The organism is Acidianus infernus, assembly GCF_009729545.1.
Lineage (GTDB): Archaea > Thermoproteota > Thermoprotei_A > Sulfolobales > Sulfolobaceae > Acidianus > Acidianus infernus.
In genome coordinates this window covers 216746-447431 of record NZ_WFIY01000004.1, presented here as the reverse complement: position 1 = coordinate 447431, position 230686 = coordinate 216746, and the positions used below count along the sequence as shown (strand labels likewise).

The window sequence follows — 230686 nt, the reverse complement described above, 5'->3', positions numbered from 1 at the left end:
TGCTCTAGTATGTCTATTGAAATGAACTCTCCGTTTACTACGCTAGCAGCCTTTAATGCAGTCTCTCTTAATTTCTCATCAATTATTATTGGCGAAGGAGTGCCTCCCAGAGCTACATTAGCTCTCCATTCATTTGGAGGGATATTTCTAGCGTAACAACCTAACAATTCCTTACCTATAACTATACATCTTATATCCCTATTTTTCTCTTTGATGTATTCTTGAACTATATGAACTTTTAGTGCAGAATTTCCTAGCATTTCCCTGTGCTCTATAATTGTTTTTCCCTCAAATATATCCCTTATTAAAGATACCATTCTACCCCAGCTTCCTATTGGTGGTTTATCTATCAATGGAAATCCTATTTGTTCATATGCCTTTAATGTAGCATCTGGAGACATTGCTATTACTGAATCTGGTATAGGAACTCCAGCCTTGAAAAGCTTAGAATACGTTAGTATTTTATCTCCTGCCACAGTAATTACTTCGGAAGAATTTATCGTATGAACTCCTACGCTTTCAAATACTGCAGCAGAGTAAAGAGATCTATACATACTAATAGCCCTAATTAGTGCCACGTCATATCTATCTAAAGCTCTATTGAATGGCAGAGGCTCTTGTGCTACATTTATTACGTCATATTGAATTCCTTTATCGTTTAAACTTTTTACTATCATTTTTTCCTCTTGCCTTATTATATCTACTACTAAAGCTACCCTCATATTCCACCACCGTAATCCCTCATTTCATAATACGTTAACCTTGAATTGAGAAAACCTTGAGTAAGTTCCTTACCAAGCCTTCCGTTAAGTACTAATGGTACATTATAATCCACTGCCTCCCTTCTAACGTAGTAATCTATATTCTTTAAGTAACCGTTAGTAATTATAATGCCTATTTTAGAGGTAGTAATTAAATCTACGGCAGTCCTCGAATCTACCTCTTCCTCATCCTTTAATGGCACTTCCTTTAAGGTTATAACTTCCATACCGTATTTCCTTAAATTATTTGCAGCCTCCTTTAGGTACTCTTCGTTTCCTATCCCATAAACTAAGGCATATTTTCCTTTTTCTGGTAATTTATTAGGAGTGACTGATAGCCAACTCTTAACTAACGCATCGTAAAAATCAATTCCGAAAGCTGCTGCTTCACCAGTACTTCTCATCTCTGGCCCTAACATTGGATATCCTCCCCTTATTTGCGTCCAAGAGAACTGAGGAGATTTAACTGCCCAAGCCTTTGACGGTGGTTCATAAAACTCGTCAAGGTTTAAGCCATTTATTATTGCATCTAGTGCCTTCTCTATTATATTAACTCCTTTAGCCTTACTGCTGAATGGCATAGATCTACTAGCCCTTAAGTTCAGCTCTATAATATAAGGAGTATTATCTTTTACCACAAATTGTAAATTGAAAGGTCCCTTAATTTCAATTTCTCTAGCTATTTGTAACGCATATTCCTTCATTTGCTTAACTACTCCTTCTTCTAATTTTCTAGTTGGTATACTCATAGTAGCATCTCCGCTATGAACGCCTGCTTCTTCAACATGTTCAATGACTACTCCTATTACTCCTCTTCCGTCACTTGCGGCATCTATTTCTGCTTCTATTGCATTATCCAAATACTTTGATATAACAATTGGATATTTAGTTGAGATTTTCAAGTTATTGATGAAATTAAATAATTCTTGCTCGTTATAAACTATTCTCATGGAAGATCCGCTTAGTACGTAACTTGGCCTAATTAATAATGGGAATCCAACTTCTCCAACGAATTTCTTAACTTCTTCTATAGATGATGCAGAAATCCACGGCGGTTGTTTTATGCCTAATTTATCAAGAAGCTTAGAGAACTTTTCCCTATCTTCTGCTATGTCTACACTATGCCCTGCTGTACCTAATAATCTAATTCCAGAATCTTCTAACAGTTTAGCTAAATCGTTTCCTATTTGCCCTCCAGTAAAGGTTGCTACATACCTAAAGTTCTCTTTGTTCACAATGTCGAGTATTCTTTCTAACGTTAATTCATCAAAGTATAATTTCTTTGCAACGTCCCAGTCAGTTGACACTGTCTCCGGGTTATAATTAAGTATTGCTACTTCATCAAAGTATTTTGATGCAGCATCGAGTAAACTTACTACGCTCCAATCAAATTCTACAGAAACTCCTATCCTAAATCCTCCTGCTCCAAGGATTAGTAACTTGTTTGCGTTAGTTGAAAATTCTATGTCATCTTCGCTGCCATTATATGTTAAATAAAGGTAATTAGTTACCGCAGGCCATTCTCCAGCTAAAGTGTCTATTTGCTTAACTACTGGTTTTATTCCTTCTATCTCCCTTATTTTCCTAATCTCTTCTACACTCTTATTCACTTTCTTAGCAATTTGCTCGTCACTAAATCCTAGCTTTTTAGCTTCAATTAATGTATCTTTGCTCACTTCTTTTAAATTCTCGTAAAATTCAACTAATTTCTTTATTTTATTAAGGAAGAACTTATCTATACCCGTTGCCTCATATACTTCGTCTATTGTAGCTCCTTCTTTAAAGGCCTTAGCAGCATACAAGAACCAGTATGGATACCTTTCTTTCAAGTATTTTAGAAGTTCATTCTTAGTTAGAAGTGAATTATATACCTTTCCTCCAACAACTCCCGGCTCTCCAATGTCTAACATCCTTACAGCCTTTTGTAACGCCTCTTCAAACGATCTTCCTATGCTCATGACTTCTCCTATACTTTTCATTTCTGTTCCTAGCGACATCTCCGCGTTTTCAAACTTCTGTAAGTCCCATCTTGGTATTTTAATTACTATATAATCTAAACTTGGCTCGAAGCACGCGCACGTTGAACCAGAAACCTTGTTCAAAACTTCATATAAAGAATATCCTAAAGCTAACTTTGCGGAAACATATGCCAAAGGATATCCTGTAGCTTTACTGGCTAAGGCACTACTCCTAGACATCCTTGGATTCGTCTCAATAATATAATGAGTATAACTATTAGGATCGAGAGCAAACTGTACATTACATTCTCCTACTAAATCAATGGATTTTGCTACGAGTTCGGCCTTAGTCCTCATGTCTTGGTATTCTTGATTATCCAAAGTTTGGCACGGCGCAACTACTGTAGATTCTCCAGTATGCACTCCCATAGGATCTAAATTCTCTATACAAGCTATTACAGCAGAATTTCCTTTACTGTCTCTCATTACTTCATATTCAATTTCCTTCCAATGGTACAAGTATTTCTCTATTAATACTTCATGAGTGTAACTCTGAGAAAATGCTCTTCCTATGTCCCTTCTAAGCATTTCCTCGTCCCAAGCTACTGTAGATCCCCTACCTCCTAAGTTAAAACTTACTCTAACCATTACTGGGTATCCTATTTCCCTAGCCTTCTGTATAGCCTCTTCCTCAGTTTTAGCAGATAAACTTGGAGGTACTGGTAAATTAACATTAATCATCGTTTCCCTGAATTTTTCCCTACTTAATGCCTTTTCTATTCCTTCGATCGGAGTCCCTAATACCTTTACTCCGTACTTTTGTAGGATACCTCTTTTATATAAATCCACACCTACGTTTAACGCGGTCTGTCCTCCAAAGCCTATCATTATGCCGTCAGGTCTCTCTTGCTCAATGACCTTCTCTATTGCCCACCATGTGACTGGTAACATGTATATCTTATCTGCCATTTTATAACTAGTTTGAACTGTTGCCACGTTAGAGTTTACTAATATTGTCTGTATTCCCTCTTCCTTAAGCGCTTTTAATGCTTGACTACCACTATAATCAAATTCTGCAGCTTCTGCCACTTTTATTGGTCCTGAACCTACAACTAATACCTTTTTAAGGTCTACCACTTTCAATCACCTTTTTAAATTTATCAAATACCCAAGTTACATCCCAAGGGCCAGGTCTAGCCTCTGGGTGAAATTGAGTAGTAATTATAGGTAGTTTATTATGTATCATTCCTTCAACTACTCCATCATCTGGATTATAGAACCAGACTTTCATATCCTTTGGAACATCTTCCTTGAACACTCCATAGCCGTGATTATGCGTTGTAATATAACATTTATTATCAGTGACATCTATGATGGGCTTATTTATCGCTCTATGGCCATACTTCATTTTCCTTACATTTCCTCCCAAAGCTAGGGAAGTAATCTGGTGGCCTAAACAAATTCCCATTATAGGAATTTTATATTCTACAATGTCCTTGTAAGTTTTTATCAGTCCTTGGAGTAATTTTGGATTTCCCGGACCATTACCAAATACCACGCCTTGAGGAGAATAATCCATGATTTGGTTTGCAGTAAAATTGCATGGTACTCTTACTACAGTATATCCCCTAGAGTTTAGCTGATAAAGTATGCCGTGTTTTATTCCGCAATCTACAACTACTATTATTCCTTTTCCACTACCTTGATGAATTATAGGTGATTTGGGCGAAGTAAATTGAGTAAAGTCTATTTCATCGTATTTCTTTTCCAAATATTTCTTAGGCTCATCTAATTCTATTCCAGAGGATATTACACCCATCATTACTCCCTTATTCCTGACCTTCTTTACTAGCATTCTTGTATCAACGTCTGAAACTCCAGGAACTCCTTCAGATTTTAACCAATCGTGAAGGGACATTTGCGAATTCCACTTATATGGATCTGTCTCCTCTGCAACTACTAAACCTTCAACTTGTATTCTTTCAGACTCAAAATTCCTTAAAATTCCGTTTTCTACTATGGGTTTAGGAATTCCGTAATTACCTACTAGCGGATGTGTAATTATTAGTATTTGCCCTCTGTAAGATGGATCTGTTAAACTCTCTGGGTAACCGTTCATTGAAGTAGTAAAAACTACTTCACCTGCTCTTATTCCCTTAGCTCCAAAACCACAACCTTCAATTAGTGTTCCGTCTTCAAGATATATATAGCCTTTATAGCCCCTCTTGCAAATCATTTTCAATCGCCTTTAATTGGGATATTTTATTTGAAATTTTTGTCTTGAATTCATTTAGTCTCATTTTATTTTCCTCAATTCTATCTTTTGCCTTCTTAATATCATTTTTAAGTATTTCAGGATTTGGAGATCCTTCAGTTTTCTTTAAATTTATAGATTCTTTGAAATTTATTGAAGGAGTAAAGATGCCCTTCATAACTTTAGAAGAGACTTCAAAATAAGCTTTTCTATAAGGAATACCCTGCAAAGAAATGCTCTCAGCTTCGTCAGTAGCTAACATTGAATTATCAAGAGTAGCAGGTAAAATCTCAATGTTCTCAAATAAAGATTTCATGACAGAGAGAGAACTCTTTACATAATTGAAGGAATACCAATAGTACTTGTTCATTTCCTGCATATCTAAATCATAGCCTGAGGGCAATCCCTTATATATTGACGATAAAGATGTGAAGAAGCCTATTAATTCTCCCGCCTTAGCTCTCATTATTTCCATAGTTACCGGGTTCCTTTTCTGTGGCATTAAACTACTAGTACTTACTTGATTGTCTGGAAGTTTAACTAATTTCATTGAGGAGAATATTATCATATCTTCTGCAATCCTGCTTAGTATTAAACTTAGGATTACCATGCCACTTACAGATGAAATTAAGTCTATTCTTGAAGACGATGCCGAAATAGTGTTAGTTATTATATCGTCAAAGCCTAACATTTCTGCCTCCCTTTCTCTATTTATATTCACAGTGCTTCCAACTATTGCTCCACTGCCTAATGGAGACCTATTTACTAGCTTTAAGTTTGAAAATATTATTTCCCAAGCTGAGTAAAGCTCTTCCTCTATATAGCTCAAATAATGCCCAAAAGTTGTAGGTTGTGCAGGTTGCAAGTGGGTGAAAGCTGGAAATATAACATTAAGAAATTGCTCAGCCTTATTTAATAGAACTTCCCTTAATTTTATTATTTCATCTAATATTGAAAGCAATTCTTCTCTGGCTTTCAACCTCAATGCAGTTGCTACGTGGTCGTTCCTACTTCTACCTAATCCTATCCATCCCCCTTCTTCTCCGACTTTCTTTATTATATAATCCTCTAATGCCTCGTGGACGTCTTCATAACCACTTGGAATTTCCTTAAAATCGTTTATAGCAGAGAGTATTTTTCCAGCTATTTCTTTACTTATTATCTTGTTCAAATAAAGTTCTATTACATGAGCTTTCATAGTTAACTTAACTTCCTCTATTATCTCTTTATCAGAATCTATAGATGAAGTAAATAAAACAACCTCATCTTCTGAAGAGCCCCATTTCCTATAAAGCATTAAGAACTCCTCACCTTCCTAGCTAATAGTGAGTGCATTCCCCAAATTTCTATGAATCCCTTAGCCATCTCTTCTGTAGGATACCACCCCTTATTATATGATGCTATCTTATCGGAGTAAGGAGAGTAAGGAGAATTCCTGCCCAGTATTCTTAAACCGTTTTCTCCAATCTCCACTTCTACTTCTCCAGTAACCCAATTATTCATATCAACTCCAACTTTTTGTAAAGTTTCCCTCAAAGGTTCGTACCATAAACCTTGATAAACTAAGTCACTCCATTGAGAATCTATGCTTTTCTTAAACCTAAGCTCTAATGGAGTGTAAACAGTTTTTTCCAAATCCTTATGAGCATAAATTAGACAAAGAGCCGCTGGTGCTTCGTAAACTTCCCTGGATTTAAATCCTACAACCCTATTTTCTAAGTGATCCACCCTTCCAAAGCCTAAGCTTCCAGCTATCTTATTTAGGTTATCTATTAAATTTAATAAAGGCATTTTTTCTCCATTTAACGCAACTGGTACTCCTTTCTCAAAAGTTATGATGATTTTCTCTTTACTTTTTGTCGATGTTTTTCTTGTCAATTCAAATGCGTCTTCTGGGACTTCCTTTGAAGGGTCTTCAATTATGTCGCCTTCAATACTTCTGCCCCATAGATTCTCATCTATGCTATATTTATTACTCTCTTCTTTTATTGGAATTCCGCGTTCTTTAGCATATTTGATTTCTGTTTCCCTGGTCATATTCCAACTTCTTGCAGGCGTTATTATTTTCGCGTCTGGCATGTGCGCCTTAATTGCTAAATCAAACCTTACTTGATCGTTACCTTTAGACGTTGAGCCGTGAGCTATGTATTCTGTTCCTTCTTTTTTAGCTATTTCTACAACTTTTTCTGCTATTAAAGGCCTTGCTAAAGCTGTTGATAATGGGTAAACATCTTCATAAAGACCATTCATTATGATATCATATTTCACGAATTTTTCTACAAATTCTTCTTTAGCATCTATTGTATAATGCTTAGACGAACCAGCTATGTAAGCTCTTTCTTCTAATTTTTTAAAATCCTCTTTCTGTCCTACATCAACGCTTACAGTTATCACATCAGCTTGATATTTTTCCTTAAGCCATCTTATAGATACTGTAGTATCTAACCCTCCCGAGTAAGCTAAAACTATTTTCATTTCAAGAAAACGGGTTACATTAGAGTTAAAAGCTATGAAGATAATGAAAATAACGTATTTCTCTATAGAGGTAATGTTGAAGGATTGCCTTAAAAATCTCTATATATAGATCTAACTAAACTTTTATGAAATTTTACCAAGCTTCTTAGTTAAATAGAATTTTAGTGCTTCTTTTATGAACTCCGTTCTATTATCGAAGCCTAATTCTTTATATTTTCTGTCAACTTCTCTTACCAGCTCTTCTTTTAATCTTACACTAATTACTTTCCTCATAATAATCATTTTATCAAGAATGTTAAGGTAATAAAAAAGGATTTAGGTTTGATGAAAGATGGATCAAAATAAATAGATCTTAAATAAAATTTGCTTCAGTTTAACTTGCTGATGTAAGTATTACGGCTTTGGCTTTCTTAGCTCTTATCTCGTCTAATTTCTCCATCATACTCTTAATTGCAAGAGTGAGTTGGTCTTTATGATACTTTCTTACGTGCTCTTCCGCATCTTCTCTAGCAACTATTGTATTGCATATTGTGCATGTATAAACTCCATTTTCATCTCTAGTAATAATAGGTTTAACGTCAACTGAAATTTGCTTAAGTATCGGAATAATTTTCTTTGCTCTACACTCGCTACCGCTCTTTTCAATAATCCTTTGAGCATAGCCTCTAAGTTGATGCTTTGATATATTATATCTATGTGCGACTATTGCCGGGCCTTCGCCATTAACTAAGTATTCCTCTAGAGCATTTAATAGATAGTCGCTTCCTCCTAATATTTTTAAAGCTACATAATTTATTAAAGATTTCATATCTATTGGTTTCATATGTATAGTCACCAGACAGAACATTATGATTTAGAGTTTAAAAGGTATTCATTAAATTCTATAAATAGAGAACAGCGTTCTTATATGTAAAGATTGTTATACCACTACCTTCTGAAACTTTTCCAATTTCATAAACTTCGACGAATTTCTGAATATTTTTCATTACATCGTCCTTATACTCTGGAGAGGTGAAAACAACCATACCAATGCCCATGTTGAAAACTTTATACATTTCCTCGTGAGAGACTCCGGCTTTCTCAATTTCTTTGAATATATCCTGTGGTTCTGGCATTTTAAGTTCTATATGATAATTCGTTATCCTCCTAAGCTTAGAAAATGAACCACCAGTTATATGAGCGGCGGCCTTTATCATTGGTAAAACTGAAAGTATAGGTTTAACGTATATTTTAGTAGGCTTCATAATCTCTTCTTTCCAATCCTCAAACGAAATCTTTCCATCGTCTATTAATTTTCTAACTAAAGAATATCCGTTTGAATGAATACCATTACTTCTTAAACCAAGTATTACATCCCCGGGCTTAACATCATGTCCATCTTTTATCTCATCTACAACTCCTAATGCAGTACACGATAAATCGAAACCGTTTATTACATCTTTCATTATAGCAGTTTCACCTCCAACTATTTCTGCTTCAGACTCAATAGCACCTTTAACTAAGCCTTTCATTACTCCCTTTACTACGTCGTCCATTGGTTTTTCCATTGCAAGATAATCAACTAACGCTAATGGCCTTGCTCCTATAGAAACTAAATCGTTAACGTTCATGGCAACGCAATCAATACCTACTGGTTCAAATATCCCTGATTTAAGCGCTAAAAGAGTCTTAGTTCCAACGCCGTCAGTGTGTAAAGCTAATTTTATTCCATTATAATTTATTACTCCAGAATAGTGCCCTGCCCCCAACAAAACATTCCTATACGTTGACGAAATCTCCTTAGCAATATATTCATGAATTTCTTTAATTTTATTTAAATCTACTCCAGCTTTTTTGTATTCACTCACCATAAACCACCATTGGGAGACCAGTCAGCAGAAACCCCTAAAATTCCGTTCTTTTCTCTATTCTTATAGGCATATCTAACTATTTCTGCCTTCTCTATCATTTCGTTTATACTTCTGCCTATATCAGTTCTGTAAATCATTTTCCTATCACTCGAAATATACGCCATGCACTCGTCTAGCTTTTTGCTCGCCTCATTAAAATCTCCAAAGGCTACTAGTTCTAAGGCTCTAGAACCTTGAGCTATTAATTCGTTTCCTTCGAGAGCAATAGAGCCAAAGTATAATATACATCCTTTTTCCTTTATTTTTTGTAAATCCACATAGAATTTTTGGCCTTTAGCTAAAGATTTATTTAGAGGATATCCATAAGGTGCAATAGCTCTAACTACACTGGGTTCTTCAATGAGGTCAATTTTTGCCTTAGATAATTTACCTTCAGCCATCAGTTCTAAAATTTCACCGAAATTCTTTATCCTAGGAATTATTGCTGAAGCCTCTGGATCCCCTAATCTAGAATAATACTCAATAATTGTAGGACCCCACAAATCTGTCAGCATCATTTGTCCAGATAAGAATCCCTTATATTTCTCCCCAGTTTCTTTTTCTATTGCTTCTGCAGTCATCTTGACAATGTTGAAACTTCTCTCGTACTCTTCTTCATTTATAAATGGAAGTAAATTCTTAGGACCTGATATTGAGCCCATTCCTCCAGTTTCTGGACCTATTCCATCTTGATAGGCGTGTTTATAATCTTGAGCTAAAGGTAAGGGCAAATAAGAAGTGCCGTCAGTTAAAACATGGAGAGTGTATTCGGGACCGTCTACTCTTTCTTCAATTATGATTTTAACTTCGTCGTCAACTACGTATTTACCAATTTCATCAACACTCTTGCTTAATGCCTGCCTTTTCTCGTTAGATAAGTAAGCTTGAATATCTGCTACTACCTTCACTCCCTTTCCTCCTACTTGCTCTGAAGGCTTTATTGCTACAGAACCGCCATAATCTAGAATAAATTTTGCTGCTTCGGCTAGATTTGAAAAAGATTTGAACCTTAACCTGCCAGGAATTTTATATTTCCACATTAACTGCCTCATCCAAACCTTAGATTTTTCAATCATAGCATCTTTATCAATTGGACCTACAACTGGAATTCCTTCTTCATAAAACGCATTAGAGACCCCATGAAATAACGGATCTTCTGGTCCTATTACGCCAAAGTCTGGGTTAACTTGCTTTATTATCTCTTTTACAAAGTCCTTAGAATTAATATTTCCTACGAAGTACTTTCCTCCCGTCCTTTCAACTACATTTTTTATTCCAGGATTTATGAAAGTTGAAATTGCAAATACCTTGTTATTTGATAAGGCTTCTGCTAAGGCGTTCTCTCTAGCGCCATCACCTATTAGAAGTACTTTCTTCTTATTCATTTAAATCACCTTAGGATAGGAATTTAACATACAACCTAAGCATAGTTGTTTGCTTCCTATGACTTTGTAAAGTCCATCTATACTTAACCAATAAATTGAATCAGCCCCTAAAACTTTAGCTATCTCTTCTTCACTTAGATTTGCAGCTATTAATTCTGAAGATTGAGGAACTTCTACTCCATATGGACAGTAAGAAATCAATTTAGGGCTTCCTATAAGTACGTGAACTTCTTTAGCACCCATCTTTCTTAGGCTAAATATGGTGTTCTTTAGAGTTGTTCCCGTAACCATAGAATCGTCGATTAATATTACTCTTTTACCAAATACAGCTGATTTTATGACATTAAGCTTTAACTGTACTCCTACTATTTTCATAAAATCGTTAGAGGCTAACATTGTCCTTATAGGGCTTCCAGTTCTTGTGAATCCTAAGTCTAACGGTATTCCAGTAACTCTAGAGTAACCTATAGCAAAAGGAATTGCAGTGTCTGGAACTCCTATTACTGTGTCAGCATCTATTGGTCTCTCCCTCGCAAGTTCTTCGCCAATTCTTATTCTTAATTCATAGATGGATTTCTCATTTACGAAACTGTCAATTCTAGCCTGATAAATATATTCAATTGAGCAGTAGCTTTTTCTAGGTTCTTTCAATTTTTTACTTTCTATATTGTATTTATCAAGAATTATCATTTCGCCAGGATTTATTTCTCTCCTAAATTCCCCACCTATAACGCTCATTGCAGTCATTTCAGACGCTATAATTGCCATATCAAAACCAAAACCACCTATTGCTAAAGGCTTAAGTCCACTTTCATCGCGATATGCAATTATCTTACCTTCTGAAGTAAGAGCTATTAAAGAGAACGCCCCTCTTACGTCTTTTAAACCCTCGGGACTTGATAATATCTTATCTGCAACTAGTTTAGGATCTTCTTTTATTACTCCATCTATGACCAAAGCAACGTCATCGAAAACCATTGGATATTCTCCTTTACTCCCAGTATAACCTATTCCTGCCCAACCGTGTTCGTTAATTTCTATATCTTCTGGAGGAGAAGAGAAATGACCAGATGATATTTTGTCGTTAAGTATAGCGTATCCAGAGCTAGAATAACCCCTATGCTGTAACCCCATCAATGAGTATTTCATAAACTTCGAGATATTCCAAATTTTATCAAATGCCAAAATTCCTACTATTCCTGCCATTTTTATCACCTATTAAATACGCTTTCCATAACCTGTAAGGGATAGTTTCTCTTAAGAGGATATATACCAGTAAAGCAAGCAGTGCATAAACTATCTCTACCTATTGCCTTTTTCATTTCGTCTACGGTTAAATATTCTATGCTATCCGCCCCTAGAATTTTGGCAATTTCATCCTCATTTTTATTTGAGGCTATCAACTCACTCCTACTTGGGAAATCGATTCCCATGTAGCAAGGATATTTTATCATAGGAGAACCAACTCTCACGTGAATCTCTTCTGCACCAGAATTTCTTAATAACGTGATTATTCTCTTCATAGTATTACCCCTAACTATTGAATCGTCTATAAGAACAATTCTCTTACCTTTAACTACATCTTCAACAATCCCAAACTTTTCCTCAAGCACGGATTTCCTCTTATCATTAGTAGGCATTATAAATGACCTTTTAGACACTATAGTCCTTATTAGGGCTTCTTCTAGCGGAATTTTGCTCTCCTTTGAATAGCCAATCGCAATAGGCCTAGATGACTCAGGGACTGGAACTACAATATCAGCTTTAGCAGGATGGTTTTTAGCTAGAATCTCCCCAAGCCTTATTCTCGACATATAAACTGAAACTCCGTCAATTTTACTATCAGCCCTTGAGAAGTAAATGTACTCAAATGCACAAGTATGGAAACTTGTAGATGGAACTTTATCACTTAGAATTTTACCGTCAGGATTAACCAGAATTATTTCTCCAGGCAAGACGTCCCTGATCACATTTCCTCCTAGTTGTTTTATTGCCGAATCTTCTGAAGAGAAAACTATATTTTCTCCAATTTTACCCATTACTAATGGTCTGAAGCCTTTAGGATCTCTAACTGCTAAAATTCTATTTTTATCATCTAAAATAACCATTGAGTATGCACCATCTGCTACATCCATAAAATGCTTTATAGCATATACAATATCTTTACCCTCCTTAACGTCCTTAGATAGGAAATCTAGAATGAATTCAGTGTCAGTAGAATAATTTCCAAACTCAAAATAATTTGCAATAGTTCCATTAAATGCTATCGAAAGTTTCTCATTGTTTAAAGGCTGTGCTTCCTGCAAAGTAGTTTTTCCAGTGGTAGAATATCTTACATGTCCTATGCTAAATTTTGATTTAATCTGTAAAACTTCCCTCTCATTTAAGGCTTCCTCTACAAGGCCTAAGCCTTTTATAGTCTTAATTCCATCCTCTACGTAAGATATTCCTGCAGATTCTTGGCCTCTATGTTGTAACAATTTAAGTCCCTCATATGTATATTTTACAGAATTCTCTCCTATGGTGGCAAATATTCCGCAGTTCTCCTTAATTTTCATAATCTCGCCTCCAAATAATTGTTATAAATATCTATTTCCTTGGATAAATCATAATAATCTGAATCAATATAAATTCCAGATCCTTTAGTAACTTTACCAATTACTCTAGCAATAGTTCCTTTCTTTTCTGCGAGTCTCGTAAAGAATTGTGAATCATTAGTTAATACTATAAACCTTCCTCCATTCTCTGAAAATAGCTTTGAGTAAATGTCTTCAGCAGTAATAATAGCATCTGTTGAGATAGAAACTGAGTATCCCTTAGTTATTATACTCCATAAAGCTCCTATTAATCCTCCCTTAGAAATGTCTTTTGCATAAGTGATCTTTCCTTCATGTATTCCTTGTATAACAATTTCACTCGAAATTAAATCTTCAGAAAGTCTAGCTTTAGGCAATTTGCCATATTGTCCAAAGATTTTAGTAAATAGTGAAGCTCTCATTTCGTCTCTCGTAATCCCTATAAGAACTATATCCAGACCCTCCTCTATTGAAGGCCTAAAAGGTTTATCTGAAAGGCCTGCCATGACTATCAGTGGCGTTGGCTTTATCGGTTCGCCTTTACTATTCTCGTTATAAAATGATACCTTACCACCTACTATTGGAATATTAAAGAATCTAGCAGCCTCTGAAATTCCTCTAATTGCTTCAACAAATTTTGCATACACCTTTGGTTTTTTAGGATCTCCAAATTGCAAATGATCTACGGCCGCTATTCCTCTAGCTCCAACAGTAGCTAGATTCCTATAAGCTTCCGCAAATATAGCTTTACCGCATTCGTAAGAATCCTCAACGCATAAGTCAGGATTTGCATCACCTTTTATTGCAAGGAATTTACCGTTAGGAAGGAGTAATAATGCAGAATCTGCCTCTCCAGGTTTTATAACAGTAGAAGTACCAACTTCGTAATCGAATTGAGAATAAGCCCATTCTTTATTTACTAAATCTTCAGAAGTAACTATATTCCTTATGGCGTCCTCTATTCTTACGTTAGGTTTTTCATTGATTTTCTGTTCTCCATCTTCTTTTATACCCCATACATAAATTGGTGGAGAGAGTAATAATGATGAAGGGAGCGAAACGACCTCTTTCCCTTCATAAAGGAATTTTATCTTAGGCTCTTCGATAATTTCACCAATAACGGCGCATGGATATTCATAGTATTCAAAGGCCTTACACACTTCTTTTACGTTTTCATCTTTTACAGCATAAAGCATTCTTTCTTGAGTTTCGGATATTATAATATCTTCAGGTTTCATTCCTTTTACCCTAAGAGGCACTTTATCTAAGTTTACTATTGCCCCTAACCCGTTAGCCATCTCAGTGACTGCCACTGCTAATCCTCCACCTCCGAGGTCCTTTATTGCCTCAACCTTGTCAGCTATTTCAAGAGTCACGTCTAGGATTATCTTTCCTGCAAAAGGATCAGCTATTTGAACAGCACCTATTTCGTCCTCTCCGCTTAACTTTCTAGAAGCAAAGGAAGCTCCACCTAAGCCGTCTATTCCAGTCAAACCTGCTAAAACTAACTTTAAGCCAGGTTTTTTAACAACGCTAGGTATAATTTTATCCTTTCTTACTATTCCGACGCAGGCAACATCAACTAGTGGATTATCAGTATAAGAATCGTCGAAGGAAAGCTCTCCTCCAACTACTGGTACTCCTATGCTATTTCCGTAAAATCCTATACCGCTTATTATGCCTTTTAATAACCATCTATTTCTTTCATGCCTTAAACTTCCTACTCTTATCATATCTAACAACGCTATAGGTCTTGCTCCCTTGCTTATTATGTCCCTGATTATTCCTCCTACTCCTGTAGCTGCACCATTAAATGGGTCAATTGCCGAAGGATGATTATGACTTTCAACCTTCATTACAATTGCATAGCCATCTCCAATATCTACCGCACCTGCATCTTGCCAATCTTCTATTCCCATAACGACATTTGGACCTTCGCTTGGCAAGCTTCTTAGGAACACCTTAGACGATTTATAAGAACAATGCTCAGACCATAGCGCATCAATTACTTTTAATTCTTCTTCCTTTGGTTCCCTTTTTAATTCCTTTTTAATTAATTCTAGTTCATAAGATGAAAGGGATATGGTCATTTTCTCAACCCTCTAAGAAGTAATAAACCATCTGTTTGTGAATCTGGGCTAGTTAACTTGAACGAAGCTCTCTCTGGATGTGGCATTAAGCCTATAACGTTGCCCTCTTCATTTGCTATACCAGCAATGTTCAAAATTGAACCATTAGGATTTACTTCTTCTTTTACATTCCCTTTCTCGTCTGAGTACTTAAACACCGCAAGTTTTTCAGCCTCTTCCAGATTATCTAGGTAATATCTTCCTTCAGCGTGAGCTATTGGCATTCTTAATACTTTCTTTTCTAGTCCTTTAGTGATTGCAGTATCAAACCTTACAACCTTAACGTAAACCCATTTACTTATGAATCTCATTTTTAGGTTAGGGAGTAATGCGCCTCTTAGTAATCCACTTTCAACCAATATTTGGAATCCATTGCATATTCCAAGTACTATTTTTCCCTCATTAGCCATTTCCTTAATTTTCTTCATTGTTTCAGTATTTGCAGCAATACTTCCAGCTCTAAGATAATCTCCAAAACTAAAACCACCTGGAATAACAACTGCATTAAACTTATCCGGATCAAAATCCTTGTAACCTACTATGTTGGATTCCACTCCAGCTTCTTTTAAAGCCTTTAAGACGTCAATTTCACAAGTAGTTCCAGGGAATTTAATTACTGCCGTTTTCAATTTTCTCTGCCCTAACAATAATTCTATGAACTATAGGATTGTATAACCTATCTTCATATGCTATTTTCTTCACTAATTCAATTGCCTCTGACTCTTCTTTTACATCAACGCTAAAGCTTAGATATTTTCCAGCCTTGACTTCTTTAACCTTATCAGTTACTTTATTTATTATATAGTTCTTTATTGCCTCTCCTTCTGGATCTCTTATTCCTTCCTTATTAATTATAATTAATTCTACCTTAAACGTTCAAACCACCTTTTCCAGCTTTGAAAGGAATTCTTCATAAGCTTCTTTAACTGTCTTCAAATCGTATCCCTTTCTGTATAAATCCTTATCAAGAATTCTTCCAGTCTTTGGATCTCTTACCCTCATTGAGTCTAAAGTTATTTCATCTCCAATAATCAGCTCATTCCCTAATCTTCCGAATTCCAGTTTAAAATCATAAAGCTCAAATCCCATTTTCCTGATAACATCACGTAAAACTTCATTAACTCTCATCATTACACTTTCAACAACTTCTGCTTCTTTTCTGTTCATTAATTTGAAATATTCTAAGTGATAGTAATTAAGCATTGGATCGTGCATAGAGTCGTCCTTTAGGAAGTATTCTATTATTGGTGGATCAAATATCTCTCCTTCTTTTATTGGAAGCCTTTTTACTATACTTCCAGTTGCTATATTCCTTAGAACTACTTCAACAGGAATCATTTTCAGCTTCTTAGCTATCATAGTCCTTTCATCGTACATGCCAACATAGTGAGTTCTTATTCCGTTCCTTTCAAGAAGCCTAAAAATTAAAGCAGAAGTCTGAGCGTTTATTACACCTTTATTTTCCATGATATCGACTTTTGCTCCGTCGCCCGCGGTTATAGTATCCTTAAATCTAAGGAGAACGTGATCGGAATCGTAAGAAAAAACCTGTTTAGTCTTACCTTCTCCTATGAGCGTCTCCATACAGCTAATTTACACAACCGGTATAAAAACTCTTCTCTAATTACCCTTTATTATTTACTTGTTCAAGTAAATGAAATAGAAGAATAAAGTTAAAAGTCGCGTGGAACAGTTGAACCCATGGAAATTTCAATTGACGATTTTTCAAAAGTAGAATTGAAAGTAGGAGTAATTAAATCTGCAGAAAGGATTGAAGGAACTAGATTACTTAAGTTAATTGTTGACCTTGGTAGCGAAGAAAGGCAAATAATTTCTGGAATAGCTGAGTATTACAGTCCAGAACAATTAATAGGTAAAAAAGTCATAGTTGTAGCAAACTTAAAACCAAAGATGATAAGAGGATTTGAAAGCCAAGGAATGATACTCGCTGCAGGTTGTAAAGAAGATGAAGATAAAGGAATTAAGCCTACATTATTAACAGTAGATGGAGACGTGCCTCCAGGAACAAGAGTATGTTAAATCCTTTTGAAAAATTAAATTGTCCTCCAAAAGTTGAGGATTTGATAAAAATAGTTTTAGGAAGATTACCTAAAATTTCAGGAAATAGCATTAAAGATAGAGAAATTAGAAGACTCATATACTACGACGAACAAGTTAAGAGATATTTAAATTTTGTAAATAGCTTTCCTAGAATAGACAACCTTCATCCCTTCTATAAGGAGGCATTAGAAATAACAGCGGGAAAAAGCGTCGATAATATCAAAATTTGCTTATCTATAATTAATAAAACTTCTCTAACTGCTTCCTCAATTTTAAAACGATACATTAGTGAAATAAGAAAATCTGATGAAACTCTTGCTAATAAATTAATGAGGCAAGCCTTCGGTAGAGTATCTTCTTTACTCAGAAGAAGAAAAGATTGTATAGACTGGATCATTGACGTGACTAAGAGTATGAAGAAAATTAAAAGTATAGACCCAGAAATGCCTACAGTAATAATTGCTGGATCTCCAAACGTTGGTAAATCCACATTAGTCAGTAAGATTTCTTCCGCAAAGCCCGAAATAGCTAATTACCCGTTTACTACAAAAGAAATTCATGTAGGACATTTTGATATTAACGGGGTCAAAGTTCAAGTTATTGACACTCCCGGAATATTAGATAGACCTATGAAGGAAAGAAATCAGATAGAGAGAAAGGCTATTAACGCGATAAAGAATTTGAACGGAATTATTGTTTTCCTATTTGATATTTCTCAACAATCCTTATATTCTCCAAAGGAGCAATTTGATCTTCTTAGAGAAATTCTAGAATTTAACAAGAACGTGATCATTGCTTTAAATAAGATTGATTCTAAGGATGAAAAACTATACGACGAAGTAAGTAAAATGTTAAGGGAAAACTCCCTTAACTTCATGGAAATTAGTGCGGAAAATAACATTGGAATAGATGAGCTTAAGGAAGAAATTAAGAAGAGAGTCCTTGAAATGATCAAGCAGTAACTTTGGCCTTTAAGGATTCTTCAACTAATTTTTGTAACTCCCATAGTTTATCTTTTCCTTTCTTTAGTACTTCGTTGGAAATTTTAACTAAGGTTTTAATTTGATCTTCACTTACTTGTTGTTCTGAATTTTCTCTAAGTAATTGAACAAGTTTTATTCCAGTTTTTAATTCAACTAAAATTCCCTTATTGTTCACGGTTAATACTCCAGAATGCTTAAACCCGGCATTCCTAGCTATTTTTATTATATCCCAAGCTTCTTCCCAATCTTTAGTATAAACGTGAAGAATAGGGCCTTGGGATACAAGCCAAAGTCTGTAAACTTGTGGTTTTTCTAGAATGTCCTTTACGTCGTCTTCTGTTATTCCAAGGTGGTTCTTAAATATTATTGTGGAATTCTTTCTAATCCAAGGTAAATATGAATCAATAATAGTTATTCTCCCGCTACAGCTACTGTATGTAAAACTTTTCTCCCTCTTGAAAAATGTTACAAGCACATCATAAATATCTGGATCCAAATATCCTATCTCTTTATCTCTAATCATTCTTTCATATGCTTTCTTCTTCCATAGTTCCCAGTCATCCATTCCAGATTTTATATATCTTATTAGCTTATAAAGCATTGTGAAGCTTTCTGAAATAGTAACTAAGTTTAAATTAAGTGAAGAAAGCGAAATTGAAGTAAAAGATAATATAGAATTTGAAGAGGTAGACGTTGATATAGGTACTAGAGTCCTTTTGACAAACGGGAAAAGGAGAAGAATTGTGGATCTTGGAATACTTTCAATAATATATAAAAATTGCAGTAAAGAGTTTGTAAAAGACTACTTAGACTTATCTCATTCGTTAGAGTACATTCATGACAAATATGGAGTTTACACGGAATTAGAATACTTAGCAATTAACTGCGAAAGCTTTGTAAAAGATAAAGATGTTTTAGCAACAATTAAAGAACTCAAAGCCTATATACTTTCTAGAGAAAATAGACAGCATGGATTTTGATGTAATTGTAGTAGGCGGAGGAGTAGGAGGGTATTCAGCATCTTTAAGAGCGGCAGAACTAGGTAAAAAAGTTGCTATAATAGAAAAGGATGAAATAGGTGGAGAGTGTATAAACAGAGCATGCATACCTTCTAAGACTTTAATAGATGCAGTAAAAATTCTTAATAAAATAAAGAAGGCAACTTGGATCAAGGCCTCAGCCACTTTAGACTATGAGGAGCTTTCCAGGTTTAAAGATAAGATAATAGAAACCGTAAAAGAAAAAATGATTAAAAACTTAGAAAATAGATCCGTAACAATAATAAAAGGAAAAGGAGAAATAAAGAGAGAAGGAGAAATCGATGTTAACGGAAAAACATATACTGCAGATAAGATAGTAATAGCTACTGGCTCTTCTCCAATCTCTTTACCTGCATTTCCACTCAATGGAAAAAACGTTCTAGATCCTTGGACAGCAATGAACTTACCATCTCTACCACAAAAGATAGTAATAGTAGGCGGAGGAGTAGCGGGCGTTGAGCTAGCTACATTATTTAAGGCTATGGGCAAAGACGTTACTATTTTGGAGTTAATGCCTCAACTCTTGCCAGGATTTGATAAGGACATTGCTAACGAAACTAAGAAAAGACTTGAAGAAAGAGGAGTAAAAATTTACTTGCAAGCTAATTCTAAAATCATAGAAAGTGGGGATAAGGTGGTCTTCGACGTTACTTTACCTTCATCAAATGAGAAAGTCTCTGGAGATTTAGCGGTAATTACTATAGGGAGGAAGCCTAACACTGAAGGCCTTGACTTAAATGCTGTTCACGTAAATGTTGATAAGAGAGGTTACATAATAGTTAACGATAGAGCAGAAACTTCTAATCCTAGGTATTATGCCGTAGGAGATGTTGCAGGTATGCCTTTATCTGCTACTAAAGCATGGAAGCAAGGTATAGTAGCAGGAGACAACATAGGAGGAATTTCGTCTACGATGCCTAAATATTCTCCAATTTCTATATTCGCAGATTTAGAAATAGGTAGTGTAGGAAAAACTTTAGATGACTTAAAGAAAGATAATATTGAAGGAAAAGAAATTACGGTAAAAATGGAAGATATCCCAAGAGCATGGACTTTAAACGAAACAGAAGGCTTTCTGAAAATTGTGGTATCCGAAAATAAAATTGTTGGGGCTCATATGGTAGGTGAGGGAGCTACTGAAGTAATAAATACTCTGTCCCTAGCGCTTGAGGCAGGACTTACTGTAGATGACCTTTATAAAGTATTGTTCTCCCATCCCACCGTTACAGAGATAATCTCAGAAGCAATGCAAAGACTAAAATATGGAGAAGTATATTAACGTTCTCTAGATGAGTGAAAGAGAAAGAAAGGAAGTAAAGAAGCTTTTTAAATTTCTATTTTTTACGTCAAGAGGTGGTCTTACTAGGTTAAGGATTATTCGACTTTTGGAGGATTCTTCTCTTAACGCGAATCAAATTTCTACTCTTTTAAGAATGGATTATAAAACAATTATGCATCATCTAGAAGTATTGACTCAAAACGGAATAATTATAAAGGATGGAGAAAAATACGGAGCTGTGTATCGTTTAACTTCATTTTATTATAGATTTAAGGATGTACTTGAAGAGTTAGAAAAAGAGGGCTAAACTCTCTTAAATCTTTCTCCTTAATATGCCAGTTATGAAAAAGAAGAGAGACATTGCTGATGTTCTTACTGATATTAGAATCGCTAGGAGCAGGCTTAGAATTATGAAAACAAAAATTGAAGGAAGGCTTACTCAACAGGCAAGTTTATCTCACTCCACTATTCTAACTAAAGAATACATTAAAGAAGCAGAGCAACTTAAAAAGATTTCAGAATTTCTTGACACTTTAGATATTATACTTGAACTCATAGAGATAAAAGTTGAAACCATAATCTATATAGGCTATATAGTTAATGACGCGCCAGCAGTACTTGAGGCTTTAAGAGAACTAAAGAAAAATGGAGAGTTCTTAAGCCCAGAACTTTCGGCGTTAGTTGATGATATATATAATGGTTTTTATAGTGCTATAAATGTTCCTAGCGAGATAAAAGTAAGTGCTTCTAAAGAGGCAAAAAAAGTTTTAGATGAGGCGAAGACTATAGCGAAATATAGAGAGAATGGGAAAAATATAGATATAAATACTTGAGCTATATACTTATCATATGCCAAGTAGTATAACTAGGAAGATCCAGCTTACTGGTGGATCTACGTATATAATTTCTTTGCCAAAAAGTTGGGTTAAGCAACTCTCATTGAATCCTGGAGACGAAATTGAGATTTTCCAAGATAATAACTTAAGGCTAATTTTATCCCCTAAGGCTAGAGAAGGAGAGAATAGAGTAACTAAGGCAATAATAAACTGTGAAAATGCTACTCCATCATTTGCTGTAAGGGAGTTTATAGCATATTATATGGCAGGATATGATACCGTGTCCTTCGTCTGCAGTAGGCTTAAGGCAGAAGATAGGACAATAATAAAGGACATGATCAGAAAAAGGCTTCTAGGCTCTGAAGTTATAGAAGAAGACTCTAACGCGATCACGGTACAATTCTTAGTTAATGAGAAAGATTTACCAATATCAAAAGCAATTACTAGAGCAGCGTCAATTGCACAGAATATGGTCAAAGATTCTATAGAAGCACTAAAGAGCAAGGACGAAGATATAGCTAAAGAAATCCTTGAAAGAGACGATGAGGTAGATAGGTTCTATTTTTACGTTTCTAGACAACTCACACTAAGTGTTTCATCATTTGAAATTTTAGAAAATGAAGGATATAATATTACGCAACTAGTTGATATTCATTCTGCAATAAAGTCAATAGAAAGAATAGCTGATCATGCTAGTAGAATAGCCAGCCTAATACCTGAAGTTAAAGACACTGATACATCAAAGCCAGTAGAACTAGGGGAAAGAGCGTTAGAGCTTTTTAAAGATGCTTTTGAATCATTTATAAATGAAAGAAGAGATATAGCAAATAAGATAATAGAAAGGGATGTTGAGCTCGCTAACTTACATAAGCAAATCTCCTCTGAAATACTTAATAGTGATATAAAGCATAAATCGGCTCTTCTCTTAGTATCAGACTCATTTAGAAGAATAAGTAGGTATTCTATAGATTTGGCTGAAACTACCATTAACATTATAGCTAAGAAAACAACGGGGTTCTAAATATCACATTCTCAGAATTAAAGGAAGTGTATCCTTCTTTCAGTTCGTCAAAAGTTTTTGCCTTCTTAACTTTCTTTTGAAGTTTTCTTAATTCTTGTTGATCTTCAGGAGTGTAAGGACCTTTCCTTAAAAAGTAAGAGATGCACTCATTGTTCATTACTGCTATGACTACGTAACCCTTTACAAATAAAGAATCTGCAGTTTCTATATCTGGTGCAGAAAATATACAAATACCAGGGTGTGTATGAACCGATGCAATACCACTTGGCATAGGCATTGTTACTTTATCTATATCTCCTTCGAATATGACGTATTCGCCGGATTTTAAAACAAAATTTATATATTCTATTTGTGTCCTCATTGTTTCATCAGCATAATTAGCCATAACTTTAACCAGAAATTCCATGTATAATTCCTTAATCTTCTCATATAGTTGCCTATACTCATAAGGAGCATTTCCTTCTTTAATTAGGTCATATTCGCTCAGTTCTTCCGTCTTTTTCTTAACATAAATGAAATTAAAATCAGTAGTTGGAGGATAGCCAAGTATCTCATGCGCGTCTTCAGCAATTGTTAGTAATTCATAAAGTTTTGACATTTTTAGCGAAATTTCGTTTTTACTAAGTACTTGTCTTTTTGCACTCATTAATTTTCTCCTCTTGAATCTTAATTATCTCTTTTACTTTATTCTCGGGATCAGAGGAAGTATATATTGTTCTTCCAATTATTTCATAATCTGCGCCATTACATAAAGCGTCTCCTATCTTACCGCCTTGGGCACCGACTCCAGGAGAAATGATAATTTTATCTGGGAAATCATCTCTTACAATTCTAATTACATTGGGTTTTGTAGCTGGAGCTACAATGCCATAAGGGTTTAAGCTCTTTATTACTGTCTTTATATAAGGGTAAAAGTCGTCGTTCCAACCTTTATGGCTCATTGATGCTAACAAATACAGTTTCTTTCCATTATTATCTAGAAAATTCTTAAGTTCTCCCAATGCGCCATCTATTCCTATAAAGGAATGTGCTATAAAGGAATTTGCAAAATCTAACTGTTTTACTATATTTATCATTGTATTATCTATATCCGCCAATTTTAAATCCATAATTATTTCGTTAATCTCTAGCTTTCTTAATATTTCTTTAACTCCATCTATACCTTTCCTTAATAATAAAGGGTAGCCAATTTTTATTCCGTGAAAATAGCCGCTTATTTTTAATAAAACATGTTGAGGTATTTCCTCATCCATTGAAAAAATTATTCTACCTTTCAACATTCTTCACCAAGTATTCCTCGATCATTCTCCTCTCATTATCGTTAAGCTTAGGCAATATGGATTTCAATATATCATGAATAGAATATAAATAATGAAGAGTAATACCCATTTTTTCTAACCTCTCTTTTGCACCTTCCTTTCTATCGACTATAACAAGTGCATGAGATACTTTACCGCCATTTCTAATTATTTCCTCAGCAGATCTCTCTATAGAGCCTCCAGTAGTAGCCACATCGTCAACTATAACTATCTCCTTATCTTTAACATCAGCTTCAAGTAATTTATCTGTTCCATAGCCTTTCTTTTCAAGCCTTACGTAACCCATAGGTTTACCTAATTTACAAGCAACAAACGACGCTAAAGGAATACCGCCTGTTGCAATACCGATTATCATGTCAAATTTTATATTCCTTAATTCGTCAATCGCCTTATCGACTACTGTAAAAAATTCTGGATAATTAGGTAACCTCCTTAAATCTAAATAATAGGGACTAGTTTTACCAGAAGTTAAGATAAAATTTCCTATTAATAACAATTTTCTCTGTAGCAAACTTTCCGCGAAATCCATCCTAGGTATAATGGGAAAAGAGTTTAAATACAATTTTCGCATATGAAGATTAAGGGCATTATTTGAGGGATATAATTTCATCCTTGGATTTTTCTAAAGAAGATTTTCTTACAATATTCTCACTTGCAGATGAAGTTGAAAAAGGTAAAAAGTTAAAATTACAAGAAGAGAAAGTAGTTGCAACAGCTTTTTTCGAGCCAAGCACTAGAACACACTTAAGCTTTACTACTGCTGCACTAAAGCTAGGAGCAAAAACTATAGGCTTTTCATCAACAGAAGGCATTTCAGAAGCTAAAGGAGAAAACTTTGCAGATACCATTAGAATGCTCGAAAATTACTCTGATTGTATAATAATAAGACATAAATTTGACGGAGCGGCAAAGTTTGCTTCAGAAATAAGTAATAAGCCAATAATAAATGCTGGAGACGGTAAGCATGAACATCCGACTCAAACGCTTATAGATATTTATACAGTGTATAAATCGTTTGGCAGTCCAGATAATTTGACTTATGGAATTTTAGGTGATTTAAAATATGCTAGAACTGTTAACAGCTTACTCAGAGGTCTAACAAGATTTAAGCCGAGATTCGTTTACTTAATTTCGCCAGAACCTTTAAAAGCTAGAAAAGAAATTCTTTCAGAACTTAATTACCCTTATAAAGAAATAGACTCACCTTCTGAGGTAATCTCAGAAATTGATGTACTTTACGTAACAAGAATACAGAAAGAAAGATTTCCTGACGAAATGGAATACGAGAAAGTTAAAGAAAGCTACACTGTTGACGAAAATTTAGTAAACCAAATGAAAAAAGACTCAATAATTCTTCATCCATTGCCTAGAGTAAATGAGATTGATAGAAGAATTGATAGTAAACCTCAAGCTAAGTATTTTTACCAAGCCTCCTTAGGGGTTCCAATAAGGATGTCATTACTCTATAAAATTTTGAGTGGTGAGTGGTAATGAAAAATGGATTAATAGTAAGTAAAATAAAAAATGGTACAGTAATAGATCATATTCCCGCAGGGAGAGCTCTAGCTGTCCTCAATATCTTGGGAATAAAAGGCAATGAAGGAAATAGAGTTGCACTAGTAATGAACGTTGAAAGTAGTAAAATAGGCAAAAAAGATATTGTAAAGATAGAAGAAAGGGAATTAAATCAAAGAGAGGTGGAGTTAATTGCATTAATAGCTCCATCCGCTACTATTAATATTATAAGAAATTATGAAGTGGTAGAAAAGAGAAAATTGAATTTGCCAGAAAAAATCGAAGGAATATTAAAATGCCCTAATCCTGCTTGTATTACTAATAATGACGTGGAGGCAAGGTCGAGGTTTATCGTAATTAGCAAGTCACCCTTAGTTTTAAAATGTGACTATTGTGAAACGACATTAACTGAAGACGAAGTATTGAGGCAAATCTTACTATGATTTACGGAAAAATTTTACAAATAAAGGAAAAAAAGACGATTTTTGAAGTTTCTATGGAAGTGCATTTTAATCCTTTACCAGGGCAATATGTTTCTCTTGTATTACCATCAGAAAATGAGATACCTTTAGGTATAGGAGATTATTACGAAGACGTGCTTACACTTTTTATTGAATCTGAAAAAATTGTGAACAAAATTCGTAATAAAAAATTCGTTATATTAAAAGGGCCTTTAGGGAAAAGAATAGATCTGGGAAGAAGAATCTTGGGCATAGCTGAAGGTAATTTATATTACGATTTGCTCTTCCCTTTAAGACAAGCAAAAAGACAAGGGAAAGAAGTAAAGGTTCTTTGCAAGGATTGCGAAAGTGAGTTTGAAGAGCCATCAAGGGATGAGGATTTTGATACAATTTTAGCGGCAATAGATTATAAGGAAATAAAATACTTACCTCGAGAAGCTTACGTTTATGTTAGATGGGTAAAAATGAATTGTAATATGGGAGTATGCGGAGTTTGTAATATTAACGGACATTTACCATGCATTGAAGGACCATTTATGAAGGTGAAAGACCTTGTGGATTAGGGGCAAAATTTTCTTTAATAATGAAGTAATTGATGGATGTGTAAACTTTGATAGAAAAATTAAGGAAATTAGAAAGGATTGCAAACCGGATATTGACGTTCCACAGGGAAAAATAATCTTTCCAGGATCGATAGACATGCACGTTCATGTTAGAGGAATGAATTTATCATATAAGGAAAATGTAAGGACTGCTACCTCGGAAGCTGCCTACGGTGGTGTAACTGTTATAGTAGATATGCCAAATACCGTGCCCTACATAAATACCGCTGAAAGAGTACAAGAAAGACTTAGAGAATTTGCCAATTTTTCCAGGACGGATTATGGGATTTATTCTGGAGTAACATCTGACGAACGAGTTGATAAACTGCCTATTGCTGGCTATAAGGTCTTTCCAGAAGATCTAGAAAAACCAGAATTACAGTTCGTTTTATCCTCTAAAAAGTTAAAGATATTGCATCCAGAATTGCCATTATCTATCAAACAATTTAGAGACTTAAGAGAAATGTGGCAAGAAATAGCGTCACTTAATTTAATCTATGGAAGATTCCATATAACGCATATAACAAATTATGAGACCTTGATAAAGGCTAAAGAGTTAGGCTTTACAACAGATTTCACTCCTCATCACTTACTTCTTGATGAAATAAGGGGAAATTGCCTCACCAAAGTTAATCCGCCAATAAGAGATCTTACAGAACGTAGAAAATTGATCAAAGCATTATTTGAGGCAGACGCAGTAGCCAGTGATCACGCTCCTCATACGTTACAAGAGAAAATGCAACCTTATGAATTATGTCCCCCTGGAATCGCCGCAGTTTCTTTTACTACGCCTTTTATTTATTCCCTAGTAAAGAAGGGAATATTATCTCTTACTAGAGCTGTAGATTTAGTATCGAGAAATCCAGCAAAAATACTTGGAATTAACGCTGGAGAAATAAAAGAAGGTAACGTAGCAGACTTTACAGTAATAGATTTTGATAAGGATTGGAGGTATCACACTCAATATTCAAAAGTTGTGGAAACACCATTTGATGAGTATTCCCTAGATGTATCAATTTACATGACCATAATTGAAGGAAAAGTAGCTTATGACGGTTACGAGGTTTACCCAATAAGGGGGATGAACTTATTTGAGAATAGCTAACCTTGATTTTAAAGACCCACTAATTATAGCTTCTGGTATAATTCCGGATGTTCCAGAAGTAATGATGAGAATATGCGAAAATTATAAACCGACTGCAATAACTACAAAGACTTTAACCTTAACCCCTTTAGAGCCTCATAAACCTCCTACTGTAATAAAATTTCATGATGGTTGCTATATGAATGCTATAGGTTTAGGAAATCCTGGAATAGGTATAGTGGAAAAAATTAATCTCAAGAAATGCAGGCTATTCGTAAGTATAGGAGGAAATGACGTGGAGCAAATAATATATTCTGCAGAAATTGCGGAGAATAAGGCAGATATCATCGAGATTAACGTAAGCAGCCCAAACAGAAAAGGATATGGTGAGTCAATTTCTTCAATAGTTCATGAAATTGTAAAGGAAGTAAAGTCTCACGTTAAAAAACCGGTTTTCGTCAAGATTGGGCCATGGGATAATGCCTTGGAAATTGCAGGAAAAGCTTTAGAGGCAGGCGCAGATGGAATAACTGCAATAAATACACTAAAAGGGTTAATGATTGATACAGAGGAATTTAAGCCAGTTTTATCTTACGGCACTGGAGGGATTTCTGGTAAATGCATTTATCCTCTTGCCTTAAGGATAATCAGAGATTTATATAGAGAATACGAACCTGACATCATAGGGGTGGGAGGGGTATTTACGTTTAGGGAAGTTTTAGGCATGTTAAGTGTAGGAGCTAAACTTGTTGGTTTGGGTAGTGTAATATTAGATAAGGGCTTTGATGTAATAGGAGAAATTAGAAAGGACTTAATGAGCTATCTAGATGAAAAGGGATTAAAGCTTGAAGATATATTTGCTATTGCAGTGAAAAAATGAGAGCTGTAATGAAAGGTAGAGATTTAGAAGGTTTAGCGTTTTTAGGCAAGGTTGAGTCAGTAAACGTGGAATTTTGTGATGATAAAAAAACTCTAGCTAAGGTTGTAGTAAAAACTACTGATGGAGATGAAGTTGAATCAGAATGCATACCAGTAAGAGCGGCAGGTAAAATATCTATTGTAATAAAGCATTATTTAAGAATGGGGATAGGTAAATATATTATAACTAATGAAAAGACTGTAGGAAATGTAGATACGGAGGGAGAAGATGAAACTGAGGATAGACAAACTTCCTAAAACTGATGAAGATTTAGAGGAAATTCAACAAGAAATAGAGTCAGAGCATCACCATCATCATGAAGAAGAAGGCCAGAGTATTGAAGAAGTGCTAGGAGAGCTTTACATTAGATTGCAAAGCCTAGAAAGTAAATCAAAAGAGTTAGAAGATTCTTCAGAGACATGCAAGGAAGAAATTTCGAGGATTTATAAAATTTTAGGAAAAATGTTAATAGCATTGACCACTAAAGATGAAAATGAAAAGATTAAAAATCTCAAAGATATTTTAAGCACACTTGAATAATTATGGAACTATATCAAACAGTAATAATTGCAATAAAACTTTTTGCAATAATGGATCCTTTTTCAATTATTCCATATCTTTTAGCAATATTTGAAGAGTATTCACAGAGCTCCGATACAAAGGTTAGCTGGAATTACTTAATAAATAAAGTAGAGCTGGCCGTTATCATACTTCTAGTATTTTTTTCACTAATAGGAAAAGCTTTTTTAGATTTCTTAGGTTTAACTCCAGCTTCTCTAGAAATAGGTGGCGGAATAATTTTAGTTTACTTAGGTATCGATACTATGGGTGGCTTTCAGCAATTAAAATTCTTAGGCAGAAGTATAGTAGAAGCTGCAGTAACTCCAATTGCTACACCATTAATAGTAGGACCAGGAACAATGGCAGCACTCGTTACCCTATCAGTTTCTTTTCCAGTATATTACCTCTTAATAGGAAGTTTAATAGCATCAGGTATAACTTACTTAGTATTAAGACTTGGCCCTTTACTCGTAAAGATTCTTGGAAGAACCGGTACAGTAGCTGCAGGAAGATTTACCGCAATTATTATTGCAGCCTTTGGAGTTCAGCTAATTTTACAAGGCATATCTCAGATTAACTTGGTGTGAAGATTCCTATTCAAAATGAAAATTTTTTAATCCGAGTTACGATTGCTTTATGAAGTGTATGTCTGATAGTGTAAAAAAGAAAGTGGATATGGATACAATTGATAGAAGGTTATTAATAGAGTTATTAAGAGATGCAAGAAGTAGCTTGAGAAGACTTTCAGAAGAGATGAACGTATCGCCTGCAACTTTGCATAATAGATTAACCAGATTAGTACAAGAAGGTATAATAAAAGGTTTCACTGCACTCATTGATTATTCAAAACTAGGCTACACACTATCTGCAGTAATCATGGCAAAAGTTGACGGAAAACACCTTGTTGAATTTGAGAGAGAAGTAGCAAATGCAGATAACGTAGTGGCAGTTTATGATGTTGTAGGAGAATATGACGTAGTATTAATAGCTAAATTTAGGAGTGTAGAAGACCTTGATGCGTTTTTAAAACAGTTACTCAAAAATCCTAAAGTGGAAAGAACTTATACAAGTATAGTTTTGAATGTTGTTAAAGAAGATCCTAGAGTAAAAATTTAGACTTTTTCATGTGCAAAAGCCTTATATACTATATGACGTCCTCATATATCTATATGGTGTCTTAAATATGCAGTTCTGTCCTAAATGTGGAGGAGTAATGGTACCCGTAAAGAAGGACGGCAAAGAAGTGCTAAAGTGCAAAAAGTGTGGCTACGAAAAAGAAATGAGTACAAAGGATAAAAAAGCTTACGAAATTAAAGAGACCGCAAAGAATAACAAAGTACTTACTACATCAATAGTTAGCGAAAAAGAAGGCAGGAAGAGAGACGAAGAAGAATGGGAACAAGAAAGGGAAGAGTATTACAAAGAAATAGGATTAGAACTATTGAGGGATGAATTTGAGGGCTCTGAAGAAAACGATGAGGACTAACTGAATTAATTTCATATTTATTTTTGGTATTTCATTAGTAACATCTTTAACACCGTAAACATTTTAATTAAATCCCCTACATTTTATAAAGTATGAAAATCTCTGAAGTTCCTAACCTATATCTCCTTGATTTAAAAAATATGCAAATTATTATAGAAGAACTAAAAACTGAAAAAGGAGAAAAAATTTATTCCATTTATCAAAATAGAAAATATAGTATAAATGAAGAAAAAGAATGGACTCCCGACGTAGATAAGGCTAAAAAAATAAAAGAAGAAGAACTTCCAGTAGAAGTAGCGAAATATTTAAATAAATTAGGCATCTATGTAAAAGTTCCTAAAGTAGTTGAAAAGAAAGAGCAGCAAAAAGTAGAAACTAAAGAAGAGAAAAAACAAGAAGGAGAAGCTAAAAAGAAGGAAGAACAACAACAGCAATAGGTGACTAAATGCCTAATTACGATTTCATAATTACCACAGACCGTTGCTTAATGACTAACCATCATCATAAGGAATTCCTAGGCTTCTTAGGTACTGGGCCTGCGATAGGAATTCCAGAAAAAGTCTGGAAATGGTTGGCCTGCCCAAAGGTTAAAGTTGATGAATATGGAAGGCCTATAGAAGCACCTTACGGAATGAGGAAAATTGAGGCTAAGTTAATAGATGAAGGTTTTAATGCAGCAATTATAGACCCAGATTACATTGGAAAATACACGCCAACAGCAAAGGCTTTACTCTTCTCTCACCACGATTATTTTGCGTTTGGACCTCCATCTTCAACTTGGTGGGGAATAACTAAAAAGGAGCCAGTAAATTACAAAAGCTTTCAAGAACTGATTAACAGACCAGAAATTGCTGAAGGAAAAAAACATGGAATGAAAATACTTGTAGGCGGTCCTTCTACTTGGCAGTGGTTATGGAGAGAAGATATGATAGAAAAGCTTGGAGTTGACACTTTAGTTGATGGAGAAGGAGAGAAAGTCATTGTAAAATTGGCCCAAATGATACTTGATGGAGAAGAACTACCAAAGTACGTATATGTTAGCGGAGATGATGTTCCATCCATTGAAGATATTCCAGATATCAAAGGTGGAAGCGTCAACGGATTAATAGAAATAATGAGAGGATGCGCAAGATCTTGTAGGTTCTGTTCTGTAACATTAAGGCCAACTCGTTACTATCCTTTAGATAAAATAGAAAGGGAATTGCAAGTTAACGTTAAAGCTGGAATAAAACACGGCGTAATCCACAGTGATGATGTACTATTTTACGGAGCAGTAGGAATATTACCAAAACCAGAACCACTAATAAAATTACATCAGCTAGTTAAAAAGTACTATAAAACTATTGCTTGGAGCCATGCCAGTCTTGCAGCAATTAGATATTCTGAAGAAAAATACGGCCTTGTTTCAAAGTTAATGGAAATAGTTTACCAAGATGGGAATCAGAATTATTTAGGCGTAGAAGTAGGAATTGAAACTGGATCAGTTAGATTAGCAAAAGAGATAATGCCTGCAAAATCCGCACCGTATAAGCCAGAAAGCTACCCAGAAACCGTTGAGGAAGCGTTCAAAATAATGCATGAAAATCATATAATACCCGCAGGTACAATGATTGTAGGCTTACCAGAAGAGACCGAAGATGATGTATATAGAACAATAGAGCTTGTGGATAATCTAAGATCTTATAGAAGCATATTAGTCCCAATGTTCTTTGTACCAATGGGATATTTTAAGAATAAAGATTGGTTCACGAGAGTAAAACTAAACGATGCACACATAGAACTTTATAAGAAAGTGTTCTGGCACGATGTATACTGGGCTGAGGATATAATAAACAAGTTCTACATGAAAGGACCTTTATACTATCCTGTAAAACTCACATTAAAGTTGTTCTTAGCAATAGCTAAGAGAAAGATGAAACAAGTAGAATCAATGCTAGAGTCTAAATTGAGGAAATGAAAAGAACTTTCACTTTTTCTTCCTTGGATAAATGTAATCCTTTGGTGCTGCCTTAAAAGGTTCCAGATATTTTCTTAGCACTTTAGGTATTTCTACAGTTCCATCTTCGTTCTGGAAATTCTCAAGAATTGCTGTAATTGTCCTAGTACTTGCCACTGCGGTACTATTGAGAGTGTGAACGTATCCTTTCTTATTATTCTTCCTATCGACATATCTGATTTTCATCCTAAAGGCCTGCCAATCGGTACAATTGCTACAACTTACCATTTCCCTAAATTTTGCTTGAGCAGGCATCCAGGCTTCTAAGTCGTATTTCTTTGCTGCACAAGCACCTAAATCTCCCGAAGCTATGTTAACGATTCTATAAGGAATACCTAATCCTTGAAATATTTCTTCTGCATTGCTTAATAGTTCTTGATGGTATTTCCAACTGTCTTCCGGTAAAGAGAAAATGAACTGCTCGACTTTATGGAATTGATGAACCCTAAATATACCTTTAAGATCTTTATTAGCCGCACCTGCCTCTCTCCTGAAAGCTGGACTTATTCCAACAAGTTTTATTGGCAATTCTTCCTTCTCAATGTCTTCCTTATAATATAATGCGGCTAACGGATGCTCTGCGGTAGCTATTAAGTACAAGTCGTCGTTCTCTATTTTATATATTGCATCTTTAAATGTATCCAAATCAATTACTGCATGAATTACTTCTCCTCTAAGCATATAAGGTGGTAAAACTAGCCTATAGCCTTTAGATGTCATTGTATCTATTGCGTAAAGTAAAAGTGCAAAATCTAACCAAACTAAATCGTCAAATAAATAATAAAATCTGGAGCCCGCTACTTGAGATGCTTTCTCAGTATTGCCTAACTTTAATACGTTCTCTAACATATCTGCATGTCCTACAGGCTTCCAATTTATAATCTCATATTCCACTTGAGCACCATTGAGTTGCTTCTTAAACTCCTCTAAATCCTTCTCATAAACTTTGAATTTACCCCAGAACTTTATAGGAACATTATAAGTATCGTCTGGACCTACTGGAACATCTGGACTTATTATATTAGGCAAAGATCTTAAAATCTCATCCCTTTGCTCCTCAATTTCTTTTAGCTCTTTTTCCTTAGCCTCAAGTACTTGTAAAAGTTTTTTTGCCTCTTCTATTTTAGCCTTCCTTTCTTCCGGCTTTAACTTAGGTATCTGAGAATTAATCTCATTATGCTGATGCCTAAGTTTCTCGACTTCTTGTAAAATGCTCCTCCATTTTTTATCCAATTCTACAGCTTTTAACGCTAAAGAAGCGTCCATGTTCCTTTTCTTTAGAGAATCTATTAGCTCATCTGGATTATTTCTAATGAGCTCAAGTAAACTCCAAGACATAATAGAAAACAAAATTTGGAGATTTTATGACTTCTGTTCTTGAGTCGGCAAGCCGTACGTTTGTACCCACATTTCCACTATATCATAACCATATAATTTCTTGAATTTTTCTCTACCTTCAGGCGTCATTCTTAATGGACTCCACGGAGTCTCTAAGTCTATGTCAACGTCAACTTTCTTAGCTGGAACAGTCTCCTTTATTACTTGTTCTACAGTATATACTAGATCATCAACAACTGGACAACCCGGAGCGGTTAAGCCTAACTTTATGTAAACATCTCCTTCATCAGAAATTTGCAAATCGTATATCAAGCCTAAGTTTACTATATCTACTGGAATTTCCGGATCAAAAACTTGCGTTAAAGCTTCCATAATTTTTTGCTTCCATTCTTCCTTGTTAATTTGTGACATTTTTACCAGATATACCTTAGTAGACAGAGAATTTAATACTTAGCTATAAAACTTCTATAATTTCTATAAAAACACGTATAATTTCCAGTATGGCAAGTTGGACCTAATGGATTTACAAGAAATACTATTGCGTCCTCGTCACAATCAACGTAAAAATCTTCGATTAATTGAAAGTGCTTGCTGGTTTCTCCTTTTAACCAAAGTCTTTTCCTGCTTAAAGACCAAAAGTGTGCCATTCCTGTTGTTAAAGTTTTAAAAACTGCTTCTTTATTCATATTACCTACCATAAGGACGTCTTTAGTCTTATAATGTTGAAGAATTGCAATTATTGTATCATATTCATGTCTAAAATTAAGTTTCTCAATTATCTTTTTAGCCTCATCTTCTGAAAGTTTTAGCGTGACATCCACCTCTTTAAGTTCTCAAAAAATACTCTCCCAGTTTCACTGCTCTTTTCTGGATGAAACTGTGTACCTACAACATTTTCCTTACAAACCATTGCAGGATACTCTATTCCGTAGCTGGACTTCATTACCACATGATCATTAGTATAAGCAACATAACTATGAACGTAATATGCATATTTTCCGTCAAGTCCTTCAGTTAGCTCACAATCCCCAGATACGTAAATTTTATCCCAGCCTATATGCGGAAGTTTTACATTAGCATGAATCTTATCTACAGTGCCTCTAAACCATCCTAAACCTTTACTTTTACCACCTTCAGTTCCTTTTTCAAACATTATTTGAAGACCTAAGCAAACTCCAAGAAAATGAACTCCAGATTTCCTAAGATCATTTATTTTATCCAAGTTAATCTGAATGAACTTTGATACTGCAGAAAATGCCCCAACTCCAGGAAATACTATTAGATCTGCATCCTTAATTTCCTTACTTATTTCAACTTCGAATCCAGCTCTCTCTAATCCTGAAGAGATACTAAATAGATTACCTACCCCATAATTAACAACTAGAGCCTTCATTTCATCCTCCTCCTTAATTCAGAATATAATTCTTCTGGTTTAACTCCTTCAACAGCCATAAGAACCCAGAGATGATACATTAAATCCGCTGCTTCAGAGATGAACCTATCTCTTCCCTCATATAGTGAAGCAACAATTGTTTCTACCGCCTCTTCTCCAACCTTTCTTGCTATATATCCTTTTCCTTTTTTAGCAAGTTCAGCAGTATAACTATTTTCCGGCATTTTCTCTAACCTCTGAAGTATTATTTCATATAATTTATCTAAAACTTCAGACATATCTCTCACCTATACTTTTAGAGTGAATTTCGAATCCTTCATACCTTGCTAAAGTAATTGCCGCATTGATTAACTCTCTATCTGGATTATTAGCTTGAGCAAAAGAGATAGGCTTAAGGAAATCGTATACTGTTAGCCCTCCTTTGAATTTAGCCCAACTATTAGTCGGTAAAATATGATCTGGTCCAGCACTATAGTCGATAATTGCAGGAGGAGTTCTACCCAAAGTCACTGCACCTGCATTTCTAACCATTTTTAGGGCTTCTCGTGGAGAAGAAACTTGCAAAGAAAGGTGTTCTGGAGCTATAGAGTTTGCATAAGTTATTGCTTCTTCAAGATCTCTTGCTTTAACTAAATAAAAAGTTAGGTCAGAACTAGAAACTTTTTCCTCTACTTCTCTCAATACTCTATCAGAAGTAGAAATTAGGACTAACAATGTGGAATTTCCATGCTCTCCTTGAGCAAGTAAATCAAGGTAAATTTGCTCAGAATCAGCTGAATCATCAGCAACAATAACTAACTCTGTAGGACCTTCTATTCCATCTATTCCTACATCCTTGCTTACAATGTATTTTGCTGCTTGAACATAAACGTTTCCAGGTCCGACTATCTTATCTACTTTCTTAACGCTTTCCGTTCCGTAAGCCAATGCAGCAATAGCTTGTGCTCCACCAATTTTGTATATTTCCTTTACATTAAGTTTTTCTGCAATATATGCAATTGCAGGATCAATTTTACCTTTAGTAGGTGTTGCAACATAAAGTTCTTCAACTCCAGCAACTATTGCAGGTATTCCTGCCATTAGTAGCGTTGATGGATAAAGCTTTTTCCCGCCCGGCACATAAATTCCTACCCTTTCTAACGGAGTCCAAATTATCCCAAAGTCAACTCCACTTTTTCCACCGCCTATTTGAGGAGGCTTTATTGAAGTGTGAAATTCCTTTATTTGTTCTGAGACTACATCTATTGCTTTCTTAATGTCTTCAGAGAGTAACGAAGCCGAGGCGTGAATCTCTTCCCTTGTAACTTTTATATTATCAAGCTTTACTCCGTCGAATTTTTCAGTAAATTCAATCAAGGCTTTGTCTCCTTCTTTTTTTACTTTCTCTACAATCTCGCTTACCTTGTCCAGAACTTGATCAAAACTTATAGGCCTACTTTTAGGAAGACCTTTTATTATCATATCCTCACATCAACTCCCTTGGTTTTTAAATAATACTTTAAATCCTTGATTCTAATAATTCCGTCATGAAAAACACCTGCTGCTAAAGCAGCATCCGCTTTTCCTTCTGTTAAAACTTCAAAAAAATGCTCTGGTTTGCCTGCTCCACCGCTAGCTATTACTGGAATATTCACTGCTTCTGCTATAGCTCTAGTTAATTTAATATCATATCCTGACCTTGTACCATCTTTATCAATGCTGGTCAAGAGTATTTCTCCTGCACCTAAACTTTCTACTTCTTTAGCCCAATTAACTGCTTCTAACCCCGTCCTGAAAGTTCCAGATTTTGTGTAAACAATCCAAGAATTTCCTTCAATTTTAGCATCAATTGCTACAACTACTGCTTGTGCACCAAATTCTTCAGAGGCTTGAGTAATTATTTGCTTATTTTCTACAGCGGCTGTATTTATACTAACCTTGTCTGCACCAGAAGACAGTATTCTTGAAACGTCTTCTAAGCTTCTTATTCCTCCTCCTACTGTTAAAGGTATTGACAAAACGCTAGCAGTATTTCTTACCACATCAAGTAAAGTTCTCCTTCCTTCAATTGTTGCAGAAATGTCTAAGAAAACTATTTCATCTGCACCTTCTTCCTCATATTTAGCTGCTAATTCTACCGGATCTCCCTTGTCCTTAAGATTAAGGAAATTAACTCCTTTTACTACTCTTCCGTTTTTTACATCTAAGCATGCAATAATTCTCTTTGTAGTCATAATAATCCCTTAGTCGTAGGTAATCTATTATTAACTATTCTAGAAGCTTCATACAACGAAATTCCTAAACCTTTAAATGCAGCCTCTACTATATGATGTTCGTTCTCCCCACTAAATTTCCTTATATGTAGCGTTATTCCTGCATTATATGCAAATGTCCTAAAAAAGTGAGGTACGTTCTCCATAGATAAGCCACCTATTTCTTCTCTCTTAAGGTCTAGATCTATTATTCCCATACCCCTGCCAGAAATATCTACTGCTACCAAAACTAGAGCTTCATCCATCGGAGTAAATATGCTAAAGAACCTCCTTATGCCTCTCTTATCACCTAAAGCTTCCTTAAATGCTTCCCCTAAAACTATTGCAGTATCCTCAACTATGTGATGGTCATCGTAATTTTGTTTATCTTTAGCAAAAATCTTCGCTGAAGAATTCATGTGAAATAGCATTGAATTTAACATATGATTAAAGAAAGGTATGGGAGTAGAAACTTCTACGTTCCCTGGAGTATCAATATCTAGGTAAACTTCTATTTCTGTCTCTTTAGTATCCCTCTTTACTGTGGCATATCTAGACATACTTCACACCCTTTAAATTTCCTGAGTAAAAAGACATTCCTACTATTGTAAAATCAATCTTACTCTCCTTTAGCTTGAGAAGATCATTAATGTTATTTACACCCCCCGCATATCCCTTAAGTTTATTCACTCTACTAGAGTATATTGAAATATTCTCGTCAATTCCTTTCTTCGTTCCTTCATTGCATACATAAGTAAAAATTACTCCTTTAATATCATAATTTTTCAGTAAAGAAATTGTTTCGTCTACGCTTTTTGCCTCTTCTCTCCATCCTTTAATTAGGGTTTTTCCTCCGCAATAGTCTATTGAGAAAAATAGTCTATCTCCTAGTAATTCACTCATTTTATCAAATTCTTCCTTATTCGTGAAAAGTATTGATGAAACAACAATTTCAGTAATGCCTAGTGATAATATTCTGTTTGCCTTTTCAATACTTCTTATACCTCCACCTACTTCAATTCTTTTAAAACCTATTCTTGCAATACTAGCTATTTTATCCTCGTTGTTCCCTGAGTTTTCTGCGGCGTCAAGATCAACAATATGGACTGCATCATAACCTAAAGAGTAAATTTCCTCAGCAACTTTTATTGGGTCTCCTATTATGATTCCGGTTCCTTTAACTCCTCTTACTCTTTTTACAGCTTTTCCTTGACTTATATCTATGCTGGGTATTACATACATTACTTAACAACCTTCTCTATATTTACAACTACAATATCCCTAGCCCCTGCAGCCTTAGCTTTAGCTATAACTTCTGGTAATTGACTCTCCTCTGCAACTGTTATTACTTCCCAAGCATTAGTTTTGCTTAGCCTAGATATAGCAGGCGATAGCATTGCAGGTAAAGACGAAATAACATCTTCTAATTTACTGTCGTCTACGTTCATGAATATCATCTTTCTACCTCTAGCTGAAATTACACCTTTCATCATAGTTAATACTAGATTTACTCTCTCTGCTTCCTCCGATTTCATCCAATATCTATTACCAATAACTACAGCGTAAGTTTGGAGAATCTCATCGATAGGCTTTAACCCATGTAATTTTAACGTAGTCCCAGTGCTAACTACATCAATTATTGCGTCTGCCGCACCCAATGAAGGCATAACTTCAGCTGCACCACTTATTTTTACTATTTTTGCATCTATGTCGACTTTATTTAGATATTCTTTAGCTATATTATAGTATTTGGTAGCAATTCTTATGCCATTTCTTTTTCTCCTTAAATCCTCAACATTCTCAACGTCCCAGCTTTGAGGAACGGCTAAAACTATCTTAGCTTTTCCAAAGTCTAACTTTATCAATTCCTCTACGTCAGCTTTAGATTCAGTAACGTAATCGTGACCAGTTATTCCTATTTCTGCAGCTCCTGCTTCGACTAAATTAGGTATATCCTCTGTTCTCATCATAACTAATTGAACACCATCCCAACTCGTAGGTATCATTAATGCCCTTTCGTCACTAGCTAACGGCTTAATTCCTACTTGAGATAAAAATTGTAAAGTAGGTTGTTGAAGCCTACCTTTGTTTGGAATCGCCACTTTCAAGAATCTCACCCAGAGCTTTAACTAAAATTTCACATTGTTCTCTAGTTCCCACAGTTATTCTATAAAATCCATCAATTGGTTTCCTAATAGCTATTTTTCTTTCCATTAAGGGATTTAATAAATCTCTATTATCCTTAACAAAGAGGAAATTTGTAACAGACTTGTATACCTTTAAACCTAATTTTTTAAGAGATGAATATAGATATTCTCTGTTCTCAGTAATCTCGTTTACTATTTTTCTCGCATAAGATGGATTTTCTAAGGCAGTTATTCCAGCTATTAATGAAGGTAAAGCAACGTCAAAAGGTGTAGAAGTTTTTGTCAAAGCATCTACTACTTCTTTATTTGCGATAAGATAGCCAACTCTATAAGAAGCTAAAGAGAACGCTTTACTTAAAGTTCTCACTATCATAACGTTTGGATATTCATTTACTAACGAAGCTGCAGTATAACCTGAGAACTCATAATACGCTTCGTCTAAAACTAGGAACCCATTTATGCTCTCAGCGAGTATGGATATCAAATCTTTATTAGCCTTTAACATAGGCGAACCAGTAGGGTTATTTGGATCGTCTATTACTACTAATTTTGACTTTTTAGCAAAATCTAGAAGTTTATCTATATCTTCCTTCCACCAATCTCCGTCTTCTACTAGGTTTATTTTATTTACCTTTAGTCCACGAACTGCAGAGTAAACTGAATACATACTATATGATGGGAAATTGTAAGTTACAGTATCTCCAGGATTTAGGAAATTATAGAAAATAGCCCTTAAAGCTCCGTCTCCTCCAGGTGTAGGGAAAATATTAGATGGTTCTACCTTATTATATTCTGCAGCTAATTCCTTAAACCTAGAAGTTAAATCTGGGTGTTGATATCTATTACCTTGAGATAGGTACTTTTCCACTTCTTGAATTATAAAATTGGGTGGAGAATATGGAGATTCATTTAAATGAAGTCTTATTCCTTCTTTTATATCACTATAATCGTATTCTTTAGCTTCCTTTAGCCATTTAGGTATTTCGGTTGGTGCAATACGAAACCCTTGGTAAAAAGGTGGAAATAAATTTAAAAATTTTTTGTACAAATTATTACGTGTTTTTAGAAAGATTACTAGACAAGAAAAGCTTAGTAATCTCCTATTATTACTCAGTAAATTTAACATTATTAATGAATTTTGCATCACTTTATTATAGAAAAACTGGGAAGAACATTTGCATTGGAAACTTCGGTAAAATAAAGTGGGAATTTTATCCTAAAGACGTAGATTTCCCAGTAAAATGCGACGAAAATTCTGCTTTCTTAGTTTTTGAAGCAGAGAATGAGAGCGAACTGCCGGAAAAGTTCATTTTTGCAACTTCTTATAAGAATCTAAAGGTTAACGCAATAAAGGTTAGAGTAGAAAAATTTGAGTTCAACGTATATAAGGCAATAATCGAAGACGAAATAATTCCATTTAAGATTGTAAAGGGCGAAATAAATGAAGTAAAATTAACAAACGACTACACTGAATTGCTTAATATTATAAAAGAGCTGGGTGGAGAATGCGAAATGAGAGATTTAGTAAATATTGCTTCAAAGAGGTTGAATATCCCTAGAGATGAAGTAAAGGAAAAAATATTATTTCTGAAAGAAATTGATAAAATAGACATAGAAGGAAAGAAAATAAAACTCATTCTATAATGATTGCAGGCCTTAAAGGTAGTGCGTCCTTGTTATATTTTTTCTTTATTTCATCTGTAAATCTTTCAGCCTTGACTTCTAATCCTAACTTATACTTAATATAGCTTATGCCTTCTTTAACTAGCTCTTCTTCATCGAAACCATAAGATGCTATCTTCTTCATTTCGTCTCCCAAACCTTGGGCATATTGGAATATTTTTTGCAATTCTTTTGCTTCCTCACTATTCTTAGGCTTATGAGAAGTCATAAAAGTCTTCATATTTCCTCCGGAACTGATAACATTTAATGCATCAATTAATAGCTGCATTTTAGACCTATCTGCAACGTATATTTTAACTAACTTTGGAGTACCTTTATAAACGTTTAATATAGCCTTAACGTCATCTATTATTAGCTTATGATATTCGTGAGCAACTTCCGTTTTGATATCAACCTTGCTTTCATCAAATTTAGGCCATTCTTCTAATGATACGAAAGTGTTGTGACCTAATGAATTCCAAACTTCTTCTGCTATATGGGGTGCAAATGGAGATATTAATTTACTCCAAGTTTCTAGAACTTCTTTTAACACTTCAGCGTTAGGATTTCTCCCTTCAGCTTTAGCCATCTCCACGTAATCATTAATATCGGATGATAAACCAAATAAGATCTCATTCAAGGCTTCCCTGAACCTCATTTCATCCATCATTGGCGTAACTTCTTTTATAGTAGAATATAACCTTGATAACATCCATTTTTCTGGAATACCAAACTCTTTACTCTCAAGCCCTTTAATTGTAGTTAACATGTCATAAAACTTCTTCAAATTATCAATTACAGACTTAGCTACAGTCTCCGTAAAGTTAGTTTCAGATCCCATATCTGCTGTTGCAGCTAATGTTATTCTAATAACGTCTGGGCTATAAATTCTAATTGCTTTTCTCAGAGGAATTATATTCCTCAAGGACTTGCTCATCTTCTTTCCTTCGTAAAGTACTAGACCATTAACTGCTATACCTTTAGGCCATAAGTTCTCTGGGAAGATTGCTGCATGATTAAATATAAAGAATGATAAGTGATTAGGTATTAAATCAGAACCGCTATGTCTCATATCTAATGGATACCAGTAAGTAAATTCATTTCTTAAATCTTGCAAAACTTCAACTGGAATATTAGTTACCTTAGACACTTCCTCGACATTACCTTTACCCAGCATTACGTAGTCCCAAAATTCGAACGTTAACTGAGAAGCGTGTAAGTTATATTTCCTTATTTTGTGAGCTATCGTATAATAAGCCATATAAATTGTAGAATCTGATAAACTTTCAATTATCCATTTCTTATCCCAAGGTAGAGGAGTGCCTAATCCTCTAGTTCTAGCACAAGCCCTCTTTTGCAGCCAGTCTAATGCGTATTCAAAATCTTTTCTGGCTTCTTCTGGTACTATTCTCATCATTGATAACAATTTCTTTGCTTTGGCTTTCCACTCTGGATTGCCGTAATCCAAGAACCATTGATCTTTTAGTATCTTAACAACTACTTCGTTTCCGCATCTGCAATAAACTGGCCTGTTCATTATTTCCAAGATTTTCCTACCTAGACCGTGATTAATTATAAAATTCGTAATTATTTTCCTTGCCTCTGGTACTGATAAGCCTACAATATCTTTTAACTCTCCCCTATATTCCGGTTTAGCTCTTAATAACACGTCGTCCCTCATTTTTCCTTTGTTGTATTCAGCTCTATATACTAACTCAGTTAATTTCTTAAGATCGGCGTCATTCTTAGGCTTTTCTTTTTCAACAACTTCCGCAGCAGGAGACTCACCGTAACCTTCAACCTTTATTACTGGAATTATTTGGGTGTTTGGACTAACTTTCTTTAAATAATAATAATCAAAAGGCGCATGAGCCGGAACGCTCATTACTACTCCCGTTGCCATATCTGGGTCAACGAATTCGCCCGGCAATACTGGAACGCTCTGACCAGTTATTGGATTAATCGCAGTTAATTTAATTAAATCTGATCCAGAAATCTTATCTAAAACCTTAACATTATCGATCTGGAAACTTAACTTAAAAGCTGCCCTTTCTGTAACTATCATTCTTTTTCCATCTATTTCAGTTATTGCATAAGTTACTTTGGGGTTTACCCATACTGCAACTACTCCAAAGATAGTCTCCGGCCTTAAAGTTGCAACGGGTAAGATACCCTTCTCTGATTCAAAGTAAATTAGCACGTATTCTCCTATATCTGGCTCTACATCGCCTTTAGTGTCGTGCATCCCAACCGGTAAATGATGAACAGGGCACCAGCCTACTGGATGAGTGTCCTTCACTATATAGCCTTGTTGCTGTAATTTATTAAATTGCCAAACAATAAATGAAGAAAATTCTGGGTCTATTGTTGTAAATTCTCTCCTCCAGTCTATGCTTAACCCTAGTTCTTTCATAGCTTTCTTTATATCCTCCTTAAAGTAGTTAGCCATGAACAGCGGATCTGATAATTTCGGAATATCGTCTGGAGGTATCTCATAAATATTTTTGAAAATGTCTATAACTTCCTTTTCTCCTTTAGCTACGTCATCTGCCATAGTTATTATCGGCGTTCCTGTATAATGAAATCCCATTGGGAATAGTACATTATAGCCTTTCATTCTCATATATCTGGCATAGATATCTGCAGTGGTATACGTTCTTCCGTGACCTAAGTGGAAAGGACTATTTGGATAAGGAAAAGCTACTGTAGTAAAGAACTTCTTTCTACTATCTGGATTACTTTCAAATATTTTGCTCTCTTCCCATTTCTTTTGCCATTTTTGGGATATATTGACCAGAAACGCACTGAAAGTCTGAGAAATTCAGCCCACCAAAACCTATATTACTGAGATATTTTTTAAGCTTATTAAATGTTCACAAGAACTGGAGACGACGGAAATACAAATGTAATAAATAAGAGAGTAGGTAAAGATTCCCCTTTAGTAAATATGTTAGGCGACTTAGATGAAGTAAATTCTTTCTTGGGCTTAGCCTTAGCTAAATTACCTTGGGACGATATGAAGAAAGACATTGAAAAAATTCAATATGAATTATTCGCAATAGGAGAAGAATTAAGTACTGGAAATATTAAAATAACTCAAGAGAACGTGAAATGGCTAGAAGAAAGGACAATAGCTTATAGAAAAGAGAGCGGACCAGTAAAGCTTTTTGTAATCCCTGGAGGCTCAGAAGAAGCTTCTTACCTTCATGTAGCCAGAAGCATAGTAAGAAGAGTAGAAAGGAACGCAGTTAAATATTCTAAAGAGATTGAATTTGACAAATGGATAATAGTTTATCTAAATAGACTATCTTCGCTCTTATTTTCCATGGCAATTGTAGCAAATAAGAGAAAAGGAATTGAAGAAAGAATTTACGATATACGCAAATACTTCTGAGGTAAAAGCCCAGATTGTATCATTAATTCACAATTTTTACATATTTCTCTTCCATAACTTGTAGGTTCTCCACAAATCTTACAAGTAGGTAATTCTTCTTTTGGAGAATGTTGCCTTACTAGCTCTGATATTTTATCAAACTCTTCAACAATCCTAAGTAGACTACCGGGTTTTTGCTGTTCAATTAAATAAAGTAACTCCCTAACCTTAGCTCTCAATGTAGGTCTGGCTGAAATGTAAGGACATTCGACTTCCTGAAATTCAAATCCTTTTAGAAAAGCATACATTGTGGTTTCCCACTCATAAATCTTCCTTAGAGGTTTGACTCTTAAAACAAACTTATCGCTTAACTTTAGAGGTACATCCCCTAATCTTACTAATCTCTTAACGTCACCTCTAAGTATATTTACTATAACAGTTTGTGCCTCGTCATCTAAATTATGTCCAGTAGCCACCAGATCCGCTTTAACTTGTCTTCCTGCATCGTTAATTAATTTTCTTCTAAATCCTCCACAAAAAGTGCAAGCTGATATATTTAGCCCTTTAGCTCTAGCCGAGGATACCATCTCATCTAATGTGTAACCCACAGAATCCTTAAATGAGGTTGATATTAATTCTATACCAAGATCGTCAAGGTATTTTCTTAATTTCTCTGCCTGTTCCTTCCTATTATATCCAGAAATACCTTCCACAATGTTAAATGCCACTAACCTCTTAGGATCAATGAAACTAGCCAATGTGTCTGCTAAAGTCAGACTATCTTTTCCACCAGAAACCGCTAAAAGAATCTTGCTAGCCTTTAGAAGGCCTTGTTTCTCAGCTTCTTTCTTAACTCTCTGTCTTATATCCTCTATGAAACATTCTTTACATAATCTTCTCCCAGTATGGGGCTGATAAACTACAGCCTCCCTAGATTTACAAACGTCACAAATCATTTTCCTTTCCTTCCTTCTACTAATCTATTTCCTGCTGCAACTTCATCTATACTATGTATTGCACAACCGTCCTCTTCTAAGACCTTTTTTACTTCTTCAAAATTTATATTAGATCCTTCTATAACTACCATTAAACCCATAGTTTCTACGTCCATGTCTGTTACGCTAATATTAACTCCATCTATTCCTTCTAGTTCAGTTAGTTTACCGGCTAAATCTATTATTGTTGTACCTTTAATTGGTTTTAAAACGTCAAGAACAATCCTTCTTATACTCACTCTTCATCAATGTGTTAAATAAGGACTTTAGCGTTAAAAATCTAATTTTTATCTTGAATATATATCAATTATCTGGGATTTTAAGTATTAAAAATATTAAAGACGCCTATACTTTAAGTCTTAAAGACCTTGTAACATGTTTAGGTTAATTTTAAATAAATAGGGTTCGGGGGTATATAAAGGGGGGTTTAAAAATGATGGGGATAAACCAAGAAGTACCAAAAGTTATAGGAAAACAAGTTTATGGGAGCTTATACGATTGTGATGAGGAAGTTTTAAAAGATGTAGAAAAACTGAAGAATATTGTAATAAATGCTGCTAAAATAGGTAACATGACCCTCCTTGACGTTAAGGCATGGAAAATCGGTGAAGGAGCTAGCGTTGTAGCTATAGTATTAGAAAGTCATATAACAATTCACACATGGCCTGAGTACAAATTTGCCACAGTTGACGTTTATTCCTGTGGCGCAAAGAGTGACCCCAAGAAAGCCTTTGCTTACATAGTAAAGGAACTTGGAGCAAAAAGGTATAGTATGAATGAGGCTGATAGATCATCGGACTTTTAATAGTGGGTGGAGGATTAGCAGGACTTTTATTTGGGTATAAAAATAAGGATAAGGAAGAAAAAATTCTTATTTTTGATAGAAAAAGATTTCCTGGTAAAAAATGTACTGGAATAATAAGCTACTCTACTTTTCAAAAACTAGAAATACCAAGAGAGTTCGTAGATAGAGATTTTAAAGAAATAGAGATAGTTATAAATAATAAATATTCAATTTTTATTAAAACCCACGTATTAAGGCTAAATAGGGAAAAATTAGAAAAATGGCTAGACCAAGAGTTAAAAGTTATTAGGCCAGTTAATGCGGAAATTAGGAACGAGAAGGAAGTAGTAGTAAATAGCAATGTATATCATGGGAAAGTAATCGATTGCTCCGGCTGGAAAGGAAAGGCTAAATGGATCAAAGCAATAGAGGAAGTAAGAGAGCCTTTGCCAGAAATGGATAAGATTAGAGTTTTTATTGATTCAAAAAATCCTGGAGGATTTTCGTGGATAGTACCTTTACCTGATAAAACTTTGGTAGGATCTTTATCTTACTCTAATCCTAAGCTGTTCTTACCAGCTGTGGATAAAAGATTAATTGAGATACACGGTGGTTCAATACCTAGAGTAAAGCCAATTAAACCTCAAAGTAGCATTATAGCCTTTGGAGATAGAACAGGATTAATAAAAACATTTACCGGCGGTGGAATATTTGGAATAGCTGAATTAATTTCCTCAAATAATTATGCTAAGACTTTTTCAGAATTATCCAAAGAAATAAGAAAACAGTACTATTTAACTACATTAGTGGAGAAAAGTTGGAGAATTTGGTTATCTTTAGCAAGAATTTACAAGGATAAAACAATAAGGGCAGAAAAGGAATTCGATTTTCATTCAATGCTTCTTTTCTCTCACTAAATTGAAACATCCCTCGCCCTTTTCTATAATTCCCTTGTTCATTAATTCAACTATAACTTTTTCTGGATCTTTAACTCCTAGTGCTTTTAAATCCCTGACAGCAATAATTTCTCCAACAGAAATATATTTTCTAAAATATTTCTCAGCAATTTCTATGTCCTTTTCCATACTCTAATTTTATTTTCTTACAATCATTTAACGCTATCGTGAATCCTTATCTAAAACTTGTAAGGATACATAACGTTATAGGCGCTGCAATAGGAGATTTTACAGGCTACGTTGTTTCCTCTGCTTGGAATTTTAATCTAGAGAAGCTAATAATCTCACTGATTGTAGTGTCTTTAGTCGCAGCAGGCGGTTACGCTATAAATGACGTATACGACATTGAAATAGATAAGATAAATAAACCAGATAGACCGCTACCATCTGGACGAATAAGCATAAAGAACGCAGTTACTTTATCTTACTCAACAATGATAATAGGCAGTGGATTAGCTTTTATCCTTGGAATTTTACAAGGATTATTGGCAATAATGACTTCAATAGCTTTAATTTACTACGCTAAAACGCTTAAAAGGCAGGGCTTGGCTGGTAACATAATCGTAGCAACTACTACTGCTTTATCAATATTCTATGGTGGTATAGCATATTTTGAAGGAAATTGGTTTGAGAGAGTAATAATACCAACAGCGTACTCTTTTCTTCTCACATTAGGAAGAGAGTTGGTTAAAGGAATAGAAGACTATGAAGGAGACAAGAAATATGGTGTGAGAACATTAGCAACTACCAAGGGAATTAGATTCACTTGGAATATTGCAAGGGTAATATTACTTTTAATGTTAGCAATCTCTCCGTTGCCAATTCTACTTGGATTTAACATTATTTATGGAATACTTTTAATTCCATTTACTTTCTTCACTTTAAAAGCAGTATTTGCAGAAACTTCGCCTAGAGGAGGAGGAGAAGCTAGAGGTTTATTAAAGGGTTCAGCTTTCATAGGTATGATAGCTTTTATTCTAGGCAGTCTCCCATTCAAGATCTTTATCTAAAATTTTCCTAAAACCAGATTTTACGCCTACAATTCTTAGATGCACGTTACCCTTTTTTGGTACAAAGAACTCATAATTAATCTTTTGCCCTATTTTTATATTATCAAAAGATTTAAAGTGTATAGTAACTCCGTTCAGCATTGCATTAAGCAAAACCTTATCTAAGTCTACTTCACCGTCGTTGTAAAGAGTTATAACGGCTTTATTATCCCTCCCTATTTTACCACTCACATTTATCGAAATATTTGGAGTTATTGAATTTTCTGAATAATGTAAAAATAGAAAAGCGGGACTCCTTTGCGACGATTCATGGATTATGCTTAAGTGACCTTTTACCTCAATTTCATCACTATCTAAACTCCCGCCAATTGTTGTAACAGTCCCTGTACTATTGACAACCTTTAATATTGACTTATTAGGATTCCTGATTACAATGTAGTTTTTACCTTCTCCATCTAACTCTATTTCTTCTGAAGGCTGTATTAAATATATTCCTGCTCTAAGTTTATAATTCGTTTTAAACTCTGGAACTTCATAAAATAGAACTGAATTTATAATATGAACCCAAATCCCTTCAATTGAAGAATGAGAAACAACGAACTCGTTTTTGCCTTCTCGCGCTAAATGAGTAACGTCATAAATATTTAGATTATAATAAGATCCGCCAACTTTCACGGTATCTATAGGCTTAAATTCCTTGGTTAACGAAAAATTGTTTAACCAAAGTCTCCACTTAGTTGTTAAATCTCTTGTCTCCGTTATTATAACAATGTATGCCTTTATGGGCTTTTTTTCAGCATAAAATGTATAAAGTAGTTCCCTATTTTCAGAGCTAACTTTTGTGGATTTTAGCAAAGTTGAATATTCAATACTGCCGTTTATGCTTCCTTCGTCAAATGTTGCAATCTTACCAATTGGCATGAATATATAATGAGGAAAAAAGAAAATAAAATGAATGCTAGGAGATGTGCTAAAGGTTATAAAGAAATCAGATGCTGTACTAGAGATAGTTGACTCTAGGGAACCAGACCTTACTAGATCTAAAAAGATAGAAAGTATAGTAAAGAAGGAAGGTAAAGGAATTTTAATAGTTATTAACAAAGGAGACCTAGTGCCAAGGGAAGTCCTTGAAAAATGGAAGAGATATATAGAGAAGGAAGATGGAATAAAAACTGTTTACATTTCCGCAACTTCGCACTTAGGAACTAAAATTTTACGTAATGCAATAAAGGAAGTATTAAAAGGAAACGAAGGAACGATTTGCTTAGTAGGCTATCCAAAGACTGGGAAATCCTCTATAATAAATGCCTTAAAAGGAAGGCATTCCGCTTCTACGTCTGCCCACCCAATGGCTTATGGCTATACAAAAACTATACAAAAATTCAAGGTAGATTCAAAAATTTACGCTTGGGATACGCCCGGAATCATTCCTCCAGACGGAAGCCCACTAGAAAAAGCTATAAGGGGACAAGCTGTTGAGAAAATAGAAGATCCAGTAAAGGTAGCATTATTACTTATAGATAGAATTGAAAAGTTTGATAAAAATGCGTTGAAGTCTGCTTATAAACTTGATTATTCCGATGGATTGGATTTGCTTCAGAAGATTGCAATTAAGAGAGGCTGGTTTTATAAAAAAGATAAAGAGCCTCTTATTGAAGAAGCAGCAAGGCAATTAATTAGAGACTACCACGAAGGAAAGATAATTTATTTTACCCTCCCACCATCAGAGTCTAATGATGAAAATAAAAGTAGTAATATTTGATGCAGACAAAACTCTTTGGGATCACTATAATATTTCAGAATTTGAGGATCCAATAAAAATTATTAATAAAAATGAAATTGAAGACGCTAAAGGCAGAAAGCTAAAAGTTTTTCCAGATGTTAGAGAAACTTTAGAAGAACTGAAGAAGAAAGGAATAATACTGGGTTTAGCAACCTGGAATTACCCAGATAAAACACAAAAAATTTTACAAATTCTAGATTTATATAAATATTTTGATGTTATTGTGTCCAGAGACTTTCCTTACAAGTTTATCATGATAAATGAGATTCTTAGTGAACTGAGAAATAAGGGGATTAAAATAAAACCAGAGGAGACAATGTTTATTGACGATAGAAGATCTCACTTTGGAAATGTATGGTTATATTTAGGAAATATTAAATGTGTTGAAATGTGGAAAGATATAAAATGCCATAGTGAAATTCTTCACATGTTAGATTAAACTATTTTTAAACCTATGGATACATAACTTTTTAAAAAGTTAAAAAATTATCATAAGAGTTTTTAAAGAGAAAAGATAAAGCTTAAAAATTTAACGGTATATTTGCTAAGCCGTGGAAAAGATGATAGGTGATCATACCCTCCAAATCCAATAAGTTCTCTAAAATATTTTCAAGTCAACCAATTGCTTCTTCTAAAAATAGTAACAGAGGTGAAGAACGTTGCCTAGTGGCGCCAGAATTCTAGTAGATGCGCTAAAGAGAGAAGGAGTGAAAGTAATCTTCGGCATACCAGGATTATATAATATGCCGTTTTATGACGAACTATTTTATGAAATACAAAACCAGGAAATAAGACACGTATTAATGAGACACGAACAGGGAGCAACTCACGCCGCAGACGGATTTGCAAGAGTTTCTGGCTTTCCTGGTGTGGTTACTGCTACATCCGGCCCTGGAGCAACTAACCTAGTAACTGGAATGATAACTGCATATTGGGATAGCTCACCAGTAATAGCGATAACGGGACAAGTAAATAGATCTTCAATAGGAAAAATGGCTTTTCAGGAATCCGACCAACCAGGAATATTTAAAGATATAACAAAGTATGTAGTACAATTAAAAACTGTAAGTGAAATTCCAATATGGATAAAGAACGCATTTTACATTGCCACTACGGGAAGACCTGGCCCAGTACTTGTAGATATTCCGAGAGACGTCCAATTAGAAAAAATTGATGAAGTAGAATGGCCAGAAAAACCAATGGTAAGAGGATATAAGCCGTTCAGAACTGTTATAGAACCAGAAAAACTGAAGAAGGCAGCAGAAATACTAGTTAATGCAGAAAAACCAATAATTCTAGTTGGTACTGGAGTAACTTGGTCCAATGCAACTACTGAAGTATTAAACTTGGCAGAAACTCTAATTTGTCCAATAATTTCAACCTTACCAGGAAAATCAGCGATTCCACACGATCATCCATTATATGTTGGACCCATGGGATACTATGGAAGAGCGGAAGCCTCACTTGCTGCGTTAGAATCCGACGTAATGCTAATAATAGGGGCTAGATTAAGTGATAGAACATTTACTTCTTACGATGAGATGATAGAGACTAAAAAGAAGTTCATCATGATAAACTTAGACCCGACCGATGCAGAGAGAGCGTTCAAAGTAGATGTAGCTATGTATGGCGATGCAAAAATTCTAACTAGGGAATTATTAAACGCAGTAATTAAAGTCGGAATGAAAAAAGATAGATCCGCATGGATGAAAAGAGTTAAGGAATTGAAAGAGTATTATGCACAATTTTACTATCAAGACGAACCGGGTAAAATAAAACCGTGGAAAGCGTTGAAGACAATAAGAAATGCGATTCCTAGGGATGCAATAGTAACAACTGGAGTGGGACAACATCAAATGTGGGCAGAAGTATTTTGGGAAGTTCTTGAACCTAGGACTTTCTTATCTTCAACAGGTATGGGTACAATGGGTTTTGGATTACCTGCAGCCATGGGTGCAAAGCTTGCTAGACCAGATAAAGTAGTAGTAGATTTAGATGGCGATGGATCCTTTATGATGACTGGAAATAATTTAGCTACAGCCGTTGATGAGCATATTCCAGTGATTTCAGTTATATTCGATAATAGATCTCTAGGTTTAGTAAGACAAGTACAAGACTTATTCCAGAATAAAAGGATAGTAGGAGTAGATTATGGACCATCGCCGGATTTCGTTAAATATGCTGAGGCATTTGGTGCTTTAGGTTTTAATGCAGATAGTTATGAGGAACTAGAAAAAGCAATAAAAACCGCAATAAGGGAAGATTTGCCAACTGTAATTAGATTACCAATAGATAAAAACGAATTAGCTTTACCCACTTTACCCCCTGGAGGAAAATTAAAGCAGGTGATAGTAAGTGACCCAAGGAAGAATAGTTAAAGTAACTGGTTATTATAGAGACCCAGGCTTCCTAGAGAGAGTAATTAGTACATTTAGAAAACTATGGGTAGACATAGATTGGGTCACAGCAAGGAGAATAAGCGATGACGGCTTATACGAGGTTTATCTCCTAGTTAGAGAAACTAAGAATACCCACTTGGCAATACTCAACTTAAGTAAAACTGTAGACGTAGAAAAAGTTGAGGTTCTAGAAGACGGTAAATTAGTTCCTTGCCAAAGCAATTCGTTTTTTATCCCGTCATATACAAAAGTAACAACCTATAGTTGGGGTGAAAAAGTTGGCTAAAATATATACAGACCAAGATGCAAGTTTAGATCCTATAAAAGATAAAAAAATTGCAGTATTAGGTTACGGCAACCAAGGAAGGGCATGGGCATTAAACTTAAGGGATTCGGGACTAAACGTTATAGTAGGCTTAGAAAGAGAAGGTAATTCGTGGAAACAAGCAGTCCAAGACGGTTTTCAGCCAGTACATACAGAAGATGCGGTAAAGCAGGCTGATATTATAATATTTCTAATTCCTGATATGGTTCAGAGGTACGTATATAGAGAAAAAGTACAACCAAATATGAAGGAAGGAGCAGATTTAGTGTTTGCCCACGGTTTTAATATACATTATAAGCTAATTGATCCTCCTAGTACCAGCGACGTTTATATGGTAGCGCCTAAAGGGCCAGGAGCAACAGTAAGAGACTTTTACACTAAAGGAGGAGGAGTTCCAGCATTAGTGGCAGTTCAGCAAAATCCGTCTGGAAAGGCAATGGAAAAGGCTTTAGCAATTGCAAAAGGTATAGGCGCTACAAGAGCTGGAGTAATAGAGACCACATTTAAGGAAGAAACTGAAACTGATTTATTCGGAGAACAAACTACACTAGTAGGCGGAGTAATGGAATTAATGAGGTCAGCTTTCAGAACGTTAGTCGAATTAGGTTATCAACCAGAAGTAGCTTACTTTGAGACAATCAATGAAATGAAGATGATAGTAGACATAATTTATGAGAAAGGCTTCACAGGAATGCTTAAGGCAGTTTCTGATACAGCAAAATACGGAGGATTAACCGTCGGCAAGTTTGTAATAAATGATGAAGTCAGAAAAAGAATGCTAGAAGCTGCAGAAAAGATAAGGTCTGGTAAATTTGCTGAGGAATGGATAGAGGAATATAACAGAGGAAGTCCTACAATAAAGGAAGGCTTGGAAGAAATAGAGAATAGTTTAGAAGAGCAAACTAGAAGAAGATTAAAGGAAATTATTGAGAGAGGAAAGCCTAAATCTTAGATTTTTTAATTATTCTTGTGAACGAAAGGAAAAGGAAAGGAACTAGTGTAGAACATTATATACTCTCTTCTCTTAGAGATAAAGGATTTGCAGTAGTTAGAGCACCGGCAAGTGGAAGTAAAAGAAAAGATCCAATACCGGATATTATAGCAATGAAGAATGGCGTAATTCTATTAATTGAAGTTAAGAGTAGAAAAGAAAAGAATAAGGTTTACGTTCCGAGAAGCCAAGCAGAAGGAATAATTAATTTTGCAAAAAAGAGTGGAGGAGAACTTTTCCTAGCAGTAAAGTTTCCCAAATTCCTCAAATTTATACCATTTAGTAAACTTAGAATAACAGAAAGCGGAAATTATGTAGCTGATGAAGAAGTGATTGAAGAAGGGCTTAATCTTGAAGATTTAGTAAGAGCAGTTGAGGCTAAGTTTAGTAAAACTTTAGACTTCTTCATCTGAGTCTCCTAATCTTATCCTTATCCTTACTCCATGTTTCTTTTCCAATTTCCTTAGCTTAGAGTTAAGCCTTCTATTAAATTTGCCAATTTCTGTTTTAGGAATTGTTATCACATATTCCCCATTTTCGTACTTTACCTCAGCTCCAGGTATACTGTCCATTACGGTCTTAGCAATCTTATTTTCAACACTATTACCTCCCTTAGTCTTTGAGACAGGGACAATCATTGTTTGCTCTCCAAATACGTAAATTTCATACTCTACTTGATCTGTTAAGAAGTCCTTAATTTCAACTACCGGCCTTGCTAAATCTGCCTCTCTCAATCCTAGTGGAACTTTAACTGTCATGTCTAAACTATAAACTTTCTTTACTGTTCCTTCACTTATGAAAATTACAGTATCTAAAATTCCTGGAATAGTTCCCAAGTCAACTCTATTAAGAAACCTATGTATAGCGTCTATAGGAGTAGTAGCGTGAACCACACCTATCATTCCTATTCCTGCTAATCTTAAATCAATGTAAAGTCTAAAATCATCGTCATTCCTCATTTCATCGTAAACTGTATAATCTGGTCTGCTTAATAATAGAATATCGTGAAGTTCTCCTATTTCCGCATAGTTCTTTGAGTACTGTGTTATATCTGGAGGTAAATGCATATCCCTTGGTGACTCTATAGTTTTAACTACTTTACCTAGTTTCATGTAATATTCCGCAAGCGCTTGTGCAAAAGTTGTTTTACCCATGCCTGGAGAACCTGCTATAAGGATTCCTTCTGCTCTCTCCTTTAATCTTTCAATTAGCTTTTCTGGTAAATTGTAGTCTTCAAGGCTCTTTTTAGTAACTGGTCTAGTAATAGTAACTTCCCAACCATCACTTAACGGAGGTCTAGTAATTACTATCCTATAATTGCCGAGCTGAACAATGGTTGAACCTTTTCTTTCTATTTCTATAAAAGAGTTTTTAACATACTTTATTTCATTAATAAGCTCACCAACTAAACTTTTAATTTCGTCTGCAGACATAGGCGTATTAGATAAGTTTACAAATTGCCAATTTCCTGGCTTTCCTTTTTTAGCCTTAGGTATAGTATCTTCTTTCAAGTGTACGCTCATAGTATTCTCATCGAAAAATTTTTCTATGCTTAAAGATCCTTCAAAAGGTTGTAGATAAACTACTTTAATGCCTAAATATGAGCATATTTGCTTTTGAATTTCATCAGCAGTAACTATGCTACAATCTCTTTGTGAACAGTATTCTCTTAGCGCATTATCTACATTTGAGCTTGGCTCTCCAACTATTTCTACCGAGAAGAGGTATCTCTCTGATAATTTTCTAATTTTTTCTATTTCATCTAATGCTATTTCCCCAGAAATTAACCCATCTCTAGTCTCTTTTTCTAACTCAGATAATAATGCTCTATGAATAAGGATATTACCATTAATTAGGCCCTTCTCAATATATTTAGAAAGTCCCAACAATAAGGCAGACTTGTCGACTAATAATTCACTCAATACTATGTTCCCCACTACGTAAAATAGTTTCAAATGTAAAATAAAAAACTATTTCTTAATCATTGAAATGAAGTATTCATGGACAATCGTAGTTCCTGATAGCTCAGGGTGGAAGGTAGTTGCTAATAAGTTGTTTTCCTGCACCATAACATGAACATCCTTAAACTGGGATAAAGATTTAGCATTACCAAAAACCTTAACTATTGCTGGAGCTCTTATGAATACTACTTTCTCTATTCCTCCTCCAATACTCCTTAAATCTACATTAGCCTCAAAACTCTCCCTTTGCCTACCATAATAATTTCTTATCACAGAGATGTCCATTACGCCAATTAATGGCTGAGATTTTTTACCAACCTTGGCATCACTAACATCTTTGGCTAACATTATTGCACCAGCACATGTGCCTAAAACAGGTAATCCTTCCATAATTTTTTCCTTTAATGGCTCTAAAAGTCCCATCCTTTGGGCTACAATACCTATAGTAGTACTTTCTCCTCCAGGAATAATAACTCCATCAACATCAAGATCGTTAACTCGCTTAACTGCAATAACTTCACCATCTATTTTTAACTTGTCCAATGCCCGCTTAGTTTGGAGTGCATGCTCCTCGAAACTACCTTGGTATGCTAAAACTCCTATTTTCATTGTCCCCTCACCTGAAGTAATTCCTCGGGTTTTAACGATTTTATATCAATTCCCATCATCGATTTCTGTTCACTTATCATCTTTTGCGCTTCAAGGACTACTTCGGGATATTCCCAACCAGCTACTGCCAATACTATAGCTCTTGCTCTCTCTGCTGGATCTTGACTCTTAAATATTCCCGATCCTACAAATACTCCATCACCACCTAACCACATCATTAATGCTGCATCGGCTGGAGTTGCAATACCTCCTGCAGCAAAATTAACTACTGGAAGTCTCTTTATTTTTGCGGTTAGTTCCACTAACTGGTAAGGAACTTGATATTCCCTAGCTTTCTTAACTCTATCTTCCTCACTCATTCCAACTAACGCACCAATTTCCGCATTAATTATTTTCATGTGCTTTACAGCTTCACTAACATTTCCTGTTCCTGCTTCACCTTTAGTTCTTATCATTGAAGCTCCTTCGCTTATCCTCCTTAACGCCTCGCCTAAATTCCTAGCACCGTTTACAAATGGAACCTTAAATTCCCATTTATTAATATGATGTTCCTCGTCAGCTGGTGTTAATACTTCACTTTCATCTATTGTATCGACGCCTAAAGCCTCAAGAAGTTTAGCTTCATAATAATGGCCTATTCTAACTTTAGCCATTACTGGAATTGTTATAGAATTCATTACTTCCTCTATAATTTTTGGATCTGCCATTCTAGCTACTCCACCAGATTTTCTGACGTCATAAGGCAATTTGTCTAAAACCATGACAGAAGTAGCACCTGCATCTTCCGCAATTCCTGCTTGTTCAACGTTAGTAACATCCATTATTACTCCACCTTTTTGAAATATTGGGAAAGCATGCTTTACTCTAGCAGTACCAGTAGCAATTTCTGGCAATTCCTTCTCAGGTAAAAATGACATTAATCCTGAATCTTTTATTATATCTCTTACTTCAGCCAGCTTATAGAAGAATTCCTCAATCTCATTAAACGAAAGTTCGTAGAGTCTCATAAAAAAGAGGATAGTGAATATAGTTAAAAACTTTTATTTAGAAGTAAGTAGTAGGCTTTGTTTTCCTTTCTTCCTCTGCCCTTATCTTAACTATTCCAAAGTGTATTGCACAGTTAATACAGTAGCATTTCCTTACTGGATATTTTGGAATTATAGCACCTTTTTTCTCCAGTTCGCTAGCTAATGCAGCATCAACTGGGCTATACATTCTAGTAACACATATAGCCTTATCCTCTGGTACTCTCGCTCCACAGTTATCACATGTTACGTAGCCAACGTGGCCTTTATCGCCTTTTCTTCTACCTCTATTCTCTCTCTTCTTTGGCAAATTAGCACCCAATTAAAATGGCTATCTAATATCTAATAAGTTTTTGCTACTCTTAAAACATTAGTTGAAGGTTTTTTGCATATAATACAAGGATCACTAGTCTTTTTAGCATCTATAGGATATCCTAACACTCTAGCATTAAGCTCTTCTTCTATCTTTAACCCGCACGAATTATCGCCGCACCATGGAACTTCTATTATCCCTCCTCTGTTTTCAAGTATTTTTTTAGCCTCGTTGACATCATTAGTATAGAAAATTCTGGAATTAAAGAAATCCCAAGCTTTCTTTTTCAGATCTTCTGAGAGAGAAGAAAGAAGCTCGTTAACAGTTTTTATTAACTCATCCTTCTTTATAATTTTAGCCTCTAAAGTATCTCTCCTCTTTATGGTAACAGTCTCATTATTTACTTCTCTTAATCCAATCTCTATCCTTAAAGGAACGCCTTTCATTTCCCAGTAGTAGAACTTTTCTCCAGGTGTCTTCTCTTTATCTGAATCAATAACGGTAGAAATTCCTGCTAAAGATAGTTTTTCTTGAATTTCCTTACAATAATTCTCTACTTTTTTATTATCTTCATCTGTCTTTGCAGGTATTGGAATTATAACAACTTTAATTGGGGCTATTATTGGATTAAGTACTGGTCCATGATCATCACCGTTTACTGCTATAGATACTGCTATTACTCTATCTGAAATTCCATAACTTGTCTGGTAAGGATAATCTAGAGAGCCGTCAGCTTTTTGTATTTTATAATCTAAAGCTTTAGTAAAATGTTGTCCTAAATGATGAACAGTACCTATTTGTAATGCTCTACCATCTGGCATTAACGTATCAAAAGCGTAAGTGTGTTCTGCTCCAGCAAATCTATCCCACTCTGGTCTTTCTGAAAGAATATAAGGTATTCCAAGCGTATCGAATATTTTCTTATAAATTTCTATTGCCTCTTTAACTTGTCTTTCTGCATCTTCATAGCTAACATGTAGCGTATGGGCTTCTTTAAAAGTCGTAACTTCCCTTAGCCTTATCATTGGCCTCGTAGCCTTAGTTTCGTATCTAAAAATGCTTACTATCTGATAATATTTCTTTGGTAATTCTTTATAGCTCTTTATCCACAATGATTCCATATAAGTTATTGCAACCTCTGAAGTTGGTCTCAAAGCTAGTCTAATATCCAAATCTTCTTCTCCGCCTTTAGTAACCCAGTAAACTTCACCTTCAAAACCTTTAATATGCTCACTTTCTTTTCTGAGTAAATATTCTGGAATTAACAATGGGAATAGGACTTCCTCATGTCCGGTCTCATCCAAAAACTTCCTTATAATATTAATAACATTCTGTCTTATCTTAAAGCCATAAGGCATCCATACGCCCATTCCTTTTATTGGGTACCTTCCATAATCATATATTTCTGCTTGAAAAATTACATTATCAAACCATTCACTGAAATTATTCTTCCATTTTTCTTTAGGAATTTGCATTGAGAAAAGAAAATAGAATGACCTAAAAAATTTATATGGTTTTTACACGTGTGCGAACAACATTAATACTGCAAACACTAATCCATATACTACTATTCCTTCACCGATTGCAACGAATATTAGTACAGTACCGAACATATCTCTTCTTTCTGTTAGAACACCTATACCTGCAGCTGCTGCCATACCTACTGCAACACCTGCACCAATTGCTGCTAAGCCTATAGCTAATCCAGCTCCAATGTTTACTCCTTCAAATCCTTGAGGACTACTATAACCTACTTGTGCACCTACTGGGATTGCAGTTATCATTCCTAAAAATAGAGAAAGTAATAGAATTACAGACTTCATTCTCTTCATAATTTATCACCACTAATTACTTTGATACTTCCTTTAAAGCCTTTCTCTTGACTTCCTCTAGCTGTTTTTCCTTATTTTGTATTAACTCGTCAAATTTCTTTTGCAGTTGAAGATAGCTTTCTTTCTTCTTTTGATCTAAAACTGATTTTATGTTATTCAAATATTTTTCAACTTCACTCTCCACTTTGTCTCCTCCTCTCAAGTATTCTCCTAGTAATTTTAAGCCTTACGAATTCCTCTCTAGCTTTATCATCTAAAACTGATTTTATGTACTTAACTGAACCTCTATAAAAGGGAAGTATAGAAGTATCTATCGCATTTATTAACCTTTGAGTTTTTCTTAATTCAGCAGCTAGAGATCTAATAGTTGATTCTAATTCAACTAATTGAACAACCTTAACTAATGCCTCTCTCATTTCATCATAGGCCTCAGAAAGGTAAGGGGAAGTCTCGATTTCACTAAATGGCTTTTCTGGAATAGAACTTTCATTAAGTTGAATGACTGGAATTTTCACTCCAAAGATTACCTTTAATGAACTAGATACGCTTAAGGAATGAGATTGAGAATCGGCAATTTTCTCAATAGTAGTTATGCCTTCATCTACAACAGCCTGCATGTAACTATTATAGGTTTTCTTTAAAGCCTCGTTAACCTCGCTATATAATTTCTCGTACTCTGCAGCGTAAGTCCTTAAATAAATAAGTAAAACTTCCCTTTTGCTTTCTAACAGCCTTTTTATAGTAGATACAAGCTTTAACTCATTTTTAAACCTAATAAGATTTAATTTAGTGGGCAAAACTTTATTTGAACTCATTTCTTACCACGATATGCCGGATGATATTTCTTGATGTAAGCCTCTTTTATGTTAGTTAATTCTCTCTCTGGTAATATGGATAGAATTTCCCAACCTATATCAAGAGTAGTCTCTATATCCCTATTCTCGTTAACTCCTTGATTAACAAATTTCCTTTCAAACGCATCTCCAAATAATAAGTACTTTCTATCAGTCTCAGACAAGCTATCTTCCCCAATTATTGCTGCAAGACCTCTTGTATCAACAGCCTTTGCGTAAGCTGCAAACAATTGATTAGCAAGGTCTTTATGATCTTCTCTTGTTTTTCCTTCTCCTATTCCATCTTTCATTAATCTAGATAAGCTCATTAACACGTTAATTGGCGGATATATTCCCTTATTATACAGTGATCTATCCAATACTATTTGTCCTTCAGTTATATAACCAGTTAAATCTGGAATAGGGTGAGTCATATCGTCATTTGGCATTGTTAATATTGGCATTTGGGTAATGGAACCTTTCTTCCCTTTCACTTTTCCTGCCCTTTCATATATAGTTGCTAAATCAGTATACATATAGCCTGGGTATCCTCCTCTACCTGGCACTTCTTCCTTAGCTGCACTTATTTCTCTCAATGATTCACAATAATTAGTCATGTCTATTAATATTGCAAGAACGTGCATGTCCTTTTCAAAGGCTAAATACTCTGCTAGAGTTAATGCAGTCCTTGGAGTTAATATCTTAACTACTGGAGGCTCATTAGCTAAAGTCATGAACATTGCTACCCTATTTATTGCACCAGTTTCCTCGAAGAATTTCCTAAAGAATAACGCGTCATCATACCTTATTCCTATCGCTGCAAAAACTACTGCAAAATTACTTTCTTCCCCTCTTACTGTTGCCTGCTTAGCTATTTGAGCCGCTAATATATTCGCAGGTAATCCGCTTCCACTAAAGATTGGTAATTTTTGACCTCTTAATAGAGAATTTAATCCATCAATAGCCGATATTCCTGTTTGAATAAATTCCTCAGGATAATCCCTAACTGCTGGATTTATTGCAGAACCGTTAATATCTCTTTTTTCACCAGATATTACTGGAGGTCCATTATCTAAAGGTTCGCCTAATGGGTTGAACACCCTACCAAGCATTTCGTCAGAAATCTTAACCTCTAAACCTCTACCTAAGAACTTAACGTTAGTACCAGTAGGAGATATTCCAGTGGTTCCTTCAAACACTTGCACAACTGCCATACCTAATTGGCTATCTACTACTATACCTCTCCTTTTTTCTCCATTTTCCATTTCAATCTCTACTAGCTCATTATATCCCGCATCTGTAACTCCCTTAACAACCATTAGTGGGCCTTTAATCATTGATATATTCGAAAATTCTCTTACGTTTAGGGTAGTTTCCATTAACTGCTCACCTCCTTTGATAACTGTTCAAATTGTGCCCTTAATGTTTTTTCTAACTCGTCATACTTTTCAAGGGCGTTATTTGGAATTGTGGCTTTAGATCTAATTATGTCGGACACAACTTTTATGCTATCTATTATCTTCTTTACTGGAACTCCCTTTTCAACTAATGGAGATGCTAGACTATTATACAAATAGATTAACTTCATTATCCTAACCTGCTTTTGTGGAGAAGAGAATGCATCGATATCGTCAAATGCATTCTGTTTTAAGAATGCTTCCTTTATTAATCTAGCTACCTCTAGAACCAATTTATCTTTCTCAGCAAGAGATTCTGGCCCAACTAATTTAACTATCTGTTGTAACTCATTTTCTCTTATCAAGGTTTTTACCATGAATTCTCTCATTTCTTTCCATTGTGGATCAACATTTGTATTCCACCACTTTCCTACTAAGTCAACATACGCTGAAAATCCTTGTAACCAGTTAATTGCAGGGAAATGTCTTGCATGAGCTAAAGATACGTCCAACGGCCAGAATACTCTAACGAATCTTAAAGTATTGCTAGTTACTGGTTCAGTGAAGTCTCCTCCTGGTGGAGAAACTGCTGAAGCTAACGTGACTGAACCAACTCTTTCTGGATTACCTAAAGTTATAACTCTTCCTGCCCTTTCGTAATATTCTGCTAATCTTGAAGGCAAATAGCTTGGGAATCCTTCTTCTGCAGGCATTTCTTCCATTCTACCTCCTAGGTCTCTTAATGCCTCTGCCCATCTAGTAGTAGAGTCCGCTACAACTAACGTATCGTATCCTTGATCTCTAAAATATTCTCCAAGTGTTACGCCTAGGTAAATACTAGTTTCCCTTGCTGCTACTGGCATGTTACTTGTATTTGCTACTAATATAGTCCTTTCAAGTAACGGCTTGCCAGTCCAAGGATCTTTTAACGTTGGGAAAGATCTTAGTTCGTCAGTTAACTCATTTCCTCTTTCGCCGCAACCTACATATATTACTATCTTTGCTGAACTCCATTTTGCTAAGCTTTGTAAAGTCACTGTCTTTCCAGAACCGAAAGGCCCCGGAATTGCAGCTGTTCCTCCTTTAGCTAAAGGAAATATTGTATCAAGTACTCTTACTCCAGTTAACAATGGTTCTGAAGGTTCTAATTTTTCTTTATATGGTCTAGGAATTCTTACTGGCCATTTATGCATCATTTTTAGTGAAACTTGATCACCGTTCATATCGACTGTAGCTATTGTATCTTCAACAGTGTAATCTCCTTCTGGAACTATTTCCTTTATTTCGCCGTGACGATCTGGAGGAACCAAAATTTTGTGCTCAATCAACGAAGTTTCTTGTACAATACCCAATACATCTCCAGGAGAAACCTTATCACCTTTCTTAACTTTAGGGACAAAATGCCATTTCTTTTGCCTATCTAAAGGAGGTATTTTCACACCTCTATTGACAAAAACTGAGCCAGTAACCTCGGCAATAGTACTTAGCGGCCTTTCTAATCCGTCAAATATCTTTCCCAGTAAACCTGGACCTAGTTCTGCTGATAAAGGACCACCAGTATTATAGACTGGTTCGCCAGGCTTAAGCCCACTAGTATCTTCGTAAACTTGAATGTATGCTCTGTCTCCTTCTATCCTTGTTATTTCACCTACAAGTCTTAATTCTCCTACTTCAACTACTTCATACATTTGAGAATTTCTCATATTATCTGCAACTACTAGTGGACCGTTTACTCTAACTATCTTACCTACCATTTTCACCACCAAATAATATTTCTGCAACTTTAGGTTTAACTGATTCAAAAACTTGACTTAAAATAAGATTTAACGAATAATCCTTCACAAGTCCTACGTCAGGGTAATAAATCTTTATTCCTCCTAACAGATTGTCATCTTCCTCTACATCAGCACTTAACTTATTATCCTTAAGGATTTTCTTAACTACTTCCACGTCGTTCTTATTACATATTATCTTAGCTTTAGTTATAGATGATGAGATCTCCTTCTTTATTATTGACTGTAAACCTTCTGCGTATTCTTTAGAAGAAGTAACTACATTAATATTCTTAACCACCTCATCATAAACCTTTTGTAGCCAATAATTCTCTTCATTTAATATCGCTCTTTTATTCTCCACATCGAGTTTAGCTTTTTCACCTTCTATTTGCTCCTTTCTCTTTGAAATTAGGTCTCTTATTTTCTTATCATAATCTGAAAGTATATCATTATATTTATTTTCAATTATCTTATTAGCCTCAGCTAATGCTTGCTCTAAATTTTCTCTTATCTCTTCCATTACTTTTTTAGTTGCGTAATCGAGCAAATCATTCAATTCCATTATTTCTCACCCAAAACCTAATGCCCTTAAAATCAACTTTCTCACATCCATAGGTTCAGCTTCACTATAAGGAGAAGGAATTACTGTAATTAAAGGTTTTGTTTGAGAAGATATAACACTTTCAAGCCTTTCTCTTACCGGATCGTATAAATCTTTTGTAATTAAAACAAGATCAACGTCCTCCATTTTCCTTACATTTTTTATCTCATCTTCCAATGCATAGGGGTCTTCAACAACTTTCCCTTCAGCCCCCATCATCCTAAATAAAGATACCGTATATCTATCTCCAAGAAGCAAAATTTTTCCCATGCTCTCAAATCTGTAATGTAGATTAAATATTTTAATCATTACTCATACTCTATATCGAGCTATAGTGATCCTTCCCGAGAGAATGAGTAGGGTACAGATTATAGCAAATAAAGAACTTTTAGATGACATAGTCACAAAAATTTTAAAATTCCAAAATTTTGAGCCTGAAGAACCGGAAGAGCCAATATCCAATGAAAGGTTTGAGGATGCTAGAAGAAAGCTTGGAATAATCCAAGAACATTTAAATAAATTCCAAATAATAATGGATCTAGCAGGAGTTACAATAGAACCAAAAGGAAAAATGAAGACAGGAAACTGGAATAAAATAGCTGACGAGGTAGATAATGAAGCAACACAAGAAGAGGAAAAATACAAGGAGTTACTAGAGGAAATTGGCAAGATAAAGAGCGAATTAGATTTATACAAGGCGCAGTTAAATGAAGTATTACCATTCAAGGATATAACAGTTAATTTAAGCAAATTATATAGCTTAAAGCTATTTGATGTATATTTACTCACTATTTTACCGAATCAACTAGATAAAGTGAAATTCGATAATGCACTAGTTCTTACTAAGAGAATAAATGAGAAAACTTACGCTGTAATTATCATAGCTCCCAAAGGAGTATTACAAAAAGACAAACTAGAAAAAGAAATAGGCGCAAAAGTTTTTGAGACTCCTGAAGGAAAAGCCCCTTATGACGTTTACAATGAACTCCAGAATAAGATTAATGAGTTAACTAGAATCTTAGAAGAAACTAGAGCAAAATTAAAAGAAAAATTGAAAGCTTGCGGACTTCATATAAAAGAAATTTATGGAAAATTGCTTACCATAAGAGATGCATTAACTATTATATCTAGAGCTAGAGTATCGGAGTTTTATGTTCAAATTGAAGGCTATGCACCAACTAAAATGATTAAAAAACTCAAGGACCAATTAAAAGGAGAAGCCTTCATTACCGAGAGATTGCCTAGGAGATATGGAGAAAAGGATAAACCACCAACGCTAATTAGCCTTCCAAAGAGTATAAGAGTAATAGAATCAGTTGTAGAACTTTACGGTACACCCTCCTATTGGGAAATTTCCCCAATAATATTCCTTATATTCACTTTTCCAATACTCTTTGGGCTAATGTTCCCAGACTTTGGTAATGCCTTAGTCGTATTTTTATTTGCGATATGGTTCTACAAATACGGTAAAAGGAAAGGTAGTGAGAATACAGAGAAGCTCAGCTTAGTGCTAATATATTCAAGCATAGTTGCAATGATCACTGGCTTGCTTGCTAGAGAATTTTTTGGACCCGTACTGGTAGGAGGCCCAAGAGAAGTTTTTAATAATGATAGTTATCCTGTAGGACCTTTGTATTACGCATGGCCAGTCCCAGTAAGCGTTTCTGATTCTCTAAAGTATCTGATACCTTTTGGTAATTATTCTATCCTATCTATAGAAATAGAAAATACAATGATATTATCAATATTCATAGGAGCGCTCGCACTATTTGTAAGCTCTTTACTTGGTGTTATTAATGCTATAGATAAGAAAGATCCAGAATTCTTATTTTACGAAAAATTACCTTTGTTGATTCTTTACACCGTACCGCTTATAATATTCGGCTACGGGTTTGTAGATATAAGTGATTATTTTGGAAAAGTAGAATGCTTACTGGGCGGCTTACTTACTAATATATTCAGTTTTCCACCTAATCTCTCAACGCCAACTTATGCTCTTGCTTATATACTAATATTATGGGTGGAAATTGGACTAATTTATAATTGGATAAGCAAAGTTATACTAATAAAGAGGCATGAAGGGCATGTAGGCTTAGGAGCTGCTATAGGAATGGGCTTTATAGAAGGAGGTTTTGAAGCAGGGATTTTACTACTTTCAAACACTATATCATTTATAAGAATTTTAGTATTCGCCTTGGCTCACTATTATTTATTATACGCCTTTAGTTACATGGGGCTCCTAGTATTATATAGTTCACTTCCTTATGTTGCTGCAGTAATAATAGCTGGAATAATAATAGCCTTAGGTAACTTACTAGCAATAGCATTAGAAGGATTAATAGTATTCATACAAGATATGAGACTTCACTTTTACGAAATGTTTAGTAAATTCTACGAAGGACAGGGAAGAAAATTCATGCCAGTAATGAATTATGTAGAACTAGAAGAAGGAGAAAAAGAAATAGCTAAAGAAGGAGAAGTTATCGAAGTAAAGGCGGTCTAATGTTATCTAATTCTTTTCTGATTTTTTCCAATTTTTCATTAAGTTCCTTCTCAAAATTCTGGTCAATTTTCTTAAATATCGGAGAAGCTTGTTCTACCTTGTGGTTATGATCTAACGTAAATTCTCCTGCGGAATCCCATTTTTCATTTTCAATTCCTTTCAAACCTAACTGGTTGTAAATCTTTTCTGCTGAGACAGGAATTATCGGATAAAGTAAAATTGAAAGAGTTCTCACGGAATTTAATGCAATATATAGCGTATTTTCTGCGACTTTAATATCATTTTTGACCTTATCCCACGGTGCTTTCTGATTAAGATAAGCATTACCTTCTCTTGCTATCTTTATTATTTCATCGCTTCCAGCTTTAAGTTTACCTTTCTCGAAGAGTTGAGAAACTACGATTGGCGTAGTCTTAACTAATTCCATAAACTTCTTATCTACATCATCTAGTTTATCCTCATTAAAGTTAGGCACATATCCATTAAAGTATCTATTAACCATTGTTATGACTCTATTAATATAATTTCCAATATCGTCGTTAAGCTCTGTATTTATTATCCTAATAGCTTCTCTCCATAAAAAGTTCGTATCCTTCTCTTCAGGCCTTAATCTTATTAGAACATACCTCCAATAATCTACGTCCAGTAACTTTGGTGCCTCGTCTATCCATATTCCTATCCTTCTACTTTTACTGAATTTTTGTCCTTCATACATTAAATATTCAGTTGACGAAATAACTGAAGGTAATTTGTAACCCTTCTTAGATGCCATGAGCATTGCAGGAAATATAACTGCGTGAAAAGGTATGTTATCCTTTCCTATAAAATAGTAACTTTTAACATCATCTCCAAACCAGAATTCCTTCCATTTGTCAGGATTTCCTGACTTTTCGAAATATTCTATAGTAGCAGAAATATATCCAAGGAGAGCTTCAAACCAAACGTAAATAGTTTTACCTTCTGAACCTTCAAAAGGTGCAGGAATTCCCCAAGATGTATCCCTTGTTAAGCTCCTAGGTTTAAGTCCTTCTTGAATCCAGCTTAAAGCTACAGATTTTACGTTATCTGGCATGTCCTTATTATTTTCTAACCACTCCTTTAGTTTATCTGAAAATTGACTTAAGTCAAAAAACCAATGCTTAGTCTTCTTTATTACTGGCTTTGAACCACATATAGCACATCTAGGATTTATTAAAAGCGTTGGCGAAAGTAACCTTCCGCATCTGTCACATTGATCTCCCCTAGCGTCTTCATATCCGCAGTAAGGACAAGTTCCTTTAATAAAACGGTCTGGCAAGAATATCTTATCATGCTCGCAATATGGCATTTCTTCTTCTTGAACTTTTATATAGTCTTGAATGCTTAGGAGAAATTCCCTTACAAATTTCTTGTGAGTATCAGATTCTGTTCTCGTATAATTATCATAACTTATTTTCCATACATCTAGAAATAACTTCTTATCATATTCATGAGCTTGATTAGTTAAATCTCTAGGATTTATTTTCCTCTTTATTGCTTCAACCTCTATCGGTGTACCGTGTTCATCGCTTCCACTTACAAAAATTACGTTATCTTTACCGTACTTTAATCTAGCATATCTAGCAAAAACATCCGCCGATAGTACTGAACCTATTAGATTTCCTAAATGCGGAACTGCCTCAACATACGGCCAGGCAGATGCTACATAAATTTTCATAGGTTTAATAAGCACAGCTGATTTATAAAAAGTTGCGAGAATAAGTAAAACTGTGGCAATAGTAAATACTGAAGCTTATCCATTTAGAGTCAGTTTAGAACAAGTTCTCTCAAGATATGGGGGCTTATCTTTTTACGACGTAATTTCGAATAATGGAGATACAATAAAAGAAGCTAAGGAAAGGATAAATAGGATAATTAAGGGTGAGGATATAAAACATTACAAGGACACTAAAAATCCTCAATTATTATTTTATTCCGTTCTTCTAATACTTTCAGTTCTAGGAGATAAAAAAATCGCAGAAAAAGTTTGTAGAAAAGAGGCTGAACTTTTTGCAGAGGATTTAGAGAAAGAAGACGAGGAAAATTTACTTGAAATGGCTAATTTTCTAGGAATAAAAGTTGAAAAGAAGAAAATTGAATACCATGTAACTAAGGGAAAAGTTGTTCTAAATTATGCAATTTATTTCATAGATTATCTAAGACTAACTAAAAATCTAAGGAAGAATTCTAAGTTTTCGTTATCAGAAAGAATTCTTAAAGATGGATATGTCTTTATAGATAGAAAGACATTGCTAAGCTTGGCAAAGGAAGTTATCTACGAAAAAATGATGAGCCTAGTAAAGCCAATTCCTTTGTCAGAGATCCCAGATACTATAAGGGATTTACTCTTTCTGAGAAAAGGTATAACGCCACCTTGTATTTCTGCCTTATTTAAGAAGGATAAAAAAAGCGAAGAAGAACTAAAAATTCTCACTGTTTATATGATAGATATAGGCAGTAGTACGGATTCGATAATAACTATGCTTAAAAACAACGGCATTCAAAATCCCGAGGACTTCTTAAATCATTTTATAAAAGAAAGAAAAACTAGATACATAGTTTACAACTGTACACAGCTAAAGAAAATGAACTTATGCGTATCAGAGTGCGGGGTAAAAAATCCTTTACAACTCTATTTTGGTAGATTAGATAATATTAGTTGAAACCTTTGAATTACGGTAACTATTGATAATACGATAAATAGATAAAATATATAGATAGTAAATGTAAAATTGAAGAATATCAAAATAAGGATTATCATCGTGAAGATTATTCTTTCTCCCCTTTCTATTATACCTCTTCCCTCAGCTTTAATTCCTAAAGCTTCTGCTCTAGCTCTTAAATATGGAATAATTAGCGAAATTCCTACAAGAAGCGAAACTAGTAAAGGTTGAAAATATAGTACCAAAGGACTTAAAAATAATGTGTCTTCTACTCTATCTAGAGAAGAGTCTAAAAACGCACCTTTGTTTCCGGCTGTTCCAGATATTCTTGCAACCTCACCGTCTAATGCGTCAGAAAATGAAGATATAGCAAGTAATATTGCACCGTAGAGTGGATTTTTTGAAATGTATAATATGATAAAATAAACAATGGAAAGGACAAGCCCTATTATAGTAATTTCGTTAGCTTTTACTCCATTTTTTGCTAATACGTTAGCTATAGGCCTTAATATCCTCTTACTTTCCCTCCTTAATCTGGTAATCATCGTTACCACTACTGTTTTAAACCAGTTTCATGAGATTGTGAGTGAGATTGTTATGAAAGCTAAAAAGTTAATCCTCGTAACGTCAGAAGCACACCCAATGCATAAGGCATTCCTAAATGTTACAGAGCAACTATCAAAAGAGTTGGGAATTGAAAAGGAAGTAAAAATGGAGGATTACTCATTTTTAGCAGATTATGGAGAAAAGGACGATTTAGGAATGTCTTGGCTACCTCAATTATTCGTAGAGTTAGAAGACGGTAAAATAGTTCCTATTTTAACTAAAATGCCATTGGGAGCAGATTTAAAAGCTGACTCAACAAAAGGCAAAGAAGAAGCTCTAAATAAAATAAAAAGCCTAACTTCATAAACATTATTTGAAGTGGTTAAAAATGACATACACACCACATGTTCCATATGTACCAACACCTGAACCAGTTGTAAGGAAAATGCTAGAAATAGCAAAAGTAGGACCAGAAGACATAGTATATGATTTAGGTTGTGGAGACGGGAGGATTGTAATAACTGCAGCAAAAGAATTTAATGCAAAAAAAGCGGTAGGCATAGATATTAACGACGAAAGAATAAAAGAAGCTTTAGAGAACGTTAAAAAGAATGGTGTTGAAGGGAAAGTAATAATCGAAAAGGGTAACTTTTTTGATATAGATCTATCAGAAGCAACAGTAGTTACAATGTTTTTATTAACAAATGTAAACGAAATGCTTAAGCCTAAATTAGAAAAAGAGCTTAAGCCAGGAACTAGAGTAGTTTCACACGAGTTCGAAATGAGAGGCTGGACTCCGAAAGAAGTAGTCAAGGTTGAAGACGGAAATATGAACCATATAGTTTACCTTTATGTTATAGGTGAACATAAGTGAAAGTTATAATTCTCAAAAGTGAGAATGGAAAAATAACGTCAGAAAAAATAACAGAAGGAGACCTAGCAGAAGTAGTAAGAAATACTGCTATTGAAGCACTAAAAGAATGGAACGAGCTCACGTCGGATTTTATAATCATGAAAGACTCACAAGAAGCTAAATTACCATTACCTTTAAAACCAGACGTTTATGAAGCTGTAAAGAACTTCTTAGCAGGAAAAGAAAAATCTGCTGCAATACTGAAAATACCAATATTCATAATAAGTTATGACAATATATGGCAAGAAGAAAATTTCCAAGACAAGAAAGTTTACGTCGTCTCTTATTATCTAAACGACGACCTTAAGAAAGAATTGATTGAATACGCACAAGGAGTTACTTCGGAAGAAAAACCTCAAGATAGCGGAGAAGAGGAAGAAGAAGAATAAATTTCTTTGTTTTCATTTAAAATTTGAAGAAAGAATCTATAGATATTGTAGATGCTATTTCGTCCCAGCTAATGCCTAGAGACTTTAACAGCTGCTCAAAAGTACTTTTTACTGCATCATAATACTTATCCAAATCTATCTCTGTCAACTTAGCTAATTGTACTGGCTTTACTCCTTCCTTACTTTTTACCTTAACAAATAGTATCATATCCCTAGGTAATACTTGAATTCCTAGGGCTCTTAATTGCATTGCTGCTTTTACATGCTGTGGAGTATTCTTAGTATAAGAATCCAAATCTTTAGAAAGCATAACTCTAAAGGCTAACTCATCTAGGTTATATTCCTTATTCTTTAACTTATCATAAACGCTCTTTACTTTCTCTGCAATCTCCTTCTTTACCTTTTCAAGATCTGAAGGAGAATTTATAGTACCCATTAGATCTTTAACTTCTTTAAATGCCTCCTTCAAGAACTCCGGAGTATTTCTTTTCTTAGCTAACATTCCTTTTATATCAAACGTGGAATCTGTGAAAACTCCAAAGTAGTTCTTTTTCAATCCTGAGAACGCTACAAATCTATAACTTTTATCGAGCTCTAGATCCAACTTAAAGTTCTCCTTTACCCATTTAATTATGGTATTCAATTGCTCCTGTGTCGGCTGATATAAGAACAATGAATCAGTATCGCCGTAAAGAACTCTAGTTCCAACCTCTTGGGCTTTTTTAACTGTGCTAGTAATTACATATCTACCTAGGGCTGTAACGCTTTCTGCTACTGCTGGCGCATAAAGCGGGAAGCTTTCTGCTCCAAATACTCCATAAGTTGCGTTAATAAACACCTTCATACCCCTTTGTACTACTTCATACATCATTTTACGTTCAGGATCTAGATCTTTTTGCTTCGACTTTTTCTTATATATCTTAACCCTAAAGTCCCTAAGTAAGCCAGTAATAACTGCAGTTATTCCCGGTCTATCCATGCAAACGTGATGAAGGACTTGACCGGTCTCATCTTTAACGTCAACTACGTTCTTACAATTTTCAATATCAACTGTTTCATAACTTAAATTCCAAGTCCTAATAATTGAAGGGTACAGAGAGGCAAAGTCTAATACCGTAACGTTAAAGAAAACTCCTACTGGTGGGTCAATTACTACTGCTCCCTTATATCCTTTACCTTTAATTATTGCCGAAGTCTTTAGCGTTGACGATCTTTCCAATATTTCTTCTTTTAAAGGAATTAACCAATTCCTTCTTCTATGCTCCCAATAGTAAAGATTCTTTACCCAAGCTGAGATTTCTGTTCTAGTCAGTTCTTCAATTCCTAATTTGGATATCCTAGCAAAAAGTACTATTAATTTCCAAGTTAAATCATTATTAAATGTTGTGAGCTTTAATGTAATTTCCGAATCTCTAAAGTTATATTGGATAAGCTTGGAAATATCTAGATCACTAATTAGACTATCAACTTTAACCTTAGACATCCCGAGCAAAGCACTTGCTACTGCGTCTAAGTTATATTCACTATACTTTCCTTCAAATGCATAATTCCTTACTGCCTTATTAAAGAAGAACCTATAGAGATCTATATGAAAGCCTGGAAGGAATTTAGTTTCTCTACTTCCAATATCAAAAGGAATTTCCTCTGGAAAGAAACCTAACTTTAAAGATCTAAAGTAAATGTAAGGAACGTCAAAATCATCGCCGTTAAACGTTAAGAGTAGAGGATAAGTTTTCACTATTTCAAAAAACCTTGATAGCATTTCTCTCTCGGTCTTGAATTTCTCTACAGATATTCCTTCATTGTTTGTATTTCCCTCACCTACGTCTTCCCTTTCTATTACTAAAACTTTCTTTAATCCATCGCTACCAGCTAAAGATATGCTTATGATCGGAAATTCTGCCTTATAGGGATCTGGAACCCTACCTTTCATTGGAGTAAAAACTTCAATATCTACTGCAACCCTCTTAATTGAAGGTATTTCAGACTCAAAGAGCGGAGCCCATTGTAAAGCCATCTCTTTCGTTACTTCATCTGAATCTTGGAAAGCTTTAGTAACTTCTTCAGTATCAACTTTAGGAATAATAGCTTCTAGCCTACCCTTATTCACTTTATAAGGCATTCCTGGAATTAACTGCATGTCATAAATATAGTTATTGAAATACTTTATGTGAGCTTCATAAGCTTTAGGAACGTAGTTTCTCATCCTTCTTACTGCTAAAGGATCTTTAACTACAATCTTGGTCAAAGTAATAGGCTTCCAAGTATAAGGATCGATCTTGGTTACTACCTCTAAATGGTCAAAGGAAGGATCTCTAATAATCTTAGCTATTTTCCTAACTTTTTCAGGATCTAAATCTACTAAGAAATAGGACTTATGACCAGTATTATCATAAAGTATAGCCGCCTCTTGAGTTTCAGGATCGTATAATTTCATCACTGCCTTCCCTTTTTTACCATCATAATCCACACCTAGTAGGTAGTAAGTCCTACCTTCTTTAGCTTCCTTAATCCACTCAACTTGTCCTCTCTTATTCTCGACTTCCAATTGTTGCACTTCTTCCTTTTCTTTCTCTACTCCTTTTCCTTCATCATGAGACTCTTGTTTTATTGAGAAATCAAAGAGCGTAATCTGTTTTGCCACAATATATAAATGGAAGAAATACTCTTTAAGCATTAGGGTTTCATTTATTATACAGAGAAAATAATTTAACTCAAGGACCCGTAGCTTAGCCAGGACAAAGCGCAGGCCTTCGGAGCCTGTGATCCCGGGTTCGAATCCCGGCGGGTCCGTGATAATTTCATTACTTGAGAGCTTATCTCCATTAATATACTCGTAGGCAACATATGAGAAAAATTTGGTAATCTTCTGAGTCTTCATTAATTGTAGAAGTGATGCTAACAATGCCTTCAATGGTTAACTTATATTTATAAAGTATCTTTCAATTTAGAATTTTCCAAGTATTCTATAGCTAATGTTAAATATCTCAATTATCATCTTTATGTATTCATAATCTCTTAAGGATTAATTTATAATTTTCCTCCATATAATCTAAATTATAAAAACATAAGTACTGAAGTGTACTTATCTTCTATCTTAAAAGCCAATAGGCTCAAAGTCCTTAGCAACAGTTAAGGAGTATACGAAAACATTTATATTAATTCATTTTTTTAAAAAAAAGTTACTAAAATTATGCTCAACAAATATCTTATCTGGATTTACATTTCCAATATCTTTTTGAAATTTCGTAAAATTTTTAGCACCTAACATTAATAACTCAAGGATTACTCTATACATTTTCCAAATCCTTAATTTTATTTTCTTTGTTTTATTCGATCTCTTGACTTATCCTCTTCTACCTCATCTATATTTAACAATATCTCTTTCCTTTTTGTATTTTTTATTTTGAAATTCATAGATATGAAGATAACCTAGATGTTTTAGTTATTATGTTATTTTAATGTTATAATGTATTATAAATATTGCCTGACAATTATATATAACATTAAAGATAGGTAACACAATAATAATTACAAAATACGCTATTTTTCCTTATTATTTATATCACACGCAAATTTGGGTAAATCCTTTTTAATACTCACAACGCTTTTTTGCTGAACAAAAATGGAAGGAAAAGTTGTAGCCCTAGTAGGAGTAATCGTTATACTATTAATAGTAGCAGCAATTGGTTTTTATGAATATTCTTCAACATCAAGCAGCTATTCTTCTCTATCTTCATCCTATTCTTCGCTCAGTAGCTCATATGCCTCTCTTAACTCCTCCTATTCTTCGCTAGTAGCTCAACTACAGAAAGCTCAACAAAATGAAAGTACATATATGAAAGAAGCAGAAAACTATTCAAAGCTTTATATGATGTATAAGAGCTTATATAATCAAAATGCAGAAGGAGCAGCATTAGACGCAGTTTTAGAGTTATATGATGGAATATCAATAGAGAATCCTAATGATGTATTACCTTATTTAGCTCAAAACTTTACTGCAAAAATAGAAGGAGTACCATTCCCAGGAACATACAATTTAGAATCATTCAATAATACGTGGCTAGCAGACTTCTTCTCAACTTATGAGACTGTATACTTCTATACTACAGCATTACCAACAATAACTCAAATTTCGCATAATACCTATGAAGTTACGGACGTGGTTCAGTTCTTCGTAGCGCCTACCAATGATCCTATATATTTACAAGTATTTAACGCATCTAACACAATCATAGTCCAAGAGATTAATGGAAAGATGGAAATAACTTCACTTACATGGATAGGTAATGAGTTACCACCTTCTGCAGTTATAGCTGGATATCCATCTCAACACACATTAGAATCTAATGTAGTATTAAGCGAAGTATTATCAGAGATAAACGGTCTTGGTGGAGAGTTTAATCCTACAACTATCGCACAGAATTTTGCGCCAAATGCTGTTTTAGAAGTTACTGGACAGTTACCCCCAGTTTTCACACCAGGTAATTATACTGGAATATCAAAAATAGAGAGTTTCTTCTTCACATGGGATAGCTACTTCATATTTGTTGCAGAGTATTCACAGAACTTATTACCTAATGGAACTGCTGTACCACCTAGCGTAAGTGTTCAATTATCTCCATCTGGAACAATGGCAGTAGTAGTTGCAAATGTTACGCCATTCATAGGTTTCGTAAACCAGGGAGAACCAGGGTTCCCCAACATCTATGATATTCACGTTAATTTAGTTACATACTTACAATATAACTCGACTACAGCATCCTGGCAGATAGAAAAACAGATATTTAACGCAAAAATGATTCCAATATTACAAGATACCTTATACTATAATCTAAATATGCCATTATTCAAGGTAATTGGTGAAGATACAGTAACTGTAAACGCTTCTCAAGGAGCAATATTACAAGAAGGCAACATAGTCACTGTCATAAAGCCTGGAACTTATGCAATGTTACCTAATGGAAGTATGGTAAGCATATATAACTTCTCTTTAATCACCTTCAGCTTACAAGCAGTAATGCCTCCAGCCCAAGACTTCTTCAACTTAACACCTACATACGCATTCGCATTTGCTATAAACGGTCAAATATCTCCTAAGTATGCATTAGTAAATGCCAGTGGATCTCCAGATCCTGCAATAACAATAGTTTATGCACCAGATACTTGGACATCATGGACGTGGTTTGGCGGAACGTTTAATGGTACAGCATACATAGGAGGAAGTTACAAGTTTGCAGACCATTGGATATATGGAAATGGAGTAATAGTGAATAACCAGTTCTTTAAGCCAGTATTATGGATCTTCGAAAGCTCTTGCGAACCAGTTGGAATGCCTCCAACTCCAGTAAGCGTTACACCAAAGCAAGTATTTGGATTATCTCCAATAGCAGACTATACTTATGAGGTAAACGGAATAACTGGCGGTGTAGTAGTGGCCGGAAATATATTAGTAGTTATACAGCCTGGAACTACTATAACTACACCTAGTGGAACTACTCTAACAACGTTCAACTTCTCTGTAGTATTCTATGCACCGCAAAACGTAACTGCTCCAGAACCAGGACAAGTACCGTTCCTAGTATTCGCTTATGCAATAAATAACTGCGTATCATTCCACTATGTAGCATCTAAACCGTTTATAACAGTAATTATGACACCATCTTGCGGAGCCAACATGTGGACTTGGGGATTAACAAAGTCTGGCACTTATGGTTATGTACTACACGATCCAATATTAATAGGAAAGGGTATAGTAATCAACTTAACATTCGTAAGACCAGTTCCTTGGGTATTAACACTACCTCTAATGTAAAATCTTTTCTTTTTATTAAGTTATATTGTTTTTATACTATATAAGCCTTGGTTCTAACATCTTCTTTTTAATCTATAGTTTAGACAATTGATTCTCATTAAGATAAGGGAGAAAATGTAGTAGTAAGAAATAATTATCTTTAGAACTAGTTAGTTGTAGTGATGACTGAACCCCGGTCTGAACAGTGATGCCACCGTGTGAGGACTGATTTATTATTTTATTATTTTCTTTAGAAAATCTTCAAAGTGAGCTTTTGCCTCGTCTATAGACTTATATCTAACTGGAGAATTCTTAAAATAATAACCGCAAACTTCAGGAATTACTCCTCCTATGTTATTGTCCTTAAGGATTTTAGCTAGTCTTATAAGATCAATTAATGGTTGTACCGCGTTAGGTGCGTCGTAAGTCTTTAACGAGATGTCGACCCTAACTTTTGCGCCCATCGCATATTCTCCTTCTATAACCATGTAACTTACTCTTCTATCTCCTAGAAACTCTACATAATCTGAAGTACCTGCAACTATTTCAGCATTATCTGATCTTTGTGAGATAAAAGAAGATTTTATCTTCTTTTTAAGATCTTTCTTCCAATCCTCTAAAGTCGCAAAAGTTTCTGTATTTCCAGCTATGTCAATTTGGTAAGATCTTAAAATTTTTACTCCCCTTTTCTGCAAAAATTCAATTATACCGGAATGAAAGATTGTGCCACCTATTTGACTAAGTAAATCGTCTCCAAAAATTGGTATCTTTGCTTCCTTATACTTATCCCCTATTCTCTCTGTTACATTAGAAGGAGTTGCATTAATAAATGAGGAATTAGCGGAGAGGCTCTCCTCAGCATAAAATAAGCTAGCCTTATCTGCTCCAGCCGGTAATAAATTGATTACAACGTCTACATTGTTTTCCTTTAATACTTCTTTAACATTCACGGGTTTCTCTTCTGATTCTTCAATAACTTTAGACAGTTGTTCATCTATACCATCTAAAGTGGGACCTCTTAATACTTCAACATCGTTTTTAACATCTACATACTTTTGAACTACATTAGGCTTTGAAAAAATGGCCTCTGATAATTTCTTTCCAACCTTTCTTTTATCTACATCAAAAGCAGTAACTATTTCTATTTCATCAGCTCTTATAGGTAAGTCAAGAATTCCTGGAATTTCTATACCTTGTTTAGCCATTTCTATTGACTGAACTAATGCAGACGCAACATTTCCTACTCCTACAAGACCAACTCTTATCATACTATCACCAAGATTAGGGGAGATATTATACCAATACCTATGCTTAGTATGGCAGAAAATATAACACTGTCTCTCTCTTCGCTTTCTACAAAACTCAACTCTCCTTCCCTAAACATTTCCCTAATTACTGGAATATAATATCCTGCAGATATTGCGCTATTTAAGACCGCTATAATTATCAACCACGGATATAAGTAAACAGATTCAAATAGGAATAATTTTCCCCAGAAACCTATAATTGGAGGAATTCCTAACAAACTTAAAACCAGGATTGAGACTGAAGTAGCTAAACCTCTATCTGATTTCGCTAGACCTCTTAATCCCTCGAACCTAGCAGTTCCGGAAACTTTCTCTATATAGTTAACAAAATTGAAGAGACCTGCTTGTGCTATAACGTAAGCTAAGCTTTGAGTTATTAACCCTGCTTCGGCTATTTGAGTATTTACCTTAAGGGCAACAAATCCTATTAGAATAAAGCCCATTTGTGCTATGCTACTGAAGGCTAATATGGAAGGCAAGTCTCTCCTTGAAAACGCTATGATGTTTCCTACAAACATACTAAGTATAGCCATGATAGAAAATAATACAACGAAAAACGTTATAATGTTCTGTGTAGGATCGCCTAATGATATAATCCTTAAAAGGGGAATAATTCCTAACAATTTTCCCACACTTGATATAAATGATACAGAAATTCTATCAGCATTTATATAAACTTCTGGAAGCCAACCTTGGAATGGAAAAGCCCCTAATTTAAAGAAGAAGGCAATAGAAAGCAACGAGATACCAAGCATGAAAAGGTAAGGATATTTTATTGTAGAATAGTTTAGAGAGAAAGTATTAACTGAAAGGAAATATAATGCAAAACCAAATATCATAAATGACGAAGATATTAATCCCATGATTAAATATTTGATTCCAGCATCAACTGACTTGTAATCCTTTCTGAGCATAGTAATTGCATAAGATGCTGCAGAAGATATACCCCAAGCTCCTAATATAATCAAAATGTTATAAGCAAAAGCCATGTAAACTAATCCTAGTCCAGTAAGCAAAAGTAAAGATAACATTGAAGACCTAGTACTCCAACTCTCAATGTGCGATTTACCTCCCAGTACGACGACAGTAGTCCCTATTAACACTATTATTGAGAAAAGGTAACCTACATTATCCAGATATAGTGTACACGAGAATATTGTATAACCTACGAATCCTATTATCCAGAAAAATGATAAAATTATTATCCCTATAATATTTACACTTAGCGTTAAGTAAAATGCTTTTCTAAATTCTTTTATAAATAAAACCGCTATAGCAGAAAAAAGTAACATTATAGATAAAATTATTATTGGCAAATCCTGAGTTAACATTTTTAATCACCTAACATCAAAATAATTACTATAACAATTAATAATATAATACCACCCACATAATAACCTAAATAATCTCTTAAAAGCCCCTTTTGAAGTATATTAAATAGCCGACCACCATAGTTAATTATTCCGTTTGGAAGTTTATAATTGAGAGAATTATCTATTCCTTTGGTTTCTACGTAGTTAAATATACCAGAACTTACTTTCAAAGATAATATTCCTGCAATATCCATTATTGGATAAATGTACCATCCATAATAGAAGAAGTTTATAATTGGAGATAGGAATTTATTGTTGAACATTCCGCCAGTATAAATTATAAAAGCTATGGCTATTCCAACTAATGAAACTATGAAATCAATGTTATTATATATGAAAACATTTGACGGCACTGAAAAACCTTTCCCTATAAACGATACAAAGGGAAATATTTCTATTGAGAGTATTATAGACGAGATCACGAGAATTGCGGGAGAAACATACATTATAGGCGATATATGACCCTCAGCCTCCTTCTCTCCAGAGCCGTACATAAATAACCTAGCTATATACCTTATAATATAGATGGCGCCAGCAAACTCTAATACTATATAAATCATATCAATGTAAGAATTGTATGAAGTTAAATATGAAATGAATGAGTGAGCCCAAAATCCTATGAAAAGTGGTACGTTGGCCAGGTTTAGAGCAGCAAAAAGTTGTAGTACAAATACTAATTTAAGTTTCTTGTACAGATTTGGATACTCTCCTATGTATCTGCTTTCGATATAATGAATTACAGAACCTGCATTCATGAACAGCGTAGCCTTATATATTCCGTGAGCAATCATCTGTATTAAGCCTATTGAAATTCCTGCATAAACTAAAGCGAAATTATGAAGCTGAATAGCCAATAACCCACCGAGAGATGAAGAAAATATCATTAAGCTAATTTGGTCAGCAGTTGAATTAGCTAATATAACCTTTTGCTCTTTCGAAACTAACGCATTAAGTGAAGTAAATATTGCAGTGAATATATTTATTCCTACAATTATTTCTAAGAATATTTCCAGAGATGTGGAATATCCTTGTATGAGGAAAGGATAAGTCAAAAATGTAAATATTGCCCCTAAATTTACCATGGTTGCGGCGTGTATCAGTGCACTAACTGGAGTAGGACCAGTCATTGCTGTAACCAGCCATTGAGTAAATGGAAACTGAGCGCTTTTTGATAGTCCACCTAAATATAATAAAATAAGAAATATTACAGAATATGGCAAGATAAGAAGAGATGGAAGCTCTGAGAATAAACCTTGAATTGAAGAATGAAGTACCGGATATATAACAGTAATTCCGCTAAGGGTAGATTGAGACGTTAGGAAAAGTAAATATCCTAATACCGTTATCATTCCAATATCTGCTATTCTTGTAAATACTAATGCCCTTATTCCACTAGTAGTAGGTCTAGATAGATATTCTATTCCTAGTACGAATCTCTTAAAGTCACCTACTACATTTCTTTCATTATCGTCTAACCAATAGCTTATTAGCCCATAAGACGCTAAGGATGTTCCTTCCCAACCAGCTAAGAATACTAATATATTATCACCCAAAACTACTGAAAGCATTGATGAAATGAAGAAGCCGAAGAATCCCCAATATCTCCTAAGTACCTTGTCTTCCTTCATGTAGCCTATGCTATAAATCGCTATAAAGAAAGATAAGGTAGATACAAATACCGCCAAAATTGCTTGGAGTAAAGAAGAGCTAAACTGGAAGTACTCAAAAGCTGTAAATGTATAGGCAGGAACAAAGAAGTTTGGGTGAGGTGTAATAACTGTATAAATTAAGTTGTAAATTGAAAGAATCATGGAAAGTCCTATTAGAGTTGAGACTATTGCGCCTTTAACGTCTTGGTTAAGTTTACCTGAAATTAGCGAAATTAGAGAGCCGAGTGCAGGAAGAATAACAATTAGGAATAGGCAAATGTGAGCCGAGGAAGGCAAGGTTTGAATAAAGTTATTGAAAGAAATGGAAAGTAATGATGGATAGAAGAAGAAAACTCCACTTATCACTGCTAGCAAAAGCATTGGAATAGAATACTCGGCTATTTTGTCAATATCCTTTATCTCCTTTTTCCCAGCATAGACTTTCTTGAATAAATAAGCAGAATACCCGCTGGATAAACCTACGCCTATTGTCACTCCAATTACTAACAATATAAATAAAAGTGGTGACGAAACATGAATTAGTTGACCTACCGCAAGTAATAATAATACTTCACTCAAAAATCCTATAGTTGGTGGTAATCCTAGGATATTTAAAAGTCCTATGAAAGATAAGGTAGTATGAAGTGGAGACGATAGATAAAGCCCTCCAAGCTCTTCTATATTTCTAGTATTTAACTCAGTAATCGAAGCTCCAGCACTCATGAATAATATCGCTTTCCCAAATCCGTGAGATGCATAAATAAGCACTGCAGACAGTATTCCTATAGGCAATTGATTAACGTTTTGCCCCAAACCTAGTATGTATGCAGTTGACGAGCCTAATAACATGTAACCCATCTGCGAAACCGTAGAGTAGGCTAAAAACCTCTTAAAGTCCTTTTGAGCCAAGGCGTTAATTCCTCCGTAAATCATCGTAATAACTGCCCAACCTATAAATATTGGCGCTAAATAAGAGAAAGTCGGGAATAAATAGAAGTAAATTATTATTACATAAACTCCTAATCCCACTAAATTGGGGCTTAATAACACTGATATCGGAGTTGGGGCTTCACCATGGGCGTAAGGTAACCAAATATTAAATCCTGCTTGTGCTGATTTTACTAACATTCCTATAACTCCTAAGAGGAGAACTAATTCTGCAAAGGGTATTGACGATAATACATTAATTACCCCGTAAGAAGAATAAATGTCCATTGTGTGAAATTCTAATCCAATTATTATGATAGAAGCAAGCAATAATATTGTTCCAATGTGGGTCCAAATAAAATACATTAAGCTAATTCTTCTTCTATCACCATAACCGTAAAGCAGAATTAGGAGGAAAGAAGTTACTAATGAGATTTCTAGAAACACGTAAATTTCTAGTAGATTAGTTGAAATTGATATATAAAGCATGGATACTGCAAATAATGAATATAGACCGTAATATAGACCCCAACTTCCTTCTCCTATTTTTTCCTCCATATACCTTAATGAATATACTGTAGTCACAATAGTTACTGCCAAAATTACTACGAGGAAGGAGTAATTCAGATCGTTAACAGTGAGGCCGAAGTAACCTATATCAGTACCAACAAAGAAATTCTCAAAAAGGCCTCTCCTTAATAGGAAGAATGAATTTATACCTATCGCAATAATTGAAAGAATAAAAGCGCTCTTTTTCTCTTTAATAAAAAATACTAGGGAAGAGAGAGCGAGAGATATGATTAGAATTAATATAGATATCATTTTTAATCCACCTCAAGAGATCCTTTATTTCTATAATATAGAATTATCGAAGCAAAAGCCACTACTACTTCTATGAGAGCCATACTTATTGCAAAAATTGAGAAAATAATAGGAGAATATACTTTACCAAATAAACTGGAAATAGAGAAAACAAGGAGAATAGTTGAATTTAAAATTATCTCAGATGATAAAAGAATTCTAATTACATTTCTACTATTAATTAAACCGTAAATACCTATTCCTATTAAAGTAATTGATAAAGATACGCCAAACTCTCCTAAAATCATTTCTAATCCCTCCTAGCAAGAGTTATTGCTTCTATTAATGTAGTTAATAGTCCAACCACTAGAACTACTGCAGGGAACCAGTACTTCTCTAAAATTATTGAGGAAAGTGTCTGAAGATTAATTTCTCCTACTTGACTTACTTGAACCCCAGATAATGAAAGAACTACTGCTATAAATATAAGCACAGCAGAGACTCCTGCCACAACTTGTGCCCAGGCCGTATTTATTTGCCTAACTTCCAATCCTTTAAACATAACTAAAGATATTGATAAGAAAACTACCGTTGCACCGACGTATAATAAAAGATGAAAGACCGAATATAAGGAATACTGGAATGAAATAAGTGCTATAAGTACTGCTATACTAACTCCTAGGAAAGCTAAGGATATTGCGGCGTAAAAGAGATTCTTTGAACTAACTATGAATATTGCAGAAGAAATCGATATTATAGAGAAAAATAAGAATAAAATTAAACAAAGATTAAGACTCTGGAACATATTTTATACCCTTCTCTTCATCTATAACTGCTCTAACTTTTTTAACTACCTTATCCTCAGGAGGGTTATCAAAGTTTTTATTGAATTTTTCTGGATCAAATATTAAATCCCTCCTATTTGAGAAAGCAACATCGTGAACTCCAGTCTCTTTTAAGGCATCAACTGGACATATGTCTACACAGAAACCGCAAAATACACATCTACCGTAATTTATTGTAGGTAGTTTTTTGCCTTGATATGTCATCATCTTCATAGCATCTGCTGGACAAATCATTGCACATAACGTGCAGCCTATACATATGTCCTTATATAGCCTTATTATGCCACGATATCCAGCAGGAAGAGTTAACGATTCTTCAGGATATTTTAGTGTAATCCTCTGAGGTTTTACCATGTATTTGATTCCAGTACCTATTGATTGTAAATGGTCGGCAAATAACCTAAACGGATTTTCCTTTTTATATTCTTTTACAGCCATAAGTAACCCACCAATGTACCCGTAATTAATGAAATTAGGGATAGAGGAAATAAGTATTTCCAACTACCCCTAAGAGCTTGATCTATCCTATATCTACCATATACTCCCCTTAAAAATACTGAAAAGAATAGGAGTAATACTGCTTTGAAAGTCAAAAACGCTGCTCCAGGTAGTCCGCTAAATGGATACCAACCACCTAAAAATAGGTCAGCAAAAACTAGGGAATATATAAAATTACCAACATAAGATCCTGCCATGGTTAATACGAATAAGAATCCAGAGTACTCAGTATAAGGACCTATAACCAGCTCAGTTTCTGCCTCTACAATATCAAAAGGAAACCTTGAACTGCCTATTAGCATTCCTACAATGAAAATGAAAGCCGCTATAGGATTTACTATTGCTCCTGGAATTCCTTTCTGTACTATAACTGCTAAGTCTAAGGTATGATATTCAATGGCCATAGATAAAGTTGCTATTAGAATCAGGGCGTCATAACTAACTGATAAGAAAGTTTCTCTCACAGCCCCTACTATTGCAAACCTGTTATTAGTAACCCAAGCTAAGAATACTACAAAAATAGGATATATCGACTCTAAAGCTAAGATAAGTAATAAGTTGTAACAAGTGAAAATGCCGGCAAGAACTCCATAACCAATATTTGGATCGTAGAAATCGTGATAGTAGATTGAAAATACAGACCCACTTTGAGGAATTACTGATACTGGAATTGCTGCAAAAGGTAAAATCGAAACTAAAAGCAATAGAACCGGAGCTATTGTGAATAATGTCTCATTAACTCCTGAAGGTATTATAACTTCGGAAAAAACGAACTTCAGTGCATCAGCTATTAATTGCAAATATCCGCCTAATCTCTTTGAAGCGTAATAAGGACCTATTCGCATTTGAACTCTCGCTGCAGCTTTTCTCTCAAACCATATCGTTGTCAATAAAAGAATCCCAGTAAATAATAAACCAGGAAATATAATTACAACAAAAAATGACGGATAAAAGAAATAAAATCTAATTAAAGATATCAAGTTGCCTATCATTACCTATCAGCCTCTGGTGGGAAGTAATCTAAACTTCCATATATTGATACAATATCAGCGTATCTAGCACCTTTACATAAGTTTTTGAATACATAAATTGCCCTATAGGATGGAGTTATCATCCTTAACCTATAAGGTTTAGGAGATCCATCACTTACTACATAATAGAAAAGTTCTCCTCTAGATGCCTCAACTCTGGCAGCAGCTTCTCCCCTAGGTGGTCTAAATGAAGCGTAATAACCTGGTAAAACTATCCTTCCTTGTCCTTGAACCCACTTCTTCATTCTAATTGGTGGGATTTGTTTTAAGAACCTATCAGCCAATATTGGTCCTTCTGGTATGTCCTTTATTATTTGTTCTAAAATTCTCATACTTTGTTCCATTTCCTCAAATCTAACTAAAGTTCTTGCGTATCCGTCTCCTTCTTTATACACTGGAATTTCAAAATCCAACTTAGAATATGCTGCATAAGGTTCAGCTTTTCTAACATCAAAATTAACTCCAGATGCCCTAAGATTAGGCCCTACTGCACCCCATTCTATTGCTTGCTCTCTAGTCATTACTCCAACATTTTGTAATCTATCCATGATAGTTGGATTCTTTAGGAAAATCTTTTCCCAATCTTTTATCTTCTTTCTCATATAATTAATCGCTTTCTTAGTCATTTCTATAATACTAGGTGTTAGATCTCTTCTTACTCCTCCAGGGATTATATAGGAATTAGTAACTCTGGCACCAGTTAATGCTTCAAGTATTTGAAGCCAAACTTCTCTATCTCCGAAGCCCCACATAAAAGCAGTTGAGTGACCAAGAAATATTCCTAGAATCCCTAAACCGTAAAGATGGCTGGCTATTCTATTAACTTCTGCAGCAAAGCTCCTCAAATATAAGGCTCTCTCCGGTACATCAACGTTAAGTATTTTCTCTACCGCCATTATGTAACCCATATTCATGTGTATTGAATCCAAAATTGCTGGCCTTTCTACTAAAGGAATCAAATGCATGTAATTCCTATTTTCTCCTAGTTTTTCCACAGCCCTATGAACATAACCTACGTCTAGTTCGCAATCTTCTACTATATCACCGTTAAGTTTAACAAGTATCCTCATGTGTCCAGATCCTGGGTGCTGAGGACCTACGTTAAGTTCTCCTTGAACTGGAACTACTTCTACTTCCATTCCATAATTATCCAGGCTTGTCAACGAATAGTCCCTCCAATTTTATTTTAAAATCTTTTCTTAATGGATAAACTCCTTCAAAGTCTTCTGGAAGGAATAATCTAGATAGTTGTGGGTGACCTTCAAATCTTACTCCTAACATTTCATAAGTTTCTCTTTCTCCCGTCCACGCGCTGCCCCAAATTTGAGTTAAGCTAGGTAAAGAAGGATCCTTATAATCTACATAAGTCTTAATTGCAAATATTATTTTTTGTAAATCTTCTACCGAATATGAAGAAACGTGATAGACTATCTGAATTTTCTGTTGTTCAGGAAAATCTATCCCAGTTACTGCTATTACGTGATCGAATCCTATTTCTTTCATAATTTTAGCTACTTCTATAATCTTATCCTTTGTAACATCTAATGAGCCCCTACTCTCAGATTCGGCTTTGGCTATTATTCCTTTTGCCTTTAATTCTGCTAGTATTTTATCTATAGGCTTTTGAACAGTGGTCTGACTCATTGTCTCAACTCCCAGTTTTGTATCATATTAATTTGAGTTATTGAATAATACATTACTGGATAAATTAATACTATAAACGAGCCGATAATTATCATTAAGTTTCTGAATAGAATAAAATTACCCAGCAAAGGCACTGATGCTATCGCAAAAAGTAAAATTAGAATTGGTTCTATAGTAACATACATTAGAAGATATCCATAGTATTGTAGAGGGAACCAAAGTCTACCTTCTCCATATGGTATATTCCCAGCTTCAAATCTACTTATTTTGACCGGAGTAGGATTATGAGGAACCATTAGCGAAATTATTTTGTAACCTCCGTAACCTAATGCTAAAGTGAGAATTGAAGGTAATCCAAAAGCCACAAGCGCTTGAACTAAGCTCATACACATGAGTAACACTAAACGTGGTTAAAATATTTTTCTTAACAGAACTCAAACATGTTTATAAAATTTATATCCTACTATACAAAAAAGGAAATATATTATTTAATTTTATTTAGGATACTCTTAGCATTCTGTATACATTTATATATCCCATCTCTAGGCACTCCTTCAACACAACGTTGAGATATAAACTCTGTCTTCTCGTTAATCTCCTCAAGAGAAATTGGCGTCTCCCTAATAAAGTTCTCGTGAATTATGCAATTTGGTCCGGCATACTTAAAGAGGCGTGGGTGGACTTTCTTAACTTCCTCTAACATCTTCCAGGCTATTGCCCTAATCTCCCACTGTGCTCTGCTACATAACCTAAGAGAAAAGAAATTATATAACTCGCGAGCGTTCATTGTAACGACGATGTTTGTGTTCACACCGTTAGGTAAAACATATCTGGCGTCTTCCTCAGGAACGCCGTTTTGTAATAACTCGTAGTAGTATTTGTAAGCATCATCGTAAGCCTTCTTTACTACCTCCTCATTTCTCTTTTCCGCAGAAGGCGGTATCACAGGCTGATAGTACTCATCGACGGGCTTTGCAAATCTATGGCTCATCTGAGTGTATGAGGCTATCCTATGCCTGACAAGTTGATGAGATGCTACCCTACTTATTCCCTCAATCGAGAATGTATAAACGCTGTGCTCTAACGGTGACCAGTATCCGTGAATGATGGCGTCACGGATCCACACTTCTACCTCCTCATCAGTCATTGTCTTCTCGTGATAGTCCCAACCCTTCCTTGATCTACTCATCTTAGAAGCAATTGCTACTACTCTTTCTCCATCCTTGGTGTAAGAAACTAGCTCAACTTTCATTATCTACTAACTTAAAATGGAGAATAAAAACTAAGATTGCTTGATAATATTTTAGTTCACTCAAGTACTCCGCTAAGTTTCTCTACAGCTCTAGTAAGCATTGCAGAGTTCTTTTCTGCATCTTTTTCAGCTTGCTCCATATATTTTTTAACTTCTTCATCTTTTATTTTTCCTAGTCTCTGCTTGTATACAACTATCATTTTTAGTTCATCTTCCAACGAGTCTAGTACTGCAGTCAGTTGCTCTTGGTCTACTTTCGCAGTCTTTAGTGCTTTTTCTCTAAAGCATGTATAATGAACTACAGTCTTCTTTGAAGTAAAAGTAAATAATTCATCCCAGTATATTATATTTTTACATATATCACACGTCCACTTTGTTGGGGGTGCCCTGCTCATGGTGAAAGAGTAGAATTATATACTAAATAAAGATTACGGTATTGATGATATCCGAAAAATTGGTCTCTGATTTAAAGTTTTATGACAAGCCTTTAGGAGTATTCTTTACTGCAGATAATTGCAAAGAGTGCGATGAACTTCTTAAGAAAATTAAAGAATTGCCTATTTCAAAGAGGCTAATGATAGAAGAAGTTAATGGTTTAGAATATCCAGAATATCTAAACAGACTAACCAGAGGTGTGATTCCTACATTATCAATTTTATCTCCAGACTTAGGAATTATGGGAGTTATAGAATCTACAGATGTTAAAGAAATAGAAGCAAGACTAAGGGAAATAGTTGAGGCTTATTATAAGGGATATAAAGGAGAAAGACTATCAGAATTTATACCCGAACCAGTGGAGGTTGGAAAAGAAATAATATATGACGTAATGGACGCATTACTCGCTTCTTATCCTGCAGACTTTAGAATGATAGAGTTTTACAAGTTTATTTCAAGTATAAACAAGGATTATAGTAAAGCGGAAAAAGTCATTAAGCCACTGAACGAAATTTCTGAATTTCTTCTTGGTAGAAAGAAAACAATAAATGCTAACTCAATATATACAACCGAAATTTCCTTCTATACAATATATGGACTAAGGAAAGTGGAAGATCTATTACAATTAATAGGTGATGATGGAATAGTTTATAGAAGTACCAGAAAACAGAATAAAGGCTTATTAATTGACGAAGTAATGGCAGGAAACGCGTTGCTTACTCAATACGAGAATACCTTAAACGATGTATATCTGAATTACGCTAGAAAAATCTACGATTTTATTGTAAACAATCTCCCTCACGAGAAAGGATTTAGAGACACTATGCCAAAAGATGAATTAAGTAAAATTACTTTCTTGGAGCCTTTAGCTAACTCAGAAGCAGGAATATTCTTTGCTAGGTATTGGGCAATTACTGGAGAAGAAAAATCTGCGGACTTAGCTAAGAAAGCGATAAACTGTGCATTCGCAGGCTCCTCTGATCCTAGAGTACTAGCAAGGATTTCTATAGCATTGATAAAATTACAAGATTTAATAAGAACAAACGAAAAAGGACCTTACTCAGATTTAAGAATAGAATTTTCAAAACAAGCTCAATGCAAGTATCTTAAAGATGGAAAATGCTATGAAAAAATTGAAGAAATTAAATTCTCATATTTTTAAATACATCTTTGTAACATACCTTGATAGCTGTTTTGCACTTCCTCCTTCACAAATAGTCCTAAACGCTCTATATTGATCAACTGGAACTATTTTGCCAACAGCTTCGAACCCGTATTTTTTAAGCGTAGAAATTGCTTCTACAGCCGATATTCCAGTTAAAATCAGATGATTAGCTTTTACGTTCTTGACTATTTTATCTATAGTATTATTTATTAATGCTGAACCGAAAATAACAGCTACGTCACACGTTTCCCCATTAAATTGCGAAAAAGGTTTGGCGTTATTTTGAGGTTGCGTAGAAAAATCGTATAAGACCACGCTGGAAAAATTGCCAGCGGAAATATAAGGATAGTATCCGAATGCACAAACTTTACCTCCAGAGTATAAAGTTAAGGGATCTCCAGCTGTTAGCTTACCAGTAGTTATCGAATTTAATATAGCGACAGAAATACTCCTTTTTAATGGATTATCCACATCAACTGCTACATCGTAAGCGTTTTTTCCAATCATTTCTCCAGCATAGTCAACTTCACCTTCTGCTATAGTATGGGATATTCCCATGCTTTGGTCGTCCAAAATTACTGCAGTGTAAGATGTACCTACACAAATGTTTATTATTTTTCTCTGCTTTAAATCGTAAGATAACTCGTCTATAATTTCGTCTAATATCATAATATTATCTTATCCTCCTCATATATAGATTCTGTCACTTCCTTATTAGGTAATATAATGTTCTTTTTATTAATTAAAATACCGTCATGAGTTATTACTTCTTCTCCAAATATGGTTTCCTCCCTTATATGATTCCATTTACCGATCTTACACTTATCAGCAATTATCGAACCTTTTATGAAGCTATTCTCACTTACAAGTACATTTTCCATGAGTAACGATTCTCCAATATAAACGCCATTTTTAATTACAGAACCTTTGCCTATTATTGAATTAGAATCAATATACGAGTCTTCACCTATAATCACTCCATCTGAAATAAAATAAGGCGGAGTTAGCGTCGCTCTTTCGGATACTTTTGCAGTATTTGATATATACCCTCTTGGAAATCTTTTTCCTAGTAATTCGAAGTTAAGTTTCATATAATCATAAGGAGTTCCTATATCGGCCCATATTCCGTCGTACTTATAAACCGAAACGCAATACTTCTCTAGAATTTTTGGCAAAAAGTTTCTGCTTATTGAGGGACCTTGTATAAAGTTCAATATATTCTTATTAAATACATATACCCCACCATTTATTAAATTAGAAATAGGATTAGATGGCTTCTCTATAATCTCAATTAATTTATTATCTTCTGTAAGTAAGACTCCATATCTTCTAGGATTATTAACTTTGGTTGCTAAAAGAGTTACTGGGCATTCACTTTGAGCGTGGAATTTAAGTAAATCTAAAAAATTAACTTCACTATAGATATCGCCATATATTACAATCACAACATCATCAAGTTTTGCTTGTGTAGAGACAAATTTTAAAGCTCCTGCATCTCCTAAAGGTTCTTTTTCAATTATAGGCGTAACATTTTTACCGTCTACATGAGATAGTATTTTATCAGCCATTACCCTTAACGAAAGATAAACATTGTGAATTCCCGCATTCTCTAATCCTTCCAAGATATAATCTAGAATTGGCTTACCTAAAACTGGAAATAAAGCCTTAGGTTTAGTTAAGCTTAAAGGCCTAAGTCTTGTAGCGTATCCTCCAGCCAAAATAATTGCAGAAACCATAATATATTAAAAAGCATGATGGAAAAAAACTTTACTTTTTCATGTATTGTTGAAGTTTTTTATCAGCAAAATCCCAGTTGACTAAGTTCCACCAGTTATTAACATAATCTGCTCTCTTGTTCTTATATTGTAAGTAATAAGCGTGCTCGAACTCGTCCAAGATTAGTAAAATTGGTAGCTCTGCTATATGGTTTTGGAAGTGATTCTCAAAAGTCATTATTTGTAGATTTCCATTCTCTACCTCGTAATAGAGAACAGTCCAACCAGTACCTGGCAACGAATTTGCCGCCTCGGTAAATAATGCTTTAAATTTCTCAAAACTACCGTATTGCTTCTCTATTAGATCTCCTATTACTCCACCAGGTTTACCTCCACCTTTACCTGCTGGAGCCATGCTCTGCCAATATAATGAGTGTAACTTATGTCCGTTTATATTGAATACCAATCCCCTTAATAGACCTTGTATATCATATTGTCCAGAGGATATTTCACCTTTTAGAATTTTGTTTACCCTGTCAACAAAGGAATTAGCTCCATTAACATAACCTTTATGATGGCCATTATAGTGCACATCTATTATTTCTTTACTTATGTATGGTTCTAATGCATCTAAATTATAAGGTAGAGGTGGCAATTCATACTTTTTTAAATAAGTTAACGAACTCATAACTATACTTACTTAGTAGTTATTTTTATTTCTTTCTAAGTTGAATCTAGAAGCATATTATATCTCTACTATATTATTGAACTATCGGAAAAATTTTGAATACAATTTTTACCTAAATTTTTAGCTTAAATCATAATTTAGATTCCATATGACTTTATTAATCCTTTCTAAATAATCATTATTTAGAAATGTCAATTAGGTATCCACTTATAAAATTAACCGCAAATTACTGCAACTTGTACGAAAAAATTATATTGATGATACTAAATTCCATTCTAGTCTATATTTTATCATTAAATTTGCATTTCATTTATAACTATAACCTTGAAATTATATCTATAGTTGCAGTCATCTCATTCTTTTTACCAGAGATCGTATCTCCTGCATTAACTATTTTATTTACAATATACTTGGCATATACGGAATTAAATTTAAATCAATTATCTGGAATGATAGAAATTATATCCATAATAATCCTTAATATTTTGGTGCCAATGTTAATTGAGATAAAGTATGGATCAATGCAAGGTTTTATGTCTTCAGAAGCAATAATTGGCTTTCCTATAAGTTCACTATTATTATTATCAGGAATAGCTGAAAAAAGAAATCTGACTGCTAACGTTTTATCTAGTCTACCTCTATTTTTCATAATATTCAATCATTTCGATACAATTTATTCTACTAATGTCCTTTTTATTATTATATTAGGAATCATAAGTTTAATCATCGCATCAATATTATTTAGCTTAAAGCAATTAATTAGTATATCAGGAATCATATTTAGTTTTATTGGATTATCTACATTACTTTATCTAACGCCATTACCTCATCCTATTCCTTTAAATCTTATTTACACAATAATTGTTGCCGCCATTGTTAATGCCATTTTTACTGGATTTTATGAGTTAAAAATAAGAAAACAGATGAAAGAGAAAATTCAGGAGGAACTATCTTTAATTAAAAAGGAAATAGATAGCAGTATAATAAGTTTAGGAAGGATTAGAAGCTATGCAGAATTGGAAGACAGCTTAAGTAATATAATTGCAGAAGACGAAAAAAGTATACTCGAAATTAGCAAAAAAGCTGATCAATGTAAATCATTAGACTGTATAAATTCTATTTATAATGAGTTTATATCAGCTAAGAAAAATATTGAAGATAAACTTTCACATTACATCTTTGATACCATAATTGAATATAATAATGTAATAAAAGAATTAAAGAAAAATGGAATAATTTTGGAGGAAATAAGCATTCCATCAGAGAAAATTATACTGTCGGAAGATGATATAGACAAAATACAGAAGATTTTATCTACTATTAATAAGAATATATCGTTAGGAGTATCTGAGATTAATTCCATAATAGATTCTATAGAAAAAATATCCGGAATAAAACTAAATAGATTTTACATAACTGAATACTCATCAATAGTAAGTGCCATAGATTATCTAAAAAAGATTAACGTACTCACGTACGTTAATCAATGCATAAGCTACGATAGGGACATATTAACTAAGTTGGAATTTTATGGATTCGAAAATAGAAAACTGGAGATAGCTAGAAAATTAAACGAATATTATGGAAGGGAAATTTTGTTATCTGATATTAAAAATATAGAGAGAGAATCTAATCAGTTACTTATAATAATAAATGAATACTTGAATAATATAAAAAATGAGCTAGAAAAAATTTGGAAAATAAGTAAATTAAATAATATAAAAAATAAAATAGAAGTCATAGATGGCTTAATTAATGAATTAAACAAAGATGATGCAATACTTAAGAAACTTTCTAACGTTCTAACAGCAATTCCTGAGATATCTAATGCAGAGAAGATAATCGAGGAAAAAGATAATATATATGCTTTATTTACAATATTAAGAGAAAATGAAGATATAATTAGAGAAAAATTGAATCAGGAACAATGCATTGAGTTAGAAGAATTAGGAATTAACAGTAACTTAAGTTCCTATGTTATAGAGTATCTAAAAGAAAGGAATATAAATGTAAAATTAGATACTAACAAAATTTGCTTATCTTAATCTCTTTATATTTATTACAACATGATCTTCTCTATCTTCGTAATTGAAGATATATCTTGGAGCATTTCGCAAAAGTTGATGAAGGCATAGGACTCTATCCTTTTCTGCAAGAAGTGTTATTGTTTCTCCAGCTTTCATTGAGACTAAATATTTAGATAGTTCGACAATAAATTCCTCACAAGACTTATTTCTAAGATCTAACTGTTGCATGTGAATTACTTTGTTTCGAAATTTTTAAATGTTACTAAAGTATAGCTTTTCTTTCAACTTCCATACTTTTCAAAGATTTTTGTTCTTTCTCTACTTTCTCCCATAACTGATCATAATTATTTATCATGTACATATAAGCCTTTGAAATTCTCTCCATGGTATCCTTTTCTGATAATGGATGTATTCTTAATCCAACTCTCCCTGTAGATCCTCCTCTAACCATGAGCCAGTGCGCAAAGACTTCTAATGGATATTTTGCCTTAATTTGCTCTAATGAGAGCTTTGAACCATAGAGCCAATAGATCTCCCTAACAAAGTTCGAGGAAATATTTCTTAGCATTTTATCTTCCCATTTCTTTACATACTCTAACCCATTTTTTATCATTAAATTTCTCAAATAGTTATACAACTCTTCTGCGTCCTCTGAAAATACTAGACCCGTTACTGCCATTACGAAATCTTTTTGAGCCATGAAGGAGTCGAAATCTAAATTCACGTAAAGCCATGCTGTAGCAGCGAAGGAATCAACTATTCCATACATTAGCTTGTCCACTAATTCATCCTTATTTATTTTCTTTATTACCTTCTCTCCTTGAAGTAGCTTCTCAAATTCTTGAAAATCTACTGTACCAGCATAAACTAGTTTTCCATCTATAAAAACTGAAGGTGTTGAAATTACTCCTCTTTCTAATGCTAAGAAAGGATAAAGTTCTGTATCTATTATTTGAACTCTTCCTAGTAATCCTTTTTGATCTAAATACTCTAAAAGTAGATTACATTCCGTGCAATTTTTGTGAGTAAAAATTTCCACTTTCATGGTTATAGCTTAATCTTTTTGGGATTTAAACAATTAATCTTTGTTTTCCACATTATGCTGTCATATCTCTTATCCAATAACCAAACATTTGCCTTATCATTTACACTTCTAATTGCCCTACCTATTGCTTGTTTTACAGCTATAAGTGCTGTAGTATTTATAAGCAAATCCTTAACGTCCTGCCCTGTAATTTTTGAAATCTCCTCAGCCTGCAATTTAAGGTAATCGTCAACTGCAGGATAAGGTATTCCTACTAGTACTACGTCTGAAATTAAACTTTTACCGTCCTTAGTAAGTTCAATTCCTTCGGAAAGCTTACCTCTTGCTACTGCGGCAATAATAGACTTCTCTTTCAGTTTATATACATCTTCGAGACTTGTTTTTTCGTCTTCCACAAGTTTTGGTAGATTAACTAACTTCATGACTTCATTCATTAATGAATAGCTAGGGAATACAGCTAATACGTAGCCTTTCGCTTGATAAAATATTTTTAAAATATACGAAGCGTACTTCTTCCACATTTCTTTAGTTCTTAAACTATAAGCAGAGGTTACATCAAGAGCCAGAATGCAATCTATAGTACCACTTAATTTTTTCTTCATTTCTTTTTCAGTATCTATATATTCTATCTGCCTAGTTATTCCAAGTACATTACGTAAGAATTCTTTTGATTGCAAAGTTCCAGACATTAAAATTACGGAAAGGCTTGGATCATTAAGTATTGAAATGTACTTTTCTGGCGTTATAGGCTTTTTTATTAAACTTCCTTTGTAAGAAAATACCTTACCCTCAGTTTCATAGAATTTTATTATATTATTCAAATAAATCTGTTTTATTCGCTTTTCTTTTATCATTTTTTCCCTTAAAGCTTCGTACTCCTCTTTTATTATTTCTAGCTCATCATCTGTAAGCTTAGGGTAGTCTTGTACTAGAATGTATTTTTCCTCAGGTAACGCTTTCTTCTTAACTTCCTCTTTTAATCTTCTTAATATCTCTATTACAGTAGTATTTGATACTTGCGAAATTGCTCTATCAATTATTGTTAAATTCAATTTTCGCTCTTCAAGCTCATTTAATCTATCTAAATTGTGAGCTTCGTCTACAACTACAACATATTGTGAAAAATCTAACCCTAACGCTTCCCTTAATCTAGGTATGAAAAAATATGGGTAAGTAAGAACTATTACGTCAGAATTGGATAAAGAATCTAGTAATGAATAATATGGACAAAATCCCTCATCTTCTCCTTCTTTCTTTAGCTTTGAAAGAAAAGAAAAAGGATAATCGTCGACCTTTATTGGAATACTAGAAAATATATCACAGCTTGAGCATTTTATATCTTCTGGATTTACATCAGCAGTAGAAAATGGGCAAGCAAGCGCTTTACTTACTAGAAATGAAAAACTCTTCCCTAGCCTCTTACTTTCTCTATATACTGGATAGTATTCGTTATGCGTTCTTACAATGTAAGCTACCTTACCCTTAAGTTCGACACCAACAATCAAAGAAAACAGCGTTTTACCACTACCAGTGGGAGAATTTAAAGCAACTAAAAATCCTCTTTTCAATGAATCTAAAACTTTGTCTTTTAATTTTATTTGCCAATCTCTTAAATCCACTCTTCGTTCTTGACTATAATTTCGTCAAGCATTATATATGTTACGAAGTCTTTACTAGCTATTGAAAGTACGTCCTTTGCTTTTCCTCTTATTTTAATTGTCTGCATAAAATTGAAAACTCTTTCAACCTTCACATTCTCGAGGGACTTTAATACATCCTCTGATGGCGGAACATTTAAAATAACTGTAGCTTCTACTTCAGTACTTGGAGAACTTTGTGCAATCTCAACAATTCTATAATCAATTTTTGATCTACTAATTTCCTTAATTTCTGACGTATATTTCACCTCTATATATGTATATACTGTTTTAACATTATAAATTCTTATCTCTTCATACATGATGTAACACCGTAAGGATTATAAGTGACTTATTAAGTGACTTATATATGGCAACTCAAATTTCTGAAGCCAAAAGCGGAAACGTTACAGAGGAAATGAAAATCATTGCCAAACTTGAAGGAGAAAGCCCAGAAAAAATAAGGGATAGAGTAGCTAAAGGGAGAGTAGTAATTTTCAAAAATATTGTGAGACAAAATTTAGAAAGATATACTGCAATAGGAGAAGGCTTATTTACTAAAGTTAATGTTAATCTAGGCGCATCGACAGATCACTACGACGAAAATGAAGAGTTAGAAAAAGTTGAAATAGCTAATAAATTCGGTGCCGATACAATAATGGATTTAACTGACGGAGGAGACATAGACGGAATGAGAAGGAAAGTATTAGCAAAAGCAAAAATGCCAGTAGGTACAGTACCAATTTACCAGCTTTACTACGAAATGGTTACAAAAAGAAAGTATGTTATTGATTTTACTGAAGACGATTTGTTTAACGTTATTGAAAAGCACTTTAAAGATGGAGTAGACTTTGTAACTGTACATACTGGAGTAACTTTAGATTTAGCGAAGAAAGCTGCTGAGCAAAAAAGAACTGCGGGAATAGTAAGCAGAGGAGGAACCATATTAGCTGCATGGGAAATATATAATGAAAAAGAAAATCCTCTCTATGCGAATTTTGATTATCTCTTAGAATTAGCGAAAGAATATGACGTTGTATTAAGTCTAGGAGATGCATTAAGGCCCGGAGGAATAGACGATGCACATGATGAGCTCCACGTAGGAGAATTATTAGTTAATGCTAGGCTAGCTAAGAAAGCAATAGAGAAAGGAGTTCAGGTAATGATTGAAGGACCAGGACATATGCCATTAGATCAGATAGAAATGGACATAAAGCTTGAAAAACAATTAACTGGAGGAGTTCCTTATTACGTACTTGGGATACTACCTACAGATATAGCTGCAGGATATGATCATATAGCTGGAGCTATAGGTGGCGCGTTAGCTGCTGCGTATGGAGCAGACATGTTATGTTATTTAACTCCTGCAGAACATCTTTCCTTGCCTACTCCTGAGCAAGTAAAAGATGGTTTAATAGCGTTTAAAATTGCAGCTCATACTGGAGATATAATAAAACTAGGAGAAAAAGCCAGAAAATTGGATACAGAAATGAGTAAAGCCAGAGCTTCTCTTAATTGGCAAAAGATGTTCTCTTTAACTTTCGATGAAGAAAGGGCTAGAAGGATATATAGGCAATACAAGAAATTCGAAGCAGGATCTTGTACAATGTGCGGGGACCTTTGCGTTTATTTAGTTCTACCGAGAGCCTTAAATAAGAAGAGATATGCAAATCAAAAAGCCTCAACTGAAAATAGGTGAGAAGACTAAAATAAAAGCTAATATAAATGGAGAAGATAAGGAGATAGTATTGTTATATTTAGGTGGAGATAAATATATAGCTTTTGATGCGTACTGTCCACATCTGGGTTGTGATTTAGAAAAGTATGGTGTTCTAATTAGAGAAGAAATTGTTTGCCAATGTCACTTTTCACATTTTTCAATAAAGGATGGAAAACCTACTAAAGGAGCTTCTAAAAAACCTCTTAAGATTTATCAAGTAAAAGTGAGTAAAAACGGCGAGCTGATAATAGAAGGCTAATCATATAAGCAAGAAATAATCTTGAAGGCCTTGGAGTAATGCATCTGACCTGGAGCAGTCTGCGTCTCAACGAAAGTGTAGATTAACCGTGAACCAAGAATACCTAGTGCTATTCTTTCCAATGGATCTACACCCATTGGCAAAACTATAATTTTATCAAATTTCAAAAGTTTAGTTAATAGTTCCTTATATTCTCCTTTTCCAATAGTAGCTATTTTTATAAAAAGTGCATCTTGACTATATTTTTTAATTATTTTCTCTACTTCTTCATATTTTGGTAATTCATTAAAGTAATGAGCGGAAACAATTTTACCTTTAAATGGTACGTCAAATCTCTCTAAAAATGAAGCCTCTACATCATAAATGAAGCCTTCTAAGTCGGCTTCTTGTAAGTACTTAGCTTTCTCACTGTCTGCAATTTTATATACTCCTCCCTCATTGACGTCTCTAATTGTTAAAATTAGCTTTTCTTTCAAATCGCCTAAGATTTCCTTTATTTTTTCAAGACTAATTAACTTTTGGGAGTAATCAAGTCTTAACTCAATCATGTCTGCTTCTTTAATATTCCTAGCCTTAAGTAAGTCATCTTCTTTATAAATAGGTAAAGAGGCTACTATTAACGGTCTCATTCTAGAGATATTTTTCCTCCTAGTTTTATTAAATCTTGCCAAAAGAAAGGATTACTCTTTTTTACACACTCTGCATCGTCAACTTCTCCTCCGTTTATTAGTGAAAGTACTCCGGCCATCATAGCTATCCTATGATCGGAAGGGCATGTAATACTCCCTTTAAGAATTTTTTCCTTTCTTACGCCCTTAATTGTAATACTATCGTTTACATATTTTGCATTAACCCCAAATGCACTTAAGGTAGAAATTATAGTAGAAACCCTATCGCTTTCCTTTATTCTAAGCCTTTCAATTCCTTGTATTTCGGAACATCCGTTAGCTACAGATGATAGCGTAGCAATTGAAACAGCTAAATCAGGAACGTCATTAACGTTTATTTTTATCGGATAATATTCATCAGTGGATTCCACAATCCAAGAACTTGAATAATAACTTTTTGCACCCATATTAGAAAATATTTCTACAATATTATGATCTCCGAAATACTTTGGAGGATCATAAAGGCCAAATATCTCTATTCTTCCCCCAGTTAGTAATGAGGCCAATGCATAAAATGATGCCAATGCATAATCCCCTGGTATTTCTCCTTCATAACCTCTTAGAGGTCTAGGATTAATTAAAATCTCATTCCCCTCAAATTTAACATCAGAACCAATTCTATTAAAGAGATCAATCGTCATTTCTATATAACTCTTTGAAGATATTGGAGGTATTATTCTAATTTTACCCCCTCCTATTATATGATATGCATAAATTAGCCCAGAAATGTATTGACTACTTTCCCAACCTTCTATTACTGTTTCTTCTTCTAATTTACCTTCTATTGTGAGAGGTAAGGAATTTGATGAAAATTTTGCCGACCTTAATGCCTTAATAATAGCATTTAATGGCCTCCTCCTAAGGGTCTCATCTCCGTCAATTTTTATTTTCTTACCTAAAGCTAACGCAATTGGTATTAGCATCCTTAATGTGGTTGCAGAGCCTCCTAAATATACGTAATCTCCACCATTTTTTAAGGTATTCACGGCATTTTTAGCTACTAAAATGTCATCTGATAACTCTTGGCTTGTATATAAATTAACCTTTGTTAATAAAGAAAGAAATATTAATCTAATTCCAAGACTTTTTGATGGAGGTGCCCTTATCTTACCTTCTATGTAAGATCTACTTATCTTCGCTATCAAGCCCGACAGCCTTTGTTAATATTACTTTACCGTAAAGGTTAAATTCATCTATTATTGGCCCTTCTTCACCTTCTTTTGTAACAGCAAATATTGAAGGTCCATTACCAGATATTCCAGAAGCTAATGCCCCTTTCTCTAAAGCTTTTTTCACTGGTGTTAAATCATAACCTAGAATTTCACCAACTAGTATACCATTGTATTTCATTGCAGTTATTGGATCTGATAACGATAACTTAAAAATTTCATAGAAAATTAGCTCGTAGCTCCTTAACTTATTTAAATTAACTTTACCTCTTCCTCCTTTTGGCAATATGATTATTGAAATATCTAAAGGCGGATTGGATTTTTTAATAATTTTAAATTCCTTATTATATGTGTAAGAAATTCCTCCATAATATGCAGAAACAGCATCATCTAAGGCTCCAGTGTAAGAAACTCCTGCCAATATTGATAGTATTGCAGAATACTTAACTACATCTATATTTAAACCAAATTTTCTCTTGACTTCACCAATCAACGCTGTAGAAACTGCACTACTGCTTTTTAATCCACTTTCTTGAGGAATCTCAGAGCTTATTTTGACGTCGAAATCTTCTAAATTGAACTTTTCCTTAAGATACGTTATGATGGTGGAAATTAACTTACTTCCTCCATTATATTTACCTTTAGTAATTTCCACATTTACTTTCAAATTTACTGCCATTGATGATCCATACCAAGAAGGTATGGCATTAACTATTGAGACCCCTCCGTAGGCCTGCATGTGTTAATATACCTCTTCCAATTTTCTTCAATGATAGAGACTTGCTTATCGTCTAGTCTAACTTGAGGAATTATTCCAGCTCTTATTGCATGATCTACCAAAACTAATGCTACCATTGCTTCTACTACCGCAACTCCCCTAATTGCTACTGCAGGGTCATGTCTACCTATAACTGAAATTTCCGTCTCCTTCATAGTCCTCAAATCTATAGTTTTTTGAGGCTTCCTTATTGATGATGTAGGCTTAAATGCACATCTTAAAATTATTTGCTCACCATTTGTTAAACCTCCCAAGATTCCGCCAGCGTTGTTATATTTCCAACCAAGTTTACCGTCTTTTAATATTATCTCATCATTGGCCTCACTACCTCTCATATGTGCGGCCTTAAATCCTAAACCGTATTCGAAACCAACTACTGCAGGAATTGACATTACTGCCTTAGCCAAATCAGCTTTTATTTTGTCAAATACTGGTTCCCCAAGGCCTATGGGTGGATTATTTACAACTATTTCCGCAACTCCGCCATAGCTATCTCCTTCTTTTGTCGCTTCCATAAGCAATTTCTCATATTTTTCTTCTAAGGATTTTTTACTTGCCCTAACTGGGCTATATTTAGAACAAAGAATATCCTCAAAAGATACTTTCTCTTCTAGTTCAACGTTTCCTAGACTAACTAAATGACCTGCTATTACGGTATTAGTAAGCATTAAAAGCTTCTTTGCTATAGCTCCTGCGGCAACTCTTGTGGCAGTTTCCCTTGCACTAGCTCTACCACCGCCTCTATAATCCCAATTTTCAAAGCCGTATTTCATAATGTAAGGAAGATCTGCATGCCCTGGCCTTGGTTTGTAATGAACTTCTTCATATAGAGAAGATATAACGTCAGTATTCCTTATTATTATTGCTACTGGAGCTCCAGTTGTCCTTCCGTTATAGATTCCACTGATGATCTCTGGTTCGTCCTTTTCCCTTCTGCCCGACACAAAAAGTTTTCCTGGCCTTCTAAACGATAATTCAAATTCAATATCTTCCTTGCTTAAAGGCAGGCCTGCAGGAATTCCATCTATTACGACTCCTATTGCAGGACCGTGACTTTCTCCAAAAGTTGTTATAGTTAATGCTTTACCTAACGAGTTCCCTGGCATATAGAAAATCCACCACTTCTTTGTCATTTAAAGACTTTCCAAACCAAATCTTTTGTGCCTCTAAAGCTTGTCTTACTAAAATTTCCAAGCCGTTTATTACTCTTAATCCCTTCTCAGAAGCTTTAATTAGAAACTCAGTATTTAAAGGAGAATAAACAAATTCAATTGCTAATTTTCCTTTAATGCATTCATCAGGAATATAAGAAGGATTAGGCGTTGAATTAACTACTGCATCATAGCTGAAGTTGCATGATTCAACAACTTTAGCGTAATAGCCTTTTTCAGTTAATCTATCAACTAACTCTTGAGCCTTATCTCTAGTTCTATTAATTATGAAAATTTCAGAACCTAATGAGCTTAAAGCGAATGATGCGGCTTTAGCTGCACCGCCTGCGCCGAATATTAGGCTTTTCTCGATTTTTTCTCCTTTTTCTAAAACTAAACTTTTAACAGCCAAATAATCTGTATTAAACCCTTTCTTCCTAAATATTGTATTTACTGCTCCGATTTCTTCCGCTTCTTTGCTTAATCCTTCAAGTAATGGAATTATCTTCTCTTTATAGGGTATTGTAACGTTAAATCCTTCTCCGACCTCAAGTAAGCCTTTTACTATCAAGTCAAATTTTTCCTCTTCTTGAATATCAAACGCTAGATAAACTGCATTTATTCCCAACTTTTCAAAAGAGTAGTTATGTATAGCAGGAGACAGCGTATAAGAAATTTTCTTACCTATTATTCCGAAAAGTTTTGTTGAATAATCTATAAACATTGCGAGGCAAACCCTTTAACTGTCTGTATAGGAACTTTAACTACTTTATAATCCCCTATCCTTGTAGGAAATGGCATCAAAATCTCATCATTTCTGATTTTTTTATCCTTCTCTATTGAAGCCAAAGCTAGTTCTTTAGAGTACTTAGAAGGAAGTTTTTCTGGAGTTATTGGTAAACCGTATAGGCTAAGTATCCATAAAGTGTCCTCTACAACTCCTTCTTCAGAATAGCCCATTTCTTCAGCAATTTTAGCTTCACAGACCATCCCTACAGATATTGCGTATCCATGAGGTATAGTAAAATTAGACCCGGCTTCTATCGCATGACCTATAGTGTGCCCAAAGTTTAAAACCACTCTAATTCCTTTAGTTTCTCTTTCGTCCTCTTTTACTACCGCCAGTTTATCTTTAATTGACTTGTAAATTATTTCCTCAAGGGCTCCCTCATCTTTCTCCAAGATTTTCTTATCATTCATTGCAAGATAATCATAAAGTTCCTTATCTAATACTAGACCGTATTTTATCACTTCGGCAAGACCTTTTCTAATCTCTTCTTCAGGAAGAGTTTTAATAAAATTTAAATCTACGACAATTGCCGAAGGTTGATAAAAAGTTCCTAAAATGTTTTTTGCGTTGCCAAAATTAACTCCATTTTTACCCCCAATCGCGGCATCAACCATTCCCAATAGTGTTGTAGGAATATTAATTAAATTAAGGCCACGCATATATATTGAAGAAACAAAACCTACTAGATCTAAAACGGTGCCCCCTCCTATAGCTATGACGTAATCTCCTCTGTTAAACCCATTATCATAAAGTACTTTTACTAAATCTAAAACGTTACTCACATCTTTAGCTTTTTCTCCATCTTCTATGGGTATATTAAGATCTCCTTTGTAGTCTATGCTCAAGTTCTTTGAATAAAATATTGCTTTCTTACCTTGGAGAGAATCTAAAAAATCCTTATAACTAGCATTTACAAGAACATCTACTTTAGAACAGCATATATCCTCAGAAATTTTCCTCATGCAGATCTACCCAATGCGTTCGCCAATGCTTTAATTCTGTTCATCAATACCTCAAAAGATTCTGGAGTTAATTGCTGCTCAGAATCGCTAAGCGCTTTTTCCGGATTAGGATGAACTTCTATAATTAACATGTCCGCGCCAGCGGCTACTGATGCTAAGGCTAAAGAATGAACTAACTCCCTTTTACCTGCTGGATGACTAGGGTCTGCGCACATTGGCAAATGAGTCATCATCTTCGCTGCAACCATACCGCCTATATCCAACGTGAATCTAGTAGCTTTCTCAAATGTTCTTATTCCCCTTTCACAAAGTACAACATTACCGTTACCTTCTGATAGTAAATATTCGGCACTTTGCAACCATTCTTCCACAGTATTTGCCATACCTCTCTTTAATAAAACAGGTTTACCAAATTTTCCTACCTCCTTAAGTAATGTAAAGTTTTGAGCGTTTCTAGCACCTATTTGTAACATATCTATATCGTACTGTTTGAACAAAGGCAAATCTCTTGCATCCATTATTTCTGTAACTATAGGTAATCCTACCTCATCACTAACTTTCCTCAAGATTTTTAGCCCACCTTCTCCTAAGCCTTGAAAAGAGTAAGGACTAGTCCTAGGTTTAAACGCTCCTCCTCTTAATAAAGATGCTCCAGCTCTCCTGACTGCTTTGGCTACTGTCTCAACTTGCTCCTCCGACTCTACTGCGCAAGGACCCGCAGCAACTACTATTTTCTCTCCTCCTATTTCAACGTCTTTTACACTAACTTTTGTTGGCTCTTTTTTCCACTCATTGCTTGCTAAAATGTAAGGTTTCTTCGTTTTAACTTTCATTTCTATACTATCATCATTAATTTTTTCAGCTTCCTCGTCTGGCCATACTAATGCGAGTTTCTTTCCGTATAAGTCTAGAAATTTATATGAGGCTGAACTTTCCTTAATCTTCTCCCTTAAGGTTGAACTATCGTTCCTAAGAATGAAGAGCATCATTTTTCTTCCCCATTAATTGGGTGTATAGGTTATTTAATTCTCTTACTCCAAATTCTCTTGCCTTATCAGCATAAGGATTGTTCTCTTGAATTTCTAATATAACATTTTTAATTTCATATATCCTATTAATAATTTTATATATCTCTCTAAAATTGGTAGTTTCGAATTTTTTAAAATCTATTCCAAGTTCTTTTGAAAGCTCTTGAATGCTAGAGGATAAGGCCAACAAGTAAAAATGAGGTAAAACTTGGACTATGCTCATTGCCTTTTCATGGTCTTCTAAGTTAGAAATTAAAGGAACAAGACCGTTATCCATAAAAAACTCATAAATATCTCTCACAATAGAAGTAGAAGTCTTAGATGGAATTAAAACAACTTTTTCCCCTACTGGATATAAGTAAGGACCAAAAAGAGGATGAATAGATATATACATAAAATTATATTTTATTGACTTATTTTCTATATCTTTAAAAATTTTGGCTTTAGATGAAGTTATATCCATAAAAATTTTGGCTTTAATTTTTTTATATGTCTCATCCATAAAATCTGAAAAATATGCCGATGGAGGTAATGTAGAAATTATAATTTCTCCCCACTTTAAAGCAGAATCAATGTTCATTGTCACGAAGTTAAACTCAGAGGACAAAGCCTCAGCTTTTTTAAGATCTCTACCAGTTATAACTACTTCTTGTCCAGATATTTTGAAAAGTGACGATAAAGATCTAGCCATACCGCCATAGCCGATAATTACAATTCTCCTCTTAGATTTGGGATTTATTTGATATAATTTGGAATAGGAAAAAATCATTGTTAAAAACGATTCAACGAAAGATTCTGGAATACCATATTTTCTAGCTAAAGTTATCCATTTTTCCTTAACTTTAGATTCCCTATTCTCATCAGTTATTGGAATTCCTTTTTCCTTTTTTATCTTCCCAATTTGTTGTGAAATTTGAAACCTTCTAGATAATAGTTTTATTATATTTTCGTCTATCTCTTCTATTTCTTTCCTTAAATCTTCAAGCCCACTCATTTCATCAACTCTAAAGCCTTCTTAATAATATTTTCAGCATTTATGCCATAATAATCCAATAATTCTCTTTGACTCCTAGCAGACCTACCAAAAGTAATGCTTCCAATAAACCTCATAGGTACTGGATATTTTTGCACCACAACTTCAGCTATCGCTGAACCTACTCCGCCATATATTGTGTGTTCCTCCACTGTGACTATTCTACCTGTCTTCCTTGCATAATACTCTATCGTATTCTCATCAATAGGCTTAATCGTTGGAACATTAATTACTGCAGTAGAAATTCCCATCTTTTCGAGCTCCTCTGCAGCCTTTAAAGCATCCCATAATACTACTCCTGCTCCCATTATAGCTAAATCGTCACCATCTTTTAATACGTAAGCTTTGCCTATCTCAAATTTATAGTCCATACCAGTAGTTATTGATGGAGAATATTCTCTTCCCATTCTATAATATATAGGCCCTTGTTCCTTGATAATAACTGGAAGACTTCTCTCGACTTCTGCTGCGTCTGCTGGAACTACAACTTTAAAATTAGGTATAGTCCTCATTAACGCTATATCCTCTAGAGCTTGATGACTGGATCCATCCCCACTATCACTATAACCAGCATGAGTGACAGTAAACTTAACATTAAGGTTCATTCTTCCAGTAGTGTTTCTTATTTGCTCCCATGCCCTCATTGTAAACATTGCAAAATCCGCAACAACAGGTTTTTTACCAACCGCTGCTAAGCCTGCGGCAAAATTTACCATATCCTGCTCAGAAATACCAACATTAAAGTACCTATCAGGAAACTTTTCTCTAAAATAAGAAGCTCTAGTAGAGTCTCCAACGTCAGCAGTAATTACTACAATATCCTTGTCTTCTTCTCCAAGCTTTACTAACGTTCTTCCAAACGCTTCACGTATTGAGTAGAAACTGCCTTGCAACATCTGGATTCGCCCTCTGTATTTTTGTATTTTCAATTGGAGTGAAACCTTTACCTCTAAGCGTTTTCGCGAAAATTACTGCCGGTTTTCTTGCCTTTAATGCTTCTTCTACAGCATTGATTATGCTTAATATATCATGGCCGTCACATGAAAACGTTCTCCAACCTATAGCCTTATAAACGTCAGGTAAGAAATCCTTTGGTTTTACTTCTGAAGTCCTTGCATCAAGCTGGTAACCATTAACTTCTATGAATGCTATAAGGTTATCAAGATTTCTTGCAACTGCATGTGTTGCCGCTTCCCATACTTCTCCTTCGTCTTGCTCACCATCTCCCATTATTACGAATACTCTGCCGCTACCTTTAGCCATCTTTATGCCGGTAGCGACTCCAATGCCGAAACTTAGCCCTTGACCTAAACTACCAGTAGACATATCAACTCCAGGGATGTAGACTTCAGGATGTCCTTGTAATAAGCCGTCTATTGCTTGAATTTTCCATAATTCTTCTTCCTTAATCAAGCCTTTTTCATGTAGGACTGCATATAACGCTGGCGCTGCATGCCCTTTACTTAGGATTAACCAATCTTTATTTATCTTCTCTTGACCGTCTCTTATATATCTAAATATAAGGGTAGTGAGAATCTCTATACTACTTAAAGAAGACCCTACATGTATAGAGTGGTCGTAAAATTGCATTTTTATAACGTTCCTTCTAGCTCTTTCTGCTATTGCCTTTAATTTATTTAATTCATCTATTGATATTGGAATTCCATCACGCTCACCCATTGGTGTGACATCAAGACCCCTATTAATACCTAAATTCTTATTTAATAAATTTTCATTATTATACATGGATAGGTTTTCTAGGCAACTATTAGCCCTTGGTATAGACGTTCAAGAAAAGATAATGAGCACTAAAGTTCTAATTGTCGGTTGTGGTGCTTTAGGCAGCTCTATTGCAGAACTTTTAGTTAGATTGGGAGTTAAAGAGTTAAAAATTGTAGATGCCGACGTTGTGGAACTGAGTAATCTACATAGAACTCACATCTTTACTGAAAAAGATTTAATGAAACCAAAAGTACTTGCCTGCAAGGAATTCCTTGAAAAAATAAACTCTGAAGTAAAAATTGAGCCTATTTTTGATATAATAGATGAAACTAATGCTGAAAATTTAGTAAAAGACGTAGATGTAGTTTTTGATGGTTTAGATAATATAAATTATAGGCTAATACTTAATGATGCATGTGTAAAATATGAGAAGCCTTTAATTTACGCTGGAATATCGGGAGAATACGGCAATGCTAAACTAGTCATTCCTGGTAAAACTTCCTGTTTAGCTTGTTTTTTACAGCCATCAGATTCAAGAAATGCCTGCGATATCATTGGAACAACTACAGTAGTTCCTAATTTCTTGGCATCAATTCAAGTTCAACTATTCATAAACTACCTAAGAGGATATTCTGAGGATGAACTCGTAATTGCTGATCTAAAAGATCTTCGACTTGATAAGATTAAAATGAAAAGAAATCCACAATGCGAAGCGTGTTCCCTTCATGAATACAAATATTTAAGGCGTATGGATATAAACTGTGGATTAACTAGAGCTGAAAAAGCAGAAGGAGATAGAATATTTTCCTCTAATGGTGTAGAACTATATAAATATAATGGCTCCTATATCATTTGCTATAACCAAAAATGTTTTAAAAAGAGGATAGCGTAAAAATGCGGATGAATTGGAAAAACATTATCTCAATAATGCTGCCATTTCTAGCGTTGTTCGGCTACTCATTAATATTTCACGTAAATATAATTCTCGCCTTAGAAAAAATTAATTATATAGTTATATTGGGTTTCTTATCAGCTTATATAGCACAAATTTCAATTATTTCGATTAGAGATAAATATATAGTAAAAGTATCTTATAAAAATGCATTTAAGGCTAGACTATTAGGGAATGCTAGCTCACTTTTGATTCCAGGATGGGCTGGACAAGAACTTGCAAGAGCCGCAATTTATAATTTAGAAAAAAGGAACCTTATTGAAAGCTTGAGTTTATCTATTGCCGAAGCTCCATTTGATGTCATTTCTGGTGCAATATTATTTATTATCGTTCTTCCATTAAAATTTTATTATATTGAATTTATATATATTATAGTGGCATTAGGGAATATAATAGGGTGGAGCATAGGAATGACTTATATTTATTCAACAGCTGGAAAATATGTTGAAACAGAGAAAAAAATAATGAGATTAATAAAAGTAGATAAATATTATTTTCTTTTATTACAAGGCAAAGATAGTATAAAAAAATCTATAGGAAATAAAAGGTTCATAATATATATGGCTTTATCCTTTCTTGGATATCTAGTATTAAGTGCAGGATTATATCCTTTAATTCCAAATTATTTTTACGATATTATAATAATCATGGCATATTTTGCAGCTACTCTTTTCCCTATACCTGCTGCAGCAGGAGTTTCAGAACTTGCCTTAGCATTAGTACTACCTTCTTCTTACGTTTTTGATATAATCATTCTAGAATATGTAAGTTATGCATTGGGATTTATTTTCTTGAGAGAAGTTAGCTTTAGTGAACTTAAAAAAGATATAGATAAAATAAAGAAAGATGGAGAACTTTATAAAAGAGCCGACTCCTGAGGAGGCAAAGAAACTAATAGAAAGCATTAACAAAGAGGAAAGTCTTTGTATAAGAATTCCTTATAATGTTGATGCAATACTTGCAGCTTCTTTGATTATAAAATACATGGAGAGTCCTTCTGCAATATCCTTCTCTTCAAGTAATTGTGAATTAGAATTTTCTGAAAAAGAAGGAGGTAAATTCGTTAGATTTAAAAATACTGAGGTTTTTATAGGAAATTCATCTTTCTCATCAATAATTCCAATAACTACTGAAGATATCTTACCAATATTAACTGGAATATCCTCTAGCGTAGTTTTAGAAAGGAGAAACTTCAGTGATTGGGAGCTTTCAATAATGAGGAACTCAGAAAATCTAGGAATTACTATAGAGAAAAACCTAAAAATTCCTTCATATCATGATGCACCGATTTTCATATCTCTAATTGAATCTTTTGATCCGTATATACCGACGGTAACTGGAAGCAGAGAAAATGCAATAGCATTAGTAAATGAGATAGGCATAGATGAACTTTCTAAATTAACTGAACTTAATGAAGGAGCTTTAAACACGTTAATTTTCAAAATTGTAAGTTTGATAATGAAAATTAACCCTAAGGTCACTAGAGATGACATCATAACTGATAGAATATTCTACCTTAATTACGATTCACTAGAACTGGCTTTCTCCTTTATTTACTTTCTAGATACTATAGGTTCAAAAATTTTAGTCGACTTCGCTCTAAACCAATCCATCGCAAGAATATTAATTAATAAATTTAGAGAAATTATAGGAAAAGGATTTTCAATAGGTCAAGTTACTGAAGATAAAAAATTCTTCATTGTAGAAAGTAATTTGAAATCGCCCACCCTCCTACAATTAATTTTGTTGCAAACACAGAAGGTGAGAAAGAATAAGCCAATAGTGATAAAAAACGACAATAAACTATTAACGTCAAGATATTTTATTAACACTGAAAAGGAAGGTTTGATAGAAATTGAAGGTTGAAGTAGATATTCAAATCCAGAGTCAGTACGCAAAAGAAATTATAAACAGTTTAAAAGTTGATAATATAAATATTCCTCAAGGCATGCAAATAGATATGAATTATAATGGAAATTATGCTAACATAAAGATAATAATGGAGATTTCATCTTTTAAGGATATATTAACTTTAAGAAATACGGCTGATGAGATACTTGAACACGCAAATTTAATTATAAACCTCCTAGAAAATAAAAGGATAGCTTAAATATCTCTTAAGTTAATAAACACCTATGCCGTTAAGACCAGGTAGATGTTACAGGCACTTCTCTGGGCCACCTTATACTAGAAAAGAATACATACCAGGAGTGCCGATGCCAAAAATTACAAAATTCACTATGGGTACTGCAAATAAGGATTACGATTACGAGGTTAGAATGATAGTAAAGGAGTTAGGACAAATAAGGCATAACGCATTGGAAGCGGCAAGAGTAATGGCCTTAAAGAGAATTTCAAAATTGGTAGGTAATGAAACAGACTTCTTCCTCTGGGTATTAAAATATCCCCACCATGTTTTAAGAGAAAACAAGATGATGGCCTTCGCTGGAGCAGACAGATTGCAAGACGGAATGAGATTATCTTTCGGCAAACCCATAGGAACTGCAGTAAGGATAGAAAAACAAGGAGATGTCCTAATGATACTTAGAGTTAAGAAAGAGCACTTAGCCTTTGCAAAGGAAGCTTTTGAAGTTGCAGCTAAAAAACTCCCTCTAGACGTGGAAATAGTTGTTACTCCGTTAAAACAGGAGGCAAAAACTCAGTGAACTATTTTTTTGATGAAGATAAGGTAGTAGAGGAAATAAAAAAGAGGAACGCAAAAAAAGTTTTATTGCAATTTCCTGAAGGTTTAAGATATTTTTCTACAGAAATCGTTTCTAAGTTAGAGGATAAAATAAAGGACGTAGAATTTATAATATCTGGAGAACCGAGTTGGGGAGCTTGCGACATAGCTGAAGACGAAGCACAAATACTTGGCGTAGATTTAATAATACATTTTGGCCATACCCCTTATACTTGGTATTACCCAAAGTTTCCCACAGTATTCATACCAACAGAAAGTAACCTAAAGATTGAAGAAAAAGTGATAGACGAGGCGAAAGAATTAGCAAAAAAATATAACCCAAGGAAAATATCACTTTCAGCAACGATACAACACGCAAAACTTTTGCCAGAATTAAAAGAACACTTCACAGAATTTGAAGTAGAAATAGGAAAGCCTTCCAATCCTTTCATGTTAGATGGGCAAGTATTGGGTTGCGATTATAAGGCAATACCATTGGACGTCGATCTACATATTAACGTCTCTGGTGGAAAATTCCACGCATTAGGAATAGGGCTATACACAGGTAAGCCTGTAATAAACATTGACCCCTACTCGAAAAGGGCAGAAGACATAACTAACGAAGTTAACAAAATCCTGAAAATTAGATATTCTAAAATAATGCAAGCATTAGATGCAAAGACTTGGGTTATAATTCAAGGGATCAAGGTGGGACAAAATAGACCTTTAATGGTAAAATACCTTGAAAAGAAGTTAAAAGAAAAAGGGTACAAAGTCTACATTATAAGCAACAAAGTACTTAACGTGGACACTTTAAGAAATATCGATAGGAGTTATATAGACGCATATGTAGTAACTTCGTGCCCAAGACTTCCCACCGACGATTTATACAACTTTGAAAAACCAGTATTAACTCCAGGAGAGGCTAGAATGGTTATAAATAATAAGTTAGAACCATATATTTTCCCTTGGTAATTGAAATGAAAGACCAAGGAGAAATAACCTTTCCTGGAGATTTACTGGGAGTAATAGAAGAATTTTCTCCTGGAGAAGGATCTTATGAAGAGGACGGAAATGTTAGGTCTTCGACTATAGGAAAAGTATTTTATGACATGATTAACAGAAGGAGTAACGTTCTTTCTCCTAGAAAATCTATTATGGTAACTTTAAGGAAGGCCAAATACGTTTACGGTATAGTAACTCTAATAAAGGAAGACGTAGCCAACGTTGACATTGTAAGCATAGAAGAGAAATTCATAACACCAATTACCGGACTTTTGCACATCTCTCAAATAAGTAATAAAAGGTTAAACTCTATATTAGAAGCAATCAGAGTTGGAGACGTGATAAAAGCTAAGCCTTTAACTTTTACTCCCCCAATTAGTTTAACCATAAAACAAAAAGATCTTGGAGTAATCTTTGCCCAATGTTCAATCTGCGGGCATACGATGATCAAATTAGATGAGGAACATTTAAAATGTGTATATTGCGGTAATGTAGAACAGAGAAAAGTAGGAAATTACGTGGTGAAAAAATATGCAAATTAAGATATTAAAATCTAATGATACATATGCTGAAATAGAAATTGAGGGAGAAGAACATACTCTAGGAAACCTTCTAGCTGGAAGTTTGAGGAAAGTTGAAGGAGTAATTTATGCTTCATATTATCAACCTCATCCACTAGTTAATTCAATAGTGTTAAAAGTAATGACTAATGGAGAAATTAAGCCCATGGATGCAATTAAAAAGGCTATAGAAATTGCAGAAAATTACGCAAATAAATACCTTGAGGAAATAAAGAAAATTGAATAAAAAAGAAAGAAGAGTAGCAGTGCTAGTTGAAGGTAAAGAAATAAGCGCTATCTGCGTTTTTAGAGGACAATTTCTAGAGCATCTTTTTTTAGGCAAAACTAAAGAGGAGGTTCGTTCACAATTTAATAATTCTTCCGTTAGTAAGGAGATTACGAGCATTTCACCCTCAAATGAGTTTGAGGAAATATGCAGATTTATAGTAGGGAAGATATCGCAAAAAATAAATAAAGTAAATTCTTAGTTTAATGTATTGCCGGGCGATAGTTCATGAAGTTCTGTCCTAAATGTCACTCAATGATGGTACCTAGAAAAATTAATGGTAAAAATGTATATAAATGTCTAAAATGCGGCTATGAGGAAGAAGTTAAGTCCTCTGAAGTAATAACTACAAAGATAAAACACTCCGAAACAGAAAAAACCCTCGTTTTAGAGGAAGAAATGCCACAAGGCGCTCAGAAAATTAAAGGAGTAATATGCCCTAACTGTAAGAATGACGAAGCGTACTTCTGGATCTTACAAACTAGAGCAGCGGACGAGCCTGCAACTAGGTTTTATAAGTGCACTAAGTGCGGTAAGGTTTGGAGAGAATACGAGTAAAAAAGTAAACGTAAATCTTATTTTATTCTTTAGATAATGCTGATAATGTGGACCCGTAGCTCAGCCAGGATAGAGCGCCGGCCTTCTAAGCCGGTGGTCGCGGGTCCGAATCCCGCCGGGTCCGCTATAATTATTACTAAAGGAAAATAATTGTATTCTAACTTACATACGCCTTATTCAAACTCTGCACAGTTTTCCACTTCTTTTACTAACTCATCATAAGTTATGTCGGGATACTCAACTATTATCTCCTTTGCGCACTTCTCAACTCTGGTTTTAAACTTCCACCACTGATCATAAACGTACCTATTAGTTATTGAAGGAGGCTTACCAGCCAATTCCTCAACGACCTTATTGTATAACTCATTCAACTCCTTAGCCTTATCCTCAGCTTGTTTTAAACCATCATCATAAGACTCAAGCCAATCAACAGTTAATGCTGCAGCAGTAGCAATAAATTGAGGAAATGCTGTTGACAAATCAGCAATAGCCTTCTTAAACCTCTTACCAGCCTCAAACAATTTACTCAAAGAATCATAAATATTCATCTCCCTAGCCCACTCAATTATTGCAGAAGTTGTTAAATCAGAAGGAGGCTGAGCAATAGTCAAATAAATCAATTGAACATTATTAACACTCATTGAGGAGATTCCCATTATTAAACCCGCAAGACCAAAAGTAGAACAAGAAGTACCACAAGGCAAAGTAGCATAAACTGGGGCACCAATATCTATCTCATTAAACTTAATATAATCCAAGAAAGAAGATTTACAATAAGGCTCGGGCATTATCTTACAACAGCAGGATGAAACGTCAGAAGTTACTGTATCAAAAGTAAAACCAGGGTAAATTTGTAAACCATGAGTCTTAGCAACTAAAGGATTAGTACCTAAAGCAAAGTAAATATAAGGATACCTATCTGATGCTGGACGCATAACGTCATTCTCTGCCGCTCTAGAAAGATAATAATGGCCGTAACTCGAATATGTTAAACTAGCTTTTCTAGCTTTTATTAGATCTTCAGCATACCTTAGGATATTTGGTGCGTTACTGAATATTGACAATACTCCTCCTTGGAATTCTCCTAAATAATTCCAGAATATTCCGAAAGATCCTTGACAATCCTTGAATAAAACTGGATTATACCACACTGAAGGGACTTTCTCCTTATATAAAGGAACTACTCCTAACCCTCCTTTATCCACGAAATCATCAATTACACTTTTATTTAACTTGCCTTGTGATGAGGCTTCACTACCTCCTTGGTAAACTATTAATTGCTCATGTCCCCAATAGGGAGAAATTCCGCCAATGTAAAACCATTCTCCAGTGTCAGTTGTCTTAATCATTATCCCTTGCCTAAAAATTCTCTCAGGAGAATTTGAAGCATCCTTTAATACGCCCCTACTGGCAGATATCGCAGGATAGATCTCGTACCTCTGAAAAGACTCCATAGAATTATATCTTTTCAAACCTTCTTTAACGCAATTCTCCTGCATACAATCTAAAGTTATTACACCTTCTAATAACGTCCCTATTATTCCTCCCAAATAACGCAGAGAAGGGACAGTTTCTACGCCCATAACGCATTCTCTTTTATTCTAATATTTATAATTATCCCAAATAGCTTACATTTCACTAAAAGTATGAGTAAACAACAATTAATTCTCTTCTCTAACATGCTCTATCTTAAACACAAGACGTATTAGTATAGTTACATATTTAAACATCCCGTATCTACAAACTGTAAATAATATCTGGCCTCATCTACGTATAAAGGTTCTATGAATTGACTTATTTTAGGAAATAGTAATAAATATGCATCATTGTTCTAAAATCTCCTAATTTGTTTAGAGTTAGTATAAAATTAAACTCTACTTGGAATCTCCCGTAACGGTTCACTCCCAAGGGGCTCATAGTTACCACCATCGATTCGAGCCCAGAGAACCATTTGAGGGGACTTTCATGCTGGTTGCCCCTCACTCGAGCTGGAGAGGAGCGTCATTAACGTCTTGGGCTATCCATCCCTTTCCGCCCCTTAATCCCATTCTTGTAAGCTTTTTGTGATAATAGCGTCAAATAATGATTAACAAAAACTACGTATATAATTACTTACGTAAAGAGGACGTTATGACAGTGTATTTTTCTTTAAGCATCTCGACAATTGTATCTTTATTTTGATTAGTTTCAATTGCATAATCTCTAGCTATAGGTTCCAGTTCTTTTATTTCGTCTTCTGTGAGTTCTCTGTATTCATACGTGGGAATTCCTACCTTTTCCTCAAATAGTTTTTGTGCGTATTTCTTAGCTTCGCCGTCCAGCTCTTTTACGACTTCTATGTATGGCATTTCTTTTAGCTTATTATATTTCTCTTCAGAGATCATACTGTCTAGGAGTAATGCCTTAAGGAACCTTACCATCTCTTGTTTACTAGGCTGTAAACCTATCTTTTCTGGGTTAACTTTTCCTCTTATGTAAATTCTACCACCCACCATCCCAGATCCAATATAATTGCCTACAGGCTCACCTTTAATTCCTAGGCCTAAAACCATTATTACTCCTCCGGCCATGTATTCTCCAAGGTAATCGTCAACCATTCCGCCTATCACCAAATAAGGCCTCTTATTCATGTATTCCCTCATTTGAATTCCGACTCTGTTACCAGCGTTGCCCTTGACGTAAATATATCCCCCTTGAAAAGTTTGAGCTAAAACATCCCTTGCATCGCCGTGAATTACAACTTTACCGCCTTGCATTGTATCACAGCAGTCATCTGCTACATTACCGTAAACGTGAAATACGTTATTTTCATTTAAGTTAGCCATAGCATTTCCTACCACTCCGTATAGGTTTAATCTAAGCCCTGCTTTAGGAAAGCTTATTCCTATATATCTATGCCCCAAGAGGTTTACCACTGTTACTTCCTTTTTACCAGATTTATTCACAAACTCCATAATTGCCTTATTTACGTCTTTATATCCAAGTCCTCTTGCGTCTATGTCAAATTTCTCTGTGTAAAAGACGGGTTTGGAAAATGAGGATATTTTACTAACATCTCTCCCTGGATTAATTAACCCCTTGAGTAAAGAAGCTATAAAATAATTACCGGGCTCAAGAGTCCAGACCTTTGCACTAGGACTAAGCATCCTGATCTGATTTTCCTCGCTGGCAATGTAATAGTAGTTCTCGTCCTCTCCTATTATAACTGGCCTAAACTTTGCCCTATCAGCTATTCCGATCATAAATAAGTCATTTCCAGAGTCGTAGCCTATAATTGCAGTAAACGGGCCATCTAGTCTGGCATTTCTATAAATGTAGTCCTCTTCAACGTTTAGCTTACTAAACCTTCTAGAAGGATTTGACATTATCCTAGTTACTTCTTCTACGCTTAGCCCTTCACTTATTAATTCCTCAAATAGGAATGCCATAACTTCGCTGTCTGTGCCTACAAAACCTCCCCAACCTCTAGACTGTAAAAATTCAACATTTGCACCAAAGGAGCTTACATCACCATTATGAACTATTGCTACGTCAAATGCTGAAAATGGATGAGACCAATAAGGATAACTGCCTGGCGAATTAGTTGGCTGTCTAGTATGAGCTATCCACATATCGCCTTCAACTTCATAAATATCATATTGTCTTGCAATGTCTGCAGGATAACCTACACCTTTATACACTTGTAAGGATTTTCCTGCGCTGTAAATCCTTCCTTTCTTTCCGTTATTCCATAGAATTTCATTTATGTTTCTTACAATTTTTTTAAGAGAAGCTATACTACCTAAGGAAATTTCAAAATCACAGTCACATAATTCGCCCATATATTTCTCGTTAAATCCATTTATTCTAATTCCTTGATCCTCTATTTCTCTCTTTATCTCCTCTCCATCTCCAAAATAGAAAGCCTTAATATAGTAAGAATTTCCTTCCTTAAGGTTAAATACTGCAAATCCGGCACCTTTGTCGCTACCCCTATATCTTACAATATCAATGGCATTGACGACGTCTTTACCCTTAATTTTAGGAGCATTTCTTTTCCTTAATATTCCAAAGACTCCGCATCCGGAAGGACTTATCATAGAGAACCAGCCTGCTTGACTCTTATTCTCCTAGCAATATAAGAGTTCAAATTCACTGCTCTTAGTAACTCCCTATTTCCCGTTAATGAAGATTGAACACTATACACTCCTGCAGCTCCTGCCATTAACGCAATCTCTTTTTTCATACCAGAAATTAAATTGAAAGCTCTTTCTTTCAGATTCCCTTTACTACCTTCACCTATAGCTATTTCAAGGATTTGGTAAGGCATAATTACTGCGTCTGCTCCTAATGCAACTAATTTAAACACATCTGCGGAATCCCTTAATTTAGAGGATTTAGCAATTATATCAAACTTGTTTCTAACTCCAGCTTCCTTAAGCTTTGTATCAACGTCGGAAACTACTAACTCTAAATCCTCATTAAGTATATCTTCATCTATTATAAAGCCAGGTATTCCCTTATTTACAAGTGTATCATCAATTTCGTCCTCAGATTTTAAGACTAAATAATAGCCTTCTTTAATCTCATAACTCCAGTTTATCTTACCTTTACCATCATTACTAAAACTTATTTCGGAATATTTTGGCATAGTATTTTCTACAAATATCATAGACCCTAAAGCGTATGAAGCCCAACTTAGGCTTTCAGCTATTTCTTTTATAGCTCCTATAACGTTAAATATCACTGGTAAAGAAAGGTATACTTTACCTTTATTAAGTAAAAAGCTTGTGTCTATATCCTCTCTGTAAGGATCAATAGGGGGCCTAGTAACTTGCGCACCGTCACTCCTTAACCAATCTAATATTCTTGCAGGTTTCTCAACGTCAGGCGGTGCAGTACTTCCCATGCTAGTAATGGTTGGCTCACCTTTGTTTATCAATTCATGGAGATGGAACTTTCTTCTTTTATTCCAAAGTTCTCCAAGCTTCGGATTTAACTCCTCAGCTTCTCCTTCTATACCTAAAATAGATAAAACATCCCTAGATAAACCAAAACCGTATAATAAATCCCTTCTTCCTTTCAATTCCTGAATAGAGCTCAAGCCTAAATTATCCAAAATATTTGCTAGCTCTAGCGAGAATCCGTTAACAAAATTAACTAGAGTTTTTACCCCAAACTCAATATCGAAAATTCTAGTCCCGTCAATTTTACTAGTTAAAGCAGTTGGACAAGAACCTATATGGCATTTATGAACCATCACACAGCCCATTGCTATTAGTGCTGCAGTACCTACACTTACAATGTCAGCACCTAAAGCTATTAATTTTGCAGCATCTGTAGCATCTGAAATCCTGCCTGCGGCTATTATGGTGAACTTATCTCTTAATCCTTCCTTTTTTAATACATTATCTGCAGAAGCTACAGCTAACTCTATAGGTATGCCTAAATTATCTCTAATAACTTCTGGAGTAGCTCCAGTTCCAGCTCCATGACCATCTATTATTATTCCGTCAGCTCCCATTCTTGCTACTCCAGAAGTTATGTACGGTATGTAATTTGTGGCCGCTACTTTAACGAAAACGGGCTTTCCAGTAGCTTCCTTTAATGCTTCTATCCTTTGCCCAAGATCTTCTATTGAATATATGTCATGATGGGGTGCTGGAGATATAGCATCTATTCCCTCTGGTATTCGTCTTGCCATAGAGATAGCCTTAGTAACCTTACTTCCAGGTAAGTGACCTCCTATTCCAGGCTTTGCGCCTTGTCCTATCTTTATAACTACTCCCAATCCTGCGTTTAATACATCTATATCAACGCCAAACCTTGCCGAAGCCCACTGAACAAAAATTCTCTTATGTTTTGCAACTTCAGGATGAAGCCCACCTTCACCAGTTCCAGCCAACGTACCAGTTATATCTGCTGCGGTTGCAATAGCAATATTAGGATTTCCGCTTAATGCACCGTAAGACATGTCTCCTAAATAAAGGGGAGTCGTCATTTCTATTCCAGAGAAGGTAAAATATGTACTAGCCGAAGGCTTCTCAACTATTTTACCTTCTACATTTTTAAATTCAATCCTATCCAATATTCGTAAACTATTCCTCCTTTTATCCAGAATTTTATAAGGCTTGCCAGTAGTTGCTAAGTGCCTAATATGCTCTATTTTATCAATAGTCCAGAATTCTGAATCTGTTTGTTTAGGTAAAGGTAAATACGCCTTGATAATCAAAGCGAGTCAAAAAAGAATGTGTCAATATTGTTATATATGTGTTTATGAGAATTTTTTACGTAAATTATGGTTCGAACTGATGTAAATTACTTATCATCTAATTGCGAATATAGTTATAACTTAGAACATCTATATGATGCATTATAAACTATACTTCGATAAAACCTAAAGATATCATAAACTATTTAACTATACAAGGTATATCATAAAAAGAATTCATAACTACAGGTAATTTTATCGAATAATTTTATTGCTTAAAAATTTGAAAAAGATTTTACTACTATACCTTTAATCTTTGGAAATACATAAAGTTAATTATCCAAATAAGGATAAAATTGCATTTAACATGGGGCCGCCGGGATTTGAACCCGGGACCACCAGCGTTCTGGTGGTTAGGGATTAATCCCCAGGCTGGCATCCTAGTCCTGGCTAGACTACGGCCCCAATTATAGTTGTTATATTTTCATTTAAAAATCATTCCCCATATAATACTTTGTGGGAGAGAGGTAATCGAAAGTATTAAACTAAGCTAAGGCCTTGTAATACGATCATAATACTCTCTACAAAACTCTAGGGGTTAATATAAATTGCTTTTCAACACATTGTAGTTTTAGGTGTTGTAAAATCCCAGTAAGATACGTCTGCAAAAACTGTGGGTATGAGTTATATAGATTTGAAAAGGTAGGACAAGACTTTTACGGTGTAAGAACTCCTTCAGAAATAAAGTCAATATATGGAGGAAAATGCCCAAAATGTGGACATCCATTAGGAGTACCGTCTCTAAGCGAAATTAAAATAACGTTAAGGAAGAAAGCAGTTTTAGCTACTTCTTAATTCTTTAATAAAATTAATAATTTCTTCAAATCCTATTTCATTTCTTTTATATTTCTCTCCTAATTGATAAAATCCAAAAGCAGATAATATCTTTGTTACATTTAAAGGTTTCTCCTTAATTGATGCGGAATCATAATCTATAATATAAGTCCTTGCTTGAGTAACTAGAACGTTTTTCCAAGGTCTTGATATTTCCTCATGTTGCACATGTACGTCTTCTAGATATTTAGCCCTAATTAAAAGATCTTCTAAATATCTTAAATTATACCTAGTAAGATGATTACCATTCACGTATTCCATTATAATGTAGTTAACCCCATAATCGAATACTTTAGGTGCGGAAGGATAGGATATTTCTTGAATTTTTGCCTCTAATTCTAGGCTATTTTTTGGAGAGTCGGTTCTTCTTATTTTAACAACCTTTCCTTCCCCTATATAAACTACTATTCCCGTCTTCCCTTTACCTATTACGTTAACCTTTCCAAGACTAACTTTACCAAAAGAATAAGCATAGTAAATCCCTGCGCTCTTTAATTCTTCTTCCACGTCTTTAGAGTACTTTGGATAAATGAATTTGTTTATTTCAACCAAGTTGGAGTTTTCCTCAGGAATGCCTTTAAGCATGGCTCCTTTGGCTCTCTATCTAACCAATATTGTTCCACGACTTTATAATTGTATTTCAGCGATATTGCAGACTTGACTATATCTTCAATTTTATCATTTCTCCTCTCTTTAATCGAGTAAAGTCTTCCGTCCTCTCCAACCCATATATTATCATTTTTACTAATAAAATCATCTAAATCCATATAAAATGGAGGACCTTGGTTTAACTTGTAATTGCCTATTTCTTTGCTTTCAAGCTGTAAAGCGAACACTAGGTTCTTTGTATTACCATATGCTTGAACGTCTATAACTCTATAACCATAATTTCTTAGAATATTAAAGATTTTTTCAACGGATTTATTTACTTGACCCCAAAGTAAATCTTCTACTACATTATTATCTAGAATTTCTATTTTAGTAACTAAAACGTCTCCTTTTATTTTATCTCCGGCTGGCTCTGGTGGGAAGAAGAACTTTTCTGAAGGATTCTTAAGAAAGTACCTAGAAGCTATAGAAAATTCTGCTAATCTCTTGAGAGAAACTGCCGCTCCAGCGTTCCTGGACGGATCTACTGGATCTGGTAAAATCAAGGGACATTTGAAATCCCTTTCTGGTTTTACAATGAAAATTTTAACTGGAGGCCTCCATTTTGAGGCGTTCTTTAAAACTTCCAGAAAACTACCAAACTTTACTATAAGCAACTCCGTAACGTAGCCTGAAAATCCTCTAACTTTTATTTCTGCACCGTAAACTCCTATTCCTTTCATAAACCTCTTCAGTAAACGTACTTCATCCTTTTGCTCTTCACTTAAATGGGAATTTATAAATTCTGTATGGAAAGGCGTCCTATCTACGGCAGTGATTGGTTTTTCTCCTTCCTCAATTTTTAAAGCAGGAACAATATCAATCTCAATACCCTTATGATTAACAATCAAGTAAGGATGTTCTGCATAAGCAGTTGTAATATTAAATCCAGATAATCTATCTCTCAAAATTTTAATTGCTTCTGTAGATATATATTCCTTTCCCACACTCTTAGGAAAGAACACGAATACGTCAACGTCCGCATCTCCCTTTAACCACGTTCCTTTCCTAAAAGATCCGTGAATTTCTGCGTCTAGGCCGTTAAGTCTATCAATGACTTCATTTACTATTAACTTGACTTTCTCCTCATCTTCTCTTGTAGGTTTTATTTTATCCAAAACTTTCTTTAGAAGCTCTTCACTCATTTTCCCGTCACTCCTAAAATTTCATCGTAAATTGGACCTTTTGGCGTTAAAGTGCTTTTATAAAGTATTACTTTATCAACTATAAAATCTCCAAAGTAATCGTTATAGTGTTGATTAATAACGTTTGCTAAGTTAAATAGATTTGAAGGACCTTTTACTCTGCCCAAGGTTATATGAGGGACGAACTCTTTCTCATCTTCTGGTCTAATTCCTCTACTTCTAAGCTCTTTTAATAAAAAGGACCTTATCTCCCTAAGCTGAATAAATCCTTCTGAAATCCCAACCCATACAACTCTAGGCTTTGTAATGCTTGGAAATGCCCCCATTCCTTTCATGGATATTTTAAATTTATTGAACTGAAGTAATGATACTGCTTCTTTTACTAAGTCAACCTTATTGTCTGGCACTTCTCCAATGAAGATTAGGGTTATATGTATATTATCTATCTCTACAAGCTTTACATCTGCTCCGCTTAATTTAATCTCATTATAGACATCATTCAGTTTTTGGAATTGTGGAACTTTTATTGCAATGAATAACCTCATGCTTTTAAACCACTATGAAGAAGAAAATGGTGGTCACTAATTAATATAATTCTTATAACAGGAATGCCCGGTTCAGGAAAAACATTGTTTGCAAATATATTGAGAGAAAAAGGATTCTATGTTATCTCTATGGGCGACGTATTAAGAAAGAGGTATGAGAAGGAGGCAAAAATAGGTGAAAGAATGATGGATTTTGCTAAAAGAATTAGAGAAATATACGGCGAAGGAGTAGTGGCTAGATTGTCAATGGAGGAAATTACACCAACTATGAGCAGGATTGCGTTCGAAGGAGTGAGGAGCTTAGCAGAAGTTGATGAGTTTAGGAGATTGGGAAACCCTATAATAATCGCAATTCATTCTCCTCCTTCATTAAGATATCAGAGAATGATATCAAGGATGAGGCCTGACGATTCTAAGAACATTGAAGATCTGAGAAGAAGAGATCTTGACGAGATAAGACTAGGAATAGGAGGAGTTATAGCTTTAGCAGATTATATAATAATTAACGATTCCACGATAGACGAATTTAAGAAGAGAGCAGAAGAAATTATATTAAGGATTACGAAATGACAAAAATAGTTGTAACGGCTGAAGTTAGGCCTTCAGAAGACGAATCTAAGGTCTTAACGGCTATAGCTAATTTCTTCGATTATGAAAAAATAACAAAGGAAAAGAGAGGAGACTATATTGTGGTCATTGTGGAAGAATCAAGAACACTAAAAAGTCTGCAAAAATTTCACGATGCGTTAAGAGAAGAGAAAATACTTGACGTTGCAAGAAAATACTTAAGGAAAGGAATTTCAGACAATTCAATTTCATTTATGTTACATAAACAAGCAGCGGCAATAGGGGTAATCTCTTTCGTGGACGACGAAAGAGAGTCGCCATTAGGCCCTATTTCATTTTACATAGAGCATAAGAATCCTAATGAAGTTGTAGATTGGCTAGCACCAAGAACCGCTAAAGGCCATCCATTATGGGAAAATAAAATTCCAGAGGATTAATCTTTTAAAATATAATAAGATAAATCGTCCGGCAAAAAGGATTTCCAAAAAGTTCTTCTTGCAATTTCTTCCATAATTTTAGCGTCTTTGTATCTTCCACTTATATGAACTAAAGCTAATCTTTTTACTCCAGCTTCCTTTGCTACAGTTGCTGCATCAGTAACTGTAGAATGTCCATATTCTTTAGCGTTTATGTCGTCTAAAAACGTGGAGTCATGAATTAACAAATCTACTCCTTTAACAGAATTTATTACACTATCACAGATGGCAGTATCCCCGGTATAAGCTATCCTTATTCCCTTTTTAGTTATTAAATAATCCTCTGGATTAAGCTTCTTACCATTGAATATAACTTCTTTACCAGCCTTTAACTGCCTAATAATTCTCCAATCTTTAATACCTTCCCTCGTTAATCTTTCTATATCAATGTTTTTCCTATCTTTCTCTTCTATCAAATACCCTTGAGACTTAACTGTATGACAAGTCTTGAAAGGAGTAATTTTTAACTCATTATCTTCATAACTATCAACGTATTCTATTTTAAAAGGAGGCTCAAAATAAGTTTCCTCAAACACCTTATTTAAAAGATCCTTTACATCACCTATTATATATAATTTCTCCTTCCTACTATACATTCCCATAGTTTGTATTAATGAAGGAAGTCCTAAAACGTGGTCTGCATGAAGGTGAGTTATTGCAATCAAATTTATTGCCATAATATTAAGTCCATGATTAATCATTGTAATTTGAGTTCCTTCACCGCAGTCTAAAAGTAAGTTAAAGCCTTGCCTCCTTACTAAAAAGGCCGGAAGACCTCTCTTTGATGGTGCTCCACCACCAGTGCCTATAAAATAAACTTCCATCAAGGTTTTTCCACCACGTATATTCCTCTCGATAGGCTTTTATGTAAATAAATGAAATGAATGGAATCAACTTTTAATCCAGAACTTTTAATTTTATCCCTCCAGTCAAACTTAGAATCTGTAGCAAAAACTAATTTTCCACCTTTCTTTAGGATCTCTGCAGAATTAAAGAAAAGTGACTCATATAATTCATCAAATTTAACATCTCTAGCATTAACTGATCTACCATAAGGAGGATCGGTAACAATTGCGTCTACAGAGTTTTCCTTAATAGGCAAATTACTTATATCTTCTTGAATAATTTGACATTCATAATTAAAATACTTTAGGTTATACTTTGTTTTCTCTATCATTTTACTATCAATGTCTCCTCCTATACAATCATATCCTAACCAAGATGCCTCAATTAATATAGAACCTACACCTGCAAAAGGATCAAGGATTGTCTTATCTGGATTGGCTAAATTGACTAAAAGCCTTGAGGTGTATGCGTCCATGGTTCCAGATTGAGAATATGGTTTTTTAGCGTGAGCTTGAAGGCTTTTTGAGTCTCTCTCTTCTTGCCTAATTCCAGCTAGGATAATGCCGTCAGTAAATATTAAATCGAGCTTATCACACTTTTTACTAAATTGTATGCCATCTACTATTTCTTTATATAGAACTGGAAATAAATCCTTGTCTGAGTTCATAATAACGTTAGGTTTTATACTAAAGCATTTACCTTTAAGAGCGTCATTTATATCCTTTGGATTGTCGGAAATTGCTAGAATTTCGCCTATTGCCTTAATTGTAGAAGATCTCCTTGCAATGTTTTTAGCTTCTCCGTCGAATATTGCAACCCCAGTAACGTAAGAAAAAGGCCTCTTTAGTAGGGCTTTAAGCTCGGCTAATGATATAAAAAGCTCGTCTGCACTTAATATTGCATATTTCATAGTTTAACAGCTATAAGGTCTGAAATGTCTGCAATTTTAACATTTTTATTCTCAACTTTTATAGTATTGGTCCCTATAATTGATTTTATTCCTGCTCTAGTGAGCTTATCGTAAGCGTCATTAACTAATAATACATGAGTTGCTGCAGCTATTACTTTTCTAGCACCTAAATTGTAAGAAAGCTGAGAAGCTTGGGCTAAAGTTCCTCCAGTACTTATTATATCGTCTATAAGCACAACGTCCTTTCCATGTAAATCTAAATGAGGGGCTTCCTTAATTCTCACTTCCCCAGTAGTTCTATCTCTTTCTTTTTCAATATGAGAATAAGGAGAATTGAGCTCCTTAGCGAGCCTTTCAGCCCTTTCTAAAGCACCGCGGTCCGGAGCTAATATAAAAGGATTTTCTACCTCCTTTTTAATTTCTCTAGCTAAAGCAGGGGTTGGATCCACTATTTTAACATTACCTTTAAAATATGAAATTACTGCGTCAGGTTTATGAGGTTCTACCGTAATTAATTCGTCACTACCGCTCTCGTAAATAAGGTTTAGGACTATTTTAAGACTTAATGCTTCTCCGTCTTTAAATCTTCTGTCCTGTCTTGCGTAAGCTAAATATGGAATTATAGAAATAATTTTACTTGCACCTAAATTTTTTACTGCTTCTATCATTAAAAGTAATTCTATCAAATGCTTATCTTGAGGATAGTAAGTAGACTGGACTATTGCTACTTCTTCTCCTCTAACACTTTCAGGAATTCTAATATAAGATTCTCCGTCAGGAAAAATCTTATGTTCTGCTTTTATAAGCTTCACATTAAGCATCTCTGAAAGCTTTTCGTCTATACCGTTTGAGGCTGGTCCTCCTACAATAATCATTAGTTATAGGTATTAGACAGAGTTTTTAAGATTAAAAGTCAAGTTAATATGATGTACTATATTTTCTTCACTGGAACAGCGGGCTCTGGTAAGACTACTTTAGTTAAGGAATTTCAAGATTATTTACTTGACCAAGAGTTAGATACAGCGGTCATAAATTTAGATCCGGCAGTAGAAAAACTCCCATACACTCCAGATTTTGATGTAAGGGATTATGTAGACGCGTTTGAAGTTATGGAAAAATATGGATTAGGTCCTAATTCTTCCTTAATAGCCTCAATAGATCTACTAATGACTAAAGCCGTAGAAATAAAAAATGAGGTCAGTGAAATAGAAGCTAACTATGTATTAATAGATACTCCGGGCCAGGTTGAACTCTTTGCATATAGAGATACTGGAAGACTTATTTCATCATTAATAGTTGGAGATAATAAGGCAGCAAACGTATTTTTAATGGACTCATTCCTTGCAAGAGAGGCTAGAACTTACGTATCTTTATTACTTCTATCTAGTGCAATACGGTTTAGAATGAACTTACCTCAAGTTAATGTTTTATCAAAAATAGACCTTTTGACGCCTAAGGAATTAGAAGAAATAAAAAACTGGAGTAACGGAGAAGAACTAATAGATAGATTAGGTGAAGTTGACGATTATTCCTTCGAGTTAGTAAAAACCTTAATAGAAAGCCTTGACTCTGCACCAGTTCCAGTCTCTTCCACAAACGATGAAGGGTTTGACGAACTTTATGCAGAATTACAAAGGATATTTGCTGGTGGAGAAGATTATTTAACAGAAGAGAACTCTCCTAGACTTTGAGCTTAACAAGTTTTAAACTTTAGATTTACTATTCTTAATTATGAAATTCAAGGCTCTTGACGCTCCTGCATTTGTATACATAATAAAAACAATATCAGAATTTATGGATGAAGGTGCTATAGTTTCAACTAATGACGGAATAAGAATAAACGGAATAGATCCTTCTAGAGTAGTATTCTTAGATATATTTTTGCCTGCTAGATATTTTGAAAATTATGAATCTAAAGATAAAGAAGTGATAGGAATAAACTTAGAAGATCTATCATCAATATTAGCAAGGGTAAAGAAAGACGATACATTAAGCTTTGAAACAGATGGAAGTAATCTTAAGATAATAATTGAAGGATCCTTCCAAAGGATATTTTCATTACCTTTACTATCTATGGAAGAACAAAAAAATCCGTCTCTAAACTTAGAATTTCCATTTAAGGCAAAAATGCTCACAGTAACTTTCTCAGACGTTATAGACGGTTTAGCAGATTTAGGCGATACATTAACAGTAAGTTCTGAAGGAGGAAAACTATATCTTTCTGTAGAAGGAGACATGGGAGAATCTAAAGTAGAACTTTCAACAGATAACGGAGCACTATTAGAGGCAAGTGGAAATGATGCAAAGTCAACATACGGTATGGAATACGTATTAAATACTACAAAAATGAGAAAAGCTTCGGACACTATGGAGTTGTACTTTGGTTCCCAGATACCGCTAAAGCTTCATTATGAATTGCCCCAAGGAGGATACGGTGAGTTTTATATTGCACCAAGAGTTGAATAAAATTATTTTAATGTTATTCAAATCATATTATGAAAAAGCAGAACTTGAATTACCTAATGATATGGAATTAAGAGAATTCGCGATACAACCTTTTGGTAAAGATACATATGTTAGACATTTATCTTTTTCCTCTCCTCTAGAGCTAAGAAATTTCATACTTGAAAATCTTCCTTTACATTTATTTTATTCTACAGCAAAATATCAAATACCCTCAGCAAAAGAAATGGACGAAAAAGGGTGGATGGGGGCAGACTTACAGTTTGATATAGATGCAGATGAATTATGTGAGATAAGAAAGATAAACTTTTGCCCAGTGTGCGGCTCTGAAGTTGATGGAGAAAAATGTCCTAAAGATAACGTTGAAACTGTGGAATTTGCTGAGATAACTTCTGGTTGTATAAATAAAGCATTAGAAAACGCTCTAATAATCAAGGATATTTTAAAAGATGATTTTGGTTTAAATCCCGAACTATATTTCTCTGGAAATAGGGGTTTTCACGTTTACGTAAGATGTAGCGGAGACTGTGCTCTATTGGATTCTGAAGACAGAAAAGAAATAGTTAATTATATAAAGGGTATTGGAGTTCCTAAGTATTCTTCAGCATTACCAACAGATCCAGGATGGGCTGGAAGAAAAGCTAAAGGAATTCAAGGAGTAATTCTAGATGAGGAGGTAACCATAGATATAAAAAGATTATTTAGGATTCCCAATTCAATACACGGCAAATCTGGGCTGTTAGTAAGAAAAATAGAAAACGATTTTGAATTTTCTACTTCTTTATCGCCTTTTTCTGGTTACGTTACATTTTTACCTTATATATCTGGTAAATTTCAAATATTAGGTGAAAACATAGAATTTTCTAGAGGTATTCCCATAAAGTTAGATGCATCTATAGGAGTTTATGCACATTTAAAAGGTTTAGGAGAAGTGAAGTTATATGTTAGATGAGATACTTAATAAGGAAATTTCGTCGGAAACTCCTATAGAAATCTTAATTTCAGATGTTCAGAAGATTTCTCAAACTTTAGCAAAGATAAGGATAAGTTATGACGATGAAGTCCATAAGAATGAAATAAAGGTTTATGAAGAGCTAGCAGAGTCACTATTTGAAGTCAGACTGGGCAAATATCTTGAGGATAATCATAAAGGAAAAGGATTTGATGAATTTGTATTTAATATCCTGGATAAAATTAAGGAACTTTACATTTCATTACTGAGCGGTAATCTGATATTTAACGATGGTAAAATCTTGTGTAAAGTTATAAAGGACACCATAATAAACAGTATGGAGCTAAAGAAAGGAGATTTAATCTTTCTTGATTTACAAAAAGCACTAGCTTTATGGACCGCAGAATATATAACTCCGTGTAAAATAGTAAGCTAAGTGATATTTATGAAAGTTCCCAAGACGATAAATACATATTGCCCAAAATGCAAAACTCATACACCCCACTCAGTATCTCTTTATAAAGGAGGGAAAAGAAGGACTCTAGCTGAAGGACAAAGAAGATATGATAGGAAGAACTTAGGATATGGAGGTCAAAGAAAGCCAGAGCAAAAAAGGTTCGCAAAAGTAACTAAAAAAGCAGTATTAATGTTAAAGTGCACTAAATGCGGTTACGTAATAATGAAGCCTGGAATAAGAATAAAGAAGGTGGAGATAGTAGAGGTGGCTAAGTAATGAAGAAAACTAAGATCTTAATTCCAGAACCTAAAGGAAAATTCATAAGAGTAAAATGTACTAATTGCGGTAACGAGCAAGTGATTTTTAGCCATGCGACTTTCCCAGTAAGGTGCTTAGCTTGCGGAACACAGCTGGCTTATCCTACTGGTGGTAAAGCAAAAATAGTTGGCGAGATAATTAAAGAACTGGGTTAAAATGATATATAATAAGCATCCTCTTCCAAGAGAAGGAGATATTTTAATTGCAACTGTTAAACAAGTTTTTGATTACGGAAGTTATGTTACTCTTGACGAGTATGGAAATTTACAAGCGTTCTTACCTTGGAGTGAAATAAGTACTAGATGGGTTAAAAATATTCGTGATGTTATAAAAGAAGGAAGGAAAATAGTAGTTAAAGTTATTCGTGTAGATAGAAAGAAAGGAACAGTTGACGTATCTTTAAAGAAAGTTAATGACGACGAAAGAAGGAAAAAGAACGCCGAATGGAAAAAACTACAAAAAACAGACAAAATCCTTGAGATAGTTTCACAAAAACTGGGGAAGACGGAAAAAGAAGCTTGGGAACAAGTTGCCTGGAAATTAGAAAGCAAATATGGAGATGTTTTTGATGCGTTACAAAAAGCAGTAAAGGAAGGAGATAAAATATTGAGAGATGCTGGAGTTCCGGAGATATGGATAAAACCGCTAATAGAAGAAGCTTCCAAACATAGCGAAGAAAAGAAAGTAAAAGAATCAAAAGTTGTTGTAGTTAAAACGCTAGATCCAAACGGAGTAGAAAAAATTAGGAGTTTATTCGGAAAGGCAGTAGAAGGAGAAGAAGATACTGATTTTACAATAAAGATTTACACAATAGGTGCTCCTAGATATAGGGTTGATGTAACTGGCACTGAACCTAAAGCTGTTGCAGAAAGATTAAATTCTATCATAGAAAAACTCCAAGAAATTGCTAAGGAAGAAGGAGTAGAAATAAGTGTACAAAAATGACCTGGCTAATAAGAAAATGTCCAGTAGATGGAACTTACACCTTTCAAGAAAAATGTCCTAAATGTAATACCCCAACTATAGTGCCTCATCCTCCACGATTTTCTCCAGAAGATAAATACGTAAAATACAGAATAGAGGCCAAAAAAGGTATTAAATTAAATTGCTAAAAAATTTGTTTTATCCATAATAAACGCATTCTGGAATTATTGTCCCAGGCTGTACAAACTGGTATATCATGACCATTATATATGTTTCATAATTAGGCCCTCTAACCCACGGGAATAATGCTACATAGACTGGTTGGAAGTAAATCATATGAATTTCTGGGAACGGAGTTCCTGGTGTTGTTTGTAAACCACTCATAGTAAATTCTAATTTACTACTAAATGGTGCTATCACTGGATATCCTGTTCCTTCTAAAGCTTCAGCAAACATGTTAACAATTAATGAGTTATACGCCTTTGAAGTCCACGCAAGTGGATATGCTTGGCCTATAATGCTTGAGAGTTCGTTTAATTCATTTGCAACGCTTGGATCGTATTTTGCTATTCTACCTAAAGTAGAATTTAAGCATGAAATTTCAGAGGTGATAAGACTGGTGTTCAGATATTCATTTATTGGATATCCTGCGATTACTGTCATTGCACCCATCGCCTTACCTATATCTCCTAAGGATGTCGTATATCCTAAAAACTCTCCACCCAAATCTGATGGATAACCTATATACCATTCTTCTCCGCTACTTGAATTAACTAAAGTTACTGCATCGTAGGCTATTATGTAAACTGGGATAGTATAATTAGGATTGCCATAAGGATATAAGTGAAAATCTTTTTCTAGTACTGTTGCTGCAAAAGTCTCATTATTTAAGAACATCTCAGCCATGAGCTTTATCTGGGTACCATTAAGTGTATTATTTTCGTCTATGACGCTTCTGTTCCCTACAACTTCCTCCCAATATCCGTAATCCCACCAGCTTAATATAAATGCATGAGGACAAGTTTTCTGATTTATCCAATCCAATGCTGATACCCAAGCATAATTAATTATAGGATATGGACTAGCAGAAGTTACTATTTCGTTTGGAGTATTACTCATAATTGTCGCAGCACTTGCATCTGCTACAAGCGAAATTCCAACTAATGATAGCACAAATATCGGAATAGCTTTTGCTTTATACTCCTTAGTTTTATTTACAATGTAAAATACTCCTGCACCAGCTAATGGAGCTATCATGTATGCAGTATAATTAAAGAGATAAGGTTGTTCTGAAGTACCATAGATACTTATTACGCCTAAAACGAGTAACCAAAGCCCTGCAAGGTTACTTTCTCTTATTAAATAGTACATTCCAATAATTGAAAGAAATAATGCTATTCCGAAGTCAGTAATCATCGATGTTATTGGCTGAGGTATATATTCTGCTACAGTCTTATCGATAGGTACAGTAACTTGATAGAATGGATTAACTATTGCATAATATCTTGAAGGAATTGGCGTCACACCTAAAAATGAGAGACCTACTATTGCTACTACAAATATGAATACTGCACTTGCAGTTATTAGTAATGCTCTAGAATCTGAAATTTCCTTAGGTAAGATATTCTTCAAATGAAGGTCTAGAAATAGTAGTGCACCAATTATTAACAATGAAAGCCCGTGAGCTAGTCCTGAAAGGAATCCAATACTATTTGGTGCCCAAGAGGTTAGGAATGCGGTAACTATTGCCATGAGAGTATAAGCTTTTGCAGTCTCTTCATTGTTCCTATTAAGTAAAATTAGTAGGAAAGCTCCAGCTAACAAGCTTAAATCAATATATGTAGACCCTCCCCATGATACTTCAGCTAGAAATAGAGGCACTCCAGCAAATGCCCCATAAATTGGTTTCTTTTTCTCAATAGCATAATTTAATAGATATATTGAAAATAATACGAATACTCCTCCCCATGAAGTCTTTGGCAATCCACCGACTATATTCTTAACAGTTAAAGCTGGAGATACAGCTATTATTGCTGCAGCTACAAAACCACCTATCCTGCTTTTAGTCAGCCCGGAAACAGCAACATAAGCTGCTGCTACCCCTAAACCAGCAAGTGCAACATATAGGAATAAGGTAACAGTATATACTGCGTTAGCGCCATAAGTAGAATAGAAAGGCAGAGAAAGAAGTGCAACAATAAACGGTAATCCTATTGTATTATCTAATTCTATGAAAAACCCCCAAGGGAACCAAGCATGAGCATCTGGAGGTACTGCATACCAATTACCGTGCGCTTGGGCAATTAATAACGCATTATAAAATAAGTACCAAGAGTCGAACCCGTTTACTGATAAAGGGTACTGAGTACTTAATGACCTTATTAGAATGGAAACTAGTGCTACCGCTGAAACTATGAAAGCATCAATGATGTTTGTATGCCCCAGAATCCTTGTTAGCGTTTTTGTAGACTGCATAAGCCCATTTCAGTAAATATCAATATAAACTTAATCCAAGAAGTTGATACAATAAAAATATTCAAACATTAAAATTCAGACTAGCTTTATTTCAAAATTAACGTCACCTAATATTGTAATCTTGTCTCCTTTCTTAACTTCGAACGGACCTATAAAAACACCAGAAGATACATAACCATTAACTTCTCCAATTTTTGAGATAAGCCATTTAACCATATCCATTGGTCCACCGTAAATTAAGTTAGGAACACCTCGACCTACCAGTTTATCGTTTATTAACATCTCTACGCCTTTAATCGGTAGTGAAACTTCTTCTCCTATATAAAGCCTACCGGCTGCAGAATCGTCTGCCTTTAATTGCAAAGCATTCAAATTCCAAGTATTAAATCTAGTAGCAGGTAATTCTACTCCTAATCTGGTTTCCTTAATACATTGAGGAAAATTATCATTTCTACAAGAATCTGCAAAAAATACTACTTCAACTTCAGCAAAATTATGATTAAACCATAACTCTATTTCATTTTCTGATACTATCATTGGTTTAGTTAATATGCCATACATAGGCTCTTTACCATGGAATCTTTTCAAATGTTCTTGCGTAACCAAAGAGATCTTATATCCTCCTAACCCTTCTTCTTCTACTAGTCTCGAAGAGAATTTTTTAAATATCTCTTCAGCTTCCTTTTCATTTACCTCAAAAGGATCAATTTCTTTCCTACTTTTATAGGCATTAAAAAGTAAATCAGCCTTATCCATGATATAGAGAAAAGGGGGAAGCTATTTAAGTTTTGTATGCGGCTGCCGGGATTTGAACCCGGGATCTCAGGCTTGGAGGGCCCGCGTCCTAATCCATGCTAGACTACAGCCGCAATATAATCTTAAACGAACCTGCTTTAATAATTTTCGCTTTCTTATCCCTAACAATTTATCTTTTATTATAAGTCTAAAAGAGAACATATTAAGCAAACATGCATAGATAAGTTTAAAATAAAATGGTAAAAGAATGATATTGGGCCCGTAGCTTAGCATGGTTAGAGCGCCCGGCTGATAACTATGGGCAGAAACCGGGAGGTCGGGGGTTCAAATCCCCCCGGGCCCATTAATGTTAAAATTTCTAGCATTGTGCACTCACGACCTCAAGTAATGAATTTATTTATACTATCGTTTTTATCACATTAATTCTGCAGTATAAGAATTCCTCACATTTTATATGAAATGTTATGAATCTTTATTACAAATATGTATTATATTCTTTATTCATTATCTTAACTTTAAATCTTATTTAATGAAAATTTCTAATATTATATTTAATAGAATTTATCAATTAACTGATATTCATTTCCTTTAAACTAGATAAATATTATATTGTACATTTATTTTTGGAATAGCTGAGAGTATATTACTTCAGGTATTGTATAGTCTTCAATATAATTAATAATATTATTCCAACAACAATCATTATTGCTGATGCAGTAACTGCTACTTGCGGTCCATAGTATCCGTAATACTCATAAATTAAGATTGAAGCAGGAGAAGTTCCTGCTAACGGTCCATAAAGTACGTAATAAGCAACTATTGCGATTGATCCAAATTCGCTCATCGCTCTAGACATACTAGTTAATGAAGAAGATAACGCGCCTTTTAATGAGTTCCTCAAGACCATTAGATACACTCTTCCCATTCCCGCACCTAAAGATCTTGCATATTCCTCGTAAACTCTAGGCATTGAGTCAAAGTAACTCTTCATGCTCCTTATGTATATTGGAGCAGAGACAATAACGAGGGCTGAAATTAATCCATAATAAGTGTCAAAGAGGCTTATCCCAAGCCCTTGAAATACCTTATAGAAAGGCGAGTATGGACTGTCTAAAAACACTAACGCTACTCCCACTATTGGGTGAGGTATTGACGCAGGAACATCTACTAATGAATCTGTTATGAAATCTTTTTCTCTAGAGAGATAATACGCTAAAGGAGTAAAAAGAGCAAAGTCTATTACTACGGCAGCAGCTGAAGATAAGAGGCTTAGTTCGACACCAGCATAGAATGTCTGAGAAAAAGCCTGAGAGCTTTTGAACACAAAGAATCCCATATAAATTAGGAAAAGAACTGGAACTGCGAGTATAATTGATAAAAAAATTCCTAATAGCTTAAACCAATTCATAGAGTACCTCCTTCTATTAACTTTCCTTCAGTTAACAATGAAGCTATCTGAGGAGGTACTGCAGTAGAATTGAAAAGAATGGCCGGCTGGAGAGGGCATAAATCAAATTTCTTTAATATACCGGAGTGCTCTATAACATAGGTAACGAAATCTATTGCCTCGCTATAGTTATTAGCATTCTTAGGTATTGTTATAAATAGGTATACCGGAGATCCTTTTACTATCCCCGTGTTGAGAGTATAATTAAACATTGCATAGAATGATGAGCACTTATAACAGCCTAAGTTTAGCTTTGCAGGCAATTGGATATAATCTAATCCTTTCGCCACTGCCGCAGATCTATAAATATATAAGAATTGTATTGCTCCTGACTCTAAATCTGGAACTAATTCTGCAGCATTACTTGCGGTGACATTACCGTGATTATTTAACATTCTATCATAAAAGTAATAAGTATTATTTGCAAATAAATGTCCTGCAATTTCTAGGTTTATCCAGGCTCTAAAACCTGCAGGGTCAGTATTAGGATTAGAAATTCCTACCTTAACTTTACCAGATGTTAAAATGTAATAGAACTCATACCAATCGCTAGAATTACCAGTACTCATGGCTTCCTTAGCGTAATATAACGCTTTTTGTGCACAAGGATTACTAGAAATACTAGCATTAGTATATGCTATTGTGATTTGATCAGAGACAAATGCAATTGCCCAGCCAGGATTCTCGTTTCCTAGATCATTTACAGCGCTTAAAGCTACTGGCATAAATACAGTAACTTGAGCGTTGGGCGATTGAAGTTCTCTTGCTAATGCAAACGAACCGCCGGCTTCAGGCGGCGTTAACACTGGTATTCCCGTGGCGGAGGAGAAACATTTCGCAAGACAACATGCTTCCTTAGCATATGCGTCCGCTACGTAGATTATTACTTGAGTTTTCTTTGCCGTTATTGAAGTTCTAGTAGCTAAATATCCCAGAGTCCCTATTACAATTATTGCTACTATTATTATGCCAACTATTACTAGCTTATTCATGCTTCTCAGATAAAAGTATATATGTTAATTAAAAAATATTTCTAGCCAAAATATTTACCAATAACCCTATAAGTTATTGATTGCATAATATAAGAAAGTTTCAAAAAATAAGGATCTAAAGCAAGTTTTGATGGAACATAAATTTCTCTCTTCCCGGTTTTTATAGCCTTTACTACAGCGTTTGCTACTTTTTCTGGCTCTACTGCGAACTTAGAGAAAGAGTCTTTGACTCCTTTAAATGATGGATGGGAAGTAAAATTCGTCTTTACTGGACCCGGATAAATTCCAGAAACCTTTACTCCATATTTCCTCATCTCAGCCCATAACCCATTAGTTATATGGGCTAGAGCAGCTTTGGTTGCAGAATAAACTAGAAGTTTAGGGGAAGAAACGTAGGCCGCTTCGGATATAATGTTAACTATCGATCCCTTCCTTTCTTTAACCATATAAGGCAAGACTGCTTTCATGAAATAGATGGGTCCTAATAAATTAGTTTTTATCATGTACTCTTCTTCATTAAGGTCCGTCTCAAGAAATGAGCCGTAAACTCCGAAACCTGCATTGTTAACCAGGACATCTATGAATCCGAACTTAGTAATTAGATAATTCACTGTCTTAAAAACGTCTTCCTTATTACTAACATCAACTTGAATTTTTTCGTCACCTACTTCTGGTGAGCTTCTTGATATTGCAACTACTGTATAACCTAAGTCCTTTAGCTTAATCGCAGTAGCTTTGCCTATTCCTTTAGAAGCTCCAGTAACTACTGCAAGCATTATAAATTAAAGGCTTTCCTAAAATTTATCTCTATCTTCTTCTCCACTTGTCTCTCATCTTCATTCCAGATTTTAGAAAGAAACTTTATGGTAGAAGGAATATCTGTTGGTTCTAGTAACTTTCCTTTATATACATACCCTCCGTCACTCTCAGTTAGCACAATGTTGGATGGAGCGTTCTCTGCAATTATCTTATGCTTTTCTTGGAAAGTAACTGATGGATTAATTGTTATAAAATATCCTGCACCTTCTATATCGCGAAGTAATTCTTTCGGACCAGAATACCAATGAAATATGGCTCTTTTTATATCATGTTTAATTAAAAGATTTAACACATCACTCCAAGAATTCACTGCGTGAACGTTAACAGTCTTATCCTGAGAATTTTTTAGGAATTCTTCAAAATATCTTATCTGAAGTTCTTTTGGGGCTTCGGAGTATTTATAATCTAAACCTATTTCCCCAATAAAATCTGCTTTATTTATTAGTGGTAAAACGCTCTCTATCTTCTCTTTATGAACGTTCCAAGGATGTATTGCCACACCTTTTAGAATGTTTTTGTCATTTAAGGATAAGGTCTCCACAGAGGAATTATAATCCATGGAAACTGCGGCTATAAAATATCCTTCATACTTTTTCTTAAGTAGGGAATAATGGCAATGAGCATCGTATAGCACGATTTAATACTTTCTTTCATTGTATTTAACCATATGTGGTATACCGGGGCTGGAGATGGCGGAAAGACTAAAGTTCCGTCAAAAGGTGAAGTTTGGAAAGACGATGACGTAGTAGAGGCTTTAGGAAATTTAGACGAATTGAACGCTTCTCTAGGTGTTATTTCTTCCCTTTATCCTCAACTTTTTGATTTAATATACAAAATTCAAGATGATGTTTTTGTAATATCTTCAGAAATTGCAGGATTTAATTTAAATTTTAGCGAAGAAAAGATAAAGGAACTTGAGAATTTAATAGCCAAGTTCGGAGGAGAAATAAAACCTTTACGGAATTTTGTTTTACCTGGAGGATATCTAGCTTCGTCTTTTCTCCATTTATCTAGGGCAATATGTAGGAGAGCAGAAAGGAGTGTCGTAAAGATAATGAGAGAGGGCAAGGCAAGGGACGTTCATGTGAAATACCTTAATAGATTGTCTTCGCTACTTTTTGTTTTAGCTTTATGGGTAAACGAAAAATCTGGTAATCCTAACGTTATTTGGAAAAGGTTTGGCTGAGTTTATAAGCGTAATATGCAGCTAAATTATCTTGTGCTGAAATTCCTACTGTCTTAAATATCGAGGGTCTCTCAATTTTTATTCCTTCAGTTATTATTTTACCTATTTCTATTACATTTTTTATTAAACCCTTCTTTTGTGGCTGTATATAATCTCCAGATTCTGAAGACACCGCTTGTAATGAATCTACAATGTAAGTCTTTGCTTTAGCTATAGTTTCGTCGTCAATCTCTCTAGCATCAGGAGTATGAGCACCTATACTACTTACGTGAAAATCTTCTTTCAAAAATTTCCCTAGCACCACCGGTTCTTTAGAAGATGTAGTTGAAAATATTACGTCAGACTCTTTAAGCAATGTTTGTAAATCTACAGCATCTGCACCTATTTTCTTTGCCAACTCAATATGAGATTTCCTTGCAGTTACGAGAATTCTAGATACTGACAAATACTCCGAAGCAATCTTTGCGTGATAGTAAGCTTCTAGTCCTGCTCCAATAATTCCTAATGTAGGAATTCTATTCCCATAAGAAAGTTCTGTAGATAATACACTTGCAGAAGCTGTTCTTATAGCAGTTAATATAGTACCGTCAATTACTGCTAAAGGTTCTCCAGTGTCTGGAGACATTAGAATTACTATACCTTGCACTGACGGTAAACCTCTATTTTTATTCTCATTTATAACGTTAACAATTTTTACTACTACAGAAAAATCAGTGTAAGAAGACATAATTCCCCACCAGTTACCTTTTATCGTTAAAACTTGTCTTTGTGGTTGAGTTACTTTTCCTTGGTAGTATAAAGAGAATGCTTCTTTTACTGCATTTACTGCATCCTTTGCAGATAATATTTCTTCAAGCTTTTTACCATCTAAATAAAGCATAATATTATACATATTCTAGAGTTTTAAAACTAAGATTAACAGTGTTAATTGCATTTCCACATGATTTTCATAATTATAATTTTTATAGAAGATTGAGGATAAAGTTTCTCATGAAAATTGAAACTATGGATATTGAAGATAAGAGGTCTAATGCAATCATAGCATGGGCAAAAAATCCCTCAAATATTATTTCAGTTTTACCTAATGTAGTAGGTATTGAAAACAACGTAGTAAAGTTAAAATTCACAAGGTTTTTACTATTTTCGTTCGAAGGAGAATTTGTTGTAGAACCTTCATTTATAGGAAGCGGTATTGTAGAATATAAATTAACAGATAAAAAAGGAAATGAGATAAAAATAATAATATCTGCAGAAGGAAAGAGTGGAGTAAAATTATCAGTAAGTTATTCTGGAGAGAAAGAATGGATTGTTGGTAAAGGATTACATAAGATTCTGGAAGAAATTTCTAATGGTATAAAGAACGAACTATCAAAGCTTCCAGAAGTTGAACAACAAACCGTAGGCAGTAAAAATTTCTCGTTATCTCTATCTAAAATTTCGTCGATATCAAAACTAATAATGAAATCAAAGTTAGCTAAAACTGAAGACATTACCTTAAAAGAAGGGGAAGTCCTTAGTTATGTAGAAGGAATAATAAGTGATTTTGCAAATTATCCTTTAATTTACATAAGTGGCTCAGGTTCGTCAACATTTAGATTATTATTCCTTAATGGTGAGTTAAAAGGCATATACATTCTAAAAGATGGTAAGGATTCGTTTAACGAGGATGATCTTAATCATCTTTCTGGAGAATTTAAGATTCACGTCTATGTAGGAATATCTCCAAGAATATTAGAAGTTTTGGAACAAGAAAGGTGATAAAAAATGTCAGTTAATCTAAAAGTTCATAAACCTTACGTACTATACGAGGAAGGAGATCATAAATTTGTTTGGTTAGGATTGGACGAGTCAGAACATGAAAAAGGAATACTGACAAACCAATATCTTATAGTTGATGGAGACGAAGGTGCATTATTAGATCCCGGGGGGTATTTTGTTTTTGAGAGAGTTTATGAGAACGTTAAGGAATTTATAAAGCCAGAAAATATTAAGTATCTCTTATTCTCTCACCAAGATCCTGATGTTATAGGCTCACTTAACTTATGGTTAGACGTTGCACCTAATGCTAAAATTTATGTTTCAGCGCTCTGGGAGAGATTCCTTCCCCATTTGGGATTTGAAGCTGGAGGTAGAATAATCGATATACCGGATCAAGGGATGAGCATAAAATTTGGGAAATCTGAGATTAAAGCTGTCCCAGCGCACTTTATGCATTCAGTAGGCAATTTCCACTACTATGATCCAATATCTAAGATTTACTTCTCTGGAGATTTAGGAGCTGCAGTGTTTCCTGCAGGAAAATGGTATTTATTTGTAGAGAATTTTGATGAACACGTAAAGTACATGGAACCTTTCCACAGAAGATACATAGTAAGTAAAAAGGCCATAGACCATTGGTTAGAGCAAATTAAAGGGCTTGATATAAAAATTATTGCACCACAACATGGTTCAATATTTCAAGGAGAGAATGTGAAAAAATTCATTGAATGGCTAAAAAGTCTAGATAAAGTAGGGATAGATTATATTTGGTAATATTTAGTTACCCCCCTTTTATTCCCTCTAAGATTATTTTTTATTGTGAAATTACAACTTGGTAGCCCTCCTTCTGACGGAAATTATTTAGATGCTTTTATTATAGCATTAAAAGCAGCTGAAGCAGGAGAGGGAACAGTAAAGCTTTACTCTACTGCGGTAAAAGACTTTCTAGAATTTATTAAGAAAGACCCCAAAAGCGTAACTTCTGAAGACGTTAATAGATGGATAATCCACTTGATGTCTAAAGAAGGAAAAATAAAAGGGACAGAAATGAAAAGGGCAAGAAGCGTAACTTTAAGGAATTATGTTATTGCAGTAAGAAGATTTTTAAAGTGGATTGGGATAAACGTTAATCCAGTAATTCCAAGAGCAAGAAGAAAAGAGATTAGGGCCTTAAACGAAGACGATATAAAAAGGCTTTTAGAGGCAACAAGAAGGCTTAGAGATAAGTTAATTTTACGCTTATTCTTAGATACTGGATTAAGATCTAAGGAATTGCTCTCGCTTAGGGTTGAAGATATAGATCTAAAGAATAGAATGATAAGAGTTAGGGAAACAAAGAATGGAGAAGAAAGGATAGTATTCTTTACTGAGGAAACTGAAAAATTGTTAAGAAAGTACTTAGCTAAACAAGGAAGTTCTGAGAGACTCTTTCCTATGACATATCAAGCACTTTACAAGTTAATTAAAAGACTAGGAGAAAGAGCCGGAATTAAGGGGTTAAGGCCACATATATTAAGACATACATTCGCAACTATTGCTATAAGGAAAGGTTTACCTTTACCAGCAGTACAAAGATTGCTAGGTCATAAAGACATTAAGACTACACAAATATATACTCACTTAGTTCTAGAGGACTTAATGCAGGCATATAAAAAAGTGTTTGAAGAAAATACCACTTAAGCCTTTCCTGTAAATCTCCATTTAGCCATATCTTTTACATATTCTGCTAAATCTCTTAAGCTATTAAATGATGCGGTCTGTAAATGTAAATATTCAAATTTTGCTTGGTTTTCCAACATTTTTCTCTGAAGCTCCTTAACTCTTGGAGATTTCAGAATATCATTAAGCCTCTCTTTGCTTAAGTTTCCTACAATTTCTCCATTTATATCGTCAGGATAAGGCAGATCACCATTAGGATAAATTGTTATTGCATAGCTTACTAACCTCTTTGGATATTCACCTTTTAATGCTTTAATAAATCCCCAAGAATTATTGAGAGTAGAAGAATATTTCTTTTTAAGTTCTGAAAGTACGTTATAGAGCTGTTCAGGATCTGGTGCAAGTTTTACCTTTGCATTCGGATAATCTACTGCAGGTAAAACAAGGATTTTGTAGTTACATTCTCTAACTTTCTTGATTTTATCCTCCAACTTATTCAAGTTATATCTAGTTACTACCGTTTGCACATTAACCTTTATTCCATATTGTCTAAATTTGCATAATGTATCTAAGGCTTTGACGTTCCAATGATATTCGTCTATTGAATAATGAAGGAAATCTATTCTATCTGCAAGTTTGGTTAAGAATTCGTCCTCATTCAATCTATATCCATTTGTAGTTAACATTACGTAAAATGAGCCGTCATGAGCGTACTCTAGTAAATCTAGAATATCTTTTCTAATAGTAGGTTCTCCGCCTTCAAATGAAAGTACTACTATTGATGAATCTCTCAAATTATCAATTATCTTCTTTATCGTTTCTGTACTTCCTTCGCCTAGCTCACCGTTATAATATTCAGGATTACAAAAAGTGCAGTGCAAGTTGCACCTTGAAGTAACCTTAAAAGTCGCATACCCAGGATTAAACGGATCTTTTAATAGTTGCGTTTTTATGAACCATCTAATTGCCTTTATATCACGATTCATTGTTCAGAAACCTCTTTACATGTAAAACATATTCATACGCATTATCTTCTATCATTTTAATTTCTTCCTCTCTTATTTTTCTTACTACCTTAGCTGGAACTCCCATTGCTACACTATAAGGGGGAATTTCAGCGTTTGGCGGTACTACGCTTCCTGCTCCAACTATGCTATATTCGCCTACTTTTGAACCATTAAGTAAAATAGAACCTATACCAATGATGACGTTTGATGAAACTTTGGCTCCATGTATAACTGCGTTATGTCCTACTGTAACTTTATCTCCTATTTCAACTTTAAACCCTGGGTCTGTATGTATTGTTGAATTTTCTTGAATGTTAGATTCTTTACCTATACTTATGGAATCGTTATCCCCTCTTATGACAACATAATGCCATACACTACTCATTTCCCCTATTTCAACATCGCCAATTATATAAGCTGTAGGATGTAAGAAAACGTTCTTAGAAACTCTTGGCTTTTTGCCCATGAAATCTTCTATAGGCATACATTATTTCTTCTTCAACTTGGCTATAAAAAACCCGGTCATATCGTGTATTTGAGGATGAAATCTTATCATATATTCTATATCAAATCTAGGGTCATTAACTACTTCTTCATTCTCTATTTCAGTAACGGTACACGTAGAGTAAATAACCTCTCCACCTTTCTTTAGAATCTCATACGCAGAATTCAAGAATTGCTTTTGATATGCGTGAAGGTTTATTAAATCCGTTTTGGTCTTTTTATCATAAACTTTAGGTCTTAATCCTAGAGCAGAGCATGGAGGATCTATAAGCACCTTATCCACATCTTTTATTCCTAGCTCACTTAAATACCTGGAATCGTGAACAAATACTTGAACGTTTACGTTCATTTTCTTAAACAACTGTTTCATTTTTTCAACTTTTTTATATGTATGGTCAAATCCTATAATTCTTGCTCTTGGCTCTAGTTGGTAAATATGCGATAATTTGCCTCCAGGAGCAGCGGTCATATCTACTATAAACTCTCCAGGCTGAGGATCTATTATCCTAGCTACATGCATTGAAGCTTTACCTTGAACGTAAATTTTACCTTCTTTTATTTCCTTTGTATCTGCTAACTTTGGTGAAGAATACAAAGAATTATAAACCTTAACCATAAATTTTCCTCCAGGTAACCTTACTAACTCTCCGTTAGCTACTGTTATTCCGTTTTCACTTACTACTTCTACAGCATTACCTTCATTTGCCATTATCTTCTTAATCCCTGGTGGGTAAACATCCGCTCCCAGCATTACGCTCTCAGCAGTTTTCTTATCTACAATAACCTTAGAGTCTAAACTTTCTAACTTATTAGGACCTTTAACTTCAGCATAGATAGCCTCAGGAAAATCTTCGTCTTTTTTAAATCCATGCATCGATTGTAAAACTTCGTCCACTGTAGTCTTTAACGTATTAACCCTAACGTAAAGCCTTGAATTTGGTCTTTTAATAGAATCGAGAAAGCTATTCAGGCTTCTCCCATACACTTTTCTAAGCTCTTCTATGACAAACTCATCATAATCTAATTCCAAACTACCTTAGCCCCCTTATTATTCGGCTCTGTTAAAAATCCACCAAATGTAGAAACTAGTTCTTCTCCTTCTCTTCTAGAATTGACAAACGTATAGATTGCTGGACCAAAGGATGATATTCCGCTAGGGAAGCCTTTGCTCTTAAGTTTTTTCATAAGTTCTCTCACCTTATCCGTTTGCAAAGATACCTCAATCTTTTTAAAACCTAGATTTTGTATTCTATCGAGCGCGTCCAGCACGTTTTCTAAGTCCTTTTCTATGACAGAAGGAATAAATTCCATGAGGACTACTCTAGCTAAAGTATCTAATCCTTCAAGCTTGGCATTTTTAAATGCGGTCAATTCTTCTTTACCAAAGATTCTCCTGCCTTCTGGAATGTTTACATAAATATACCAAGGAAAATCTACCCTAAGTAAAAGCGGTGGCGGAGGAGCTGTGGAAAAATCTGAAGGTAAGGCTTCTTTCTTAACTTTTAATGAATGACCTCCATCTACAATAAATCCGCCGTATTCGAATGCGTATACACCTATACCAGAAGTTGAACCTCTTTTAATCAACTTGGCTAACTCTACAGAGGTCTTTCTTTGGAAATTCTTCTCGAACGCATACCTTGTTATCGATAATAAATACTGTGTCGTATGCCCTAAACCTACGTGAGCTGGATAGTCCTCTTCTATGCAAAACTTCTCCTTAGGAACTCCATCTATGTTAATTTCTTCACATTCGCCAGTCTTGATAACTATCCTAGGATATTTTAATGCTACTCCCATCCCTCCGTCTAATCTACCGTACTTACCTTCGAGGTCAAATAATGTAATATGAATCCTTGAAAGACCTATAAGCCTCATTATTTTTTAGACCCTTTTTATAAGTTTAAAACGGTTACTCATGAGCTTAGCAACAGTCCTTTATGAGTGGTATAAGAAAAATCCTTCCAAGACATTTTTAGGAGGAGATAGAAGTTTAACATACCAACAAGTTGTTGATGAAGTTAGAAGAACTGCATCATTAATCTCTCCTGGTGAAACGGTTGCGCATATAATGTTTAACTCAACTAAATCTGTAATAAATTATTTAAGCGTTTACTGGGCCGGAGGAAAAGTAGTAGCAATAGATCCCTTAACCTCAGCAGAAGATTTAAAATTCATTTTAGAAGATTCTCAGCCTTCATTAGTTTTCACTGATCATGAAGTATACGAAAGGGAAAAGAACGTATTAAAGGACTATAAAGTGATAATAGACTCCGCCAATGGCAGTTATGAGCAAACTTCACCATATGAATATAGAGAAGATGAGGTTGGCTTGATTTATTATTATGCTGGAATAGCGGGAAGGACTATGCAAGTATTGCACAGTGCAGAAAGAGTTGAATTAAATTCTGCATCCCTTTATAAGGCCTTAGGAGTTAAGGATATCTCTAGTATATTAACTGTACCATTGGCTCATGTACTGGGTAACAGCGTTTTAGGAATAACTTTGGAAGCAGGTGGATTTATGTACATTTTGAGAAAATTTGATCCTAAAGAAACAATATCCGCAATAGATAAGTTCTCAATAAACTATTTAGCAACAGTACCTATGGTTTACGACGCATTAGCTAAAGAGAAAGAAGGTAATCTAGATAGTTTAAGACTATGTATTAGTACAGCAGCACCGTTATTCCCATCAACAATAAAGGCTTTCAAGGAGAGATTTAATAAGGATATAGTACAACAATATGGATTTACAGAAGGATTAGTAATAACTTATCAGCCTCCTGAATTTTCTCAAGTAATAAGCATAGGTAAACCTTTACCTAATGCTGAAGTAAAAGTCGTTAAGGATAATGGAGAAGAGGCAAAAATTGGAGAAACTGGAGAATTATGGGTAAAAGCTCCATGGCTTATGTTAGGATACAAAGATGAGGAAGAAACTAGAAGAGTATTTGAAGGAGAATGGCTAAAAACTGGAGATTTAGTTAGCATGGATGAAAAAGGATTACTTTATTTTAAAGGTGTGAAAAAGAGAATGCTAAAATATAAGGGGTATCCGATTTTCCCTAGAGATTTAGAGGAAATTTTACTCTCTCATCCATTAGTAAAGGAAGCATATGTTTACGGTGAAGACGCTGGAAATCTAGGTACTCAACCTGTGGCTAAAGTTATAGTTAAAGAGTATAAAAAAGGTCTTGAAGACGAATTACTTAATTATGTTAACCAAAGAGTTGCATTTTATAAGAGGCTAAAGAAAGTATATATAGTGGATAAAATTGAGCGAAATTGAGTCGTTAATAAAGGAGATTGCTGAGAAGTTACAGAAAAGGGCAGAAAGTATAAAATCACCGAAATATGAGCCAGAAAGTGTTAGTGAAGATAAATTTGACGAAATTCTTTCTAAAAATAAAGTTGTGGTAATTGACTGTTGGGCTGACTGGTGTGCTCCCTGCCATTTATATGAGCCAATATTTAAGAAAATTGCAGAAAAATATAAGGATAAAGCATTCTTTGGAAGGCTTAACGTTGATGAAAACCAGAAGCTTGCAGATAAATATAATGTTCTTAATATACCAACTACACTAATTTTCGTTGATGGACAATTAAAGGATTCTCTAGTTGGAGCAGTCGATGAAAATACTTTAGAGGATACTATTAAAAAATATATACCATGACAATTGAAGCTAAAGTAGTAAAAAAGCTAGGCAATTTTTATCTTAATGCTCAAATCAAAGAACAAGGAATAGTATGTATTACTGGAAAAAACGGTAGTGGAAAAACTACTTTTTTGAGAAGTTTAGCAGGATTTTTGAATATCGATGAAGGTTATGTTAAAATTAACAACGTAGATGTAACAAAACTTCCACCTGAAAAGCGAGGAACTGTTATAATAACTCCAGACTCTTATATTCCTGGACTTAAAGTTAAATCCCACTTAATGTGGGGAGCCAAAATTAGGAAAATTAAATATGACATTAACGAACTTGATGAGAAGTACAAAGATCTATTAGACGGAATCTCATTAGATGAAAAAGTGGACAAACTGAGCCTAGGCCAAAGAGAAAGAGTTTCAATAATTACTGCTATTATTGCCAAACCTAAGGTTATACTCATAGACGAGGCGTTCTCTAACATTAATAACAAGGAAGATTTCATAGAAAGAATTATTGAGATATTGCGTAAAAATTCCATAGAATTGATATTTACTACTCAAGACATAAATGATTCGCAATTCGCAAATTCTCACTTACGCATGGAAGATGGAAAATTGTTAAAAATTTTTTAAAAGATATTACTTAAACTTTTCAATAGTCATGAAAAGTAATTATAAATTTATTTTGTCATCTAAAAACTTTATATACGAATTACAATAAAAGCTTATATACTCTTTAACAGAACTCGATTCATGCCATCAAGTCCAGAAGACATGTTAAAGTTCTTAAAAGATAATAAAATTGAATGGGTAGATTTGCAATTCACAGACGTGCCAGGAAGATTACATCATATAACAATTCCAGCAAATGAGTTTGATGAGAATACTGTAAAGACAGGCTTTGGAAAACTTGACGGAAGTAGCATAAAAGGTTTTACAATGATTTACGAAAGCGATATGGTGCTTTTACCGGTACCAGAAACAATGACATTAATTCCGTGGACTCCTGGAGTTGCAAGAGTTATTACTAAAGTATTCTGGGGTGGAGGAAAAGGAAGATTTGAAAGAGATCCTAGATTTATAGCAGAGGAAGCTGAAAAATACCAGTTATCACAAGGTTATACTTCCTTCTTTGGACCAGAAATGGAATTCTTTATTTTCGATAAAATAGATCTTGATGTAGCCACTCCTCAAAGAGGAACTGGATATAAAATTATTGCTAGGGAAGCTCCATGGCAAAATAGTGGAGGATTCTTAATTAGATATAAAGAAGGTTACTATCCAGCCCCGCCAGTAGATCAACTAATGGATGTAAGACTGGAAGCCGTAGAAACTCTAGTTAAATATTTTGGATTCACAATTGAGGCAACTCATCATGAGGTAGCTACTGGAGGACAAGGAGAAATAGACTTTAGATTCTCCACATTAGCAGATACTGCGGACAAAGTACAAACTCTAAAATACGTTGTAAAGAACGTAGCGGCAAAACATGGCATGGTAGCAACTTTCATGCCAAAACCAATGTTTGGAGACAATGGAACAGGAATGCATACTCATTTCAGTTTATGGACTGCCGATGGCAAAAAGAATCTAATGTACGATCCTAATGATGAATATGCTGAAATAAGTCAGACAGGAAGATATGTAATTGGAGGAATATTGCATCATGCAAGAGCATTATCGGCAATAGTTTCAGCATCTGTTAATAGTTATAGAAGATTAGTCCCCGGATTTGAGGCACCAGTATACATTGCTTGGAGCAAATCTAATAGAAGCGCAATAATTAGAGTACCTTCGTATTATAAGGGAATAGAGAAAGCAAAGAGAATAGAATACCGTGCACCAGATCCTTCGTGCAATCCATACTTGGCGTTTGCTGCAATATTAATGGCTGCATTAGATGGAGTAAATAAGAAAATAGATCCAGGAGATCCAGTAGATGAGAATATTTATCATTTAACTCCAGAAAAGAGAAAGCAATTAGGAATCAAAGAATTGCCGAGATCATTAGATGAAGCATTAGATGAACTAGAGAGCGATAAAGAATTCTTAAAGCCAGTATTCAATTCATCAATACTTGATACATATATCGACTTAAAGAGAGAAGAAGCAAAGACTCTACAAATGTATCCGCATCCAATGGAATTATACTATTATCTAGATTCTTAAGCCGGAATATATATATTCATTTTTTTCAAATTTTTGTAAACTTCTTTTAAATCTAAATAACTATCGAAGTAATATCTTTCTGACGCTTTCTTCATTATATTGTAATCCTCACCTAATAAATTGGAATAATCCGAAATCCATCTATCTTTTGAAGATAAAAACCAGGAAAATGCGTCTTCATATATCTCTTTTATTTTTTCCTCATCTTCTAAAGAGCTTCTTATAGCTAATGTACAACAGTGATTTGGTTCAAATACATGAGTTACTTTATGCCCTTTAGACTCAAGTATAGATAAATAAGGTTCCCAAATAGCTATTGCTGGAACTTTTCTTGTTTCAAAATTTTTAACTAACTCTTGTGGAGAATTAAAAGGAATTATATTAGCATTCCTTACTTCTGCCAGAGTCCATGTTTCCATACTAGACATTACTGTAGAACCTATATTGCACGATTCGCCTACTATCCCTGCACCGCCCTTTGCACCTCCTGCTATAATTTTTATATCAAATATCTTTGAAAATATTATTTGCGAAATAACTGGTGAAAATCCCATGTCTATTTTACCTAGGACTAAATCTTTAGTAACTTGAAGACCGTTATCGTAAATTTTTACTTCAACTTCTACTCCTTTTTCTCTAAGTTTTTTTATAAATGGGATAATAAAAGGATATTCAGCAGCATTTATAATTCCTAGCCTGAGAAATTTCGTTTTATTTAACGATACTATAAGATTTTTTCCAACTAATTGTTTCCTGAATATTATTCCTTCTTTTTCTAATTCATTAAGTATTTCAGATACTCTACTCTTTGACATTCCAGAAATCTTAACTAACTCAGTTTGAGGTAATGATCCTCTCTCTTTAAGAATACTAAGAATTCTATCTCTTCCTTTCATTACTAAAAATTTAAAAAACACTTTATTAAACTTAAAGTTTTCTTCTTTCTTATAATCTTAAACTTCTTTCATGCGTAGTATCTAATAATCTAAATACTTGATTAACTAATGCCCTATTTGTCTTAAAGACTCCTCTAGTTGCTACTGAAACTAGCTTGGCCTCTTTATCTTTTACTCCTCTCACATAAGCACACATGTGAGTGCCATTACCAATTACCATAACTCCCTTTGGTTTTATTTCGCTATTCATTATTGCATCAGCTATCTGAGAAACTAATCTCTCTTGGATCTGAGGTCTTGCTGAATAATAGTTAACTATTCTTATTATTTTGCTAAATCCGGCAACTTTGCCATCATCGTTAGCAACATAAGCAACATGAATCCTCCCTATAAACGGTAAGAGATGATGCTCACAAAGGGAAGAGAATTGTATATCTCTAATTAGAATTACTTGATCTCCGTTTTCATCTTCAGTTATATCTTCGTCTATATCTTTAGCATTAAATACTTTTATTTTAGGCGGTGGACTTCTTAGACCAGAAGTCATTTCTATTAAAGCTCTTGCAACTCTCTCTGGCGTTTCTCTTAAACCTTCTCTGTTTGGATCTTCCCCTAAAAGTTCTAGTATTTCTCTTACTCTTTTTGCAATTTCTTCTACCAATTTTTCTTGAGATATTGATGTTTCCATGCCAATTAGTATTCTGAGACTCTGCTAATTAAATAGTTTTTATAAAAAACCTTACAAAAGCTTATAAGTAGTTTCTAAAACCTCGGGTTTACCGTTTGTTACTATTAATGTATCCTCTATCCGTACTCCGAACTTATCTTTAATGTATATGCCGGGCTCTACAGTTATTACCATGTTTTTCTTTAGTACATCGTTAGAATTAAACGATATATAAGGAGATTCATGAACTTCTATACCAACTCCGTGACCAGTAGAATGAACAAAATATCTTCCATATCCATATTTTTCAATAACTTTTCTTGCAGTCTTATCTATTTCTGAAGCATTTACTCCAGAAGTTACTGCATCTATTGCCTCTAATTGTGCCTCTAAAACTATCTCATAGATTTTCCTTATTTCGCCTTTGATATTAAATGTTCTAGTGCTGTCAAAACAATATCCATCAAATTTTGCTCCTATATCTACAACTACATTATCATTTTCTAGGATTTTCTTATCTGTAGGAATATGATGAGGGAAAGAGGAATTTTTACCTGATGCTACTATTGAAGGAAAAGCGTAATCTTCTGCGCCACTGGCTTTCATAGTATAATCTATTATCCCGGATAGCTGTTTTTCAGTTATTTCACCTTCTAGAATTTTCTCCATACTAACCTTCATTGCTTCTGAAGTTATTTCTCCAGCTTTCTTTATTTTTTCCAATTCTTCATCGTCCTTTATACTACGCATTTCAGAAATGTCCTTTGAGATATCAATTAAATTATATTTTGAGGATAAAAGCTTATAAATACTAACGGTAGACCAGTTAATATCTAATGCTACAGTACTCTTAGTAATTAGCTTAGGTAAAATATCTGATAAAGAACCTACAAGAATCCCATTAGCTATATTACTTGGGTAATATATTTTAACGTCTAACCCGCTTATTTCTCTGGCTCTATTCTCCTCTAATAGAGGTACTAAAAGTGTAGCGACTCCGTCACAATATATTATAGTACCAGATCCTTTATAATTAGTAAAATAATAAACATTAGGATCCCCACTTATTATTACACATGAATTATTATATTTTTGAGAGAGCTCTTCAAGCTTTTTGACTCTCATAATGTATATTTAAAATTCGGCTCTCTAATAGCTATCGCTAACTTAAATGCCTCTTTTATCAGTTCTAATTTATCGTCTTCTGACAAGCCCGATTTAAGTATTCCAGAAATATCGATTACCTTATCTTCTCTATATAAACATGTTTTTAACTTGCCATCTACTGTAAGTCTTATTCTATTGCATCCAGCACAGAATATTGGATTAGCATAAGGTTTTACTACCTCTACTACTAAGCCAGAATTTAAATAATACCTAGGTCTAAAATGCTTATTCCTTATTGTTACTTTTGTTGAATTCTTCTTTAGATAATCCTCTATTATATTTAAGTTCTCGTGATATGAAAACGAAGATTTGCCTAACCCTACAGGATGCATTTCTATTAAATGTAATTCGTCTATTCCTAGTTTCTCTGAAAAATCTATGATCTCTTTTACTTCATTAATATTTATTTTATTTACAACAAAATTTAGTTTTACAGGTCTAAGATTAGCATTAATAGCAGATTTTATCCCTTCTAAAACCTTATCCAGAGCGTCAACTCCAGTAATTTTCTTAAAAGTTTTCCTATCTAATGCGTGAAGACTAATGTTGACTCTAGATAATCCCGCTTCTTTTAATTTAGTAGCTAGTTTAGGAAGCAGAACGCCATTAGTAGTCATGGAAATTTCAAAACCCAAAGATTTCAAGCTTTTAACGATCTCTATTAAATCTCTTCGTAAAGTAGGTTCTCCTCCCGTTAATTTTATGTATTTTATCCCAAAATCTTTAGAAGCCTTGGCTACAAGTAATATATCGCGTAAAGGTAATCCTGATAAAATTTCGCTCCCTTCACCTTCCATATGACAGAAAAAACAAGAAAAATTACATGCATGAGTAAGAGTAATTCTTAAGTCTTCAAGGTCTCTTCCAAATCTGTCCTTCATTACTTTTAAATTGTTTTTAACCTTAATAAACTAGATGAAAGAAGTACTTTGCCCTAAGTGCGGAATAAGGATGGAATTCATGGCAGAAACTGAAAGTAACAGTGAAGGAAGAGAAGTTAGATATTTCTATAGATGTCCTGCTTGTGGAGCAAGAATAAACGAAAGTATAATGAAGATTTTAAAGAAAGATAGCTCGGTAATAATTAAAGTTCTGCAGTAATTTTTTTGATTAAATTTAAAGACATTGGTGGGAATAAAGTTAATATCCCTATATTTCTTATATCAAGAATATAAGATATCTCCTTTTGAGTAGGCTTATAAGAGTTTAAAAATACTCTAGCCATTTTCTCAAAGTTTTTTAAATCATTTATATATTTATAACTTAGGAAAAGAAGAAAAACTAAAATATCCCATGCAAAGTATTTTTCTTCCTTAGTTTGAATAGCTTGTTCTGCATCTATAACATAAATCTTTTCATTTACAATAAAATTTTCCATTTTTGTATCTCCTAATGATAACCCATTTTCATGAATTATTTTGAAAGCCTTGCCAAGCATAAGAAAATCTTCTTCTGTTTCTATAGGTCTTCCTTTTATATAATCTCTCATTATACAGTTAGTATCATAATCCATATCTATAATTTTTGGAGTTCCTATTCCATCCCATTTTCTAGTAAAAAAATCAATCTCTCTATTCATTCGCTCTCGAGGACTTGAAGCATAAGGATATGATTTAAAAAATGATGAAATAAAATACCATTTAATTCCTGCACTTGTAGAATAACATTTAATAACGTACTCTTTTTCTTCAAGCTTGATTAACTTACTCTGTAAGTATAGAGATTTTATCACATCTTCAAACTTCATATTTTAGAATCTATATCTTCTAATTCCATAAAGTATTTAAACGCATCATCTGGAAACACTAATACGGTAGTCTTATCATCAGCAAGTTTCTTATACGCTGCTACAGTAGCTCCTGCACTTATACCTATTAGAATTCCACTACTTCTAGCAATATCTACTATTCCCTCTACTGCTTCCTTCCTGGTTATATCAATCATCTTATCAATTTTAACTAGTCCTATAAAGCTATTTTCGTCTTGTCTTTTGATTCCAGGAATTCTTTCTCCTTCTGCAGGTTGAACTCCTATAATTTCTACATCACTACCATATTTTTCCTTGAAGTATTTAGCTATTCCAGTTAGATGACCTCCAGTGCCTGCTGTGGCTATTATGCGTTGGGGTTTCTTATTTAGATACTCTAATTGTTCATCTATTTCCTTAGCAGTCGTATAATAATGAGTCATGTAATTTAATGGATTTCTAAATTGGTCTAAATGTACGGCTCCAGTATTTTTTGAGTATTGTTTTACTAATGGTAATAACTCTGTGGTGGATTTTCCAGCTTGTATAACTTGTGCTCCTAGAATTTTCATCATAACTTTGAAGCTTTGAGGAGCCTTAGCAGGAATAAAAGAAGTAAATTTCTTATTAAATATTGCAGAAAGTGAGGCAAGTGCTATGCCTAGATTACCAGATGTTGCTTCAACTATTTCATTGGCATTATTTTCTAATGCTTGTCTAAAGAGAAACCATGCAGTTCTATCTTTTATACTGTGACTAAAAGGATTATAGAATTCTAGCTTTGCCCAAACATCTTCTCCTATTTTTAATTTTAAAAGTGGAGTTGGCCACATGTTTTCTAACAATTCTATAGGGTCTTCAAATACGTGAAGGTCTTTTGACACAATACGCATCTACCTACTAATCTATTCTAATATAACGTATAAAAGAGTTTCTTTTTTATTTCTTTAATTTTAACCTAATCACTATTTTATTTCCTTGCTTTTCATAACTTAAAAATATATTTCCAGTTTCATTACACCATTTTTCTAAAGCTTGAACGGAAGCTTCCCACGGAGTTCTTATTATCACGTCTTCCTCTTCGCCTTCCTTTAAAGATTTCCATTCCCTATAAATTTCAAGTAAAACTACTGGGCATATTCCATCAGAATTTATTTCCTTCATAACGTAATCACCACGTCTGAAGTTTTTGCCTCCTCTAAAAAGGATATAGTATCGGACAATTTTATTCCATCTAGTAAATCAGACTTAGAGAAACCCGCCAATTTTAACCCCGCTTCATCCACGTAGAACTCAACACCTTCTTTTATTGCCTCCATTAGTAATTTAGATGTATCTGGAATATTCATTCTCTTCATTTGAAAGCTAATAAAAAGTCTTGCAAAAAATCCCATTTTAAGCTTAGATTTACCTTTCATCTCTTTTGTAAATAGAATCACTGCTTGCGAAGTAACAAAAAATTTGACGTCCCAATTTAATGTTTTGCCCCCTATAGCTATAACTAATCCATGATAGAATTTATCCATACTATTATCCGCAAGTAATATTGTTAATTTTGCCATAGATAGTATAACATGATTAAAGGTTATAAAAACGAGCAAAGTATATTTAGCCATGAAAATAAGAGCCGTAACGGCTTTCGTAGCTGATATAAATAAAGATAAAATTTTATCTATTGCTAACAAATTAAATTTCATTAAAGAAGAAGATATACTAACCAAGAGAATAAGCTTTCCTGAGACTAATCCTAATATAGAATTTTCGAAACTTCTAGATTTAGTAGTTGATAATTCAATAATTTTTAGCTTAATAAGTATAAAGGATAAGGACAAAAGATTAAGTCAAGTTAAAGATGCGCTCTCGGCAGGAGAAAATATATATGCGAATGTATTATTAACGTCACCTTCTTATGTTGACGAAATTGTAAATCTTATAACAAGGCTAGAACCTTCAGAAGCTTCAAGATTTGGAATACTTATTAATGATTACTTCCTTTTAACACCTTATTTTCCAACTTCTACTGCAGACGTAGCTAGAGACTCCTTCGCACTATCTTTACTTTACGTTAATGATTTCAAGGAAAGAAAAGCTGTACAAAGTTTAGAAAAAGCTGATGCATTAGGAAAAATTATTGAGAGTAAAACTGGATTAAAATACATAGGAATAGACATTTCGCTTTCTCCTTGGGGAGAGGAAAGTGTTGGAGGATTAATTGAAGAGAGAAGCGGGAAAAAGATCTTTAATAGAGGACACATATGGACAGTAGGCGAGCTTAATAGAGAATTATTCTCAAGTGCATGGGAAGCTAAAGTATCACCGATAGGTTATTCTGAAGTTATGCTACCAGTAGGTGAAGATACTATATTATCTAAACGCGTTGAGGAGGAATCTTTAACGCTTTCACAATTACTAAGTATGACATTCTCGTGCGCAGCAGGATTGGATATGGTAGGAATAGAAGAGGATAAGGAATTATATAAGAATATTATCAAGGATGCAATGGCTATTCAATTCGTAAAGAAAAGACCATACGGTATAAGAATTATACCTTCTAGAGGTGAGAAAAAGATCTATATAAAAGAATTCGGTTATATACCAACCATTAAAGTCGTATAGAAAAGATTTAAATTACTTTTATATGTCTAGTAATATATAGTTGAGTAAAATGGAAGTTAGAAGAGTACAAAAATTCGGTAAATCGACATTAATGGTATCATTACCCGCAGACTGGGTTAAGGAAGTTGGTTTAAACCCAGGAGAAAGTATTTACTTAGAAGTTGATGAGGATGGAAGCCTAAAGGTTTATCCGCCTAATCTGAAAACTGAAGGAAGCAGTAAAGAAATGAAAATAGAAATAAAAACTAACGTGAGCCCAGAACTGATAAGTAGAATAATCTATAGCTTATATATTTTAGGATTTGATAAAATCACAATAGAGTCTACAGACGGGCCATTTAATGAGGATGTATTAAGGAAAGTTAAAGATACAGTGAGAAGCTTAATAGGGTTAGAAATTGTATCACAAGATCTTACTAATTTGCAGATACAATCATTTTTAGATCCAACAAAGTATAGTATGGCTAGCTTAGTTAGCAGATTAAGTAACACATTAAAGCAAATGTTACATTACTTGAATTTAGGGATTAAAGAAGCTAGTAGAACATTTTTACAAGAGGTACTAGAATTAGAAAAGGAAGTAGATAGACTTTATTACTTATCATTAAGACAATTACTATTAGCTCAGGTAAATAGGAGCTTAGCCTATATGATAGGAGTAAAGAGAATCCAAATAATAGGAAATAGAATTTTAATGAAAGCAATAGAAGAAGCAGCAGACGAAATAAGTGAAGCCGCATCCGATTTACTTTCATTACATCCAGAGGATTTGGAAGTACTGAAAGTATCGTGGGATAAAATAGATATGATAGTCGATCAAACAGCAGTAGTTATAGATCATGTAGTAAAAGTATTAAATAAAGAAGATCTAAAGCTTGTTAATGAAGTATTAGAAGAGCTAAGGACTCTAAGAAGAGTTCTTATGACAGAAGCGTTAATGGCTGAGGAAAAAATTGAGAAAAATAATTCAACTAGAGTTACCGTCGTATTTAGAAGCTTAAACTTAAGGTTATATAATGCTATAAGAAGAATGGAGCCAATAGCTGAAATAGCTTTCAATAGAAGTATTGAAAATTTAAAGGAAATAGTTATAGAATAAAAAGTTATAGCGTTTGGACTTCCTTTAATTGCCCAAGTACATAGTTTCTTATTTCCTTTAAGCTTGGTAAGTCTCTTATTATTTTCCCATTTTCCATGTATTTAACTAGCAACGGCTTACAGCCTTCTATCGGTTTATCCTCTAGTAAAGTTATTACATCATTAAACCCGCTGCATCTATATACTTGTTTAGCTCCAGGCCATTTGCCTCTTTTAGTATATGGTACCCACTTTCCATCGATTTTCTTCTCAACAATATCAGCACTTAGATCTATACTAGGAGGCATTGAAATACTAGTTCCTACTCCGAACCCATCTACATAATCTCTTAATTCTACTACGTCATCTTCATCTATACCGCCGCTTACAAATATTTTAACGTGTGAGAAACCATTAATATTAAGAGTCCACCTAACTTCTTGTACAATCTTTCTAAAATTTCCACGTCTACTTGAAGGAGTATCTAGCCTAACGCCTGCTAATCTTTTACCGAGTAACTTAGCAGCTTTTAATGCCTCAGTCCTTTCATCTTCGAAAGTATCTACTAACGCGATTCTTGGTACTTTTTCGTCCATTGCTTCGTCAAACGCTTTCCAAGCCTTCTCGTTGTCTCCTACCGAAAGCATTAATGCATGTGGCATAGTTCCAGAAGGTTCTATGTCGAAAATTTCCTTATCGAATGCTCCAGAAATCCCATCGGAGCCACCTATATAAGCAGCTCTATCGGCCATAGGAGCTATTGCTGGATGAAGAGCTCTAAGCCCAAAAAATAATACAGTTTTATCTTGAGCAAGTTTCTTTATCCTTGCAGCTTTTGTTGCAATACTGCTTTCATGTCTTAGTATCCCCAATAAAGCTGTCTCGTATACTCCGAAATCAAGATAATTTCCTTCAATTATCATTACTGGCTCTATTTCTTTAAATAATGTCCCTTCTGGCATAGCATATACTGTAACCGGTTTTCCTTCAAGTAACTTAAGGGCTTCTTCTAATCCTGTAAATACTGCCCAACTATACCCTTTAGGAAGTCCATAAGAATGAAATTCCATTCTCACTTCCACGTTATTTATGCCCAGATGTTCTAGTGTTTTTATAGTTCTATCAAAATAAATATCTGTTATCTTACCGCTCAAAATTTCTTCCTCTGTTGCTGTATAGAACTTCATAGTTATCTCTAATCTAAAGTTAATTTTTAAACCTTAAAGATAGCACTGAAATAGACATGATTACAGCTGATATGGTACCTCCAAATTTGCTAATAGATAAGTTAGCAAACTATATAAAAGAAAACGTTAAGGAAGTACAGCCTCCAGAGTGGGCATTTTTTGCAAAGACTGCAAGCTACAAGGAAAGAGTTCCGGACGATTTAGAAAACTGGTGGTATGTTAGAGCTGCATCTTTACTTAGGAAATTGTATAAAGAACCCTTTGGAGTTAACACTTCTAGGACAATATATAGCGGACTAAAAAGAAGAGGAACTAAGCCCCCACACACAGTAAAGGCTCCTGGTCACGCTAATAGATTAATATTCCAACAGTTAGAAAAGGCTGGTCTAGTAATTAAAACTAAAAATGGTAGAAGTCTTTCACCAAAGGGAAGATCATTATTAGATAAATTATCATACGAAATCTTTAAAGGTTTGGTGGAAAATAATCCTTCTTTGAAAAAGTACTTAGAATAGTGATGTTCTATGTCAGAAGATGAATATGATCCTGAGTTACAAAATTTACTAGCCAGAAGAGCTGAAGAAGAAAGTAGAAGAGCATTAGAAGAAAGAAGAAAAAGAGAAGAATATGAGAAACAAAAAGAGGCCTTGCTTAGAGTTATTTTAACACCAGAAGCAAGGCAAAGGCTAAATAACGTAAAGCTAGTAAAGCCAGAGCTAGCTGAATCTTTAGAAAACCAATTGATAGCACTTGCACAAGCAGGAAGAATTAAGATTCCTATAACTGACGACGAGCTAAAGGAAATCTTAGCTCAAGTAGCGGAACAAAATAAAAGAGATTATAAGATTCAAATTAAAGAAAGGGGTTGGAAATGAGTACAACTAAACCTTTAGCTAAAAAATTAAGATTGGCTAAGGCTCTAAAATCAAACTCAGCTATCCCAGCATGGGTTATATTAAAAACTAATGGAAAAGTAAGAATAAATCCTCTTAGAAGAAACTGGAGAAGAAATAGTCTAAAGGTGTAAAGGCATGAAAGAGAAGGATAATTTTGAAATGGTAATTAACTTAAGAAAGATAGCTACAGGCAAGAGGACTAACAGGCTAGGGAGAGCATTAAAGGAAATTAGAAGTAAAATAATCAGGCATTTTGGGGCAGATAGAGTACTGATAGACCCATTGGTAGTAAAGTCATTATCCACTAACGGATATGATAAGATAAAAAGTAGAATAAGAGTAGTAGTAAGCAAATTAGATGAAAAAACATATTTAGTAAAGCTTGCAATTAAGAGTGAATGAATATACAGAGATTAAGCATATTTGGAACTGATAATATAGGAGTATACATATTTTCTAACGATAAATATACTTTTGTTCCAAAAAATCTAGATAATGAAACTAAAAGGATTATCCAAGAAAATTTAGGTACAGAAATTATAGAAACCACAATAGCAGATAGTTTTTTAATAGGAATTTTTATGACAGGTAATAATAAAGCGCTTCTTCTTCCTAAAAATATTAGAGACGACGAATTAAAAATTGTAAAAGAACTTGCTAAAGACATAAGAGTAGAAGTATTAAACTTGAAGACCACAGCACTTGGAAATGTAATATTAACAAACGATAATGCTGCATTAGTTTATCCTGAATTTTCAGACGCAGAAGTCAAGCAAATTAAAGAAGCATTACAGGTTGACGAAATTAAAAAAGGTAGAATTGCACATGTATCTGTTGTAGGATCAGTAGGCGTTGTCACAGATAAAGGTGGAATTGTACACATAGATGCCACCGACGATGAAATAAAGGAACTATCTAAACTATTCAAAATTAACATAGATATAGGCACGGTAAATTTCGGTAGTGCCTTTGTTAGAAGCGGCCTAGTGGCAAATGATAAAGGAATATTAGTTGGTTCATCTACTACTGGACCAGAGATTTTAAGAATTCAGAAAGCTTTAGGTGAGTGAGATGGAGGAGATTAAAGTTTACATGGTAAAAGGTACTGCACTATTCAACGAAAGTAGATTCCCAACAAGGCAGAAATTTATAAAATTTGTTAGAGCATTAAATGAAAAACAGGCTGCAGAGTACATTTATGCATATTTTGGAAGTAAAAATAAAATAAAGAGACATAATATCAAGATCGAAGAAATTAAGGAAATTCCGTTGGACGAAGTTCCAGATAGGAGAATAAAAGATATTGCTAAGCTAGACAAGATTATTTTAATGTGATAAATCATGTCCGATCAGCAAGAGAATAAAGTAGTAATATCTTTAGATGACTTATTAGCACAAGCTCAACTCTTAAAGAAACAAATAGATGATCTCTCGGCAGCTAGGGCAGAAATACTAGATTCTGTAGCTTCAATTGAAGCCGCTAAAGCTTCTATACAAGAACTAAAAACTCAACAAGAAATGCTAGTATCATCGGATAAGAAAGGATACCTTATGTTTAAGATTAATAATCAACCGCCCCAAAAAGTTTTAGTTTATTTAGGCTTGTCATATTATGTAGAGGTTGATATGGATACAGCATTAAAAATTTTAGATGACAGGGAAAACGAGCTAAAAGAAGCATCAGCAGGACTAGATAAGAAGCTTGCAGAGAGTAAAGCGGCATATGACCAAATAATAGATATATTAAACCAGATTCAAGCGCAAGCTCAACAAAAAGGTGAATAATTTGTTTCGAAAAGTTAAAAAAGGCTTTTTCTTCCTTTACAGAAAAACTTAGACAAAAAGGAGAAGAAAAATCTGAAGAACAACAACCGACTTTATCAAATTCTAAACCTGTAACGCAAGAAGCTCAACAGCCTTCTTCGCAGCTTGAACAGAAGTCTAATGAACAAAATAAGATAGAAGAAATAAAGAACGAAACGAGCGGAAAGAAGGAAGAATCTCCAACTAAGGAAAAAGTAGGTATAGGTAGTAAGCTGAATATCTTCAATATCTTTAAATATAGAGAAATAAAAGAAGACGACGTTGATGATATTATTGAAGAACTTAGAATAGAATTATTAGAAAGTGATGTTAGCCTAGAAGTTACTGATAAAATCCTAGAGGATCTTAAATCATCGTTGATAGGTAAAAAAGTAAACAGAAGTGAAGATTTAGATGAGTTAGTAAAAAAATCATTAAAAAATTCTATAACAGAAATTTTAGAGAAAAACAGATTTGAAAGAAATCTAATAGAGGAAATTAAAAGATCTCCCAAACCCTATGTTATAATGTTCTTCGGAGTTAATGGAGTAGGTAAAACTACAACTATTGCAAAAGTTGCATATATGTTAAAAAAAGCCGGACTCAAAGTAATAGTCTCCGCTTCCGACACTTTTAGAGCAGCAGCTCAAGAACAGCTTGCAATACATTGCCAAAAACTGGAAATACCACTAGTTAAAGGTAAATATGGTGGAGATCCTGCATCTGTAGCCTTTGACGCAATTCAAGCAGCAAAAAGTAGGGGAATAGACGTAGTCCTTATTGATACTGCAGGAAGAATGCATGTTGATAAGGATTTAACAGAGGAATTGAAAAGAATAGTAAGAATCTCAAAACCTAACTTAAAGTTATTAGTAATAGACGCATTGGCAGGCAACGACGCGCTAGAGCAAGCAAAATATTTTGAGAACGTCGTAGATTATGACGGTGTAATATTAACAAAAGTTGACGCTGACGCAAAAGGCGGAGTTGTTTTATCTTTAGCGTACGAATTAAAAAAACCAGTAATCTTCTTAGGAACTGGACAGAATTATGACGATTTAATTCCTTTTAGTGTAGATTGGTTTATCGAGAGAATTTTTAGTTAAAGTTAATTTACTCAATCCTAAAATATGAGTGTATGAATATACTAGAAAGAATAAAGAAATTGCCAGAGGATTGGAAAAGAATAACAACTGTCGCTAAAAAGCCAGATAAAGATACTTTTAGCATGTACTTAAAGGTAACACTTATAGTAATGGCTTTCGTAGGACTTTTAGCTTACTTGATACAATTAGTCTTGGCGTTTATAATCTGAGGTGAGTTAATGGAGTCAAAGATCAGAAACTATTATGCAGTAAAAGTTACTGGAGGACAAGAAGTCAGCGTAGGGCTTATGCTTGAGGAGAGAGCTAAAACTAATAATATTCCAGAAATATATTCAATAATTGTACCTCCTGGTCTTAAAGGTTATGTAATAGTTGAAGCTTCTGGGCCCCACGTAGTTAAGTTACTAATCGCTGGCATAAGACACGTTAGAGGAATAGCTCAAGGACTAGTACCTAAAGACGATATAGTAAAGATGGTGTCTAAGAAAGTTACTGGTCCAACAATAAAGGAAGGAGACCTAGTAGAAGTAGTTTCTGGTCCATTTAGAGGAATGCAAGCTCAAGTTGTAAAAGTTACTGAAGGAAAGGGAGAGGTAGTGTTAAATATTTTAGAATCCGCTTTCCCATTACAAGTAACTATACCCGTAGATCAAGTTAAACCCGTGAAAAAAACTTAAGGTGATGAATTCATGCCCAAGAAAACCATAAAAATAGTAGTAGAAGGTGGTAATGTTAAACCTGGACCACCTTTAGGACCAACACTATCTCAATTAAAATTAAACGTAGGTGAGGTAGTTAAAAAGATAAACGAAGCTACTGCACAATTTAAGGGAATGACAGTACCAGTAACAATAGATGTTGACCTAGATACAAAGGAATTTGAAATATCGGTAGGTATACCCACAACTTCTTCTCTATTACTTAAAAAAGCAGGTGCTGAAGCACCTTCCGGAGATCCAGCGCATAAAAAAATCGGAAACGTTAGCTTAGAGGATATTATAGATGTTGCAATAACAAAGAAACCATCCCTTACTGCAAAAACTCTTAAGGCTGCAGTAAAGTCAATACTAGGAACTGCTAGGCAGATTGGCTTAACAGTAGATAAAAAGGATCCAAAAGAGCTTATAAATGAGATAGACGAAGGAAAATATGACGAACTTTTTTCAAAATATGAGGAAAAGTGGAACAAGGCGTAATAGTCATGATAGTTCCAAAAGATAATCTAATAGAGGGGTTAAAAGAGGCATTATCAGAGAAAAATAATCCTAAAAGAAAATTCACTCAAAGCGTAGACTTAATAGTAACTTTTAAAGATGTTGACATGAAAAAAGGAGACGTAAAACTTAGGGAAATGGTAGTTTTGCCTAAAGTCCCATCTAAAGTTAAGAAAGTTCTAGTTATTCCATCTTTCGAACAATTAGAATCTGCAAAGAAAGCGGAACCAAATGTAATATTAACTAAGGAAGAGTTACAAAAACTTATGGGTCAAAAAAGAATAATTAAGAAGTACGCAAGACAAAATGACTGGTTCTTAATCTCTTCTGAATCAATGGCCTTAGCTGGAAGGATATTAGGTCCAGCTTTAGGACCAAGAGGTAAGTTTCCGACTCCTTTACCTTCTACATCAGATGTCGCAGAATATATTATAAGATTTAAACACACCACAATAGTTAAGACAAAAGATCAACCTCATACTCAAATATTCATAGGCACGGAAGATCAAAAACCAGAAGATTTAGCTGAAAACGCTAACGCAGTATTAACAGCAATAGAAGGTAAAATAAGGTCACCTTCGATAATAAGAGCTATATATGTGAAAACTACAATGGGTAAACCAGTAGAAATTAAACTTAAGTGATAAAAAATGAGCTTAACCGTTAAACAACATAAAATTCCTCAATGGAAAATCGAAGAAGTAAAAGAACTCAAGGAGAAAATAAAACAGTATAAGACAGTTATAATAGCTAGCCTAGACGGCTTTCCTACAGATAAACTTCACGAAATAAGGAAGAAATTTAGAGACGTAATGGAGATAAAAGTATCTAAAAATAGACTCTTCGAGAGAGCCGCTAAGGAAAGCGGAATAGATGTAAGTAAAATTGAACAATATTTGACTGGTACTAATGCATTTATTTTCAGTAATAAAAATCCATTTGAGATATCTTTAATGTTGTCAAAATTCAAATTAAAGAGGTATGCCTTACCTGGAGATAAGGCAGACGAAGAAGTGGTAATACCTGCAGGAGATACTGGAATACCTGCAGGACCTATGATAAGCGTATTTGGTAAATTAAAGATTCCAACCAGAGTTCAAGATGGAAAAATTACGATAACAAAGGATACAGTAGTAGCAGAGCCCGGGCAACCAATTCCACCAGAAATTGTTCCAGTATTGCAAAAGCTAGGAATAATGCCAGTATATGTGAAATTAAGGCTAAAAGTTGCATATCATGATAATTTAATTATTCCAGGAGAGCAACTAGAATTAAAATTAGATGACTACAAATCACAAATCCTAGAATCTTATAAGAACGCGTTGGCATTAGGAGTAGAAATAGCATATCCAGAACCAGAGATACTCAAGATAACCTTAGGAAAAGCTTACAGAAATGCCATGGCTTTGGCTGGAGAATCTGGCTATATAACACCAGAATCTGCCCAAGCAGTATTCTCGGCAGCATTAGCTAAAGCATATGCTTTAGCTGGAGCGATAAGTGGGAAAGTTGATCTAGGAATACAAATACCAACTGCACAGCAGACCACTGCACCGGCAAAAGAGGAGAAGAAAGAAGAAAAGAAGGAAGAAGAAAAGAAAGGACCAAGCGAAGAAGAAATAGCAGGAGGACTATCATCCCTATTCGGTTAACAAAGCTTTTAAATTCCTCTTAATAAGATGAAGATGATTAAAAATGGAATACATATACGCAAGTTTGTTACTACACTCAGCTAAAAAAGATATAACAGAAGACAATTTAAAGAACGTATTAACTGCCGCAGGAGTAAATGTGGATGAAGTAAGAGTAAAAGCAGTAGTTGCAGCATTAAAGGAAGTAAATATTGATGAAGTATTAAAGAATGCAGCCGCAATGCCAGTAGCTGCAGCAGCACCAGCTCAAGCACAAGCTGCACCGGCAAAAGAGGAGAAGAAAGAAGAAAAGAAGGAAGAAGAAAAGAAAGGACCAAGCGAAGAAGAAATAGCAGGAGGACTATCATCCCTATTCGGATAAAAACTTTTTTTGATTATTCTACATTAGTCTTTAATTCTTGTTTTCTTGTTTTGTTATAGGATGAAAGTAGACGAGAACGAATATAGGTTAAAATTCTTCTTAGAGAATCACTATGTAAGAAAGCAGTGCGTATCATGTAAAACTCCATTCTGGACTACCGACGGAAACAGAGATAATTGTGCTGATATACCATGCACTGACTATACTTTTCTCGATTCAAACATAGGAAAACTAAACCTTAGCGTTAGTGAAGCTAGAAAAAAATTCTTAGAATTCTTTCACAAACATGGACATACTATTATACCACCAAAGCCGGTTTTAGCTAGGTGGAGAGATGACTTATACCTAACAATAGCAAGTATTGTTGATTTTCAGCCTCATGTAACTAGCGGAATGGTTCAACCTCCTGCAAATCCATTAGTAGTATCTCAACCTTGTATAAGGTTAGAAGACGTTGATAACGTCGGAATAACATTCGGAAGACATTTAACAACGTTCGAGATGGGAGGGCATCACGCCTTTAACTACCCAGACAAGTTCGTATACTGGAAAGATGAGACTGTTGGGTTGGCAAAGGAATTCTTTACTGAAGAATTGAAAATTCCAGAAGAACTTCTAACTTTTAAAGAATCATGGTGGGAAGGGGGAGGAAATGCCGGGCCGTCGTTTGAGGTTACTGTTGGTGGATTAGAATTAGCTACCTTAGTATTTATGCAGTATCAAGTAATTAATGGTGAATACGTTCCATTAAAATTAAAAATAGTCGATACAGGATATGGAATAGAAAGAATAGCCTGGTTTACTCAAAAGACTCCTACAGCGTTTCATGCTATTTACGGAAATTTAGTTTACACATTCTTTAAAAAATTAGATCAACCTTACGTAGATGAGGAAATGCTAAAGACCGCGGCCAGATTTGCTGGTAGAATTGACCCAGACAATCCATTAACTATAACACATCATAGAGAGATGGTCGCTAAGGCGCTAGGATTGAAGAAAGAAGAAGTAGAAAAGGAACTTACAAGAGCAGCAAGAGTTTTCCAAGTTTTAGACCACACTAAAACTATTGCACTAATGTTAGCTGATGGACTTGTACCTTCAAATTCCGGTGAAGGATATCTAGGAAGATTATTAATAAGGAGATCTCTCCGCGTAATGAAAATTTTAGGCAGTGATGTTAGATTAAAAGATTTAGTTCTTGAACAAATAAACTTCTGGAAAGAAGATTTCCCGCAATTTCTTAAGAATAAAGATTACATTCTAGACGTTGTAGAATATGAGCAAGAAAAGTATGAAGAGACCTTACAAAAAGTTCCTTCAGTAGCTTCAACTTTAGCTAAAAAAGGAAGTATTACCACCGAAGATTTAATAAAAACTTACGACACTAATGGAATTCCTCCAGACTTAATTGCAGAAGAACTGAAGAAGAAAGGAATAGAGATTTCCGTTCCATTTAACTTTTATGCTTTAGTTGCAAAGAGACACCAATCAGCACCAATTAAGGGAGAAAAAGAGAAGGCTAAACTTACGCCAGACGTAATAGAATTTGCTAAAAAGTTTGAACCAACGAACAAACTTTACTATAAAGATCAATATATGAGAAGCTTTAATGGCAAAGTTCTTGGAGTATATAAGAACTTCTTAATTTTAGATAAGACTACGTTTTATCCAGAGGGAGGAGGACAGCTGGGAGATTCTGGAATAATAAAGACAAAGAGTGGAGAAGAATACCACGTAATAGATACTCAAAAAGTAAGTGATGTTGTAGTTCATGTTTTAGATAAGGAAGCAAAGCTTAATGTTGGAGAAGAAGTTTATGGCGAAATAGACTGGCAAAGAAGATATAGGCTAATGAGACACCATACTGCAACTCACGTTATACTGGCAGCTGCAAAGAAATTACTTGGAGAACACGTTTGGCAAGCTGGAGCAGAGAAAACTCCAGAAAAGGCTAGGCTGGACATTACTCATTATAAGATGCTAACTCCTGAAGAGATAAAGAAACTTGAGGATATGGCTAATTATGTGATAAATGATAGAAGACCGGTAACAGCTATAGAAATGGATAGAATGAAAGCTGAAATGACTTTTGGAGTTTCCATATATGAAGGTGGAGTTGTAAATAAGCCTACTATTAGACTATTAGAAATTAAGGATTGGGACGTAGAAAGTTGTGGCGGAACTCACGTAAGTAATACAAGTGAAATAGGTGCAATAAAGATTATTAACGTAGAGAAAATACAAGACGGAGTAATAAGATTGGAATACGTTGCGGGTGATATGGTTTCAAATTATGCCAGAAGTATTGAGGATAGAATAAACAAAATCTCAGAGGATTTAGAAACCTCACCAGAACAAGTTGAAATAAGATTAAAGAGAACATTAGAGGAAATGAAGGAAATTAAAGAAACTTTATCAATGTATAGGAACTGGTATTCAAGTTACGTAGAAAGTAAGGTAATTGAAGAGAAAGTTAATGGAATTAATTTGAAGATATTGCCAGAAATAATAGATGAAGACATAGTTAAAGACTTACTAAGAAAATTGACTTCTCAAGGTAGTAAAACTATAGCAGTATTTATAGGCAAGAAAACTGTAGACATTGCATCTAGTAAAGACTTAAAGTTAGACGAGCTAGCAAGCTTTCTGAGAAACAAGGGAGGAAAAGGAGGAGGAAAAGGAACTTATGTTAGCATGATGCTAGAAGGAAAATCAAGGGAAGAGATAATTAATGATATTAAGGAAGGAATTGAAAGAAGCATACATTGATTATAAATATTTGTTAAATAGAGGATATAATAGAAAGCCCGCATTAGACCTTGTGACTGGAAGATATTCTCTTTCTTTTAAGGAAAGACTACTTCTTTATAGATGCACCCATTCCGACGAAGAAATTAAGGAAATAAAGGAAAAGACGATCCTAGAAAAGAATGTAGTAATTGACGGCTATAATGTTGCAATAACTATATTAAATGCCCTAGATAACGATGAGGCATTTATATGCGATGATGGTTTCGTAAGAGATTTAGGCTTAGGTTCAAAGAAAGGAGATGATAGAATAGAAGATATATTAATTTTATTCGCAGAATTTTGTTACGCTTTAGGTCTATCTTTTACAATAATTTTAGATTCACAGATTAGCCACAGTGGTGAGTTAGCGTCAAATCTCAGGAAAAGAGGCATAAATGCAAAAACTGTAAATAAAGCTGATAAGACTGTGATGTCTAGCGAATTAACAATAATAAGCAATGATTTCGTAATAATGAAAAATTCTGCCAAGCTATTTGATTTGGTAGGATTATTCTTAAAAAGTTATATAGATTTACCAAAAATTCCAGAAGATATATAAGGATAACTAAATAAAGTTACATTGTGTAGATCTTTATCTCTTAGCTTCAAATAATATTAAAATAGTAATAATTGTGGCGGACCCGGCGGGATTCGGACCCGCGACCACCGGCTTAGGAGGCCGGCGCTCTATCCTGGCTGAGCTACGGGTCCATTATTCTATACTATCTAAGCTATTAAAGAGTTTTCGGAAGATAAAATACCTAGATAAAATCATATAAAATAATCCAAATAGAATTGCTCAGTTACATTTATAAATGTAAATTATTCATGTAAACGTGGAGGGTAATAGAACAGGAAATGGAAGAGAGACTCGTTCTCAAATCTTCTGAAGATAAAATTGTAGGTAAGCATGTATTCGGAAACCTATATGATATAGATCCTAAAATACTTACTGACAGAGAATATCTAGAAAAGTTAGTTCTAGAAGCAGTAAAGGTAGCAAACATGAAATTAGTAGAAGCAAAGTCTTGGTCATTTGGAGGTAAAAAAGGTGGGGTTTCCGTACTAGCTTTGGTGGAAGAAAGTCACATAGCGCTTCACACATGGAATGAATATAATTACGCCACACTTGATGTTTATACTTGCGGAGAGCAAAGTGACCCGCAAGCTGCTTTTGATTATATTGTAAAGGCATTAAAACCAAGAAGATACCAGGTATTTTATGCAGATAGAAGCTCAGATTAAACCCTCTCTTTCTTTTTTCTCTTTTAATTAATTCTTTCTTTTTCTTGTCTTCATACTTTACTTTTTTATAGACAATTGTCTATTAGGTATATCGACAATAGAAAATCTTTAAAAAATACAAAGAGGAATTATTAAGATGCGTTCAGGTATAGTTGGATGGGGATCTTACATACCTAGATATAGAATAAACGTCAATGACATAGCAAAGGTTTGGGGAAAAGAAGCTACTACTCCTAAAGTTTTAGGTTTAACAGAAAAGTCTGTACCGGCACCGGATGAGGATTCAACAACTATGGCTATAGAAGCCTCAAGAAATGCGTTAAATAGAGCTAGAATAAACCCGGAAGAAATAGGCTTAGTATTATTTGGTTCAGAATCTAAAGTTTATGCAGTAAAACCTACTGCTGCAGTACTTATAGATGCTTTAGGTATTTCACATTACTCATTAAGTGCAGATATGGAATTTGCTTGCAGAGCTGCATCAGTGGGCTTGGGTTTGGCTTTAAGCATGGTTGAGAGCGGAAAGATAAAATACGGTATGGTAGTTGGTTCAGATACTGCACAATCTAATCCAGGGGATATTCTTGAGTTAAGTTCAGCCGCTGCAGCAGTATCATTTATAGTAGGTAAATCTGACGAATCTGCAGCTGTATTAGAAGGATTTGCTTCTTTCAATACTGATACTCCAGATTTCTGGAGAAGGGACGGAATGCCTTATCCTTTACATGGAGAAGCTTTTACTGGGGAGCCCGCATATTTCGCACATATAATTTCTGCGGTTGAAAAATTATTCCAGGACTATGGTTATAAGGTTTCTGACTTCGATTACTTTGTTTTTCACCAACCTAATGGAAAATTCCCAGTTCAAGTTGCTAAAAAACTTGGGGTGCCATTAGAGAAAGTAAAGCCAGGCTTAGTCTCTCCTTACATAGGAAATCCGTATAATGCCTCAGCATTACTAGGATTTGCTAAAGTACTTGACATAGCAAGACCAGGACAAAGAATTCTAGTTGCTCCATTTGGTAGCGGTGCTGGTGCAGACGCTTTTAGTTTTGTTACTACTGAGAATATCTTAGAGAAACAAAAGCTCGCTCACACGACGGATTATTATATTTCAAATAAGATCATTGTAACTTATGCAGAATATGCAAAATTCACGAATAAATACAAGGTGTATGAATAATGACGGACGTATTAGTTTATGATTCTTCAATGATAAAAATAGATAGATATTATGAGAAAAACTTAGTAGACTTAGTAGCAGAGGTAATGAGTAAGTTCAACTCTCAAATAAAGCCCGATGCCGTGATTATAGCAAATGCTTATTCAGAGACTACAGTTAATCAAGTTCTTTTAGCTAGTAAGATTTCCAGCATGTTAGGTTTTTCAGGATTCACAATCAGAATAGAAAATGGAGATGCCAGCGGCGGCGCTGCAATAGAGACGGCTTATTACATGATAAAATCTGGGCTAGTTAAGTCTATATTATTAATAGGCGTAGAAAAAATGGGTGACTTTCCTACTAGCTATCTTAATGAAATAATTGCAGAGAATTTAGACGAAAAATTTGGATATAGAGAAGGACTAACTTTACAGCCATTTGCAGCATTACAAATGAAACAGTACATGAAGACTTATGGTGTAGATTACGATTATTTCACCCAATGGCCTTTAGCAATGCATAAATATGGTTCAGAAAATCCTTTCGCTTATTTAAAATTCCAAGTAGATAAGAAAACTATAGAAGAATCACAAATTATTTCTGAACCTCTTAGACTATTCGATACTTCGCCAAGAGCAGACGGCGCAGCGGCAGTATTGCTTACTAATGAGGAGTTTAAACCGGAGATTAAAGTAAAAATAACTGACGTTTCCTCAGCAGTTTCAGAATTTACAACACTGAGTATGCCTGCGGTAAGACAAGCCTATTCGCGATTTAGAGAATACAAAGCAGATTTCATGGAAATTCACGATTCTTATAGCATTAATGCAGCGCTAATCCTAGAAGAGATAGGCTTCGAAAAGGGCAAATCTTTGAATATGCTAGACTCAATTCAGGTGAATTATAGCGGTGGTTTAAAATCTAGAGGATACCCGGGTGGAGCTACCGGAATTTATCAACTTGCAGAATCTTTCATGCAATTAGCAGGTTCTTTCCCAGGTAAGAGGGCACAAGGTGAAAAAGGAGTGGTAATATCAACAGATGATTTAGGTACTTCAGCTTATGTAATTGGATTAAAGAGGTGTTAAAAATGAAAGTCTTTCCTGCACAAGTTTGGAGAAATAAAGAGAGTCTATATTCATTAATCGCAGGCAAGTGCAATAAATGCGGTAATCTATTCTTCCCTTACAGAGAAATATGTAATAAATGCGGTTCTACAAGCGTCTCTAAAGTAAAATTAAGCGGGCGTGGAACTCTAATTTCATATACTGTATCATATCAAACTAGACCGGGCTTTGAAAAAACAGCTCCAGAATACGTAGGTTTAATAAGATTAGATGAAGGCATTGAAATTGTAGCCCCATTAACAGACATTACTGGTGAAATTAAAGATAATTCTAGAGTAGAAGCAGTCATAAGGAGGTTAAAGGCAGACTCAAGTAATGGCTTGATAGAATACGGTATAAAATTTAGGCTGGTAGAAGATGAACATAGATGATGTAGTAGAAAAAGCTGTTAAAGGGGAAATAGAGCTTCATGAAATTGATAATTTTTTGGAAGCAAATGCCGCAATGGTTGCAAGAAGGCTTGCATTAGAAAAAATTCTTGGCATAAGTTTACCTTCTATAGGGTCAACAATTTTAGACTATTCTGAGATAAAAAATAGAAATGCAGAAAATGTAATAGGTGGAATACAAATACCAGTTGGCGTAGTAGGCCCTTTAAAAATTAATGGAGATTACGCTAAGGGAAATTTTTATGTTCCACTAGCAACTACAGAAGGAGCATTAATTGCTAGTGTAAATAGAGGTTGTAAGGCAATTACAAAGGCTGGAGGAGCTAAAGTTAAGATAATTTTTGACGGCATGGCTAGAGCTCCAGTATTTAAATTACCTAATATAGATAGTGTTGTAAATTTTTTGCAGTGGATAAATAAAAATTTAGATAAAATAAAGGAAGTAGCAGAGTCAACTACTTCTCACGGAAAATTGAAAGAAATACAACCTTTTGTTTTAGGAAATAATGTATGGTTAAGATTCGTATTTGAGACAGGAGATGCTATGGGCATGAACATGGCTACTATAGCCTCTGAAGCAATTTGCAATTTTATAGAAAGCGAGTTTACCGAAGCAAAATGCGTTGCTGTTAGCGGAAATATGTGTAGTGACAAAAAACAATCAATGGTCAACTCAATTTTTGGTAGAGGCAAGACTGTTATTGCAGAAGCTTTAATACCTTCCACAATACTTAAGGAAGTTCTTCGCACTACAGCTGAGGCGATACATGAAGTAAATTTAAGAAAAAACTTGTTAGGGAGTGCAAGAGCTGGAAATATTTATCAATTTAATGCCCATTTTGCTAACATAATTGCTGCAATTTTTCTTGCTACAGGGCAAGATATGGCCCAGGTAGTAGAAAGCAGTAGTGGATATACTTGGACAGAAGTTAGAGGAGAAGATCTTTACATAAGCGTGACTTTACCTTCACTTGAAGTTGGAACTGTTGGCGGTGGGACAAGATTGCCTACTCAAAGGGAGGCATTATCTATCATGGGCGTTGCCGGTGGAGGAAATCCTCCTGGAAGTAATGCTAAAAAATTCGCTGAAATAATTGCATCGACAGTACTGGCAGGGGAATTAAATCTGCTTTCAGCACTTGGTAATAAGGAGTTAGGCAGAGCTCACAAGATGTTAGGTAGGGGCATAAAAGCTTAATTTTCTCTTTTGTGAAACTATAAGCCATGGAATTGCCCGAAGAGTTAACGAAAGTTATTCAATTAACTAAAGAACAAAATACGTGGAGAAGAACTGAAACAATAAATTTGATAGCATCAGAGAACGTGATGAGCCCACTAGCAGAGGCAGTATATATGAGTGACTTCATGTCAAGATATGCTGAAGGTAAGCCTTACAAAAGGTTTTATCAAGGTACAAAATATGTTGATGAAATAGAGAGCCTAGCAATAGAATTAATGAACGAAGTAACTCCAGCTAAAAACTCTGACCTAAGGCCAATAAGTGGAACAATAGCTAATGCTGCAGTATTCAGAATTTTAGCAAACCCTGGAGATAAGGCATTAATAGCCCCAGTTCAAGCGGGCTCTCACGTAAGTCACACAAAGTTCGGAACTTTAGGAGCACTAGGAATACAACATATAGAAATGCCTTTTGATAAAGAAAACATAAACGTTGATGTAGATAAGGCTATTAAAATGATAGAAGAGGTTAAACCAAAATTCGTAGTTCTTGGAGGAAGCTTATATTTATTCCCTCATCCTACAAAAGAACTTGCTCCTCACGTTCATGCGGTCGGGGCAAAACTAGTTTATGATGCTGCTCACGTTTACGGATTAATAGTTGGTAAAGCTTGGAGTAATCCATTAGATGAAGGGGCAGATGTAATGACTACCTCCACTCATAAGACTTTTCCTGGACCCCAAGGAGGTTCTATATTATCAAATGATGACGAACTATTCAAAGAAATCTCTAGGACAATATTTCCATGGTTTGTAAGCAATCATCATTTGCACAGACTGCCAGCAACTGCGGTTACTTTAATAGAAATGAAATACTTCGGTAAAGATTACGCTTCACAAATAACTAAAAATGCGAAAAAACTTGCAGAGGCCTTAGCGGAAAGAGGATTTAAGGTAGTAGGAGAGCATCTAGGATACACTAAAAGCCACCAAGTCGCAGTAAACGTTAGAGAGTTAGGCGGAGGAGCTAAGATAGCAAAATTACTAGAGGAGGCTAATATAATAGTAAATAAAAACTTATTGCCTTGTGATACTCCGGAAACTGTAAGTAATCCTAGCGGATTAAGAATAGGAGTTCAAGAAATGACTAGATACGGAATGAAAGAAGACGAAATGGATGAAATTGCTGAATTAATGAAGAAAGTCGCAATAGATGGAAAAGATCCTAAAGAGGTTAAGAAGGAAGTAATAGAACTAAGAAAGAGGTTCCTTGAAGTAAAATACACATTTAACGTTGACCTATCAAGCTACTCTAGCAAGAGCATTCCAATGATTATCTAACAATTATAACAGTTATTGAAGCATTTGCTGCAACAGATAACACTGTTGATCCTATATTTATATCACTGTTGACTGAAGTACCTCTAGAACCCATGATTACTGCATCAAAAGTGTCCTCATTTATCACTTTTAAGATCTCATTAGGAACGCTACTGTCATTAGACATTTTTATTATTTTAAAATCATAATCTATTTTATCTCCTATCCTTTCCTCAACCTTCTTTTTAACGTGCTCGGCTTCCTCACAAGTACTGCATACATGAATTACTGTAACTTTAGAACCGTATCTAAGGCTAAAATCTGTTGCTAATTCTAAAGCTCTCATGCTATTTTCTGATCCGTCCACAGGAACTAAGATTCTCCTAAACCATAAACTTACGGTATATGTTGGAGAGCTCATATAAGATACCCTTTACCTATATTTAGACTAGTATTTGTTATTTTTATCGAATCTTCTGCACTAGCCAAATCTAACGAAGCCCTTATTGCATCTATATTCTCAGGAACTACTATAGACTCTTGATGAACTGCGTACATTAAAAATACTTCATTACCCTTAGTATAGATTGAATCTTCAAATATTACTACTTCCGGAACATCATTCCTTATTCTACCCAAATCTCTTGCAACCTCAATAATTTCTGCAGTAGAATTAACTTTTGATTTGCCTCTTACAAGCAGAAACCTACTTGTATTCAAAAACTGACTTATGACGTCCTCTTTACTTACTTGAGACTTAAGAGTCACGTTAAGTAAATGCATATGCATATATGTTGTTGGAGCAATAACTGCCATTGTTATTATATCAAGATCTTTAAGCACAGTGTTGACATCCTTAGCATGATGACTAGGGACTGAAGCAGGGTCTGGTACTAAAGCGTTTATAGGACCCTTTTTAACCTCTTTAGGATCTGCAGCTCTCCTAACTATTGTAGCCCTAACTTTTTCAACTTTACTTAGTTTATTTAAAGTGCATATAGTTCTAAGTAACGCAGTAGTATTGCAAGACACTACTCTTATGTATTTCTTTCCTATAGCTTCATTATAATTACAAAGAGAAGAGAAAGAAACATCTGCAACGTTAGCCTTTTCTCCACCTTGAAATATGGCATTTTTACTAAATTTTTGATAAAGCTCCTTATATTGTGCACCAACTCCGTTAGGAGTAGCATCAACTACAATATCAGCCTCCTTTACCATATCCTCTATATTTCCCGCAACTTTTATTCCTGCCTCATCAAAGGATTTGACTGATTCCTGAGGAACATAAATATTTATACCCATTTTTTGCGCTACAAATGCCTCATAGTTTGGCGAAGTTTTTGCAATGCCTATTAATTTCATATCGGGTTGTAACATAATTGCATTAGCTACTCTTTTCCCAATAGTTCCATAACCATTTAATGCTACCTTAATCATTTCTTCTTCACCACCTCCTTGTAGGAAAGATCTAAAGCCTCAAGTGCAGGTAATCTTTCGCCAGCTAAAAATAAAAGCAATGCGCCGCCGCCAGTTGAAACGTGAACTTTACTTGGATTTATTTCCGAACCTCCACCTAGCATGCTTATCATATGCCCACCGCCTATTATAAGATAACCTTGGCTTTCTAAGGCACTATCAAGTAATTTCTTACTACCCTCCCTAAACCTTTCGTCTTCTATTACTCCCATTGGACCCCTCATCACTATTACCTTTGCATCCTTTATAAATGATGAATAAATGCCCATAGTTGTGCTCCCTATATCTTTTATTACTCCAGTAACCTTGTTACTTGGTTCTTCAACAACCTTTCCTTCTTTCTCTACCTTAAAGTCTACTGGAATTTCTATTGGACCTCCCGAGAGAAGGATTTTCCTAGCCCTAGGAATTAAGGATATAAGCCCCTTCTTTTCCAAGATCTGCATATTTTCTTTACCTAAATCTAAACCTTTGGCTGCTGCAAAAAGTTCTGCAATTAAACCGCCTGTTAGAATTCTGTCAGCTAACCTCCTTTTTACTAGATTTTCTATTATTCTTATACTGTCTAGGACCTTACCTCCACCTAAGACAAAAACTTTAGGAAATTCATCGGCGTTAAAAATCTTTGCCAAGGCTGAGACTTCTTTTTCCATTACCCTGCCGGCTGTGGATTTTAAAACCATTGGAAAGCCTACTATACTAGCCTGACTTCTGTGAGCTGTTGCAAAAGCATCATTAACATAACCGTCAAAAAGAGGAGATAGCCTTTTAACTAAAAAGCTTTTAGCGTGCTGGGCAGGTGGAGCTTCTATAAGCTCTTCAGAAACGAATCTCACGTTATCTAAAAGAATTACTTCACCGCTCTTCATGTTTTTTATTCTCTCTCTAGCATAAGGTCCCATCACGTCTTCCACGAATTCTACGTTCATATCCAAGTATTTGCTCAAAAGCTCAGCGTGCTCTTCAAGTGAAATAAAATCACTATCTCCAGGTCTGCCTTGATGCGAAATTAAAACTAAGGAATTCCCTTTATTTACTAACTCTTTTATAGTTTCATTATAAGCTTTAATACGTGAATCATCAATTAACTTACCGGTTTTTGGGTCTACGGGTGAGTTAATATCAATTCTTACTAAAAGCTTATTACCAGAAAAGCTAATATCGTCAAGAGTGGGAATTTCTAGATCGTTTACCTTTATCAGAAGTATTCACCAAGAATAATTCGAAAGCTCAAAATTTATATTTAATTTAGCAGGATGATGATGTAGAATATATATCAAGAAAATTATTCCAAAGTAAAGGAATCAATGCGTGCCTATTAAAATCCTTTGCTTCAATCTCAACTTCTACAGACCTAATAGAGGATTTAACACTTGTCTTAAAATCTTTAGAAAAGTAAGATAAGGAATATTTTATTCCTTCCAAGTCTACATAATCACTACAATTTGCTAAAATCTTCACAGTATTATCATCCTTAAACTCCAGAATAGATTGGCAAACTGCATTAGAATTATACTCAAAAATCGACTTAAAAAGATCTTTAACTGAATAAGGAATTCCAGAAGTGCTGACTCCCAAGGGGGGTAAAAGCACCTTAACGTCTTCCTTGACGTTCTTACTCTTCTTAATAAGAATGTTAAATTTGAAAAACAAGTAATTCATTCCACAGTATCTTAATTTTACAACATCTATTTGACCTAATGTGCCATGTTTTGAAAGATTTTGAGAAAGCTTAGAAGAAAGTAAAGAATCCTTTATAGGAGATCTAGTTGATATCATTGCTTTAATAGTGTAAAAATTCCTAATTTCTGAATCTTCAAGAAACTGTAAAATGTAAAGATCATAATATTTTGCCAATTTGGACACAGTTTTTGAAATTACTGAATATAAAAATCCTAGCTTCGAATTCCCAGAAATTATTATCCATTCTCCTAGTTCGTCATAAATGTAATGCTCTCTCTCTTTGTTTCGTTTAAAAATACCAAAGAATGGCAAAATCTTTAACCTCAATAAAATATTACCCATACATTTTAAAATATATAGCCGGGCTGGGATTCGAACCCAGGTCGACGGGGCCAAAGCCCGCCATCCTTGACCGCTAGACGACCCGGCTGAGTTATTATTTTTACATTCACCTAATAAGCCTTTCTCTGCTAAAGCCGTTAACTACGCTGATAAACTTTTAAAGTTATTAGCTAAAATTTAATATGCCGCCGTAGCTCAGCGGGTAGAGCGCCGGCCTTGTAAGGCCTACTAAGAAAGCCGGCGGTCGCGGGTTCAAATCCCGCCGGCGGCTCTAGTGAAAGTCATGAATCCCAAGATTGAGGAGAAAATTGCGCAAATGAGGTGCGAGAATAGACCGGTAAAGCAAATTGCTAAGAAGCTAGGAGTAAATAGAGACGACATAGAGGCTGTAATTAAAAAGTGGATTTCTTACACAGATGAATACCTTAAAGAACTCGTTAAAAACAGGAAAGTTAAGAACACAAAAGCAGATCCAGGATTTATACTGAATGCGACAGCAAGTGTAGAAGAATTACTTAAAAATGATGACGTTCTAGATTATATTGCTCTACATATGTCGGACCATCACGATAGGCTAATGGATTGCATAAGATACAAGGTTTACATTTACCTTAAGCAGAAAGGTAAATAGATTATTCACTGTTTGCGTAAAGTTAGCTAAAGATTGTAGATATAATATACGTTGACAATAACAAAAAACGTAATATTATCATGAATTGTGACATATTTTTATTATCTTTCATGTTTTTATCTTAAGTACAAATTGATCATTGATATCAGCATGATACAATGTTGACATGTAAATTCCAGCAAAAGCTGAAGCCCCTACAAGTGACAAACTGAATCTCCAGGATATTTTCTCATAATATTTGTTCATTTTTAATCAATAAATGTAACCTTTCACTTTAATTGCTTCTTTTCATAAGATAACGCTAAAAATAAACCAAAAAGTAATGCTAGTAAGATATTAGGTAATAAGTCGTATTGTATTAAACTGACTTCCTCCCTGGAAGGGTTCCCTACCAAGGGGTTCAAAGTTACCACCATCAATTCGGGTGGCTCAGAGATCACCATTTGAGGGGACTTTCACGCTGGTTGCCCTTCACTCGAGCTGGGGGATGGAGTCATTAATGTCAATAAAAGTTTTTAAACTTTCTTGGACTATCCATCCCCTTTCCGCCCCTTTAACCTCCATTTTTGTAATGAGATTAGCAACTTCTAGAAATACTGATTGCAAAATCTCGTATTTATTTACAGTTAGTTCTACATTATTTTTTAATTATATATAATGATATTGTAATATATGCGATAAATGTTAATATAAAACTTGCTACATAAGGTAAAACTGAAATGAAAAATGCAGTAGAGTACGTGAATATACAAGAGATATTACCAACAGCACTATTACAGAACTAACAATCATAAATAAAATATAGATTTTATATCTTGATATAATAAAATATGTAAAAATATCATAAAAAGCAATAATATAGAATAGACCGAATATATAATATAGGTTAGAATTAATTGCCTGAAGATTGTCATAAAATGAGTATTATACTATTTCTATAATAAGTGGGAGATAATAATGCTTGTATATCTTGGAAATAGCTTCATAAGAAGACATCTTTTGTCATCGTATTAAATATATATTATAAGTATTAATTGATACTTATAGCTTATCTCAGATTTATTTACGATTTCGTAAAATTTCATTTTTAACCACTAAAAACATACCACGGCTGTAAATAGTATGATGAAGGAATAGCAGAGCTATGTAACTGCTCGTAAAGGAAACTACCACATAAGAATTTGAGGCCATTAGTAATGTAAAACTTTTAGCTATCAGGACAAAATTTATCTCATGAGAATATTAGTTGTCGACGATATTGGTAACGTTTTGGGAGTATTCAGCAGTGAAGATGAGGCTTATAATTTCGCAAAAGAAAAAATGAAAGAAGGCAAAAAAATTCACCTAAAGGTTCAACGTGAAAGACTTCTTGCCCTGGATGAGAAAGGTAAAGAGATAGGAGAATTTAAAAACGTAGATGAGGCTTATGAATTTTTAAAAGATAAAGTAAAAGAAGGGGAGAAAGTGAGGATAGTGATTGGAAATAAAGATTTTTACGTTACTGATGATATTGGTAACGTTTTGGGAGTATTCAGCAGTGAAGATGAGGCTTATAATTTCGCAAAAGAAAAAATGAAAGAAGGCAAAAAAATTAGAATAATAGCTCCTGCGGAATTATACACTAAATGAGAGTTAAGCTTACAGTGGAGAACGTTGAAGAATTGTTTTTAATAGATACGGGCTTTAGTGGTGATTTAATAGTAAAGTCTGATGTTTTCGATGAAATAAGTGCAAAACCTTCAGACGGAGGAGAAATTTGCGTTGCTAAAGACCTTTGTTTTTCAGCATTACAAAAAGTTGTTAGCGTGAATATTTTAAGCAGGCAAATATTGTGTAGAGCTTTATGGGTTCCAGAAATTGAAGAAAATATCGTAGGTGAAGGGGTACTAATAAAAGCAGGCCTCTTGCTTGATTATAAAAATTTCACAATTTCTGATCCTTAATACTAGACTTACAACAAATGCCAAAGTAATAATTTGTAATAAAATTGCTGTGAAATCATATTTCTTCAAATTTCTTCCTGAATTATTTATTGCAGAGTAAAATGGAAGTAAAAAGGATGAAACTCCGCTTATTGATGCGACAACGATTAACTCTATATCTACTAAACTCATAGAAGAAAGATAAATATACCTACCAGCAAATAATAAAGTATAGTATAAAACCAGGTAATAGCTGAGTTATAAAAAGAACCTTTATTGTATCGCTTTGTTTTAGCACTTCAAGAGTCTTAATATTATCTCTAATCTTTCCCATATTTTTCATATATCGCCATTCCTAGACTAATTGTATATTCATAATTTTTCTAGTTACTTTACCTAACTTTATAGTATTTCATATTTTCAGACTCTTAAAATATCATAAATATAATTGTTATAAAGGCTTTTCACAGTATTTACAGATACCCATAACCTTTTCCAATATTCTTTGAAACCTATCTTCTTATATACATGAATTGCTAGACTGTTATCTTCTCTCGCATACAAAGAGGCTTACCTCTTTTAGTAAGGTCTTCAGTCAGCATTGACTCAACTGAAGTTGCTAAGCCCATATTCCTAAATTCCTCCTTAGTTCCTCCTATCACAGCAATGTTCTCTAGTTCAATCCACGTATATGCAGCTGAAACAAGGTGGTTATCTAGAAACAATCCATATGCAGTAGTTTTGTTCTTACTTATTAATCGAAGTATAACATTACCTAGACCTTGACCGTAAGGGGAAAATCTTCTCCTTATCTTCAATACCTAGTCTTCTCACGTTTTCTCTTCTGAACACGTTAGGTTTATCACAAGTCATTAATATTTCTGGATAAATTTTCTTAGGAAAGTTTGGTAAAAGTACCTATTTTGGTTCTATGAATAGAACAAATTTACTCTCCTCGTTCTTCAGCGTTGAAAGTAATTCTCTCACAGTACACTCCTTATCTGCGTGAAGAATTATTCCTGGCAGATAAAATTTTCTGTATATCATTAAATAACCTTCCCTAGTCGTCTTAAATTCAGTATGTTCTATATCAAACCTTAAGTAGTAAATCTCTAATGCAAATCTAACAGGATCTGCAAGAAATAATTTCTCTAATTGACCAGACAATATATTAAAATTTATTTACATTAAATAAATTAACTTTTTAACATCACTGGTTAAAATCAAATATTAAATTTGCCCTTCTTACGTACTCTGTATCTTATTCATATATAGATTATAAAATTTCTTTTTGTGAGAAAATATTTCGAAATAAGGAAGGTGCCGCCGCGGGGATTTGAACCCCGGACAACCGGATGTCCCCCTGCCGTATGAGTCCGGCGCTCTAACCAGGCTGAGCTACGGCGGCAATTAAATAATCGAAAAGTGAGGCTAAAAAATTTCCGTAAAATTATTCCTCTAAATATTTCCTAATTGCATCCCTTATAATTTCGCTCCTAGTTAATCTCCTATTAGCTGCATATAAATCGAGCTTTTGTAACAACTCTTCTTCTGCTTTAAATGTTATTACTCTCATGGCCCTCGTATTACCTTTCTTCTTCCCCTATATATTATCCTTATTTGTACAAAGGTAAAAAGAGAGAGTTGACCGAAACTAATAACCTAATGATGTAATTATTTCATCTATTAATTTCTTAACAATTTCAGTATCTCCTTCTTCCTCCATAAAGCCCCTTATTATTAAACCTTCCGCGGATTTCTTGTCAAATCCTCTGTTCTGAAGGTAAAATATCAAATCCTCTGGAACCTTAGAAACTGAAGCTGAGTGCTTAGCTGTTATAACTCTGCCAGTTCTAACTTCTAACATTGGTGCCACAACGGCAGTAGATTCGCCTAACATTATTGCTTTACCAATTATCGAAGTTGAAGAATCTATTGCTTGCTCGTTAATTCTTGCATCTCCTCTAGTAACTACAAAAGAGGAACCAGATGAAACCGATTTCATAAATCCGTTACTGACGCTTTTAGGACCGTCGTGATAAACATTAGTTATTACATCTATATTATTATTCTCAACGCCTAAAGCTCTAGAACTAAAGAATGCTTGTGCGCCTTCTTCTAGATAAGAATGGTATTCTACGTGACCTTCTGAGAAACCAGAAGATATTATATAAGTATTAATGGAACCTTCGATCTTAGCCTTTGAGTAAACAAAGTTATAGCTTGAGTTACCCTTGTTTACTAAAGTAAGGTTAAGTGAAGAGTTCTTACTTACTAATGCAGAAATTACAGCAGAATTCATAGATTTACCCTTATTTTCGGAATAATATATTACGTCAGTACTTTCTCCTTCTGGAACCTTAATCTCAACATTTATTGGAGAAAAATTTCCTTCTAAGTCAGTATAATGATAAATTAAGTATTTCCCGCCTTGTTTGATTTCCAACTTCCTTGATAGAGAAAGAGTTAAGGATACTAGCTTGTGGTCTTCCGGTTTTATTAATGAATTTCCAACACTGGATGAAAATTCTAATGGTGTTTCTTTCACCAAATTATTATGAATTACAACCCTTACATAGCCTGGAATACTAGGATAATTGACTCCCCCTTTTCTGTCTAAACTTTCTATTTTTAAATTAAGCTTATCTAAATTTTCCCATCGTGTATAATGTTTAACTGTAGGTGAATCATTAATTAACTGATAAGGTAATCTTTCATAAATTGAAAAGAGCTCCTCTCTCTCAGATCTATTTTCTAAAGAAGAAAGAAAACTTTTGGCTGAATCTATATCGACTAAAGGCATTTATGCCACTGCTCCTAACTTATCTAACTCTAATTTTATAACTTTATTTAACATTGCAGCGTATTCAAAAGGCAATTCTCTCATTATTTCGTCCATGAATCCAAGGACTAACATTGAAGTAGCTTCTTTCTCGCTTATTCCTCTGCTCATTAGATAGAATAATTGATCTTCGCTCATCCTGAAAGTGTGAGCTTCGTGAGCTACATCAGCGTCTTCTTCAAATACTTGATTATGGGGGAACGTATAAGCCTTCGTCTTTTCGTCTAGCATTAATGAGTCGCACTTTACAAATGCTTTTGAACCTACAGCACCTTTATTGACCTTAACTAAACCTCTATAAACGTTAACTCCTCCGTTAAATCCAATGTTTTTATTAACTACCCTACTTCTTGTATGAGGTGCTGCATGAATCATCTTTGAGCCACTATCCTTCCAGTCTCCTTCTGCAGAAGCTAAAGTTACTACCAGGCTAGTTGATGAAGCTCCTTCTCCCCTAAGTATCGTTGACGGATACACGAAGCTGTATTTTGAACCTAAAGATCCTTCAACCCATTCTATTACTGAGTTCTTGTTTGCCCAAGCTCTCTTGTTATTGAAGTTTATTACGTTTTTACTCCAGTTTTGAATTGTAGTAAACTTTATGTGGGCATTGTCATTTGCAAATAATTCTACCATACCATCGTGGAATGAAAAGTTCTTGAACTGTGGAGCAGAACAGCCTTCAATAAAGTGAATATAAGAATCTTCGTCTGCAATAACTAAAGTGTGTTCAAACTGTCCTTCCATTTCAGTTCCTATTACAAAGAATCCTTCAACTGGAGTAGTAATCTTAACTCCTTTAGGAACGTAAACGAATACTCCTCCGCTCCATAAAGCTCCGTGGAGTGCAGCAAACTTATGATCCGAAGCTGGGAATATTTTCATAAAGTATTGTTTAAATATATCAGGATACTTTACCATTGCCTCTTCTGGTGGCATCATTACTACTCCTTTTTTCTGTAACTCTTGTTTAACATTGGCATAAATTGGCTCGGACTCAAATACTGCAACTAATCCTCCTAAAACTTTTTGTTCAGATTGAGGAATACCTAACTTCTCGTAGTATTCCCTTATTTCTTTAGGAATTTGTTCCCAGCTATCTGTTCTTTCAACATCTGGTTTTATGTATAATTCTAAGTTAGACACATTAAGTGAACTTAAAACGTCAGGTAGCCAGTTAGGAGTAGGAAGCTTTTCAAATAACTCTAAAGATTTCAGCCTTAATCTTAACATCCATTCTGGTTCTTTCTTTGCCTTAGAAATTGCTTCTATTGTACTTCTAGATAATCCGCTTTCTACAACTCTTCTGTGAAATTCAATTTGATCTACTCTATTATACTTGGCCTCTATGGCAGCATCAAGTATCTCGTTTATATCTACTGACACTTTCTCTTCTGTCATTTTTCTACCATCTTTAACTCTGTTAAAGAAAGCATTTAAACCTTTCCATGCTAAAGTAAAATATTTCAAGAAATACAAAAATAATTAGATTATAAAGTTAAATGATAAAATAGTAGCTATTGCTTTATTACCCCTTCGTAACCTTTCTCATCTATTAATTTAGCTAGTTCCATGCTTCCGCTTGCTACAATTCTTCCTTTATACAACACATGGATCTTATCTGCATTCACATAATCTAAGATTCTCCTATAATGAGTTATTATTAAATATCCAGTATTATTCTCTTCTTTTACCTTCTTTATCACGTCAGAAATTATCTTTAAACCGTCAACGTCAACTCCAGAATCTGGTTCGTCCAAAATTGCAAATTTAGGCTTTAATATCTGCAACTGAAGAATTTCCACCCTCTTTTTCTCTCCACCACTAAAGCCTTCAAATACTCCTCTGTTGAGAAGACTATCCGATATTCCTACTGATTTAGATAAACTAGCTATTTTAGAGAATACTTGAGTAACTGATTCATTACTTCCATATATTCTATTATATTCTGCAACTAAAAGTGTAGATAGTTTTACTCCACTAATTTCTATTGGATTTTGGAAAGCTAAAAATAAGCCTTTCTTAACTTTCTGGTCAGTTTCAAGGTTAGTAATATCCTCTCCATCAAGTAATATTCTTCCTTTTGTTATTTTATACTTAGGATGTCCCATTATTGCTAAAGATAATGTAGTCTTTCCACTACCATTCGGTCCCATTATTGCATGAACTTCTCCACTTTTTATCTCAAGTGATATTCCTTTAATGATTTCCTTGCCTTCAACTTCAACGTGAAGGTCTTCTATCTTAAGTGTTGACATTTTCTGTCAATAATATGTTATTTAACAACATTAAAGTTTCTTTCTATCCAAGGCATATCTTCTAAAAATAAAGTGCAAGAAGAATTTTCTAATGCCAATTGTAAGTTAGATATTATATCTACAACAGATGTATAGACTATTGAAGATTTATCATTAAATGCTTGTAGCAATGAATTTATTTGATTTATTAAGTTTAGCCCATTACTTACTCTCTTCATACTAGGAAATAGTATGCTCATTATTACTTCGTCTAATAGATCATTAATTTTCTGTAAGATCTCCTTTAAAATTGGAGTATCTTCATTAAGTTTAGTTGTTTTTATCGTAGAGTCTATTCTATCTATTAGTCTTGAGATATTAAGTAAAATTACAGCATTCATGACTACTAAAAAGTTCTTATTTAAATTTGAAGAAACTTCATATTTACTTCCTATAACATGCCTTAGTAACATTAAGTAAACTCTTCTTAAGTCCTCCTGCTGGGTTAATTCACTATCTTTAGGTTGTTCTCCAGATAAATAAGATATTATTCCATCGACTTTCTTTGAGATAATGTTTAAAATTCTTCTTAATAGAGATTCTAGGCCTACTTTTTCAGCATCCAATAAGCATTCTAATTTTACTCTATTCTCTGAAGCTTCAGTTACTTCTGCACCAACCATTTGTTTAGTTGTTGAAACTAAGTCCTCGATCTCTTTTTGAACAATTTGTTTCTTAGACTCGAATACTATTTCATCGTAGCCTAAAGAATAAAGGCATAAAACCATGCTTGGTATTGGTTGCTTTATAGCATCTATATCAATTTTTATTGTTTTCCTATTAGATAAGAGCTTTATCTTCTCTGCAAGAAGTTTAAGCGAACCGTCATCGGAAATTTCTATCAAAATTTTATCTCCAGGCTTAATGTTCCATTTATTTATCCATTTTTTGGGTAATGTGATGAAAAGTGAAGAAGAACCTAACTTTTGCACTTTCCTAGTCTCAATATCCTTGGAATTGTCAAACTCTTCCAAGTCAGTCACTATTTTTACTATGTTAAACAGCGTTTATAAATATGTTGCAACTTTATTATAAACTTATAAAAGAAGCTTTTTAAGTGGATTTCTTCTTCAGAACTATCTTTACAAATCCTTTATTTCTCACGACGTCCACGTCATATTTCTCTACGTTATTAACTGGAAGCTCTAAATGATAGCATTTACCATATTTGTCCTTGCAGCTTAATTCTAATTTATTATTCTCCATTTTAATGTAAAGAGTTTGACTTTCTAAGTGAGGAACATCTACTATATAGTATATTTCCTTATCTGTTTCATAATAAGTGTATAATGGTTCGTTAAATTCTTTCTCTATTTCTTCTTTCATCTTCTTAAATTCTTTCTCTTCCTCCTCCATCATCTTTTTCACAAGATCGTAAAGATCTCTAAATGCTGGCATTTTTATCACGCATAGCTCATAGGCCTTACAGAAGAATATGACGGAAGTTCTTTCTTAGTTTGCTCCATTAAGCCTTTAATTTTAGCCCTTATTTCTTCTGCTTCTTTAAGTAAAGAGCTGACATCTATACTAAAGCCTATATATTTTGATATAATATCCAATGCCACTGCAGAAGCTTCTGGGTCCGGTATATCAAGGAAAGATTCAACAACTACTACAAAATTTCTAACATTTTTCCTTGACGCTTCAAGTAATATAGGTGCATAAGGACCTGCAATATACCCGTCATCGAATTTTTGCATTAAATTAGTCTTTGACAATTCTTCTGATAGTCCTTCCTCACTTGCTATCCAATAGGCAGTAGGCTTTTCTATATCTAACCTATTAGGTATTGGAACACCGGTAATAGAAATGATTGTATCTATCCCGTATTTCTTAGCATAATCAACTATAAACTCTGCCAACGGATACGCTGAAGACGCAGGTAATGCCGTCCATGCATGTAATATTATTGTGTTAATGTTATGATATACCCTTAGAGGAGACTTAGCAACACCATTAGTAACATGCATAACTGGCGGAATGTATTTCTTGGAAAAAACTTCGCCATATTCCTTGAATCCTCCTTTTTCTATTAAAAATTCTGTAGCAATTTCTCCAACTAGGCCTGCATCTGGCAATCCAATTATCATATAACTTGGTTTAGTTAATTGAGGAATGTACGATTCTCTAATCTCAAACGACAATTTATTCACCTCTTATTTTCTCAATATATTTTTCTGGAGTTAATAGCCTTTGAGCCTCCGATTTGTCTTTAATTTTAATCTTGAACATCCAACCTTCGCCGTAAGGATCTTTATTTATAATTTCTGGAGAAGTTTCAAGCCCCTCATTTACCTCTACTACTATACCACTTAATGGTGAATAAAGATCCGAAGCCGCCTTAACTGACTCTATAGTTCCAACCGGATCTCCAGCTTTAACTTCTTGATTAACCTTAGGTAATTCAATTCCAACAATGTCCCTTAACTTCTTTTGGGCATAATCAGTTATTCCCACTACAGCAACGTCCCCATCAATCTTTACCCATTCGTCAGTTTCAGTATAAAGTCTATCATCTAGGACTATGTATTTTCCCACTTTTATTTCTCCCAATATAAACACCTAGATTAATGGAAAGTCTGAGATTTTAGCTCTATAGTCCTTGCCTCTAATTTCTATATTAGCGTGAAATCCAAAGAATGCATTAGATGAATTAATATAACCCATGCCTATTACCCTACCTAAATATGGTGAATAAGTCGAACTAGTTACTTCTCCTACTTCTGTTTCTAGGATTCTTATCTTATAACCATGACGAGGTATAGCCCTTATACCTTTTTGCAATTTAAACCCAACTCTTATTCTTTTTACGCCATTCTTGAGTTGTTCATCAATTTTTTCCTTTCCTATAAAATTTTTATCTAAATCAAAGACCCAATATCTAGCCTCTACTGGCGTCGTGTTTTCATCTATATCCTCTCCATATAATACAAATCCCATTTCCTGCCTTAAACTATCCCTAGCTATTAGTCCTGCCGGTTTAATTCCTTTTTCCATTAGTTTATTTATTATCCTCTCAGCAACCTCCGCCTTAGCCCAAACTTCTAAACCGTCTTCTCCAGTCCATCCAGATCTACTTAATAAGAATACATCTTCTCCTAGAAAATTTGAATTTAAAACAAACTGTAAAGGTTGTAGATTCGTTTTATATCCTAATAATTCCCAAACTCTCCTACCTTGTATTGCTAGCATAGCATAATCGAAAGTTAAGTCCTCGACTTCCAGCGAAGAATTATGTTTTATCCAGTTGACATCTTTCTCTCTATTGATAGCATTAGTCACCATTAAAAACTCTGTATCTGACACCTTGTAAATCATAATGTCGTCTATAAATCCACCCTTCTCATTTAGCATTGCAGAAGGCCCTATCATCCTAAAGTTTTCAGATAATAATGATCTAGTTACTATCTTATCTAGCTCTTCTTTTTTTCCTTTTATTCTTATTCTACCCATGTGAGAAAGGTCAAAAAACGCAGCACTTTGCCTTACAGCCATGTGCTCGTCTTGATAAGAAGTATAATCCATTGGCATTTCCCATCCAGCAAATTCTCCAAAATTTGCACCTATCTTCTCTTCAACTGTTGAAAGAGGAGTTTTAAACAACATTATAATCCTCTATAAAACATACTATATGAAATTTAAATGGACTACCACCCTTGGCTACCCAACCTTGATTATGAGAACGAAATGATTAGAGAAATAGGAGTAAATAGCATTGACGATCTATTTAAGGATATACCAGAGGAAATAAAATTAAAAAGATTATTGAATGTTGGTTATTCAAAACCTCTTTCAGAATATGAAATTTATTTAAGGCTTCTGGAACTTGAAAATAAGAACACTAAATTAAGAATGCCTCCATTTTTAGGAGGAGGAGTATGTCCCCATTATGTACCAGAAGCAGTAAAGTTTGTTATATCAAGGTCTGAGTTTTACACATCATACACTCCTTACCAACCAGAAATAAGCCAAGGCCTACTCCAGGCTTTATTCGAATATCAAAGTTTGATGGCGGATCTACTTGAAATGGAAGTGGTAAATTCGTCAATGTATGAGTGGGGATCTGCGTTAGCTGAAGCAGTATTAATGGCTTATAGGATAAACGGTAAGAAAAAGGTTGTAATTCCTGCATCAATTAATCCTTACCACAAAAAAGTCTTAGAAACTTGGACTTATGGGAAAGAGATAAAAATAAAGGAAATTCCTTATACTAATGAAGGAAAAATTAACTTAGAAGTTGCAGAGAAAGAAATAGATGAAGAAACTTCCGCTGTTTATATTCAACAACCAAACTTTTTTGGGATATTTGAGACTGACATTGAAGAAATAGTTGATTTAGCTAAAAAGAAAGGAGCCATTACGATTATGGGCGTGAATCCACTATCTTTAAGTTTAATAAAACCACCTGGAGAATACGATATTGATATCGCGGTAGGAGACGGCCAGGAACTAGGTTTACCGTTAAATTTTGGAGGACCTTATATGGGAATTTTTGCCACTAAATGGGACGGTAAATTAGTAAGGCAAATGCCTGGTAGACTAGTAGGATTAACTACAGATTCTGAAGGTAAAAGGGGTTATACTCTTATTTTGCAGACGAGAGAACAATTCACAAGAAGAGAAAAAGCTACTTCAAATATAACCACAAATGAAGCCTTAATGGCAATAGCTAACGCAGTATATATATCATTATTAGGAAAATCTGGTTTAAGGAAACTTGCAGAAGAAATATATAAGAGAAGTCATTATGCTCTTTTAGAATTTGAGAAAAAAGGTATTGGAAAAAGAAAGTTTAATTCTGATTTCTTTGAGGAATTTACAGTAAGTTTTCCCATAAGCTACGGTAAAATTCACGAGAATTTGAAAGCTAGAGGAATTTATGGAGGATTAAAAATCTCAGATAACGACGCAATATTTTGCGTCACTGAAGTACACACAAAGCGTATGATAGATGAAATGATAGAAGAGGTGAAAAAAATTGTGGAGACAAGCTAATTGGGACGAGCCACTTATTTACGAATTATCAAGTAACAAAAAAAGAAAACAAGGAATTATAATACCAGAAGAGAATATAGATGTAAAAATTGACATACCAGAGAAAATTAAGAGGAAAAATGATCTTGAAATTCCAGAATTAAGTGAATTGGAAGTTGTAAGACACTTTATAAGACTTTCACAACAGAACTTTGGCGTAGACTTAGGAATGATGCCGCTAGGATCATGCACTATGAAATATAACCCTAAAGTTGAGGAGTTAACTAGTAGAGTAGTGGAAAATTATCACCCATTACAAGATGAGGATACTGTACAAGGAATTCTAGAAATGATGTACGAAATGCAGAAATGGCTAGCAGAAATGACGGGAATGGATGAATGCAGTCTTCAAATCCCTGCAGGAGCCGCAGGAGAATTAGCTGGAGTTTTGATGATTAAGAAATATCATAAAACTAAAAATAGGGAAAGAGATGAAATGTTAGTTGCAGATACTGCCCACGGAACTAATCCTGCAAGTGCTGCAATGAGTGGATATAAAGTAATTTATATTAAATCTAATCAAGAAGGGCTTGTCGATATTGATATACTAAAAGAAGTAGTTAATTCAAAAACTGCGGGATTAATGCTTACAAATCCTAATACTTTAGGATTATTTGAGGAAAATATATTGGAGATATCTAAGATAATCCATTCTGTAGATGGAGTATTATATTACGACGGTGCAAATTTAAATGGTATACTAGGAATTGCAAGACCTGGAGATATGGGATTCGATATAGTTCATATAAACTTGCATAAGACATTTGCAGTGCCGCATGGCGGTGGAGGACCTGGAGCAGGAGCAATTTGTGCTAAAGGCGAACTAAAAGAATATTTGCCATATCCAATAGTTGATAAAGAAGGAGGTAAGTATGTTTTAAGGACTCCAGTAAAAACTATTGGTAAAATAGCCTCCTTCTATGGTAACATAGGGAATGTTATAAGAGCCTATGTTTATATATTAGGTTTAGGACCTCAAGGTGTTTCACAAGTAGGGAAAATGAGCACGTTAGCTACTAATTATTTAATTTCTAAGCTTAAAGATGTTAAAGGCTTAGAATTATTAGCGCCACATAGACCAAGAAAACATGAGGTCGTATTTAGTGCAAAACCTTTGCTTAACGACAAAGGAGTTACTGCATTAGATATTGCTAAGGCGTTATTAGATAGAGGCTTTTATGCCCCAACTATTTACTTTCCAGGAATTATAGAAGAAGCATTAATGATAGAACCTACTGAAACCGAGCCTAAAGAGACTTTAGATAAATTCATAGAGACATTAAAGGAAATTCTAGAGGAAAGTTATAAAGATCCAGAAAAAATACGTCAAACTCCTCAGAATACTAGTGTAAAAAGATTAGACCAAGTTAAAGCCAATCATCCTACTAGTGTAACACCGTCTTATAGAGTACTTAGGCTTAGAGAAAAAGGTGTAATAAAAATATTAAAATAGTCAGAGATAGGAAAATAATATAGAAAGATAACCTAAATATGGTACTGAAATTATATAACCATTGACTTCAGTTACTTTTCCTATTACATCTGTACTAGGAATTCCTTGTGGTGGTTCTAACCCAATTCTATTATCAGGATATGGATTTGATATATTATCAACGCCTTGTGTAATGTAATGATTGCCATCTATGCCAACAACTCTGTGGATAACATAAATTCCGTATTCGGGAGATTTATAAATTATAACATTATGATATTGTATATTTTCTGGCGGACCGTAAAACGTTAGCGCGCCGTTCTGAAAAACCGGATACATCGATACTCCTTCTACGCTTGCAGTAGTAATTATATTAGTAAAGAATAGAATATAAACAAAAGCTATAAAAATAATTATTGCAATGTCACTCTTCTTCATCTAGATCACTTAAATCAAGCTCTATGATTTCTCCCTCATCTCTTTTCTCTGGTTTTTCGTCGCCAATCTTTTTAACTGTACCATTTTTTCCTTGAATTTCCACAGATGAACCTCCTGCTTTTATCTTAGATACTACCCCTCTCCACTTATAGCCGCAGTTGGGACAAACGTAAGATCCCATGATAGTAATAGTAATTCTACCTTCTGCATCAGGTAAAGGAGAAACTAGATTCCAAGTCTTAACTGGTTTGTCTACCTTTGTACCACAGTTAGGACAAACATCTATTTCTTTTTGTTTTCTTTTTGGCATGTATCATCTATCACTATTTAGGACTTAAAAAATCTTATAAATAAATTCTATCAAAAAAGCTAGAACTAAAAATAGAACTCCGTTCCATAAATACTTCCTTAACTTATCATTTAATGCCACATATAAGAAAATAAAATTAGATATTACTAGAATATAATAGAAAATAAAAATACAGTTATAAACATAAGAGATAATGAAAGGAGATAAAGTCCAAGTAAATAAAAAAGCCTTTTCGTTACTAAGCTTTCCTTTAAGTATTACAAAATATACTGGCGAGAGAATTCCATAAATTAAGAATATAAAAGGAACGATGAACATTATATCCTTGAATAGTAAATTCTATGGAGGTAATTTAAATTGTCTGACAAGTTCATTATTAAAAAAATAAAAGGAATAGAAATACTTGACTCCAGAGGAAATAGAACTATAAGAGTATTCGTAGAAACTGAAGGGGGAATAAAATCCTTTGGCGATGCACCTGCAGGTGCGTCTAAAGGTAGCAGGGAAGCTATAGAATTAAGAGATAGTAAAGGCGGAGTTAAACCCGCTATAGATTCCGTAAATTACTTTATCAATGATGCATTAAGAGGTTTCGATGTAAGAAGACAAGAAGATATCGATAGAACATTAATACAACTTGATGGGACAGATAACAAATCAAAATTGGGGGCAAATGCAATAATAGCTACCTCAATAGCTGTGGCAAAAACTGCAGCTAAAGCACTAGGTCTTGAAATTTTTCAATATATAGGCGGTGGAAGAAAACATAGAATTCCTGTTCCTCTTTTAAATATATTAAACGGAGGACTTCATGCAGGTAATAATCTAAAAATCCAAGAATTTATTATAATTCCTTTAAAATTTAATAAATTTAGCGAAGCTTTATTTGCATCAACAGAAGTTTATAAGCAGTTAAAAAACCTTGTTAGCGAAAAATTTGGAAAAATTTATACAGCGTTAGGAGACGAAGGTGGAGTATCCCCACCATTAAATAAAACAGAAGAGGCATTAGAATTGTTATCCAATGCGGTAAAGAAGGCAGGATATGAAGGAGAATTTTTCTTTGGCATGGATGCGGCATCCTCAGATTTTTACAATGAAAAGGAAGGAGTATACGAAATAGATGGAACCAAAAAGTCTGCAGAAGAAATGATAGATTACTATTCAGAATTAGCAGGGAAATACCCAATTCTATATCTAGAAGATCCATTTAACGAGAACGATTTTGAGCATTTTGCAGAACTTCAATCTAAACTTAAAAACACTATTATAACTGGAGATGATTTGTATACTACCAACGTTAAATATCTTAAGAAAGGAATAGAAAATAAATCAACTAGAGGAGTTATAGTTAAGCCTAATCAAATAGGAACTTTAACAGAAACTTACGAATTCTTTGACACCGCTAGAGAAAATTCCATAAAAACAATAATAAGCCATAGGAGCGGAGAAACCGAAGACAGTTTCATAGCAGACCTAGCCGTAGGATTAAACAGTGATTTTATAAAGACTGGAGCCCCTGCAAGAGGAGAAAGAACAGCAAAATATAATAGAATATTAGAGATAGAAAATGAATATGAAATAGAATATGGAAATAAAAATATTATCTAACTTTATGGTATAAGGATACCTATAATTATTAACACTGCCGCAATTACTAGCATAAATAACATAAAATTCTTAACTGACATTGAAGGTAATGCCTTAGCTAATTTAAACATTCCATATATAAATGCAGCAAATAAGATTATCGATGCTATAACAATGCCTGTCACTATTAATATTTCAGAAATAGGAACAGTTTGTATATTAATATTACCGAATATCTGCGATGTAATGTTACTAAGTTCACTTAATGCCATCACTTATCCTTTTTATGTATAAAGTTTATTTATACCACAACCCATAATATTACTCGCTTGATGATGAAGGTTAAAAGCGCTTATCTGTGATGAAAAAGACCTTCTGACGAGCCTTAACCCTTTTAAATATTTTATCTCAACATGTAACTTTGAGGAGTATTACCATGATATCAGCTGAGATATTAATGAAATACATTGGACAAAAAGTAAAAGATCCATATGGCAGAGATTTTGGATACATCGTTCACGTTTACACCGAAGTCGATGGAAGCGTTACTGGAATAGAAGTAGCTCAAGGAAATTCGTTTAATACTATAGATCCTTCTAGAATAAAAATTGACGGAGACAACATTGTAGTTTTACCAGATTGGAAAGCCGAGGCTATAAAGACCTTAACATATATGGAAAAAATTAGGAAAAGACAAAGAGCATTAGAGGAGTTGTACGCTAAACAAGAGATTCCAAAATCAACGTACGACGATATGAAAAGAAAGCTTGACACTGAAATGGTAAAGATAAGGGATGATTATACAAAGATTAAGAATAAGCTAAAACAAAGACTTAATGACGTTGAAGACCAACTAACGCAAATTGATAAAGCAATGATAGCTGTAAAAATGAGTTACATAGCTGCAGAAATGTCGGAATCTTCGTATAAAAACTCTATAGAAATTTTAAGACAGGCTAAGGATAGTTATACAATGGAAAAAGACGACATAAGGAAAACGTTAGATAAACTTGACCTATTAGATAAAGAAGGACTCGACTTAAAAACACCAACACCAATAGGTAATACTTCAGATCAGAGTAATAAGAACGATCAGAATAAGTCGGACATACCAATGCCTATACCAGTAAAGGTAATAAATACTTTATGATCAAGCCAGTGAAATAGAATGCTAGAAAAGTTACCCATATTTTCCCGCTTTAATGGTGATAAAAAAAAGAGAGCTCAACTTGGTAAGCTCCTAACTGAGATATCAATTAAACTAAAGGATCAACAAAGCAAGCTAGAAGAGGGAATGCATAGATTAAAGGAAAGAGATAAAGAGCTTTTTGAAAAGCTGGTTAGAGCTCAAATAGAAGGAGATACTGCGAGAGCTACAATTTATGCGCAGGAAATTTCTGATATTAGAAAGATGATTAAAATAATTTATACAGCATTCTTAGCAATAGAAAAAGTAAGATTAAAACTAGATACCGTTCAAGAATTACAAGGCGTGTCGCTAGTTTTATTCCCAGTAGTTAAAATATTAGGTGAATTAAAGGATCAAATAAAAGGAATTGCACCAGAGGTAGCTTTGGCTTTAGATTCGATAACAAGTAGCGTAAATAGTATTGCAGTAGAGACTGGAGCTTTGAGCGATAAAACTGTTTTACCTTCTACAATAGATGAACAAGCTAAGAAGATAATGGAAGAAGCACAAAGGACTGCAGAAATTAAAATAAAGGAAATGTTACCAGATTTGCCTCACCCACCCTCTACAACTCAAGTTAAACTTCAGTATGAAAAGAAAAAGTTGGATGAAAGAGAACTCTTAAATTATATCAATAGTAATGGCGGCTTCCTAGATGTAGAATATGTAGTCAAAAAATATGGAGTGGAAAAAGACGAGGTAATGGGATTACTTAAGGAAATGGCAAATAAAGGCCTAATTAGTATTGAGGCATGAGAAAATGAGCGCTCCCATAATGTTAGAAGAAATGGCAAGGAAATACGCTATCGCTGCAGTAAGAGCTGATAAGGAAGGAAATAGAGACGAAGCAATCGCTTACTATAAGAAAGCCATAGACGTTTTAACTCAAATAGTTGTTTTATATCCAGATTCTCCGACAAGGCAAGCTTATGAACAAATGATTGATGAATACAAGAAGCGCGTAAGCGTTCTTGAAAACATGTTGCCGGAAACTCCTCAAGAGGATAATTCCCAAAAAACAGATGATGAACTAATAATGAAAGAAAAACCTAAAGTTTCATTCTCCGACATTGTAGGCTTAGATGACGTTAAAGAAGCTTTAAAAGAAGCAATAATATACCCCTCAAAGAGGCCTGATTTATTCCCATTAGGTTGGCCGAGAGGAATCCTCTTATATGGACCTCCGGGTAACGGAAAAACAATGCTTGCGGCTGCGGTAGCTAATGAAATAGACTCCTACTTCATTCATGTTGACGCAGCTTCTATAATGTCAAAATGGCTAGGAGAAGCAGAAAAGAATGTGGCAAAAATATTCAATACTGCGAGAGAATATTCTAAGAAAGATAATAAACCGGCTATAATTTTTGTGGACGAAATTGACGCGTTACTTGGAACATATACTTCAGAAGTTGGAGGAGAAGTTAGAGTTAGAAACCAATTCTTAAAGGAAATGGACGGAATAATGGATAAAAATGAAAATTACATGGTTTATGTTATAGGTGCTACTAATAAGCCTTGGAGATTAGATGAGCCTTTCTTAAGGAGGTTCCAAAAGAGAATTTATGTTCCTTTACCAGATTTTAATCAGAGGTTGGCGTTATTCAAGTATTATACATCAAAGGTTAAACTGGGCAATGTTGACCTTCAAGAATTAGCTAAAATTACTGAAGGTTATTCAGCTAGCGATATAAGAGACATAGTACAGTCTGCTCATATGAGAGTTGTGAAAGAAATGTTTGAGAAGAACTTATCTGAACCTAGAGAAATAACTATGGATGATTTCAAAGAAGTGCTAAAGATAAGAAAGCCAAGCGTTAACCAAGAACTTATTAAAGCTTATGAAGCTTGGACTGAAAAGTTTAAGGCATTATAAATAATCAGCTACCCCAAGTGCACTTCATCGCTCAGTTGGCATGTCTAACATCATTTAAGTTAAATAGACATCAAATCGCTTATTAATTTTCCTGTGGACTTACTTCCCCTAATGTATTTTAAAATCGTCTTTATGTCATATCCTGTTCTATCCTTCCAGATTTTAATTGCTTCATTAAGCTTTTCTTTAGCAATTAAATGATATTTACATAATCCGTCCTTTATAGCCTCAAAGTCACATAGTTTGCATTTATTATATTTAACTAAATTCAAACCTTTAGCTAGCTCTAAGCCTATAATTTTCTTTTCCTCATTATACTTCTCAAAGTATTTGGAAATTTTATCTTTAACCTCATTAATTACTTCATCTTTATTTTTCTTACCATAAATAATTTCGTCTAGCTTATCTTCCATATCTGCTGTCATTTTAACGTTAGTTAGTTCGTTGAAGTATTTCTCGAGAACTTCAGAAACTATTATGCCAAGTTTTGTCGGATGGATATAACTTCCTCTAGTTACTACATACTTCCTCTGGAATAATGTTTCTATAATTTTACCTCTTGTTGCTTCAGTACCTATTTTTACATCTTCCATCCATTTAAGTAGAGAAACCCGGGTAAACCTTGTTGAAGGCTTTGTCAATAAAAGCCTTGGTTTAATTGAAATTATTTCTACTTCACTTCCTTCTTCAACGTTTACGAGCTCTTCGTTCTCAAATCTGTGATAAGGATAAATCTTTAACCAACCCTCATAGGTTATCTTTTGAAAATCTAATTGCAACTTTAATTTTTCTTTCTCAAATTTTAGAATAATTCTTTGCTTTGTGACTTCCGCATCTCTAGAAATAGATGCTAAAAATCTCCTAACAATAAGCTCATAAACTTCACTTTCTTGTTTACCTAGTTTTTTAGGAATAATCCCTGTAGGGTAAATTGCAGGATGAGCTGGGTCATCTTTGTTACCTTGCCTAACTATAAATTTCCCTTTAGTCATAAGGTTTAATTCATCCACTAGCTTTCCGAATCTTTGAGATAATCCTGCTACAATGTCATTAATATTAACAGTGGGTGGTATCTTCTGACTATTAGTCCTTGGATAGCTTATTACCCCGTCTAGATAAAGCTCTTCTCCTATTCTCTCAGTTCTATAAGGAGACAACCCAAATAGCCTTCCTGCTTCTAATTGTAAATCTCCTAAATTGAAAGGAGGAGGTCTAGCTATTTTATCTTTATTTAAAATATTTTTATCTATTATTAGCTTATCTTTCTTTAACCTAGTTATTAAAGACTCTACGTCATCAATATTATGAAACTCTTGATCTAGATATACTGTATTTATTATATTTCCAAGCCTTATTTTTAGTTCTATTTTAAAATAAGGTAAAGGGACGAAAGTTTCTCTATCAAGATGCCTTTTAACAACTTCTATTAACGTAGGGCTCTGTACTCTTCCAGCGCTCAATATTACACTTTTATTTGATACATCTTTTACCGCACTCATTAAAGCCCTACTAACATTTATACCCCAAAGCCAATCGACTACATGCCTAGCAATTCCAGCATTAACCATGTTATAATCCAATGGCTGTAAATTATTAAAAGATTTAATTAACTCTTCCTTAGTTAACGACGAGAATTTCATTCTTTTAGCTTTTTTTAAATCGCCAAAATTTTTAATTATCATATAACCAATTACTGAGCCTTCTATATCATAGTCACATGCGTTTATATATTCTTTAGCATATTTACATAATCTTTGGAGCAAAATCAAATATTTCCTAGTATAGTAGGATTTCTTGTCTATCTCCCATAGTGGTTTCCACTCAACCTCAAATATTGGGAATCCAGAGGGCCCAGTTAGATTAAACAAGTGGCCAACAGCTGAAGCTATTACTATATTCCTACTAGGAATCACCCAATATAATACAGAGTTAGACTTACAAGTTATGAATTTTGAAGAAAAAGCGTCTACTATCTTTCTAGCTGCCTTAGGTTTTTCAGCTATAATTAACGTATAATTTCTCGGACTACAGGATATATTTAACCCCCTAAAATTTCCTTAACGGAAATTAATTCTACTTTACCATTAGGAAATCTTCTCCTAATTGTTATAGGTAAAGCTCCTCTTTTTAGCTCCTCTTCAGCAATAGATATGGAGTTTAATTGCTCAGGTTTAAATCCAGATATATCTATTAATGGTACTGCGCCCATAGCTAGCTGTAAAGCTCTTGCACTAACTATTCTTGCAATTTCATAAATTGTTAATCTCTTCTTCCAAGATTCTATATAAGCAACATTCAGCTTATTGACGATTTCTAATTCAGACATCTTAAGTACATATTAATCTAGGAAAATAAATTTACCTTACCATATAACCTCTTGCCTTAAGAATTCTGGAAGTTTACAATCTGCTGGCGGTTTAATCTCAATATCTTGTTTTAATACGTCAGAAAGCGATAGCAATAATCTAGATATAGCTCTATCATCTACGACTCCTAATATACCTACCCTAATTATTTTATCCTTTAATTCTCCCATTCCTCCGCTTATTTCTATTCCACGTTTCTTCAACTCTTCCCTAAGAGTTTTAGAAGGAATAGGAGGAACTCCTGCAACTACAGTGTTTGAGAAATTACTCTCGTTACCAAATAACGAAAAGTTAATACTAGATAGTACAGATCTTAGATATCTACTACAAGCTTCATGTCTTTTTATTCTATTTTCTAATCCTTCCATTTCTAGAATTTCTGCAGCCCTTAATGAAGCAAAGAAAGCTCCAGTAGACGGAGTGAATGGAGTTTCGTGCTTATCTTGGAATTTTAATGCTAATCTCAAGTTAAGGTAGTTTGGCATATCATCGCCATGAAGTTCGTTTACTCCTTCCTCAGATAATGCGACGAACCCCATTCCTGGTATTGAAGCTAATGCCTTTTGACTACCAGTTGCAATAGCATCAATATGCCATTTATTAACGTCTATCTCATATGCGGCAAAGCCAGAAACAGAATCGACTACAAGCTTCTTTCCTGAATTTTTAACTAATTTAGCAACTTCTCCTAAGTTTCTAAACGCTATTCCAGTGCTAGTCTCATTATGTACTAATGCCACTGCATCAGCATCTTTATTTTCATCTAAAGCCACTTTTACATCCTCTAACGAAAATCCCTCTCCTGCAGGTTTAGAATAAACCTTTGTTATACATCCCCTCCTATTTATAGAATCTAATAGCCTATTACTAAACTCTCCATAGGTAAATACTATTACTTTCTCTCCTCTTCTTAATACTGAGAAGACCATAGATTCTACAGCTAAAGTTCCTGAGCCCGTAAGTAACGCAACTCTGCTGGAGTCAAAATGTTTTATCATCTTTTCTTCTAAGGACTTTACTACTTCTCTAAATTCATCGGACCTATGGTTGACAACCTTGGTTGCTGCAAAAGAGACGCTTTGAGGCACATTAACTGGACCGGGTATTAAAATCAAAATTGAACACCTAATTCCTTTATAGCATTAAGTAAATTCTCGGTAGTAGTGACCGCAACTCTATATTGCGCTTCTTTTGTTTGTGCACCTATGTGCGTAGTTATTGTAACTCTTTCATGCTTTAAAAGTTCTAATTCCCATTCTTCTTTAGGAGGCTCATTCCACAATACGTCAGCAGCGTATGCATAAACCTTACCGCTTTTTATATATTTTAACAGAGCTTGGCCATCTACTGCTACTGCCCTGCTAGTGTTTACTATAATTACGTTATCCTTCATAATTTCAAACGCCTTCTCGTCAAGAATTGGTTTAGCATTTTTACCTACTGTTACATGGAGAGAAATTACATCAGACTGTTTCAATAATTCTTCTAGGGTTACTGGAATTATTCCTAATTGTGTTGCCCTATCTTTTATATCCATTATATCATATGCTAATACTCTCATTCCCATAGCTTTTGCAATTATTCCGACTTTAGTACCAATTCTTCCAAACCCTATTATTCCTAGAGTTTTCCCAGCTAATTCTAACCCCTCTATTTTCTTAAATATTCCGCTCTTAGCTAATGTCATAGAAGTATACATTTTCCTTGCTCCTGCTATCATAAGACCTATTGTTAGCTCTACTGCAGAATCTGTAGATGCTCCTGGTGCATAAACTATCTTTATTCCTCTTTCTTCTGCGGCATCAGTATCGATATTATCTAATCCTATTCCTGCTCTTGCTATTATCTTAAGCCTCTTTCCTCTTTCTATAATATCTCTAGTTACCTTAGTTCTACTCCTTACTACTATTATATCATAGTTCTCAATTACCTTCATTAATTCTTCCTTAGAAATCTCCGGTTGATAGTCTACATGAAAGCCTTTCTCTTTTAGAGTATTCAGCATTACATCCGCTACAGGATCAGTTATTAATATATTTAGATTTTCTTTATTTAGAGAATTGGTTCGTATAGTTGTCTGCTCCATTTTTATCACCGTTACAAGAAGTTATCTATTACTTACCATGATGATGAAAAAACATAAGAAGAAGCAGTATCATAGAAGGAGAAAATTAAACTTTCTTGAACAATTTTGAAGTCTGCTAAGGTTATCATTTTTAGCTCATATATATGAGAAATCTCTGGTTTATATATTTTTATTCATTTTACTAACTTATTAGTCGCCTTATACCATATAAACAAGTCAAGTAAACCAACTGGTAAATTTAAAGAAATTGAAATGCTTTTCAAAACAGACTCTATATAAATGTAATCCTTTTTTTGTAAATACTTCTTATTGTAAGAAAAATAATAAGAAGATAAAAATTTTAATATATGTCTATCTAGTATTGCTAAATCAAAGTAACCTACATTTCTCAGGAAATGACTGGCTTCTTTCATTCCTATTCCGTCAATTTGAAGAAGTTCTTCTCTAGCTTCATATTCATCCTTATTCGCTATAGGATAAATCCAAGCTTTTAGCATACCATAATACTTTCTCACATTAAATAAATATTTAGCTTTTAAATTATAAAATCTGTATCCTGAATTTTTAAGATTTTTCGAGATCCCGTCCTCGTCTAAAGAAAATAATTTATCGTATAAATTATTTAACGCTATATATGCGCTAATAAATGAGGAATTAGAAGTTAATATGCATAATACTAATTCTCTAAACCATACGTCTTCTCCTGCTTTATTATTAAGTTTAAATTCTTCAGCCCTTTCTAGTACTTTTGCTCTTAACTTTACGTTTTTTACTAGATTTCTTAGCATTCTTTTTCTTCTTTGCTTTCTTACTTTTCTTTTTCTTCTTATTCTTAACTATTGTAGGTTTAACCTCATTTATGTCAGAAGAAGAAATAATCTTAGCTCCATTACTAGTATCTAAGATTATAAACGGGTAATCCTTGAGATCAAAATTTAAGCCTATGATCAATGAGTCCACTGCAACATTAATGTAATCTAACTTTACATTTTCATTATTAAATTCCCTAGGTATGCCTATTCTAAATATTTTTACAGGAAATGGAAATTTATACTTACAATCTACGCTAGCATTAATAATCTCTCCTTCTTTATATTTTACTATTATAACTTCGCCATTGATGGTTTTAGATTCCAGATTTTCTGAGTAGTCAACCTCTTCTTCATTATATTTCTTAATACTTACTAGGGAAAAATTGTTAATATTAATGATCTCTGGCTTATAATACTCCACTGTAGCTTTCATAGTCGACTATATTTTATCACTCAAAATATTAAATCCTAGTTTGAAGTTGATGGTAAAACCTTTGCAGAAAATTATATATACAATACTGGGTAGAACTTAAGGAGAGATCATGAGTGTCAAAATAAGAGGGACTAACGCTTATGGACATTTAGGATGGTTTCAAGTATACTGTAAGATATGCAATAGAAAACTTACTATAGGCGTCGATGTAGTATACAAGTGCCCAAAGTGCGAAAAGAAGTATAAAGCATACTTCTGTGAAGCAGACAAGAGAGGATTAAAGGGCAAATGCCCATATTGCGGTAGCGAGCTGGTTCCAGTAATATGATAAAGTATTTTTTTAACGGGAATCAAGTAACTCTTCTTCAAGATAATTCTTCTCTGTTTATAATTATGGATGTGCAAATAAAGCTAGATAAGACCAATGTTACGTTAACTACGAGTAAAATACAATTCATAGATATAAATATTCCGTTTAAATATGGTAATATACTTAAAAAAGGAATATGTAAAATTAATAATAAGTTATTTATTTGTTATGTAATTGCTGAACTTAAAGGCAGTATTAGCGAATATGATGAAAATAAGGTAAAAGAGGTCTACAAGGAAGTCGTAGAAGTATTAAATAATGTAATATGAATTCCTTTACTCTTTAATTCGTTAATAATTCTATCTAAAGTTGTCGTAAGTTCTTCGGCGTCTTCACTTTCTATCTCTATTAGAAGCTGAAAATTTTTCAAATTGCCGCTAAGATAAACACTAATTAGCGTATTTTTTGAGACAGAACATATATATGAAGCCCCAAGGCGTATTGGCTTGCAAATATTAGTTAGAATTCCTTCCATGCTATAGAAGACGTCTCTTAACCTGCCTGGATCTTCTAGTACTAAAAGTTTTACGCTAAACAATTTTTATCACTTTAAGTTTGCTCTTTTTATAGGAATCTTTAACTTTTCAAATAATTCCTTTACTTTATCAAAGTATTTTTCGTCTCCTTCTATTTTCTTTATTTTTAACTTCCTATATTTGAGCTTTAATACAATCGAATTATTATCTATAACTAATATTTCTCCAATAATTTTGTTATAAATATTTTTAACCAACTTAACATAAATATAAGTTCCATTATCGCTAATATTAATAACCTTTGCCTCACCTACCTTATAAGTTGGAGAAACTTTGTTTCCTTCATCCTTTACTTCAATAAGTTTACCGTCTACTACTTTATATAATAAAGTTCTTATAGCATGTTTTCCAGACTTACTTTTTGAGTTTTCAACGTATAATTGAACCATATTTTATACCCCTAGCTGATTCTAAAATTCCTTCAAAATCTAATTTATCCTCAAGGAACGCATCTATTAATACGTCATTTCTTAAGAAAATTTTTAGCAAAAACTTTCTAGCATTAATATTAGACCTCATATACACGTCTAATAACCTCCTCTGTATTTCAATCCTTCTCTCAATTTTAGTCAAGTTATAAGATAAGTATTCATCAAAATTCCTCCCTTTTGTTATTGCTTCATATGCTATTTCTGCAGAAATTGCAGAGGGTCTTATTCCTTCTCCGCTCATAGGAAAAACTAAGCCTCTAGCTTCTCCAATTTTTAAGGACTTAGATTTAACACCGCCTATTGATATTGGCGCCCCTCTCAAATCTAATATTTTGTAATCCTTAAATTTATTCTTAATGTAATTTAGGAGAATGTCTTTAGAATTTTTGTTTTCTATAAAACCTGCTCCTACGTTCAAAACTCCTTCCTCATCAGGAAATATCCAGAAAAATCCAGTAAATTTTGTATTAAACTCCAGTACTGCCTCATCACTAAATTCGTTAGTCTCAATTAATGCTCTAGTAGTATAAACTACTTGCCTATCCATGTCATATGGACCTTTTGCGTCTATTATTAAGTCGAACTTTGACTTATCTACATTTGTAGAAATTACTTGGTTTACATTTTTCCGCATTGAATTTATCCATCCTGACTTGTCTATTACAATCCACTTTGGATTCCTATAACTAACATCATATATTCTTTCTCCATCTAAATAAAATGCAAAATTTTTTATATAATATTTTATTTTCCATTCAAATTTGGGTTTATAAATATTAGGAACTACGTCTCCACATGGTTTAAAGTATTTTTCTTTAATGTCAAATAATGTAACATCATACCCCGAATTAGAAAGTAAATAAGCTAAATAGGAACCGCTAACTCCACCACCTATTATGGCAATCTTTTCCATAAAATTAGAATGTAAGAAAAGTATAAAATATGCTTTGTAAGTATCTCATTTGTAAGTTTTATAAACGGATGGTGGTCAGCTATTGTTAAGTCAGGAGTATGTAACAAAGAAAATGGAAGAATGGCCAAAGCATTATAACCCTGCAGAAATTGAGCCTAAGTGGGAAAATCTTTGGTTAAGTAAGGAATATTGGGAAAAGGTATTTCGTTTTGATGAGAAAAGTAACAAACCAGTTTTCTACATAGATACGCCTCCACCATTTACTAGTGGAGAACTACACATGGGACATGCATACTGGGTGACAATTGCTGACGCAATTGCAAGGTTTAAGAAGCTTCAAGGGTATAACGTTCTAATTCCACAAGGGTGGGATACTCAAGGTTTGCCTACTGAATTAAAAGTTCAGTATAAGCTAGGTATACCTAAAGAAAATAGAGAATTATTTTTACAAAAATGTATAGAATGGACTAACGAAATGATAAATAGAATGAAAACAGCAATGATAAGGTTAGGCTATAGGCCAGACTGGGAAGACTTTGAATACAAAACCTATTCTCCTGAATATAGAAAAGTTATACAGAAAAGTTTGATTGATATGTATAAAATGGGAATAGTAAAAATTAAGGAAGGACCAGTATATTGGTGTCCAAAATGTGAAACTGCAGTAGCACAAAGTGAAGTAGGATATCTAGAGAAAGAAGGAGTTCTTGTATACATAAGCTTTCCGCTAAAAGATGGAGGAGAAATAGTAATAGCAACTACCAGGCCAGAACTACTTGCGGCTACTCAAGCAGTTGTAGTAAATCCAACAGATGAAAGATATAAGGATCTTATAGGAAAGACAGCAATAGTTCCAATATTTAATAAAGAAGTTAAAATAATAGCAGACGAAGCAGTAGAGAAAGACTTTGGCACTGGAGCCGTGATGGTAAGTACTTATGGCGATCCGCAAGATATAAAATGGAAACTTAAATACGATTTGCCATCAACTGAAATTATTGATAATAAAGGTAGAATAAAAGGAACTGGAATACTTGATGGACTAACAGTTGCACAAGCTAAGCAAAAAATGATTGAAATATTAAAGGAGAAAGGATACGTAAGAAAGATAGAAAAAATTAAGCACAATGTACTTTCTCACACTGAAAGAAGTGATTGCTTGTCTCCTATAGAATTTTTAACTAAAAAGCAAATTTATATAGATGTATTAAAATTCAAAGATAAACTACTTGAAGAATACAAAAAGATGCAATTTAAGCCCTCTAGGATGTCCTATTATTTAGAAGAATGGATAAAGAGTTTAGAATGGGATTGGAACATAAGTAGGCAAAGGGTTTACGGTACTCCATTACCCTTCTGGTATTGCGATAATAACCACTTAATTCCGGCTAAAGAAGAAGATTTACCAGTAGATCCAACAAAAACTAAACCGCCGTTTGAAAAATGCCCTTATTGCGGATTGCCATTAAAACCAGTAACTGACGTTGCAGATGTTTGGATAGATTCTAGCGTCACAGTGATATACTTATCAGGATTTTATACTAATAAGGAAAGATTTGCCAAGGCTTTCCCGGCATCACTAAGACTTCAAGGTACAGATATAATTAGGACATGGTTATTCTATACGTTCTTTAGGACACTAATGCTCACTGGCAATGTACCATTCAAGCAAGTTCTCATAAATGGTCAAGTATTAGGACCCGACGGAAGTAGAATGAGTAAAAGTAAGGGTAATGTAGTTTCACCTTTAGAAAGAGTAAATGAGTTTGGAGCAGACGCAATAAGAATGACTTTACTTGATGCTTCAATAGGAGAGGACTTCCCATTCAAATGGGATAATGTAAGAGGCAAAAAGTTATTATTACAAAAATTATGGAACGCTAGTAGGCTTTCTTATCCATTTATTCACGGAAAAGATATAACTAAGCCTAACGATCTTCATATTTTAGATAAATGGATATTAATAAAGCATAAGAAGTTTGTCAAGAAAGCAATTGAGGCTTATAACTCTTATGACTTTTACATCATAATTGACGAGCTTTATAACTATTTCTGGGAAACCGTAGCAGATGAGTATCTGGAACTTATAAAATATAGACTCTTTAACGAGGATCAATCAGCTCTATACACGCTAAGGAGAATATTAAAGGATATAATAATAATTCTACACCCAATAGTTCCGCATATAACAGAAGAAATTTATTCAAGATTATTTGGAGACAAAATAAGTGTATTATTAGAAGAATTACCTAATGTTGATGATATAGAGGAAGATAAAGAAGCAGAAAAAATAGGTGATTATGTAAAGAAATTCAACTCTATGGTGAGAACTTCAAAGATTAAGAATAAAATGTCAATAGTAACTCCAGTAAACGTAAAGCTCTACGCCAGCAATGATATGATAGAGAGTATTAAGAAAGTAGAAAATGATGTAAAAATTACGCTTAAAATAAACTCATTAGAGTATATACCATCACAGGATAGAGAAGAAGTTATAATTGAAAAAGCTGAAAATCAGCCCATGGGAGTTTAGCTCACTGATCGCTCTAGCTCTTCTCATCAACAATTTTTTCTATCACATCTTTAATTCTTTTAACACCTTCTTTAATTTTATCTTCATCTATTGCAAAGCTGAACCTTAAGAAATTTTTACCAACATTTAATGGAAAAACTTCTCCAGGTATCGTTATTACGCCGGCCTCTTCTATTAATTTTATGGCTAATTCCTTAGAACTGCCTACTTTCTTTACTACTTCTTCCATATTGGGAAATATATAAAACGCCCCCGGGGACTTATATACTTCTATACTCTTTATTTTAGAAAGCTCAGAGAACATTACGTCTCTTCTCTTCTTAAATAATTTTATCATTTCTTTTACTTCATCAAAAGAATCAAAAGCTGCCAGAGCTCCTTTTTGAGCAAAACTTGTAGGACACGTATAAATATTAGCTGCTAATATACCCATTTTATCAATAATCTCTTTCTTAGCTACAACATAACCTAAACGCCATCCTGTCATTGAAAATGTTTTACTAAAACCGTTAATATAAATGACGTAATCTCTCCAACCAGAGTCTTGTAAAACACTCCTCATTTCACCTTCATAGATAAAATAATCATAAATTTCGTCTGACAATAGTATAATCTTTCTCTCTTTAGCAATTTCTTGAATTTCAATAATTTGTTTAGGTTCAAAGACCATTCCAGTAGGGTTATGAGGATTATTTAGCACTATCATTTTTGTCTTTACCGTAATTTTTGAATTTAAATCATCAATATCTATATAAAATCCTTTTTCCTTGTTAAAATTAATGTTAACATAAACTGGTTTACCGCCGAGTAATTTTACTACTTCAGCGTAAGAGTAAAATGCTGGGTCAAAGAGTATAACTTCGTCTCCGGGATTGATATAAAGCAAAAAGGCTAGAAATAGGGCAGTCTTAGCCCCAGGGGTTATGATTACCTCGTCTTTTTTAATTATATCTCCATATTTTTGCGATAAAAAGTCCGCAATTTTTTGCCTTAACTCATCAATTCCTTTTGCTGGTGTATAGCCCGTATACCCTTCATCTAGCGCCTTCTTAGCCTCTTCCCTTATCCTTTTGAACGTCACCACATCTGGCTGTCCAATTCCAAAATTAATCGTCTTTATACCCTTTTCCTTCTCGACTCTTCTAGCTATTTCTTGGTAAAGTAAAGTTGATTCTCCTGTCAAATTGCCTATAGCTTGTGAAAAACTCATTGTGAATAATAGTCTAAATTAATTCTTTAATTTTACTTGGTTCCTTCATTAGGGAACTTCCTATTAGAAAAGCGTCTGCACCGTATTTTTTTAGCTCTTCTATTTGTTCCCTAGAAGTTATACCACTTTCGGCTACTCTTATAATATTTGATGGAATTTTTTGTAAAACTCTTTTCACCCTTTCTTGACCAATTGCAAATGTAAGCAAATCCCTAGAATTAACACCAATAATTTTTGCACCAGCATTTAACGCAATCTCCAGCTCTTTCTCATCAAAAATTTCCACTAAAGGCTCCAGTCTGTAAGACCTTGCGTACAATATTAAGCTTTCAAGCTCTCTCTCAGTTAAAATTCTAACTATAAGCAAAATGCTATCCGCACCTAAATTGTATGCGTTATCTATTTGCCTTTCACTAACTATAAAATCTTTCATCAAAACTGGAATTTTAACATTATGAGATATTGCAAATAAATAATCATATGAACCAGAAAAAAACTTATCTTCAGTTAGCACACTAATTCCTACAGCACCAGAGCTTTCCATTTCTTTTGCATATTCTATAGGATCTCTATCTGCAGAAAATCCAGAAGGAGAGGCTCTTTTATATTCAGCTATGATAGGATTCTTATTTTCCTCTTTCGCCTTTCTTATTGCTTCTATTAATGAGTAAATAGGCTTATCTCTAATTTTATGAACATAAGGTCTGTTATATGCATTATTAACTACATCTTTTAACCAGCCAGTTAGAAATCTAACCATTATCATACCCTATTTAGGAAATTATAAAATATCTTTTGCCCTACTTGCGTGCCTATGCTTTCAGGATGAAATTGAACTCCGAAGATCTTGTACTCTTCATGGTGGACTCCCATAATTTCATTATCTTCTTTAGAATATGCATCAATAATTAAAGGCGGTTTTACGTCATCTATCACAAGGCTATGATATCTAGTAGCCTTGAATTCATTCGGCAATCCTTCATAAATCACTGCAGAAGAATTTTGAATTATCGTACTTAATTTACCGTGGAAAACTACCTTAGCTTTCCTTATCTTAGCATTGAATGCATAGCCAATTGCTTGATGACCTAAACATATACCTAGAATTGGAATTCTTTTTCCTAATTGCTTTATAACATCTATTACGATCCCAATATCCTCCTTTTTATCTGGTGAGCCAGGACCAGGAGATATTATTATTCTATCTGGATTTATCCTTTCTATTCCTTTAACAGTAATCTCGTCATTTCTTATAACTATAGGATAACTTCCTAATTCGCCTACAGCTTGTGCGATATTATAAACAAAACTATCATAGTTATCAATTATCAAAGTAATGTCCATTTTAAACACCCATAGCTACTTTTAATGCCCTCATTTTATGCTCAGTTTCAAAATACTCCATTTCTGGAATAGAATCATATACTATGCCGGCTCCAGCCTGTATTCTAAATATATCCTTATTAACGAATGCTGATCTAATAGAAATCGCAAATTCTGCAGAATCTTTAGATATAAAACCTACTGCACCTGCATAAGGACCTCTCTTGAACGGCTCTAAAGTTTCTATAATATTCATAGCCATAGGTTTAGGAGCACCGCTTACTGTACCTGCAGGAAATGTAGATTTTAGCACGTCAACTGGAGTAAATCCCTTTTTTAAAGTACCTATTACTCTACTTACTATATGTTGCACATGACTATATTTCTCTATATACATAAAATCTGGAACCTTCACTGTACCAGGATAACAAACTCTACCTATATCATTTCTAGCTAAATCTACTAGCATTAAGTGTTCGGCTCTTTCTTTTTCAGAAGAAAGAAGTTCTTGCTCTAGTTCAAAATCTTCTTCTGGAGTGTTACCCCTAGGTCTAGTACCAGCTATAGGATAAGATTCTACAATACCGTTTTGAACGGAAAAAAGTAACTCTGGACTAGAGCCTATAAGTTCTCTCTCCTTAAATTTAAGGTAAAACATATAAGGAGATGGATTAATTTTCCTAAGATTATAGTAGAATCTCATCAAGTCACCGTTAAATGTAAATCTGTAAAACCTAGAAAGGACTACTTGAAAAGCGTAGCCGTTTCTAATATACTCTAAGATTTCATTTACAGCGTCCTCAAATTCATTTTTGTTCATAGATTGGTCGTAACTTGAGAATTTTATATTACCTATTTCTCCACAGCTAGAAATTTCAGGTATATCTCCATTGACATAGACTTTCGCACTATTATGATCATATATTATAACATTTTCAGGCAAGAAGAATTCTCCGTTAGGCCACGATTCTGCTACTGGTTTAATATCTTTAACAGTTTCCCAGTTCCTAACAGCGTCATAAGACACATAACCGATATACGCATTAAATTCTGGAATTGAAAAACCCCCATATGTTGAAATTGAATAAAGCTTATCTGCAATATCTTCTGAATACTCAGAGCTCAAATAATCTTTCTTACCCCATGCTATTATACTGTATCTTGCTTTATTTTGAGGACCACTAACGCTCTCTAAAAGAGCAGCAAAATCTTCATTTGCTCTTACACATTTGAAAACCTCATATGGTTGAGCAAAGGAAGTTATAGGATATACATTCATACTTTAACACGCCTCACTATTTCCATTACTTTCTGCATATCTTTCTTTCCAGGATATATTTCAACTCCACTCGAAATATCTATCCACTTTGGGTTAATTTCTATCACTTTATCAATATTATTTATATTTATTCCACCTCCAATACCTACATCATATTCTTTTGCTATTTTTCTAGCAAAATTTAGATCTATCTGAACTCCTTTCCTAGGGGAATCTAATAATATCATGTCTGAATAACGAATCGCCTTATCTAAATATGCTAAATACTTTTCACTGGCAGGAACATATAATATGATCCTCTTATCATACGAGTTTAACTCTTCTAGCTCAGAATCGCTTAGAACTCTATGTATCTGTAATAAGTCAGCATATTTCGCTTTTTCAATTAATTCAGAAATTTTTCCATTTACCTTAACAGAAACAATAGGCTTCTCTGAAATTTTCTTGACAAAGCCAATGAACTCGTCTTTTACATATCTTTTACTTATAATGTCAGTAACAACCCCAAGATAATCTATATTCATCTTAGATAGCTCTAAGATGTCACTGATCGTAGATATTCCACAAATTTTTAATTTAGTTACCACTTATCATCGCCATAAAATTCTTAAATATATTTAAATTACCATTATGTGAAATTATGTCTGTTAGTTTATTTAATGATGTAGAAATTAGTTGCGAAGAATATTCGTAACCATCTTTAAAGTCCTTAACGTGACCGCATGAATATAAAGCCACTGCAGAATTTACCTTTATGAACTCCTCTACGGCTTTGTCTTTCCCGGCAAAGGCTCTTAAAACTTTGATTACTGACTCTCTACTATCATTAGCTAATAACTCTGATATTTTTGGTTTATATTTTATAATCTCTGTAAAGTTAAATTCGTATTTATCAATCTTATTGCTTTTAACCTCATATATTGTAGTAACACCCAAAGGACTTACTTCATCCATTCCAGGCTCTCCATGAATTATTAAAAGCTTATCGTAAGAAAGAGAAAGTGCGGCTGTAGCTATTTTATCCATAAATTTCTTTGAGAATATTCCCATAACTTGCTTTTTAGCCATAGCAGGGTTAGTTAACGGACCTAGAAAATTGAATATAGTCCTAATTCCAAGAGTTTTTCTTACAGTTGCCACGTTCTTCATTGCTGGATGATAAAGCTGTGCGAATAGAAACACAAAATTATCCTTAGAAATTAGTTCTTTGGCTTTTTCTGGAGTTACGTATATATTATAACCAATAGTTTCTAAGAAATCTGCACTGCCACTCTTACTACTAGCAGCCCTATTGCCATGCTTTGCTACCTTACAAACTTGACTTATAACAATTGCAGTAGCAGTACTTACATTAATAGTCCCTAAGCCATCTCCTCCAGTGCCCGCAGTGTCAATTACGTCACCTAAATTAACTTTTACTGCATTAGCTCTCATTGATCTTACAAAGCCTATTATCTCTTCAGAAGCTTCGCCCTTAGTTTTAAGGGATGATAGAATTGCCGCTGAAACTAATTCTGGAATTTCGCCTTTCATTATTGAGTTTGCAATCAATTCCGCTTCGTTTATGCTTAGATCTTGCCTATCAGTTATTTTTTCTAGAATCTCTTTAAAATTCATTTAAAACGCCTCTAAAATATTTTACTAAATTTATTGCCTCTTGGACTCCACCTTTCTCTATAGCTTCTATATATGCTGTACCTATAGCTATGCCATCGGCTCCAGCTCTTAACGCCTTTCTCATGTCCTCTACATCTGACAATCCAAAACCTACTACTAGCTTATTATCTACCAATATTCTAATTCTTGTAATTAATGAGTCAACACTCACTGGAATAGGAACTCCGGTAGTAGGTCTTACTCCATAATATAAGAAAATATCAGAAATTTTAGAGACTCTTTGTATCATAGGATCTGGGACTGAAGGAGCAGTAAAAATTACAGCTTTCAAGCCATGATCCTTAATTTTCTTAACGTACTTCTCGTAATCATCTACATAGTCTATTATTAAATCTGGAAATAGTATGCCATCTATGCCTATCTTAGCCAAATTAGAGAGAAAATCATCAAGTACTGGTAACCAATCTTCAAGATATGTTAAAATAATTATGGGAATCTTTACTCTATCTCTAGTCTCTTTTAATAATGGCCAAATATCTTTTAACCAGCTTGATACCTGCTTATAACTTCTTCTTATAACTGGACCGTCGTATTTAGCATACTTTGGCGGAACACCAATTTCCAAAATATCCGAACCCCCCTTGACGCATCCGTCGATAAATTCTAAGTATTCATTCTCTTTAGGATAACCTAATGTTGCGTAAGAAACTAGCATCTTACTCATTTTAACAACCTTTTCATCATTGACTCATAGTTTGGCAAATCCAATAATCCATGACCGCTTAAATTGAATACGATAACCTTTCTCTCGTGATTCTTCTTAGCTTTTAATGCCTCATCTATAACAGCTTTTATTGCATGCGCTGATTCAGGAGCTGGAACTATTCCCTGAGCTTCGGCAAATAGTCTTGCAGCTTCAAATATCTCTGGTTCACTATATTCTCTCCATTCGACTATCCCTTCTTTTATGAGTAAACTTAAAGACGGTGCTGCACCATGATACCTAAGACCTCCTGCATATATTGGGGGTGGCACATAATCCTTACCTAAAGTTATCATTTTTACCATCGGCAATAAACCCGCACTGTCAGGAAAATCGTACATATAATCTCCTTGACTAAACTTAGGTATTTCGTAAGAACCCACTGCAATGAATTTTTCTCCTCTTTTAGCTCCTAAGAAAGGAAATGCGAAACCGCCGAAATTGCTTCCTCCTCCTACACATCCTATTAAGATATCTGGCTCCTCTCCTAGAATGTCCAACTGTTTCATTGCTTCTTGACCTATAACGCTCTGGTGAAGTATTGCTACATCTAACACGCTACCTACTAGATATCTGTAATTATTAGTCAAGGCATATTCTATTGCCTCGCTCATTGCTACTCCTAAAGATCCTGGATGAGAAGGATTTTCAGCCAAAACTTTCTTTCCATATTCCGTTAAGTTTGTAGGGCTTGCGTAAACTTTTCCTCCATATAGTTCCATTATAGTTCTTCTCTGAGGCTTTTGTTCATAACTTACTTTGACCATGAAAATTGTAGATTCCATGTTGTACATCCTTGCCGCCAAAGCTACTGCTGTACCCCACTGCCCAGCTCCAGTCTCTGTAACTACGTGATTAACTCCTTCTGCTTTAGCGAAATATGCTTGAGGTAAAGCAGTGTTTATCTTATGTGAACCTGTTGGAGTAGCACCTTCAAACTTAAAGTAAATTTTTGCAGGCGTATTTAGCATTTCTTCAAGTCTTTTTGCCCTCATTAATGGAGTTGGTCTGCCTATATTAAGGTACGCTTCCCTTACCTCTTCTGGAATTTTTATAAATCTTTCCACAGTAAACTGTTGCCTTAAAACTTCCTTTGGCATTATCTTCCTTAATAGGTCTATTCTAGAAAATTCTGCATCTGGAGGATCTCTTGGAGGTGGAAGTGGTTTGGGAAGATCTGGTATTATATTATACCAATATTTGGGAAGAATTTCTTCCCTCTCTATTGCCATTGGCTCAACAAGAACACCAAAATAAAATGTTAAGCTGTGGTATATAAACTAATATGTCTCAAAAGAATCAAATTCACCTTTATAATCTTCCATTTCGTAATCTACTTTTTCAACCTTAGCTAATGGAGGACCTTGTCTTAAGTAATCAAGAAGTTTCTCTAAAGCCTCCTCATAGCCTTCAGCAACTACTTCCACTGTTCCATCGTCTAAATTTTTTGCATAACCTTTTATTCCCAATCTTATTGCATTTATCTGAACAAATCTTCTAAATCCTACACCTTGAACTCTACCATACACTTTAGCCTTCATTCTTCTTAACAACATAATCACCTCAGTGTCGCTCCACTTCCTCACTGCTCAGACAAATCCCTTTCATCAACAATATATATTTAATCTACATTTTCCCTTTAAAAGTGATGATTAGAATAGCAATAGCTGGTTTAGGAAACTGTGCTTCAATGCTTATTCAAGGAATAGAATATTATAAAAATAAGGGAGACAATTACTATGAAGGATTAATTACTCCAATTATAGGCAATTATAAAGTAACTGACATAGAAGTAGTAGCAGCATTTGACATTTCTAAGAATAAAATTGGAAAAGACATTGCAGAAGCAATATTCCAACCTCCAAATATAACTCCAAGAATAGTAGAAATGAAGAAAACTGGAGTAAAAGTTTCACCCGGACCTGTGTTGGATGGAGTAGCACCACATATGAAATCTATATTTAATCCTATCCAAGAACAAGTTAACATAGAAGACGTAGTTAACGTATTGAAAGAAAGCAAGGCAGATATTCTAATAAATCTATTACCTGTAGGAAGCGAAGAAGCATCTAGAGCTTATGCTAGAGCCGCTTTAGAGGCAGGCGTGGCATTCATTAATGCTATCCCAGTCTTCATAGCTAGTGACCCTACCGGTAAGTTTCCAGAAGAATTTGCAAAAAGAGGATTACCAATTGCAGGAGATGATATAAAAGGGCAAGTAGGTGCAACAATATTTCATAGAGCAATAACCTCGCTATTCATGTTAAGAGGAGTTAAAGTAGAAGAAACTTACCAGTTAAACGTTGGAGGCAATACGGATTTTTTAAATATGAAAACAGAAGAAAGGTTACAATCTAAAAGAATAAGTAAAACTAAAGCAGTAACTAGTACTTTAGATAACGAAGAAGAAATAGAGAAAGAAGGCAAAATAAGGATAGGTCCAAGCGATTATATACCATTTTTAGGCAATACTAAAGTAGCTTACATTTATGTTAAAGGTTCAGGATTTGCAGGAATGCCTATAAAAGTTGAAGCTAGTTTAGAGGTAGATGACAAATCTAATTGTGCCGCAGTGCTAGTAGATGTAATAAGAGCCGTAAAACTTGCATTAGATAGGAAAATTGGTGGACCTCTAATTAAAGTATCTGCATTCTATTTCAAGCATCCTCCAATACAAGCAAAAAATGATGAGGAGGCGTACAAATGGTTTGATGAATTTGTGCGAAATATGTGAAGAAAAAGAGGCTAAATACTCCTGCAAACTTTGCGGAAGAAAAGCCTGCGAAGATGATTTTGTTAAAGAAAAAGGAATTTGTAGAGTATGCGAAATTAGTTTATGTCAGATATGCCATCAGCATCTATCCTTAGGATATTGTGAAATTTGCGGAAGATTAATATGTGATGAGTGCACTGCATATTTTGACGGTTCGAGAAGAATATGTAAGGAGTGTTATAGTAAAAAAGTAAGTTCAAAAATTATTTCCTCAGTTTCTCAAGCATAATCTTCTGTTCTATGCTAGCAACGTTTCTTCTAGTTGATATTACAGCATCAGGATTTACACTTATGCTATCAATTCCAGCTCTAACTAGAAACTCAGCAACTTCTGGATAAACGCTAGGAGCCTGGCCACATATAGATACCGTGGCGCCGTATTTGTGAGCTATTCTTATTAACTTCTTCATTGAGCGTAATACTGCTGGATCTCTTTCATCATAATATCCCATCCTTCCGAGAATTTCAGAGTCTCTATCTACTCCAAGAGTTAATTGTGCTAGATCATTACTACCTATGCTAAAACCATCTATGATTTTCGCAAATACATCAGCTAATACTATTACTGAAGGTACCTCAGCCATTATCCAGACTTTAAAGTCTTTAGACCTCTGTAATCCTTCCTCTTCCATGATTTTTAATGCCTTTTTAAGTTCCCATTCTGTTCTAACAAATGGGAACATTACCCAAACGTTCTTTAGGCCCATTTCTTCCCTAACTTTTCTTATAGCTCTAACTTCTAGTCTGAATGCTGGCTCGTACTGAGGGCTAACATACCTAGATACTCCTCTCCATCCTAGCATTGGATTTCTTTCTTCAGGTTCAAATTCTTCTCCACCTATAAGTCTTCTATATTCATTAGTCTTGAAATCTGAAAACCTGACAACTACTGGTCTAGGATAAATTGCTGTAGCCACTCTTGCTACTCCGTCTGCTAGCTTATTTACAAACTCCTCTGGCTTACCTATTTTTATAAGATAAAGTGGATGATATTTAATCCATTCTGATACTATAAATTCTATTCTCATTAATCCAATTCCGTCGAAAGGAAGATCAACGTATTTATCTATTATATCCGGTTGACCTAAATTCATGTAAATCTTAGTGGCAGTAATTGGATATAGGCTCATCAGAGTATCTCTACTTATTCCGCTTATTCCTTGAGTGACTTGAGGTTTTTGCTCTTCCACCTCTTCTACAATCTTTCCTTCATAAACTATTCCTCTAGTAGCATCTACTGTAATCTCTTGTCCATCTTTTATTACTTTGGTAGCTTCTTTAGTACCTACTATTGCTGGAATTCCTAGCTCTCTAGAAACTATAGCTGCATGACTAGTTATACCTCCCTCGTCAGTTACAATTGCTGATGCTATTTTCATTATAGGTACCCAGTCAGGATCTGTCATTCTAGTAACTAGTATATCTCCCTTCTTGAAATTCCCAGCCTCTTTTACATCAAGAATTACCCTAGCTATACCGCTTGCTATACCAGGACTTGCTGCAAGACCTTTAACTAAGACTTTTCTATTTTCTACGCTAGTTACCTCTTCTTTTTCTTCTTTAGTAGCTTTCTTAGAGCTCCAAAAAGTCTCCGGTCTTGCTTGAACAATAAAAACGTTATCTGGGAATTTAAGATCAGCATCTATGGCCCACTCTATATCCATAGGCCTTTTATAATGCTCTTCAATCTTAAGTGCAAGCTTTGCCAATTCTATTGCTTCTTCATCAGAAATGCTTATTTTATCCGCTTCTGGTGAATTACTTAAGTCTACCTCTTCGTTAGCCTTCTTTTGGGGATTGTATACATATTTCAAAATTTTATGAGATACTCTCTTTTCTACTATTCTTAATGTGGATTTTTCTATAACTATTTCATCCGGAGTTACTTTACCACCTACTACCGCTTCTCCCAATCCCCAGGATGATTCTATAACAATATATCTAGAATCTCCAGTTGCAGGATGCAAAGTGAACATTACTCCGGCTGACCTAGAATTAACCATCTTCTGAACCACTACTGCCATTTCCACTTTTGTTGAATCTATTCCTTTAGTTTTTCTATATTCTATAGCCCTTTCATTGAATAAGCTAGCCCAAACTTCTTTTACTTTTTGAATAAGCTCGCTCCTACTCACATTAAGGTAAGTATCTTGTTGGCCTGCAAAGCTAGCATTTTCTATATCTTCTGCAGTAGCAGATGATCTTACTGCAACTAAAACCTCTTTACCAACTTTCTTTGCCAATTCGTCATAAGAAGAAAGAATTGCATTTTCAAGATCTGGAGGAACTTGAGATGAAATTATTAATTGTTTAATTTCTTCACTAGCAGTTGCGGAATCTTTTTCTTCTAAAATAGACTTAATCTTCGATTCCAAATTATTATATGCAATAAAATAAGAATAAGCTTTAGATGTTATAACAAAACCAGGAGGAACTCTTATATCAAAACTTACTAATTCACCTAAATTAGCCCCCTTGCCCCCAGCGAGTTCTATCATATCTTTTCTAAGTTTTGTAATGTCAAGAATTGCATCTTTTAGAAGAGCCTCGACAATAATTTATCACCAAATAATTTATACACTTAATACCTTAAAAAGTTACTTAGATTATTTAAACTAACAAAAAAGGTAATAAACATAAAAATTATTTCTGTGTAGGCGCGGCCTTTTGAGTAGTAGTGACCATAGAGGGTAATTCTGGGAAGTTTTCCTTCATTCTTTGTTCAGCTATTACAGATGCTTCTTGTAATATCTTCTTAGCCTCTGGGTTGCTTGCTACATAATCTATATTTCCACCAGTAAAGTCTCCAGCCTCTATTACAACTTCTTGTAATCCTTCCTCTATCTCTTCTAATTCTAAACCTAATTCTGGCATCATACCTTTCATCGATTCTCTAAGCTCTTTTATTACTCCCACTACTGGAATTAGATTAGTAAATACATCGCCCAATTCTGTAACAGTCTCTAATCTGAGCTCTACTTGCTCTAGAGCTATTTGCGTAGTTATAAGCTGTTTTGAAACTTTCCTTATTTCTGCAATCTCGTTAGCATACATTGCAGCTCTGGCTTCATCTTTATTCATTTGTGCCTCAACTACTCTCTCGAATAACGTTCTATCCCTTTCCTGCATCTTAGAGATGTAAACATCTAACCTACTTAGTGTTGTTCTCAATTTGTATTGGGCCATTATTAGTTTATATCTTAATGGCTCTTTACTCTTGAAGGCACCTTTAATTTTATCTGCAAGACTTGGTTCTTGTTTTCCATTCCAACCCTTTACGAATTCTTCCATCTTTGCCATGTTGATTTAGATCTTTAGCTTAACTTAAATTAAATAAAGAGACTTATAATACGTGAGAGAGTGACGTTATAAAATGAGGGCATTTGAAGCTAAAATATGTGGAGAAAAGCTTATATTGCAAAATAAAAGCGGAGAAACACTTTTTATTAGAGAGATCCTAATAAAATACAAGGTGACAGTAACTACTGCCGATGAAAAAACTGCTTTAAAAACTATAACAGATAGTATAAAGATAAATAGAGACGTTCAAGATAAGATAGAAATTCCATTAATTTCTACAGATGTAGTGGAAATATCTGTAATTTATAGGCAAGACGATATTACTTTGAGGGAAGATATTTCTTTATAATCTTATTCCATATCGGGTCTATCTTTTTAACAATATTTTCATCGCTTTTTACTTCTTCTGGCCAGTCTCTTCCTAATTCTTCCTTCAATTTTCTAGTAGCATCTATGCCTATCTTACTGCCCAGTGGTGGATGAGGAGAAGTATGGTCCAATGAATCATTCATAGCATTAGGGATTATTAGAACGTCCCTTGCAGGGTCTACTGTGGTAGCTATGGCATACATTACTTGATTAATATCATGAACATTTACGTCTGCATCAACTACTATAATAAATTTAAGGAAACTCAGCTGTCCGTTTCCCCATATTGACATCATCACCCTTTTAGCTTGGCCAGGAAAAGTCTTTCTTATTGAGAAAATTCCTATGCCAGTAAAAAGACCATACTCCGGTAAATTCATATCCACTATCTCAGGAATAACTAGCCTTATAAAAGGCAAGAATATTCTTTCAACAGCTTTACCTATCCATGCGTCTTCAAGAGGAGGTTTTCCAACTGAGGTCGCATGAAATATTGGATTATCTCTAATGTAAATTCTATCTACCTTAAATGTAGGATAATAATCCACGGGCGTATAATAACCTAAATGATCTCCAAAAGGACCTTCAGGCCTTAAGTCTTCTAAATCTACATAACCTTCAATTACAGACTCAGCAGAAGAAGGAACTAAAATTCCATTATCTAACTTATAAAGTTCTACACCTTCACCTCTTAAGATACCCGCAAAAAGATATTTATCAATACCAGGGGGAACAGGAGAAGCGGCAGTAAAAGCTATTACTGGATCTACTCCGTTAACAATCGCTACAGGGATCTTAGTAATTCCCATTTCCTTATATTTTGCGGCAGTTAACGATCCCCTTTTAAATGCTTGCCAATGCATTAATGCTTCCTTATCGTTTAATATTTGAATTCTATATACGCTAACGTTATGAACGTCAGTCTCTGGGTCCTTAGTTACTACTAATGAAAATGTAAAGAATCTTCCGGCATCTTTAGGCCACGTTTTTAGTGCAGGAAAACCTTCTAATCCTATTTCTCTCTCCTTAAACTTTGGTTTTCCAGATTTTGGCATAATTTTTCCTAGTTTCAAAAAGTTTGGGAGAGATTTAATTTTATCAATAAGAGATAATGGCATTCCCTGAAATTCAGTTAGAAAATTTTTCCCTATGTTCTCTAAATTATCTACTCCTAAAATTTCCTTTACTGCGTCTATTGAATAAAAAACGTTAGTAATTACTTTCCATTCTCTATAATTTTTAATATTAGTAAATAGAAGTGGAGGTAAATGTAAATAAGTGGCTCTCCTACTTAGTTCGGCAATCTCTAAATTTACGTCGACTTCGTCATCGATCTGTACAATTTTGCCCCTCTTAAGCATAAAATTTATATAATCTCTTAGATCTTCAAATGCCATATTTTATAACATTCATTTTGCACAAAGCTTATATTTTTATATTTAATTCAGCTTAATCGGCTGGTGACAAAAGGTTGGAAACAAGTTAGAAGGATACATGAAATGCCTAGACTGCGGATATGAAACAGATATTAATCAAAAAATAATAACCTGCCCCAGATGCGGTGGCCTTTTGGAAATTAAAGTAAAGCTAAAAGGCTTCTCGTTCTCTAACCTTAAAGGAAGAGGAGTTTGGAGATATAAAGATGCAATTCCTGGAAATTACTCTAAAATAGTAAGTATAAATGAAGGAAATACTCCATTAATACCTTCAAGAAATTATAAACAGACATTTTATAAATTTGAAGGAGCAAATCCTACAGGAAGCTTTAAAGATAGAGGAATGACTGTCGCAGTAAGCTCAGCAGTAAATACTGGATATAAGGTAGTTGCGGCAGCATCTACAGGAAATACAGCGGCCTCCGCGGCAGCTTATGCTTCAAGAGCCGGATTAAGAATATACCTTGTTTTACCTAAAGGCAAAGTAGCGCTGGGTAAGCTTGCTCAGTCTATCCTGTACGGTGCGACAATACTAGAGGTTAATGGAAGTTTTGACGTAGCAATGACATCAGTAATGAGATTATATAAAGATTTAGGAATTGTTTATCCTCTTAACTCATTTAATCCTTGGAGACTAGAAGGGCAAAAAACTATCGCATACGAGATTGCAGAAGAAATAGGAGAACCCGATAATGTAATTGTTCCAGTAGGCAATGCAGGTAATATATATGCTATTTGGAAAGGATTTACTGAACTACAAGAGGCAGGAGTCATTTCCAAAGTACCTAGAATGATAGGGGTTCAAGCAGAAGGTGCGGCACCAATAGCTAAAGCTATAGAAAAAGGACTTAACGAACCAGAGTTCTTTGAAAACCCGGAAACTATTGCGACTGCCATTAGAATAGGTAAGCCAGTAAATTGGAAAAAAGCAATAAAAGCAATAAAGAGCTCAAAAGGCACAGCAATATCAGTTTCTGATCAAGAAATCATAGATGCTCAAAAGAGACTTGCAAGAGAAGAAGGAATAGGAGCGGAACCTGCGTCAGCTGCAGCCTTAGCAGGTTATGATAAAGCAATTAAAGAAGGTATAGTAGATAAAGATCAAAAGAACGTATTAATACTAACAGGACATGCGTTAAAAGATCCAGACGCAATGCTAAGGTTAGATGCAAGAAGAATTCTAATTAATCCAGAACATATAGAAAATATAGTTTTAGGTGAGATAAATGATAATAATTAAGATAGGAGGATCTATACAAAAAGACGAGAAAGATTACGAGCTTATTTCTGAAAAAGTAGAGAAATATTCTAATAATGAGGATAAGGTACTTATAGTTACTTCTGCAATGAAAGGAATAACTAACGATTTAATTTCTGCTACAGAAAATAGAGACAAATCTACCGAAATAATAGGAAATATATATGATAAACACATTAAAATTCTATCAAAAGTCGCTGATGGCCCAGAATTCGAAATCGCATTTAAGGATCTTTCAAAAATGGCGGATGAATTATTTAAAATAGCCTGGTCAATAAGGGTTCTAGATGAGATTACTCCTAGAGTTAGAGACTATATTCTATCATTCGGAGAAAGAATGGCTACAATAGTGCTAAACGCTGCGTTAAGGTCAAGAAGGTTAGACTCCATAGCTTATCCTGAACCACCATTAGTTACTGACAATAACTTCGGAGAAGCAAACGTCTTAGAAGATCTTACCTTAAAGGAAATTAATAATAAAATTATAAGTAAAAAGAGTAAAATATTAATAATACCTGGGTTCATAGGCAAAACTATAGATGAAAGATATACCACAATAGGTAGAGGAGGAAGTGATTATACTGCAACCTTACTTGGTAAACTCCTAAGTGTAGAGAATGTAAGACTTATAACAGAAGTTCCAGGAATAATGACGGCTGATCCTAGAAAAATAGAAAGTGCAATAACAATTAAAAGATTATCATTAGAAGAGGCAGTAGAACTAGCCCAAATGGGCGCGAAAAGATTACATCCTAGAACTTTCGAACCAATGTTTTCTTCAAATATGAAAGTTACAATTGAAGGATTATATGATGAAGGAGAGACTATAGTAAGTGGTTCTTGTGAAGATGAAGACAAACTAAAAGGAGTGACAATTCTTGATGATCTAAAAATGATAAATATAGAAAGTACTAGAATAGTAGGAAAAATAGGTTCTGCAGCAAGAATTATGACTGAGGCTAAAAATTCTAATGTAAATATTGTTTCAATTTCACAACCAGCATCAGAAACTACAATAAGCCTTGTTGTAAACTCTAACGATGCAGAGATTCTTGCTACTAAGCTAAAGGAGATTAAAGATATAGATAGCATAGAGATTAAAGACGTTAGTGCAGTAAGTATAGTAGGTTGCGGACTTAGAAATAATGAAATATTCAAGGAAGTGGAAAACGTAGCTCTTCAATACGAGATACTTTCCATGTCAAGAGGCTTAAAGAATGTCAGTGCTACATTTATAGTTAAAAAAGAAGAAGGATATAACTTAGCTAAAAGTTTGCACGAGGTCGTGTTAAAATGGATAAATTGAAAGTATCTTTATTAGGCTCAACAGGAATGGTCGGACAAAAAATGGTAAAAATGCTCTCAAGCCATCCTTTTATAGAATTAACTAAAGTTAGTGCATCCCCTGCTAAAATAGGCAAAAAATACGAAGAGGCAGTAAAATGGATTGAAGGAGAAATTCCAGAAAATGTTAAAGACATGAAATTGGTCTCAACTGAGCCAGAAGATCATAAAGACGTAGATGTCGTACTTTCTGCACTACCCAATGAATTGGCAGAAGATATTGAACTGAAACTTGTTAGAGCAGGAAAAATAGTAGTATCTAATGCAAGCCCGTATAGAATGGATCCAGAAGTTCCTTTAATTAATCCTGAAATAAATTGGCAACATCTAGAATTATTAAAAACACAACAAAATAAAAGGGGTTGGAAAGGACTATTAGTAAAAAATCCTAACTGCACAGCCGCAATAATGTCCTTGCCATTAAAACCGTTAATGGAGTTAATAACACAAAGGAAGATAATAATGACTACTTTACAAGCTGTAAGCGGTGCAGGTTATAATGGATTATCTTTCATGTCAATATATAATAACATTATTCCATATATAAAGGGAGAAGAGGAGAAAATACCTAAAGAACTAGGAAAAATGCTAGGTCAAGTTCAAGATGGACAAATAATAAATGCTAAAATAAATGCCAGAGTTACGTCAATAAGAGTCCCAATAAAGGTTGGTCATATGGGCGTTATAAACATTTTACTTGATGATAACGATAAAATCGATATAGAAGAAATTAAGAGAGAATTGAAAAATTTTAAATCATTACCGCAAGAGAAAAATTTACCTACTGCACCTAAAAAGCCTATAATTGTTAACGAAGATGAAAGTAGACCGCAGCCAGAAATAGACCTTAAAATAGAAAATGGAATGGCAGTATCTGTGGGTAGAATAAGTGTAGAAAATAACGTGCTTAGGATGATAGTGCTTGGGGATAACTTAGTAAGAGGAGCTGCAGGAATTACAATCTTAACAGTAGAAGTTATGAAAGAGTTAGGTTATATATGAAATTCGACTTTCATACGCATACAAATTATAGTGATGGTAAGGAAAATCCAAAAGCTCTTGTAGAATATGCCAAAAGAAAAGGAATATATATTGCAATAACCGATCACGATACCAGTAAGGGTTACGAGAAAGTAAAAGAAGAAGCAGTAATTCCAGGAGAGGAAGTCACAACTCAATTTGGACACGTAGTTATATTATGTAATTTTCCTCCAAATCCTCCTAAAGATATCTCATCACTAGTTGATTATTCAAAAGAGAACTCTTGCATAATTTTTCCTTCACATCCATTTGATATTTTTAGAAAAGGGATAGGAAACAAAGTTTTTGAGTATAAATTCGACGCAATAGAAATTTTCAATTCAAAGGCTCCTAAATCCGCTAACGAGAAAGCATCTAACGCGGCAAGAGAACTTAAACTCCCCGGTTTAGCTAATAGCGATTCACATGTAAAGGAGGCTATAGGCTCTGCATATAATGAAATAGAAATAAATGAGTTTAATATAGATGAAGTACTTGAAAGCATAAAGAAAGGAAAAGTAAAACCTGTAGGCATTGGATTAACAATAACAGCTAAATTCAAGATCTTACAATGGTATATTGAGAGGAAAATTTGAGAGCAATACCTGCAGAATTATGCGTAAAATGTAAAGGAAATAAGCTACTCTGCGGTCTTCGCGCTTGTCCAATCCTAGAGAGATTTAGATCTACGATAAGTGTAGTAAATAAAGTATATAATAAAAATGAAATTGAAGGATCAACACCCCCAAGTATAGTAATTGGAGAAAAGAATTATCCTAAGATAAGCGTATCTTTTAATATACCGCCAGATATTTACGGTGAGGAAGCTAAAAATTACGAAAACCCTAAAGGTTGGTGGGGTAAAGCGTCAATATATGATATAATAAATTATCGTACGTCCTTGCTTTCTAATATTTTTGAGGTAAAAATTGAAGATGTGTGGAAATTATATGAAAAAGAATTATCATTAGCTGCAGTATCTGAAAAGCCAGTACAATCTGAATCAAAAATAGATGGAACTATTTTACCTAAATTGCGATTTGACGGATATGTACTGCCTAGAGGTCCTTCTGCAAAAACTCAAAACTTAGAAGTTATCGAAAATCCCAAGATTAACAAGACTCTAGATAAATTAATTTTCGATGACATAAAAGCGGAAGATGCGGTAGTTAAGCTTTACCACGATATTAAGGACGTCTATACTATAATCAATGCATTATCTTTAGGCTTACTAGGAGTGAAAAAGAATAGAAAATTAGTGCCTACAAGATGGGCAATAACTGCTGTAGATTCAATAATAGCTAAGAACTTACTACAAAAGATAAGGAATTATCAAGAAATAAGTGAAGTAGAAGTATATTATCAAAAGTATTTAGGAAATTATTTCCACGTTATTCTTTATCCTTCTGCATACCAAGTAAGCTGGATAGAAATATGGCATCCACTATCCTTATGGGCTAGTGAGCTAACAATATCAGAATTAACTGAAAACTATTGGGGAGAATACTCAACCATGGACGGCGGTTATATGGCTGCTAGATTAGCCGTACTAGAATATCTAGATAATATAAAAAGATCTGCAGGAGTCATAATAATTAGAGAAATAACAAGTGAGTACTTTGCTCCACTAGGAAATTGGCACATAAGGGAAACGGTAAGAAAAGCTATGGAAAATAAAATAGGCAAATTCCAGGACTTAGAGAACGCAATATCTTTTGTTAATCAGAGATTAAATGCAAAGAAGATAGATCTAAAAGACCTTAATTCAATAAAAAGAATTTTAAAGCAAAAAAGTATAGATCAGTTCTTTAAATAAATAATGAGAGGACTGACATTGCAGTATATAACCTATTTTCAGCTTCATCCCATACTACACTTTGCTTGCCATCTATAACCTCAGCGTCAACTTCTTCTCCTCTCATTGCAGGCAAACAATGCATAAAAATTGCATCCTTAGATGCATAACGCATTAAATCAGTTGTTACTCTATAATTCTTCAGAAGTTCTTTTTTCTTATTAGCTATATTCTCCTCACCCATGCTAACCCAAACATCTGTATATACAACAAAACTACCCCTGACCGCAAAATAAGGATCATCGTAAAATTCTATTATTGCACCGGATTTCTCGCTTTCTTCTTCTATTCTTTTCCATATCTCCGGCTTTGGCCTAAGCTCTTTAGGAGATGCTACTCTTAACTCTAGACCCATTTTTGCTACAAATGCCATTAAACTAACTAGGACATTATCTCCACCGTCGCCAACAAAAGCAATAGGTTTCTCGTAAGTACCAAATTTTTCTTTAATAGTCATAAAGTCTGCTAATGCTTGAAGAGGATGAGATAAATTACTTAACAAGTTTATAACTGGCAATCCAGAATATTCCTTCAGTTTTATTAATGATTCATGGGACAACACTCTTGCACCAATTCCATGAACAAACCTAGCTAATACTCTTGCAGTGTCTTCTACTGGTTCTCCTCTACTTAACTGAATATCACTTTTATTAAGCACTATAGGATATCCTCCTAACAAATATATTGCAGATTCCATACTAACTCTTGTCCTAGTACTGGGTTTCTCGAAGATTAACGCAACCCTTTTCCCATCAAGAGATTTAGGAACTGAATTTGTTTTTACAAAATTTTTCATTAAAAATGATACTTCCATTATCCTTTCAATGTCTTCCTTCTCAAGATCTAGGAGGCAAAGAAGACTGTTTCCTTTTAGCATGATTTTAAAGTATAACTTTGAAATTATAAATATGGATATCCTGACGATAATTACGGAAGCTACCAAGCCTAGACAAGGTAATAAACCTAAATATGACGAATCTCACGTTCTTCACGCTTTACTCATTATCCAAAAAGAACAACCAATTGGAAGACCTACTTTAGAGAAAAGATTACAGCTAGGAGATGCTACAGTAAGGACGCTATTGAGAAGATTAAGGGAATTGGGCGTTATAAAAGTAGATAAAGTAGGTGGAGCAGAAATTACAGAAGAAGGTAAAAAAGCATTACAAGAGTGGAATTCTGTAATAAAAATAGGAGAGGCCGAGCTAAAATCAATAAATTGGAATTGTAGTATGATAATAGTTAAAGGCGGAAGTAAAATCCTAGAGAAGCAAAAAGTTATAGAACTTAGAGATAAAATAATAAAATTGGGAGCAGATAGCGTATTAATTTCAGTAATTTTGAATAATAGAGTAGAATTACCACCAAAAACTGAAGAGTTCGGAATGAAAGAACTACTAGAGGATATTAAAAATTCTTGTAAGTTATGTGAAAATAACGATTTAATCACTTATATTTTACCTAAAGATCTTCATTTAGCATATAAAGTGGGGTTGTTATTATTTGAAAATTGGATTAATAGTTAACCCATATGCAGGTTCTGGAGGTAGATTAGGTTATAAAGGAAGTGATGATCTATATATAGAGAATCCAGAGATTGAAAATAGAGTAAAGAGATTTTTAGATGTAGTTAATAACAATATAGAATTTGTTTCTCCTAAATTTAAAATGGGTGAGTATTTTCTAAGGAAATTCGGTAAAAAATATGAGGCTATAAACACT

Annotated in this window: 264 protein-coding genes, 9 tRNA genes and 1 pseudogene (2 of these 274 cut by a window edge); 120 read left to right on the top strand and 154 right to left on the bottom strand. The window is 34.3% G+C overall.

What is annotated here, in order from left to right; translation table 11 throughout:
- The 15 genes from lysX to D1867_RS02610 form a co-directional block, all read right to left on the bottom strand.
- On the bottom strand, positions 1-722 hold the 5' portion of the coding sequence (lysX, locus tag D1867_RS02680; protein WP_155862695.1) for a lysine biosynthesis protein LysX. 124 nt of this gene lie to the left of the window's left edge; only the first 722 of its 846 coding nucleotides appear in the window; it begins with the start codon at positions 720-722; the stop codon falls past the left edge of the window.
- Positions 719-3856 carry a carbamoyl-phosphate synthase (glutamine-hydrolyzing) large subunit gene (carB, locus tag D1867_RS02675; RefSeq protein WP_338077937.1) on the bottom strand — a complete coding sequence of 1046 codons (3138 nt, stop codon included), beginning with the start codon at positions 3854-3856 and terminating at the stop codon, positions 719-721. The genes lysX and carB overlap by 4 nt, the downstream gene beginning before the upstream one ends.
- Positions 3843-4955 carry a glutamine-hydrolyzing carbamoyl-phosphate synthase small subunit gene (carA, locus tag D1867_RS02670; protein ID WP_155862693.1) on the bottom strand — a complete coding sequence of 371 codons (1113 nt, stop codon included), beginning with the start codon at positions 4953-4955 and terminating at the stop codon, positions 3843-3845. The genes carB and carA overlap by 14 nt, the downstream gene beginning before the upstream one ends.
- Entirely contained in the window at positions 4933-6270 is a 1338-nt protein-coding gene (gene argH, locus D1867_RS02665) for an argininosuccinate lyase (RefSeq protein WP_155862692.1), read from the bottom strand. Before argH ends, carA begins: the two co-directional genes overlap by 23 nt.
- Positions 6270-7448, bottom strand: a complete 1179-nt coding sequence (locus tag D1867_RS02660; protein WP_155862691.1) for an argininosuccinate synthase — start codon at positions 7446-7448, stop codon at positions 6270-6272. Before D1867_RS02660 ends, argH begins: the two co-directional genes overlap by 1 nt.
- 123 nt (positions 7449-7571) lie before the next feature.
- Positions 7572-7730 carry a ribbon-helix-helix domain-containing protein gene (locus D1867_RS02655; RefSeq protein WP_240872155.1) on the bottom strand — a complete coding sequence of 53 codons (159 nt, stop codon included), beginning with the start codon at positions 7728-7730 and terminating at the stop codon, positions 7572-7574.
- A gap of 91 nt (positions 7731-7821) precedes the next feature.
- Positions 7822-8271, bottom strand: a complete 450-nt coding sequence (locus D1867_RS02650) for a hypothetical protein (RefSeq protein ID WP_048054614.1) — start codon at positions 8269-8271, stop codon at positions 7822-7824.
- A 58-nt stretch (positions 8272-8329) separates the two neighbouring features.
- Positions 8330-9298, bottom strand: a complete 969-nt coding sequence (purM, locus tag D1867_RS02645; protein WP_155862690.1) for a phosphoribosylformylglycinamidine cyclo-ligase — start codon at positions 9296-9298, stop codon at positions 8330-8332.
- A complete protein-coding gene (purD, locus tag D1867_RS02640; protein WP_155862689.1) occupies positions 9292-10722 on the bottom strand; it encodes a phosphoribosylamine--glycine ligase in 1431 nt (476 codons plus the stop codon). Before purD ends, purM begins: the two co-directional genes overlap by 7 nt.
- Positions 10723-11928, bottom strand: coding sequence for an amidophosphoribosyltransferase (locus D1867_RS02635; RefSeq protein WP_155862688.1), 1206 nt, complete (start codon positions 11926-11928; stop codon positions 10723-10725).
- A 5-nt stretch (positions 11929-11933) separates the two neighbouring features.
- The gene (purF, locus tag D1867_RS02630) at positions 11934-13283 is read right to left on the bottom strand and encodes an amidophosphoribosyltransferase (RefSeq protein ID WP_338078086.1); all 1350 of its coding nucleotides are present in this window, start codon (positions 13281-13283) and stop codon (positions 11934-11936) included.
- Positions 13277-15388, bottom strand: a complete 2112-nt coding sequence (purL, locus tag D1867_RS02625; protein WP_155862686.1) for a phosphoribosylformylglycinamidine synthase subunit PurL — start codon at positions 15386-15388, stop codon at positions 13277-13279. Before purL ends, purF begins: the two co-directional genes overlap by 7 nt.
- Complete coding sequence (gene purQ, locus D1867_RS02620) at positions 15385-16056, bottom strand: phosphoribosylformylglycinamidine synthase I (RefSeq protein ID WP_155862685.1); 672 nt, start codon at positions 16054-16056, stop codon at positions 15385-15387. Before purQ ends, purL begins: the two co-directional genes overlap by 4 nt.
- Positions 16037-16285, bottom strand: coding sequence for a phosphoribosylformylglycinamidine synthase subunit PurS (locus D1867_RS02615; protein WP_338078085.1), 249 nt, complete (start codon positions 16283-16285; stop codon positions 16037-16039). The genes purQ and D1867_RS02615 overlap by 20 nt, the downstream gene beginning before the upstream one ends.
- 18 nt (positions 16286-16303) lie before the next feature.
- Complete coding sequence (locus D1867_RS02610) at positions 16304-17011, bottom strand: phosphoribosylaminoimidazolesuccinocarboxamide synthase (protein ID WP_155862684.1); 708 nt, start codon at positions 17009-17011, stop codon at positions 16304-16306.
- 117 nt (positions 17012-17128) lie between these two features.
- Here D1867_RS02610 and metG (D1867_RS02605) point away from each other — a divergent pair, with 117 nt between their 5' ends.
- Together metG (D1867_RS02605) and D1867_RS02600 are read left to right on the top strand one after the other, a co-directional pair.
- Positions 17129-17467 carry a methionine--tRNA ligase subunit beta gene (gene metG, locus D1867_RS02605; RefSeq protein WP_155862683.1) on the top strand — a complete coding sequence of 113 codons (339 nt, stop codon included), beginning with the start codon at positions 17129-17131 and terminating at the stop codon, positions 17465-17467.
- The gene (locus tag D1867_RS02600) at positions 17461-18450 is read left to right on the top strand and encodes an NOG1 family protein (RefSeq protein WP_155862682.1); all 990 of its coding nucleotides are present in this window, start codon (positions 17461-17463) and stop codon (positions 18448-18450) included. The genes metG (D1867_RS02605) and D1867_RS02600 overlap by 7 nt, the downstream gene beginning before the upstream one ends.
- Here the strand turns inward: D1867_RS02600 and D1867_RS02595 are convergent.
- Positions 18440-19036, bottom strand: a complete 597-nt coding sequence (locus D1867_RS02595; protein WP_240872154.1) for a tRNA(Phe) 7-((3-amino-3-carboxypropyl)-4-demethylwyosine(37)-N(4))-methyltransferase — start codon at positions 19034-19036, stop codon at positions 18440-18442. The two genes, D1867_RS02600 and D1867_RS02595, sit on opposite strands and share 11 nt — an antisense overlap.
- A gap of 37 nt (positions 19037-19073) precedes the next feature.
- Between D1867_RS02595 and D1867_RS02590 the strand changes: the two genes are divergently transcribed.
- From D1867_RS02590 to D1867_RS02570, 5 genes are read left to right on the top strand one after another with little or no spacing between them, the layout of a single operon-like run.
- On the top strand, positions 19074-19451 hold the full coding sequence (locus tag D1867_RS02590; protein ID WP_205737132.1) for a hypothetical protein: 378 nt from the start codon (positions 19074-19076) through the stop codon (positions 19449-19451).
- A complete protein-coding gene (locus D1867_RS02585) occupies positions 19441-20790 on the top strand; it encodes a dihydrolipoyl dehydrogenase family protein (RefSeq protein WP_155862680.1) in 1350 nt (449 codons plus the stop codon). The genes D1867_RS02590 and D1867_RS02585 overlap by 11 nt, the downstream gene beginning before the upstream one ends.
- Before the next feature lie 10 nt (positions 20791-20800).
- Positions 20801-21097 carry a winged helix-turn-helix domain-containing protein gene (locus tag D1867_RS02580; protein ID WP_155862679.1) on the top strand — a complete coding sequence of 99 codons (297 nt, stop codon included), beginning with the start codon at positions 20801-20803 and terminating at the stop codon, positions 21095-21097.
- 34 nt (positions 21098-21131) lie between these two features.
- Complete coding sequence (gene cdvB3, locus D1867_RS02575) at positions 21132-21623, top strand: cell division protein CdvB3 (protein ID WP_155862678.1); 492 nt, start codon at positions 21132-21134, stop codon at positions 21621-21623.
- A gap of 16 nt (positions 21624-21639) precedes the next feature.
- A complete protein-coding gene (locus D1867_RS02570) occupies positions 21640-22647 on the top strand; it encodes a phosphate uptake regulator PhoU (RefSeq protein ID WP_155862677.1) in 1008 nt (335 codons plus the stop codon).
- On the opposite strand, the gene D1867_RS02565 is transcribed toward D1867_RS02570, so the two are convergent.
- The 3 genes from D1867_RS02565 to pyrE are packed head-to-tail and all read right to left on the bottom strand — an operon-like array spanning position 22625 to position 24495.
- Positions 22625-23293 (bottom strand): hypothetical protein, encoded by a 669-nt coding sequence (locus D1867_RS02565; protein ID WP_155862676.1) that lies wholly within the window; start codon positions 23291-23293, stop codon positions 22625-22627. The two genes, D1867_RS02570 and D1867_RS02565, sit on opposite strands and share 23 nt — an antisense overlap.
- Complete coding sequence (locus D1867_RS02560) at positions 23268-23927, bottom strand: orotidine 5'-phosphate decarboxylase / HUMPS family protein (protein ID WP_155862675.1); 660 nt, start codon at positions 23925-23927, stop codon at positions 23268-23270. The genes D1867_RS02565 and D1867_RS02560 overlap by 26 nt, the downstream gene beginning before the upstream one ends.
- Positions 23914-24495 carry an orotate phosphoribosyltransferase gene (pyrE, locus tag D1867_RS02555; protein WP_155862674.1) on the bottom strand — a complete coding sequence of 194 codons (582 nt, stop codon included), beginning with the start codon at positions 24493-24495 and terminating at the stop codon, positions 23914-23916. The genes D1867_RS02560 and pyrE overlap by 14 nt, the downstream gene beginning before the upstream one ends.
- Before the next feature lie 62 nt (positions 24496-24557).
- Between pyrE and pyrB the strand changes: the two genes are divergently transcribed.
- The 12 genes from pyrB to D1867_RS02495 all read left to right on the top strand — a co-directional run bounded on the left by pyrB (position 24558) and on the right by D1867_RS02495 (position 32551).
- Positions 24558-25457: an aspartate carbamoyltransferase gene (pyrB, locus tag D1867_RS02550; protein WP_155862673.1), complete on the top strand. Its 900-nt coding sequence runs from the start codon at positions 24558-24560 to the stop codon at positions 25455-25457.
- On the top strand, positions 25457-25924 hold the full coding sequence (pyrI, locus tag D1867_RS02545) for an aspartate carbamoyltransferase regulatory subunit (RefSeq protein WP_155862672.1): 468 nt from the start codon (positions 25457-25459) through the stop codon (positions 25922-25924). The genes pyrB and pyrI overlap by 1 nt, the downstream gene beginning before the upstream one ends.
- A complete protein-coding gene (locus D1867_RS02540) occupies positions 25921-26505 on the top strand; it encodes a ferredoxin reductase domain-containing protein (RefSeq protein WP_155862671.1) in 585 nt (194 codons plus the stop codon). Before pyrI ends, D1867_RS02540 begins: the two co-directional genes overlap by 4 nt.
- Positions 26495-27649: a dihydroorotase gene (gene pyrC, locus D1867_RS02535; protein ID WP_155862670.1), complete on the top strand. Its 1155-nt coding sequence runs from the start codon at positions 26495-26497 to the stop codon at positions 27647-27649. Before D1867_RS02540 ends, pyrC begins: the two co-directional genes overlap by 11 nt.
- Positions 27636-28508, top strand: a complete 873-nt coding sequence (pyrD, locus tag D1867_RS02530) for a dihydroorotate dehydrogenase PyrD (protein ID WP_155862669.1) — start codon at positions 27636-27638, stop codon at positions 28506-28508. Before pyrC ends, pyrD begins: the two co-directional genes overlap by 14 nt.
- Complete coding sequence (locus D1867_RS02525; protein WP_048054620.1) at positions 28505-28804, top strand: hypothetical protein; 300 nt, start codon at positions 28505-28507, stop codon at positions 28802-28804. Before pyrD ends, D1867_RS02525 begins: the two co-directional genes overlap by 4 nt.
- Positions 28776-29087, top strand: a complete 312-nt coding sequence (locus D1867_RS02520) for a hypothetical protein (protein ID WP_155862668.1) — start codon at positions 28776-28778, stop codon at positions 29085-29087. The genes D1867_RS02525 and D1867_RS02520 overlap by 29 nt, the downstream gene beginning before the upstream one ends.
- On the top strand, positions 29087-29695 hold the full coding sequence (locus tag D1867_RS02515) for a MarC family protein (protein ID WP_420809286.1): 609 nt from the start codon (positions 29087-29089) through the stop codon (positions 29693-29695). Before D1867_RS02520 ends, D1867_RS02515 begins: the two co-directional genes overlap by 1 nt.
- A 58-nt stretch (positions 29696-29753) precedes the next feature.
- Positions 29754-30224 (top strand): Lrp/AsnC family transcriptional regulator, encoded by a 471-nt coding sequence (locus tag D1867_RS02510; protein ID WP_013775937.1) that lies wholly within the window; start codon positions 29754-29756, stop codon positions 30222-30224.
- A gap of 67 nt (positions 30225-30291) precedes the next feature.
- The gene (locus D1867_RS02505; RefSeq protein WP_155862666.1) at positions 30292-30594 is read left to right on the top strand and encodes an RPA12/RPB9/RPC11 RNA polymerase family protein; all 303 of its coding nucleotides are present in this window, start codon (positions 30292-30294) and stop codon (positions 30592-30594) included.
- 92 nt (positions 30595-30686) lie between these two features.
- Positions 30687-31031, top strand: coding sequence for a hypothetical protein (locus tag D1867_RS02500; RefSeq protein ID WP_155862665.1), 345 nt, complete (start codon positions 30687-30689; stop codon positions 31029-31031).
- Between the two features lie 8 nt (positions 31032-31039).
- Positions 31040-32551, top strand: coding sequence for a B12-binding domain-containing radical SAM protein (locus D1867_RS02495; RefSeq protein ID WP_205737131.1), 1512 nt, complete (start codon positions 31040-31042; stop codon positions 32549-32551).
- 9 nt (positions 32552-32560) lie between these two features.
- Here D1867_RS02495 and serS read toward each other — a convergent pair whose 3' ends face one another.
- From serS to hisC, 11 genes are read right to left on the bottom strand one after another with little or no spacing between them, the layout of a single operon-like run.
- A complete protein-coding gene (gene serS, locus D1867_RS02490; RefSeq protein ID WP_155862664.1) occupies positions 32561-33928 on the bottom strand; it encodes a serine--tRNA ligase in 1368 nt (455 codons plus the stop codon).
- Positions 33929-33952: 24 nt separating this feature from the next.
- Positions 33953-34339, bottom strand: a complete 387-nt coding sequence (locus tag D1867_RS02485; RefSeq protein WP_155862663.1) for a metal-sulfur cluster assembly factor — start codon at positions 34337-34339, stop codon at positions 33953-33955.
- A gap of 32 nt (positions 34340-34371) precedes the next feature.
- On the bottom strand, positions 34372-34749 hold the full coding sequence (gene hisI / locus D1867_RS02480; RefSeq protein ID WP_338077936.1) for a phosphoribosyl-AMP cyclohydrolase: 378 nt from the start codon (positions 34747-34749) through the stop codon (positions 34372-34374).
- A complete protein-coding gene (gene hisH, locus D1867_RS02475; RefSeq protein WP_155862662.1) occupies positions 34734-35321 on the bottom strand; it encodes an imidazole glycerol phosphate synthase subunit HisH in 588 nt (195 codons plus the stop codon). Before hisH ends, hisI begins: the two co-directional genes overlap by 16 nt.
- Complete coding sequence (gene hisE / locus D1867_RS02470; protein ID WP_155862661.1) at positions 35318-35599, bottom strand: phosphoribosyl-ATP diphosphatase; 282 nt, start codon at positions 35597-35599, stop codon at positions 35318-35320. Before hisE ends, hisH begins: the two co-directional genes overlap by 4 nt.
- Positions 35592-36782: a histidinol dehydrogenase gene (hisD, locus tag D1867_RS02465; RefSeq protein WP_155862660.1), complete on the bottom strand. Its 1191-nt coding sequence runs from the start codon at positions 36780-36782 to the stop codon at positions 35592-35594. Before hisD ends, hisE begins: the two co-directional genes overlap by 8 nt.
- Positions 36779-37534 (bottom strand): imidazole glycerol phosphate synthase subunit HisF, encoded by a 756-nt coding sequence (hisF, locus tag D1867_RS02460; RefSeq protein WP_155862659.1) that lies wholly within the window; start codon positions 37532-37534, stop codon positions 36779-36781. The genes hisD and hisF overlap by 4 nt, the downstream gene beginning before the upstream one ends.
- Entirely contained in the window at positions 37531-38112 is a 582-nt protein-coding gene (gene hisBd / locus D1867_RS02455; protein ID WP_155862658.1) for an imidazoleglycerol-phosphate dehydratase, read from the bottom strand. Before hisBd ends, hisF begins: the two co-directional genes overlap by 4 nt.
- Positions 38105-38794: a 1-(5-phosphoribosyl)-5-((5-phosphoribosylamino)methylideneamino)imidazole-4-carboxamide isomerase gene (hisA, locus tag D1867_RS02450; protein ID WP_155862657.1), complete on the bottom strand. Its 690-nt coding sequence runs from the start codon at positions 38792-38794 to the stop codon at positions 38105-38107. Before hisA ends, hisBd begins: the two co-directional genes overlap by 8 nt.
- Complete coding sequence (gene hisG / locus D1867_RS02445; RefSeq protein ID WP_155862656.1) at positions 38794-39660, bottom strand: ATP phosphoribosyltransferase; 867 nt, start codon at positions 39658-39660, stop codon at positions 38794-38796. Before hisG ends, hisA begins: the two co-directional genes overlap by 1 nt.
- Entirely contained in the window at positions 39632-40747 is a 1116-nt protein-coding gene (gene hisC, locus D1867_RS02440) for a histidinol-phosphate transaminase (protein WP_155862655.1), read from the bottom strand. The genes hisG and hisC overlap by 29 nt, the downstream gene beginning before the upstream one ends.
- An 8-nt stretch (positions 40748-40755) precedes the next feature.
- On the opposite strand from hisC, the gene D1867_RS02435 reads away from it, so the two are divergent.
- Positions 40756-41343 (top strand): hypothetical protein, encoded by a 588-nt coding sequence (locus D1867_RS02435; protein WP_155862654.1) that lies wholly within the window; start codon positions 40756-40758, stop codon positions 41341-41343.
- Here the strand turns inward: D1867_RS02435 and leuS are convergent.
- Entirely contained in the window at positions 41333-44158 is a 2826-nt protein-coding gene (gene leuS, locus D1867_RS02430) for a leucine--tRNA ligase (protein WP_155862653.1), read from the bottom strand. The genes D1867_RS02435 and leuS overlap by 11 nt on opposite strands.
- Positions 44159-44230: 72 nt before the next feature.
- Here leuS and D1867_RS02425 point away from each other — a divergent pair, with 72 nt between their 5' ends.
- A complete protein-coding gene (locus D1867_RS02425; protein WP_155862652.1) occupies positions 44231-44755 on the top strand; it encodes a cob(I)yrinic acid a,c-diamide adenosyltransferase in 525 nt (174 codons plus the stop codon).
- On the opposite strand, the gene D1867_RS02420 is transcribed toward D1867_RS02425, so the two are convergent.
- Both D1867_RS02420 and D1867_RS02415 read right to left on the bottom strand, forming a co-directional pair.
- Positions 44731-45690 carry a TIGR00269 family protein gene (locus D1867_RS02420; RefSeq protein WP_155862651.1) on the bottom strand — a complete coding sequence of 320 codons (960 nt, stop codon included), beginning with the start codon at positions 45688-45690 and terminating at the stop codon, positions 44731-44733. The two genes, D1867_RS02425 and D1867_RS02420, sit on opposite strands and share 25 nt — an antisense overlap.
- A complete protein-coding gene (locus D1867_RS02415; RefSeq protein WP_338077935.1) occupies positions 45687-45968 on the bottom strand; it encodes a DUF211 domain-containing protein in 282 nt (93 codons plus the stop codon). Before D1867_RS02415 ends, D1867_RS02420 begins: the two co-directional genes overlap by 4 nt.
- A gap of 194 nt (positions 45969-46162) precedes the next feature.
- Between D1867_RS02415 and speD (D1867_RS02410) the strand changes: the two genes are divergently transcribed.
- Both speD (D1867_RS02410) and D1867_RS02405 read left to right on the top strand, forming a co-directional pair.
- Entirely contained in the window at positions 46163-46534 is a 372-nt protein-coding gene (gene speD, locus D1867_RS02410) for an adenosylmethionine decarboxylase (RefSeq protein ID WP_148230295.1), read from the top strand.
- 2 nt (positions 46535-46536) lie between these two features.
- Positions 46537-47430 carry an NAD(P)/FAD-dependent oxidoreductase gene (locus tag D1867_RS02405; RefSeq protein WP_240872152.1) on the top strand — a complete coding sequence of 298 codons (894 nt, stop codon included), beginning with the start codon at positions 46537-46539 and terminating at the stop codon, positions 47428-47430.
- Here D1867_RS02405 and D1867_RS02400 read toward each other — a convergent pair.
- Positions 47407-47598, bottom strand: coding sequence for a PolB1-binding protein PBP2 family protein (locus D1867_RS02400; RefSeq protein WP_152940683.1), 192 nt, complete (start codon positions 47596-47598; stop codon positions 47407-47409). The two genes, D1867_RS02405 and D1867_RS02400, sit on opposite strands and share 24 nt — an antisense overlap.
- A gap of 38 nt (positions 47599-47636) precedes the next feature.
- On the opposite strand from D1867_RS02400, the gene D1867_RS02395 reads away from it, so the two are divergent.
- Positions 47637-48479, top strand: a complete 843-nt coding sequence (locus D1867_RS02395; RefSeq protein WP_338077934.1) for a UbiA family prenyltransferase — start codon at positions 47637-47639, stop codon at positions 48477-48479.
- Here D1867_RS02395 and D1867_RS02390 read toward each other — a convergent pair.
- Positions 48447-49400, bottom strand: a complete 954-nt coding sequence (locus D1867_RS02390) for a hypothetical protein (protein WP_155862650.1) — start codon at positions 49398-49400, stop codon at positions 48447-48449. The genes D1867_RS02395 and D1867_RS02390 overlap by 33 nt on opposite strands.
- Positions 49401-49434: 34 nt before the next feature.
- On the opposite strand from D1867_RS02390, the gene D1867_RS02385 reads away from it, so the two are divergent.
- The 6 genes from D1867_RS02385 (at position 49435) to hjc (ending at position 54390) form a co-directional block, all read left to right on the top strand.
- On the top strand, positions 49435-50241 hold the full coding sequence (locus D1867_RS02385) for a GTPase (RefSeq protein WP_155862649.1): 807 nt from the start codon (positions 49435-49437) through the stop codon (positions 50239-50241).
- Entirely contained in the window at positions 50216-50701 is a 486-nt protein-coding gene (locus D1867_RS02380; protein WP_155864368.1) for a magnesium-dependent phosphatase-1, read from the top strand. Before D1867_RS02385 ends, D1867_RS02380 begins: the two co-directional genes overlap by 26 nt.
- A gap of 220 nt (positions 50702-50921) precedes the next feature.
- On the top strand, positions 50922-52640 hold the full coding sequence (locus D1867_RS02375) for an acetolactate synthase large subunit (RefSeq protein ID WP_155862648.1): 1719 nt from the start codon (positions 50922-50924) through the stop codon (positions 52638-52640).
- Entirely contained in the window at positions 52618-52947 is a 330-nt protein-coding gene (locus tag D1867_RS02370; protein WP_338077933.1) for an ACT domain-containing protein, read from the top strand. The genes D1867_RS02375 and D1867_RS02370 overlap by 23 nt, the downstream gene beginning before the upstream one ends.
- The gene (gene ilvC / locus D1867_RS02365; protein ID WP_338077932.1) at positions 52931-53938 is read left to right on the top strand and encodes a ketol-acid reductoisomerase; all 1008 of its coding nucleotides are present in this window, start codon (positions 52931-52933) and stop codon (positions 53936-53938) included. Before D1867_RS02370 ends, ilvC begins: the two co-directional genes overlap by 17 nt.
- A gap of 17 nt (positions 53939-53955) precedes the next feature.
- Complete coding sequence (hjc, locus tag D1867_RS02360; protein ID WP_338077931.1) at positions 53956-54390, top strand: Holliday junction resolvase Hjc; 435 nt, start codon at positions 53956-53958, stop codon at positions 54388-54390.
- On the opposite strand, the gene D1867_RS02355 is transcribed toward hjc, so the two are convergent.
- Genes D1867_RS02355 through D1867_RS02300 form a run of 12 tightly spaced genes read right to left on the bottom strand, consistent with a single transcriptional unit; the run spans position 54373 to position 64593 of the window.
- The gene (locus tag D1867_RS02355) at positions 54373-55899 is read right to left on the bottom strand and encodes a holliday junction branch migration ATPase PINA (protein ID WP_152941419.1); all 1527 of its coding nucleotides are present in this window, start codon (positions 55897-55899) and stop codon (positions 54373-54375) included. The genes hjc and D1867_RS02355 overlap by 18 nt on opposite strands.
- Positions 55900-55947: 48 nt before the next feature.
- Positions 55948-56547 (bottom strand): pyridoxal 5'-phosphate synthase glutaminase subunit PdxT, encoded by a 600-nt coding sequence (gene pdxT / locus D1867_RS02350; RefSeq protein ID WP_155862646.1) that lies wholly within the window; start codon positions 56545-56547, stop codon positions 55948-55950.
- Positions 56544-57554: a pyridoxal 5'-phosphate synthase lyase subunit PdxS gene (gene pdxS / locus D1867_RS02345; RefSeq protein WP_155862645.1), complete on the bottom strand. Its 1011-nt coding sequence runs from the start codon at positions 57552-57554 to the stop codon at positions 56544-56546. Before pdxS ends, pdxT begins: the two co-directional genes overlap by 4 nt.
- Before the next feature lie 37 nt (positions 57555-57591).
- On the bottom strand, positions 57592-57882 hold the full coding sequence (locus D1867_RS02340; RefSeq protein WP_013775970.1) for a 30S ribosomal protein S26e: 291 nt from the start codon (positions 57880-57882) through the stop codon (positions 57592-57594).
- Between the two features lie 32 nt (positions 57883-57914).
- Entirely contained in the window at positions 57915-59360 is a 1446-nt protein-coding gene (gene proS, locus D1867_RS02335) for a proline--tRNA ligase (protein ID WP_155862644.1), read from the bottom strand.
- Positions 59361-59402: 42 nt separating this feature from the next.
- Positions 59403-59708 carry an ATP synthase subunit c family protein gene (locus D1867_RS02330; RefSeq protein WP_155864367.1) on the bottom strand — a complete coding sequence of 102 codons (306 nt, stop codon included), beginning with the start codon at positions 59706-59708 and terminating at the stop codon, positions 59403-59405.
- A 25-nt stretch (positions 59709-59733) separates the two neighbouring features.
- Entirely contained in the window at positions 59734-59901 is a 168-nt protein-coding gene (locus D1867_RS02325) for a hypothetical protein (protein ID WP_162309146.1), read from the bottom strand.
- Positions 59891-60532: a V-type ATP synthase subunit D gene (locus D1867_RS02320; protein WP_155862642.1), complete on the bottom strand. Its 642-nt coding sequence runs from the start codon at positions 60530-60532 to the stop codon at positions 59891-59893. Before D1867_RS02320 ends, D1867_RS02325 begins: the two co-directional genes overlap by 11 nt.
- Positions 60529-61929, bottom strand: coding sequence for an ATP synthase subunit B (locus tag D1867_RS02315; protein WP_155862641.1), 1401 nt, complete (start codon positions 61927-61929; stop codon positions 60529-60531). The genes D1867_RS02320 and D1867_RS02315 overlap by 4 nt, the downstream gene beginning before the upstream one ends.
- The gene (locus tag D1867_RS02310) at positions 61929-63701 is read right to left on the bottom strand and encodes an ATP synthase subunit A (protein ID WP_155862640.1); all 1773 of its coding nucleotides are present in this window, start codon (positions 63699-63701) and stop codon (positions 61929-61931) included. The genes D1867_RS02315 and D1867_RS02310 overlap by 1 nt, the downstream gene beginning before the upstream one ends.
- Positions 63691-64284: a V-type ATP synthase subunit E gene (locus D1867_RS02305; protein ID WP_155862639.1), complete on the bottom strand. Its 594-nt coding sequence runs from the start codon at positions 64282-64284 to the stop codon at positions 63691-63693. Before D1867_RS02305 ends, D1867_RS02310 begins: the two co-directional genes overlap by 11 nt.
- A gap of 6 nt (positions 64285-64290) precedes the next feature.
- Positions 64291-64593, bottom strand: coding sequence for a V-type ATP synthase subunit F (locus tag D1867_RS02300; protein WP_155862638.1), 303 nt, complete (start codon positions 64591-64593; stop codon positions 64291-64293).
- Positions 64594-64657: 64 nt separating this feature from the next.
- Here D1867_RS02300 and D1867_RS02295 point away from each other — a divergent pair, with 64 nt between their 5' ends.
- On the top strand, positions 64658-66826 hold the full coding sequence (locus D1867_RS02295; RefSeq protein WP_338077930.1) for a V-type ATP synthase subunit I: 2169 nt from the start codon (positions 64658-64660) through the stop codon (positions 66824-66826).
- Here D1867_RS02295 and metG (D1867_RS02290) read toward each other — a convergent pair.
- Positions 66804-68522, bottom strand: a complete 1719-nt coding sequence (gene metG, locus D1867_RS02290; RefSeq protein ID WP_155862636.1) for a methionine--tRNA ligase — start codon at positions 68520-68522, stop codon at positions 66804-66806. The genes D1867_RS02295 and metG (D1867_RS02290) overlap by 23 nt on opposite strands.
- 52 nt (positions 68523-68574) lie before the next feature.
- On the opposite strand from metG (D1867_RS02290), the gene D1867_RS02285 reads away from it, so the two are divergent.
- Positions 68575-69507 carry a DNA primase regulatory subunit PriL gene (locus D1867_RS02285; RefSeq protein WP_155862635.1) on the top strand — a complete coding sequence of 311 codons (933 nt, stop codon included), beginning with the start codon at positions 68575-68577 and terminating at the stop codon, positions 69505-69507.
- On the opposite strand, the gene pgsA is transcribed toward D1867_RS02285, so the two are convergent.
- A complete protein-coding gene (gene pgsA, locus D1867_RS02280) occupies positions 69477-70052 on the bottom strand; it encodes an archaetidylinositol phosphate synthase (protein WP_155862634.1) in 576 nt (191 codons plus the stop codon). The genes D1867_RS02285 and pgsA overlap by 31 nt on opposite strands.
- A 52-nt stretch (positions 70053-70104) precedes the next feature.
- Between pgsA and D1867_RS02275 the strand changes: the two genes are divergently transcribed.
- From D1867_RS02275 to D1867_RS02265, 3 genes are read left to right on the top strand one after another with little or no spacing between them, the layout of a single operon-like run.
- Entirely contained in the window at positions 70105-70419 is a 315-nt protein-coding gene (locus tag D1867_RS02275) for a hypothetical protein (RefSeq protein ID WP_155862633.1), read from the top strand.
- Positions 70420-70441: 22 nt separating this feature from the next.
- Positions 70442-70927 carry a protein-lysine N-methyltransferase gene (locus tag D1867_RS02270; protein ID WP_155862632.1) on the top strand — a complete coding sequence of 162 codons (486 nt, stop codon included), beginning with the start codon at positions 70442-70444 and terminating at the stop codon, positions 70925-70927.
- Positions 70924-71355: a DUF2286 domain-containing protein gene (locus tag D1867_RS02265; protein WP_338077929.1), complete on the top strand. Its 432-nt coding sequence runs from the start codon at positions 70924-70926 to the stop codon at positions 71353-71355. The genes D1867_RS02270 and D1867_RS02265 overlap by 4 nt, the downstream gene beginning before the upstream one ends.
- 16 nt (positions 71356-71371) lie before the next feature.
- On the opposite strand, the gene D1867_RS02260 is transcribed toward D1867_RS02265, so the two are convergent.
- Positions 71372-73999, bottom strand: a complete 2628-nt coding sequence (locus D1867_RS02260; RefSeq protein ID WP_338077928.1) for a DNA-directed DNA polymerase I — start codon at positions 73997-73999, stop codon at positions 71372-71374.
- 74 nt (positions 74000-74073) lie between these two features.
- Between D1867_RS02260 and D1867_RS02255 the strand changes: the two genes are divergently transcribed.
- A tRNA-Arg gene (locus D1867_RS02255) sits at positions 74074-74148 on the top strand.
- A gap of 832 nt (positions 74149-74980) precedes the next feature.
- Complete coding sequence (locus D1867_RS02250) at positions 74981-77170, top strand: hypothetical protein (RefSeq protein WP_155862630.1); 2190 nt, start codon at positions 74981-74983, stop codon at positions 77168-77170.
- Between the two features lie 212 nt (positions 77171-77382).
- Here D1867_RS02250 and D1867_RS02245 read toward each other — a convergent pair whose 3' ends face one another.
- The 12 genes from D1867_RS02245 to D1867_RS02190 form a co-directional block, all read right to left on the bottom strand.
- Entirely contained in the window at positions 77383-78417 is a 1035-nt protein-coding gene (locus D1867_RS02245; RefSeq protein WP_155862629.1) for an inositol-3-phosphate synthase, read from the bottom strand.
- A complete protein-coding gene (nuoN, locus tag D1867_RS02240; RefSeq protein ID WP_155862628.1) occupies positions 78414-79787 on the bottom strand; it encodes an NADH-quinone oxidoreductase subunit NuoN in 1374 nt (457 codons plus the stop codon). The genes D1867_RS02245 and nuoN overlap by 4 nt, the downstream gene beginning before the upstream one ends.
- A 2-nt stretch (positions 79788-79789) precedes the next feature.
- Positions 79790-83227 (bottom strand): proton-conducting transporter transmembrane domain-containing protein, encoded by a 3438-nt coding sequence (locus D1867_RS02235; RefSeq protein ID WP_155862627.1) that lies wholly within the window; start codon positions 83225-83227, stop codon positions 79790-79792.
- Between the two features lie 2 nt (positions 83228-83229).
- The gene (gene nuoK / locus D1867_RS02230; protein ID WP_155862626.1) at positions 83230-83514 is read right to left on the bottom strand and encodes an NADH-quinone oxidoreductase subunit NuoK; all 285 of its coding nucleotides are present in this window, start codon (positions 83512-83514) and stop codon (positions 83230-83232) included.
- A 2-nt stretch (positions 83515-83516) separates the two neighbouring features.
- A complete protein-coding gene (locus tag D1867_RS02225; RefSeq protein WP_155862625.1) occupies positions 83517-84011 on the bottom strand; it encodes an NADH-quinone oxidoreductase subunit J family protein in 495 nt (164 codons plus the stop codon).
- Positions 83995-84489 (bottom strand): NADH-quinone oxidoreductase subunit NuoI, encoded by a 495-nt coding sequence (gene nuoI, locus D1867_RS02220; protein WP_155862624.1) that lies wholly within the window; start codon positions 84487-84489, stop codon positions 83995-83997. The genes D1867_RS02225 and nuoI overlap by 17 nt, the downstream gene beginning before the upstream one ends.
- Positions 84480-85541: an NADH-quinone oxidoreductase subunit NuoH gene (gene nuoH, locus D1867_RS02215; RefSeq protein WP_155862623.1), complete on the bottom strand. Its 1062-nt coding sequence runs from the start codon at positions 85539-85541 to the stop codon at positions 84480-84482. Before nuoH ends, nuoI begins: the two co-directional genes overlap by 10 nt.
- The gene (locus D1867_RS02210) at positions 85541-86719 is read right to left on the bottom strand and encodes an NADH-quinone oxidoreductase subunit D (RefSeq protein ID WP_155864366.1); all 1179 of its coding nucleotides are present in this window, start codon (positions 86717-86719) and stop codon (positions 85541-85543) included. The genes nuoH and D1867_RS02210 overlap by 1 nt, the downstream gene beginning before the upstream one ends.
- A gap of 7 nt (positions 86720-86726) precedes the next feature.
- Entirely contained in the window at positions 86727-87224 is a 498-nt protein-coding gene (locus tag D1867_RS02205) for an NADH-quinone oxidoreductase subunit C (RefSeq protein ID WP_155862622.1), read from the bottom strand.
- Entirely contained in the window at positions 87221-87610 is a 390-nt protein-coding gene (locus D1867_RS02200; RefSeq protein WP_155862621.1) for an NADH dehydrogenase subunit 3, read from the bottom strand. Before D1867_RS02200 ends, D1867_RS02205 begins: the two co-directional genes overlap by 4 nt.
- Positions 87611-87708: 98 nt before the next feature.
- Entirely contained in the window at positions 87709-88476 is a 768-nt protein-coding gene (gene thyX, locus D1867_RS02195) for an FAD-dependent thymidylate synthase (protein WP_155862620.1), read from the bottom strand.
- Positions 88477-88532: 56 nt separating this feature from the next.
- Positions 88533-88871, bottom strand: coding sequence for a DUF2175 domain-containing protein (locus D1867_RS02190; protein ID WP_155862619.1), 339 nt, complete (start codon positions 88869-88871; stop codon positions 88533-88535).
- Between the two features lie 44 nt (positions 88872-88915).
- Here D1867_RS02190 and D1867_RS02185 point away from each other — a divergent pair, with 44 nt between their 5' ends.
- A complete protein-coding gene (locus D1867_RS02185) occupies positions 88916-90073 on the top strand; it encodes a hypothetical protein (RefSeq protein WP_155862618.1) in 1158 nt (385 codons plus the stop codon).
- Here D1867_RS02185 and D1867_RS02180 read toward each other — a convergent pair.
- From D1867_RS02180 to D1867_RS02170, 3 genes are read right to left on the bottom strand one after another with little or no spacing between them, the layout of a single operon-like run.
- A complete protein-coding gene (locus tag D1867_RS02180) occupies positions 90062-90745 on the bottom strand; it encodes a Rossmann-like domain-containing protein (RefSeq protein ID WP_155862617.1) in 684 nt (227 codons plus the stop codon). The genes D1867_RS02185 and D1867_RS02180 overlap by 12 nt on opposite strands.
- Complete coding sequence (locus tag D1867_RS02175; RefSeq protein ID WP_155862616.1) at positions 90742-91812, bottom strand: nucleotidyltransferase family protein; 1071 nt, start codon at positions 91810-91812, stop codon at positions 90742-90744. Before D1867_RS02175 ends, D1867_RS02180 begins: the two co-directional genes overlap by 4 nt.
- Before the next feature lie 31 nt (positions 91813-91843).
- The gene (locus tag D1867_RS02170; protein WP_155862615.1) at positions 91844-92479 is read right to left on the bottom strand and encodes a superoxide dismutase; all 636 of its coding nucleotides are present in this window, start codon (positions 92477-92479) and stop codon (positions 91844-91846) included.
- Between the two features lie 188 nt (positions 92480-92667).
- Between D1867_RS02170 and D1867_RS02165 the strand changes: the two genes are divergently transcribed.
- Complete coding sequence (locus D1867_RS02165; RefSeq protein ID WP_155862614.1) at positions 92668-94524, top strand: hypothetical protein; 1857 nt, start codon at positions 92668-92670, stop codon at positions 94522-94524.
- Here the strand turns inward: D1867_RS02165 and D1867_RS02160 are convergent.
- From D1867_RS02160 to D1867_RS02145, 4 genes are read right to left on the bottom strand one after another with little or no spacing between them, the layout of a single operon-like run.
- Entirely contained in the window at positions 94516-94734 is a 219-nt protein-coding gene (locus D1867_RS02160) for a sulfurtransferase TusA family protein (protein WP_155862613.1), read from the bottom strand. The genes D1867_RS02165 and D1867_RS02160 overlap by 9 nt on opposite strands.
- A 34-nt stretch (positions 94735-94768) precedes the next feature.
- Positions 94769-95551 (bottom strand): thioredoxin family protein, encoded by a 783-nt coding sequence (locus D1867_RS02155; protein ID WP_155862612.1) that lies wholly within the window; start codon positions 95549-95551, stop codon positions 94769-94771.
- Between the two features lie 2 nt (positions 95552-95553).
- Positions 95554-97170 carry a helicase C-terminal domain-containing protein gene (locus D1867_RS02150; RefSeq protein WP_338077927.1) on the bottom strand — a complete coding sequence of 539 codons (1617 nt, stop codon included), beginning with the start codon at positions 97168-97170 and terminating at the stop codon, positions 95554-95556.
- Positions 97161-97511: a hypothetical protein gene (locus tag D1867_RS02145; protein ID WP_240872151.1), complete on the bottom strand. Its 351-nt coding sequence runs from the start codon at positions 97509-97511 to the stop codon at positions 97161-97163. Before D1867_RS02145 ends, D1867_RS02150 begins: the two co-directional genes overlap by 10 nt.
- Positions 97512-97558: 47 nt before the next feature.
- Here D1867_RS02145 and thiC point away from each other — a divergent pair, with 47 nt between their 5' ends.
- A complete protein-coding gene (gene thiC / locus D1867_RS02140; RefSeq protein WP_155862611.1) occupies positions 97559-98887 on the top strand; it encodes a phosphomethylpyrimidine synthase ThiC in 1329 nt (442 codons plus the stop codon).
- Entirely contained in the window at positions 98853-99167 is a 315-nt protein-coding gene (locus D1867_RS02135) for a Rieske (2Fe-2S) protein (RefSeq protein WP_155862610.1), read from the top strand. The genes thiC and D1867_RS02135 overlap by 35 nt, the downstream gene beginning before the upstream one ends.
- Here the strand turns inward: D1867_RS02135 and D1867_RS02130 are convergent.
- From D1867_RS02130 to D1867_RS02085, 10 genes are read right to left on the bottom strand one after another with little or no spacing between them, the layout of a single operon-like run.
- Positions 99164-99796 (bottom strand): type I 3-dehydroquinate dehydratase, encoded by a 633-nt coding sequence (locus D1867_RS02130; protein ID WP_155862609.1) that lies wholly within the window; start codon positions 99794-99796, stop codon positions 99164-99166. The two genes, D1867_RS02135 and D1867_RS02130, sit on opposite strands and share 4 nt — an antisense overlap.
- Positions 99793-100980 (bottom strand): 3-phosphoshikimate 1-carboxyvinyltransferase, encoded by a 1188-nt coding sequence (locus D1867_RS02125; protein ID WP_155862608.1) that lies wholly within the window; start codon positions 100978-100980, stop codon positions 99793-99795. Before D1867_RS02125 ends, D1867_RS02130 begins: the two co-directional genes overlap by 4 nt.
- Positions 100961-101743 carry a shikimate kinase gene (locus D1867_RS02120; protein ID WP_155862607.1) on the bottom strand — a complete coding sequence of 261 codons (783 nt, stop codon included), beginning with the start codon at positions 101741-101743 and terminating at the stop codon, positions 100961-100963. The genes D1867_RS02125 and D1867_RS02120 overlap by 20 nt, the downstream gene beginning before the upstream one ends.
- Positions 101716-102888, bottom strand: a complete 1173-nt coding sequence (gene aroC / locus D1867_RS02115) for a chorismate synthase (protein WP_155862606.1) — start codon at positions 102886-102888, stop codon at positions 101716-101718. The genes D1867_RS02120 and aroC overlap by 28 nt, the downstream gene beginning before the upstream one ends.
- Positions 102866-103657 (bottom strand): shikimate dehydrogenase family protein, encoded by a 792-nt coding sequence (locus tag D1867_RS02110; protein ID WP_155862605.1) that lies wholly within the window; start codon positions 103655-103657, stop codon positions 102866-102868. The genes aroC and D1867_RS02110 overlap by 23 nt, the downstream gene beginning before the upstream one ends.
- Positions 103648-104685 (bottom strand): 3-dehydroquinate synthase, encoded by a 1038-nt coding sequence (gene aroB / locus D1867_RS02105; protein WP_155862604.1) that lies wholly within the window; start codon positions 104683-104685, stop codon positions 103648-103650. Before aroB ends, D1867_RS02110 begins: the two co-directional genes overlap by 10 nt.
- Positions 104682-105671: a 3-deoxy-7-phosphoheptulonate synthase gene (aroF, locus tag D1867_RS02100; RefSeq protein ID WP_420809285.1), complete on the bottom strand. Its 990-nt coding sequence runs from the start codon at positions 105669-105671 to the stop codon at positions 104682-104684. The genes aroB and aroF overlap by 4 nt, the downstream gene beginning before the upstream one ends.
- Positions 105655-106707, bottom strand: a complete 1053-nt coding sequence (locus tag D1867_RS02095) for a chorismate mutase (RefSeq protein ID WP_155862602.1) — start codon at positions 106705-106707, stop codon at positions 105655-105657. Before D1867_RS02095 ends, aroF begins: the two co-directional genes overlap by 17 nt.
- Positions 106704-107642 carry a transketolase family protein gene (locus tag D1867_RS02090; protein ID WP_155862601.1) on the bottom strand — a complete coding sequence of 313 codons (939 nt, stop codon included), beginning with the start codon at positions 107640-107642 and terminating at the stop codon, positions 106704-106706. Before D1867_RS02090 ends, D1867_RS02095 begins: the two co-directional genes overlap by 4 nt.
- Positions 107611-108426, bottom strand: coding sequence for a transketolase (locus D1867_RS02085; RefSeq protein ID WP_155864364.1), 816 nt, complete (start codon positions 108424-108426; stop codon positions 107611-107613). Before D1867_RS02085 ends, D1867_RS02090 begins: the two co-directional genes overlap by 32 nt.
- 64 nt (positions 108427-108490) lie before the next feature.
- Between D1867_RS02085 and D1867_RS02080 the strand changes: the two genes are divergently transcribed.
- From D1867_RS02080 to D1867_RS02030, 11 genes are all read left to right on the top strand, one after another.
- Positions 108491-109360 (top strand): HesA/MoeB/ThiF family protein, encoded by an 870-nt coding sequence (locus tag D1867_RS02080; RefSeq protein ID WP_155862600.1) that lies wholly within the window; start codon positions 108491-108493, stop codon positions 109358-109360.
- Between the two features lie 8 nt (positions 109361-109368).
- Entirely contained in the window at positions 109369-110298 is a 930-nt protein-coding gene (locus D1867_RS02075) for a lysylphosphatidylglycerol synthase transmembrane domain-containing protein (RefSeq protein WP_162309145.1), read from the top strand.
- Positions 110267-111286: an SSO0295 family DNA-binding domain-containing protein gene (locus tag D1867_RS02070; RefSeq protein ID WP_155862598.1), complete on the top strand. Its 1020-nt coding sequence runs from the start codon at positions 110267-110269 to the stop codon at positions 111284-111286. The genes D1867_RS02075 and D1867_RS02070 overlap by 32 nt, the downstream gene beginning before the upstream one ends.
- A complete protein-coding gene (locus D1867_RS02065; protein WP_155862597.1) occupies positions 111276-111530 on the top strand; it encodes a KEOPS complex subunit Pcc1 in 255 nt (84 codons plus the stop codon). The genes D1867_RS02070 and D1867_RS02065 overlap by 11 nt, the downstream gene beginning before the upstream one ends.
- A 25-nt stretch (positions 111531-111555) precedes the next feature.
- Entirely contained in the window at positions 111556-112086 is a 531-nt protein-coding gene (locus D1867_RS02060) for a 50S ribosomal protein L16 (protein WP_155862596.1), read from the top strand.
- Complete coding sequence (dph2, locus tag D1867_RS02055; RefSeq protein WP_338077926.1) at positions 112083-113078, top strand: diphthamide biosynthesis enzyme Dph2; 996 nt, start codon at positions 112083-112085, stop codon at positions 113076-113078. Before D1867_RS02060 ends, dph2 begins: the two co-directional genes overlap by 4 nt.
- Before the next feature lie 5 nt (positions 113079-113083).
- Complete coding sequence (locus D1867_RS02050) at positions 113084-113650, top strand: exosome complex RNA-binding protein Csl4 (protein ID WP_155862595.1); 567 nt, start codon at positions 113084-113086, stop codon at positions 113648-113650.
- Entirely contained in the window at positions 113640-113915 is a 276-nt protein-coding gene (locus D1867_RS02045; protein ID WP_152940800.1) for a DNA-directed RNA polymerase subunit L, read from the top strand. Before D1867_RS02050 ends, D1867_RS02045 begins: the two co-directional genes overlap by 11 nt.
- On the top strand, positions 113908-114156 hold the full coding sequence (locus D1867_RS02040; protein WP_155862594.1) for a DNA-directed RNA polymerase subunit M: 249 nt from the start codon (positions 113908-113910) through the stop codon (positions 114154-114156). The genes D1867_RS02045 and D1867_RS02040 overlap by 8 nt, the downstream gene beginning before the upstream one ends.
- 26 nt (positions 114157-114182) lie before the next feature.
- On the top strand, positions 114183-114512 hold the full coding sequence (locus tag D1867_RS02035; protein WP_048054636.1) for a transcription factor S: 330 nt from the start codon (positions 114183-114185) through the stop codon (positions 114510-114512).
- Between the two features lie 49 nt (positions 114513-114561).
- A tRNA-Arg gene (locus tag D1867_RS02030) sits at positions 114562-114636 on the top strand.
- A 49-nt stretch (positions 114637-114685) separates the two neighbouring features.
- Here the strand turns inward: D1867_RS02030 and D1867_RS02025 are convergent.
- The 4 genes from D1867_RS02025 to D1867_RS02010 form a co-directional block, all read right to left on the bottom strand.
- On the bottom strand, positions 114686-116095 hold the full coding sequence (locus D1867_RS02025) for a hypothetical protein (RefSeq protein WP_155862593.1): 1410 nt from the start codon (positions 116093-116095) through the stop codon (positions 114686-114688).
- Between the two features lie 525 nt (positions 116096-116620).
- Complete coding sequence (locus D1867_RS02020) at positions 116621-118591, bottom strand: GltB/FmdC/FwdC-like GXGXG domain-containing protein (protein ID WP_155862592.1); 1971 nt, start codon at positions 118589-118591, stop codon at positions 116621-116623.
- The gene (locus D1867_RS02015; RefSeq protein WP_155862591.1) at positions 118588-120723 is read right to left on the bottom strand and encodes a glutamate synthase-related protein; all 2136 of its coding nucleotides are present in this window, start codon (positions 120721-120723) and stop codon (positions 118588-118590) included. The genes D1867_RS02020 and D1867_RS02015 overlap by 4 nt, the downstream gene beginning before the upstream one ends.
- Positions 120724-121070: 347 nt before the next feature.
- Positions 121071-121167 (bottom strand) — tRNA-Pro (locus tag D1867_RS02010).
- Positions 121168-121347: 180 nt separating this feature from the next.
- On the opposite strand from D1867_RS02010, the gene D1867_RS12680 reads away from it, so the two are divergent.
- Positions 121348-121557, top strand: a complete 210-nt coding sequence (locus D1867_RS12680; RefSeq protein WP_338078084.1) for a hypothetical protein — start codon at positions 121348-121350, stop codon at positions 121555-121557.
- Here D1867_RS12680 and D1867_RS02005 read toward each other — a convergent pair.
- The 3 genes from D1867_RS02005 to thpR are packed head-to-tail and all read right to left on the bottom strand — an operon-like array spanning position 121543 to position 123934.
- Positions 121543-122181 carry a serine/threonine protein kinase gene (locus D1867_RS02005; protein ID WP_240872150.1) on the bottom strand — a complete coding sequence of 213 codons (639 nt, stop codon included), beginning with the start codon at positions 122179-122181 and terminating at the stop codon, positions 121543-121545. The two genes, D1867_RS12680 and D1867_RS02005, sit on opposite strands and share 15 nt — an antisense overlap.
- Positions 122136-123389, bottom strand: coding sequence for a CCA tRNA nucleotidyltransferase (gene cca / locus D1867_RS02000; protein ID WP_155862589.1), 1254 nt, complete (start codon positions 123387-123389; stop codon positions 122136-122138). The genes D1867_RS02005 and cca overlap by 46 nt, the downstream gene beginning before the upstream one ends.
- Complete coding sequence (thpR, locus tag D1867_RS01995) at positions 123386-123934, bottom strand: RNA 2',3'-cyclic phosphodiesterase (protein WP_155862588.1); 549 nt, start codon at positions 123932-123934, stop codon at positions 123386-123388. The genes cca and thpR overlap by 4 nt, the downstream gene beginning before the upstream one ends.
- Before the next feature lie 39 nt (positions 123935-123973).
- On the opposite strand from thpR, the gene D1867_RS01990 reads away from it, so the two are divergent.
- Together D1867_RS01990 and D1867_RS01985 are read left to right on the top strand one after the other, a co-directional pair.
- Positions 123974-124504: an AAA family ATPase gene (locus tag D1867_RS01990; protein ID WP_338078083.1), complete on the top strand. Its 531-nt coding sequence runs from the start codon at positions 123974-123976 to the stop codon at positions 124502-124504.
- Positions 124501-124938, top strand: a complete 438-nt coding sequence (locus D1867_RS01985) for an RNA-binding domain-containing protein (protein ID WP_155862586.1) — start codon at positions 124501-124503, stop codon at positions 124936-124938. The genes D1867_RS01990 and D1867_RS01985 overlap by 4 nt, the downstream gene beginning before the upstream one ends.
- Here the strand turns inward: D1867_RS01985 and D1867_RS01980 are convergent.
- Genes D1867_RS01980 through D1867_RS01970 form a run of 3 tightly spaced genes read right to left on the bottom strand, consistent with a single transcriptional unit; the run spans position 124935 to position 127608 of the window.
- A complete protein-coding gene (locus tag D1867_RS01980) occupies positions 124935-125804 on the bottom strand; it encodes a ribonuclease Z (protein WP_155862585.1) in 870 nt (289 codons plus the stop codon). The two genes, D1867_RS01985 and D1867_RS01980, sit on opposite strands and share 4 nt — an antisense overlap.
- Positions 125801-126733 carry a TRM11 family SAM-dependent methyltransferase gene (locus D1867_RS01975; protein WP_155862584.1) on the bottom strand — a complete coding sequence of 311 codons (933 nt, stop codon included), beginning with the start codon at positions 126731-126733 and terminating at the stop codon, positions 125801-125803. The genes D1867_RS01980 and D1867_RS01975 overlap by 4 nt, the downstream gene beginning before the upstream one ends.
- Positions 126730-127608: a ribose-phosphate diphosphokinase gene (locus tag D1867_RS01970; RefSeq protein WP_155862583.1), complete on the bottom strand. Its 879-nt coding sequence runs from the start codon at positions 127606-127608 to the stop codon at positions 126730-126732. The genes D1867_RS01975 and D1867_RS01970 overlap by 4 nt, the downstream gene beginning before the upstream one ends.
- A gap of 51 nt (positions 127609-127659) precedes the next feature.
- Between D1867_RS01970 and D1867_RS01965 the strand changes: the two genes are divergently transcribed.
- Genes D1867_RS01965 through D1867_RS01930 form a run of 8 tightly spaced genes read left to right on the top strand, consistent with a single transcriptional unit; the run spans position 127660 to position 132035 of the window.
- Positions 127660-128424 (top strand): ATP/GTP-binding protein, encoded by a 765-nt coding sequence (locus D1867_RS01965; RefSeq protein ID WP_155862582.1) that lies wholly within the window; start codon positions 127660-127662, stop codon positions 128422-128424.
- Positions 128425-128464: 40 nt separating this feature from the next.
- Positions 128465-129199 (top strand): DNA polymerase sliding clamp, encoded by a 735-nt coding sequence (locus D1867_RS01960; RefSeq protein WP_155862581.1) that lies wholly within the window; start codon positions 128465-128467, stop codon positions 129197-129199.
- A gap of 10 nt (positions 129200-129209) precedes the next feature.
- A complete protein-coding gene (gene priS, locus D1867_RS01955) occupies positions 129210-130148 on the top strand; it encodes a DNA primase small subunit PriS (RefSeq protein WP_240872300.1) in 939 nt (312 codons plus the stop codon).
- Positions 130138-130584, top strand: coding sequence for a DNA replication protein Gins15 (gene gins15, locus D1867_RS01950; protein ID WP_155862579.1), 447 nt, complete (start codon positions 130138-130140; stop codon positions 130582-130584). Before priS ends, gins15 begins: the two co-directional genes overlap by 11 nt.
- A gap of 9 nt (positions 130585-130593) precedes the next feature.
- Positions 130594-130881: a 50S ribosomal protein L44e gene (locus D1867_RS01945; RefSeq protein WP_155862578.1), complete on the top strand. Its 288-nt coding sequence runs from the start codon at positions 130594-130596 to the stop codon at positions 130879-130881.
- Positions 130881-131078, top strand: coding sequence for a 30S ribosomal protein S27e (locus tag D1867_RS01940; protein WP_152940833.1), 198 nt, complete (start codon positions 130881-130883; stop codon positions 131076-131078). The genes D1867_RS01945 and D1867_RS01940 overlap by 1 nt, the downstream gene beginning before the upstream one ends.
- Before the next feature lies 1 nt (position 131079).
- Complete coding sequence (locus tag D1867_RS01935; protein ID WP_155862577.1) at positions 131080-131868, top strand: translation initiation factor IF-2 subunit alpha; 789 nt, start codon at positions 131080-131082, stop codon at positions 131866-131868.
- Complete coding sequence (locus D1867_RS01930; protein WP_013776052.1) at positions 131865-132035, top strand: RNA-protein complex protein Nop10; 171 nt, start codon at positions 131865-131867, stop codon at positions 132033-132035. Before D1867_RS01935 ends, D1867_RS01930 begins: the two co-directional genes overlap by 4 nt.
- A gap of 10 nt (positions 132036-132045) precedes the next feature.
- Here the strand turns inward: D1867_RS01930 and D1867_RS01925 are convergent, their stop codons facing one another.
- The 3 genes from D1867_RS01925 to D1867_RS01915 form a co-directional block, all read right to left on the bottom strand.
- Complete coding sequence (locus tag D1867_RS01925) at positions 132046-134322, bottom strand: STT3 domain-containing protein (protein WP_155862576.1); 2277 nt, start codon at positions 134320-134322, stop codon at positions 132046-132048.
- Between the two features lie 75 nt (positions 134323-134397).
- Positions 134398-135078: a hypothetical protein gene (locus D1867_RS01920; protein WP_155862575.1), complete on the bottom strand. Its 681-nt coding sequence runs from the start codon at positions 135076-135078 to the stop codon at positions 134398-134400.
- Between the two features lie 37 nt (positions 135079-135115).
- A tRNA-Gly gene (locus D1867_RS01915) sits at positions 135116-135191 on the bottom strand.
- A gap of 142 nt (positions 135192-135333) precedes the next feature.
- Here D1867_RS01915 and D1867_RS01910 point away from each other — a divergent pair.
- Positions 135334-135421 (top strand) — tRNA-Ile (locus tag D1867_RS01910).
- 300 nt (positions 135422-135721) lie between these two features.
- On the opposite strand, the gene D1867_RS01905 is transcribed toward D1867_RS01910, so the two are convergent.
- Genes D1867_RS01905 through D1867_RS01890 form a run of 4 tightly spaced genes read right to left on the bottom strand, consistent with a single transcriptional unit; the run spans position 135722 to position 138970 of the window.
- Positions 135722-136486 carry an ABC transporter permease gene (locus D1867_RS01905; protein WP_155862574.1) on the bottom strand — a complete coding sequence of 255 codons (765 nt, stop codon included), beginning with the start codon at positions 136484-136486 and terminating at the stop codon, positions 135722-135724.
- The gene (locus D1867_RS01900; RefSeq protein ID WP_155862573.1) at positions 136483-137517 is read right to left on the bottom strand and encodes an extracellular solute-binding protein; all 1035 of its coding nucleotides are present in this window, start codon (positions 137515-137517) and stop codon (positions 136483-136485) included. Before D1867_RS01900 ends, D1867_RS01905 begins: the two co-directional genes overlap by 4 nt.
- Before the next feature lie 41 nt (positions 137518-137558).
- Complete coding sequence (locus tag D1867_RS01895; RefSeq protein ID WP_155862572.1) at positions 137559-138293, bottom strand: SDR family NAD(P)-dependent oxidoreductase; 735 nt, start codon at positions 138291-138293, stop codon at positions 137559-137561.
- Complete coding sequence (locus tag D1867_RS01890) at positions 138293-138970, bottom strand: TatD family hydrolase (protein WP_338077925.1); 678 nt, start codon at positions 138968-138970, stop codon at positions 138293-138295. Before D1867_RS01890 ends, D1867_RS01895 begins: the two co-directional genes overlap by 1 nt.
- Positions 138971-139003: 33 nt before the next feature.
- On the opposite strand from D1867_RS01890, the gene D1867_RS01885 reads away from it, so the two are divergent.
- The gene (locus D1867_RS01885) at positions 139004-139522 is read left to right on the top strand and encodes a cob(I)yrinic acid a,c-diamide adenosyltransferase (RefSeq protein WP_155862571.1); all 519 of its coding nucleotides are present in this window, start codon (positions 139004-139006) and stop codon (positions 139520-139522) included.
- Here D1867_RS01885 and D1867_RS01880 read toward each other — a convergent pair.
- Complete coding sequence (locus D1867_RS01880) at positions 139500-140402, bottom strand: ornithine cyclodeaminase family protein (protein WP_155862570.1); 903 nt, start codon at positions 140400-140402, stop codon at positions 139500-139502. The two genes, D1867_RS01885 and D1867_RS01880, sit on opposite strands and share 23 nt — an antisense overlap.
- Positions 140403-140512: 110 nt before the next feature.
- Between D1867_RS01880 and D1867_RS01875 the strand changes: the two genes are divergently transcribed.
- From D1867_RS01875 to xerA, 3 genes are read left to right on the top strand one after another with little or no spacing between them, the layout of a single operon-like run.
- Positions 140513-141280 (top strand): hypothetical protein, encoded by a 768-nt coding sequence (locus D1867_RS01875; protein ID WP_155862569.1) that lies wholly within the window; start codon positions 140513-140515, stop codon positions 141278-141280.
- Positions 141281-141286: 6 nt separating this feature from the next.
- The gene (locus D1867_RS01870; RefSeq protein ID WP_155862568.1) at positions 141287-142054 is read left to right on the top strand and encodes an oxygen-binding di-iron domain-containing protein; all 768 of its coding nucleotides are present in this window, start codon (positions 141287-141289) and stop codon (positions 142052-142054) included.
- A gap of 45 nt (positions 142055-142099) precedes the next feature.
- Positions 142100-142960 (top strand): site-specific tyrosine recombinase/integron integrase, encoded by an 861-nt coding sequence (xerA, locus tag D1867_RS01865; RefSeq protein ID WP_338077924.1) that lies wholly within the window; start codon positions 142100-142102, stop codon positions 142958-142960.
- On the opposite strand, the gene D1867_RS01860 is transcribed toward xerA, so the two are convergent.
- The 4 genes from D1867_RS01860 to D1867_RS01845 are packed head-to-tail and all read right to left on the bottom strand — an operon-like array spanning position 142957 to position 146331.
- Positions 142957-143925, bottom strand: a complete 969-nt coding sequence (locus tag D1867_RS01860) for a radical SAM/SPASM domain-containing protein (protein WP_155862567.1) — start codon at positions 143923-143925, stop codon at positions 142957-142959. The genes xerA and D1867_RS01860 overlap by 4 nt on opposite strands.
- Positions 143915-144430 carry a gamma carbonic anhydrase family protein gene (locus tag D1867_RS01855; protein ID WP_155862566.1) on the bottom strand — a complete coding sequence of 172 codons (516 nt, stop codon included), beginning with the start codon at positions 144428-144430 and terminating at the stop codon, positions 143915-143917. Before D1867_RS01855 ends, D1867_RS01860 begins: the two co-directional genes overlap by 11 nt.
- Before the next feature lie 3 nt (positions 144431-144433).
- Positions 144434-145480, bottom strand: coding sequence for an RsmB/NOP family class I SAM-dependent RNA methyltransferase (locus tag D1867_RS01850; protein ID WP_155862565.1), 1047 nt, complete (start codon positions 145478-145480; stop codon positions 144434-144436).
- On the bottom strand, positions 145471-146331 hold the full coding sequence (locus D1867_RS01845) for a beta-ribofuranosylaminobenzene 5'-phosphate synthase family protein (RefSeq protein ID WP_338078082.1): 861 nt from the start codon (positions 146329-146331) through the stop codon (positions 145471-145473). Before D1867_RS01845 ends, D1867_RS01850 begins: the two co-directional genes overlap by 10 nt.
- 37 nt (positions 146332-146368) lie before the next feature.
- On the opposite strand from D1867_RS01845, the gene D1867_RS01840 reads away from it, so the two are divergent.
- The 4 genes from D1867_RS01840 to glnA all read left to right on the top strand — a co-directional run bounded on the left by D1867_RS01840 (position 146369) and on the right by glnA (position 150274).
- The gene (locus tag D1867_RS01840) at positions 146369-147742 is read left to right on the top strand and encodes a class I adenylate-forming enzyme family protein (protein WP_155862563.1); all 1374 of its coding nucleotides are present in this window, start codon (positions 146369-146371) and stop codon (positions 147740-147742) included.
- Positions 147729-148127, top strand: coding sequence for a thioredoxin (trxA, locus tag D1867_RS01835; protein ID WP_155862562.1), 399 nt, complete (start codon positions 147729-147731; stop codon positions 148125-148127). Before D1867_RS01840 ends, trxA begins: the two co-directional genes overlap by 14 nt.
- Positions 148124-148738, top strand: coding sequence for an ATP-binding cassette domain-containing protein (locus D1867_RS01830; protein WP_155862561.1), 615 nt, complete (start codon positions 148124-148126; stop codon positions 148736-148738). The genes trxA and D1867_RS01830 overlap by 4 nt, the downstream gene beginning before the upstream one ends.
- Before the next feature lie 120 nt (positions 148739-148858).
- Positions 148859-150274, top strand: coding sequence for a type I glutamate--ammonia ligase (glnA, locus tag D1867_RS01825; protein ID WP_155862560.1), 1416 nt, complete (start codon positions 148859-148861; stop codon positions 150272-150274).
- Here glnA and D1867_RS01820 read toward each other — a convergent pair.
- From D1867_RS01820 to moaA, 4 genes are read right to left on the bottom strand one after another with little or no spacing between them, the layout of a single operon-like run.
- Positions 150271-151170: a DUF7343 domain-containing protein gene (locus D1867_RS01820; RefSeq protein WP_155862559.1), complete on the bottom strand. Its 900-nt coding sequence runs from the start codon at positions 151168-151170 to the stop codon at positions 150271-150273. The two genes, glnA and D1867_RS01820, sit on opposite strands and share 4 nt — an antisense overlap.
- Positions 151171-151219: 49 nt before the next feature.
- A complete protein-coding gene (folE, locus tag D1867_RS01815) occupies positions 151220-151858 on the bottom strand; it encodes a GTP cyclohydrolase I FolE (RefSeq protein ID WP_155862558.1) in 639 nt (212 codons plus the stop codon).
- 51 nt (positions 151859-151909) lie between these two features.
- Positions 151910-152965 (bottom strand): M24 family metallopeptidase, encoded by a 1056-nt coding sequence (locus D1867_RS01810; RefSeq protein WP_338078081.1) that lies wholly within the window; start codon positions 152963-152965, stop codon positions 151910-151912.
- Entirely contained in the window at positions 152959-153885 is a 927-nt protein-coding gene (gene moaA / locus D1867_RS01805; RefSeq protein WP_155862556.1) for a GTP 3',8-cyclase MoaA, read from the bottom strand. The genes D1867_RS01810 and moaA overlap by 7 nt, the downstream gene beginning before the upstream one ends.
- A gap of 34 nt (positions 153886-153919) precedes the next feature.
- On the opposite strand from moaA, the gene D1867_RS01800 reads away from it, so the two are divergent.
- Positions 153920-154105 carry a zinc ribbon domain-containing protein gene (locus D1867_RS01800; RefSeq protein ID WP_155862555.1) on the top strand — a complete coding sequence of 62 codons (186 nt, stop codon included), beginning with the start codon at positions 153920-153922 and terminating at the stop codon, positions 154103-154105.
- Here D1867_RS01800 and D1867_RS01795 read toward each other — a convergent pair.
- The 4 genes from D1867_RS01795 to D1867_RS01780 are packed head-to-tail and all read right to left on the bottom strand — an operon-like array spanning position 154089 to position 156313.
- Complete coding sequence (locus tag D1867_RS01795; protein ID WP_155862554.1) at positions 154089-154751, bottom strand: BUD32 family EKC/KEOPS complex subunit; 663 nt, start codon at positions 154749-154751, stop codon at positions 154089-154091. The genes D1867_RS01800 and D1867_RS01795 overlap by 17 nt on opposite strands.
- Complete coding sequence (locus D1867_RS01790; protein ID WP_338077923.1) at positions 154748-155635, bottom strand: cysteine synthase family protein; 888 nt, start codon at positions 155633-155635, stop codon at positions 154748-154750. The genes D1867_RS01795 and D1867_RS01790 overlap by 4 nt, the downstream gene beginning before the upstream one ends.
- A gap of 55 nt (positions 155636-155690) precedes the next feature.
- Positions 155691-155915, bottom strand: a complete 225-nt coding sequence (locus D1867_RS01785; protein ID WP_155862552.1) for a sulfurtransferase TusA family protein — start codon at positions 155913-155915, stop codon at positions 155691-155693.
- The gene (locus tag D1867_RS01780; RefSeq protein WP_155862551.1) at positions 155912-156313 is read right to left on the bottom strand and encodes a DsrE family protein; all 402 of its coding nucleotides are present in this window, start codon (positions 156311-156313) and stop codon (positions 155912-155914) included. Before D1867_RS01780 ends, D1867_RS01785 begins: the two co-directional genes overlap by 4 nt.
- A gap of 52 nt (positions 156314-156365) precedes the next feature.
- On the opposite strand from D1867_RS01780, the gene D1867_RS01775 reads away from it, so the two are divergent.
- Together D1867_RS01775 and D1867_RS01770 are read left to right on the top strand one after the other, a co-directional pair.
- Positions 156366-157367 carry a DUF711 family protein gene (locus D1867_RS01775; protein ID WP_155862550.1) on the top strand — a complete coding sequence of 334 codons (1002 nt, stop codon included), beginning with the start codon at positions 156366-156368 and terminating at the stop codon, positions 157365-157367.
- Positions 157368-157416: 49 nt separating this feature from the next.
- Positions 157417-158466, top strand: a complete 1050-nt coding sequence (locus D1867_RS01770) for a phosphate signaling complex PhoU family protein (RefSeq protein ID WP_155862549.1) — start codon at positions 157417-157419, stop codon at positions 158464-158466.
- Between the two features lie 4 nt (positions 158467-158470).
- Here the strand turns inward: D1867_RS01770 and D1867_RS01765 are convergent, their stop codons facing one another.
- On the bottom strand, positions 158471-159631 hold the full coding sequence (locus D1867_RS01765) for a nicotinate phosphoribosyltransferase (protein WP_155862548.1): 1161 nt from the start codon (positions 159629-159631) through the stop codon (positions 158471-158473).
- A gap of 56 nt (positions 159632-159687) precedes the next feature.
- On the opposite strand from D1867_RS01765, the gene D1867_RS01760 reads away from it, so the two are divergent.
- The 16 genes from D1867_RS01760 to D1867_RS01685 are packed head-to-tail and all read left to right on the top strand — an operon-like array spanning position 159688 to position 170012.
- Complete coding sequence (locus D1867_RS01760; protein WP_155862547.1) at positions 159688-160146, top strand: 30S ribosomal protein S19e; 459 nt, start codon at positions 159688-159690, stop codon at positions 160144-160146.
- Between the two features lie 9 nt (positions 160147-160155).
- Positions 160156-160506 carry a DNA-binding protein gene (locus D1867_RS01755; protein ID WP_155862546.1) on the top strand — a complete coding sequence of 117 codons (351 nt, stop codon included), beginning with the start codon at positions 160156-160158 and terminating at the stop codon, positions 160504-160506.
- A complete protein-coding gene (locus tag D1867_RS01750) occupies positions 160503-160658 on the top strand; it encodes a 50S ribosomal protein L39e (RefSeq protein WP_013776086.1) in 156 nt (51 codons plus the stop codon). The genes D1867_RS01755 and D1867_RS01750 overlap by 4 nt, the downstream gene beginning before the upstream one ends.
- Before the next feature lie 4 nt (positions 160659-160662).
- A complete protein-coding gene (locus D1867_RS01745; protein WP_155862545.1) occupies positions 160663-160929 on the top strand; it encodes a 50S ribosomal protein L31e in 267 nt (88 codons plus the stop codon).
- Positions 160926-161597: a translation initiation factor IF-6 gene (locus D1867_RS01740; protein ID WP_155862544.1), complete on the top strand. Its 672-nt coding sequence runs from the start codon at positions 160926-160928 to the stop codon at positions 161595-161597. Before D1867_RS01745 ends, D1867_RS01740 begins: the two co-directional genes overlap by 4 nt.
- A 1-nt stretch (position 161598) precedes the next feature.
- The gene (gene rpl18a, locus D1867_RS01735; RefSeq protein ID WP_155862543.1) at positions 161599-161862 is read left to right on the top strand and encodes a 50S ribosomal protein L18Ae; all 264 of its coding nucleotides are present in this window, start codon (positions 161599-161601) and stop codon (positions 161860-161862) included.
- 6 nt (positions 161863-161868) lie between these two features.
- Entirely contained in the window at positions 161869-162312 is a 444-nt protein-coding gene (gene pfdA / locus D1867_RS01730; RefSeq protein ID WP_155862542.1) for a prefoldin subunit alpha, read from the top strand.
- Entirely contained in the window at positions 162309-163436 is a 1128-nt protein-coding gene (gene ftsY / locus D1867_RS01725) for a signal recognition particle-docking protein FtsY (RefSeq protein ID WP_373468329.1), read from the top strand. Before pfdA ends, ftsY begins: the two co-directional genes overlap by 4 nt.
- 32 nt (positions 163437-163468) lie before the next feature.
- A complete protein-coding gene (locus tag D1867_RS01720; RefSeq protein ID WP_155862541.1) occupies positions 163469-163645 on the top strand; it encodes a protein translocase SEC61 complex subunit gamma in 177 nt (58 codons plus the stop codon).
- 9 nt (positions 163646-163654) lie between these two features.
- Positions 163655-164113, top strand: coding sequence for a transcription elongation factor Spt5 (locus tag D1867_RS01715; RefSeq protein ID WP_152940907.1), 459 nt, complete (start codon positions 163655-163657; stop codon positions 164111-164113).
- Positions 164114-164125: 12 nt separating this feature from the next.
- Positions 164126-164632 (top strand): 50S ribosomal protein L11, encoded by a 507-nt coding sequence (locus tag D1867_RS01710; protein WP_155862540.1) that lies wholly within the window; start codon positions 164126-164128, stop codon positions 164630-164632.
- A gap of 5 nt (positions 164633-164637) precedes the next feature.
- Complete coding sequence (locus tag D1867_RS01705; RefSeq protein WP_155862539.1) at positions 164638-165294, top strand: 50S ribosomal protein L1; 657 nt, start codon at positions 164638-164640, stop codon at positions 165292-165294.
- Between the two features lie 6 nt (positions 165295-165300).
- The gene (locus D1867_RS01700) at positions 165301-166302 is read left to right on the top strand and encodes a 50S ribosomal protein L10 (protein WP_155862538.1); all 1002 of its coding nucleotides are present in this window, start codon (positions 165301-165303) and stop codon (positions 166300-166302) included.
- Between the two features lie 43 nt (positions 166303-166345).
- On the top strand, positions 166346-166663 hold the full coding sequence (rpl12p, locus tag D1867_RS01695) for a 50S ribosomal protein P1 (protein ID WP_013776097.1): 318 nt from the start codon (positions 166346-166348) through the stop codon (positions 166661-166663).
- Positions 166664-166723: 60 nt separating this feature from the next.
- Positions 166724-169432, top strand: a complete 2709-nt coding sequence (alaS, locus tag D1867_RS01690) for an alanine--tRNA ligase (protein WP_155862537.1) — start codon at positions 166724-166726, stop codon at positions 169430-169432.
- Positions 169395-170012: a DUF434 domain-containing protein gene (locus tag D1867_RS01685; protein WP_155862536.1), complete on the top strand. Its 618-nt coding sequence runs from the start codon at positions 169395-169397 to the stop codon at positions 170010-170012. Before alaS ends, D1867_RS01685 begins: the two co-directional genes overlap by 38 nt.
- 74 nt (positions 170013-170086) lie before the next feature.
- Here D1867_RS01685 and D1867_RS01680 read toward each other — a convergent pair.
- Positions 170087-170164 (bottom strand) — tRNA-Arg (locus D1867_RS01680).
- Positions 170165-170311: 147 nt separating this feature from the next.
- Between D1867_RS01680 and speD (D1867_RS01675) the strand changes: the two genes are divergently transcribed.
- The 6 genes from speD (D1867_RS01675) (at position 170312) to glyA (ending at position 175896) form a co-directional block, all read left to right on the top strand.
- The gene (gene speD, locus D1867_RS01675) at positions 170312-170698 is read left to right on the top strand and encodes an adenosylmethionine decarboxylase (protein ID WP_155862535.1); all 387 of its coding nucleotides are present in this window, start codon (positions 170312-170314) and stop codon (positions 170696-170698) included.
- 136 nt (positions 170699-170834) lie between these two features.
- On the top strand, positions 170835-171881 hold the full coding sequence (locus D1867_RS01670; protein ID WP_155862534.1) for a hydroxymethylglutaryl-CoA synthase: 1047 nt from the start codon (positions 170835-170837) through the stop codon (positions 171879-171881).
- Positions 171881-172948, top strand: a complete 1068-nt coding sequence (locus D1867_RS01665) for a thiolase family protein (RefSeq protein ID WP_155862533.1) — start codon at positions 171881-171883, stop codon at positions 172946-172948. The genes D1867_RS01670 and D1867_RS01665 overlap by 1 nt, the downstream gene beginning before the upstream one ends.
- Positions 172949-172950: 2 nt before the next feature.
- Positions 172951-173358, top strand: coding sequence for a Zn-ribbon domain-containing OB-fold protein (locus D1867_RS01660; RefSeq protein WP_152940925.1), 408 nt, complete (start codon positions 172951-172953; stop codon positions 173356-173358).
- Positions 173345-174574, top strand: a complete 1230-nt coding sequence (gene hmgA, locus D1867_RS01655; protein WP_155862532.1) for a hydroxymethylglutaryl-CoA reductase (NADPH) — start codon at positions 173345-173347, stop codon at positions 174572-174574. The genes D1867_RS01660 and hmgA overlap by 14 nt, the downstream gene beginning before the upstream one ends.
- Positions 174575-174600: 26 nt before the next feature.
- A complete protein-coding gene (gene glyA, locus D1867_RS01650) occupies positions 174601-175896 on the top strand; it encodes a serine hydroxymethyltransferase (RefSeq protein ID WP_155862531.1) in 1296 nt (431 codons plus the stop codon).
- On the opposite strand, the gene D1867_RS01645 is transcribed toward glyA, so the two are convergent.
- The 5 genes from D1867_RS01645 to D1867_RS01625 all read right to left on the bottom strand — a co-directional run bounded on the left by D1867_RS01645 (position 175889) and on the right by D1867_RS01625 (position 179467).
- Positions 175889-176296, bottom strand: a complete 408-nt coding sequence (locus D1867_RS01645) for a universal stress protein (protein WP_155862530.1) — start codon at positions 176294-176296, stop codon at positions 175889-175891. The two genes, glyA and D1867_RS01645, sit on opposite strands and share 8 nt — an antisense overlap.
- Positions 176293-177315, bottom strand: a complete 1023-nt coding sequence (locus D1867_RS01640) for a phosphorylating glyceraldehyde-3-phosphate dehydrogenase (RefSeq protein ID WP_155862529.1) — start codon at positions 177313-177315, stop codon at positions 176293-176295. Before D1867_RS01640 ends, D1867_RS01645 begins: the two co-directional genes overlap by 4 nt.
- On the bottom strand, positions 177312-178556 hold the full coding sequence (locus D1867_RS01635; RefSeq protein ID WP_155862528.1) for a phosphoglycerate kinase: 1245 nt from the start codon (positions 178554-178556) through the stop codon (positions 177312-177314). Before D1867_RS01635 ends, D1867_RS01640 begins: the two co-directional genes overlap by 4 nt.
- A gap of 46 nt (positions 178557-178602) precedes the next feature.
- Complete coding sequence (locus D1867_RS01630; protein ID WP_155862527.1) at positions 178603-179349, bottom strand: hypothetical protein; 747 nt, start codon at positions 179347-179349, stop codon at positions 178603-178605.
- A gap of 45 nt (positions 179350-179394) precedes the next feature.
- Positions 179395-179467, bottom strand: a tRNA-Gln gene (locus D1867_RS01625).
- Positions 179468-179563: 96 nt separating this feature from the next.
- On the opposite strand from D1867_RS01625, the gene D1867_RS01620 reads away from it, so the two are divergent.
- A tRNA-Thr gene (locus D1867_RS01620) sits at positions 179564-179650 on the top strand.
- 12 nt (positions 179651-179662) lie between these two features.
- A complete protein-coding gene (locus tag D1867_RS01615) occupies positions 179663-180010 on the top strand; it encodes a hypothetical protein (protein WP_155862526.1) in 348 nt (115 codons plus the stop codon).
- 269 nt (positions 180011-180279) lie between these two features.
- Here the strand turns inward: D1867_RS01615 and D1867_RS12590 are convergent, their stop codons facing one another.
- On the bottom strand, positions 180280-180414 hold the full coding sequence (locus D1867_RS12590) for a hypothetical protein (protein WP_276608426.1): 135 nt from the start codon (positions 180412-180414) through the stop codon (positions 180280-180282).
- Positions 180415-181243: 829 nt separating this feature from the next.
- Here D1867_RS12590 and D1867_RS01610 point away from each other — a divergent pair.
- Complete coding sequence (locus tag D1867_RS01610; RefSeq protein ID WP_155862525.1) at positions 181244-181639, top strand: hypothetical protein; 396 nt, start codon at positions 181244-181246, stop codon at positions 181637-181639.
- Positions 181636-181953 carry a pepsin/retropepsin-like aspartic protease family protein gene (locus tag D1867_RS01605; protein WP_155862524.1) on the top strand — a complete coding sequence of 106 codons (318 nt, stop codon included), beginning with the start codon at positions 181636-181638 and terminating at the stop codon, positions 181951-181953. The genes D1867_RS01610 and D1867_RS01605 overlap by 4 nt, the downstream gene beginning before the upstream one ends.
- Before the next feature lie 399 nt (positions 181954-182352).
- Here D1867_RS01605 and D1867_RS12760 read toward each other — a convergent pair.
- From D1867_RS12760 to gcvT, 12 genes and pseudogenes are all read right to left on the bottom strand, one after another.
- Positions 182353-182657 (bottom strand): annotated as a pseudogene (locus D1867_RS12760) (GNAT family N-acetyltransferase).
- Positions 182658-182850: 193 nt separating this feature from the next.
- Complete coding sequence (locus D1867_RS01590) at positions 182851-183099, bottom strand: hypothetical protein (protein WP_155862521.1); 249 nt, start codon at positions 183097-183099, stop codon at positions 182851-182853.
- 154 nt (positions 183100-183253) lie between these two features.
- Positions 183254-183340: transfer RNA gene (locus D1867_RS01585), tRNA-Met, on the bottom strand.
- Between the two features lie 42 nt (positions 183341-183382).
- Entirely contained in the window at positions 183383-183508 is a 126-nt protein-coding gene (locus D1867_RS01580; RefSeq protein ID WP_048054650.1) for an aCcr1 family cell cycle regulator, read from the bottom strand.
- 78 nt (positions 183509-183586) lie between these two features.
- Entirely contained in the window at positions 183587-184735 is a 1149-nt protein-coding gene (locus D1867_RS01575; protein WP_155862520.1) for a SufD family Fe-S cluster assembly protein, read from the bottom strand.
- Positions 184736-186175: a Fe-S cluster assembly protein SufB gene (gene sufB / locus D1867_RS01570; RefSeq protein WP_155864363.1), complete on the bottom strand. Its 1440-nt coding sequence runs from the start codon at positions 186173-186175 to the stop codon at positions 184736-184738.
- 116 nt (positions 186176-186291) lie between these two features.
- A complete protein-coding gene (gene sufC / locus D1867_RS01565) occupies positions 186292-187032 on the bottom strand; it encodes a Fe-S cluster assembly ATPase SufC (protein WP_155862519.1) in 741 nt (246 codons plus the stop codon).
- A 17-nt stretch (positions 187033-187049) separates the two neighbouring features.
- Entirely contained in the window at positions 187050-188045 is a 996-nt protein-coding gene (locus D1867_RS01560) for an AbrB/MazE/SpoVT family DNA-binding domain-containing protein (RefSeq protein ID WP_155864362.1), read from the bottom strand.
- A 79-nt stretch (positions 188046-188124) separates the two neighbouring features.
- Positions 188125-188469 carry a hypothetical protein gene (locus tag D1867_RS01555; RefSeq protein ID WP_155862518.1) on the bottom strand — a complete coding sequence of 115 codons (345 nt, stop codon included), beginning with the start codon at positions 188467-188469 and terminating at the stop codon, positions 188125-188127.
- Between the two features lie 5 nt (positions 188470-188474).
- Positions 188475-189224 carry a proteasome assembly chaperone family protein gene (locus tag D1867_RS01550; protein ID WP_338077921.1) on the bottom strand — a complete coding sequence of 250 codons (750 nt, stop codon included), beginning with the start codon at positions 189222-189224 and terminating at the stop codon, positions 188475-188477.
- Positions 189217-189624 (bottom strand): glycine cleavage system protein GcvH, encoded by a 408-nt coding sequence (gene gcvH / locus D1867_RS01545; RefSeq protein ID WP_155862516.1) that lies wholly within the window; start codon positions 189622-189624, stop codon positions 189217-189219. Before gcvH ends, D1867_RS01550 begins: the two co-directional genes overlap by 8 nt.
- Positions 189625-189633: 9 nt before the next feature.
- Positions 189634-190674, bottom strand: a complete 1041-nt coding sequence (gcvT, locus tag D1867_RS01540; RefSeq protein WP_155864361.1) for a glycine cleavage system aminomethyltransferase GcvT — start codon at positions 190672-190674, stop codon at positions 189634-189636.
- 39 nt (positions 190675-190713) lie between these two features.
- Between gcvT and gcvPA the strand changes: the two genes are divergently transcribed.
- Complete coding sequence (gene gcvPA, locus D1867_RS01535) at positions 190714-192066, top strand: aminomethyl-transferring glycine dehydrogenase subunit GcvPA (RefSeq protein ID WP_155862515.1); 1353 nt, start codon at positions 190714-190716, stop codon at positions 192064-192066.
- Positions 192050-193558 carry an aminomethyl-transferring glycine dehydrogenase subunit GcvPB gene (gene gcvPB / locus D1867_RS01530; protein ID WP_155862514.1) on the top strand — a complete coding sequence of 503 codons (1509 nt, stop codon included), beginning with the start codon at positions 192050-192052 and terminating at the stop codon, positions 193556-193558. The genes gcvPA and gcvPB overlap by 17 nt, the downstream gene beginning before the upstream one ends.
- On the opposite strand, the gene D1867_RS01525 is transcribed toward gcvPB, so the two are convergent.
- Both D1867_RS01525 and D1867_RS01520 read right to left on the bottom strand, forming a co-directional pair.
- On the bottom strand, positions 193559-193975 hold the full coding sequence (locus D1867_RS01525; RefSeq protein WP_155862513.1) for a signal peptidase I: 417 nt from the start codon (positions 193973-193975) through the stop codon (positions 193559-193561). It lies immediately after the preceding gene.
- A complete protein-coding gene (locus D1867_RS01520) occupies positions 193962-194285 on the bottom strand; it encodes a chromatin protein Cren7 (protein ID WP_155862512.1) in 324 nt (107 codons plus the stop codon). Before D1867_RS01520 ends, D1867_RS01525 begins: the two co-directional genes overlap by 14 nt.
- 357 nt (positions 194286-194642) lie before the next feature.
- On the opposite strand from D1867_RS01520, the gene eno reads away from it, so the two are divergent.
- Positions 194643-195896, top strand: a complete 1254-nt coding sequence (gene eno, locus D1867_RS01515) for a phosphopyruvate hydratase (RefSeq protein ID WP_155862511.1) — start codon at positions 194643-194645, stop codon at positions 195894-195896.
- Between the two features lie 2 nt (positions 195897-195898).
- Here the strand turns inward: eno and D1867_RS01510 are convergent, their stop codons facing one another.
- The gene (locus tag D1867_RS01510) at positions 195899-196147 is read right to left on the bottom strand and encodes a hypothetical protein (RefSeq protein ID WP_155862510.1); all 249 of its coding nucleotides are present in this window, start codon (positions 196145-196147) and stop codon (positions 195899-195901) included.
- Between the two features lie 164 nt (positions 196148-196311).
- On the opposite strand from D1867_RS01510, the gene cdvA reads away from it, so the two are divergent.
- The 3 genes from cdvA to cdvC are packed head-to-tail and all read left to right on the top strand — an operon-like array spanning position 196312 to position 198937.
- Positions 196312-197025: a cell division protein CdvA gene (gene cdvA, locus D1867_RS01505; RefSeq protein ID WP_155862509.1), complete on the top strand. Its 714-nt coding sequence runs from the start codon at positions 196312-196314 to the stop codon at positions 197023-197025.
- 18 nt (positions 197026-197043) lie between these two features.
- The gene (gene cdvB / locus D1867_RS01500) at positions 197044-197820 is read left to right on the top strand and encodes a cell division protein CdvB (protein WP_155862508.1); all 777 of its coding nucleotides are present in this window, start codon (positions 197044-197046) and stop codon (positions 197818-197820) included.
- Between the two features lie 4 nt (positions 197821-197824).
- Complete coding sequence (gene cdvC / locus D1867_RS01495) at positions 197825-198937, top strand: cell division protein CdvC (RefSeq protein ID WP_155862507.1); 1113 nt, start codon at positions 197825-197827, stop codon at positions 198935-198937.
- A gap of 59 nt (positions 198938-198996) precedes the next feature.
- On the opposite strand, the gene D1867_RS01490 is transcribed toward cdvC, so the two are convergent.
- The 6 genes from D1867_RS01490 to D1867_RS01465 form a co-directional block, all read right to left on the bottom strand.
- Positions 198997-200940 carry a DNA topoisomerase I gene (locus D1867_RS01490; RefSeq protein WP_338078079.1) on the bottom strand — a complete coding sequence of 648 codons (1944 nt, stop codon included), beginning with the start codon at positions 200938-200940 and terminating at the stop codon, positions 198997-198999.
- Between the two features lie 35 nt (positions 200941-200975).
- On the bottom strand, positions 200976-201263 hold the full coding sequence (locus tag D1867_RS01485) for a DNA-directed RNA polymerase subunit K (protein WP_155862506.1): 288 nt from the start codon (positions 201261-201263) through the stop codon (positions 200976-200978).
- Positions 201264-201299: 36 nt separating this feature from the next.
- Complete coding sequence (locus tag D1867_RS01480) at positions 201300-202418, bottom strand: pyridoxal-phosphate-dependent aminotransferase family protein (RefSeq protein WP_155862505.1); 1119 nt, start codon at positions 202416-202418, stop codon at positions 201300-201302.
- Positions 202415-203389, bottom strand: a complete 975-nt coding sequence (locus tag D1867_RS01475) for a D-2-hydroxyacid dehydrogenase (protein ID WP_155862504.1) — start codon at positions 203387-203389, stop codon at positions 202415-202417. Before D1867_RS01475 ends, D1867_RS01480 begins: the two co-directional genes overlap by 4 nt.
- 173 nt (positions 203390-203562) lie before the next feature.
- The gene (locus D1867_RS01470; RefSeq protein WP_155862503.1) at positions 203563-204177 is read right to left on the bottom strand and encodes an N-glycosylase/DNA lyase; all 615 of its coding nucleotides are present in this window, start codon (positions 204175-204177) and stop codon (positions 203563-203565) included.
- A complete protein-coding gene (locus tag D1867_RS01465; RefSeq protein WP_155862502.1) occupies positions 204119-204634 on the bottom strand; it encodes a hypothetical protein in 516 nt (171 codons plus the stop codon). The genes D1867_RS01470 and D1867_RS01465 overlap by 59 nt, the downstream gene beginning before the upstream one ends.
- Positions 204635-204743: 109 nt before the next feature.
- Between D1867_RS01465 and D1867_RS01460 the strand changes: the two genes are divergently transcribed.
- A complete protein-coding gene (locus D1867_RS01460; protein WP_155862501.1) occupies positions 204744-204962 on the top strand; it encodes a hypothetical protein in 219 nt (72 codons plus the stop codon).
- Complete coding sequence (locus D1867_RS01455) at positions 204959-205273, top strand: hypothetical protein (protein ID WP_155862500.1); 315 nt, start codon at positions 204959-204961, stop codon at positions 205271-205273. Before D1867_RS01460 ends, D1867_RS01455 begins: the two co-directional genes overlap by 4 nt.
- Here D1867_RS01455 and D1867_RS01450 read toward each other — a convergent pair.
- The 3 genes from D1867_RS01450 to D1867_RS01440 are packed head-to-tail and all read right to left on the bottom strand — an operon-like array spanning position 205234 to position 206884.
- Positions 205234-205542, bottom strand: a complete 309-nt coding sequence (locus D1867_RS01450; protein WP_155862499.1) for a hypothetical protein — start codon at positions 205540-205542, stop codon at positions 205234-205236. The two genes, D1867_RS01455 and D1867_RS01450, sit on opposite strands and share 40 nt — an antisense overlap.
- 6 nt (positions 205543-205548) lie before the next feature.
- Positions 205549-205929 carry a hypothetical protein gene (locus D1867_RS01445; RefSeq protein WP_155862498.1) on the bottom strand — a complete coding sequence of 127 codons (381 nt, stop codon included), beginning with the start codon at positions 205927-205929 and terminating at the stop codon, positions 205549-205551.
- Positions 205910-206884: an NAD(P)-binding protein gene (locus tag D1867_RS01440; protein ID WP_155862497.1), complete on the bottom strand. Its 975-nt coding sequence runs from the start codon at positions 206882-206884 to the stop codon at positions 205910-205912. The genes D1867_RS01445 and D1867_RS01440 overlap by 20 nt, the downstream gene beginning before the upstream one ends.
- Positions 206885-206996: 112 nt before the next feature.
- Between D1867_RS01440 and D1867_RS01435 the strand changes: the two genes are divergently transcribed.
- Positions 206997-209417 (top strand): valine--tRNA ligase, encoded by a 2421-nt coding sequence (locus D1867_RS01435; protein ID WP_240872296.1) that lies wholly within the window; start codon positions 206997-206999, stop codon positions 209415-209417.
- A gap of 13 nt (positions 209418-209430) precedes the next feature.
- Here D1867_RS01435 and D1867_RS01430 read toward each other — a convergent pair whose 3' ends face one another.
- Genes D1867_RS01430 through D1867_RS01390 form a run of 9 tightly spaced genes read right to left on the bottom strand, consistent with a single transcriptional unit; the run spans position 209431 to position 217162 of the window.
- Positions 209431-210627 (bottom strand): pyridoxal phosphate-dependent aminotransferase, encoded by a 1197-nt coding sequence (locus D1867_RS01430; RefSeq protein WP_155862495.1) that lies wholly within the window; start codon positions 210625-210627, stop codon positions 209431-209433.
- Between the two features lie 13 nt (positions 210628-210640).
- Positions 210641-211387, bottom strand: coding sequence for an indole-3-glycerol phosphate synthase TrpC (gene trpC / locus D1867_RS01425; protein WP_155862494.1), 747 nt, complete (start codon positions 211385-211387; stop codon positions 210641-210643).
- Between the two features lie 2 nt (positions 211388-211389).
- Complete coding sequence (locus tag D1867_RS01420) at positions 211390-211971, bottom strand: aminodeoxychorismate/anthranilate synthase component II (RefSeq protein ID WP_155862493.1); 582 nt, start codon at positions 211969-211971, stop codon at positions 211390-211392.
- A 1-nt stretch (position 211972) separates the two neighbouring features.
- Positions 211973-213229 carry an anthranilate synthase component I gene (locus D1867_RS01415; RefSeq protein ID WP_155862492.1) on the bottom strand — a complete coding sequence of 419 codons (1257 nt, stop codon included), beginning with the start codon at positions 213227-213229 and terminating at the stop codon, positions 211973-211975.
- Positions 213226-213816 (bottom strand): phosphoribosylanthranilate isomerase, encoded by a 591-nt coding sequence (gene trpF, locus D1867_RS01410; protein WP_338077920.1) that lies wholly within the window; start codon positions 213814-213816, stop codon positions 213226-213228. The genes D1867_RS01415 and trpF overlap by 4 nt, the downstream gene beginning before the upstream one ends.
- On the bottom strand, positions 213806-214846 hold the full coding sequence (gene trpD / locus D1867_RS01405) for an anthranilate phosphoribosyltransferase (protein WP_155862491.1): 1041 nt from the start codon (positions 214844-214846) through the stop codon (positions 213806-213808). The genes trpF and trpD overlap by 11 nt, the downstream gene beginning before the upstream one ends.
- Positions 214836-215570, bottom strand: a complete 735-nt coding sequence (gene trpA, locus D1867_RS01400) for a tryptophan synthase subunit alpha (RefSeq protein ID WP_155862490.1) — start codon at positions 215568-215570, stop codon at positions 214836-214838. Before trpA ends, trpD begins: the two co-directional genes overlap by 11 nt.
- On the bottom strand, positions 215567-216841 hold the full coding sequence (locus D1867_RS01395; RefSeq protein ID WP_155862489.1) for a TrpB-like pyridoxal phosphate-dependent enzyme: 1275 nt from the start codon (positions 216839-216841) through the stop codon (positions 215567-215569). Before D1867_RS01395 ends, trpA begins: the two co-directional genes overlap by 4 nt.
- A 48-nt stretch (positions 216842-216889) precedes the next feature.
- Complete coding sequence (locus tag D1867_RS01390; RefSeq protein WP_048054926.1) at positions 216890-217162, bottom strand: acylphosphatase; 273 nt, start codon at positions 217160-217162, stop codon at positions 216890-216892.
- A 95-nt stretch (positions 217163-217257) separates the two neighbouring features.
- Here D1867_RS01390 and D1867_RS01385 point away from each other — a divergent pair, with 95 nt between their 5' ends.
- Entirely contained in the window at positions 217258-218343 is a 1086-nt protein-coding gene (locus tag D1867_RS01385) for an inositol-3-phosphate synthase (protein WP_155864360.1), read from the top strand.
- A complete protein-coding gene (locus D1867_RS01380; protein ID WP_155862488.1) occupies positions 218321-218611 on the top strand; it encodes a hypothetical protein in 291 nt (96 codons plus the stop codon). Before D1867_RS01385 ends, D1867_RS01380 begins: the two co-directional genes overlap by 23 nt.
- Here the strand turns inward: D1867_RS01380 and ppsA are convergent.
- Together ppsA and cdvB1/B2 are read right to left on the bottom strand one after the other, a co-directional pair.
- Complete coding sequence (gene ppsA / locus D1867_RS01375) at positions 218586-220940, bottom strand: pyruvate, water dikinase (RefSeq protein WP_338078078.1); 2355 nt, start codon at positions 220938-220940, stop codon at positions 218586-218588. The genes D1867_RS01380 and ppsA overlap by 26 nt on opposite strands.
- 85 nt (positions 220941-221025) lie before the next feature.
- Positions 221026-221682: a cell division protein CdvB1/B2 gene (cdvB1/B2, locus tag D1867_RS01370; protein WP_155862486.1), complete on the bottom strand. Its 657-nt coding sequence runs from the start codon at positions 221680-221682 to the stop codon at positions 221026-221028.
- A gap of 73 nt (positions 221683-221755) precedes the next feature.
- Between cdvB1/B2 and D1867_RS01365 the strand changes: the two genes are divergently transcribed.
- Positions 221756-222031, top strand: coding sequence for a hypothetical protein (locus D1867_RS01365; RefSeq protein ID WP_155862485.1), 276 nt, complete (start codon positions 221756-221758; stop codon positions 222029-222031).
- On the opposite strand, the gene D1867_RS01360 is transcribed toward D1867_RS01365, so the two are convergent.
- A complete protein-coding gene (locus D1867_RS01360) occupies positions 222003-223448 on the bottom strand; it encodes a UbiD family decarboxylase (RefSeq protein WP_155862484.1) in 1446 nt (481 codons plus the stop codon). The genes D1867_RS01365 and D1867_RS01360 overlap by 29 nt on opposite strands.
- Before the next feature lie 97 nt (positions 223449-223545).
- On the opposite strand from D1867_RS01360, the gene thrC reads away from it, so the two are divergent.
- Genes thrC through D1867_RS01335 form a run of 5 tightly spaced genes read left to right on the top strand, consistent with a single transcriptional unit; the run spans position 223546 to position 228925 of the window.
- Positions 223546-224727 (top strand): threonine synthase, encoded by a 1182-nt coding sequence (gene thrC, locus D1867_RS01355; RefSeq protein ID WP_155862483.1) that lies wholly within the window; start codon positions 223546-223548, stop codon positions 224725-224727.
- Positions 224714-226051, top strand: coding sequence for an aspartate kinase (locus D1867_RS01350; RefSeq protein ID WP_155862482.1), 1338 nt, complete (start codon positions 224714-224716; stop codon positions 226049-226051). Before thrC ends, D1867_RS01350 begins: the two co-directional genes overlap by 14 nt.
- The gene (gene asd / locus D1867_RS01345; protein WP_155862481.1) at positions 226039-227091 is read left to right on the top strand and encodes an aspartate-semialdehyde dehydrogenase; all 1053 of its coding nucleotides are present in this window, start codon (positions 226039-226041) and stop codon (positions 227089-227091) included. Before D1867_RS01350 ends, asd begins: the two co-directional genes overlap by 13 nt.
- Entirely contained in the window at positions 227088-227705 is a 618-nt protein-coding gene (locus D1867_RS01340) for a PHP-associated domain-containing protein (RefSeq protein ID WP_155862480.1), read from the top strand. Before asd ends, D1867_RS01340 begins: the two co-directional genes overlap by 4 nt.
- Complete coding sequence (locus D1867_RS01335; RefSeq protein ID WP_155862479.1) at positions 227702-228925, top strand: Nre family DNA repair protein; 1224 nt, start codon at positions 227702-227704, stop codon at positions 228923-228925. The genes D1867_RS01340 and D1867_RS01335 overlap by 4 nt, the downstream gene beginning before the upstream one ends.
- Here the strand turns inward: D1867_RS01335 and argF are convergent.
- Positions 228918-229841 (bottom strand): ornithine carbamoyltransferase, encoded by a 924-nt coding sequence (gene argF, locus D1867_RS01330; RefSeq protein ID WP_155862478.1) that lies wholly within the window; start codon positions 229839-229841, stop codon positions 228918-228920. The genes D1867_RS01335 and argF overlap by 8 nt on opposite strands.
- Before the next feature lie 31 nt (positions 229842-229872).
- On the opposite strand from argF, the gene D1867_RS01325 reads away from it, so the two are divergent.
- Both D1867_RS01325 and D1867_RS01320 read left to right on the top strand, forming a co-directional pair.
- Positions 229873-230490, top strand: coding sequence for a DUF4443 domain-containing protein (locus D1867_RS01325; RefSeq protein ID WP_155862477.1), 618 nt, complete (start codon positions 229873-229875; stop codon positions 230488-230490).
- A protein-coding gene (locus tag D1867_RS01320) for an ATP-NAD kinase family protein (protein WP_155862476.1) crosses the window boundary here: on the top strand, positions 230468-230686 show its 5' end (the start). Its footprint extends 843 nt past the window's final position; only the first 219 of its 1062 coding nucleotides appear in the window; it begins with the start codon at positions 230468-230470; its stop codon lies off the right edge, out of view. The genes D1867_RS01325 and D1867_RS01320 overlap by 23 nt, the downstream gene beginning before the upstream one ends.

What these genes read in the sequence shown, in the direction of transcription:
- carA (WP_155862693.1), bottom strand. Translation starts at nt 4,955, where the DNA reads ATGATTTGCAAGAGGGGCTATAAAGGCTATATATATCTTGAAGACGGA.
- argH (WP_155862692.1), bottom strand. Translation starts at nt 6,270, where the DNA reads ATGCTTTATAGGAAATGGGGCTCTTCAGAAGATGAGGTTGTTTTATTT.
- D1867_RS02660 (WP_155862691.1), bottom strand. Translation starts at nt 7,448, where the DNA reads ATGAAAATAGTTTTAGCTTACTCGGGAGGGTTAGATACTACAGTATCT.
- D1867_RS02655 (WP_240872155.1), bottom strand. Translation starts at nt 7,730, where the DNA reads ATGATTATTATGAGGAAAGTAATTAGTGTAAGATTAAAAGAAGAGCTG.
- D1867_RS02650 (WP_048054614.1), bottom strand. Translation starts at nt 8,271, where the DNA reads ATGAAACCAATAGATATGAAATCTTTAATAAATTATGTAGCTTTAAAA.
- purM (WP_155862690.1), bottom strand. Translation starts at nt 9,298, where the DNA reads ATGGTGAGTGAATACAAAAAAGCTGGAGTAGATTTAAATAAAATTAAA.
- purD (WP_155862689.1), bottom strand. Translation starts at nt 10,722, where the DNA reads ATGAATAAGAAGAAAGTACTTCTAATAGGTGATGGCGCTAGAGAGAAC.
- D1867_RS02635 (WP_155862688.1), bottom strand. Translation starts at nt 11,928, where the DNA reads ATGGCAGGAATAGTAGGAATTTTGGCATTTGATAAAATTTGGAATATC.
- purL (WP_155862686.1), bottom strand. Translation starts at nt 15,388, where the DNA reads ATGACCATATCCCTTTCATCTTATGAACTAGAATTAATTAAAAAGGAA.
- D1867_RS02610 (WP_155862684.1), bottom strand. Translation starts at nt 17,011, where the DNA reads ATGGAGACGCTCATAGGAGAAGGTAAGACTAAACAGGTTTTTTCTTAC.
- metG (WP_155862683.1), top strand. Translation starts at nt 17,129, where the DNA reads ATGGAAATTTCAATTGACGATTTTTCAAAAGTAGAATTGAAAGTAGGA.
- D1867_RS02600 (WP_155862682.1), top strand. Translation starts at nt 17,461, where the DNA reads ATGTTAAATCCTTTTGAAAAATTAAATTGTCCTCCAAAAGTTGAGGAT.
- D1867_RS02595 (WP_240872154.1), bottom strand. Translation starts at nt 19,036, where the DNA reads ATGGATGACTGGGAACTATGGAAGAAGAAAGCATATGAAAGAATGATT.
- D1867_RS02585 (WP_155862680.1), top strand. Translation starts at nt 19,441, where the DNA reads ATGGATTTTGATGTAATTGTAGTAGGCGGAGGAGTAGGAGGGTATTCA.
- D1867_RS02580 (WP_155862679.1), top strand. Translation starts at nt 20,801, where the DNA reads ATGAGTGAAAGAGAAAGAAAGGAAGTAAAGAAGCTTTTTAAATTTCTA.
- cdvB3 (WP_155862678.1), top strand. Translation starts at nt 21,132, where the DNA reads ATGAAAAAGAAGAGAGACATTGCTGATGTTCTTACTGATATTAGAATC.
- D1867_RS02570 (WP_155862677.1), top strand. Translation starts at nt 21,640, where the DNA reads ATGCCAAGTAGTATAACTAGGAAGATCCAGCTTACTGGTGGATCTACG.
- D1867_RS02565 (WP_155862676.1), bottom strand. Translation starts at nt 23,293, where the DNA reads ATGAGTGCAAAAAGACAAGTACTTAGTAAAAACGAAATTTCGCTAAAA.
- D1867_RS02560 (WP_155862675.1), bottom strand. Translation starts at nt 23,927, where the DNA reads ATGTTGAAAGGTAGAATAATTTTTTCAATGGATGAGGAAATACCTCAA.
- pyrE (WP_155862674.1), bottom strand. Translation starts at nt 24,495, where the DNA reads ATGGATTTCGCGGAAAGTTTGCTACAGAGAAAATTGTTATTAATAGGA.
- pyrI (WP_155862672.1), top strand. Translation starts at nt 25,457, where the DNA reads ATGAAAAATGGATTAATAGTAAGTAAAATAAAAAATGGTACAGTAATA.
- D1867_RS02540 (WP_155862671.1), top strand. Translation starts at nt 25,921, where the DNA reads ATGATTTACGGAAAAATTTTACAAATAAAGGAAAAAAAGACGATTTTT.
- D1867_RS02525 (WP_048054620.1), top strand. Translation starts at nt 28,505, where the DNA reads ATGAGAGCTGTAATGAAAGGTAGAGATTTAGAAGGTTTAGCGTTTTTA.
- D1867_RS02520 (WP_155862668.1), top strand. Translation starts at nt 28,776, where the DNA reads ATGAAACTGAGGATAGACAAACTTCCTAAAACTGATGAAGATTTAGAG.
- D1867_RS02510 (WP_013775937.1), top strand. Translation starts at nt 29,754, where the DNA reads ATGTCTGATAGTGTAAAAAAGAAAGTGGATATGGATACAATTGATAGA.
- D1867_RS02505 (WP_155862666.1), top strand. Translation starts at nt 30,292, where the DNA reads ATGCAGTTCTGTCCTAAATGTGGAGGAGTAATGGTACCCGTAAAGAAG.
- D1867_RS02500 (WP_155862665.1), top strand. Translation starts at nt 30,687, where the DNA reads ATGAAAATCTCTGAAGTTCCTAACCTATATCTCCTTGATTTAAAAAAT.
- D1867_RS02495 (WP_205737131.1), top strand. Translation starts at nt 31,040, where the DNA reads ATGCCTAATTACGATTTCATAATTACCACAGACCGTTGCTTAATGACT.
- serS (WP_155862664.1), bottom strand. Translation starts at nt 33,928, where the DNA reads ATGTCTTGGAGTTTACTTGAGCTCATTAGAAATAATCCAGATGAGCTA.
- D1867_RS02485 (WP_155862663.1), bottom strand. Translation starts at nt 34,339, where the DNA reads ATGTCACAAATTAACAAGGAAGAATGGAAGCAAAAAATTATGGAAGCT.
- hisH (WP_155862662.1), bottom strand. Translation starts at nt 35,321, where the DNA reads ATGAAGGCTCTAGTTGTTAATTATGGGGTAGGTAATCTATTTAGTATC.
- hisE (WP_155862661.1), bottom strand. Translation starts at nt 35,599, where the DNA reads ATGTCTGAAGTTTTAGATAAATTATATGAAATAATACTTCAGAGGTTA.
- hisD (WP_155862660.1), bottom strand. Translation starts at nt 36,782, where the DNA reads ATGATAATAAAAGGTCTTCCTAAAAGTAGGCCTATAAGTTTTGATCAA.
- hisF (WP_155862659.1), bottom strand. Translation starts at nt 37,534, where the DNA reads ATGACTACAAAGAGAATTATTGCATGCTTAGATGTAAAAAACGGAAGA.
- hisBd (WP_155862658.1), bottom strand. Translation starts at nt 38,112, where the DNA reads ATGTCTAGATATGCCACAGTAAAGAGGGATACTAAAGAGACAGAAATA.
- hisA (WP_155862657.1), bottom strand. Translation starts at nt 38,794, where the DNA reads ATGTATGTAATACCCAGCATAGATATAAGTCAAGGAAAAGCTGTAAAA.
- D1867_RS02425 (WP_155862652.1), top strand. Translation starts at nt 44,231, where the DNA reads ATGTTCACAAGAACTGGAGACGACGGAAATACAAATGTAATAAATAAG.
- D1867_RS02420 (WP_155862651.1), bottom strand. Translation starts at nt 45,690, where the DNA reads ATGATTTGTGACGTTTGTAAATCTAGGGAGGCTGTAGTTTATCAGCCC.
- speD (WP_148230295.1), top strand. Translation starts at nt 46,163, where the DNA reads ATGATGGGGATAAACCAAGAAGTACCAAAAGTTATAGGAAAACAAGTT.
- D1867_RS02400 (WP_152940683.1), bottom strand. Translation starts at nt 47,598, where the DNA reads ATGGAAAAGGACATAGAAATTGCTGAGAAATATTTTAGAAAATATATT.
- D1867_RS02390 (WP_155862650.1), bottom strand. Translation starts at nt 49,400, where the DNA reads ATGCCAATTGGTAAGATTGCAACATTTGACGAAGGAAGCATAAACGGC.
- D1867_RS02385 (WP_155862649.1), top strand. Translation starts at nt 49,435, where the DNA reads ATGCTAGGAGATGTGCTAAAGGTTATAAAGAAATCAGATGCTGTACTA.
- D1867_RS02380 (WP_155864368.1), top strand. Translation starts at nt 50,216, where the DNA reads ATGAAAATAAAAGTAGTAATATTTGATGCAGACAAAACTCTTTGGGAT.
- pdxT (WP_155862646.1), bottom strand. Translation starts at nt 56,547, where the DNA reads ATGAAAATAGGAGTTTTAGCATACCAAGGTAGTTTCGAGGAGCATGCA.
- pdxS (WP_155862645.1), bottom strand. Translation starts at nt 57,554, where the DNA reads ATGAGACTCTACGAACTTTCGTTTAATGAGATTGAGGAATTCTTCTAT.
- proS (WP_155862644.1), bottom strand. Translation starts at nt 59,360, where the DNA reads ATGCAAATTCCTAAAGAAAAATGGAAGAATAATTTCAGTGAATGGTTT.
- D1867_RS02330 (WP_155864367.1), bottom strand. Translation starts at nt 59,708, where the DNA reads ATGAAGTCTGTAATTCTATTACTTTCTCTATTTTTAGGAATGATAACT.
- D1867_RS02320 (WP_155862642.1), bottom strand. Translation starts at nt 60,532, where the DNA reads ATGAGTTCAAATAAAGTTTTGCCCACTAAATTAAATCTTATTAGGTTT.
- D1867_RS02315 (WP_155862641.1), bottom strand. Translation starts at nt 61,929, where the DNA reads ATGGAAACTACCCTAAACGTAAGAGAATTTTCGAATATATCAATGATT.
- D1867_RS02310 (WP_155862640.1), bottom strand. Translation starts at nt 63,701, where the DNA reads ATGGTAGGTAAGATAGTTAGAGTAAACGGTCCACTAGTAGTTGCAGAT.
- D1867_RS02305 (WP_155862639.1), bottom strand. Translation starts at nt 64,284, where the DNA reads ATGGAATTGAATGATTTGCTCGATTACGCAACTAAAAAAGTAATGGAA.
- D1867_RS02300 (WP_155862638.1), bottom strand. Translation starts at nt 64,593, where the DNA reads ATGGGAAAAATTTTGCTTCTTGGAGATAGATATACGGTATCTTTATTT.
- metG (WP_155862636.1), bottom strand. Translation starts at nt 68,522, where the DNA reads ATGAAAATTTATGTAGCATCTGCCTGGCCGTATGTTGAGGCAGTTCCG.
- pgsA (WP_155862634.1), bottom strand. Translation starts at nt 70,052, where the DNA reads ATGATTACCAGATTAAGGAGGGAAAGTAAGAGGATATTAAGGCCTATA.
- D1867_RS02275 (WP_155862633.1), top strand. Translation starts at nt 70,105, where the DNA reads ATGAAAGCTAAAAAGTTAATCCTCGTAACGTCAGAAGCACACCCAATG.
- D1867_RS02270 (WP_155862632.1), top strand. Translation starts at nt 70,442, where the DNA reads ATGACATACACACCACATGTTCCATATGTACCAACACCTGAACCAGTT.
- D1867_RS02250 (WP_155862630.1), top strand. Translation starts at nt 74,981, where the DNA reads ATGGAAGGAAAAGTTGTAGCCCTAGTAGGAGTAATCGTTATACTATTA.
- D1867_RS02245 (WP_155862629.1), bottom strand. Translation starts at nt 78,417, where the DNA reads ATGATAAGAGTTGGTCTTGTAGGAGTAGGAAATGTTGCGTCTGCATTA.
- nuoN (WP_155862628.1), bottom strand. Translation starts at nt 79,787, where the DNA reads ATGTTAACTCAGGATTTGCCAATAATAATTTTATCTATAATGTTACTT.
- D1867_RS02235 (WP_155862627.1), bottom strand. Translation starts at nt 83,227, where the DNA reads ATGATATCTATATTAATTCTAATCATATCTCTCGCTCTCTCTTCCCTA.
- nuoK (WP_155862626.1), bottom strand. Translation starts at nt 83,514, where the DNA reads ATGATTTTAGGAGAGTTTGGCGTATCTTTATCAATTACTTTAATAGGA.
- D1867_RS02225 (WP_155862625.1), bottom strand. Translation starts at nt 84,011, where the DNA reads ATGTTCCAGAGTCTTAATCTTTGTTTAATTTTATTCTTATTTTTCTCT.
- nuoI (WP_155862624.1), bottom strand. Translation starts at nt 84,489, where the DNA reads ATGGCTGTAAAAGAATATAAAAAGGAAAATCCGTTTAGGTTATTTGCC.
- nuoH (WP_155862623.1), bottom strand. Translation starts at nt 85,541, where the DNA reads ATGATAGGCAACTTGATATCTTTAATTAGATTTTATTTCTTTTATCCG.
- D1867_RS02210 (WP_155864366.1), bottom strand. Translation starts at nt 86,719, where the DNA reads ATGGAAGTAGAAGTAGTTCCAGTTCAAGGAGAACTTAACGTAGGTCCT.
- D1867_RS02205 (WP_155862622.1), bottom strand. Translation starts at nt 87,224, where the DNA reads ATGAGTCAGACCACTGTTCAAAAGCCTATAGATAAAATACTAGCAGAA.
- D1867_RS02200 (WP_155862621.1), bottom strand. Translation starts at nt 87,610, where the DNA reads ATGAGCTTAGTTCAAGCGCTTGTGGCTTTTGGATTACCTTCAATTCTC.
- thyX (WP_155862620.1), bottom strand. Translation starts at nt 88,476, where the DNA reads ATGAAAGTTGAGCTAGTTTCTTACACCAAGGATGGAGAAAGAGTAGTA.
- D1867_RS02190 (WP_155862619.1), bottom strand. Translation starts at nt 88,871, where the DNA reads ATGAGCAGGGCACCCCCAACAAAGTGGACGTGTGATATATGTAAAAAT.
- D1867_RS02185 (WP_155862618.1), top strand. Translation starts at nt 88,916, where the DNA reads ATGATATCCGAAAAATTGGTCTCTGATTTAAAGTTTTATGACAAGCCT.
- D1867_RS02180 (WP_155862617.1), bottom strand. Translation starts at nt 90,745, where the DNA reads ATGATATTAGACGAAATTATAGACGAGTTATCTTACGATTTAAAGCAG.
- D1867_RS02175 (WP_155862616.1), bottom strand. Translation starts at nt 91,812, where the DNA reads ATGGTTTCTGCAATTATTTTGGCTGGAGGATACGCTACAAGACTTAGG.
- D1867_RS02170 (WP_155862615.1), bottom strand. Translation starts at nt 92,479, where the DNA reads ATGAGTTCGTTAACTTATTTAAAAAAGTATGAATTGCCACCTCTACCT.
- D1867_RS02165 (WP_155862614.1), top strand. Translation starts at nt 92,668, where the DNA reads ATGTCAATTAGGTATCCACTTATAAAATTAACCGCAAATTACTGCAAC.
- D1867_RS02160 (WP_155862613.1), bottom strand. Translation starts at nt 94,734, where the DNA reads ATGCAACAGTTAGATCTTAGAAATAAGTCTTGTGAGGAATTTATTGTC.
- D1867_RS02155 (WP_155862612.1), bottom strand. Translation starts at nt 95,551, where the DNA reads ATGAAAGTGGAAATTTTTACTCACAAAAATTGCACGGAATGTAATCTA.
- D1867_RS02145 (WP_240872151.1), bottom strand. Translation starts at nt 97,511, where the DNA reads ATGTATGAAGAGATAAGAATTTATAATGTTAAAACAGTATATACATAT.
- thiC (WP_155862611.1), top strand. Translation starts at nt 97,559, where the DNA reads ATGGCAACTCAAATTTCTGAAGCCAAAAGCGGAAACGTTACAGAGGAA.
- D1867_RS02135 (WP_155862610.1), top strand. Translation starts at nt 98,853, where the DNA reads ATGCAAATCAAAAAGCCTCAACTGAAAATAGGTGAGAAGACTAAAATA.
- D1867_RS02130 (WP_155862609.1), bottom strand. Translation starts at nt 99,796, where the DNA reads ATGAGACCGTTAATAGTAGCCTCTTTACCTATTTATAAAGAAGATGAC.
- D1867_RS02120 (WP_155862607.1), bottom strand. Translation starts at nt 101,743, where the DNA reads ATGCAGGCCTACGGAGGGGTCTCAATAGTTAATGCCATACCTTCTTGG.
- aroC (WP_155862606.1), bottom strand. Translation starts at nt 102,888, where the DNA reads ATGCCAGGGAACTCGTTAGGTAAAGCATTAACTATAACAACTTTTGGA.
- D1867_RS02110 (WP_155862605.1), bottom strand. Translation starts at nt 103,657, where the DNA reads ATGTTTATAGATTATTCAACAAAACTTTTCGGAATAATAGGTAAGAAA.
- aroB (WP_155862604.1), bottom strand. Translation starts at nt 104,685, where the DNA reads ATGAGGAAAATTTCTGAGGATATATGCTGTTCTAAAGTAGATGTTCTT.
- aroF (WP_420809285.1), bottom strand. Translation starts at nt 105,671, where the DNA reads ATGCTCTTCATTCTTAGGAACGATAGTTCAACCTTAAGGGAGAAGATT.
- D1867_RS02095 (WP_155862602.1), bottom strand. Translation starts at nt 106,707, where the DNA reads ATGAGTGGGCTTGAAGATTTAAGGAAAGAAATAGAAGAGATAGACGAA.
- D1867_RS02090 (WP_155862601.1), bottom strand. Translation starts at nt 107,642, where the DNA reads ATGTTGCAAGGCAGTTTCTACTCAATACGTGAAGCGTTTGGAAGAACG.
- D1867_RS02085 (WP_155864364.1), bottom strand. Translation starts at nt 108,426, where the DNA reads ATGGGTGAGCGTGATGGAATTCCAATATCAATAGATGAATTAAATAAA.
- D1867_RS02080 (WP_155862600.1), top strand. Translation starts at nt 108,491, where the DNA reads ATGGATAGGTTTTCTAGGCAACTATTAGCCCTTGGTATAGACGTTCAA.
- D1867_RS02075 (WP_162309145.1), top strand. Translation starts at nt 109,369, where the DNA reads ATGAATTGGAAAAACATTATCTCAATAATGCTGCCATTTCTAGCGTTG.
- D1867_RS02070 (WP_155862598.1), top strand. Translation starts at nt 110,267, where the DNA reads ATGGAGAACTTTATAAAAGAGCCGACTCCTGAGGAGGCAAAGAAACTA.
- D1867_RS02060 (WP_155862596.1), top strand. Translation starts at nt 111,556, where the DNA reads ATGCCGTTAAGACCAGGTAGATGTTACAGGCACTTCTCTGGGCCACCT.
- D1867_RS02050 (WP_155862595.1), top strand. Translation starts at nt 113,084, where the DNA reads ATGAAAGACCAAGGAGAAATAACCTTTCCTGGAGATTTACTGGGAGTA.
- D1867_RS02045 (WP_152940800.1), top strand. Translation starts at nt 113,640, where the DNA reads ATGCAAATTAAGATATTAAAATCTAATGATACATATGCTGAAATAGAA.
- D1867_RS02035 (WP_048054636.1), top strand. Translation starts at nt 114,183, where the DNA reads ATGAAGTTCTGTCCTAAATGTCACTCAATGATGGTACCTAGAAAAATT.
- D1867_RS02025 (WP_155862593.1), bottom strand. Translation starts at nt 116,095, where the DNA reads ATGGGCGTAGAAACTGTCCCTTCTCTGCGTTATTTGGGAGGAATAATA.
- D1867_RS02020 (WP_155862592.1), bottom strand. Translation starts at nt 118,591, where the DNA reads ATGATAAGTCCTTCCGGATGCGGAGTCTTTGGAATATTAAGGAAAAGA.
- D1867_RS02005 (WP_240872150.1), bottom strand. Translation starts at nt 122,181, where the DNA reads ATGCTTAAAGGCATTCCTGAGGAAAACTCCAACTTGGTTGAAATAAAC.
- cca (WP_155862589.1), bottom strand. Translation starts at nt 123,389, where the DNA reads ATGAGTGAAGAGCTTCTAAAGAAAGTTTTGGATAAAATAAAACCTACA.
- thpR (WP_155862588.1), bottom strand. Translation starts at nt 123,934, where the DNA reads ATGAGGTTATTCATTGCAATAAAAGTTCCACAATTCCAAAAACTGAAT.
- D1867_RS01985 (WP_155862586.1), top strand. Translation starts at nt 124,501, where the DNA reads ATGACAAAAATAGTTGTAACGGCTGAAGTTAGGCCTTCAGAAGACGAA.
- D1867_RS01975 (WP_155862584.1), bottom strand. Translation starts at nt 126,733, where the DNA reads ATGAAATATGCAATATTAAGTGCAGACGAGCTTTTTATATCATTAGCC.
- D1867_RS01970 (WP_155862583.1), bottom strand. Translation starts at nt 127,608, where the DNA reads ATGATTATTGTAGGAGGACCAGCCTCAAACGGTATAGACGAAAAGCTT.
- D1867_RS01965 (WP_155862582.1), top strand. Translation starts at nt 127,660, where the DNA reads ATGTACTATATTTTCTTCACTGGAACAGCGGGCTCTGGTAAGACTACT.
- D1867_RS01960 (WP_155862581.1), top strand. Translation starts at nt 128,465, where the DNA reads ATGAAATTCAAGGCTCTTGACGCTCCTGCATTTGTATACATAATAAAA.
- priS (WP_240872300.1), top strand. Translation starts at nt 129,210, where the DNA reads ATGTTATTCAAATCATATTATGAAAAAGCAGAACTTGAATTACCTAAT.
- gins15 (WP_155862579.1), top strand. Translation starts at nt 130,138, where the DNA reads ATGTTAGATGAGATACTTAATAAGGAAATTTCGTCGGAAACTCCTATA.
- D1867_RS01945 (WP_155862578.1), top strand. Translation starts at nt 130,594, where the DNA reads ATGAAAGTTCCCAAGACGATAAATACATATTGCCCAAAATGCAAAACT.
- D1867_RS01940 (WP_152940833.1), top strand. Translation starts at nt 130,881, where the DNA reads ATGAAGAAAACTAAGATCTTAATTCCAGAACCTAAAGGAAAATTCATA.
- D1867_RS01935 (WP_155862577.1), top strand. Translation starts at nt 131,080, where the DNA reads ATGATATATAATAAGCATCCTCTTCCAAGAGAAGGAGATATTTTAATT.
- D1867_RS01930 (WP_013776052.1), top strand. Translation starts at nt 131,865, where the DNA reads ATGACCTGGCTAATAAGAAAATGTCCAGTAGATGGAACTTACACCTTT.
- D1867_RS01925 (WP_155862576.1), bottom strand. Translation starts at nt 134,322, where the DNA reads ATGCAGTCTACAAAAACGCTAACAAGGATTCTGGGGCATACAAACATC.
- D1867_RS01920 (WP_155862575.1), bottom strand. Translation starts at nt 135,078, where the DNA reads ATGGATAAGGCTGATTTACTTTTTAATGCCTATAAAAGTAGGAAAGAA.
- D1867_RS01905 (WP_155862574.1), bottom strand. Translation starts at nt 136,486, where the DNA reads ATGAATTGGTTTAAGCTATTAGGAATTTTTTTATCAATTATACTCGCA.
- D1867_RS01900 (WP_155862573.1), bottom strand. Translation starts at nt 137,517, where the DNA reads ATGAATAAGCTAGTAATAGTTGGCATAATAATAGTAGCAATAATTGTA.
- D1867_RS01895 (WP_155862572.1), bottom strand. Translation starts at nt 138,293, where the DNA reads ATGCTTGCAGTAGTTACTGGAGCTTCTAAAGGAATAGGCAAAGCTACT.
- D1867_RS01885 (WP_155862571.1), top strand. Translation starts at nt 139,004, where the DNA reads ATGTGGTATACCGGGGCTGGAGATGGCGGAAAGACTAAAGTTCCGTCA.
- D1867_RS01880 (WP_155862570.1), bottom strand. Translation starts at nt 140,402, where the DNA reads ATGCTTTATTTAGATGGTAAAAAGCTTGAAGAAATATTATCTGCAAAG.
- D1867_RS01875 (WP_155862569.1), top strand. Translation starts at nt 140,513, where the DNA reads ATGAAAATTGAAACTATGGATATTGAAGATAAGAGGTCTAATGCAATC.
- D1867_RS01870 (WP_155862568.1), top strand. Translation starts at nt 141,287, where the DNA reads ATGTCAGTTAATCTAAAAGTTCATAAACCTTACGTACTATACGAGGAA.
- D1867_RS01860 (WP_155862567.1), bottom strand. Translation starts at nt 143,925, where the DNA reads ATGAATCGTGATATAAAGGCAATTAGATGGTTCATAAAAACGCAACTA.
- D1867_RS01855 (WP_155862566.1), bottom strand. Translation starts at nt 144,430, where the DNA reads ATGCCTATAGAAGATTTCATGGGCAAAAAGCCAAGAGTTTCTAAGAAC.
- D1867_RS01840 (WP_155862563.1), top strand. Translation starts at nt 146,369, where the DNA reads ATGAGCTTAGCAACAGTCCTTTATGAGTGGTATAAGAAAAATCCTTCC.
- D1867_RS01830 (WP_155862561.1), top strand. Translation starts at nt 148,124, where the DNA reads ATGACAATTGAAGCTAAAGTAGTAAAAAAGCTAGGCAATTTTTATCTT.
- glnA (WP_155862560.1), top strand. Translation starts at nt 148,859, where the DNA reads ATGCCATCAAGTCCAGAAGACATGTTAAAGTTCTTAAAAGATAATAAA.
- D1867_RS01820 (WP_155862559.1), bottom strand. Translation starts at nt 151,170, where the DNA reads ATGAAAGGAAGAGATAGAATTCTTAGTATTCTTAAAGAGAGAGGATCA.
- folE (WP_155862558.1), bottom strand. Translation starts at nt 151,858, where the DNA reads ATGGAAACATCAATATCTCAAGAAAAATTGGTAGAAGAAATTGCAAAA.
- moaA (WP_155862556.1), bottom strand. Translation starts at nt 153,885, where the DNA reads ATGAAGGACAGATTTGGAAGAGACCTTGAAGACTTAAGAATTACTCTT.
- D1867_RS01800 (WP_155862555.1), top strand. Translation starts at nt 153,920, where the DNA reads ATGAAAGAAGTACTTTGCCCTAAGTGCGGAATAAGGATGGAATTCATG.
- D1867_RS01795 (WP_155862554.1), bottom strand. Translation starts at nt 154,751, where the DNA reads ATGAAGTTTGAAGATGTGATAAAATCTCTATACTTACAGAGTAAGTTA.
- D1867_RS01785 (WP_155862552.1), bottom strand. Translation starts at nt 155,915, where the DNA reads ATGAAGGAAATAAATTCTGATGGAATATGCCCAGTAGTTTTACTTGAA.
- D1867_RS01780 (WP_155862551.1), bottom strand. Translation starts at nt 156,313, where the DNA reads ATGGCAAAATTAACAATATTACTTGCGGATAATAGTATGGATAAATTC.
- D1867_RS01775 (WP_155862550.1), top strand. Translation starts at nt 156,366, where the DNA reads ATGAAAATAAGAGCCGTAACGGCTTTCGTAGCTGATATAAATAAAGAT.
- D1867_RS01770 (WP_155862549.1), top strand. Translation starts at nt 157,417, where the DNA reads ATGGAAGTTAGAAGAGTACAAAAATTCGGTAAATCGACATTAATGGTA.
- D1867_RS01765 (WP_155862548.1), bottom strand. Translation starts at nt 159,631, where the DNA reads ATGAAGTTCTATACAGCAACAGAGGAAGAAATTTTGAGCGGTAAGATA.
- D1867_RS01760 (WP_155862547.1), top strand. Translation starts at nt 159,688, where the DNA reads ATGATTACAGCTGATATGGTACCTCCAAATTTGCTAATAGATAAGTTA.
- D1867_RS01755 (WP_155862546.1), top strand. Translation starts at nt 160,156, where the DNA reads ATGTCAGAAGATGAATATGATCCTGAGTTACAAAATTTACTAGCCAGA.
- D1867_RS01750 (WP_013776086.1), top strand. Translation starts at nt 160,503, where the DNA reads ATGAGTACAACTAAACCTTTAGCTAAAAAATTAAGATTGGCTAAGGCT.
- D1867_RS01745 (WP_155862545.1), top strand. Translation starts at nt 160,663, where the DNA reads ATGAAAGAGAAGGATAATTTTGAAATGGTAATTAACTTAAGAAAGATA.
- D1867_RS01740 (WP_155862544.1), top strand. Translation starts at nt 160,926, where the DNA reads ATGAATATACAGAGATTAAGCATATTTGGAACTGATAATATAGGAGTA.
- rpl18a (WP_155862543.1), top strand. Translation starts at nt 161,599, where the DNA reads ATGGAGGAGATTAAAGTTTACATGGTAAAAGGTACTGCACTATTCAAC.
- pfdA (WP_155862542.1), top strand. Translation starts at nt 161,869, where the DNA reads ATGTCCGATCAGCAAGAGAATAAAGTAGTAATATCTTTAGATGACTTA.
- D1867_RS01720 (WP_155862541.1), top strand. Translation starts at nt 163,469, where the DNA reads ATGAATATACTAGAAAGAATAAAGAAATTGCCAGAGGATTGGAAAAGA.
- D1867_RS01715 (WP_152940907.1), top strand. Translation starts at nt 163,655, where the DNA reads ATGGAGTCAAAGATCAGAAACTATTATGCAGTAAAAGTTACTGGAGGA.
- D1867_RS01710 (WP_155862540.1), top strand. Translation starts at nt 164,126, where the DNA reads ATGCCCAAGAAAACCATAAAAATAGTAGTAGAAGGTGGTAATGTTAAA.
- D1867_RS01705 (WP_155862539.1), top strand. Translation starts at nt 164,638, where the DNA reads ATGATAGTTCCAAAAGATAATCTAATAGAGGGGTTAAAAGAGGCATTA.
- D1867_RS01700 (WP_155862538.1), top strand. Translation starts at nt 165,301, where the DNA reads ATGAGCTTAACCGTTAAACAACATAAAATTCCTCAATGGAAAATCGAA.
- rpl12p (WP_013776097.1), top strand. Translation starts at nt 166,346, where the DNA reads ATGGAATACATATACGCAAGTTTGTTACTACACTCAGCTAAAAAAGAT.
- alaS (WP_155862537.1), top strand. Translation starts at nt 166,724, where the DNA reads ATGAAAGTAGACGAGAACGAATATAGGTTAAAATTCTTCTTAGAGAAT.
- D1867_RS01685 (WP_155862536.1), top strand. Translation starts at nt 169,395, where the DNA reads ATGATATTAAGGAAGGAATTGAAAGAAGCATACATTGATTATAAATAT.
- speD (WP_155862535.1), top strand. Translation starts at nt 170,312, where the DNA reads ATGGAAGAGAGACTCGTTCTCAAATCTTCTGAAGATAAAATTGTAGGT.
- D1867_RS01670 (WP_155862534.1), top strand. Translation starts at nt 170,835, where the DNA reads ATGCGTTCAGGTATAGTTGGATGGGGATCTTACATACCTAGATATAGA.
- D1867_RS01665 (WP_155862533.1), top strand. Translation starts at nt 171,881, where the DNA reads ATGACGGACGTATTAGTTTATGATTCTTCAATGATAAAAATAGATAGA.
- D1867_RS01660 (WP_152940925.1), top strand. Translation starts at nt 172,951, where the DNA reads ATGAAAGTCTTTCCTGCACAAGTTTGGAGAAATAAAGAGAGTCTATAT.
- hmgA (WP_155862532.1), top strand. Translation starts at nt 173,345, where the DNA reads ATGAACATAGATGATGTAGTAGAAAAAGCTGTTAAAGGGGAAATAGAG.
- glyA (WP_155862531.1), top strand. Translation starts at nt 174,601, where the DNA reads ATGGAATTGCCCGAAGAGTTAACGAAAGTTATTCAATTAACTAAAGAA.
- D1867_RS01645 (WP_155862530.1), bottom strand. Translation starts at nt 176,296, where the DNA reads ATGAGCTCTCCAACATATACCGTAAGTTTATGGTTTAGGAGAATCTTA.
- D1867_RS01640 (WP_155862529.1), bottom strand. Translation starts at nt 177,315, where the DNA reads ATGATTAAGGTAGCATTAAATGGTTATGGAACTATTGGGAAAAGAGTA.
- D1867_RS01615 (WP_155862526.1), top strand. Translation starts at nt 179,663, where the DNA reads ATGAATCCCAAGATTGAGGAGAAAATTGCGCAAATGAGGTGCGAGAAT.
- D1867_RS01610 (WP_155862525.1), top strand. Translation starts at nt 181,244, where the DNA reads ATGAGAATATTAGTTGTCGACGATATTGGTAACGTTTTGGGAGTATTC.
- D1867_RS01605 (WP_155862524.1), top strand. Translation starts at nt 181,636, where the DNA reads ATGAGAGTTAAGCTTACAGTGGAGAACGTTGAAGAATTGTTTTTAATA.
- D1867_RS01580 (WP_048054650.1), bottom strand. Translation starts at nt 183,508, where the DNA reads ATGAGAGTAATAACATTTAAAGCAGAAGAAGAGTTGTTACAAAAGCTC.
- D1867_RS01575 (WP_155862520.1), bottom strand. Translation starts at nt 184,735, where the DNA reads ATGCCTTTAGTCGATATAGATTCAGCCAAAAGTTTTCTTTCTTCTTTA.
- sufB (WP_155864363.1), bottom strand. Translation starts at nt 186,175, where the DNA reads ATGACAGAAGAGAAAGTGTCAGTAGATATAAACGAGATACTTGATGCT.
- sufC (WP_155862519.1), bottom strand. Translation starts at nt 187,032, where the DNA reads ATGTCAACACTTAAGATAGAAGACCTTCACGTTGAAGTTGAAGGCAAG.
- D1867_RS01555 (WP_155862518.1), bottom strand. Translation starts at nt 188,469, where the DNA reads ATGCCAGCATTTAGAGATCTTTACGATCTTGTGAAAAAGATGATGGAG.
- gcvPA (WP_155862515.1), top strand. Translation starts at nt 190,714, where the DNA reads ATGGACTACCACCCTTGGCTACCCAACCTTGATTATGAGAACGAAATG.
- D1867_RS01525 (WP_155862513.1), bottom strand. Translation starts at nt 193,975, where the DNA reads ATGAAGAAGAGTGACATTGCAATAATTATTTTTATAGCTTTTGTTTAT.
- D1867_RS01520 (WP_155862512.1), bottom strand. Translation starts at nt 194,285, where the DNA reads ATGCCAAAAAGAAAACAAAAAGAAATAGATGTTTGTCCTAACTGTGGT.
- D1867_RS01510 (WP_155862510.1), bottom strand. Translation starts at nt 196,147, where the DNA reads ATGGCATTAAGTGAACTTAGTAACATTACATCGCAGATATTCGGTAAT.
- cdvA (WP_155862509.1), top strand. Translation starts at nt 196,312, where the DNA reads ATGATATCAGCTGAGATATTAATGAAATACATTGGACAAAAAGTAAAA.
- cdvB (WP_155862508.1), top strand. Translation starts at nt 197,044, where the DNA reads ATGCTAGAAAAGTTACCCATATTTTCCCGCTTTAATGGTGATAAAAAA.
- cdvC (WP_155862507.1), top strand. Translation starts at nt 197,825, where the DNA reads ATGAGCGCTCCCATAATGTTAGAAGAAATGGCAAGGAAATACGCTATC.
- D1867_RS01485 (WP_155862506.1), bottom strand. Translation starts at nt 201,263, where the DNA reads ATGTCTGAATTAGAAATCGTCAATAAGCTGAATGTTGCTTATATAGAA.
- D1867_RS01475 (WP_155862504.1), bottom strand. Translation starts at nt 203,389, where the DNA reads ATGGAGCAGACAACTATACGAACCAATTCTCTAAATAAAGAAAATCTA.
- D1867_RS01470 (WP_155862503.1), bottom strand. Translation starts at nt 204,177, where the DNA reads ATGCTAAGAAATCTAGTAAAAAACGTAAAGTTAAGAGCAAAAGTACTA.
- D1867_RS01465 (WP_155862502.1), bottom strand. Translation starts at nt 204,634, where the DNA reads ATGAAAGCTACAGTGGAGTATTATAAGCCAGAGATCATTAATATTAAC.
- D1867_RS01460 (WP_155862501.1), top strand. Translation starts at nt 204,744, where the DNA reads ATGAGTGTCAAAATAAGAGGGACTAACGCTTATGGACATTTAGGATGG.
- D1867_RS01455 (WP_155862500.1), top strand. Translation starts at nt 204,959, where the DNA reads ATGATAAAGTATTTTTTTAACGGGAATCAAGTAACTCTTCTTCAAGAT.
- D1867_RS01445 (WP_155862498.1), bottom strand. Translation starts at nt 205,929, where the DNA reads ATGGTTCAATTATACGTTGAAAACTCAAAAAGTAAGTCTGGAAAACAT.
- D1867_RS01440 (WP_155862497.1), bottom strand. Translation starts at nt 206,884, where the DNA reads ATGGAAAAGATTGCCATAATAGGTGGTGGAGTTAGCGGTTCCTATTTA.
- D1867_RS01435 (WP_240872296.1), top strand. Translation starts at nt 206,997, where the DNA reads ATGGAAGAATGGCCAAAGCATTATAACCCTGCAGAAATTGAGCCTAAG.
- D1867_RS01430 (WP_155862495.1), bottom strand. Translation starts at nt 210,627, where the DNA reads ATGAGTTTTTCACAAGCTATAGGCAATTTGACAGGAGAATCAACTTTA.
- trpC (WP_155862494.1), bottom strand. Translation starts at nt 211,387, where the DNA reads ATGGTTAGATTTCTAACTGGCTGGTTAAAAGATGTAGTTAATAATGCA.
- D1867_RS01420 (WP_155862493.1), bottom strand. Translation starts at nt 211,971, where the DNA reads ATGGACATTACTTTGATAATTGATAACTATGATAGTTTTGTTTATAAT.
- D1867_RS01415 (WP_155862492.1), bottom strand. Translation starts at nt 213,229, where the DNA reads ATGAATGTATATCCTATAACTTCCTTTGCTCAACCATATGAGGTTTTC.
- trpD (WP_155862491.1), bottom strand. Translation starts at nt 214,846, where the DNA reads ATGAATTTTAAAGAGATTCTAGAAAAAATAACTGATAGGCAAGATCTA.
- trpA (WP_155862490.1), bottom strand. Translation starts at nt 215,570, where the DNA reads ATGAGTAAGATGCTAGTTTCTTACGCAACATTAGGTTATCCTAAAGAG.
- D1867_RS01395 (WP_155862489.1), bottom strand. Translation starts at nt 216,841, where the DNA reads ATGGCAATAGAGAGGGAAGAAATTCTTCCCAAATATTGGTATAATATA.
- D1867_RS01385 (WP_155864360.1), top strand. Translation starts at nt 217,258, where the DNA reads ATGATTAGAATAGCAATAGCTGGTTTAGGAAACTGTGCTTCAATGCTT.
- D1867_RS01380 (WP_155862488.1), top strand. Translation starts at nt 218,321, where the DNA reads ATGAATTTGTGCGAAATATGTGAAGAAAAAGAGGCTAAATACTCCTGC.
- cdvB1/B2 (WP_155862486.1), bottom strand. Translation starts at nt 221,682, where the DNA reads ATGGCAAAGATGGAAGAATTCGTAAAGGGTTGGAATGGAAAACAAGAA.
- D1867_RS01365 (WP_155862485.1), top strand. Translation starts at nt 221,756, where the DNA reads ATGAGGGCATTTGAAGCTAAAATATGTGGAGAAAAGCTTATATTGCAA.
- D1867_RS01360 (WP_155862484.1), bottom strand. Translation starts at nt 223,448, where the DNA reads ATGGCATTTGAAGATCTAAGAGATTATATAAATTTTATGCTTAAGAGG.
- thrC (WP_155862483.1), top strand. Translation starts at nt 223,546, where the DNA reads ATGAAATGCCTAGACTGCGGATATGAAACAGATATTAATCAAAAAATA.
- D1867_RS01350 (WP_155862482.1), top strand. Translation starts at nt 224,714, where the DNA reads ATGATAATAATTAAGATAGGAGGATCTATACAAAAAGACGAGAAAGAT.
- asd (WP_155862481.1), top strand. Translation starts at nt 226,039, where the DNA reads ATGGATAAATTGAAAGTATCTTTATTAGGCTCAACAGGAATGGTCGGA.
- D1867_RS01340 (WP_155862480.1), top strand. Translation starts at nt 227,088, where the DNA reads ATGAAATTCGACTTTCATACGCATACAAATTATAGTGATGGTAAGGAA.
- argF (WP_155862478.1), bottom strand. Translation starts at nt 229,841, where the DNA reads ATGCTAAAAGGAAACAGTCTTCTTTGCCTCCTAGATCTTGAGAAGGAA.
- D1867_RS01325 (WP_155862477.1), top strand. Translation starts at nt 229,873, where the DNA reads ATGGATATCCTGACGATAATTACGGAAGCTACCAAGCCTAGACAAGGT.